Annotated in this window: 206 protein-coding genes, 4 pseudogenes and 2 riboswitches (2 of these 212 only partly in view); of the genes and pseudogenes, 101 read left to right on the forward strand and 109 right to left on the reverse strand. The window is 60.6% G+C overall.

Features of this window, described 5'->3' with window-relative positions:
- Positions 1–149, forward strand: the 3' portion of a protein-coding gene (locus tag JL05_RS15605; RefSeq protein ID WP_004930590.1) for a hypothetical protein. Its footprint begins 109 nt before the window's first position; the window shows 149 of its 258 coding nt (coding positions 110–258); the start codon falls outside the window, past its left edge; its stop codon occupies positions 147–149.
- 146 nt (positions 150–295) lie between these two features.
- On the opposite strand, the gene sapF is transcribed toward JL05_RS15605, so the two are convergent.
- From sapF to sapA, 5 genes are read right to left on the reverse strand one after another with little or no spacing between them, the layout of a single operon-like run.
- Entirely contained in the window at positions 296–1,108 is an 813-nt protein-coding gene (sapF, locus tag JL05_RS15610) for a putrescine export ABC transporter ATP-binding protein SapF (protein WP_016927550.1), read from the reverse strand.
- A gap of 1 nt (position 1,109) precedes the next feature.
- Positions 1,110–2,102, reverse strand: a complete 993-nt coding sequence (gene sapD, locus JL05_RS15615; protein ID WP_016927551.1) for a putrescine export ABC transporter ATP-binding protein SapD — start codon at positions 2,100–2,102, stop codon at positions 1,110–1,112.
- Positions 2,102–2,992: a putrescine export ABC transporter permease SapC gene (sapC, locus tag JL05_RS15620; protein WP_033632923.1), complete on the reverse strand. Its 891-nt coding sequence runs from the start codon at positions 2,990–2,992 to the stop codon at positions 2,102–2,104. The genes sapD and sapC overlap by 1 nt, the downstream gene beginning before the upstream one ends.
- Positions 2,979–3,944, reverse strand: coding sequence for a putrescine export ABC transporter permease SapB (gene sapB / locus JL05_RS15625; RefSeq protein ID WP_033632924.1), 966 nt, complete (start codon positions 3,942–3,944; stop codon positions 2,979–2,981). The genes sapC and sapB overlap by 14 nt, the downstream gene beginning before the upstream one ends.
- Positions 3,941–5,590: an ABC transporter substrate-binding protein SapA gene (gene sapA / locus JL05_RS15630; protein ID WP_033632925.1), complete on the reverse strand. Its 1,650-nt coding sequence runs from the start codon at positions 5,588–5,590 to the stop codon at positions 3,941–3,943. Before sapA ends, sapB begins: the two co-directional genes overlap by 4 nt.
- A 204-nt stretch (positions 5,591–5,794) precedes the next feature.
- Here sapA and folE2 point away from each other — a divergent pair, with 204 nt between their 5' ends.
- From folE2 to zigA, 3 genes are read left to right on the forward strand one after another with little or no spacing between them, the layout of a single operon-like run.
- Positions 5,795–6,721: a GTP cyclohydrolase FolE2 gene (folE2, locus tag JL05_RS15635; RefSeq protein WP_033632926.1), complete on the forward strand. Its 927-nt coding sequence runs from the start codon at positions 5,795–5,797 to the stop codon at positions 6,719–6,721.
- Positions 6,711–7,271 carry an LbetaH domain-containing protein gene (locus JL05_RS15640; RefSeq protein ID WP_033632927.1) on the forward strand — a complete coding sequence of 187 codons (561 nt, stop codon included), beginning with the start codon at positions 6,711–6,713 and terminating at the stop codon, positions 7,269–7,271. The genes folE2 and JL05_RS15640 overlap by 11 nt, the downstream gene beginning before the upstream one ends.
- A 10-nt stretch (positions 7,272–7,281) precedes the next feature.
- A complete protein-coding gene (zigA, locus tag JL05_RS15645; protein WP_015378013.1) occupies positions 7,282–8,469 on the forward strand; it encodes a zinc metallochaperone GTPase ZigA in 1,188 nt (395 codons plus the stop codon).
- A 195-nt stretch (positions 8,470–8,664) separates the two neighbouring features.
- Here the strand turns inward: zigA and pspF are convergent, their stop codons facing one another.
- Positions 8,665–9,672 (reverse strand): phage shock protein operon transcriptional activator, encoded by a 1,008-nt coding sequence (gene pspF / locus JL05_RS15650; RefSeq protein ID WP_033632928.1) that lies wholly within the window; start codon positions 9,670–9,672, stop codon positions 8,665–8,667.
- 184 nt (positions 9,673–9,856) lie between these two features.
- Between pspF and pspA the strand changes: the two genes are divergently transcribed.
- The 7 genes from pspA to tyrR all read left to right on the forward strand — a co-directional run bounded on the left by pspA (position 9,857) and on the right by tyrR (position 15,854).
- A complete protein-coding gene (gene pspA, locus JL05_RS15655) occupies positions 9,857–10,522 on the forward strand; it encodes a phage shock protein PspA (protein WP_004930555.1) in 666 nt (221 codons plus the stop codon).
- A 63-nt stretch (positions 10,523–10,585) separates the two neighbouring features.
- On the forward strand, positions 10,586–10,813 hold the full coding sequence (gene pspB / locus JL05_RS15660; protein ID WP_004930553.1) for an envelope stress response membrane protein PspB: 228 nt from the start codon (positions 10,586–10,588) through the stop codon (positions 10,811–10,813).
- On the forward strand, positions 10,813–11,172 hold the full coding sequence (gene pspC, locus JL05_RS15665) for an envelope stress response membrane protein PspC (protein WP_015378011.1): 360 nt from the start codon (positions 10,813–10,815) through the stop codon (positions 11,170–11,172). Before pspB ends, pspC begins: the two co-directional genes overlap by 1 nt.
- Before the next feature lie 94 nt (positions 11,173–11,266).
- Entirely contained in the window at positions 11,267–11,533 is a 267-nt protein-coding gene (pspD, locus tag JL05_RS15670) for a phage shock protein PspD (protein ID WP_072010102.1), read from the forward strand.
- On the forward strand, positions 11,514–12,911 hold the full coding sequence (locus tag JL05_RS15675; RefSeq protein ID WP_033632929.1) for a YcjX family GTP-binding protein: 1,398 nt from the start codon (positions 11,514–11,516) through the stop codon (positions 12,909–12,911). Before pspD ends, JL05_RS15675 begins: the two co-directional genes overlap by 20 nt.
- Complete coding sequence (locus tag JL05_RS15680) at positions 12,908–13,969, forward strand: YcjF family protein (protein WP_033632930.1); 1,062 nt, start codon at positions 12,908–12,910, stop codon at positions 13,967–13,969. Before JL05_RS15675 ends, JL05_RS15680 begins: the two co-directional genes overlap by 4 nt.
- 313 nt (positions 13,970–14,282) lie before the next feature.
- The gene (gene tyrR / locus JL05_RS15685; protein WP_004930541.1) at positions 14,283–15,854 is read left to right on the forward strand and encodes a transcriptional regulator TyrR; all 1,572 of its coding nucleotides are present in this window, start codon (positions 14,283–14,285) and stop codon (positions 15,852–15,854) included.
- Positions 15,855–15,911: 57 nt separating this feature from the next.
- Here the strand turns inward: tyrR and tpx are convergent, their stop codons facing one another.
- Positions 15,912–16,415 carry a thiol peroxidase gene (tpx, locus tag JL05_RS15690; protein WP_004930536.1) on the reverse strand — a complete coding sequence of 168 codons (504 nt, stop codon included), beginning with the start codon at positions 16,413–16,415 and terminating at the stop codon, positions 15,912–15,914.
- Positions 16,416–16,640: 225 nt separating this feature from the next.
- Here tpx and ycjG point away from each other — a divergent pair, with 225 nt between their 5' ends.
- Complete coding sequence (ycjG, locus tag JL05_RS15695) at positions 16,641–17,615, forward strand: L-Ala-D/L-Glu epimerase (RefSeq protein WP_033632931.1); 975 nt, start codon at positions 16,641–16,643, stop codon at positions 17,613–17,615.
- Between the two features lie 3 nt (positions 17,616–17,618).
- Here ycjG and mpaA read toward each other — a convergent pair whose 3' ends face one another.
- A complete protein-coding gene (mpaA, locus tag JL05_RS15700; RefSeq protein ID WP_004930517.1) occupies positions 17,619–18,326 on the reverse strand; it encodes a murein tripeptide amidase MpaA in 708 nt (235 codons plus the stop codon).
- A gap of 206 nt (positions 18,327–18,532) precedes the next feature.
- Here mpaA and JL05_RS15705 point away from each other — a divergent pair, with 206 nt between their 5' ends.
- The gene (locus JL05_RS15705) at positions 18,533–18,883 is read left to right on the forward strand and encodes a hypothetical protein (RefSeq protein ID WP_015378006.1); all 351 of its coding nucleotides are present in this window, start codon (positions 18,533–18,535) and stop codon (positions 18,881–18,883) included.
- Positions 18,884–19,042: 159 nt separating this feature from the next.
- A complete protein-coding gene (locus JL05_RS15710) occupies positions 19,043–20,677 on the forward strand; it encodes a peptide ABC transporter substrate-binding protein (protein WP_015378005.1) in 1,635 nt (544 codons plus the stop codon).
- Between the two features lie 160 nt (positions 20,678–20,837).
- Here the strand turns inward: JL05_RS15710 and JL05_RS15715 are convergent, their stop codons facing one another.
- The 3 genes from JL05_RS15715 to JL05_RS15725 form a co-directional block, all read right to left on the reverse strand.
- The gene (locus tag JL05_RS15715) at positions 20,838–21,086 is read right to left on the reverse strand and encodes a hypothetical protein (protein ID WP_004930507.1); all 249 of its coding nucleotides are present in this window, start codon (positions 21,084–21,086) and stop codon (positions 20,838–20,840) included.
- Between the two features lie 194 nt (positions 21,087–21,280).
- Positions 21,281–22,372: a hypothetical protein gene (locus JL05_RS15720; protein WP_079007624.1), complete on the reverse strand. Its 1,092-nt coding sequence runs from the start codon at positions 22,370–22,372 to the stop codon at positions 21,281–21,283.
- Positions 22,324–23,025, reverse strand: coding sequence for a hypothetical protein (locus JL05_RS15725; RefSeq protein WP_033632933.1), 702 nt, complete (start codon positions 23,023–23,025; stop codon positions 22,324–22,326). The genes JL05_RS15720 and JL05_RS15725 overlap by 49 nt, the downstream gene beginning before the upstream one ends.
- 154 nt (positions 23,026–23,179) lie before the next feature.
- Between JL05_RS15725 and zntB the strand changes: the two genes are divergently transcribed.
- Complete coding sequence (zntB, locus tag JL05_RS15730) at positions 23,180–24,163, forward strand: zinc transporter ZntB (protein ID WP_004930499.1); 984 nt, start codon at positions 23,180–23,182, stop codon at positions 24,161–24,163.
- A 218-nt stretch (positions 24,164–24,381) separates the two neighbouring features.
- Here zntB and JL05_RS15735 read toward each other — a convergent pair whose 3' ends face one another.
- The 3 genes from JL05_RS15735 to nifJ all read right to left on the reverse strand — a co-directional run bounded on the left by JL05_RS15735 (position 24,382) and on the right by nifJ (position 29,627).
- A complete protein-coding gene (locus tag JL05_RS15735) occupies positions 24,382–24,780 on the reverse strand; it encodes a VOC family protein (RefSeq protein WP_004930496.1) in 399 nt (132 codons plus the stop codon).
- Positions 24,781–24,926: 146 nt separating this feature from the next.
- On the reverse strand, positions 24,927–25,865 hold the full coding sequence (gene ttcA, locus JL05_RS15740; protein ID WP_004930494.1) for a tRNA 2-thiocytidine(32) synthetase TtcA: 939 nt from the start codon (positions 25,863–25,865) through the stop codon (positions 24,927–24,929).
- 228 nt (positions 25,866–26,093) lie between these two features.
- Positions 26,094–29,627, reverse strand: coding sequence for a pyruvate:ferredoxin (flavodoxin) oxidoreductase (gene nifJ, locus JL05_RS15745; protein WP_033632934.1), 3,534 nt, complete (start codon positions 29,625–29,627; stop codon positions 26,094–26,096).
- Between the two features lie 247 nt (positions 29,628–29,874).
- On the opposite strand from nifJ, the gene ssmE reads away from it, so the two are divergent.
- Both ssmE and JL05_RS15755 read left to right on the forward strand, forming a co-directional pair.
- Positions 29,875–30,207 carry a multidrug efflux SMR transporter SsmE gene (ssmE, locus tag JL05_RS15750; protein WP_033632935.1) on the forward strand — a complete coding sequence of 111 codons (333 nt, stop codon included), beginning with the start codon at positions 29,875–29,877 and terminating at the stop codon, positions 30,205–30,207.
- Positions 30,208–30,685: 478 nt separating this feature from the next.
- Positions 30,686–30,940, forward strand: coding sequence for a DUF333 domain-containing protein (locus JL05_RS15755; protein ID WP_004930482.1), 255 nt, complete (start codon positions 30,686–30,688; stop codon positions 30,938–30,940).
- A gap of 24 nt (positions 30,941–30,964) precedes the next feature.
- Here the strand turns inward: JL05_RS15755 and hslJ are convergent, their stop codons facing one another.
- Both hslJ and JL05_RS15765 read right to left on the reverse strand, forming a co-directional pair.
- Complete coding sequence (hslJ, locus tag JL05_RS15760; RefSeq protein ID WP_015377998.1) at positions 30,965–31,393, reverse strand: heat shock protein HslJ; 429 nt, start codon at positions 31,391–31,393, stop codon at positions 30,965–30,967.
- Between the two features lie 50 nt (positions 31,394–31,443).
- The gene (locus tag JL05_RS15765; protein ID WP_015377997.1) at positions 31,444–32,436 is read right to left on the reverse strand and encodes a 2-hydroxyacid dehydrogenase; all 993 of its coding nucleotides are present in this window, start codon (positions 32,434–32,436) and stop codon (positions 31,444–31,446) included.
- Positions 32,437–32,903: 467 nt separating this feature from the next.
- Between JL05_RS15765 and JL05_RS15770 the strand changes: the two genes are divergently transcribed.
- The 3 genes from JL05_RS15770 to JL05_RS15780 are packed head-to-tail and all read left to right on the forward strand — an operon-like array spanning position 32,904 to position 36,042.
- Positions 32,904–35,516, forward strand: a complete 2,613-nt coding sequence (locus JL05_RS15770; protein WP_033632937.1) for a YdbH family protein — start codon at positions 32,904–32,906, stop codon at positions 35,514–35,516.
- On the forward strand, positions 35,513–35,710 hold the full coding sequence (locus JL05_RS15775) for a YnbE family lipoprotein (RefSeq protein ID WP_004930472.1): 198 nt from the start codon (positions 35,513–35,515) through the stop codon (positions 35,708–35,710). Before JL05_RS15770 ends, JL05_RS15775 begins: the two co-directional genes overlap by 4 nt.
- 8 nt (positions 35,711–35,718) lie before the next feature.
- Positions 35,719–36,042, forward strand: coding sequence for a YdbL family probable chaperone protein (locus JL05_RS15780; protein ID WP_015377995.1), 324 nt, complete (start codon positions 35,719–35,721; stop codon positions 36,040–36,042).
- Positions 36,043–36,160: 118 nt separating this feature from the next.
- Here the strand turns inward: JL05_RS15780 and azoR are convergent, their stop codons facing one another.
- Complete coding sequence (gene azoR / locus JL05_RS15785; RefSeq protein WP_015377994.1) at positions 36,161–36,766, reverse strand: FMN-dependent NADH-azoreductase; 606 nt, start codon at positions 36,764–36,766, stop codon at positions 36,161–36,163.
- A gap of 269 nt (positions 36,767–37,035) precedes the next feature.
- Here azoR and hrpA point away from each other — a divergent pair, with 269 nt between their 5' ends.
- Positions 37,036–40,923, forward strand: coding sequence for an ATP-dependent RNA helicase HrpA (gene hrpA / locus JL05_RS15790; protein ID WP_072010103.1), 3,888 nt, complete (start codon positions 37,036–37,038; stop codon positions 40,921–40,923).
- Positions 40,924–41,019: 96 nt separating this feature from the next.
- Here the strand turns inward: hrpA and JL05_RS15795 are convergent, their stop codons facing one another.
- The 3 genes from JL05_RS15795 to asr form a co-directional block, all read right to left on the reverse strand.
- Entirely contained in the window at positions 41,020–41,832 is an 813-nt protein-coding gene (locus tag JL05_RS15795) for a trypsin-like serine peptidase (protein WP_033632938.1), read from the reverse strand.
- Positions 41,833–41,959: 127 nt separating this feature from the next.
- On the reverse strand, positions 41,960–42,091 hold the full coding sequence (ydgU, locus tag JL05_RS25840) for a small membrane protein YdgU (RefSeq protein WP_016927581.1): 132 nt from the start codon (positions 42,089–42,091) through the stop codon (positions 41,960–41,962).
- Positions 42,092–42,126: 35 nt separating this feature from the next.
- A complete protein-coding gene (asr, locus tag JL05_RS15800) occupies positions 42,127–42,402 on the reverse strand; it encodes an acid resistance repetitive basic protein Asr (protein ID WP_004930450.1) in 276 nt (91 codons plus the stop codon).
- Positions 42,403–42,586: 184 nt separating this feature from the next.
- On the opposite strand from asr, the gene JL05_RS15805 reads away from it, so the two are divergent.
- Positions 42,587–43,492, forward strand: coding sequence for an alpha/beta fold hydrolase (locus JL05_RS15805; protein ID WP_033632939.1), 906 nt, complete (start codon positions 42,587–42,589; stop codon positions 43,490–43,492).
- Positions 43,493–43,658: 166 nt separating this feature from the next.
- Here the strand turns inward: JL05_RS15805 and JL05_RS15810 are convergent, their stop codons facing one another.
- The 4 genes from JL05_RS15810 to folM all read right to left on the reverse strand — a co-directional run bounded on the left by JL05_RS15810 (position 43,659) and on the right by folM (position 48,017).
- Positions 43,659–45,158 (reverse strand): carboxypeptidase M32, encoded by a 1,500-nt coding sequence (locus JL05_RS15810; RefSeq protein ID WP_033632941.1) that lies wholly within the window; start codon positions 45,156–45,158, stop codon positions 43,659–43,661.
- Positions 45,159–45,192: 34 nt separating this feature from the next.
- Positions 45,193–46,497: a two-component system sensor histidine kinase RstB gene (rstB, locus tag JL05_RS15815; RefSeq protein ID WP_004938311.1), complete on the reverse strand. Its 1,305-nt coding sequence runs from the start codon at positions 46,495–46,497 to the stop codon at positions 45,193–45,195.
- Positions 46,494–47,219, reverse strand: a complete 726-nt coding sequence (gene rstA, locus JL05_RS15820) for a two-component system response regulator RstA (protein WP_004938307.1) — start codon at positions 47,217–47,219, stop codon at positions 46,494–46,496. The genes rstB and rstA overlap by 4 nt, the downstream gene beginning before the upstream one ends.
- Positions 47,220–47,294: 75 nt before the next feature.
- Positions 47,295–48,017 (reverse strand): dihydromonapterin reductase, encoded by a 723-nt coding sequence (folM, locus tag JL05_RS15825; RefSeq protein WP_016927586.1) that lies wholly within the window; start codon positions 48,015–48,017, stop codon positions 47,295–47,297.
- Positions 48,018–48,201: 184 nt separating this feature from the next.
- Here folM and JL05_RS15830 point away from each other — a divergent pair, with 184 nt between their 5' ends.
- Positions 48,202–48,612: a hypothetical protein gene (locus JL05_RS15830; protein WP_033632942.1), complete on the forward strand. Its 411-nt coding sequence runs from the start codon at positions 48,202–48,204 to the stop codon at positions 48,610–48,612.
- A 101-nt stretch (positions 48,613–48,713) separates the two neighbouring features.
- On the opposite strand, the gene JL05_RS15835 is transcribed toward JL05_RS15830, so the two are convergent.
- The 4 genes from JL05_RS15835 to ydgH all read right to left on the reverse strand — a co-directional run bounded on the left by JL05_RS15835 (position 48,714) and on the right by ydgH (position 52,428).
- Positions 48,714–49,109, reverse strand: a complete 396-nt coding sequence (locus JL05_RS15835) for a pyridoxamine 5'-phosphate oxidase family protein (protein WP_004938299.1) — start codon at positions 49,107–49,109, stop codon at positions 48,714–48,716.
- A gap of 31 nt (positions 49,110–49,140) precedes the next feature.
- Positions 49,141–49,626 (reverse strand): DUF2753 family protein, encoded by a 486-nt coding sequence (locus JL05_RS15840; protein ID WP_033632943.1) that lies wholly within the window; start codon positions 49,624–49,626, stop codon positions 49,141–49,143.
- Between the two features lie 215 nt (positions 49,627–49,841).
- Positions 49,842–51,233 (reverse strand): amino acid permease, encoded by a 1,392-nt coding sequence (locus JL05_RS15845; protein WP_033632944.1) that lies wholly within the window; start codon positions 51,231–51,233, stop codon positions 49,842–49,844.
- 244 nt (positions 51,234–51,477) lie between these two features.
- A complete protein-coding gene (gene ydgH, locus JL05_RS15850; RefSeq protein ID WP_004938291.1) occupies positions 51,478–52,428 on the reverse strand; it encodes a DUF1471 family protein YdgH in 951 nt (316 codons plus the stop codon).
- A gap of 118 nt (positions 52,429–52,546) precedes the next feature.
- On the opposite strand from ydgH, the gene JL05_RS25400 reads away from it, so the two are divergent.
- From JL05_RS25400 to pntB, 3 genes are all read left to right on the forward strand, one after another.
- A complete protein-coding gene (locus JL05_RS25400) occupies positions 52,547–52,816 on the forward strand; it encodes a hypothetical protein (RefSeq protein WP_126181076.1) in 270 nt (89 codons plus the stop codon).
- 149 nt (positions 52,817–52,965) lie between these two features.
- Entirely contained in the window at positions 52,966–54,495 is a 1,530-nt protein-coding gene (gene pntA, locus JL05_RS15855; protein ID WP_004938288.1) for a Re/Si-specific NAD(P)(+) transhydrogenase subunit alpha, read from the forward strand.
- A 10-nt stretch (positions 54,496–54,505) separates the two neighbouring features.
- Complete coding sequence (pntB, locus tag JL05_RS15860) at positions 54,506–55,900, forward strand: Re/Si-specific NAD(P)(+) transhydrogenase subunit beta (protein ID WP_033632945.1); 1,395 nt, start codon at positions 54,506–54,508, stop codon at positions 55,898–55,900.
- 55 nt (positions 55,901–55,955) lie between these two features.
- Here pntB and uspE read toward each other — a convergent pair whose 3' ends face one another.
- The 13 genes from uspE to JL05_RS15925 form a co-directional block, all read right to left on the reverse strand.
- Positions 55,956–56,918, reverse strand: a complete 963-nt coding sequence (gene uspE / locus JL05_RS15865) for a universal stress protein UspE (RefSeq protein ID WP_004938281.1) — start codon at positions 56,916–56,918, stop codon at positions 55,956–55,958.
- A 126-nt stretch (positions 56,919–57,044) separates the two neighbouring features.
- The gene (gene fnr / locus JL05_RS15870) at positions 57,045–57,809 is read right to left on the reverse strand and encodes a fumarate/nitrate reduction transcriptional regulator Fnr (protein ID WP_004938278.1); all 765 of its coding nucleotides are present in this window, start codon (positions 57,807–57,809) and stop codon (positions 57,045–57,047) included.
- A gap of 280 nt (positions 57,810–58,089) precedes the next feature.
- The gene (gene ogt / locus JL05_RS15875; protein ID WP_004938274.1) at positions 58,090–58,614 is read right to left on the reverse strand and encodes a methylated-DNA--[protein]-cysteine S-methyltransferase; all 525 of its coding nucleotides are present in this window, start codon (positions 58,612–58,614) and stop codon (positions 58,090–58,092) included.
- 219 nt (positions 58,615–58,833) lie between these two features.
- Positions 58,834–59,145, reverse strand: a complete 312-nt coding sequence (locus tag JL05_RS15880; protein ID WP_033632946.1) for a YmdA family protein — start codon at positions 59,143–59,145, stop codon at positions 58,834–58,836.
- A gap of 305 nt (positions 59,146–59,450) precedes the next feature.
- Positions 59,451–60,305, reverse strand: coding sequence for a tagatose bisphosphate family class II aldolase (locus JL05_RS15885; RefSeq protein ID WP_033632947.1), 855 nt, complete (start codon positions 60,303–60,305; stop codon positions 59,451–59,453).
- Between the two features lie 9 nt (positions 60,306–60,314).
- A complete protein-coding gene (locus tag JL05_RS15890; protein WP_033632948.1) occupies positions 60,315–61,481 on the reverse strand; it encodes an SIS domain-containing protein in 1,167 nt (388 codons plus the stop codon).
- Between the two features lie 26 nt (positions 61,482–61,507).
- Positions 61,508–62,278, reverse strand: a complete 771-nt coding sequence (gene agaR / locus JL05_RS15895) for a transcriptional repressor AgaR (protein ID WP_021503775.1) — start codon at positions 62,276–62,278, stop codon at positions 61,508–61,510.
- Positions 62,279–62,611: 333 nt separating this feature from the next.
- Entirely contained in the window at positions 62,612–63,517 is a 906-nt protein-coding gene (locus JL05_RS15900) for an ROK family protein (RefSeq protein WP_033632949.1), read from the reverse strand.
- An 18-nt stretch (positions 63,518–63,535) separates the two neighbouring features.
- Positions 63,536–64,819 (reverse strand): Gfo/Idh/MocA family protein, encoded by a 1,284-nt coding sequence (locus JL05_RS15905; protein ID WP_033632950.1) that lies wholly within the window; start codon positions 64,817–64,819, stop codon positions 63,536–63,538.
- Between the two features lie 20 nt (positions 64,820–64,839).
- Positions 64,840–65,952: an ABC transporter ATP-binding protein gene (locus tag JL05_RS15910; RefSeq protein ID WP_004938255.1), complete on the reverse strand. Its 1,113-nt coding sequence runs from the start codon at positions 65,950–65,952 to the stop codon at positions 64,840–64,842.
- A 21-nt stretch (positions 65,953–65,973) separates the two neighbouring features.
- A complete protein-coding gene (locus tag JL05_RS15915; protein ID WP_033632952.1) occupies positions 65,974–66,792 on the reverse strand; it encodes a carbohydrate ABC transporter permease in 819 nt (272 codons plus the stop codon).
- 10 nt (positions 66,793–66,802) lie between these two features.
- Entirely contained in the window at positions 66,803–67,744 is a 942-nt protein-coding gene (locus tag JL05_RS15920; RefSeq protein ID WP_025302955.1) for a carbohydrate ABC transporter permease, read from the reverse strand.
- Positions 67,745–67,822: 78 nt separating this feature from the next.
- The gene (locus JL05_RS15925) at positions 67,823–69,076 is read right to left on the reverse strand and encodes an ABC transporter substrate-binding protein (protein WP_033632953.1); all 1,254 of its coding nucleotides are present in this window, start codon (positions 69,074–69,076) and stop codon (positions 67,823–67,825) included.
- Between the two features lie 465 nt (positions 69,077–69,541).
- On the opposite strand from JL05_RS15925, the gene JL05_RS15930 reads away from it, so the two are divergent.
- The 4 genes from JL05_RS15930 to JL05_RS15945 all read left to right on the forward strand — a co-directional run bounded on the left by JL05_RS15930 (position 69,542) and on the right by JL05_RS15945 (position 74,764).
- Positions 69,542–71,212 (forward strand): DUF4091 domain-containing protein, encoded by a 1,671-nt coding sequence (locus tag JL05_RS15930; protein WP_033632954.1) that lies wholly within the window; start codon positions 69,542–69,544, stop codon positions 71,210–71,212.
- A gap of 155 nt (positions 71,213–71,367) precedes the next feature.
- A complete protein-coding gene (gene olsF, locus JL05_RS15935; RefSeq protein ID WP_015377973.1) occupies positions 71,368–73,089 on the forward strand; it encodes an ornithine lipid synthase OlsF in 1,722 nt (573 codons plus the stop codon).
- Between the two features lie 101 nt (positions 73,090–73,190).
- On the forward strand, positions 73,191–73,973 hold the full coding sequence (locus tag JL05_RS15940; RefSeq protein WP_033632955.1) for an N-formylglutamate amidohydrolase: 783 nt from the start codon (positions 73,191–73,193) through the stop codon (positions 73,971–73,973).
- Between the two features lie 77 nt (positions 73,974–74,050).
- Positions 74,051–74,764, forward strand: a complete 714-nt coding sequence (locus tag JL05_RS15945) for a flagellar brake protein (RefSeq protein WP_033632956.1) — start codon at positions 74,051–74,053, stop codon at positions 74,762–74,764.
- Positions 74,765–74,808: 44 nt separating this feature from the next.
- Here the strand turns inward: JL05_RS15945 and JL05_RS15950 are convergent, their stop codons facing one another.
- The 3 genes from JL05_RS15950 to JL05_RS15960 are packed head-to-tail and all read right to left on the reverse strand — an operon-like array spanning position 74,809 to position 76,622.
- Positions 74,809–75,651, reverse strand: a complete 843-nt coding sequence (locus JL05_RS15950; protein ID WP_033632957.1) for a PfkB family carbohydrate kinase — start codon at positions 75,649–75,651, stop codon at positions 74,809–74,811.
- Positions 75,652–75,654: 3 nt separating this feature from the next.
- Positions 75,655–76,371: a glutamine amidotransferase gene (locus JL05_RS15955; RefSeq protein WP_033632958.1), complete on the reverse strand. Its 717-nt coding sequence runs from the start codon at positions 76,369–76,371 to the stop codon at positions 75,655–75,657.
- Positions 76,368–76,622 carry a hypothetical protein gene (locus tag JL05_RS15960; RefSeq protein WP_004938217.1) on the reverse strand — a complete coding sequence of 85 codons (255 nt, stop codon included), beginning with the start codon at positions 76,620–76,622 and terminating at the stop codon, positions 76,368–76,370. Before JL05_RS15960 ends, JL05_RS15955 begins: the two co-directional genes overlap by 4 nt.
- Before the next feature lie 66 nt (positions 76,623–76,688).
- Here JL05_RS15960 and JL05_RS15965 point away from each other — a divergent pair, with 66 nt between their 5' ends.
- The gene (locus JL05_RS15965; protein WP_033632959.1) at positions 76,689–77,993 is read left to right on the forward strand and encodes an aminotransferase class I/II-fold pyridoxal phosphate-dependent enzyme; all 1,305 of its coding nucleotides are present in this window, start codon (positions 76,689–76,691) and stop codon (positions 77,991–77,993) included.
- Here JL05_RS15965 and JL05_RS15970 read toward each other — a convergent pair.
- The 5 genes from JL05_RS15970 to JL05_RS15990 all read right to left on the reverse strand — a co-directional run bounded on the left by JL05_RS15970 (position 77,990) and on the right by JL05_RS15990 (position 83,142).
- Positions 77,990–78,976, reverse strand: a complete 987-nt coding sequence (locus JL05_RS15970) for an MsnO8 family LLM class oxidoreductase (RefSeq protein ID WP_033632960.1) — start codon at positions 78,974–78,976, stop codon at positions 77,990–77,992. The two genes, JL05_RS15965 and JL05_RS15970, sit on opposite strands and share 4 nt — an antisense overlap.
- A 138-nt stretch (positions 78,977–79,114) precedes the next feature.
- The gene (gene pbpG / locus JL05_RS15975) at positions 79,115–79,951 is read right to left on the reverse strand and encodes a D-alanyl-D-alanine endopeptidase (protein ID WP_033632961.1); all 837 of its coding nucleotides are present in this window, start codon (positions 79,949–79,951) and stop codon (positions 79,115–79,117) included.
- 93 nt (positions 79,952–80,044) lie between these two features.
- The gene (gene nudI / locus JL05_RS15980) at positions 80,045–80,470 is read right to left on the reverse strand and encodes a nucleoside triphosphatase NudI (protein WP_004938207.1); all 426 of its coding nucleotides are present in this window, start codon (positions 80,468–80,470) and stop codon (positions 80,045–80,047) included.
- A 120-nt stretch (positions 80,471–80,590) separates the two neighbouring features.
- Positions 80,591–81,505: a polyphosphate kinase 2 gene (ppk2, locus tag JL05_RS15985; protein ID WP_033632962.1), complete on the reverse strand. Its 915-nt coding sequence runs from the start codon at positions 81,503–81,505 to the stop codon at positions 80,591–80,593.
- A gap of 26 nt (positions 81,506–81,531) precedes the next feature.
- Positions 81,532–83,142, reverse strand: coding sequence for an inorganic phosphate transporter (locus JL05_RS15990; protein WP_033632963.1), 1,611 nt, complete (start codon positions 83,140–83,142; stop codon positions 81,532–81,534).
- Between the two features lie 186 nt (positions 83,143–83,328).
- Between JL05_RS15990 and JL05_RS15995 the strand changes: the two genes are divergently transcribed.
- On the forward strand, positions 83,329–84,357 hold the full coding sequence (locus tag JL05_RS15995) for a transporter (RefSeq protein WP_033632964.1): 1,029 nt from the start codon (positions 83,329–83,331) through the stop codon (positions 84,355–84,357).
- Here the strand turns inward: JL05_RS15995 and JL05_RS16000 are convergent, their stop codons facing one another.
- The 9 genes from JL05_RS16000 to JL05_RS16040 form a co-directional block, all read right to left on the reverse strand.
- On the reverse strand, positions 84,358–84,891 hold the full coding sequence (locus JL05_RS16000) for an SRPBCC family protein (RefSeq protein WP_015377962.1): 534 nt from the start codon (positions 84,889–84,891) through the stop codon (positions 84,358–84,360). It lies immediately after the preceding gene.
- Between the two features lie 3 nt (positions 84,892–84,894).
- A complete protein-coding gene (locus tag JL05_RS16005; RefSeq protein ID WP_004938187.1) occupies positions 84,895–85,242 on the reverse strand; it encodes an ArsR/SmtB family transcription factor in 348 nt (115 codons plus the stop codon).
- Between the two features lie 82 nt (positions 85,243–85,324).
- On the reverse strand, positions 85,325–86,551 hold the full coding sequence (locus tag JL05_RS16010) for a Zn-dependent hydrolase (RefSeq protein ID WP_033632965.1): 1,227 nt from the start codon (positions 86,549–86,551) through the stop codon (positions 85,325–85,327).
- Positions 86,548–87,039, reverse strand: a complete 492-nt coding sequence (locus JL05_RS16015) for an L-2-amino-thiazoline-4-carboxylic acid hydrolase (RefSeq protein ID WP_033632966.1) — start codon at positions 87,037–87,039, stop codon at positions 86,548–86,550. Before JL05_RS16015 ends, JL05_RS16010 begins: the two co-directional genes overlap by 4 nt.
- A gap of 18 nt (positions 87,040–87,057) precedes the next feature.
- Positions 87,058–88,167 (reverse strand): branched-chain amino acid ABC transporter substrate-binding protein, encoded by a 1,110-nt coding sequence (locus tag JL05_RS16020; RefSeq protein WP_375542430.1) that lies wholly within the window; start codon positions 88,165–88,167, stop codon positions 87,058–87,060.
- Between the two features lie 76 nt (positions 88,168–88,243).
- Positions 88,244–88,957, reverse strand: a complete 714-nt coding sequence (locus tag JL05_RS16025) for an ABC transporter ATP-binding protein (RefSeq protein WP_033632968.1) — start codon at positions 88,955–88,957, stop codon at positions 88,244–88,246.
- On the reverse strand, positions 88,950–89,720 hold the full coding sequence (locus tag JL05_RS16030; RefSeq protein WP_033632969.1) for an ABC transporter ATP-binding protein: 771 nt from the start codon (positions 89,718–89,720) through the stop codon (positions 88,950–88,952). Before JL05_RS16030 ends, JL05_RS16025 begins: the two co-directional genes overlap by 8 nt.
- Complete coding sequence (locus JL05_RS16035) at positions 89,717–90,829, reverse strand: ABC transporter permease subunit (RefSeq protein WP_033632970.1); 1,113 nt, start codon at positions 90,827–90,829, stop codon at positions 89,717–89,719. Before JL05_RS16035 ends, JL05_RS16030 begins: the two co-directional genes overlap by 4 nt.
- Before the next feature lie 10 nt (positions 90,830–90,839).
- Positions 90,840–91,790 carry a branched-chain amino acid ABC transporter permease gene (locus JL05_RS16040; RefSeq protein ID WP_021503755.1) on the reverse strand — a complete coding sequence of 317 codons (951 nt, stop codon included), beginning with the start codon at positions 91,788–91,790 and terminating at the stop codon, positions 90,840–90,842.
- Between the two features lie 169 nt (positions 91,791–91,959).
- Here JL05_RS16040 and JL05_RS16045 point away from each other — a divergent pair, with 169 nt between their 5' ends.
- From JL05_RS16045 to JL05_RS16055, 3 genes are all read left to right on the forward strand, one after another.
- On the forward strand, positions 91,960–92,889 hold the full coding sequence (locus tag JL05_RS16045; RefSeq protein WP_033632971.1) for a LysR substrate-binding domain-containing protein: 930 nt from the start codon (positions 91,960–91,962) through the stop codon (positions 92,887–92,889).
- Positions 92,890–93,150: 261 nt separating this feature from the next.
- Positions 93,151–93,870, forward strand: coding sequence for a glucosamine-6-phosphate deaminase (locus JL05_RS16050; protein ID WP_033632972.1), 720 nt, complete (start codon positions 93,151–93,153; stop codon positions 93,868–93,870).
- Between the two features lie 117 nt (positions 93,871–93,987).
- On the forward strand, positions 93,988–94,290 hold the full coding sequence (locus tag JL05_RS16055; protein ID WP_033633644.1) for a cupin domain-containing protein: 303 nt from the start codon (positions 93,988–93,990) through the stop codon (positions 94,288–94,290).
- Here JL05_RS16055 and JL05_RS16060 read toward each other — a convergent pair.
- Positions 94,287–94,877, reverse strand: coding sequence for a TetR/AcrR family transcriptional regulator (locus JL05_RS16060; RefSeq protein WP_033632973.1), 591 nt, complete (start codon positions 94,875–94,877; stop codon positions 94,287–94,289). The two genes, JL05_RS16055 and JL05_RS16060, sit on opposite strands and share 4 nt — an antisense overlap.
- Before the next feature lie 140 nt (positions 94,878–95,017).
- Here JL05_RS16060 and JL05_RS16065 point away from each other — a divergent pair, with 140 nt between their 5' ends.
- Genes JL05_RS16065 through JL05_RS16075 form a run of 3 tightly spaced genes read left to right on the forward strand, consistent with a single transcriptional unit; the run spans position 95,018 to position 97,885 of the window.
- The gene (locus JL05_RS16065; protein ID WP_033632974.1) at positions 95,018–96,073 is read left to right on the forward strand and encodes a sugar phosphate isomerase/epimerase family protein; all 1,056 of its coding nucleotides are present in this window, start codon (positions 95,018–95,020) and stop codon (positions 96,071–96,073) included.
- Positions 96,074–96,099: 26 nt separating this feature from the next.
- Positions 96,100–96,993 (forward strand): alpha/beta fold hydrolase, encoded by an 894-nt coding sequence (locus JL05_RS16070; RefSeq protein ID WP_033632975.1) that lies wholly within the window; start codon positions 96,100–96,102, stop codon positions 96,991–96,993.
- On the forward strand, positions 96,983–97,885 hold the full coding sequence (locus JL05_RS16075; RefSeq protein ID WP_033632976.1) for an alpha/beta hydrolase: 903 nt from the start codon (positions 96,983–96,985) through the stop codon (positions 97,883–97,885). Before JL05_RS16070 ends, JL05_RS16075 begins: the two co-directional genes overlap by 11 nt.
- A gap of 49 nt (positions 97,886–97,934) precedes the next feature.
- Here JL05_RS16075 and JL05_RS16080 read toward each other — a convergent pair whose 3' ends face one another.
- Positions 97,935–99,368 carry an NAD-dependent succinate-semialdehyde dehydrogenase gene (locus JL05_RS16080; RefSeq protein ID WP_033632977.1) on the reverse strand — a complete coding sequence of 478 codons (1,434 nt, stop codon included), beginning with the start codon at positions 99,366–99,368 and terminating at the stop codon, positions 97,935–97,937.
- Between the two features lie 196 nt (positions 99,369–99,564).
- Here JL05_RS16080 and JL05_RS16085 point away from each other — a divergent pair, with 196 nt between their 5' ends.
- Positions 99,565–100,392, forward strand: a complete 828-nt coding sequence (locus tag JL05_RS16085) for an AraC family transcriptional regulator (RefSeq protein WP_033632978.1) — start codon at positions 99,565–99,567, stop codon at positions 100,390–100,392.
- A 98-nt stretch (positions 100,393–100,490) separates the two neighbouring features.
- On the forward strand, positions 100,491–101,459 hold the full coding sequence (locus JL05_RS16090) for a DMT family transporter (protein WP_033632979.1): 969 nt from the start codon (positions 100,491–100,493) through the stop codon (positions 101,457–101,459).
- A gap of 27 nt (positions 101,460–101,486) precedes the next feature.
- Here JL05_RS16090 and fusA read toward each other — a convergent pair whose 3' ends face one another.
- Both fusA and JL05_RS16100 read right to left on the reverse strand, forming a co-directional pair.
- Entirely contained in the window at positions 101,487–103,592 is a 2,106-nt protein-coding gene (gene fusA / locus JL05_RS16095) for an elongation factor G (RefSeq protein WP_033632980.1), read from the reverse strand.
- A 235-nt stretch (positions 103,593–103,827) separates the two neighbouring features.
- Positions 103,828–104,076: a glycine zipper domain-containing protein gene (locus JL05_RS16100; protein ID WP_004938127.1), complete on the reverse strand. Its 249-nt coding sequence runs from the start codon at positions 104,074–104,076 to the stop codon at positions 103,828–103,830.
- Between the two features lie 221 nt (positions 104,077–104,297).
- Between JL05_RS16100 and JL05_RS16105 the strand changes: the two genes are divergently transcribed.
- Complete coding sequence (locus tag JL05_RS16105) at positions 104,298–105,794, forward strand: alpha/beta hydrolase (RefSeq protein WP_033632981.1); 1,497 nt, start codon at positions 104,298–104,300, stop codon at positions 105,792–105,794.
- A gap of 32 nt (positions 105,795–105,826) precedes the next feature.
- On the opposite strand, the gene JL05_RS16110 is transcribed toward JL05_RS16105, so the two are convergent.
- Genes JL05_RS16110 through JL05_RS16120 form a run of 3 tightly spaced genes read right to left on the reverse strand, consistent with a single transcriptional unit; the run spans position 105,827 to position 109,494 of the window.
- Complete coding sequence (locus JL05_RS16110; RefSeq protein WP_033632982.1) at positions 105,827–106,864, reverse strand: ABC transporter ATP-binding protein; 1,038 nt, start codon at positions 106,862–106,864, stop codon at positions 105,827–105,829.
- The gene (locus JL05_RS16115) at positions 106,861–108,444 is read right to left on the reverse strand and encodes an ABC transporter permease (protein ID WP_033632983.1); all 1,584 of its coding nucleotides are present in this window, start codon (positions 108,442–108,444) and stop codon (positions 106,861–106,863) included. The genes JL05_RS16110 and JL05_RS16115 overlap by 4 nt, the downstream gene beginning before the upstream one ends.
- A gap of 33 nt (positions 108,445–108,477) precedes the next feature.
- Positions 108,478–109,494, reverse strand: coding sequence for an iron ABC transporter substrate-binding protein (locus JL05_RS16120; protein WP_004938115.1), 1,017 nt, complete (start codon positions 109,492–109,494; stop codon positions 108,478–108,480).
- Between the two features lie 411 nt (positions 109,495–109,905).
- Here JL05_RS16120 and JL05_RS16125 point away from each other — a divergent pair, with 411 nt between their 5' ends.
- The 5 genes and pseudogenes from JL05_RS16125 to JL05_RS16140 all read left to right on the forward strand — a co-directional run bounded on the left by JL05_RS16125 (position 109,906) and on the right by JL05_RS16140 (position 114,851).
- Positions 109,906–111,525: an ABC transporter substrate-binding protein gene (locus tag JL05_RS16125; RefSeq protein WP_033632984.1), complete on the forward strand. Its 1,620-nt coding sequence runs from the start codon at positions 109,906–109,908 to the stop codon at positions 111,523–111,525.
- Positions 111,526–111,667: 142 nt separating this feature from the next.
- Positions 111,668–111,841, forward strand: a riboswitch (M-box (ykoK) riboswitch).
- A gap of 75 nt (positions 111,842–111,916) precedes the next feature.
- Positions 111,917–112,939 (forward strand): annotated as a pseudogene (locus tag JL05_RS16130) (magnesium transporter).
- Positions 112,940–113,068: 129 nt separating this feature from the next.
- Positions 113,069–113,161: a protein MgtS gene (gene mgtS, locus JL05_RS25405; RefSeq protein WP_004938109.1), complete on the forward strand. Its 93-nt coding sequence runs from the start codon at positions 113,069–113,071 to the stop codon at positions 113,159–113,161.
- A gap of 107 nt (positions 113,162–113,268) precedes the next feature.
- Positions 113,269–113,448 (forward strand): hypothetical protein, encoded by a 180-nt coding sequence (locus JL05_RS16135; RefSeq protein WP_004938106.1) that lies wholly within the window; start codon positions 113,269–113,271, stop codon positions 113,446–113,448.
- 26 nt (positions 113,449–113,474) lie between these two features.
- Positions 113,475–114,851, forward strand: a complete 1,377-nt coding sequence (locus JL05_RS16140; RefSeq protein ID WP_033632985.1) for a cation diffusion facilitator family transporter — start codon at positions 113,475–113,477, stop codon at positions 114,849–114,851.
- Here JL05_RS16140 and JL05_RS16145 read toward each other — a convergent pair.
- Both JL05_RS16145 and JL05_RS16150 read right to left on the reverse strand, forming a co-directional pair.
- Positions 114,794–115,639, reverse strand: a complete 846-nt coding sequence (locus tag JL05_RS16145; protein WP_033632986.1) for an inositol monophosphatase family protein — start codon at positions 115,637–115,639, stop codon at positions 114,794–114,796. The genes JL05_RS16140 and JL05_RS16145 overlap by 58 nt on opposite strands.
- Before the next feature lie 338 nt (positions 115,640–115,977).
- Positions 115,978–117,708: an ABC-F family ATP-binding cassette domain-containing protein gene (locus JL05_RS16150; RefSeq protein ID WP_033632987.1), complete on the reverse strand. Its 1,731-nt coding sequence runs from the start codon at positions 117,706–117,708 to the stop codon at positions 115,978–115,980.
- A 449-nt stretch (positions 117,709–118,157) separates the two neighbouring features.
- Between JL05_RS16150 and JL05_RS16155 the strand changes: the two genes are divergently transcribed.
- Positions 118,158–120,587 carry a DUF3772 domain-containing protein gene (locus JL05_RS16155; RefSeq protein ID WP_174435781.1) on the forward strand — a complete coding sequence of 810 codons (2,430 nt, stop codon included), beginning with the start codon at positions 118,158–118,160 and terminating at the stop codon, positions 120,585–120,587.
- A 48-nt stretch (positions 120,588–120,635) separates the two neighbouring features.
- On the opposite strand, the gene JL05_RS16160 is transcribed toward JL05_RS16155, so the two are convergent.
- Positions 120,636–120,818: a hypothetical protein gene (locus tag JL05_RS16160; RefSeq protein ID WP_004938091.1), complete on the reverse strand. Its 183-nt coding sequence runs from the start codon at positions 120,816–120,818 to the stop codon at positions 120,636–120,638.
- A gap of 229 nt (positions 120,819–121,047) precedes the next feature.
- Between JL05_RS16160 and JL05_RS24920 the strand changes: the two genes are divergently transcribed.
- From JL05_RS24920 to dsdA, 6 genes are all read left to right on the forward strand, one after another.
- On the forward strand, positions 121,048–121,200 hold the full coding sequence (locus JL05_RS24920; protein ID WP_238545852.1) for a GNAT family N-acetyltransferase: 153 nt from the start codon (positions 121,048–121,050) through the stop codon (positions 121,198–121,200).
- Positions 121,201–121,520: 320 nt separating this feature from the next.
- Complete coding sequence (locus JL05_RS16170) at positions 121,521–122,963, forward strand: GGDEF domain-containing protein (protein ID WP_015377933.1); 1,443 nt, start codon at positions 121,521–121,523, stop codon at positions 122,961–122,963.
- Positions 122,964–123,067: 104 nt separating this feature from the next.
- On the forward strand, positions 123,068–123,418 hold the full coding sequence (locus tag JL05_RS16175) for a DUF1428 domain-containing protein (RefSeq protein WP_004938082.1): 351 nt from the start codon (positions 123,068–123,070) through the stop codon (positions 123,416–123,418).
- Positions 123,419–123,429: 11 nt separating this feature from the next.
- Positions 123,430–123,903, forward strand: a complete 474-nt coding sequence (locus tag JL05_RS16180) for a VOC family protein (RefSeq protein WP_021503735.1) — start codon at positions 123,430–123,432, stop codon at positions 123,901–123,903.
- Positions 123,904–123,929: 26 nt separating this feature from the next.
- Complete coding sequence (locus JL05_RS16185; protein WP_033632990.1) at positions 123,930–124,619, forward strand: VIT1/CCC1 transporter family protein; 690 nt, start codon at positions 123,930–123,932, stop codon at positions 124,617–124,619.
- Between the two features lie 108 nt (positions 124,620–124,727).
- Positions 124,728–126,065, forward strand: coding sequence for a D-serine ammonia-lyase (gene dsdA / locus JL05_RS16190; RefSeq protein ID WP_033632991.1), 1,338 nt, complete (start codon positions 124,728–124,730; stop codon positions 126,063–126,065).
- A 54-nt stretch (positions 126,066–126,119) separates the two neighbouring features.
- Here the strand turns inward: dsdA and JL05_RS16195 are convergent, their stop codons facing one another.
- From JL05_RS16195 to tet(41), 4 genes are all read right to left on the reverse strand, one after another.
- Complete coding sequence (locus JL05_RS16195) at positions 126,120–127,556, reverse strand: 6-phospho-beta-glucosidase (protein ID WP_031299656.1); 1,437 nt, start codon at positions 127,554–127,556, stop codon at positions 126,120–126,122.
- 128 nt (positions 127,557–127,684) lie between these two features.
- Positions 127,685–128,419 (reverse strand): MurR/RpiR family transcriptional regulator, encoded by a 735-nt coding sequence (locus tag JL05_RS16200; RefSeq protein WP_004938065.1) that lies wholly within the window; start codon positions 128,417–128,419, stop codon positions 127,685–127,687.
- A gap of 258 nt (positions 128,420–128,677) precedes the next feature.
- Entirely contained in the window at positions 128,678–129,634 is a 957-nt protein-coding gene (locus JL05_RS16205) for a sulfonate ABC transporter substrate-binding protein (RefSeq protein WP_033632992.1), read from the reverse strand.
- A 197-nt stretch (positions 129,635–129,831) separates the two neighbouring features.
- Positions 129,832–131,010, reverse strand: coding sequence for a tetracycline efflux MFS transporter Tet(41) (gene tet(41), locus JL05_RS16210; RefSeq protein ID WP_064581111.1), 1,179 nt, complete (start codon positions 131,008–131,010; stop codon positions 129,832–129,834).
- Positions 131,011–131,074: 64 nt separating this feature from the next.
- On the opposite strand from tet(41), the gene tetR reads away from it, so the two are divergent.
- The 5 genes from tetR to JL05_RS16235 all read left to right on the forward strand — a co-directional run bounded on the left by tetR (position 131,075) and on the right by JL05_RS16235 (position 136,622).
- The gene (gene tetR / locus JL05_RS16215) at positions 131,075–131,716 is read left to right on the forward strand and encodes a tetracycline resistance transcriptional repressor TetR (RefSeq protein ID WP_033632994.1); all 642 of its coding nucleotides are present in this window, start codon (positions 131,075–131,077) and stop codon (positions 131,714–131,716) included.
- 175 nt (positions 131,717–131,891) lie between these two features.
- Entirely contained in the window at positions 131,892–132,365 is a 474-nt protein-coding gene (locus JL05_RS16220; RefSeq protein WP_033632995.1) for a (2Fe-2S)-binding protein, read from the forward strand.
- Complete coding sequence (locus JL05_RS16225) at positions 132,362–134,620, forward strand: xanthine dehydrogenase family protein molybdopterin-binding subunit (protein WP_033632997.1); 2,259 nt, start codon at positions 132,362–132,364, stop codon at positions 134,618–134,620. Before JL05_RS16220 ends, JL05_RS16225 begins: the two co-directional genes overlap by 4 nt.
- Positions 134,621–134,648: 28 nt before the next feature.
- Positions 134,649–135,947, forward strand: coding sequence for a c-type cytochrome (locus JL05_RS16230; RefSeq protein ID WP_033632998.1), 1,299 nt, complete (start codon positions 134,649–134,651; stop codon positions 135,945–135,947).
- Between the two features lie 69 nt (positions 135,948–136,016).
- Entirely contained in the window at positions 136,017–136,622 is a 606-nt protein-coding gene (locus JL05_RS16235; protein WP_033632999.1) for a nitroreductase family protein, read from the forward strand.
- 209 nt (positions 136,623–136,831) lie between these two features.
- Here the strand turns inward: JL05_RS16235 and JL05_RS16240 are convergent, their stop codons facing one another.
- On the reverse strand, positions 136,832–137,728 hold the full coding sequence (locus JL05_RS16240) for a DMT family transporter (protein WP_033633000.1): 897 nt from the start codon (positions 137,726–137,728) through the stop codon (positions 136,832–136,834).
- 129 nt (positions 137,729–137,857) lie between these two features.
- On the opposite strand from JL05_RS16240, the gene JL05_RS16245 reads away from it, so the two are divergent.
- Positions 137,858–138,427 carry a helix-turn-helix domain-containing protein gene (locus tag JL05_RS16245; RefSeq protein WP_031299653.1) on the forward strand — a complete coding sequence of 190 codons (570 nt, stop codon included), beginning with the start codon at positions 137,858–137,860 and terminating at the stop codon, positions 138,425–138,427.
- Between the two features lie 122 nt (positions 138,428–138,549).
- Positions 138,550–140,475, forward strand: a complete 1,926-nt coding sequence (locus JL05_RS16250) for a DUF3857 domain-containing protein (protein ID WP_033633001.1) — start codon at positions 138,550–138,552, stop codon at positions 140,473–140,475.
- A 67-nt stretch (positions 140,476–140,542) separates the two neighbouring features.
- Here the strand turns inward: JL05_RS16250 and JL05_RS25765 are convergent.
- The 4 genes and pseudogenes from JL05_RS25765 to JL05_RS16265 all read right to left on the reverse strand — a co-directional run.
- Positions 140,543–140,677 (reverse strand): annotated as a pseudogene (locus JL05_RS25765) (hypothetical protein); the annotation flags it as partial.
- A 7-nt stretch (positions 140,678–140,684) separates the two neighbouring features.
- On the reverse strand, positions 140,685–141,434 hold the full coding sequence (locus tag JL05_RS16255) for a hypothetical protein (RefSeq protein WP_050501251.1): 750 nt from the start codon (positions 141,432–141,434) through the stop codon (positions 140,685–140,687).
- A gap of 234 nt (positions 141,435–141,668) precedes the next feature.
- Positions 141,669–143,342, reverse strand: coding sequence for a gamma-glutamyltransferase (gene ggt / locus JL05_RS16260; protein ID WP_033633002.1), 1,674 nt, complete (start codon positions 143,340–143,342; stop codon positions 141,669–141,671).
- A gap of 161 nt (positions 143,343–143,503) precedes the next feature.
- A complete protein-coding gene (locus JL05_RS16265; protein ID WP_033633003.1) occupies positions 143,504–144,367 on the reverse strand; it encodes a LysR substrate-binding domain-containing protein in 864 nt (287 codons plus the stop codon).
- A gap of 143 nt (positions 144,368–144,510) precedes the next feature.
- Between JL05_RS16265 and JL05_RS16270 the strand changes: the two genes are divergently transcribed.
- The 3 genes from JL05_RS16270 (at position 144,511) to JL05_RS16280 (ending at position 147,401) form a co-directional block, all read left to right on the forward strand.
- Positions 144,511–145,650 (forward strand): agmatine deiminase family protein, encoded by a 1,140-nt coding sequence (locus JL05_RS16270; RefSeq protein WP_033633004.1) that lies wholly within the window; start codon positions 144,511–144,513, stop codon positions 145,648–145,650.
- 76 nt (positions 145,651–145,726) lie between these two features.
- Positions 145,727–146,407, forward strand: a complete 681-nt coding sequence (locus JL05_RS16275; protein WP_033633005.1) for a class I SAM-dependent methyltransferase — start codon at positions 145,727–145,729, stop codon at positions 146,405–146,407.
- A gap of 247 nt (positions 146,408–146,654) precedes the next feature.
- On the forward strand, positions 146,655–147,401 hold the full coding sequence (locus JL05_RS16280; RefSeq protein WP_004938000.1) for an IclR family transcriptional regulator: 747 nt from the start codon (positions 146,655–146,657) through the stop codon (positions 147,399–147,401).
- 92 nt (positions 147,402–147,493) lie between these two features.
- Here the strand turns inward: JL05_RS16280 and JL05_RS16285 are convergent, their stop codons facing one another.
- The gene (locus JL05_RS16285; protein WP_033633006.1) at positions 147,494–148,543 is read right to left on the reverse strand and encodes a DAPG hydrolase family protein; all 1,050 of its coding nucleotides are present in this window, start codon (positions 148,541–148,543) and stop codon (positions 147,494–147,496) included.
- 343 nt (positions 148,544–148,886) lie between these two features.
- On the opposite strand from JL05_RS16285, the gene JL05_RS16290 reads away from it, so the two are divergent.
- The 5 genes from JL05_RS16290 (at position 148,887) to JL05_RS16310 (ending at position 156,382) form a co-directional block, all read left to right on the forward strand.
- On the forward strand, positions 148,887–150,023 hold the full coding sequence (locus JL05_RS16290) for an MFS transporter (RefSeq protein ID WP_033633007.1): 1,137 nt from the start codon (positions 148,887–148,889) through the stop codon (positions 150,021–150,023).
- A gap of 124 nt (positions 150,024–150,147) precedes the next feature.
- Positions 150,148–151,290, forward strand: a complete 1,143-nt coding sequence (locus JL05_RS16295; protein WP_033633008.1) for an efflux RND transporter periplasmic adaptor subunit — start codon at positions 150,148–150,150, stop codon at positions 151,288–151,290.
- A gap of 1 nt (position 151,291) precedes the next feature.
- Complete coding sequence (locus JL05_RS16300; RefSeq protein ID WP_033633009.1) at positions 151,292–154,429, forward strand: efflux RND transporter permease subunit; 3,138 nt, start codon at positions 151,292–151,294, stop codon at positions 154,427–154,429.
- A 1-nt stretch (position 154,430) separates the two neighbouring features.
- Positions 154,431–155,873, forward strand: coding sequence for an efflux transporter outer membrane subunit (locus tag JL05_RS16305; RefSeq protein WP_033633010.1), 1,443 nt, complete (start codon positions 154,431–154,433; stop codon positions 155,871–155,873).
- Positions 155,874–156,028: 155 nt separating this feature from the next.
- Positions 156,029–156,382: a DUF1493 family protein gene (locus JL05_RS16310; RefSeq protein WP_004937980.1), complete on the forward strand. Its 354-nt coding sequence runs from the start codon at positions 156,029–156,031 to the stop codon at positions 156,380–156,382.
- A gap of 14 nt (positions 156,383–156,396) precedes the next feature.
- On the opposite strand, the gene JL05_RS16315 is transcribed toward JL05_RS16310, so the two are convergent.
- From JL05_RS16315 to JL05_RS16345, 7 genes are all read right to left on the reverse strand, one after another.
- On the reverse strand, positions 156,397–156,597 hold the full coding sequence (locus JL05_RS16315) for a heavy-metal-associated domain-containing protein (RefSeq protein WP_033633011.1): 201 nt from the start codon (positions 156,595–156,597) through the stop codon (positions 156,397–156,399).
- A gap of 70 nt (positions 156,598–156,667) precedes the next feature.
- The gene (cueR, locus tag JL05_RS16320) at positions 156,668–157,138 is read right to left on the reverse strand and encodes a Cu(I)-responsive transcriptional regulator (protein ID WP_033633013.1); all 471 of its coding nucleotides are present in this window, start codon (positions 157,136–157,138) and stop codon (positions 156,668–156,670) included.
- 12 nt (positions 157,139–157,150) lie between these two features.
- Entirely contained in the window at positions 157,151–159,706 is a 2,556-nt protein-coding gene (locus JL05_RS16325) for a heavy metal translocating P-type ATPase (protein WP_050501252.1), read from the reverse strand.
- Between the two features lie 61 nt (positions 159,707–159,767).
- The gene (locus JL05_RS16330) at positions 159,768–161,246 is read right to left on the reverse strand and encodes an efflux transporter outer membrane subunit (RefSeq protein WP_033633014.1); all 1,479 of its coding nucleotides are present in this window, start codon (positions 161,244–161,246) and stop codon (positions 159,768–159,770) included.
- Positions 161,230–164,403 (reverse strand): efflux RND transporter permease subunit, encoded by a 3,174-nt coding sequence (locus tag JL05_RS16335; protein WP_033633015.1) that lies wholly within the window; start codon positions 164,401–164,403, stop codon positions 161,230–161,232. Before JL05_RS16335 ends, JL05_RS16330 begins: the two co-directional genes overlap by 17 nt.
- The gene (locus JL05_RS16340; RefSeq protein WP_274519002.1) at positions 164,400–165,560 is read right to left on the reverse strand and encodes an efflux RND transporter periplasmic adaptor subunit; all 1,161 of its coding nucleotides are present in this window, start codon (positions 165,558–165,560) and stop codon (positions 164,400–164,402) included. The genes JL05_RS16335 and JL05_RS16340 overlap by 4 nt, the downstream gene beginning before the upstream one ends.
- A gap of 182 nt (positions 165,561–165,742) precedes the next feature.
- The gene (locus JL05_RS16345) at positions 165,743–166,312 is read right to left on the reverse strand and encodes a DJ-1/PfpI family protein (protein WP_033633016.1); all 570 of its coding nucleotides are present in this window, start codon (positions 166,310–166,312) and stop codon (positions 165,743–165,745) included.
- Positions 166,313–166,646: 334 nt separating this feature from the next.
- Here JL05_RS16345 and JL05_RS16350 point away from each other — a divergent pair, with 334 nt between their 5' ends.
- Positions 166,647–167,636 carry an ankyrin repeat domain-containing protein gene (locus JL05_RS16350; protein WP_033633017.1) on the forward strand — a complete coding sequence of 330 codons (990 nt, stop codon included), beginning with the start codon at positions 166,647–166,649 and terminating at the stop codon, positions 167,634–167,636.
- A 68-nt stretch (positions 167,637–167,704) separates the two neighbouring features.
- Here the strand turns inward: JL05_RS16350 and JL05_RS16355 are convergent, their stop codons facing one another.
- On the reverse strand, positions 167,705–168,979 hold the full coding sequence (locus JL05_RS16355; RefSeq protein WP_004937972.1) for a Glu/Leu/Phe/Val family dehydrogenase: 1,275 nt from the start codon (positions 168,977–168,979) through the stop codon (positions 167,705–167,707).
- Between the two features lie 620 nt (positions 168,980–169,599).
- Here JL05_RS16355 and JL05_RS16360 point away from each other — a divergent pair.
- Positions 169,600–171,057, forward strand: a complete 1,458-nt coding sequence (locus JL05_RS16360; RefSeq protein WP_033633019.1) for an amino acid permease — start codon at positions 169,600–169,602, stop codon at positions 171,055–171,057.
- 110 nt (positions 171,058–171,167) lie between these two features.
- A complete protein-coding gene (locus tag JL05_RS16365; RefSeq protein ID WP_033633020.1) occupies positions 171,168–171,788 on the forward strand; it encodes a helix-turn-helix transcriptional regulator in 621 nt (206 codons plus the stop codon).
- 50 nt (positions 171,789–171,838) lie between these two features.
- Here the strand turns inward: JL05_RS16365 and JL05_RS16370 are convergent, their stop codons facing one another.
- Positions 171,839–174,028: a TonB-dependent siderophore receptor gene (locus JL05_RS16370; RefSeq protein WP_033633021.1), complete on the reverse strand. Its 2,190-nt coding sequence runs from the start codon at positions 174,026–174,028 to the stop codon at positions 171,839–171,841.
- A gap of 200 nt (positions 174,029–174,228) precedes the next feature.
- On the opposite strand from JL05_RS16370, the gene fes reads away from it, so the two are divergent.
- From fes to entS, 4 genes are read left to right on the forward strand one after another with little or no spacing between them, the layout of a single operon-like run.
- Positions 174,229–175,536: an enterochelin esterase gene (gene fes / locus JL05_RS16375; RefSeq protein ID WP_238545853.1), complete on the forward strand. Its 1,308-nt coding sequence runs from the start codon at positions 174,229–174,231 to the stop codon at positions 175,534–175,536.
- 29 nt (positions 175,537–175,565) lie between these two features.
- Positions 175,566–175,790, forward strand: a complete 225-nt coding sequence (locus tag JL05_RS16380) for an MbtH family protein (protein WP_033633649.1) — start codon at positions 175,566–175,568, stop codon at positions 175,788–175,790.
- Between the two features lie 50 nt (positions 175,791–175,840).
- Positions 175,841–184,351: an amino acid adenylation domain-containing protein gene (locus JL05_RS16385; RefSeq protein ID WP_033633023.1), complete on the forward strand. Its 8,511-nt coding sequence runs from the start codon at positions 175,841–175,843 to the stop codon at positions 184,349–184,351.
- Between the two features lie 58 nt (positions 184,352–184,409).
- Entirely contained in the window at positions 184,410–185,693 is a 1,284-nt protein-coding gene (gene entS, locus JL05_RS16390) for an enterobactin transporter EntS (protein ID WP_033633024.1), read from the forward strand.
- A gap of 4 nt (positions 185,694–185,697) precedes the next feature.
- Here the strand turns inward: entS and JL05_RS16395 are convergent, their stop codons facing one another.
- Complete coding sequence (locus tag JL05_RS16395) at positions 185,698–186,057, reverse strand: winged helix-turn-helix transcriptional regulator (RefSeq protein WP_033633025.1); 360 nt, start codon at positions 186,055–186,057, stop codon at positions 185,698–185,700.
- Between the two features lie 101 nt (positions 186,058–186,158).
- Between JL05_RS16395 and JL05_RS16400 the strand changes: the two genes are divergently transcribed.
- The 3 genes and pseudogenes from JL05_RS16400 to JL05_RS24925 form a co-directional block, all read left to right on the forward strand.
- Positions 186,159–186,713: an NAD(P)H-dependent oxidoreductase gene (locus tag JL05_RS16400; protein WP_033633026.1), complete on the forward strand. Its 555-nt coding sequence runs from the start codon at positions 186,159–186,161 to the stop codon at positions 186,711–186,713.
- Between the two features lie 91 nt (positions 186,714–186,804).
- Positions 186,805–186,926, forward strand: a pseudogene (locus tag JL05_RS25770) (LysE family translocator); the annotation flags it as partial.
- Positions 186,922–187,122, forward strand: a pseudogene (locus JL05_RS24925) (LysR substrate-binding domain-containing protein); the annotation flags it as partial. The pseudogenes JL05_RS25770 and JL05_RS24925, both read left to right, overlap by 5 nt.
- Before the next feature lie 19 nt (positions 187,123–187,141).
- Here JL05_RS24925 and JL05_RS25600 read toward each other — a convergent pair.
- The 3 genes from JL05_RS25600 to JL05_RS16410 all read right to left on the reverse strand — a co-directional run bounded on the left by JL05_RS25600 (position 187,142) and on the right by JL05_RS16410 (position 190,138).
- The gene (locus JL05_RS25600) at positions 187,142–187,303 is read right to left on the reverse strand and encodes a hypothetical protein (protein ID WP_015377897.1); all 162 of its coding nucleotides are present in this window, start codon (positions 187,301–187,303) and stop codon (positions 187,142–187,144) included.
- A 140-nt stretch (positions 187,304–187,443) separates the two neighbouring features.
- Positions 187,444–189,510 carry a TonB-dependent copper receptor gene (locus JL05_RS16405; protein ID WP_033633027.1) on the reverse strand — a complete coding sequence of 689 codons (2,067 nt, stop codon included), beginning with the start codon at positions 189,508–189,510 and terminating at the stop codon, positions 187,444–187,446.
- 226 nt (positions 189,511–189,736) lie between these two features.
- Complete coding sequence (locus tag JL05_RS16410) at positions 189,737–190,138, reverse strand: DUF2946 domain-containing protein (RefSeq protein WP_072010104.1); 402 nt, start codon at positions 190,136–190,138, stop codon at positions 189,737–189,739.
- A 230-nt stretch (positions 190,139–190,368) separates the two neighbouring features.
- Between JL05_RS16410 and JL05_RS16415 the strand changes: the two genes are divergently transcribed.
- Positions 190,369–190,977 carry a class I SAM-dependent DNA methyltransferase gene (locus tag JL05_RS16415; RefSeq protein WP_033633028.1) on the forward strand — a complete coding sequence of 203 codons (609 nt, stop codon included), beginning with the start codon at positions 190,369–190,371 and terminating at the stop codon, positions 190,975–190,977.
- 40 nt (positions 190,978–191,017) lie between these two features.
- Here JL05_RS16415 and JL05_RS16420 read toward each other — a convergent pair whose 3' ends face one another.
- Together JL05_RS16420 and JL05_RS16425 are read right to left on the reverse strand one after the other, a co-directional pair.
- Positions 191,018–192,319 carry a PQQ-dependent sugar dehydrogenase gene (locus JL05_RS16420; RefSeq protein WP_033633029.1) on the reverse strand — a complete coding sequence of 434 codons (1,302 nt, stop codon included), beginning with the start codon at positions 192,317–192,319 and terminating at the stop codon, positions 191,018–191,020.
- A gap of 10 nt (positions 192,320–192,329) precedes the next feature.
- Positions 192,330–192,755 carry a DUF2231 domain-containing protein gene (locus tag JL05_RS16425; protein ID WP_021503704.1) on the reverse strand — a complete coding sequence of 142 codons (426 nt, stop codon included), beginning with the start codon at positions 192,753–192,755 and terminating at the stop codon, positions 192,330–192,332.
- A gap of 168 nt (positions 192,756–192,923) precedes the next feature.
- Here JL05_RS16425 and JL05_RS16430 point away from each other — a divergent pair, with 168 nt between their 5' ends.
- Positions 192,924–193,382, forward strand: coding sequence for a YbaK/EbsC family protein (locus JL05_RS16430; protein WP_033633030.1), 459 nt, complete (start codon positions 192,924–192,926; stop codon positions 193,380–193,382).
- A gap of 85 nt (positions 193,383–193,467) precedes the next feature.
- Here JL05_RS16430 and JL05_RS16435 read toward each other — a convergent pair whose 3' ends face one another.
- Complete coding sequence (locus JL05_RS16435) at positions 193,468–193,845, reverse strand: VOC family protein (RefSeq protein WP_033633031.1); 378 nt, start codon at positions 193,843–193,845, stop codon at positions 193,468–193,470.
- 271 nt (positions 193,846–194,116) lie between these two features.
- Between JL05_RS16435 and JL05_RS16440 the strand changes: the two genes are divergently transcribed.
- Complete coding sequence (locus tag JL05_RS16440; RefSeq protein ID WP_050501253.1) at positions 194,117–194,458, forward strand: GrpB family protein; 342 nt, start codon at positions 194,117–194,119, stop codon at positions 194,456–194,458.
- A gap of 253 nt (positions 194,459–194,711) precedes the next feature.
- Here the strand turns inward: JL05_RS16440 and JL05_RS16445 are convergent, their stop codons facing one another.
- Entirely contained in the window at positions 194,712–195,092 is a 381-nt protein-coding gene (locus tag JL05_RS16445; RefSeq protein WP_033633032.1) for a nuclear transport factor 2 family protein, read from the reverse strand.
- Between the two features lie 174 nt (positions 195,093–195,266).
- Here JL05_RS16445 and JL05_RS16450 point away from each other — a divergent pair, with 174 nt between their 5' ends.
- Positions 195,267–195,929 (forward strand): hypothetical protein, encoded by a 663-nt coding sequence (locus JL05_RS16450; RefSeq protein WP_033633033.1) that lies wholly within the window; start codon positions 195,267–195,269, stop codon positions 195,927–195,929.
- Between the two features lie 34 nt (positions 195,930–195,963).
- Here JL05_RS16450 and JL05_RS16455 read toward each other — a convergent pair whose 3' ends face one another.
- On the reverse strand, positions 195,964–196,986 hold the full coding sequence (locus JL05_RS16455; protein WP_033633034.1) for a LacI family DNA-binding transcriptional regulator: 1,023 nt from the start codon (positions 196,984–196,986) through the stop codon (positions 195,964–195,966).
- Positions 196,987–197,303: 317 nt separating this feature from the next.
- Here JL05_RS16455 and JL05_RS16460 point away from each other — a divergent pair, with 317 nt between their 5' ends.
- The 3 genes from JL05_RS16460 (at position 197,304) to JL05_RS16470 (ending at position 200,421) form a co-directional block, all read left to right on the forward strand.
- On the forward strand, positions 197,304–198,227 hold the full coding sequence (locus JL05_RS16460; protein WP_021503698.1) for a substrate-binding domain-containing protein: 924 nt from the start codon (positions 197,304–197,306) through the stop codon (positions 198,225–198,227).
- Positions 198,228–198,293: 66 nt separating this feature from the next.
- Positions 198,294–199,469 carry a Gfo/Idh/MocA family protein gene (locus JL05_RS16465; RefSeq protein ID WP_033633035.1) on the forward strand — a complete coding sequence of 392 codons (1,176 nt, stop codon included), beginning with the start codon at positions 198,294–198,296 and terminating at the stop codon, positions 199,467–199,469.
- Positions 199,470–199,479: 10 nt separating this feature from the next.
- Positions 199,480–200,421: a sugar phosphate isomerase/epimerase family protein gene (locus tag JL05_RS16470; RefSeq protein WP_033633036.1), complete on the forward strand. Its 942-nt coding sequence runs from the start codon at positions 199,480–199,482 to the stop codon at positions 200,419–200,421.
- An 84-nt stretch (positions 200,422–200,505) separates the two neighbouring features.
- Here the strand turns inward: JL05_RS16470 and JL05_RS25415 are convergent, their stop codons facing one another.
- The 7 genes from JL05_RS25415 to JL05_RS16495 form a co-directional block, all read right to left on the reverse strand.
- Positions 200,506–201,171, reverse strand: coding sequence for a hypothetical protein (locus JL05_RS25415; protein WP_134942534.1), 666 nt, complete (start codon positions 201,169–201,171; stop codon positions 200,506–200,508).
- A gap of 378 nt (positions 201,172–201,549) precedes the next feature.
- Positions 201,550–203,085 carry a phospholipase D family protein gene (locus tag JL05_RS16475; protein WP_033633037.1) on the reverse strand — a complete coding sequence of 512 codons (1,536 nt, stop codon included), beginning with the start codon at positions 203,083–203,085 and terminating at the stop codon, positions 201,550–201,552.
- A gap of 86 nt (positions 203,086–203,171) precedes the next feature.
- Positions 203,172–203,963 (reverse strand): AraC family transcriptional regulator, encoded by a 792-nt coding sequence (locus tag JL05_RS16480; RefSeq protein ID WP_004937878.1) that lies wholly within the window; start codon positions 203,961–203,963, stop codon positions 203,172–203,174.
- Between the two features lie 356 nt (positions 203,964–204,319).
- A complete protein-coding gene (locus tag JL05_RS16485; protein ID WP_015377878.1) occupies positions 204,320–204,637 on the reverse strand; it encodes a cupin domain-containing protein in 318 nt (105 codons plus the stop codon).
- A gap of 261 nt (positions 204,638–204,898) precedes the next feature.
- Positions 204,899–205,312 (reverse strand): FAD-binding oxidoreductase/lyase, encoded by a 414-nt coding sequence (locus tag JL05_RS25775; RefSeq protein ID WP_238545854.1) that lies wholly within the window; start codon positions 205,310–205,312, stop codon positions 204,899–204,901.
- A gap of 69 nt (positions 205,313–205,381) precedes the next feature.
- Positions 205,382–205,951: an NAD(P)/FAD-dependent oxidoreductase gene (locus tag JL05_RS25780; RefSeq protein WP_238545855.1), complete on the reverse strand. Its 570-nt coding sequence runs from the start codon at positions 205,949–205,951 to the stop codon at positions 205,382–205,384.
- A 16-nt stretch (positions 205,952–205,967) separates the two neighbouring features.
- Entirely contained in the window at positions 205,968–207,140 is a 1,173-nt protein-coding gene (locus tag JL05_RS16495; protein ID WP_235363401.1) for an MFS transporter, read from the reverse strand.
- A gap of 180 nt (positions 207,141–207,320) precedes the next feature.
- On the opposite strand from JL05_RS16495, the gene JL05_RS16500 reads away from it, so the two are divergent.
- Positions 207,321–208,190: a LysR substrate-binding domain-containing protein gene (locus tag JL05_RS16500; RefSeq protein ID WP_033633038.1), complete on the forward strand. Its 870-nt coding sequence runs from the start codon at positions 207,321–207,323 to the stop codon at positions 208,188–208,190.
- A gap of 36 nt (positions 208,191–208,226) precedes the next feature.
- Here JL05_RS16500 and JL05_RS16505 read toward each other — a convergent pair whose 3' ends face one another.
- From JL05_RS16505 to JL05_RS16515, 3 genes are all read right to left on the reverse strand, one after another.
- Positions 208,227–208,634 (reverse strand): DUF2000 domain-containing protein, encoded by a 408-nt coding sequence (locus JL05_RS16505; RefSeq protein ID WP_033633039.1) that lies wholly within the window; start codon positions 208,632–208,634, stop codon positions 208,227–208,229.
- Between the two features lie 53 nt (positions 208,635–208,687).
- Complete coding sequence (locus JL05_RS16510; RefSeq protein ID WP_015377873.1) at positions 208,688–209,536, reverse strand: AraC family transcriptional regulator; 849 nt, start codon at positions 209,534–209,536, stop codon at positions 208,688–208,690.
- A 71-nt stretch (positions 209,537–209,607) separates the two neighbouring features.
- Positions 209,608–211,488, reverse strand: a complete 1,881-nt coding sequence (locus JL05_RS16515) for a diguanylate cyclase domain-containing protein (protein ID WP_033633040.1) — start codon at positions 211,486–211,488, stop codon at positions 209,608–209,610.
- A 176-nt stretch (positions 211,489–211,664) separates the two neighbouring features.
- Positions 211,665–211,740, forward strand: a riboswitch (Fluoride riboswitch).
- Between the two features lie 40 nt (positions 211,741–211,780).
- Here JL05_RS16515 and JL05_RS16520 point away from each other — a divergent pair.
- Genes JL05_RS16520 through eno form a run of 3 tightly spaced genes read left to right on the forward strand, consistent with a single transcriptional unit; the run spans position 211,781 to position 214,478 of the window.
- Complete coding sequence (locus tag JL05_RS16520; RefSeq protein WP_033633041.1) at positions 211,781–212,746, forward strand: DHHA2 domain-containing protein; 966 nt, start codon at positions 211,781–211,783, stop codon at positions 212,744–212,746.
- Between the two features lie 3 nt (positions 212,747–212,749).
- Entirely contained in the window at positions 212,750–213,178 is a 429-nt protein-coding gene (locus JL05_RS16525; RefSeq protein WP_033633042.1) for an adenine nucleotide alpha hydrolase family protein, read from the forward strand.
- 16 nt (positions 213,179–213,194) lie between these two features.
- Complete coding sequence (gene eno, locus JL05_RS16530; RefSeq protein ID WP_033633043.1) at positions 213,195–214,478, forward strand: phosphopyruvate hydratase; 1,284 nt, start codon at positions 213,195–213,197, stop codon at positions 214,476–214,478.
- Here the strand turns inward: eno and JL05_RS16535 are convergent.
- Positions 214,475–214,882, reverse strand: a complete 408-nt coding sequence (locus JL05_RS16535) for a MerR family transcriptional regulator (protein ID WP_033633044.1) — start codon at positions 214,880–214,882, stop codon at positions 214,475–214,477. The two genes, eno and JL05_RS16535, sit on opposite strands and share 4 nt — an antisense overlap.
- A gap of 72 nt (positions 214,883–214,954) precedes the next feature.
- Between JL05_RS16535 and JL05_RS16540 the strand changes: the two genes are divergently transcribed.
- The 11 genes from JL05_RS16540 (at position 214,955) to pqqF (ending at position 227,453) form a co-directional block, all read left to right on the forward strand.
- Positions 214,955–216,175: an NADH:flavin oxidoreductase/NADH oxidase family protein gene (locus tag JL05_RS16540; RefSeq protein ID WP_033633045.1), complete on the forward strand. Its 1,221-nt coding sequence runs from the start codon at positions 214,955–214,957 to the stop codon at positions 216,173–216,175.
- A gap of 505 nt (positions 216,176–216,680) precedes the next feature.
- Positions 216,681–218,063 (forward strand): diaminobutyrate--2-oxoglutarate transaminase, encoded by a 1,383-nt coding sequence (locus tag JL05_RS16545; RefSeq protein WP_004937838.1) that lies wholly within the window; start codon positions 216,681–216,683, stop codon positions 218,061–218,063.
- An 18-nt stretch (positions 218,064–218,081) separates the two neighbouring features.
- A complete protein-coding gene (locus tag JL05_RS16550; RefSeq protein ID WP_033633652.1) occupies positions 218,082–219,551 on the forward strand; it encodes a pyridoxal phosphate-dependent decarboxylase family protein in 1,470 nt (489 codons plus the stop codon).
- 141 nt (positions 219,552–219,692) lie between these two features.
- On the forward strand, positions 219,693–220,616 hold the full coding sequence (locus JL05_RS16555; RefSeq protein ID WP_033633046.1) for a LysR family transcriptional regulator: 924 nt from the start codon (positions 219,693–219,695) through the stop codon (positions 220,614–220,616).
- Between the two features lie 135 nt (positions 220,617–220,751).
- A complete protein-coding gene (locus JL05_RS16560; protein WP_033633047.1) occupies positions 220,752–221,801 on the forward strand; it encodes a dipeptidase in 1,050 nt (349 codons plus the stop codon).
- A gap of 117 nt (positions 221,802–221,918) precedes the next feature.
- Positions 221,919–221,996 carry a pyrroloquinoline quinone precursor peptide PqqA gene (gene pqqA / locus JL05_RS24930; protein WP_004937827.1) on the forward strand — a complete coding sequence of 26 codons (78 nt, stop codon included), beginning with the start codon at positions 221,919–221,921 and terminating at the stop codon, positions 221,994–221,996.
- Between the two features lie 58 nt (positions 221,997–222,054).
- Positions 222,055–222,966: a pyrroloquinoline quinone biosynthesis protein PqqB gene (gene pqqB, locus JL05_RS16565; RefSeq protein ID WP_033633048.1), complete on the forward strand. Its 912-nt coding sequence runs from the start codon at positions 222,055–222,057 to the stop codon at positions 222,964–222,966.
- A gap of 9 nt (positions 222,967–222,975) precedes the next feature.
- Entirely contained in the window at positions 222,976–223,731 is a 756-nt protein-coding gene (gene pqqC, locus JL05_RS16570) for a pyrroloquinoline-quinone synthase PqqC (RefSeq protein ID WP_033633049.1), read from the forward strand.
- Complete coding sequence (pqqD, locus tag JL05_RS16575) at positions 223,731–224,009, forward strand: pyrroloquinoline quinone biosynthesis peptide chaperone PqqD (RefSeq protein WP_004929309.1); 279 nt, start codon at positions 223,731–223,733, stop codon at positions 224,007–224,009. Before pqqC ends, pqqD begins: the two co-directional genes overlap by 1 nt.
- Positions 224,002–225,138 (forward strand): pyrroloquinoline quinone biosynthesis protein PqqE, encoded by a 1,137-nt coding sequence (gene pqqE, locus JL05_RS16580; protein WP_033633050.1) that lies wholly within the window; start codon positions 224,002–224,004, stop codon positions 225,136–225,138. The genes pqqD and pqqE overlap by 8 nt, the downstream gene beginning before the upstream one ends.
- Positions 225,139–225,140: 2 nt before the next feature.
- Positions 225,141–227,453, forward strand: a complete 2,313-nt coding sequence (gene pqqF, locus JL05_RS16585) for a pyrroloquinoline quinone biosynthesis protein PqqF (protein ID WP_033633051.1) — start codon at positions 225,141–225,143, stop codon at positions 227,451–227,453.
- Positions 227,454–227,610: 157 nt separating this feature from the next.
- Here the strand turns inward: pqqF and JL05_RS16590 are convergent, their stop codons facing one another.
- Positions 227,611–227,925 (reverse strand): AprI/Inh family metalloprotease inhibitor, encoded by a 315-nt coding sequence (locus tag JL05_RS16590; RefSeq protein WP_004928502.1) that lies wholly within the window; start codon positions 227,923–227,925, stop codon positions 227,611–227,613.
- Between the two features lie 98 nt (positions 227,926–228,023).
- A complete protein-coding gene (locus tag JL05_RS16595; protein WP_033633053.1) occupies positions 228,024–229,463 on the reverse strand; it encodes a serralysin family metalloprotease in 1,440 nt (479 codons plus the stop codon).
- Between the two features lie 948 nt (positions 229,464–230,411).
- Here JL05_RS16595 and JL05_RS16600 point away from each other — a divergent pair.
- A protein-coding gene (locus JL05_RS16600) for a putative bifunctional diguanylate cyclase/phosphodiesterase (RefSeq protein WP_033633055.1) crosses the window boundary here: on the forward strand, positions 230,412–230,686 show its beginning. Its footprint extends 1,831 nt past the window's final position; only the first 275 of its 2,106 coding nucleotides appear in the window; its start codon is at positions 230,412–230,414; its stop codon lies beyond the right edge, outside the window.

Raw genomic sequence — 230,686 nt, forward strand, 5'->3', positions numbered from 1 at the left:
TGGCCGTAAACAGAAAAACCGGCTGCCAGCGTGAGCAGAAACTGCGTAAGGCGGCGATGGCGAATGCTGTTCATCAGTGCGATATCCTGTCGTATGAGAAGTGCAACGTAGGGGATATCCTCACCGATCGCCCTGGCGAGATAAAATAATGTTACGGACTAATCAATAACTGAAAGGAATAAAATATAAGGATATATAACAAGAATGTAATTTGCATGTGCGCTTTCTCGCTAAGCGGCAGGCGCGCAAGGTGATAAAAAACCCGCCGCAGCGGGTTTGTAGGTGAAGGTGTGACTCAGAAGCGGCCGCCGTCGCGCCGCCAGGCATCGGCGGTCAGCGCCTCGCCGAAGTGGCTGGCGATAAGGCGCTTGGTCAATTCGTGCAGCGGCGCCGCCAACACCTCCGCGGTGCTGCCGCGTTCGACGATTTCCCCTTCGTGCATCACCAGCACCTGGTCGCTGATATGCTTCATCATGCCGAGGTGCTGGGTGACGTAGATATAGGAAATACCGTGTTTTTCCTGCAGCTCCAGCATCAGGTTGATGATTTGCGAGCGCATCGACATGTCCAGCGAGGCCAGCGCCTCATCGGCGACGATCACCTTCGGTTGCAGGATCAGCGCGCGCGCCAGCGCGACGCGCTGTTTTTGCCCGGAGGCCAGCATGTGCGGATAGTAGTAGGCGTGATCCGGCAGCATGCCGACCTGGCGCAGCGTCTGGTTGATACGCTGCTCGCGCTCGGCGGGCTCAAGATCGGTGTTCAGCCGCAGCGGCGCATCCAGCAGCTGGCCGATGCGCTGGCGCGGGTTGAGCGAGGTGCTCGGATCCTGAAAAATCATGCGAATACGCTGGCTGCGATAGCGATAGTCGCCGAACGCCAGCGGATGATCGTCGATCAACAGCTCGCCGGCGGTCGGCTCCACCATGCCGGAGAGCATCTTCGCCAGCGTGGATTTGCCGGAGCCGTTCTCGCCGATCACCGCCAGCGTCTGGCCTTCGCGCAGGGTAAAGCTGACCGATTTCACCGCCTCAACGTGCTGGCGGCGGAACAGCCCGGTGCGGTAGCGGTAGGTTTTGCTCAGGTTGCGCACTTCCAACAGCGTTTCCATGTTATTGCTCCTCCATGTTCAGCGGGAAGTGGCAGGCGAAGAAGTGGTTTTTGACCGGGCGCAGGCGCGGCGTTTCGATGCACTTCTTCTGTGCGTAAGGGCAGCGCGGCCCCAGGCGGCAGCCGATCGGCAGGTGCTCCAGCGAAGGAATGGCGCCCGGCAGCGTGTTTAAACGGCTCTTGTGCGGCAGCGAACGGCCGAAGTCCGGCATGGCGCGGATCAGCGCCTGGGTGTAAGGGTGGTGCGGCGCCGCCAGCAGTTCTTCGCACTGGGCGCTTTCCACCGTTTGCCCGCAGTACAAGACGTTCACCCGGTCGGCCCACTTGCTCATCATCTGCAGGTCGTGACTGATCAGCAGAATGGTGGTGTTGTTGTTCTGGTTGAGACGCGCCAACAGGCGGAAAATCTGCGCCTGCGTGGTCGGTTCCATGGCGTTGGTCGGCTCATCGGCGATCAGCAGGCGCGGTTGGTTGGCCAGCGCGATGGCGATCATCACTTTTTGGCACTCGCCTTCCGTCAGCTCGTACGGGAAGCTGCCCATGATGTCGTCATGATCCTTGATGCCGACGCGGTGCAGCAACTCGATGGCGCGGCGTTTGCGCCAGTTGAAGCGCTGCCACCAGTGGCCCTTGTAGGTCCAGCCCGGGATGGCCTGCGCCAGCTGGCGGCCGATGCTCTCGGAAGGGTCGAGACAGGACTGCGGCTCCTGGAAGATCATTGAGACGTTGTGGCCCACCAGCTTGCGCCGCTCGCGCGGGCTCAGCTGCAGCAGATCGATGTCGTCGAAGCGGAAACGATCGGCGGTGACGCGCCAGTTGTCTTTGGTCACGCCGCAGATGGCTTTGGCGATCAGGCTCTTGCCGGAGCCCGATTCGCCCACCAGGCCGCGCACCTCGCCCTCGGTCAGCGTCATGCTGACGCGATCGACCGCCTTGACCGGCCCTTCGGCGGTCATAAATTCAATCGTCAGATTGCGGATATCGAGTAACGGCATTATTCCACCCCGGCATTGATTGCGCGGCGCATACCGTCGCCTAACAGGTTAACCAGCAGCACGCTGACGAGGATGGCCGCGCCGGGCAGCATCACCGTCCAGGGCGCGACGTACACCAGCTCAAGCGAATCGCCGAGCATCGCTCCCCATTCCGGCGAAGGCAACTGCGCGCCGAGATCGAGGAAGCCGAGTGCGGCGATATCCAAAATAGCCATCGACAGCGCGCGGGTGAATTCGGTCACCAGCACTGCCGCGATGTTCGGCATGACCGCATACCACAGGATCTGCAGCGTGGAAGCGCCGTCAAGCCGCGCCGCCACCACGTACTCTTTCTCCAGCTCATCGTGCACCGCGCTGTAGATGGTGCGCACCATGCGCGGCAGCAGAGCCAGCCACACCGCCAGCATGGCGTGTTCTAGTTTGGGGCCGATAAACGCCACCACCACGATTGCCAGCAGCAGCGACGGAATCGACAGCAGAGTGTCGAGAATGTGGTTAAGCACCGCCGAGCGCAGCCCGTGGGTGACGCCGGCGAACACGCCGAGGATCACCCCGCAGAACGCCGCGGCCAGCGTCACCACCAGCGCGGAACCGAAGGTAGCGGCGGTGCCGGTCAACAGGCGGCTGAGGATGTCGCGCCCGAGATCGTCGGTGCCGAGGAAGAACGACACGTTGCCGTAGCGCGACCAGGACGGCGGCAGCAGTTGATAGCCGAGGAACTGCTGATCCAGCGCGTAGGGCGCCAGCAGGCTGCCGAACAGCGACAGCAGCAGTAGGGCGATCACGCCGTAAAAACCGATCATCGCCAGCGCGTCGCCGTAGAAAATCCGCCAGGTGTAGCGCAGCGGGCTCGGCATCTTTTTCTCGCGGTATACGTTATCGAAGGGCATACCATTCCTTATGTTTCAGCGGGTTGGTTGCCGCACCCAGAATGTCGGCCAGAACGTTAATGGTGATCACCAGCGTGCCGACCACCATCACGCCGGCGGAGATCGCCGCATAGTCCTGCTGGCGAATGGCGTTGATCAGCCACCGGCCGAGGCCCGGCCAGCTGAATACCACTTCGGTGATCATCGCCAGCGTGAGCATGGTGGAGAACTGCAGCCCCAGCTTGGGCACGATCGGCGGCAGCGCATTGTGCAACACGTGGCGGCGGATGATGGTGAAGCGCGACAGGCCGCGGGTGGCGGCGGCCTTGATGTAGTTTTGGTTCAGCACGTCGTCGGTGCTGATGCGCATCAGCCGCACCACTTCGGTGGTGGGCGCCACCGCCAGCGCGGCGATCGGCAGGATCATGTGGCGCAGCGCGCTGCCGATCATCTCGGCGCGATACGGCGAATCCGACAGCCAGGCGTCGATCAGCGCGAAACCGGTGATGGGCTTCACCTGATACAGCAGATCGAAACGGCCGGAAACCGGCAGCCAGCCCAGATGCAGCGAGAAGAACAGCATCAGCAGCAGCGCCAGCCAAAACACTGGCATCGAGAAGCCCAGCAGCGCGAAGGTGCTGATGGCGGTGTCCTGCCACTTGCCGCGCAGCACGCCGGCGATGATGCCCAGCGGAATGCCGATGAACAGCGCCAGAGCGAAGGCCAGCAGGCACAGTTCCATGGTGGCCGGGAACACTTCGCGCAGCTGTTCGCTGATCGCCTGGCCGTTGATGCTGGAGACGCCGAAGTCCCAGTGCAGCAGGCTGACGAAGTAGAACTGATAGGCGTCCAGCAGGGCGGCGCCGTTCAGCGGCGCGCGCGGCGTGAAATAGCTCAGGCTGAAGCTGACCAGCGTCAGGAAGAACAGCGTGATCAGCAGCAGCAGAATGCGGCGCAGGGTAAAGATAATCACTTTTTCACCTCCGGCGCGGATTCACGGTACACCCCGGCGAACGAGGCGTTACCGAACGGGCTCAGCACCAATCCCTTGATGTCGTAACGATAGGCCTGCAGGCGCAGAGAAGACGCCAGCGGCAGCACCGGCAATTGCTGCTCGAGGATTTTCTGCGCCTTGCGGTAGTTGTCGATGCGCTGAGACAGCTGCTGCGACAGCAGCGCGTTCTGCAGCACTTCGTCAAAGCCCGGATCACACCAGTGAGCATAGTTGGTTTGCGAACGGATTGCCGCGCAGCTCAGCAGCGGCCGGAAGAAGCTGTCCGGATCGTTGCTGTCGGTGGCCCAGCCGGTCAGGGTCAGATCGTGGTTCATCTCCATCAGGCGCGCTTCCTGGAAACGGCCCTCTACCGGCACGATGGTGACGTTGATGCCCACCTGGCCGAGATCGGCCTGGATCAGTTCGGCGGTTTTCAGCGGGCTCGGGTTGTAAGACTGCGAGGCGGTCGGCACCCACAGCTTCAGGTTCAGCTGGCTGACGCCGGCCTGCCGCAGCATCTCGCGCGATTTGGCCGGATCGTACTCGGTGACGTGCGCATCGTTGTCGTAGGCCCAGGAGGCGCGCGGCAAGATCGAGGCGGCGGTTTCCGCCGTGCCGTAATAGATCGACTGCATCAACCGTTGGTTGTTGATCGCCAGCGAGATCGCCTGGCGCACATTGAGGTTGTCGAGCGGCGGTTTACGGGTGTTGAACGCCAGATAGGCGATGTTCATCCCCGGGCGCAGCGTCAGGCGCAGGCGCGGATCGTCGCGCAGAATCGACAGCTGGCTGGCCGCCGGATAGGCCAGTACGTCGCACTCGCCGGTCAGCAGCTTGGAGAGGCGGCCGGTGCCGCCGGCGCCCAGATCGATCACCACCTGCGGCATGCGCGGCAGGCCTTTCCAGTAGGCGGCGTTGCGCGCCAGGCGAATATATTGCCCCGAGCGGTATTCGTTGAGCAGGAACGGGCCGCTGCCGACCGGCTCGCGATCGATCAGCTCCTGATGGCCTTCGCGCGTCAGCGTGTCGGCGTATTCGGCGGACAACACAGGCGCGTAGTGGGTGGCCAAGTGCCACAGGAACGAGGCGTCCGGCGACTGCAGGCGAATCTCCACCGTGTAGTCGTCGAGCTTTCTCACGCTCTGCACCGAATCACCGAACTGCAGGCTGTCGAAATAGGGATATTCGCCGCCGTTCACGTCGTGATACGGGTGTTTCTGATCGAATACGCGGGCAAAGCTGAACACCACGTCGTCGGCGTTCATCTTGCGGGTGGGCGTGAACCAGGCGGTGGTCTGGAACGGCACGTCCTTGCGCAAATGGAAGCGGTAGGTGGCGCCGTTATCCAGCACTTCCCAGCTTTGCGCCAGCTCGGGGATCAGGCGATAAGTGTAGGGATCGACGTCCAGCAGGCGATCGTACAGCTGGGCGGCCAAGGTATCCACCGTCAGGCCGCTGCTGGCCATTTGCGGGTTGAAGGTATTCAGTATGCCGCTGACGCAATAAACAAAGCCGCTTTGGCGAATGTCCGGCAGCGGCGCCGCGGCGGGCGCGGGCGGTGTTGTCGCGGCCAGGGCAGAGCCCGTCAGGCACAACGACAGTATCCAAAAGGGTAAACCACGCATAGAGGCTCATGGGTTAATCAGCAATAGCGTTAGTGTATCGCACTCTGACCAGCAGCCCAATCCATTGAGCAAAATCGCTGAGTTTTCTGCGACTTGATTAATCAGCCCGTTCAGCGGCAAGAAAAAAGTTTTCCATGTTATGTTATAATATAACAAAATCATGTTACCGTTCCCCGGCAAAGTCACAATAACGCAAGGGGATGTATGAACGAAGTTGCACTTCCACCACGCCGTTCGCTGCCGGACGCTCAGGCATGGCGCGGCGAAATGAGTGATGTCGGGCTCGATTGGGTCGGGATGCAAGGGATCGCGCTGCCGCTGGAGCTGGCCGGCAAGCCATTGATGGCGAAGGTCGACGCCGGTATCAACCTGCGCGCCGAAGCGGCGGGGGAACGCGGCATTCACATGTCGCGGCTGTATCTGGCGCTGGACGAGTTGACGCAGGGAGAGCTGACGCCACAGCGCATCGGCCGAACGTTGCAGGCCTTTTTGGCTTCGCAGCCGGAACACAGCGATCGCGCCAGCCTGACGCTCAGCGGCGAGCTGTTGCTGTCACGCCCGGCGCTGCTGTCGCCGCAGCGCGGCTGGAAAGCCTATCCGCTGCGCATCGAGGCCACTCTGGCAGACACGCTGACGCTGGCGCTGACCGTCGGCGTGCCTTACTCCTCCACCTGCCCGAGTTCGGCGGCGCTCAGCCGCCAGCTGGCGCAGCAACAGTTCCAGTTTGATTTTGAACAGGAGGCGGAGCGGGTCAACCAGCGGCAGGTGAGCGAGTGGCTGTTGGAGCAAGGGATGCCGGCCACCCCCCACAGCCAGCGCAGCTGGGCCTGGATCACCGTGACGCCCGAGAATGAACGGGCGTTCGAACCGGTGAAGCTGATTGACCGTATCGAACACGCGCTGGGCACGCCGGTACAAACGCTGGTGAAACGCCGCGACGAGCAGGCCTTCGCGCTGGCCAACGGTCAGAACCTGATGTTTTGCGAGGACGCGGCGCGCCGTCTGTATCGCATGCTGCGCAGCCAGTGCGACTACCGCGCTTTCTCGCTGCGCGTTGAACATCAGGAGAGCCTGCATGCCCACAATGCGGTGGCGGAGCTGAGCTGGCGGGGAGAACACCATGCTGCGTAAAAATCCCAGTGGCCATCTGCCGCAGGTCTCGCCGCTGGCCTACGTCGATCCCACCGCCATTCTATGCGGCCGGGTGATCGTCGAAGATTTCGTTTACGTCGGCCCGTATGCGGTGATCCGCGCCGACGAGTTGAACGCCGCCGGCGACATGGAGCCGATCGTCATCGGCTCGCACTCCAATATTCAGGACGGCGTGGTGATCCACTCCAAAAGCGGGGCGGCGGTGACTATTGGCCGTTACAGCTCGATCGCCCACCGCGCCATCGTGCACGGCCCGTGCCGCATCGGCGATCGGGTGTTTATCGGTTTCAACAGCGTACTGTTCAACTGCCACGTTCAGTCCGGCTGCGTGGTGCGCTACAACGCGGTCGTGGACGGCGTAACGCTGCCGGAAAACCGCTATATCCCCTCGACCGAACGCGTGGGGCCGGACAGCGATCTGTCGCGCTATCGCCAGGTCGATCGCGGCGCGCTGCAGTTTTCGGAAGAAGTGGCCGCCACCAACGTCGAACTGGTGCGCGGTTATCAGGCATTACGCAATGAATTTTAATGAGGTTTCCATGAAACAACTTCCCGTGACCGTGCTTTCCGGCTTTCTCGGCGCCGGCAAGACCACGGTGCTGAACCATATCCTGAACAACCGGCAGGGCATGCGCGTGGCGGTGATTGTCAACGACATGAGCGAAGTGAACATTGACGCCGCGCTGGTGGAGAATGAAGTGCATCTCGATCGCCAGGAAGAGAAGCTGGTGGAGATGAGCAACGGCTGCATCTGCTGCACGCTGCGCGAAGACCTGCTGGTGTCGGTGCGCGAACTGGCGCAGGAGGGGCGTTTCGATTACCTGTTGATCGAATCGAGCGGCATCTCGGAGCCGCTGCCGGTGGCGGAAACCTTTACCTTTGAGGATGAAACGGGCGAAAGCCTGTCCCAATTCGCCCGGCTGGATACGCTGGTGACGGTGGTCGACGGGGTGAATTTCATTCAGCAATACCAGCAGGCGCAAAGCCTGCAGGAGGCCGGCCAAAGCCTGGGTGAGGACGATCTGCGCAGCGTGGCGGACCTGTTGATTGAGCAAATTGAATTTTGCGACGTGATCCTGGTCAGCAAGACCGATCTGTTGACGCCAACGCAGCAGGGCGAAGTGATGGCGCTGCTGGCCAGCCTGAATCCCGACGCCCGCATTGTGCCGATCGCGCCGGGCAAACTGCCGCTGGAGGCGGTGCTGAATACCGGCAGCTTCAGCTTTGAAAAGGCGCAGCAGGCGCCCGGCTGGCTGAAAGAGCTGCGCGGCGAACACGTGCCGGAAACGGAAAGCTACGGCATCAGCAGCTTTGTCTATCAGGCGCGGCGGCCGTTTGCGCCGGACAAGTTCTACCGCGTGATCAACGGCGATTGGGGCGGCGGCAAGCTGCTGCGCTCGAAAGGCTTCTTCTGGCTGGCGACGCGGCCGCGGCAGGCCGGGCAGTGGAGCCAGGCCGGCGGCATCGCCCATTACGGCCTGGCGGGCACCTTTTGGCGCGCGATCCCGCAAGATAATTGGCCGCAGGATCCGCAAACGCGGGCGCATATTCAGGAGAAATGGGTGGAGCCGTTCGGCGACATGCGCCAGGAGTTGGTGTTTATCGGCCAGCACTTGCAACAGGCGGCGATCGTGCGTCTGCTGGACGACTGCCTGCTGAACGACGACGAAATGGCCGCCGGCGTGGACTATTGGCTGGACATGGCGGACCCGTTCCCTGAGTGGTAATTGCGCAATCTTCGTGTGGTAATGAGAAAAATTCTCAACAAAGTGCTTTACAGACGATACTGATAACTATTATCATCGCCTGGCAGTTCACGGAAGGCCACAGTTTGCGGCTCTGATGTGGAAGGCACGACATTGCTCACATTGCTTCCAGTGTTTTTTAAGCCAGCTCGGGTGCTGGCTTTTTTTTTTTGCCCGCTATTCCTCGTCCGTTTCGCCGTTTTGCAGCAGCGCATGTTTTTTCAGCATGCCGCGTAGCTGATGGTAGGTGAGCCCCAGCAGCTGCGCCGCCTTGCGCTGATTGAACCGGCCTTGCTGCAGCGCCGCTTCGAGAAGCGCCTTCTCCTGCTCGAGCTGCCAGTGTTTTAGCTCCAACGGCAGCGCCGGCAACGCGCCGGCGCCTTCAGGTGCGGGTGCAAGCGGCGTGGCCTCGCGCGGCGCAAACGGGTTGATGACGATGTTGTCAAGCGGGCTGTCGCTGTCGCCGTGACGATAGACCGAACGTTCCACCACGTTTTTCAGTTCGCGCACGTTGCCCGGCCAGCCATATTCGAGCAGCGTCTGCCTGGCGCGTTCGGTAAAGCCGGGAAACAGCGGCAGCCCTAGCTCGCGGCACATTTGAATGGCGAAGTGCTCGGCCAGCAACATGATATCGGGCCGGCGTTGGCGCAGCGGCGGCAGCTGTACCACGTCGAACGCCAGCCGGTCCAGCAGATCGGCGCGAAACTTGCCCGCCGCCGCCAGCGCCGGCAGATCGTCGTTGGTGGCGCACACCAGGCGCACATCCACCCGCAGCGGCTGGCTGCCGCCCACGCGTTCCAGCTGGCCGTATTCGATCACCCGCAGCAATTTCTCCTGCACCAGCATCGGCGCAGTCGCCAGCTCATCGAGGAACAGCGTGCCGCCGTCGGCGCGCTCGAAGCGGCCCAGATGGCGTTTCTGCGCGCCGGTAAAGGCGCCAGCCTCGTGGCCGAACAGCTCGGAGTCCAGCAGGTTTTCATTCAGCGCCGCACAGTTGAGCGAGATGAACGGCCCTTGCCAACGGTTGGAGAGGTAGTGCAGGCGGTGGGCGATCAGTTCCTTGCCGGTGCCGCGCTCGCCGATCACCAGCACCGGTTTGTTCAGCTTTGCCACCTGGGAGACTTGCTCCAATACGTCGACGAAGGCGTTTGCTTCGCCCAACAAATTTTCTGGCTGTTCGTTCATGATGAAATTCGCCAATGTTTGGTGAAAATAATCACTCTACAGCAAGCGCGCAGAGAGTCAAAAATAAAGAGTTGTTGTTTTTCAATAATATAAAAGTTGGCACGGGTTTTGATTATCTCTTTGGGCAAGCTGTACGACTTAACGCGGCGCTTCAGACGCCATCAGAACCAAGAGGAAGTGAGTTATGGGTATTTTTTCTCGTTTTGCCGACATCGTGAACGCCAACATCAACACCCTGCTGGACAAGGCGGAAGATCCGCAGAAGCTGGTGCGGTTGATGATCCAAGAGATGGAAGACACGCTGGTTGAAGTCCGCTCTACGTCGGCGCGCGCGCTGGCGGAGAAAAAGCAGTTGCTGCGTCGCATCGAGCAGGGTGAAAGCCAGGTAAGCGACTGGCAGGAAAAAGCCGAGCTGGCGCTGCGCAAAGATAAAGAAGACTTGGCCCGCGCGGCGCTGATCGAAAAACAAAAGGTTGCCGACCTGATCGCCACGCTGACGCAGGAAGTGGCGACCGTAGAAGAAACGCTGGCGCGCATGAAGAGCGAAATCGGCGAGCTGGAAAACAAGCTGACCGAAACCCGCGCGCGGCAGCAGGCGCTGGCGCTGCGCCATCAGGCCGCGTCTTCTTCCCGTGAAGTACGTCGCCAGCTCGACAGCGGTAAGCTGGACGAGGCGATGGCGCGTTTCGAACAGTTCGAACGCCGCATCGACCACATGGAAGCCGAAGCGGAAAGCATCAGCATCGGTAAAAAGAAGTCGCTGGACCAGGAGTTTGCCGAGCTGAAAGCCGACGACGCCATCAGTGAGCAGCTGGCGGCGCTGAAAGCCAAGATGAACCGCTCAGAGTAAGGCGAACCGCGGCCACACGCCGGAGGTGGCCGCCTATCCAGGACCCGATAAGAAGGAATAACAATGAGTGCTTTATTACTTGCCATTCCGCTGACAATTTTCGTGCTGTTTGTCGCGCCGATTTGGCTTTGGCTGCATTACAGCAATCGGCAACAGACCGGCATCCAGCTGAGTCAGCAAGAAATGCAGCGCCTGGCGCAGCTGGCGGAAGACGCCAAACGCATGCGTGAACGCATTCAGGCGCTGGAAGAGATCCTTGATGCGGAACACCCGAACTGGAGACAGTCCTGATGAGTAATACGCTGGGCAGTAAAAAGCTTTATCGCGTACCCGAAGAAGGCATGGTGAAAGGCGTCTGCGCCGGTTTGGCCCACTATTTCGACGTGCCGGTGCGCCTGATCCGCGTGATGGTGGTGCTGTCGCTGTTCTTTGGGCTGTTCTTCTTCACGCTGGTGGCTTATATCGCGCTGGTGTTCGTGTTGGACGAGGCGCCGGCCAGCCGCTTCGAAGGCGAGCATCAGAAGACGCCGCGCCAGCTGCTCGATCAACTGGAATATGAGCTGGGCAGCGGCGAGCAGCAGCTGCGTCAGGTCGAGCGTTACGTGACGTCCGACACCTTCGGCGTACAGAGCCGTTTCCGCAAGCTGTAACCCTTCTTGCGAGACCCGGCCTGCGCAGGCCGGGCATCTTCGCCGCCGTTATCCCGTGATTAACCTTAATCGTCTTGTGCCGGAGGGCATTGTCATGAATAAAATCGATGTCGCGAACACCGCCAGAGCGGGTGGATTTAAACGAGGAGCGGCGGCAATGTTGAAGACATTGGCTAAAGTCATCATCATAGCGTTATTGAACTATGGCCCGGCGGGCGCTGCCGGCTGGCTGTTGAAGACCGTTGGCCGCAAACCGGTGCGCTTCGTGCTGGCGCTGGTGCTGGAACCGCTGTTCCGTAAAGGCCTGAACAAGGCATTCGGGCGTTACGTCAAGGAGAGCAATGAAACGACTGCAAAATGAGTTAACCTCGCTGGTCAACCGCGGAATGGATCGCCATCTGCGCCTGGCGGTGACCGGCCTGAGCCGCAGCGGCAAAACCGCCTTTATCACCGCTTTCGTTAACCAACTGCTGCATGTGCACAGCGGCGCGCGCATGCCGCTGTTTTCACCGGTGCGCGAAGAACGCCTGTTGGGCGTTAAACGCATCCCGCAGCGCGATCTCGGCATCCAGCGTTTCACCTATGACGAAGGGCTGGCGCAGCTGTACGGCACGCCGCCGGCCTGGCCGACGCCGACGCGCGGCGTCAGCGAAATTCGTCTGGCGTTGCGCTACCGCTCCAACGACTCGCTGCTGCGCCACTTCAAAGACACCTCAACGCTGTACCTGGAGATCGTCGATTATCCTGGTGAATGGTTGTTGGATCTGCCGATGCTCGAACAGGATTACCTGGCCTGGTCGCGCCAGATGACCGGGCTGCTGCAGGGCGAACGCGCCGAATGGGCCAAGCCCTGGCTTGAGCTGTGCAAAGCCTGCGATCCGCTGGCGCCGGCCGACGAAAACCGCCTGGCGGCGATCGCCCAGGCCTACACCGATTATCTGCTGCGTTGCAAGAGCGAAGGGCTGCACTTCATTCAGCCGGGCCGTTTCGTGCTGCCGGGCGACATGGCCGGCGCGCCGGCGCTGCAGTTTTTCCCGTGGCCTGACGTGGCCGCGATCGGCGAGTCGAAGCTGGCGCAGGCCGACAAGCATACCAACATCGGCATGTTGCGCGCTCGCTTCAATTACTACTGCCAGTCGATCGTCAAGAACTTCTACAAAGAGCATTTCGTCCGTTTTGATCGGCAAATCGTGCTGGTCGACTGCCTGCAGCCGCTCAACAGCGGCCCACAGGCATTCAACGACATGCGTCTGGCGCTGACCCAGCTGATGCAGAGCTTCCATTACGGCAAGCGCACGCTGTTTCGCCGCTTGTTCTCGCCGACCATCGACAAACTGATGTTCGCCGCCACCAAAGCGGACCATATCACCGCCGATCAGCACGCCAATCTGGTGTCCTTGCTGCAACAGCTGGTGCAAGAGGCGTGGCAGAACGCGGCGTTCGAAGGCATCAGCATGGATTGCGTCGGCCTGGCCTCGGTGCAGGCGACCGAGAGCGGCATCGTCGATCATCAGGGGCAGCGTATCCCGGCGCTGAAGGGCAACCGCCTCAGCGACGGCGCGCCGCTGACGGTGTTCCCTGGCGAAGTGCCCGCCCGCCTGCCGGGGCCGGCGTTCTGGCAGAGCCAGGGGTTCCACTTCGATGAATTTCGTCCGCGCGCCATGAGCGTGGATACACCGTTGCCGCACATCCGCCTGGATGCGGTAATGGAGTTTTTATTGGGAGACAAATTGCGATGAGCGAGCCGATTAAACCGCGTATCGATTTTGACGAGCCGCTGCAGCCGCCGCAGGAACCGGCGTTGCGCGCCGGCGTCGCTTTCGACGCCGAGCAGGCGGAGAGCTTCTTTCCGGCGGCGCCGGAGCTGCAGCAGGAGGAGGAAGAAGGGCGCGCCGAAGGCATCATTAACGCCGCGCTGAAGCCGAAACGCAGCCTGTGGCGCAAAATGGTGACCGCCGGGCTGGCGCTGTTCGGCGTCAGCGTGGTGGCGCAGGGCGTGCAGTGGGTGCATAACGCCTGGGCGCAGCAGGACTGGATCGCCATGGGCGGCGGCGTGGCCGGCGGCCTGATCGTGTTTGCCGGCGTCGGTTCGGTGGTCACCGAGTGGCGGCGTTTGTATCGGCTGCGTCAGCGCGCGGAGGAGCGCGACGTGGCGCGCGAGCTGTTGCACAGCCACGGGCTGGGGCAAGGGCGCGAATTCTGCGAGAAGCTGGCGCGCCAGGCCGGGCTGGATCAGGGGCATCCGGCGCTGCAGCGCTGGCAGGCCTCGCTGCATGAAACGCAAAACGATCGTGAAGTGGTGGAGCTGTACGCCAAACTGGTGCAGCCGGTGCTCGACAACCAGGCGCGGCGCGAAATCAGCCGCTCCGCCGCTGAGTCGACGCTGATGATCGCCGTCAGCCCGTTGGCGTTGGTGGATATGGCGTTTATCGCCTGGCGCAACATCCGTTTGATCAACCGCATCGCCGCGCTGTACGGCATCGAACTGGGTTACTTCAGCCGCATTCGTCTGTTCCGGTTGGTGCTGCTCAATATCGCTTTCGCCGGCGCTTCCGAGCTGGTGCGCGAAGTGGGCATGGACTGGATGTCGCAGGATCTGGCGGCGCGGCTGTCGGCGCGCGCGGCGCAGGGCATTGGCGCCGGGCTGTTGACCGCGCGACTGGGCATCAAGGCGATGGAACTGTGCCGCCCGCTGCCGTGGCTGGAAGGGGAAAAACCGAAGCTTGGCGATTTCCGCAGCCAGCTGATCGGCCAGTTGAAAGATACGCTGAAAAAGGGCGACGGCAAGGCCAAATAACCCCGCGACGGCGCTCTCAGGAGCGCCGTTTTCTGAGCGGCGCCGACGCCGGACGTAATCGAGACTTGACGACAGTCGATCCCCCTGTGATTGCGTGATAAATCTCTGCAAAATTAATTATGGTTGTGATAACTCTCTGTTTGTAGGCTAAAATGACGCCGATGCTGTTATTCACTTGCGTTTAAAATCAGCAACCACGGCAATAAATCAGAGTTCTGTCAACTTTTGCTGACAGATCGCTTCTACCGCCCGGTGCGAGGGAGTATCATCATCGCTAACGATCCCCGCACCTGCAGAGATAAGGCCAACACTGATGCGTTTGGAAGTATTTTGCGAAGACCGCCTCGGTCTCACTCGAGAATTACTCGATCTTTTGGTATCGCGCAGCATTGACTTACGTGGCATCGAGATCGATCCCATCGGCCGCATTTACCTCAATTTTTCCCAGCTGGACTTCGATACTTTCCGCGCGTTGATGGCGGAGATCCGCCGCATCGCCGGCGTGACCGACGTGCGCACCGTCAGCTTTATGCCTTCCGAACGCGAGCATCGCGCGCTGCGTGCGCTGCTGGAGTCGATGCCGGAGCCGGTGTTCTCTATCGACATGAAGGGCAAGGTCGAGCTGGCCAACCCGGCGGCGCAGGCGCTGTTCAGCCTGAGCGAAGACAAGATCCGCAACCAGACCGCCGGGGCGCTGATCGGCGGCTATAACTTCAGCCGCTGGCTGGAGAGCGAGCATACGGCGCCGCACTCAGAACGGGTGGTGATCCGCAGCCAGGACTTCCTGATGGATATTACGCCTATCTATCTGGAGGACGAACAGCAACAGCCGGCTGCGGTCGGCGCAGTGGTGATGTTGAAGTCCACCGCGCGAATGGGCCGCCAACTGCAAAATCTGTCGGTGAACGACGATACCGAATTCGACCACATCGTCGCGGTGAGCGCCAAGATGCGTCACGTGCTGGAGCAGGCGCGCAAGCTGGCGATGCTCGATGCGCCGCTGCTGATCGTCGGCGATACCGGTACCGGCAAGGATATTCTGGCCCGCGCCTGCCACCTGCGCAGCCCGCGCGGCAAGCAGCCGTTCCTGGCGCTGAACTGCGCCGCGCTGCCGGATGACGTGGTGGAGAGCGAGCTGTTCGGCCATGCGCCGGGCGCTTATCCCAACGCGCTGGAAGGCAAGAAAGGCTTCTTCGAGCAGGCCAACGGCGGTTCGGTGCTGCTGGACGAGATCGGCGAAATGTCGCCGCGCATGCAGACCAAACTGCTGCGTTTCCTCAACGACGGCACCTTCCGCCGAGTCGGCGAAGAGCATGAGGTGCACGTCGATGTGCGCGTGATCTGCGCCACCCAGAAAAACCTCACCGAGCTGGTGCAGCGCGGCGAATTCCGTGAAGACCTCTATTACCGCCTCAACGTGCTGACCATCACCATCCCGCCGCTGCGCGAACGTCCGCAGGACATCATGCCGCTGACCGAACTGTTCGTGGCGCGCTTCGCCGATGAACAGGGCGTAGCGCGGCCCAAGCTGGCGAGCGATCTGGGCGGCTTCCTCAGCAAATACGGCTGGCCGGGCAACGTGCGCCAGCTGAAAAACGCCATCTACCGCGCGCTGACGCAAACCGAAGGCTACGAGCTGCGGCCGCAGGATATCGTGTTGCCGGAGTTCGAGGTGGAAATGTCGCTGGGCGACGAGGTGCTGGACGGCTCGCTGGACGACATCAGCAAGCGTTTCGAGCGCTCGGTGCTGACGCGCCTGTATCGCACCTATCCCAGCACCCGCAAGCTGGCGAAGCGGCTGGGCGTTTCCCATACCGCCATCGCCAACAAGCTGCGCGAGTATGGCCTGAGCAGCCGTAAAGGCGGCGCCGAGGGCGAAGAATAAGAAAGGCGCCTTGCGGCGCCTTTAGCGTGTTTCCAAAGCCGGCGAACGCCGGCTTTGTTATTTCAGCGCTGCCAGCGCCGCGTCGTAATCCGGCTCGGTGGTGATTTCGTTCACCAGCTCGCTGTACAGCACGTTGTCCTGGCCATCCAGCACCACGACCGCACGCGCGGTCAGGCCCGCCAATGGACCTTCGGCGATTTCAACGCCGTATGCCTGTTTGAACTCGGCGCCGCGCAGGGTGGACAGGGTGACCACGTTGCTCAGGCCTTCCGCGCCGCAGAAACGCGACTGCGCGAACGGCAGATCGGCGGAAATGCACAGCACCACGGTGTTATCCAGGCCGCTGGCCAACTGGTTGAATTTACGCACCGACGTCGCGCAGACGCCGGTATCGATGCTTGGGAAGATGTTCAGGACTTTGCGTTTACCCGCGAAGCTGCTCAGCGCTACGTCTGACAGGTCTTTGGCAACCAGCGAGAAGGCCTTGGCCTGTTCGCCCTGCTGTGGCAGTTTGCCCGCTACGCTGACCGGATTGCCTTGAAAATGTACTGTCTGAGTCATTGCTAGATTCCTTTTACAGGTGTTTATACAAAGGGTATGAACCTGATGGAACGGCGCGCCGGCGACGGCTGTTAACATCAGGTTCACACCCTGGCGCCAGTTTATGACAAGCGGGGCGGATTGGATATCAAAGTTTGCTAAATAGTTGTATATATTAGGCTGTTCTATAAAACATCACCGGCGCATCAGCCTGCCTGGATGCGCAGTTTTCGCTCAGGAGCCGTTATGAGAGACATGCGTTTTTACCCGGAAGCCTGGCCGCTGCACACCGCCTTCGTGATCGCGCGCGGCAGCCGCACCGAAGCCAGGGTGGTGGTGGTCGAAATCGAACAGCAGGGCGTGCGCGGCGTCGGCGAATGCACGCCGTATCCGCGCTATGGCGAGAGCGAGGAATCGGTGATGGCGCAGCTGGCTGAGATGGCGCCGGCGATCGCGCGGGGCATCACCCGCGAGCAGCTGCTGTCGCAGATGCCGGCGGGCGCGGCCCGCAACGCGCTGGATTCGGCGCTGTGGGATCTGGAGTGTCGTCTGCACGGGCAAAGCCTGTGGCAGCGCAGCGGCGTGACGGCGCCGGCGCAGATCCGCATGGCGCAGACCGTCAGCATCGGCACGCCGGAAGCGATGGCCTTCGCCGCGCGTGAGCTGGAGCGGCAGGGCGCCACGCTGCTGAAGATCAAACTCGACGATCACTATATCAGCGAGCGGCTGGTGGCGATCCGCGCCGCGGTGCCGCAGGCGACGCTGATCGTCGACGCCAATGAATCCTGGCAGGCGGAAGGGCTGGCGGCGCGCTGCCAGCTGTTGGCCGATCTCGGCGTAGCGATGCTGGAGCAGCCGCTGCCGGCCGGTGACGACGCCGCGCTGGAGCACTTTATTCATCCGCTGCCGATCTGCGCCGATGAGAGCTGCCACACCCGTGCCGATCTGCCGCAGCTGGCGCAACGCTATCAGATGGTCAACATCAAACTGGACAAAACCGGCGGCTTGACCGAGGCGTTGGCGCTGGCGCAGGCCGCGCGCGAACAAGGGTTCGCCATCATGCTCGGCTGCATGTTATGTACGTCGCGGGCGATATCCGCTGCCTTGCCGCTGGCGCCGGCGGCGCGCTTCGTCGATCTGGACGGCCCGACCTGGCTGGCGCGAGACGCCGAACCGGGCCTGGCGTTCGAATGCGGGGCGATCGTCGATATCGCCCCGTAGGGATTAATCCGGGTAGGTCAACAACTCGGTCATCGCGTCGATGTAACGCTCGCTGGCGGCATCGGCGGAGATCGGCGGGAATTCGGCGGTGATGCACGGCAGCGACAGATCCGCGCACCAGCTGCCGAACGAGCCGGGCGTTTCATAACCGACGCTGGTCACCAGCGGTAGCTCGAACTTGTGCGACAGCCAAACGCCGAGCCGCGAGCTGGCGGGATCTTCAATGCAGGCCAGCGGCTCATGGAACGACACCACCCAATGCGGCTTCAGGCGATGGATCAGATGACACAGCGCCTGGGTTTCCGGTTCGGAGCCGGGGCGCCCGCCGGTGGAGAGCCTGACGTCGCGCACCGGCGCCGCGCTGTTCCAGCGGTAGACGGTGTCGCCGGAGCGCCAGTTGGCGGCCGGGAAGTTGCGGTTCAGATCGACGCCGTTGGCATTGGCGCGCAGCCCCAGCTGACAGCCGTCGGGGTTGACCGCCAGCACCACGTGGTGGCGCAACTGTTCGGGGGCGATGCTGCGCAGCGCGCAGGACAGGGTTACGATGGCGGCGCTCTCATCGCCGTGGGTGCCGGCGATGATCAGCCCGGTCTGCGGGCCGCTGACCGCCGCTGGGAAATAGAGCAGCGGTGCGCCCAGCAGCGAGCTGCCGTAGTTCTCTCCTGCGATGGCCAACTGGCCACGTTCACTGCGTGGTCGATGTTCGGTCATGGTATTGTCCCTGAGTTAAAGGCCGAGAGTCATTGTCATTTTATTCAGTGTATTACGCTTTGAGACATCTTTCCCATCGCAATTGTGCGGCGTTTGCGCGATCTGTGATGCGGTAGCGGCGAAAACGCCAATTAAACCGCACCTGGCCTGAGGCTGTTGTTATACTAACGGCAGAGCTAAGCCAATCACCCGCAAGAGGATTTAACATGCCAGTAGCCAGAATCATCGCCAGCTATAGCGAAAATGAAAATGACACCATCACGCTGCTGTGCGGCGTAGACGCTGAAAACCAGATCCGCCAGGGGGAATGGTTCGGCGTGGTGAAAAACGACGACGGGCGCGGGGACGAATCGAACTATCCGTTCACCCTGCATATCGATTACCAGAAAGATGCCTTCTATCTCGACTACGGCTACGACGACGCGGATGCGCGTCAGCTGCAAAAAACCGATATCTCGGCTCGTCCGCTGGCTGAGAAAGGCTTTTTCACCGTGTTCGATGAAGAAGAGGGTGAAGAGTTCAGCTACCGCATCAACAGCATCCACCTGTACGACTGACGGTCGCCGCTGCAAACACCGCCCGTGCCGCCCTGCGCCGCACGGGTTTTTTATCGCCTGAATCGCACTTTTTGCAACTTCTCGGCCGTGAGCGCTAGGCCGGATGGATCTTGTGCTATATGATAAAAAATTCAGATGGTTAACGGGGGACAAATCACAATGACGGGAAAAAAAATGCAACGGGGTTTTCGTTTGGCGCTCTGCGCGGCGGCGATCGGCGCCTGTATGAGCAGCGCCATGGCGGCGCAGGTTCCCCCGGGCACCGCGCTGGCGGACAAACAGGAAATCGTGCGCCACATTAAAGACGAACCGGCCTCGCTCGATCCGATCAAAGCGGTGGGCTTGCCGGAGGCTCAGCTGGCGCGCGATCTGTTCGAAGGGCTGGTCAATCAGGACGCCAACGGCAAAGTGATCCCCGGCGTCGCCACCCGCTGGCAGACCAGCGACAACCAGACTTATATCTTCCATCTGCGTAAAGACGCGCGGTGGTCAAATGGTGACCCTGTCACGGCAAAAGACTTCGTCTACAGCTGGCAGCGGCTGGTAGAACCGAAAAATTTGTCGCCGTTCGCCTGGTTCGCGCAGCTGGCGGGGATCCAGAACGCCGAGCAGATCATCAGCGGCAAACTGCCTGCCGATCGCTTGGGCGTATCGGCGCCGGATGACTACACGCTCAAGGTGCAGTTGGACAAGCCGGTGCCGTACTTCGTCAGCCTGACGGCCAACTTCAGCCTGTTCCCGGTGAACAAGGCGGTGGTGGAAAAATACGGCAACGACTGGACCAAGGTCGGCAATCTGGTGGGCAACGGCGCGTTCAAACTGCAGGAACGGGTGGTGAACGAGAAGCTGGTGCTGACGCCTAACGACCATTACTGGGATCATGCGCGCACCGTGCTGACCAAAGTGACCTTCGTGCCGATCAACCAGGAATCCAACGCCACCAAGCGTTACCTGGCGGGTGACATCGACATCACCGAATCCTTCCCGAAAAACATGTATCAGAAGCTGCTGAAAGACATTCCGGGGCAGGTGTACACCCCGGATCAATTGGGCACCTATTACTACGCGTTCAACACCCAGCGTGCGCCAACCAACGATGTGCGGGTGCGCCAGGCCTTGTCCTATGCCATCGATCGCAAGATTATCGCGGAAAAAGTGCTGGGCACCGGCGAAAAACCGGCCTATCACTTCACGCCGGATGTGACCGCCGGGTTCAAACCGGAAGCGAGCTTGCTGCAACAGCAATCGCAGGCGGAGCTGGACGCGCAGGCCAAAGCGTTGCTGCAGGCGGCCGGTTACGGCCCGAACAACCCGCTGAAGCTGACGCTGCTGTATAACACCTCGGAAAGCCACCAGAAGATCGCCATCGCCGTGGCCTCGATGTGGAAGAAAAAGCTGGGGATTGACGTCAAGTTGCAAAACCAAGAGTGGAAAACTTACATCGACAGCCGCAATACCGGCAATTTCGATGTGATCCGCGCCTCCTGGGTGGGTGACTATAACGAGGCGTCGACCTTCCTGTCGCTGCTGACCTCCACCCACAGCGGCAATATCGCCAAGTTCAAGAATGCGGACTACGACAAGCTGCTGGCGCAGGCGGGGCGGGAAACCAATCCGGCGGCGGTGACCGCCGATTACAACAAGATGGAACAGATCATTGCCGATCAGGCGCCGATCGCGCCGATATATCAATACACCAATGGCCGCCTGATCAAACCGTGGGTAAAAGGCTACCCGATCACCAATCCGGAAGACGTGGCCTATAGCCAAACGATGTATATTATAAAACACTGAATGGGCTTATTTATCGCCCCCGCGCAATGCGGGGGCGGTATTTTTTCTCGGCGGCGAAACTACGAGGCTAATTAATTTTCCCACGCGACAAACCCCGTTTAATAATAAACAGGGTTGCCATCATCACATTAATATTGTCTATTTCAGAGCGCGGTTACGCTTACAGACAGTCCCGCATGGCGTCCACCACTACGCGGCCGCTCATATCGGTCTGAGTAATGCGGTAGCTGGTGGGATAAGAACGACGGGTACTGAAACGATCGTGGACGGAGACCTTGCCAATCTGCAGGCCGGCGGCGTTTTTCACCACGAACTCACTGATCTCTTCCTGGCCCTGGTTTTGCAAATGAATATTGCTGATTTTTTCCAGCGTATCGCTGGCGTTTATTTTTAAATGGTCGCGTAACATAACTACCTCCTCGTAGTGAGAAAAGTATATGCCCCTAAAATTTGCGCTGAAACAGCTTTGTGTTGATTTATTATTATCATTTTGAATTAAAATTGATAGCAATATGTTAAGTCATAATAATAACGGCATTACCAGCGCTTTATCGGTGATATTGTCTGATTTATCGGCAAGGGTTTATTTCATTGCCGTTATTATTAGTCTGCATTAATGGGAAACAGCGCCGGCCTGGCCGCCGGCGCGGGAAAGACGCAGGCGACGTTGTGCCCACAGCCGGGTACGATCGTTAACCGATGCGGCTTATCCGGCGCCAGATAACGTCGGTCATAGTCGGCATAGGCCAGGGCGCGCTGCAGCCGATAAGGACCCTGCAGCTGGGCGGCGCAGGATTTGTCGAGTATCCGATAGTAGGCGCCCGGCGCGGTGCCGGTATCATCGGCGGCGGCCAGATAAGTGATATCGGCCGCAGCATAGCGCCTGCGAGCCGCGTCTGCAGTGCGCTGCAGGTGAGCGGGAAGCGCTTCCAGACCGTATTTCCAGCGATTGGCCTGCGGGCAGCGGCCGGCGTCCAGCGTTTGCCAGCGGAAACGGCAGGCTGTTTCAATGCCGCAGCTTCCCCGGCTTGTGGGCAGAGGGCGCAGGCGATCAAAATAGAGCCAGCTGCCGGGATCGGCCACCACATAGCGCAGACGCACTCCGCTTGGCGGATGAGCAAAGCCGACATAATGTTGTACGAACTGGGCGCCGGCGGAAAAACCGGCCACGGTGATCGACTGCAGCGACGGCCAACGCCGTTTCAGATCGGCCAGCAGGTTATCCATGGCGTTGAACGAGCCGGTTTTCCCGCCATTATCCAAACCGCCTGCGATCCACGAGCCGCAGCGCCAGAGAGCGTCACCGTCTTGCGGCTGGGGCAGACCGGCGGAATGGCAGCGGGCGGCGAGTTTCACCGGCACCTGGAACAGCGGGGCGACCAGCAAGCTGTTGTCTCCCGCTCCCTGCGCGGCATCGATCGCCGCTTGCAACGTCTTGGCGGCGTCGCGTGGATGCCCGTGCATCACCACCAGCGCGGTATGCGGCTGGGGGGATCGAGCGCGAGCGACAAAATAAGGCAGGGAACCCGCCGCCGTCGGCGCGTGGTAGGGCGTGGCGAGACGTTCTAACACCGGTTCTGCGCGAACCGATTGGCCGAACAGCAGCAGAGTGGCCATGGCGATGCAGCGCAGGCGGCGGCGCCTCGTCAGGTTCGGCGCAGCACCGTGCGCATTTGTCTCAGGACTTCCCGGCATCGTTGTTCCTCACGCGCGCGTTGATAGTAGCGATAAAAGGCGCGTTCCGAACTGAGGTTACCCGCGCGTGCCAGCTGCCTGAAGGTCAGGAATGCCAGGCTGAACATAATCATAATAAATAATAGGCCGGGGAACAGCAGCTGCCAGCCGTCGGTGATGCGCGCATTAGGCAGATAGTGGAGTGAATGGGGCGTAATCAATACCCCTAACTGCTGCAGTCCCCATTGAGTCAAAGCGGGGAACAGCACCAGCAGCGTAACGAACACCAAATACAGCAAGAAATAGCGGCAGGAAAGCAGGAAACGTTTGAAAGCGTTATTGGCGCTTGGCCGCAACACGAAGCCAGCGGACGTGGCGTGCAAGATTTGCTGGCGGCCACCGGTGAAGCGATAGCGTTCCAGCGCCGCTACGCTGTCCGGTAACGCCAACAGCAGCTGCAGTGCAGTGAGGCTGGCGCTGCTGTTGCCGATATAGTCGCGAAAGCGTAACAGGTGTATGGGGGCGCTTTGGGGCTTCTCGACGGATTCGAGCAGGTTTAGCAGCTTATCGTGGTTTTCCCGCCGAATGCGGAAGGGCATTTTGACGAGGGCGAAAAACATCGCGCCAAAGGCGCCTACGGTGGGTACGACGATGTCCAGAAAAGTTTTTAGCATGGCGATCTCCTGCGGTTCTCCGTTCGTTCCTTGCGGCAGAAGTATAGATCACGTTTATGGGACAACGAGAAAACTGGCGTTACAGCTTGGCCTTTGATCTCCAAGGCGTTAACGCTAGACTCAGCAACATAAGCAAGACTGAGGGGATAAATGAATGGATGTGATTGAGGGGAGCGAGCTGCAGGTCGCCGATGCGGTTTACGCCTACCAGCTCGACGGCAAGGGGGGCGTCACGCCGATCGAGCGGGATGACAAGATCACCTGCGACGCACCGTGCTGGCTGCATCTTGATTACGCGCACCCGGCCAGCGCTGAATGGCTGAGTACCACGCCGCTGCTGCCGGACTCGGTGCGTGAAGCGCTCTCCGGCGAAAGCTCACGGCCGCGCGTCAGCCGCCAGGGCGAAGGCACCATGATCACCCTGCGCAGCATCAACTTTAACGCCAACTCACGGCCGGACCAGTTGGTCACCATCCGCGTGTACATCACCGATAAACTGATTATCTCCACCCGGCACCGCAAGGTGTATTCCATCGATCAAGTGGTGAACGATCTGCAAAGCGGCGCTGGGCCGACCAACAGCGGCAGCTGGCTGGTGGAAATTTCCGATGCGTTGACCGATCACACCAGCGAATTTATCGAGGATCTGCACGACAAGATTATCGATCTGGAGGACGCCTTGCTGGAGCAGCAGGTGCCGGAGCGCGGCCAGCTGGCGCTGATCCGTAAACAGCTGATCGTGCTGCGCCGTTACATGGCGCCGCAGCGCGACGTCTTCGCGCGGCTGGCCAGCGACCGCCTGCCGTGGATGAGCGATGACGATCGTCGCCGCATGCAGGATATCGCCGATCGCCTGGGACGGGGATTGGACGATCTGGACGGCAGCATCGCGCGCACCGCCATCTTGTCCGACGAAATCACCACGGTGATGGCCGACGCGATGAACCGCCGCACTTACACCATGTCATTGTTGGCGATGGTATTTCTGCCCACCACTTTCCTGACCGGGTTGTTCGGGGTCAACCTTGGCGGTATTCCGGGCGGCGGTAATCCTTTCGGTTTCGCGGCATTTTGCCTGATGCTGGTCGGATTGGTGCTTGGCGTCGCCTGGTGGTTGAAGCGCAGCCGCTGGCTGTAGGCAAAAATGACGAAAACCCGGTTAACATTGAGCAATATCAACATTTAGCCGGGGTAAATGGGGCATGATCTCTCTCGCAGGTGAATGCAACGTCAAGCGATGGGCGTTGCGCTCCATAATTGTCTTACTTTCTTATTTTTGAATTACTGCATAGCACATTTGATTCGTACAATGCCGGTTTAATCACCGGCATTTTTTTATTCGGCTTTCCTTCTTCTTCAGGCCGCGCTTTCATCCCAGAAGCTGGCTTCAATCTTGTGCCCATCCAAATCACGGACAAAGCAGCCGTAGTAAGCCTCGCCGTAATGCGGCCGCGAACCGGGCGCGCCTTCATCGACGGCGCCGGCCAGCAGCGCCTGGCGATGGAATTCATCCACCTGTTGCTTACTGGTGGCGAAAAAACCGACGTGCGTGCCATTGCCGGGCGAGGCCGGCCGGCCGTCGATCGGCACCTGCAGCCAAAACTCCGGGTAGTCGCGGCCGTAACCAATGGCGCCGGGATGCTCCAGCACGCGTCGGCAACCCAAAGCGGCCAGTGCACGATCGTAAAAGGCGGCGGCGGCCTCGAAATCGTTGGAGCCCAGTGAGACGTGGGACAGGCAGGGGGTGATGTTCATTGCGCGATCTCCATATGACTGTATAAATAAACAGTATAGGGTAAAAACGGCACTGCCCAGTAAATTTTGCGCAAACTGTGAACAGGATCGAGATCGTCGGGAAAGGTAAATGTCGCCGCTCGCAGGATGGCAAGCGGCGAGGGGGCTTATTTGATTTCCAGCACGTTCAAACGCTCTGGCGCAGGCGCCGCGTCGTCCGAGTCTTCCGGCTGCCAGCCGACCGGCTGCATCGGGATGTCTTCGCGATCGAAGGCCAAATCGCCGCCGTCCACCACGGCGCTGCCGTGGTGAATGCCTTTGAAATCGAACAGGTTGATATCGCTCAGGTGCGAAGGCACCACGTTCTGCATGGCGCTGAACATGGTTTCCAACCGGCCTGGGTAACGCTTGTCCCAGTCGCGCAGCATGTCGCCGATCACCTGGCGCTGCAGATTAGGCTGCGAGCCACACAGATTGCATGGAATGATCGGGAACGCTTTGGCGATCGAGAAACGCTCGATGTCTTTCTCGCGGCAATAGGCCAGCGGGCGGATGACCACGTGTTTGCCGTCGTCGCTCATCAGCTTGGGCGGCATGCCTTTCATCTTGCCGCCGTAGAACATGTTGAGGAACAGCGTCTGCAGAATGTCGTCGCGGTGGTGGCCCAGAGCGATCTTGGTGGCGCCCAGTTCGGTGGCGGTGCGGTACAGAATGCCGCGGCGCAGACGCGAACACAGCGAACACGTGGTTTTCCCTTCCGGGATCTTGTCTTTAACGATGCTGTAGGTGTTTTCTTCGACGATCTTGTACTCCACCCCCAGGCTTTCCAGATAGGCGGGCAGAATGTGCTCCGGGAAGCCGGGCTGTTTCTGATCGAGGTTCACCGCCACCAGCGAGAAGTTGACCGGCGCGCTTTGCTGCAGATTGCGCAGGATCTCCAGCATGGTGTAGCTGTCTTTGCCGCCGGACAGGCAGACCATAATGCGGTCGCCTTCTTCAATCATATTGAAATCGGCGATCGCTTCGCCCACGTTGCGGCGCAGGCGCTTTTGCAATTTGTTCAGGTTGTACTGCTCTTTTTGGCTAACGGATTGCTTTTCTGACATTTAAATCGTGCTCATTCTCAATGGGGGCACTAGGGGCATGGCGTTATAGACCGCGAGTTTACCATTCAACCGGCCGATTTTGATCATTATTCATCATCCAGCCGCCACGCACCCGACGCGAGGCCTGTATGGTACGGATTGCGCGCCGGAATGCCAGCAGGTTTTGTTGCTGCGATTTACGTCGGCGGTAAAAGAACAGGGCGCGAATTGCTCGCGCCCTGAGGGAGGTTACTCAGCGGCGGACTTTTCCGCCTTGCCGGCCAGCAGGCTGAGGAAATCGTATTTCTCCTTCAGCTCTTTCTCGGCGGCCTGATACAGCGCGCTGGCCACCTCCGGCTGCTGCGCGTTCAGGCGACGGAAACGCTGCTCGTTCAGCAGTGTTTCAGCCAGGCTGCTGTTCGGCGGGCGCGAATCCAGCGCCAATGCGGCCTTGCCCTCGGCGCTGCGGCGCGGATCGAAGCGGTACAGCGGCCAGAAACCGGTGGCGGTCAGCTGTTTCATCTGATCGTGGCTGAGCGCCAGATCGTAGCCGTGCTCTTCGCACGGGCTGTAGGCGATGATCAGCGACGGCCCCGGATAGGCCTCGGCCTCCTGAATCGCTTTCACCGTCTGGTTAAGCTGCGCCCCCAGCGAAATCTGCGCGACGTAGACATGGCCGTACATCATCATACTGACGCCCAGATCCTTGCGCGCCTTGCGCTTGCCGTGCTCGCCGAACTTGGTCACCGCGCCCAGCGGCGTGGCTTTCGACTGCTGGCCGCCGGTGTTGGAGTAGCACTGGGTGTCGAGCACCAGCACGTTGACGTTCTCCGTCAGGCTGAGCACGTGATCCAAACCGCCAAAGCCGATGTCGTAGGCCCAGCCGTCCCCGCCGATCAGCCAGATCGATTTATCCACCAGGTAGTCGGCGTCCGCCGCCAGCTGGCGCGCATCTTCACCTTCAATACTCGCTAGCAGCGCGCGCAGTTCGGCGATTTGCTTGCGGCGCGGCTCCGGCGCCACGTCGGCCATCTGCAGGGCGTTGACCAATTGCTCCGGCAGCTGCGGCGCCAGTGCGTTCAGCAGACGCAGCACTCGCGCGCGATGTTGATCGACCGTCAGGCGGAAGCCCAGGCCGAATTCGGCGTTGTCTTCGAACAGCGAGTTGGCCCACGCCGGCCCGCGCCCTTCGGCGTTGGTGGTGTACGGCGTGGTCGGCAGGTTGCCGCCATAGATCGACGAACAGCCGGTGGCGTTGGCGATCAGCAAACGGTCACCATAGAGCTGGGTCAACAGCTTGATGTACGGCGTTTCGCCGCAGCCTGAGCAGGCGCCGGAGTACTCGAACAGCGGCGTGATCAGCTGCGAGGTGCGAATGTCGATGCGCTCCAGCTGCGCCGGATCGATTTCCGGCAACTGCAGGAAGAAGTCATAGTTGTCTTTCTCCGCCGCCAGATTATCGAGGCGCGACGCCATGTTGATGGCCTTGATTTCCGGGTTCTGGCGATCTTTAGCCGGGCAGACCTCGACGCACAGGTTACAGCCGGTGCAATCTTCCGGCGCTACCTGCAGCACGTATTTCTGGCCGCGCATATCGCGCGCTTTCACATCCAGAGACTGCAGAGAGGCGGGGGCGTGTTCCATTTCCGCCGGCTGCACCACCTTGGCGCGAATGGCGGAGTGCGGGCAGGCGGCGACGCAGTGGTTGCACTGGGTGCACAGGTCGGGCTGCCAGATCGGGATCGCTTCGGCGATGTTGCGCTTTTCCCACTGGGTGGTGCCCACCGGCCAGGTGCCGTCCGGCGGGAAGGCGGAAACCGGCAGCGCATCGCCCAGCCCGGCCAGCATCGCGGCGGTAACGGTTTTGACGAAGTCCGGCGCGGCGTCCGACACCACCGGCGGGCGCATCGGGCTGCTGGCGTCTACCGGCTGCAGCGGGATCTCGGTCAGCGCGGCGCGGGTGGCGCCCAGCGCCTGCCAGTTGCGCTCGACGATCTCCTGGCCCTTGCTGCTGTAGCTGCGGGCGATGGCGTCCTGCAGCTGTTGCAGCGCCACGTCGCTCGGCAGGATCTGCGTCAGGTGGAAGAACGCCATCTGCATTACGGTGTTGATGCGCGCGCCGAGCCGGCATTCACGCGCCAGCTTGGCGGCGTTGATGATATAGAAACGCGCCTGGCGTTGGTGCAACAGCGCCTGAACCTCCTGCGGCAGGCGCGACCAGACCTCATCGGCGCCGTAAGGGGTATTGAGCAGGAAGGTGCCGCCGGGCTTCAGGCGTTCGACCATCTGGTACTTATCGATAAACTGCAGTTGGTGGCAGCCGACGAAGTCCGCGTGGCTGACCAGGTAGGCCGAATTGATCGGCTGCTCGCTGACGCGCAGGTGCGACACCGTCAGGCCGCCGGCCTTTTTGGAGTCATAGACGAAATAGCCCTGGGCATACAGCGGCGTGGCGTTGCCGATGATTTTGATGTTGTTCTTGGTGGCAGAGACCGAGCCGTCGCTGCCCAAACCGTAGAACAGCGCTTCCAGCGAGGCGCGCTGCGGCAGGATTTCGTCGCTCAGCGGCAGCGAAAGCCCGGTGACGTCATCGAAGATGCCGACGGTGAAACGCGGGCGTGGCTGCGGCAGGGCCAACTCGCGGAATACCGCCAGCGCGCAGTCCGGGCCGAACTCTTTCGACGACAGGCCGTAACGGCCGCCGATCACCCGCGGCAGCGTGGCGCGCTCCCCCCGGCTGTAGGCTTCCGCCAGCGCGGTCATCACGTCCAGATACAGCGGCTCGGCCAGCGCGCCCGGCTCTTTGGTGCGATCGAGCACCGCGACGCTGCGCACGCTGTCCGGCAGCGCGCCGAGCAGATGCTGGGCGGAGAACGGCCGGAACAGCCGCACCTTGAGCACGCCGACTTTCTCGCCGCGGGTCAGCAGGGTGTCGATCACTTCTTCGCAGGTGCCGGCGGCGGAACCCATCACTACCACCACGCGTTCGGCCTGCGGGTGGCCGTAATAGTCGAACGGCCGATAGCGGCGGCCGGTGAGGGCGGCGAAGGCTTCCATGGCGTCGATCACGTGTTGGCCGGTGGCGTCATACCACGGGTTGGTGGCTTCGCGCGACTGGAAATAGGTGTCCGGGTTGGCGGAAGTGCCGCGCACCACCGGATGATCCGGCGACAGCGCCCGGCTGCGGTGCGCGTCGATCGCCGCCTGCGGCAGCATCTGCCGCAGCGTATCGTCGCTGAGAGGCACAATCTTGTTGATCTCGTGCGAGGTGCGGAAACCGTCGAAGAAATGGATAAACGGCACGCGCGCGTTGAGGGTGGCGGTCTGCGAGATCAGCGCGAAGTCCTGCGCCTCCTGCACGTTGCCGGCACACAGCATGGCGCAGCCGGTTTGGCGCACCGCCATCACGTCCGAATGGTCGCCGAAGATGGACAGCGCGTGCGTGGCCACGGTGCGCGCGGCGACGTGCAGCACGAACGGCGTCAGCTCGCCGGCCAGTTTGTACAGCGTGGGGATCATCAGCAGCAGGCCCTGCGATGAAGTGAACGAGGTCGACAGCGCGCCGGTTTGCAAGGCGCCGTGCACGGTGGCGATCGCGCCGCCTTCCGACTGCATTTCCACCACCCGCGGAATATCGCCCCAGATGTTTTGCCGGCCATCGCCGGACCAGGCGTCCGCCTGCTCCGCCATGGTGGAGCTTGGCGTGATAGGGTAGATGGCAATCACTTCGTTGGTGCGATAGGCCACGGAAGCGACTGCATTATTACCATCTGTAGTTATCATCGGCGTTACCTTTTCATTGCTCACAAAGCCGCGAAAGCGCACTTTCGCAGTAATGGAAAAAAGTCTAACAGAGGGGCGAACGCGGCTTTATCGCGTTTGTGTGGCGGGTGATAAATCGGCAAGCGTATCGGGCATCACTATTTGCATCGCCGGTTGAGGTCACTTCAATAAATTGTTTTCGCCGTTTAAAGACAATTTATTTCCGGCGCGTCATAATTGCGCATCGGTAAACTGATGGAAGAAAACCATGAGCGGATTTATGTATTTGACGATGGCGATCGTTGCGGAAGTGATCGCCACCACCATGTTGAAAGCCTCTGAGGGCTTTACCCGTCTGTGGCCGTCGCTGCTGGTGGTGCTGGGCTACGGCGTGGCGTTTTGGGGGCTGTCGATGGTGGTCAAGAGCATGCCGCTGGGCATCGTGTATGCGATTTGGTCGGGCATGGGGATTGTGCTGGTGTCGGTCGCCGCGGTGTTCGTTTATCAGCAAAAATTGGATTGGCCGGCGATCGTTGGCATGGGATTAATTATTGCCGGCGTGCTGGTGATTAATTTACTGTCGAAAGCCTCGGTGCACTGAGTGTTATTTTAATGTAAAAAAAAGCCGGCGTGACAGCAAGTCGCGCCGGTTGAAGAATTCAGCCATCATTCACTGAAAATAGTGGAATGCTAATTAGTTAGCGCCGCCAGCATAGACACAAATATCGTTCTCTCCGGTAGCAAAAAATGCGCCGCCGCAATGAAAGCACGCGAAGATAATTAATACCGCTGTCGCGGGAAAAACTTCCTCGATGGCCGCGGTGACGTTATCACTTTTTTGCGTGCGGCCAGTACCTGACAGCGAGTGGCGCCGTCACGGAAATATTCTGCAAACAAAATAAATGTTCGGCCGGCGCAAAAAAACGACAAATAATGGCTGGAATATATTTTCATTATTTATATATCGAGCTAGATTAAACAAGTTTGCATCAAAGATAGCGAAACGTGTCCGCCAAGTGACGCGCGTTATCAGCAATGGCGATTTTACACAGCGCAGTTCCGGGTTCAGGAGTGGGATAATGACGACATCAAAATGGCTGCTTGCCAGCGCCGTGCTGCTTTTAGCCGCCTGCAGCAGCAATAACGAAGAGCCAGTACAGCAGGGCAACAGTGCCAGAATCAATACGTTGCAGACCAGCGCCGGTTGCGCGGCGGTCGGCGGCGTTACCACCATCGCGCACAACTTGAACGGTGAAGCGCTGCGCATGTGCCAGATGCCGAACGGCAAGCAGTGCGAAGAACGTACGCTGGCCCTGGGCAGCTGCGCCGGGTAAGCCCGCGGCGCCTGGCCTGCAGGATCAATACACCCAATCGCGCAGGGTATAAATAAGCGTGTGGCCGCTGCCGGTGAGCGTCAGCTGCTGTGCGTTTAGCGTCACTTCGGCGCCGTTTTCCAGCACGGTGCCAATCACCCGATCCCAGCGGTTGCGCTGCTCATCAGGGCACAGCTTGCGCGTGGTGGCCAGCGATTTCACCGTCAGCACGCCGTCGCGTAATTGCCCCTGGCCGAAAAAGCGGTTGCACATCGTGCCGGAGACATGCAGGTTCTCGCCGAATTCCAGATTGAGCAGGCCGCCGCCCGCCGGTGATTTTGCCGTTTCGCCATCCACGCTTTGCAACACGAAGTTGTGATGCAACAGATCGCCTGGCGTGACGGCCGTGTGTGGTTTCATGCTGCACCCCGCTAAGGCCAGCGCCGCAAGGGCGGCTACCGTGGTTTTTCTCATCGCGTTCTCTCAAATAAACAGGGCGCCGCAAGGGCGCCCCGAGGTTACGCTCAGGCGTTCAACTGGTTCGGGCAGGTTTCGCCGCGATCCAACTGGCTGATGTTCTGCAGCGTGGTTTGTGAAATGCTGGTCAGCGCCTCTTCGGTCAGGAAAGCCTGATGGCCGGTAAACAGCACGTTGTGGCAGGCCGAGAGGCGGCGGAACACGTCGTCCTGAATCACGTCGTTAGACTTGTCCTCAAAGAACAGATCGCGTTCGTTCTCGTAGACGTCCATCCCGAGGGCGCCGATTTTTTGCTGCTTCAGCGCATCGATGGCGGCGGTGGAATCGATCAGCGCGCCGCGGCTGGTGTTGATCACCATTACGCCGTTTTTCATCATCGCGAAGGCGTCGGCATTCAGTAGGTGGTGGTTCTCCGGCGTCAGCGGGCAGTGCAGGGTGATCACGTCGGATTGCGCGTACAGCGTCTTCAGATCGACATACTCCGCGCCCAGTTCCAGCGCCTGTTCGCTCGGGAACGGATCGTAGGCCAGCAGTTTCATGCCGAAGCCTTTCAGAATGCGCATCGTCGCCACGCCGATTTTACCGGTGCCGATCACGCCGGCGGTGCGATTGTGCATGTTAAAGCCGATCAGCCCTTCCAGCGAGAAGTTGGCGTCGCGGGTACGCTGATAAGCGCGGTGAATACGGCGGTTCAGGCACATCATCATGCCGACCGCGTGTTCTGCCACGGCCTCCGGCGAGTAGGCCGGCACGCGCACCACCTTGATGCCCAGTTCTTTGGCGGCGTCCAGATCGACGTTATTGAAACCGGCGCAGCGCAGGGCGAGAATTTCGACGCCCAGCGCCGCCAGTTCTTCGAGCACTTCACGGCTGCCGTCGTCGTTGACGAAGATACACACCGCCTTGCAACCGGCGGCCGTTTTGGCGGTTTTTTTACTGAGTAAAAAGTCGAAGAATTCCAGCTCATAGCCAAACTGCTGATTCACCAGTTCGAGGTATTTACGGTCATACTGTTTGGTACTGTATATCGCCAATTTCATCGTGGTTTCTCCACCGTGATTTTGTGATCAATTTAACAGATTTTAGTAAATTCGACAATTGGTTAGCCCGTTTCGACATGGCCGAAATCGCTGCTGCAAGGCTGCGGTGGGTCTGGATACGATGGAGGGAAGACGACGGTGGCGACAGGCGGCAAAAAAATCCCCACGGGGGTGTGGGGAATGGCTTCTCTAGTACACAGTTAGCTAGCAGCTAAACTTTTATTAGAATGGTTGCAAGACTATTAATCATCAACGGTAACAACAATAACAAAAGTCTGAAAACTGTCCTGTTTATGTGATGTATATGTAACGAAAATCTACAACCCCGCACACGTTTGCGCCAAAAAGGTGCAAATCGCTTCTGCGAGCCCGCTCGGCTTCACCCTATGTCAAATTCGTGCCATCATTATTGTCAATTCAGGCATAGACTTAACCAATGCCTAACTCAGGAACGAAGCAATCATTTAATGACCAGGCGATTGAAAGTATTCATAGGGACGGTGGCGGGCTGCGCAATCCTGGTGCTGGCGTTGTGGCAAACCTTGCCGCGCTGGCTGCCGGGGGTGTTATCGCATTGGTTGCCGGCGGGGAGCCGCCTGGAATTGCAGGGCAAATTGCACTGGCGCCAGGGCGGCCTGGCGTTGGCGGGGGCGCGTTTCACTGCGCAAGATTGCCTGTTGGCCAACGTCGGGCCGACGCGGCTGGTTTACCGCCAGGGCCGCTGGCAGCTGTCGAGCGATAAGGTCAGCGTCGATAGCGCCTGTTTGTCAAAACTGCCGAGTGGCGACGCCAACAGCGCGCCGCTGGCGCTCGATCAGCTGCAGCAACAGCTGCCGCCGCTGGATCTCACCATTAATGACCTGACGCTCATTCCCTGGCAGCGCTATGCCGGCAAGCTGCAGCTTTCCTCCGGCCCCGACGGGCAACGTCTGCATTATCGGGGCCCGAATCTCAGCGCTGAGGCGCAGCTGGATGAAAAACAGCAGCTGACGTTGCAGAGCCTGACCGTGGTTCCGCCCAACAGCGCACAACCTTTGCACCTCGCCGGCAAGATCACCATCCCGTTGGATCTGGCCAGCCTGCCGACGCAGGGCGCGTTGCAGGGGGAAATGCAAACCGCCTATCTGGAAAAACCGGTATTGCTGGACATGCGCTGGCAACAGCAGCAGGGCGTATTGACGGTGAGCGAGAAAGGCGACGATCGCCCGCTGGCGGTGTTGCCGTGGGAAGTCTCGCCGCAGCGGGTCAGCATCAAGCAGGGCGAGTGGCGTTGGCCGTACAGCGAGCAGCCGTTGAACGGCGGGCTCAGCATCGCGCTGCACGATTGGAGCAAAGGGCTGGATGAAACGGAGATCAGCGCGCGGCTGAACGTGATCACCGCGGGTCACAACGGCAAGGGCAATGCGGTGCTCACCCTCGGGCCGGGCAAGGTGGGGTTGACCGACAGCGATCTGCGCTTCCAACTGACCGGCCAGGCCAATCTGGCCGACTTTTCCACTACCGCGTCGATCCCGGGTGTGATCGGCGGCAGCATTCTCAACCCGACGCTGGTGCTGCAGCCCGGTTCGCTGCTGCGCCTGTGGGGCAAGGTGACGCCGGAAATGACGCTGGAAGAGGCGCGTTTGCCGCTGGCGGGCGTGAAGGTGACCGCCGCCGGCATCACCGGCCGCCTACAGGCGATTTTGAGCGCCAGCGACAGTTACTGGGGCCGCTTCAAGCTGCACCTGGACGGCCAGGCACAGGATTTCTGGCCGGACAAGGGCCACTGGCAATGGCGTTACTGGGGCAATGGCCGCTTGCCGCCGCTGCAGGCCGCCTGGGACGTCGCCGGCAGCGGCCGTTGGCGCGACAGTGAGTTGGTGCTCGACAAACTTTCCACCGGCTTCGATAAGTTGAAGTACGGTCTGGTGACGGTCGCCGCGCCGCGCCTGAGCCTCAATCAGCCGCTGCGCTGGCGGCGTGATGAACAAAGTCCGCAGTTCAACGGCGAGTTGCAGCTGGCGGCGGATAAGGTCAGCTTCAGCGACGGCGGCTATCTGCCGGCGCCGGTGCTGGCGCTGCAGGTGAACGGCCGTTCACCGGGCAGTTTCCAGCTGCAGGGCAAACTGCAGGCGCAACAGATTGGGCCGATCGCGCTGCGCGGCCGTTGGGACGGCGAACGTCTGCGCGGCGAAGCCTGGTGGCCGAAACAGTCGCTGAAGGTGTTCCAACCGCTGCTGGCGCCGGATCTCAATCTCACGCTGCGCGACGGCGAGTTTTACGCGCAGTCGGCGTTTTCCGCCGCTCGCGAACAAGGGTTCGAGGCCGGTGGCCACTGGGTGGTGAAAAACGGCGGCATGTGGCTGAAGGACGGCGAGATGAGCGGCCTGGATTTTATCCTGTCGTACCGGTTCAAGCAGCATCAGTGGCAATTGGGGGCCAAACAGCCGGTGTCGCTGCGCATCAAGTCTTTCACCAACCTGTTCGAGATGCAGAATATTTCCGCCGATCTGCAGGGCACCTATCCTTATAGCGAAAGGCAGCCGCTGACGTTGAGCAACGTCGGCGTGGACATGCTCAACGGGCATATCAGCCTGTCGGCGCTGCGGTTGCCGCAGCATGACGCCGCGGTGCTGAAGCTGGACAAGGTCGATCTCAGCGCGCTGTTCACCGCTCTGAAACCGAAGCAGTTTGCCATGTCCGGCCGGGTCGACGGCGAACTGCCGCTGTTCCTGAATCACCCGAAATGGCTGGTGCAAAACGGCTGGATCGCCAACGCCGGCACCCTGACGCTGCGCCTGGACAAAGACATGGCCGACGCCATCGGCAGCAACAACCTGGCGACCGGCGCGGCGATCGACTGGCTGCGCTACATGGAAATCAACCGTTCGCACGCCCGGGTCGATCTCGACAACCTGGGCGAGCTGACGCTGAGCGCGCGCATCGACGGCATCAACCCGCAGAAAAGCGCCAAGCGCGAGGTGATCCTGAACTATCGCCATCAGGAAAACGTGTTTCAGCTGTGGCGCAGTTTGCGCTTCGGCGACAATTTACAGGAGTGGCTGGAGCAGGCCCTCTCACAACCTGGGGAGCAACAATGAAAATCATGAGTGTGTCGGCGCTGGCAGCGGTGCTGTGCGTTTCGCTGCTGAGCGGCTGCGTGCCGCGCATCGAGGTGGCGACGCCGAAGGATCCGATCACCATCAATATGAACGTCAAGATCGAGCATGAGATTCATATCAAGGTGGATAAGGACGTCGAAAACCTGCTGAAAACCCAAAGCGGTCTGTTCTAGGAGCCGACATGAAAAAACGTTATGTGTGGCTGGCCGGCGCCGCCTGGCTGTTCAGCAGCGTGGCGATGGCGCTGACGCTGGATGAGGCGAAGCAGCAAGGGCGGGTGGGCGAAACCCTGAGCGGCTATATTGCGCCGGTGAAACAGGATGCGGAAACGCTGGCGCTGGTGAAGCGCATCAACGCCGGCCGCGCCGAGAAGTATCAGGAAGTGGCGGACGGCAACCATATCGCCGTCGACGAAGTGGCACGCATGGCGGGGCAGAAGCTGGTGACGCGTGCGCAGAGCGGCGAGTATGTGCGCGGCATCAACGGACAATGGTTGAAGAAATAAAAAAAGCGCGCCGTCTGGCGCGCTAAATGATACGGATAGATGATTATTATGAGGGTAGTGCAGGTTTGACAGGACTTGCCTTTTGTCCGGCAGGGGCACGGCGCCCCTGCGCAGGGTCTTAGGCAGCAACCACCTGAGACAGGGCCGCTTTGGCGTCTTCCTGGGCTTTGGTGGCCACTTCCGGGCCGTAGGCGATGCCTTCCGCGAAGACGAACTCCACGTCGGTAATGCCGATGAAGCCCAGGAACAGACGCAGGTAAGGTTCTACCAGGTCGGTTGGGGTGCCTTTATGGATGCCGCCGCGGCTGGTCAGGATCACGGCGCGTTTGTTTTTCACCAGGCCTTCCGGACCGTTTTCGGTGTAGCGGAAGGTCACGCCGGCGCGGGCAACCAGATCGAAATAGTTTTTCAGCTGGGTCGGGATGTTGAAGTTGTACATCGGTGCGGCAATCACGATGACGTCATTGGCCTGCAGCTCGGCGATCAGCTCGTCCGACAGCGCCAGCGCTTCTTGTTGACGCGGGGTCAACGGCGCATCGGAAGGACGCAGCGCGCCAACCAGTTCGCCGTCCAGCACCGGGATTGGCTGTGCGGCCAGATCGCGCACGGTGATGGTGTCGCCGCTATGGGCGTTGCTCCATTGCTCTACGAAGAAATCGGCCAGTTGGTTAGACTGAGAGTAGGTCGCCAGGATGCTTGATTTCAGAACCAATACGTTGCTCATCGATAATTCCTTACGTTGTGACAGTGACATCAGGACTCAGCGTCCCTTGCATGAAGTACATGCTATTCACATTCCTCCAACAGTGATAGCGCAATATTTCGAGATCTTCGTTCGATTTTATTGAATGACATGCCGAGGTTTTGCTCGCGGAAGTAGGGCGAAAAAGCCGTTTGTGATAGGCTGTGCGGCTAAAGCAAAAAAATCGCTAAAAAAACATTAAACCGTTGCTAAGCCTGGTCTTGGCGGCGAAGAAACAAGGAACACTGAACGTGAAATCTCCGCTCGAGGCACTGCCGGCCCAACTGGGCGAGCTGATGCTCCGCGATCAACAACGCCTGCGTCGTCGCCTGCATGGCGCACGAAAAATCAAAAATCCCGATGCCCAGCTGGCGGTCGCCGCCGAAGTGGAAAGCGACATCGCGGCGGCGCGGCAAAAAGTGCTGGCGCGCGCCGCGTCTTGCCCGCGCATTACCTATCCGGAAAGCCTGCCGGTCAGTCAGAAAAAGCAGGACATTTTAAACGCTGTCCGCGATCACCAGGTGGTGATCGTTGCCGGGGAGACCGGCTCGGGGAAAACCACCCAGTTGCCGAAGATCTGTCTGGAGCTGGGGCGTGGGGTGAAAGGGCTGATCGGCCACACCCAGCCGCGCCGCCTGGCGGCGCGCACCGTCGCCAACCGCATCGCCGACGAGCTGGAAACCCCGCTCGGCGGCAGCGTCGGTTACAAGGTGCGCTTCAACGATCAGGTCGGGGAAAACACCCTGGTCAAGCTGATGACCGACGGCATCTTGCTGGCGGAAATTCAGCAGGATCGCCTGCTGATGCAGTACGACACGCTGATCATCGATGAAGCGCACGAGCGCAGCCTCAACATCGACTTTATTCTCGGCTACCTGCGTGAACTGCTGCCGAAGCGCCCGGATCTCAAGGTGATCATCACCTCGGCGACCATCGATCCGCAGCGCTTCTCGCGCCACTTCAACAATGCGCCGATCATCGAGGTTTCCGGCCGCACTTACCCGGTGGAGGTGCGTTACCGCCCGGTGGTCGACGACGGCGACGATACCGACCGCGACCAGCTGCAGGCGATTTTCGATGCGGTGGACGAGCTTGGGCGCGAAGGGCCGGGCGACATTCTGATCTTCATGAGCGGCGAGCGAGAGATCCGCGACACCGCCGACGCTCTGAACCGCCTCAATTTGCCGCACACCGAAGTGCTGCCGCTGTATGCGCGCCTGTCGAACAGCGAGCAGAACCGGGTGTTCCAGTCGCACCACGGTCGCCGCATCGTGCTGGCCACCAACGTGGCGGAAACCTCGCTGACGGTGCCGGGCATCAAGTACGTCATCGATCCGGGCACCGCGCGCATCAGCCGCTACAGCTTCCGCACCAAGGTGCAGCGCCTGCCGATCGAGCCGGTGTCCCAGGCTTCCGCCAACCAGCGTAAAGGGCGCTGCGGCCGCGTATCGGAAGGGGTGTGCATTCGCTTGTATTCCGAACAGGACTTCCTGTCGCGGCCGGCGTTTACCGATCCGGAAATTCTGCGCACCAACCTGGCGTCGGTCATTCTGCAGATGACCTCGCTGGGGCTGGGCGACATCGCCGCGTTTCCGTTCGTCGAAGCGCCGGATAAACGCAACATTCAGGATGGCGTGCGCCTGCTGGAAGAGCTGGGGGCGATCGCCACCGCCGACAACGGCCACTATCAGCTGACGCCGCAAGGCCGGCAGCTGGCGCAGTTGCCGATTGACCCGCGTCTGGCGCGCATGGTGCTGGAAGCGCAGAAGAGCGGCAGCGTGCGCGAGGTGATGATCATCACCGCCGCGCTATCGATTCAGGATCCGCGTGAGCGCCCGATGGACAAGCAGCAGGCCTCGGACGAAAAACACCGCCGCTTCGCCGACAAAGACTCCGATTTCCTGGCGTTCGTCAATCTGTGGGATTATCTGCAGGAGCAGCAAAAGGCGAACTCTTCCAGCCAGTTCCGCCGGCTGTGCCGCAACGATTTCCTCAACTACCTGCGGGTGCGCGAGTGGCAGGATATCTATACCCAGCTGCGCCAGGTGGTGAAAGAGCTGGGGCTGCCGATCAACAGCACGCCTTCCGACTACCGCAGCGTGCACACCGCGCTGCTGACCGGCTTGCTGTCGCACATTGGCCAGAAGGATGCGGACAAGCAGGAATACACCGGCGCGCGCAATGCCCGCTTCTCAATCTTCCCCGGCTCCGGCCTGTTCAAGAAGCCGCCGAAGTGGACCATGGTGGCCGAACTGGTGGAAACCAGCCGCCTGTGGGGGCGCATCGCCGCGCGCATCGAACCGGAATGGATCGAGCCGCTGGCTCAGCATCTGGTGAAACACAGCTACAGCGAGCCGCACTGGTCGAAGTCGCAAGGGGCGGTGATGGCCAGCGAAAAGGTCACGCTGTTCGGTTTGCCGATCGTCGCGGCGCGCCAGGTCAATTACGGCGCCATCGATCCATTGCTGTGCCGTGAGCTGTTTATCCGCCATGCGCTGGTGGAGGGGGACTGGCAGACGCGCCACGCCTTCTTCCGTGAAAACCAAAAGCTGCGCGCCGAAGTGGAAGAGCTGGAGCATAAATCGCGCCGCCGCGACATTCTGGTGGACGACGAGACGCTGTTCGGCTTCTACGATCGCCGCATCCCCAACGACGTGGTTTCCGGCCGTCATTTCGACAGCTGGTGGAAGAATGCCGCCAAACAGCAGCCCGACCTGCTGAACTTCGAAAAAGAGATGCTGATTAAGGAGGGCGCCAACAAGATCAGCGCGCTGGACTACCCGAACTTCTGGCATCAGGGCAATCTCAAGCTGCGGCTGAGCTACCAGTTTGAACCGGGCACCGACGCCGACGGCGTGACGGTGCACATTCCGTTGCCGATCCTCAATCAGGTGGAGGAGCAGGGCTTCGAGTGGCAGATCCCCGGCATCCGCCGTGAGCTGGTGATCGCGCTGATCAAGTCGCTGCCGAAACCGGTGCGCCGCAACTTCGTGCCGGCGCCGAACTACGCCGAAGCATTCCTCGGCCGCGTTACGGCGCTGGAATTGCCGCTGCTGGACGCGCTGGAGCGCGAGCTGCGGCGCATGACTGGCGTGACCGTGTCACGTGATGACTGGCAGTGGGCTCAGGTGCCCGATCACCTGAAAATGACTTTCCGCGTGGTGGGCGAGAAGAACCAGACGCTGCGCGAAGGCAAAGACCTGGCCGCGTTGCGCCTGCAGCTGAAAGAGAAGGTGCAGGAGACGCTGTCGGCGGTGGCCGATGACGGGCTGGAGCAGAGCAATCTGCATGTCTGGAGCTTTGGCCAACTGCCGGCGTTCTACGAGCAGAAGCGCGGCGGCTATTCGATGAAGGCCTACCCGGCGCTGGTGGATGAGAAGGACAGCGTGGCGATCCGCCTGTTCGACAGCGAAAGCGAGCAGCAACAGGCGATGTGGCAGGGCACGCGCCGCCTGCTGTTGCTGAATATTCCTTCGCCGATCAAATATCTGCATGAGAAGCTGCCGAACAAGGCCAAACTGGGGCTTTATTTCAACCCGTACGGCAAGGTACTGGAGCTGATCGACGACTGCATTTCGTGCGGCATCGACAAGCTGATCGCCGAACACGGCGGCCCGGTCTGGCAGGAAGAAGGCTTTGCGCGTTTGCAAGAGCAGATCCGCGCCGAGCTGAACGACACGGTGGTCGAGGTGGCCAAGCAGGTTGAGCAGATCCTGACGGCGGTCTTCAATATCAACAAGCGGCTGAAAGGCCGGGTGGACATGTCGTTGGCGCTGGCGCTGTCGGATATCAAGACCCAGCTCGGTGGCCTGGTCTACCGTGGCTTCGTCACCGGCAACGGATGGAAACGCCTGCCGGACACGCTGCGTTACCTGCAGGCGATCGAGCGCCGGCTGGAGAAACTGGCTATCGATCCACACCGCGATCGCGCGCAGATGCTGCGGGTGGAGCAGGTGCAGCAGGCGTGGCAGCAGTGGCTGAACAAGCTGCCGCCGAAGCGGCAGCAGGAAGAAGAGGTGAAAGCGGTGCGCTGGATGATCGAGGAACTGCGCGTCAGCCTGTTCGCGCAGCAGTTGGGCACGCCTTACCCGATCTCCGACAAGCGCATTCTGCAAACCATCGAACAGCTTTCGGGCTAAGCTCAGGCGCGCCGGCCGGCAAGCGGCCGGCGCAGCGCAAGTTGAAATTCAGGGAACAGATAAGCAGCAACGGCGCTTGATGCGCCGTTGCGAGAGCTACTTGCCCGCCGCCAGGGCGTCCAGCGCGTCGCGGATGCCGGGCACCGCCAGGGCGCGGTTATCGGCGCGATAGCGATCTTTCGCCGCCGGCGCCGAGCTTTGGATGGCGATCAGCTGCCAGCCGTCGGCGGTTTTCAACAGCAGCGGTGAGCCGCTGTCGCCGGGCAGGGTATCACACTGGTGCGACAGTACGCCTTGCTGGGCCCAGCCGGTGACCTTGCAGTTTTGGTGGCTGTAGAGGTCATCCAGATGATCCTCCGGGTAACCCGCCTGAGTGATCAGCCGTTTGGCCTGTTTCAGGGCCTGGGTCAGCGCCTTGCTGTCGCCTTGCCACAGCGGCAACGGTGCGATCGGCAGCGGCTTTTTGTCTTTCAGACGGATCAGCGCAAAATCATAAGCGGCCGCAGCGGGCGGGACAATCCAGCCATCGCCGTCCGGCTTCAGCTTTTTGCCCAGCTTGCTGTCGACCAGGGTCTCGATATCGCCGGTTTGATACTGCCAGGATTTATCGCCTGCCACAAAGCGCAGAGCGATGGCTTTATCCAGTTGCCCGGGCGGCGCCAGCACGCAGTGGCCGGCGGTCAGCGCCAGGTGCGGGGAGATCAGCGTGGCGGTACACAGATTGCCGCTGGCGGTTTCGACCTGGCCGATGGCCTGCCACGGCTGGGCGGCGGTATCCGTGACCTTGATTCGTTCATCTTTGCCGAAAAACAGACGCGTTTGCTCGGCCTTGGACGGGCCGTCGGCGCGTGCCGCCTGAGCAGCGATGAGCGGGAGTGAGCACAGCAACAGTAAAACGGATATGCGCATAGATCTCTTGCCTGACAAATACGGATCATCCATAAACACACTGAATGCTAACTATAGACTGATTTAGCAGCCATGTGGATGGGCAATAATTGATTTTTCAATAATTTCCCGCCGGCGACGCGGCAGGCTACAGGTAAAAAAAGACGGCGATCAGTCCGCAAAGGATCAGGGCGGTCAGAACGATCTCGAACAGGTAGCGGCGCAGCATCAATGAGAACCCCCCGATGAAAAAACACCCGGCGAACCGGGTGTCGTACACGTCAAGCCTGAAGCGGTGAGGGGACCCTCACGTCATTACGCTTTTTTGTGGCTGGTTTTCTTGTGGTGCTTTTTAGCCGCCTGGGCTTTTTGCGCCGGGGCTTTCTTCACGGCTTTTTTGTGATGCTTCTTGGCCGCCTGCGCTTTCTGTACCGGCGCTTTCTTGCCGTGGTGTTTCACCTGAGCTTTAGCCGGCGCAGCGGTGGCGGTGGTTGCGGTTGCCGCAGGTGCGGTGGTGGCAGCCTCGGCAGCGAAAGCCACGGAAGACAGACCCATTGCAGCGGCAACAACCAGAGCTAATACTTTTTTCATCGTAGAATCCTCAACATGACTTTTGGGTATCAACCCCACTGCGGGGCCGTTGAAATGATAGTAGGCAAACGGCGCCCGGCTTTCCGTGAGTGATTGGTTTCGGCATGTAACCTAATGTACAGGGCGACGGCGGCGAGGGGATTGCTGCTATAATGACCACCAGGCGCGATAAAAGGGATTTAAAATGAACGAGATAGTGATTCGTTATGGCGTAACCGAACAGGGCGAGGTGCCGCTGGCCTATGAGGACTGGGGCGATGAGGCGCACCCGCCGCTGCTGCTCATCATGGGCATCGGCGCGCAGCTGTTGCTGTGGCCTGATGACTTCTGCCGCGCCCTGGTGGCTCAGGGGTTTCGGGTGATCCGTTATGACAACCGCGATGTCGGCCTTTCCGGCAAAACGCAGGCGCAACGCACGCAGCCGTTGTGGCTGCTGATGCTGCGCGCCCAGCTCGGTTGGCAAACGCCGGTGCCTTATACCCTGGCGGACATGGCGACGGATGCGGCGCATCTGCTCGATCATTTACGCATCCCGCAGGCTCACGTACTTGGCGCTTCGATGGGGGGGATGATCGCCCAGGTGCTGGCCGCTGAATACCCGCAGCGCGTCGCCTCGTTATGCATCTTGTTCTCCAGCACCAATCAGCCGCTGTTGCCACCGCCGGCGCCTTCGCTGCTGTGGCTGTTGGTGCGCCGGCCGGCGGCCGATTTGACGCTGCAGCAGCGCCACGAGGGAATGAAGGCCTTCCTGCGCGCGCTCGGTACCCGGTTTTATCCGCCGGAGGAGGCGGAGCTGGATGCATTGGTGAATCGGTTGTTGAAGCGGGGCGTGGATCCCGAAGGCGTGCAGCGGCAACTTTCCGCGTTGCTCGGCAGCGGCGATCTGCGTCGCTACAGCCGGCGCATAGCCGCGCCGACGCTGGTCATTCACGGCGATCGCGATCGGCTGGTACGCAAGGCGGGTGGAGTGGCGATCGCCCGCGCGGTCGTCAACGCCAAATTGCATATTATGCCGGGCATGGGGCATGACCTGCCTGCGCCGTTGAGGCTGCAGCTGGCGGCGATGATCGCCCGTCATGCGCTGGGATGATAAGCCGGATCGCCAGCGTTTTGGCTATTTTAGTTACAACATACTAATGGTGGGTCGCCACCCGCCGCTCTGTAGCCAAGGCGATGTCGGCACAGAACGTGCGTTATGAAGCATTATCCGGTCTTGCAGGTGGGAAAAGGGCGCGGCAGAGCCGCGCCAGGGGAGATTACAGGTAGCGGTTTTCCAAATGCTGACGGAAATAGCGTGGGTTGAGCGCTTCGCCGGTTGCGTTGGCGATCAGCGTCTCGGTCGGGAAACGGCTGCCGTGGCGCCAGATGTTGTGCTGCAGCCAGTGGAACAGCGGCTGCAGGTTGCCGGCGGCGATATCTTCGTTCAGCGAAGGCAGGGCCTGACGCACGCTGTGGAACAGCTGCGCGGCGTACATCGCGCCGAGGGTGTAAGTCGGGAAGTAGCCGAAGGCACCGTCGGTCCAGTGAATATCCTGCATGCAGCCGTTGCGGTAGTTGCCGATGGTGTCGAGGCCGAGGTAAGCACTCATCTTCTCATTCCACAGCGCCGGAATGTCTTCCACTTCGATATCGCCTTCGATCAGCGCTTTTTCAATTTCGTAGCGCAGGATGACGTGAGCAGGATAGCTCACTTCGTCGGCGTCGACGCGGATCAGGCCCGGTTTAACGCGCTGGTTGAGGCGAATGAAGTTGGTCTCTTCCAGCGCCGGCTGTTCGCCAAACTGCGCGGTGACTAACGGACGCAAGATTTTCAGGAATTCATTGCCGCGCGCCAGCTGCATTTCGAACAGCAGGCTCTGTGATTCGTGGATAGCGGTAGAACGGGCCAGGGCGACCGGCTGGCCAAGCAGATCGCACGGCAGGTTTTGCTCGTAGCGGGCGTGGCCGGTCTCGTGCACGATGCCGAGCAGCGCGGTCAGAAACTCTTTCTCGTTGTAACGCGTAGTGATGCGTACATCTTCCGGCACGCCGCCGCAGAACGGGTGGGCGCTGACGTCGACGCGGCCATTGTCGAAGTTGAAACCGAGCAGTTTCATCACGCTCAGGCTCAGCTGACGCTGGGTGTCCACATTGAACGGGCCTTGTGGCGCCTGGCAGGGCTCATTAGCTTGTTTGGCCACCACGCGCTGCAGCAGATCCGGCAGCCAGGTTTTCAGATCGCCGAAGATGCGGTCGAGATCGCTGCTGCGCATGCCCGGCTCATACAGGTTGAGCAGGGCATCATAGCGGCTTGTGCCGGCCGCCTGCGCGCGGATCTGCGCCTCTTCCCGGCTGAGCTTGACCACCTCGCGCAGGTTGTCGGCGAAGCCGTCCCAATCGTTGGCTGGGCGCTGGGCGCGCCAGGCGTGTTCGCAGCGCGCACCCGCGAGCGACTTGGCCTCGACCAGCGACGCCGGCAGCAGCACGGCGTCTTCATATTGGCGGCGCATTTCGCGCAGGTTGGCGCGGTCGAGTTCGTCCAGCGTCTCTTGCTGCGCGCGATCCAACAGCGCGCCGGTGCTTTGTGCCGTTAAAATCTGGTGCTGCAGCACGCTCAGCTCGGCCAGCGCTTCGGAGCGCGCCTTGCTGCCGCCCGGTGGCATCATGGTTTGCATGTCCCAACCGGCGATGGCGGACAGGTGGCCGAAACGCGACAACCGGCTGAACAGGGCGCGCAGGTGATCGTAAGCAGACGTGTTGGAATGTGCAGATGTCATTATTATTCGGCTCCAATGAGAAGGTCTGGCGGCATTATGCCAGATCGGCTTTTAAACTGAATGTCGGCTTTACCGGCCAGCAGAAACGGAAACTGGCGCCGCCGAGCGAACTGCCTTCGACGAACACCTGCCCCTGGTAGGCGACGGCGATGGAATGGACGATGGCCAGTCCCAACCCGCAGCCGCCGGTAGCGCGATCGCGGCTGGGGTCGAGACGGACGAAAGGTTCAAACACCCGTTCACGCTCTTCCGGCGGAATGCCCGGCCCGTCGTCTTCGACCTGCAAGCAGGCGAGGTCGCCGTCAAACCACAGGCCGACGCGCAGACGCTGTTCGGAATAGCGCAGCGCGTTGTTGACCAGGTTGTCGAGCACGCGCTCCATCAGGCGCAGATCGACGCCGCCGAAGTCGCCGACGTGTGGGATATCGAGCTGGATGTCACGTTCCTGATGAATAAGACGGATATCATCGACCTTGTCCTCAAGCCATTTTGGCAGATCGATGGGGTCAATGTTTAACGCAACCTGCGGGCGGTCCAAACGGGCATAGGTCAGCAGCTCGTCGATCAGCGACTCCAGCTGGCCGATATCGCGGTTCAGCGCCTGCTGCTCGCTTTCGGACAGATTATCGCTCATTTCGAGCCGGTAACGCAGGCGCACCAGCGGCGTTCGCAGCTCGTGCGCGATGCCGTCGATCAGCTGTTTCTTGCTGGCGATCAGGGTGTTGACGCTGTCGGCCATCTGGTTGAACGCCACGCCGAGCCGGCTCAGGCTGGAGGTGGGATCGAAGTGGGTGCGCTCATCCAGATGCCCGGCGCCGAGCCGCTGGGCGGCGTTTTCCAATTTTAGCAGGTCTTGCCAGTGCGGCCGCATCCACAGAAACACCGGCAGCGCCAGCGACATGCCGATAAACACCAGCAATACCAGATCCAGCAGGCGCATCTGGTGCAGGTAGAACAGATAAGGAATGGGGCCGACCACTAACACGTAGTGGCTGCGCGGAATGCGCTGCATAAAGGTGTACTGATCGTCGAGGGCGATGATTTCCCCCAGCCGCAGCCGTTTTTTCAGATCCTCGCTTAGCGCCTGTTTGCCGAGCGGTTCGATATGCAGTTTGAACGACAGATTGAGATCCAGCGTGGCGATGGTCTTGTTCCAGTCCTTCAACGGGATTTCGCGCAGCTCGCTGCGCATCAGGTACAGCGAACTTTTCATCAGATCGTCCATCGACTGGCGGCCGGCGCGCTCGGCGGTCACCTTGTACACCAGGCCAACCAGCATCGCCATCACCAGAAAACAGACGAACAGCAACAGGAAGAACTGGACGAAAAGTTTTCTCATTGTTGCACCGATGCCCAGGCGTTAGGGGCGAACAGATAGCCTTTATTGCGCACGGTCTTGATGCGGAACGGTTCCAGCGCGTTATCGTACAGCTTGCGGCGCAGGCGGGAGATCGCCACGTCGATGCTGCGATCCATGCCGTCATAGCTTACGCCGCGCAGGTTTTGCAGCAACGCCTCACGATCCATGATCTGCCCGGCGTGGGTCGCCAATTCCCACAACAAATCGAAATCCGAGGTGGACAGGGTGATCGTTTCTTCGCCCAGCGTGACCTGCCGGTTGACCGGATCGATGCACAACAGCCCGAAATGCAGCGCGTTGTGCTGGGTGAGCGGCTGAACCGACTCTTCTTTCGGCTGCTGGCTGTGTTGGCGCAGGTGCAAACGCAGGCGGGCCAGCAACACCGCCGGCGGCGTGGTTTTCAGGATATAGTCGTTGGCGCCCATCTCCAGCGACAGAATATGGTTCATGTCGCTGTCGAGCGAGGTGAGCAGCACGATCGGGCCGGGGAAGGTAGGGCGCAGATCGCGGCACAGCGTCATGCCGTCTTTGCCGGGCAGCATGATGTCCAGCAGCACCAAATCGGGTTGCTCGCGCTCAATGCGCGCCTGCGCGCTGTCGCCGCGCGGTTCGATCAGCACCTCGATGTCGTGTTTGCCCAGATAGGCGGCGATCAGCTTGCCGACTTCAGGATCGTCTTCCACAAAAACAATTTTATGCATATGCCCGTGTTTTAATAAGAAAAGCGGATTTCAGCATAGCGCGGCCTACAGCGATGCGCCATGCGGATCTTTGCCTCAGCGCAGCGGCCGCCCGCCGTCGACGCCGTGGGTGCGGCCGGTCACGTAACGGCTCTCCAGCAGGTAGTTCACCAGATTGACCACTTCGCTCTCGCCCGGCGCGACCTTCATCAGCGATTTCGCCAGCGCTTGTTGGCGGTAGGCTTCATCGTCGCCCGGATTGAAGATGATCAGCGCCGGCGCGATGGCGTTGACCTTCACCTCCGGCGCCAGCTTGCGGGCGAACGATCGGGTCATATTGTCCAGCGCGGCCTTGCTGGCGGCGTAGGCGATATGTTTGTCGCTGCCTTTTTCCACCACGTAGTCGGTCAGATGGATAATGTCAGCGCCTGCCTGGCCCTGGCCGGTCAGGCAAGACTCGAGCAGTTGGTTGAGCAAATAGGGCGTATAGACGTGAATTTGCAGCATCGCCGCCATCACTTGCTCCGGCGGCACTTCCGCCGACTCGGCCTGCCAGGCGCTGGCGTTGTGGATCACCGCGCGCAATTTGGGCGCCACCTGCCGCACCTGGTCGGCGAAACGGTAGATACCTTCGTGCGTGGAAAAATCGCCTTGAATACAACTGGCGCCCAAGGCTTTCAACTCGGTCATCGCCGGATATTCGCTGCGATAGGCGATGATGACGGGAACGCCGCGCTGGAGAAACGCTCTGGCGAGCGCCAGCCCGATGCGCCGCGCGCCGCCGGTAATCAGCACCGGGGCAGAGTTGGGGTGTTCCATTGATTAAAGCTCCTGGACAGACTGGCAAACAATAGGGGAATTATGCCATCATACGGCGGAAAGTCGTTAAAGCTTCGCATGATTATCCATTTCTGGATGTAAGATCCCCAATGCGTTTCAGGTTGCCGCCCGGCGGCGGCTTGAAAGACCACGGGTTAACACTGGCCATGAGAGGAATGAGGGGATGAACAGCAATCACCTTGCATCCATCGCGCGCAGTGAGAAAATCTGTTTCGACTATATGGATTTTCTGTCCGCATCGTGCAGGAAGCACTGGCGCTTTGTTGATGCTATTTATGGTGTGATGCCGATCTTCGGCATGGTGTTGAAATCGCGCGTGACCACGTCACAAACGCGCAAAGAGCAGTTGAAAGAGCTGGCGCTGCAAGTGGTGTCGACACAGGTCAGCGATGAAACCAATATCGTGCGCCTGATTGACCTGGCGCAGCAGCAGGGCCTGACGGTGTTTGATATTCAGTTGCCCTATGCGCTGGAAGCGCAACAGCTGGCGGCCATTCAAAAAGAGTGCGAGAAAGGCATTGCGATCGCCCTGGTGGGTGAGCGCATGACCATCACCATTCCCCCTAAAAGCTGACCGGGTGTACCGACCCGGCCGCCCGTTCATGGTTAGGCAATTGACTTACCGAGATGGCCTAACCATGAACGTGATGTCTCACGCCGCATGACGGCCGGCGTCTAGAGCTGGGTCCCGGCATTCGGGCCGGAGCGCAGGGTATAAATACTGTCTATATGAATTAACACCGCGTACTTCGGCGGCTTCATCCCATTTTTTTCCGCAAACGTCAATGCATCGTCAAACGGCTTGCCCGCCAGAAACAGTTCGGGCGTGCCAACGAAGCGGTAACCGTCCAGCGCCTCGCGATCGATGATCACCACGGCCATTTTCGAGCCGGCCTTGATGTTTTTCAGCGTTTGGCCACCGGTATTTTCGTTGTAAATCAGCGTACGGTCATCATAGAGGCGCAAAGAGCGCTTGGGGCCGATATCGGGAACGCCGTTCGGGCTGCTGGTCGCCTGCACAGGCAGCTGTTTAGCCAGCATCTTCTTCATCTCGTCATTCAATTCATTCATTACAGATGACCCTCAGATTGGTGTGTCACTTTTAATGCAAGGTAGCGGAAGCGTTGGCCGCCGGCGCGCAGACGCTGGTTTCCGGCAGCCGGTGTTCGCGCAGCAAGTGCAGAGTTTCAATCCTGAAACGCAGCAGGTGCCGTTCGGCGATCTGCTGCATCTGTTCGCACAGCGACGTATCGTCCAACAGTTGCTCGATAGCGACTCGGGCCTGATGAACATGCAGCTCGACGCCGCGAAGAGGCTTCTGCCGCAGGCGCAGATGGGTAATGTTGTTGAACGTGACGATCAGCGCGGCAAGGGCAGACTCGAAAATATTCAGCGCTTCAAATCTGGCGGTATATTCCGCATTCAGCCAGGGCTTCTCGGCGATGATCGCCTGAGCCCCCTCCAGCGCCTGTTGATAGCGCGCCATCGCCAGGCGATCGCGCTGCTGATTGAATGCCGTGTTGCCCTCGGCGATCCGTGCTTCCCAAGCAGCAAACAAGGGTAATGCGTGCAGCAGTTTTTCAGCCATGAAATGCCTTCCATTTTCAGCCTGTCTAAACCCGCCTCCTGACGCCTCTCGGCAGGGGGCGCTCGAGCCATACCGTCAATCACAATTGATAATGATAATTAATTGCATTTGAGATCGCAAGCGAAGCCACTGACGGATTAATCACGGGGAGCGGGGTAAGAGGAAGGACGAGCAAATGAAATGCGGCTGACGGGCAGCCGCATGGGCAGGCGATTTTAGTGCAACATAAACCAGCCGGCAGGCAGCGTGGCCACCAGCAGCAAGAAGATGCTGCTTTTTTCCAGGCGATTGAGCAGATTGATATCTCGATGGCCGCGGCGGGCATACATGAACACCAACAGCCCTGGCGCATACAGAAGCACCGACATCAGCAAGTGCATCAGCCCGGAAGCATACAGCAGCCACAGGCCATAGACGCAGGCGCCGGTGGCGGCGAAGATCAGGCGTTTGTCGCGGCGGCGGTAAGCCACCTTGAACAGAAACGCGCCGACCAGGAAGTAAGGCACCAGGATCATCTCTGACGCGATGGTCAACAGCGAGTTGTAGTTGCTGCCGGTCAGCCAGATCAGCACCAGCGCCAGTTGCACCGCGATGTTGGTCAGCCACAGCGAAGAGGACGGGGCGTGATGGCGGTTCTGCTTGCCGAACACGCGCGGAAACGCGCCGTGCTGCGCGGCCAGCAGCGGCACTTCCGCCGCCATGATGGTCCAGCTCAGGTAGGCCCCGCACACGGAAACGATCAGGCCGGCGGCGATGAGCACGTCTCCCCACGGGCCGATCAGTTCTACCATCAGCACCGCCATTGACGGATTGCGCATCTCGGCCAGTTCGCTGCGCGGCACCACGCCCAGCGACAGCAGCGTGACCATCAGATACACCGCCAGCGCCGACAGCACCGCCAGCATAGTGGCGCGGCCCACGTCTTTCTTATTGCGGGCGCGGGCGGAAACCACCACCGCGCCCTCCACGCCGATAAACACCCACAGGGTGATCAGCATGGTGTCCTTGACCTGTTCCCACACCGGTTTACCGAGGGCGATGCCGTTGAAATCCAGTGTGAACACGTCCATTTTAAAGGCAATCGCCGCCAGAACGGCGAACATCCCCAGCGGCAACAGTTTGGCGAGGGTGGCCGCCAGATTGATGCTGGCGGCGGTTTGCACGCCGCGCAGCACCAGCGCGTGCACGATCCACAGCAGGGCGGATTCGGCGATCAGCGCCTGCCAGGTATTGCCGTCACCGAGGATAACGTTGCCGCCGCGATCGGTAAAAATGCTCAGCGCCGCGAACACGATCACCAGATACGAGACGTTGGCGATCACGGCGCACAGCCAGTAACCCCAGGCGGAGCAGAAGCCCACCAGTTCGCCGAATCCTTCTTTGGCGTAGGTGAAGATGCCGCCGTCCAGATCCGGACGCAAACGCGTAAGCAACAGCATGGCGAATGCCAAAAACAGAATGCCGACGCCGGTGATCCCCCAACCCAGCAGCAGCGCGGCGGGGCTGGCGACCTGCGCCATGTTTTGCGGCAGACTGAACACGCCGGCGCCCAGCATCGAGCTGAGCACCAAAGCGGTTAGCGCGGTAAGACCGAGTTTTTTTTCCAATGACGGATCCTGAACGCAGAATAAACAACTGGAAGGGAACTGCTTGGCGGCAACAATGTATTAACAACCACTGCGCGAATAGACAATAGCCCTAAAAATTGGCGCAAATTCTACGGAGGGATGATTAGAGATGCAATGATTGAATATGCGGAATTTACAAAAAACTATTCAACGCGCGATGGAAAAAGCGGCAATAAAAACGGGCAGCTCAAGGGCTGCCCGATGGTAAACCTAAAAACGGGTTTTATTTGAACAGATCGGCGCTGACGGTCAGGTTGCCGCCGCTCTTGTTCTGCCACTGGCGGGTGACGTGATAGTACTTGGCGCCTTTCTCGGCCGCGCGTTTCGCCACTTCGGTGGAGACATCGGTCATGCTGTTGAAGTGGCCGGTGAAGGTGACGGAATCGAACGGCACCATCTGCGCGGCGGTCACGTTGTTCACTTCCTGGATCTTGGTGCCGTTAGGCAGCGTGACGGTATAGCGTTGGCCGGTAGAGGACTGGGTTTCGAAGAAACGGCCCACTTCGCGGCTTGGCGAACCGGAAGACGCGACGCCAGGAATTTCGACTTTCGCGGCTGCGGCGCCGCCGGCGGCCAGGGCGGCGCGGCCGGCGTCAGAATCGGCCGGAATGGCGTCCGGGCTCTGCACGCGGCGTTTCGGCGCATCGGCCTTATAGATATAGGCGGTGACGAACTGGTTGCCGCCGGAGTTGGCGTCAACCTGGCGCACGATGAAGAACGAAGCGGCGCCTTTTTTCTTCGCTTCTTTGGAGATGGCGTCGTTGATGTCCGGCTGGCTGCGGTAGAAGCCGCTGACGCTCACGGTATCGTAAGGCTCCAGCAGGTAGGCTTCCTCTTTAGGCAGTTCGTTCACGCCGTTAAATACGCGGTATTTTGGTGTTTTGCTCACTTCTGGCGCATCTTTATGATAAAGGTCTGCGGTGACGCGCCAGTTGCCGCCGTTGTTGCTGTTGTTGCTGTCCTGGATATAGAAGGAATCGGCACCCAGTTTGTCTGCACGGCGGGATACGGCGTCGACGGCTTCATTGATGGCATTGAAGCGGCCGGTAATCGTGATGCGATCAAACGGCTTCAGCGCCGCTGCTTTCTCAGGAGTTAACTCTTGCGCCGCATGAGCAGACAGCGCGGTGAGTGATAACAAGGCTGACGCGATGATCGTGGTCTTCAGCTTCATAAAAAATCCTTTCGCCTAGCGCATTAACGTTTATAACGTACTGAACTGTTTAAGTGTAATTCAGCCGTCGATTATTACATGTAATTCTGAAAACTGTCTCAGCATTTTATGTTATCCCGTGCGACAAATCGCCGATGGCGACGCGGGTCGCACGGATGGCGCCGCCGTCATAAGTTTCCATAATAACGGCTTTGGTGTCATTAATGTTAATTATTCACAAAATGATAACTTTTATGCTTTTACGCCGCGCGCGGCCATAAATCGTTACGCCGGGCGTAAACCTCTTGTCACGCAGAATGTGCTGTTCTGTATGGATTTTTTCACTGTAAATTGCGATTTGTCATATCGCGCGCGGCGTTTTTATGTAAAAACAGGGATGAATGCGTAAGCAATTATGGATCATCGACCTTATTTTCAGTAGGTTATAGTTGGCGCCTGAAATCAGTGCGGGCAAGTTAACGCAACGCTCGCCGGCGGCGCCGTGCTATGGGCAGGAAAATAATAAACATCATCCAAGACAGGTGAGAAGGGAACATTATGCGTATTGGTGTACCAAGAGAGCGGTTGGCCAATGAAGCCCGGGTCGCAGCCACGCCGAAAACGGTGGAACAACTGCTGAAGCTGGGTTTTACCGTCGCGATTGAACGCGGGGCGGGCAAACTGGCCAGTTTTGAGGACGTCGCCTATGAAGCCGCCGGCGCGGCGCTGGTCGACGAAAGCGAAGTGTGGCAGTCGGATCTGATCCTGAAAGTCAACGCGCCGCAAGACGACGAGATCGCCTTGATGCGTGAAGGCAGCACGCTGGTCAGCTTTATCTGGCCGGCGCAAAACCCCGAATTGATGGCCAAGCTGGCGGCGCGCAACGTCACCGCGCTGGCGATGGACTCGGTGCCGCGCATCTCGCGCGCCCAGTCGATGGACGCGCTGAGCTCGATGGCCAACATCGCCGGCTACCGCGCGATCGTCGAAGCGGCGCATGAGTTCGGCCGTTTCTTCACCGGCCAGATCACCGCCGCCGGCAAAGTGCCTCCGGCCAAGGTGATGATCATCGGCGCCGGCGTGGCCGGCCTGGCGGCGATCGGCGCCGCGGGCAGCCTCGGCGCCATCGTGCGCGCCTTCGACACCCGCCCGGAAGTGAAAGAGCAGGTGCAGAGCATGGGGGCGGAGTTCCTCGAGCTGGATTTTGAAGAGGAAGCGGGCAGCGGCGACGGCTACGCCAAAGTGATGTCCGAAGCCTTTATCAAGGCCGAGATGGCGCTGTTCGCCGCGCAGGCGGCGGAGGTTGACATCATCGTCACCACCGCGCTGATCCCGGGTAAACCGGCGCCGAAGCTGATCACCAAAGAGATGGTGGCGTCGATGAAGCCGGGCAGCGTGATCGTCGATTTGGCGGCGCAAACCGGCGGCAACTGCGAACTGACCGTGGCCGACACCATTACCGTGACCGACAACGGCGTGAAAATCATCGGCTATACCGATCTGCCGAGCCGCTTGCCGACCCAATCTTCGCAGCTGTACGGCACCAACCTGGTCAACCTGCTGAAGCTGCTGTCGAAAGAGAAAAACGGCGAGATTGACATCGATTTCGACGATACGGTGATCCGCGGCGTTACCGTGGTGCGCAGCGGTGAAATCACCTGGCCGGCGCCGCCGATCCAGGTCTCAGCCCAACCGAAAGCGGCGCCCGCCGCCGCACCGGCCGCCAAACCTGAAGCTAAACCGACCTCGCCGTGGCTGAAGTATGGCCTGATGGCCCTGGCGATCCTGCTGTTCGGCTGGCTGGCGGACGCGGCGCCGAAAGAGTTCCTGTCGCACTTTACCGTGTTCGCGCTGGCCTGCGTGGTCGGTTACTACGTGGTCTGGAACGTCAGCCACGCGCTGCATACCCCGCTGATGTCGGTTACCAACGCGATCTCAGGGATTATCGTGGTCGGTGCGCTGCTGCAGATCGGCCATGGCGGCTGGGTGAGTTTCCTCTCCTTTATCGCCGTGCTGATCGCCAGCATCAATATTTTCGGTGGGTTCACCGTCACTCAGCGCATGCTGAAGATGTTCCGCAAGAACTAAGGGGTAACAAATGTCTGGAGGATTGGTTACAGCTGCATACATTGTTGCCGCTATTTTGTTTATTTTCAGCCTGGCGGGCCTGTCGCGGCATGAAACGTCGAAGCAGGGCAACCTGTTCGGCGTCGCCGGCATGGCGATCGCGCTGATCGCCACCATCTTGGGGCCGGATTCCGGCAACGTCGGCTGGATCATCATCGCCATGATCATCGGCGGCTCGATCGGCGTCTATCTGGCCAAGAAGGTCGAGATGACCGAAATGCCGGAGCTGGTGGCGGTGTTGCACAGTTTCGTTGGCCTGGCGGCGGTGCTGGTCGGCTTCAACAGCTACCTGGATCACGGCGCGCCGATGGAGCCGGTGATGGCGAATATCCATCTGACCGAAGTGTTCCTCGGCGTCTTTATCGGTGCGGTGACCTTCACCGGGTCGATCGTCGCCTTCGGCAAGCTGCGCGGCATCATTTCTTCCAAACCGCTGATGCTGCCGAATCGCCACAAGCTGAACCTGGCGGCGCTGGTGATCTCGTTCCTGTTGCTGGTGGCGTTCGTGCGCACCGACAGCGTGGGCTGGCAGGTGATAGCGCTGCTGCTGATGACGGCGATCGCGCTGGCGTTCGGCTGGCATCTGGTCGCCTCGATCGGCGGCGCCGACATGCCGGTGGTGGTGTCAATGCTCAACTCCTACTCGGGATGGGCGGCGGCCGCTGCGGGCTTCATGCTGAGCAACGATCTGCTGATCGTCACCGGCGCGCTGGTGGGGTCTTCGGGGGCGATACTGTCTTACATCATGTGCAAGGCGATGAACCGTTCGTTTATCAGCGTGATCGCCGGCGGTTTCGGCAGTGACGGTTCATCCACCGGCGACGCCGAAGAGATGGGCGAATACCGTGAAACCACGGCGGAAGAAGTGGCCGAGCAGCTGAAGAACTCCACCTCGGTGATCATCACCCCGGGCTACGGCATGGCGGTGGCGCAGGCGCAGTATCCGGTGGCGGAAATCACCGAAAAACTGCGGGCGCGCGGCGTGAAGGTGCGTTTCGGCATTCACCCGGTCGCGGGGCGCTTGCCGGGCCACATGAACGTGCTGCTGGCGGAAGCGAAGGTGCCGTACGACGTGGTGCTGGAGATGGATGAAATCAACGACGATTTCCCGGATACCGACACCGTGCTGGTGATCGGCGCCAACGATACGGTGAACCCGGCGGCGCTGGAAGATCCGCGCAGTCCGATCGCCGGCATGCCGGTATTGGAAGTGTGGAAAGCGCAGAACGTGATCGCGTTCAAACGCTCGATGAACACCGGCTATGCCGGCGTGCAGAACCCGCTGTTCTTCAAGGAGAACACCCAGATGCTGTTCGGCGACGCCAAAGACAGCGTGGAAGCGATTCTGCGGGCGCTGCAGAAGTAGAATTGGGCAACCAAAAAAACGGGCCGCTTAGCGGCCCGTTTTTTATGCACGAAGGTTAATCTTCGTCGTCATGCTCGTCATCTTCATCCGCCTCGATCGGGCAGTTGAAGTTTTCCGGTTTAATCACCAGCAGGTCGCATTTCAGATGATCGATCACATGTTCCGCGGTGTTGCCGATAAAGGCGGCTGAAATGCCTGTGCGGCCCAGGGTGCCCAGCACCACCACGCCGGCCTGCAGATGTTCGGCCAGATCGGGGATCACCTCTTCCGGCAGGCCTTTTTCCACGTGGGTGAACTCTTCCTTAATGCAGAATTTCTGCCGCAGCGCCTTCATGGCGATCAGATGCTGGCCGCGAATGGCGTCGTTGTAGACGCTCGGGTCGAAGTCGGGCAATTCGATGGCTATGTTGATCGGGGTAACGGGATAGGCGCCGACCAGATGAACCTCGGTCTGGTTGACGTTTTGCGCCAGTTCGACGGTTTCTTGCACCAGTTTGATATTGAGCGGGTCGTGATAGGGTTCTTCGCTGGCCAGATTGACCGCCACCAGCGCCTTGCCGCCTTCCGGCCAGGGCTGGTCTTTCACCATCCACACCGGGCAAGGGCATTTGCGCAGCAGGTGCCAGTCGGTGGGGGTAAAGATCACCGACTCCAACCGGTCGTGCTGGTGCGCCATTTTCAGCAGCAGGTCATGTTGACCGGAAAGCACTTCCTGAATGATGGCTTCGAAGGGGCGGTTATGCCAGACCACTTTGATTTCGATCGGCACGCCGTCGTTGAGGTAAAAGCGGCACTGCTCGTTGATCCAGGCGGCGCGTTGGCTGATCACACCTTGCCGCATCGCCGTTCTTTCATCCGGAGAGAGCAGGGTCGTCATTTCGTAAGAGAAGTCATAGATGGGCAGGAAGGCCTTGATGCGCCCGCCGTTCCGTTTTACCAGGTATACGGCGCGGCGCAATGCCGGCTGATCGTCCTGATTGGGGTCAATAGCCACCAGAAGATTCTGATACTTCGCCATAGGGCCTCCTTACAGCTGAAATCAACAGTCTGTTAATTTACAGAGTAACCCAACATTGAAAAACAGAACAACAACGGAAGCGTGCCGGATCAACAATTTCGGTGAAATGTTGATCCGGCGGGGGGATCAGGCGTTGACGGTCACGTTGATGCGCGGCGTACCGGCCAGCACCGACAGCGCGTCGGCGTTTTCGATGGTGATGTATTTGCCTTTCACGCTGAGGATTTCGCTTTTCTGGAAGCGACCCAGCAGGCGGCTGATGGTTTCCACCGTCAGCCCAAGGTAGTTGCCGATGTCGCCGCGGGTCATGGTCAACCGGAACTCACGCGGTGAGAAGCCGCGCTCCGCAAAGCGGCGCGACAGGTTGTAAACGAACGCCGCCAGGCGCTCTTCGGCGTTTTTCTTCGACAACAGCAGGATCATGTCCTGGTCGCCTTTGATCTCGCCGCTCATCAACCGCATGATTTGCTGACGCAGGTTCGGCATTTTGCCGGACAGATCGTCGAGGGTCTCGAACGGGATCTCGCACACCATCGAGGTTTCCAGCGCCTGAGCGAAGCTCGGATGCTTCAGGCCGCCGATGGCGTCGAAGCCTACCAGGTCGCCCGCCAGGTGGAAGCCGGTGATCTGCTCATCACCTTGCTCGGTGATGGTGTAGCTTTTGATGGTCCCGGAACGGATCGCGTACAGCGATTTCAACTCGTCGCCGGCCTTGAACAAGGTCTGGCCTTTCTGGATGGGCTTCTTCCTCTCGATAATGTTGTCGAGCTGGTCCAGCTCGTGAGCATTGAGGGTGAAAGGAATGCACAGCTGGCTGATGCTGCAGTCCTGGCAATGGATCGCACAACCACCAGACTGGATACGACGAATCACGCGTTTTTCCGGGATCATAGATTACGCTCATTCAATAATTGATATGAGTCAATTTTAACATCTTTTGCTGCAGCTGATAAGGGTGGCATTAGCATGAATAGGGGTATTGTGTGCGAATTTTGCGCACACATGCCGCCGATTATTCTGTATCGGACTGAAGTTATGAGTATTATTTGTGACTTATGCGTTTTATTCACACAAGTTATTAATAGTGCCCTGCGGGCACGAGCGCGGCGTTGGGCACTGTGCTTTATTAAGCAGCGCCAAACAATGGCGCTGGATAAGCCGATCGCAGCGGCTACAGCAAACTTTTCGGCAGGTAGCCTTCATGCTGCAGCAGCCACTGCTTGCGCTGTACGCCGCCGGCATAGCCGGTCAGCGCGCCCTGCGAACCGATCACTCGATGGCAGGGCACCACGATGCTGATCGGATTTGAACCGTTGGCCATGCCGACGGCGCGCGAGGCGGTCGGACGGCCGATGCGTTGCGCCAGCTGGCCGTAGGTCAGGATCTCGCCACAGGGGATTTGGCGTAGCTGTTGCCAGACGGTGCGCTGGAACTCGGTGCCGGCGGTCATCACCGGCAACCGATCGATAATGCTCAGTTCCCCGGCGAAATAGCGCTGCATGGCGTCGGTCAGCCCGCTGGGATCGCGCTGTTCGCGCAGGGTAAACCGATCGGCGCGGTAGTGGGTGTTCAGCAGCTTCATCAGGCGCGCTTCGTGATCGGTCCAGTCGATCGCCCGCAGGCGCCCCTGTTCATCGGCAATCAGCACCAGTTCTCCCACCGGCGTGGCGGTACGATCAATCAAAAAAGTCTGCATCTGGCTCACTCCTCAGTTTAGTGTGGCGATTATCGCATGAAATGGGAGGGAGCGATGGCGGATTTCGGACATGCTGATGGGCAACCGCAGGGTTGCCCGAATAGCCGGCTTACGGTAAGGCGGGGAGTTATTGTGCGATAAATTTATAAAATAAATTTATAAGTCATCAAGACAAGTTGCGTCTTGTTTATTATTTCAGCAGGCAGTAACGCTTTGTGCTTACTTATAGCTGATAGTCACGCGCTTTAAATGGGGATCGTTATTCACCAACTCACTGCTGACGGCAGAAACTAATTCTTTTGGCATCTCTTTTAACGAAGAGGATATATACCCGTTCTGATATTCCGTCACTTTACCGAAGCAGCTGGAGATAAGCTTTTCATCCTGATGTTTGACGGTGCAGGCCGGTGTGGTAATGGCGCCGGTGAAGCGCACGACGCCAGAGGCGAACTGGCTGCCGGAAAGCGGTTTTGCTTGCAGAGCGAAGGGCAGAATGACCAATGCGCTTAATACGGCTAAGTAATGGTTCATACGCTGTTCCTTTCAGAGTAAAAACACTGCCAATTAAAAAACAAGCGCGCTTGTTTTCATAAAATAAGCTATTTCGTCTGGCGAAATAAAAACGAATGGGCAAAAATCCTACTGCCCGCATTCAATGAATTTGATAATAGGGAGGTAGGATGAGTAAAACCATGATTTGGATCATAGTGAAGACCGGTTAATGATTTCAGGCGCGGGCGGGATAACAGGCTGTGATCGTTCTCTCAGGAAAGTCGGGCAATGGCAGCCGTTTTCGCCCTCGTTGCGCGGCCGCAGCAACGGGGGCGAGAGCGGGATTACAGCATGCCGCTGCTGCCGCAGATGCGGATCTTTTCCGCCACCACTTCTTTCATCGCCAGCTTGCCGGGGACGATGTATTTGCGCGGATCGTTGGCGTCCGGGTGCTGCGAAAAGTAGCTTTTTACCGCATCGGCGAAGGCGATTTTCAGTTCGGTGGCGACGTTGACCTTGCAAACGCCGAGCGAGATCGCGCGCTTGACCATTGCTTCCGGAATGCCGGAGGCGCCATGCAGCACCAACGGCACGTCCACCTGTTCGCGGATCAGCGCCAGGCGTTCGAAGTCCAGCTTCGGTTCGCCGTGGTACAGGCCGTGGGCGGAACCGATCGCCACCGCCAGTGAGTCGATGCCGGTGGCGGCGACAAACTCGCGCGCGGCGGCCGGATCGGTATAGAAGCTGTCCGCCGTATCGACGATCAAATCGTCTTCCTGCCCGCCCAGGCGACCCAGCTCCGCCTCCACGCTGGCGCCGTAGCGGTGACACAGGGCGACCGCGGCGGCCACCTTGGCGATGTTCTGTTCAAACGGCAAGTGGGAAGCGTCGATCATTACCGAGCGAATGCCGCTTTTTACCTTGTGCTCGATGTCGTCCAGTTCTTCGTGATGATCGAGATGCAGCGCCAGCGGCAGATCGTAGCGGTGCGCGGCCGATTGGCAGATGCCGATCAGGTAGTCGGTGCCGGCATAGCTGAAGGTGCCGGGCGTGCCGGCCATGATCACCGGCGAGCGCAGCTCGGCGGCGGTCTCCGCCACTACCTGCACGGTTTCCAGATTGTGGACGTTAAACGCCGGCACGGCGTAACCCTGGCGCTGCGCCTTGAGCAGCATGTCTCGGTTGGCTATCAGATACATGGGATCTCCTTACAGCTCGAGGGAAGGAAAACGGTAAATCGTCACGCCTTTCACCACCCGGTTAACCTCGCCGGTCGGGCAAGGGTTGTCCGGGGTCAGCCCCAGCGCCAGCGAACTCTCGAAGGCCAGCATCTGGCTGAACAGCAGATACGGGAACAGCAGCCAGATATCGTCAGCGGCATCGTGCATATGCAGCAGGGCATCGGCGAGAGGTTGGCGTTCGCCGGTCAACCCGACCAGCTGCATCGCCTGCCCATCGCGCTGCAGCTCGTTCCACAGGTCGCGGTCATACTGACGGGCGTAGTCGTGGTGGGAGAACATCAGCACCACCAATGTCTGGCCGTCGACCATAAATTTCGGGCCGTGGCGCAGGCCGAGCGGCGAGTCGTAGCGCGTAACGATGCGGCCGGCGGTCAGCTCCAGCATCTTGAGCGAAGCCTCTTCGGCGAGGCCGGTAAAGCAGCTGCCGCCGAGGGTGATATAACGGCGGAAACCGCTGGCGGCCAGCGCCTTCACCTGCGGCTGCAGCGTTTCGCGCAGTGTGCGGCAGCGCTGCACCATGGCGTTCAACGGCGCCTGGGCGGCCTCAAGCGACGTTGGGCCGAGCAGCAGCGCGGCGCTCAGCATCATGCAGCTGAAGCTGGAGGTCATGGCGAAGCTCTGATCGTTGGCGCCCTGCGGCATTACCAGCGAGCAGACGTTGCCACGCTGATGCGCGTACTGCGCCAGCCGGCTGTCCGGGTTGCACACCAGCATCAGATGATAGCTTTCCGGCAGCAATTGATCGGCCAGCTCCACCGTCGCCACGCTTTCCGGGCTGTTGCCCGAACGGGCGAAGGAGACCAGCAGCGTCGGCCGGTCAGGGTCGAGATACTGCAGCGGGTTGGCGACAATATCGGTGGTGCCGTAAGCCACCACGTCGCGGCCGGTGCGTTCGCGCAGCCAGGGGGCCAGGGCGCGGCCGGCAAATGCCGAACTGCCGGCGCCGCACAGCACGATTTGCAGGCGCGGATTGGCCAGCAGCGGCGCCAGGAACGGCTGCCACTGCGCCTGTTGATCCTGCAGTTGGCGATGCAGCGTCGCCCACAAATCCGGCTGTTGCCAAATTTCTGCGGCGGTATGCCAGGCGTTGCGCTGCTTCAGCCAATTCGTCTCGTAAGAGAAATACGCGTTCATGATGACAGCTCCTTAAAAAGCCTCGGTTAACGGTCGGCGATAATCACGTCGATCCCTAAATGGTGCAGCGCCTGCAGATAGTGTTCAGGAATGCGGCTGTCGGTGACCAGGCGGTGGATCTGGCCGATGTCGCGGATCATGCAAAAGCTGGTGCGGCCGAATTTGCTGGCGTCGGCGATGGCGATGACTTCGCGCGCCACCTCGCACATCACCCGGTTCAGCTGCGCTTCGCCCGGATCCGGCGTGGTGATGCCGCTCGCGAGATCGAAGCCGTCGACGCCGAGAAAAAGCTTGTCGAACCGATACTGGCGCAGCTGTTGTTCGGCGGCGGGGCCGTACAGCGACCAGGCTTTGCGGCGCACGCTGCCGCCGACCACCATCAGGTCGATCTGCTCGTTGTTGGCCAGTTCGAAAGCGATGTTGAGCGCGTTGGTCATCACCACCAGATCCTTTTTCCCCGCCAGCTGCGGCGCCATTTGGCTGGTGGTGGAGCCGGAGTCGAGGATGATGGCGTCGCCGTCTTCAATCAGCGCCGCCGCCGCGCAGGCGATGGCGTGTTTTACGTCGCGATTGATGCGGCCCTTGTCCTGCAGCGGGCGGTCGAAGGCGAACTGTTTATTCAACATGGCGCCGCCGTAGGCGCGCACCGCGCAGCCGTGTTTTTCCAGCTGGCGCAGATCGCTGCGGATGGTGACGCTGGACACCGAAAACTGCTGGCTAAGCTGCTCCACGCGCACCGTGCCCTCGCGGCACAGCTGGTCGATAATTAATTCCCGGCGTTTTGCGGTATTGATCATTAATGCAGACTCCTGATTTACCTGTAGCCGTGCCCGACCGCGGCTTAATAAGCCGCAGCGATACCGACCGGAGCGCTTTCAGTTGTTCGTGGCGAATTACAGCAAACGAAACACTGAAATGCAATCGATTAATTTTAAAATATCTATATCTATCAGTTGGTTATATTTGATTTTGCTTTCGGTTGAGCGGCAACCGAAAGCGGTGTTAACGCAAAGTGAAAACGGCAAATTCGTTATTTTTCAGTCGCCAATTCCCAGCGCTTATTCATTCAGTCCATCGATGCCGAAAGCCGCAGCGATCGCTCGACAACCGCCGGGCTTTCACTGTTTTTTTTATGCCGGCGCGCTTAAAAGCGCTGCGCCGCGCACGCCGCTGCTGTCACCGTGCACCGGCGGGAACACCGCCGCCGGTTCCACGCCCGGCAGCAGCCAGCGCCGCATCGCCGGCGGCAACAGCCGATACAGCTCGCCGACGTTGGACAGCCCGCCGCCCAGCACGAAGGCATCGACGTCCAGCAGCAGCTGTAAGCCGGCCAGCGCGCTGGCCAGGATGTCGACGTACATGGTCATCAGCTGTTGTGCGAGCGCATCACCGGCACGATAGCAGGCGACCAGCGCCGGCACGTCGGCGGCCGGATGGGAGAAATGGCGGCTCAGCGCCAGCAGCCCGCTGCCGGAGACGTAGCGTTCAAAGCAGCCGGTCAGCCCGCAGTTGCAGCTGAACAGCGGCAGATCGTAACGCTGCGCCAACTGGGCCGATATCGGCATATGACCCCATTCGCCCGCCACGCCGCTGCGCCCCTTGTGCAGTTGCCGGTTCACCACCAGGCCGCCGCCGGCTCCGGTGCCGATGATGGCGCCGAACACCAGCGGCAGGTGCGCGGTTTGCGGCGTGCTGGCTTCCGACAGCGCGAAGCAGCGGCAGTCGTTCTCGATGGCGATAGGTCGCGCCAGCGCCTGCGTCAGGTCATCCGCCAGGCAATGGCCGGTCAGGCAGGGCACGTTGACCGCTAACTGGCGGCGGCTGACGGGATCGGTGATCCCCGGTAAACCGATGCCGATGCTGCCGCGCGTGTGCAGTTTGCGATCCGCCTGCTCGGCCAGCCCGGCGATGCAGGCCACGAACTCGCCGTAATCGCCGGTTGGGGTGCGCACCCGCTGGAGCAGCACCTGATTGAACCGGCGATCGTAAGCGGCCATTTCAATTTTGGTGCCGCCGATGTCGAAGCCGTAACGCATCTCTCTCATCGCCATGCTTTAGGCTCCGCTCAGGGCGATCACCGCCGCCTCGCGGCGCGCGCGTTCGGCGGCGAACACCATCAGATGGCTCTCCAGCGCTTCCGCCGGGCCGGCCAGCACCTGGCTCGGATCGTTGGCGCGAATAGCCGCGATAAAGTGCTGCATCAGGTAGTAGTCGCCGCCGCCGTGGCCGGCCATGGCGTGCAGATCCTGGCCGGCGTCGGTGTCGTAATGCGTTTCACCGTCGTCGAGGAACGAGGTGATGCGAATATGGCGGCCGTCGCCCTCCAGGCAGCCGCGGCTGCCAAAGATGCGGGTGTGCCGATCTTCGTGGCGGGTAAAGGCCGTCATGGTGAACGACGCGGTGCGGCCGCCGGCGAACTGCATGTTGACCACCTGATGGTCGACCACGTTATTGTCGCAGCGGTAGACGCAGCGGCCGTAAGGCCCGTCTCGCAGCGCCGCCCGCAGCGTCGTCTGGTCGGGTTCTGGCGTCAGCACGCGCAGAAAACCGGGCGTGGCCTTGTGATTGTCGCCCAGATAGATGCGTTTGGCGGAATAGGGGCAGTTTGCCTCTACCGCGCAATCCAGGCAGTTGTCCGCCGCGCCGGCCGGTTGGTTTTCCTGGCGGAAGTGGCGCAGGTTGCCGAAGGAGCTGACCTGTTCGCAGGGCTGCTCCATCACGTAGCGGATCCAGTCGATGTCGTGGCAGGATTTCTGCAGCAGCATAAAGGCGGCCTGCCGATCGTTGCGCCAGTTGCCGCGCACGAAGGAGTGCGCCTGATGCCAGTAGCCGACCGGTTCCAAATGTTGCAGGCTGATGATGTCGCCGATCGCGCCGTCGCGCAGCAGCTGCTTGAGCTTTTGGGTATAGCGGGTGTAACGCAGCACGTGGCCGACCGAGAAGATCAGCTTTTGGCGCGTCACCTCGGCGACGATGGCGCGGCACTCGTCGGCGTCCGGCGACAGCGGTTTTTCCAGCAACATGGCGTAGCCCAGGCGGGCGAAGGCCAGCGCCGGTTCGAGGTGCATCTGATCCTGGGTGCAGATCAGCACCGCGTCGGCCAGCTTGCCGGCGCCGGCGGCCTGACGCCAGTCGGTGAAGACGTTTTCCGGCACGATGGCATGCTGCGCCACGAACGGCTCGCGGTAGGCGTCGCGCGGTTCCGCTACCGCCACCACCTGCATCAAATCGGGATGCGCCAGCGCATAGCGCGAGTAGATTTCACCGCGCGCCCCGGCGCCGACCACCAGCACCCGCACCGGGCGATGGGCAAAGCTGTTGGGTTGTGTTGACGACATTGCTGGATACTCCGCTGTTGTTATTTGAGGTTTTGGCCGCTGAGCTCGTCGAACAAATGCGCGCGCGTCAGATCGAATGCCAGATGAATGTTTTCGCCGAGGCGCGGCTCCCAATCCGGCAGCGACGCCATGCGCAGCACGAAGCGCAGATCGGCCAGTTCGCAGTGCAGCAGCTCTTCGTTGCCCATGCGCTCGATAGTGACGATCTGCGCCGGGAAACAGTTGGCGCTGCCGGGCGCGCACAGCCGCAAGGACTCCGGCCGGATGCCGAGACACACCCGCGCATGCGGGTAGTCCGCCAATTGCCGTTGCAGCGCAGGCGGCAGATCGAGCTGGTGCTGCAGGCCGATACGCAGCCGCACCGTTTGGCCGTCGCGCACGATCGCCAGATCGTGCAAATTCATCGACGGGCTGCCGATAAACTCGGCGACGAAACGGTTGGCGGGGTGGTGGTACAGGTTGATCGGTTTATCCACCTGCATGATGGCGCCGCGGTTCATCACGCAAATGCGATCGCCCATGGTCATCGCCTCGACCTGATCGTGGGTGACGTACACCATGGTGGCGGCGGCGCCTTCCTGCTTCAGCTGGTTGTGCAGTTCGATCAGTTGCACGCGCATCGACACCCGCAGCTTGGCGTCGAGGTTGGACAGCGGCTCATCGAACAGGAACACCTTGGGTTTGCGCACGATGGCGCGGCCGACCGCCACCCGCTGGCACTGGCCGCCGGAGAGCTGGCCCGGCTTGCGCTGCAGCAGATTGGTGATCTCCAGCTTTTCCGCCGCGTCGCGCACCCGGCGGTCGATCTCGGCCTTGCTCTCTTTGCCGATCAGGCCGAACGCCATGTTCTTGTACACCGTCATGTGCGGGTACAGCGCATAGTTCTGGAACACCATGGCGACGCCGCGATCCTTCGGCATGCTGTCGTTGACGCAGCGATCGTGGATCAGGATCTGCCCCTCGCTGACGCTCTCCAGCCCGGCGATCATCCGCAGCAGGGTGGATTTGGCGCAGCCGGACGGGCCGACGAACACCATAAATTCCCCGTCCTCAATGTCCAGATCGACGCCGTGCAGCGCGTGGAAACCGTTGGGGTACACTTTTTTAACGCTATTTAACTGAATTCCGGCCATGTCGTTTACCTTGTCTGCGCGTTAGCCTTTCACCCCGGCGCTGGCGATGCCCTGGATGAAATAGCGTTGGAAAATAATGAACAGCATCAGCATCGGGATCACCGCCATCAGCGCCCCGGCCATCAGCAACGGGTATTCCACCCCGGCGCGGCTGGAGAGCGAGGCCAGGCCAACCGGCAGCGTCAGCTTCTCGGTGGTGGTATTGACGATCAGCGGCCACATCAGGTTGTTCCAGCTCCACAGGCCGTTGATGATGACGCAGGCGATAATGCCGGGCCGGATCAGCGGCAGCATGATGCGCCAGAAGATGGCGAAGTAGCTGTAACCGTCGATCAACGCCGCTTCCTCCATCTCCTTCGGCACCGCCAGGAAGAACTGGCGCAGCAGAAAGGTGGCGTAAACGCTGAAAATGCCCGGCAGCACCAGCCCGGTGATGCTGTTGACCAGCCCCAGCTTCTGCACCACCAGGAATTGCGGGATCAGAAACGCCTGTCCGGGCACCATCAGGATCGACACGCACACCAGAAACACCGCGTCGCGGCCGCGAAAATGCAGGCGCGAGAAGCCATAGGCGGCCAGGGTGGCGATCGCCATCTGCAGGGTGACGGTGAAGAAGGTCGCCAGCAGCGAGTTGAGATAAAAACCGGCGAACGGGATTTCGTGCATCACCCGGCTGTAGGCCTGCAGGCTGGGATGCGCCGGCAGCAGCGTCAGCGGGATCTGAATGCTCTCGGCCTGGGTTTTCAGCGAGGTCACCAGCATCCAGATAAAAGGCACCACAGAGGCCAGCGCCGCCAGCCCCATAAACAGGTACACCAGCGTTTTCTTGCTTGCGTTCATGTGCAGCTCCTCAGCTGACTTTCAGGCGCTTGCCGATCGCCATTTGAATCAGGGTGATCACCAACGTGACGGCGAACAGCACCACGGTGATGGCGGAGGCGTAACCTTTTTCCTGCAGGTAAAACGCGTACTTGTAGAACAGGTTGGTGACGGTCATCACGTCGTTCTCCACCAGTGCGCGGTCGAACATCAGGAACACCACGTCAAAGATTTGCAGGATCTCGATAAAGCTCATCACCGACACGAAGAACAGCGTCGGCACCATCATCGGCAGCGTGATGCAGAAGAAGCGCCGCAGGGTGCCGATGCCGTCGATGTCCGCCGCTTCGTACAGCTGGCGCGGAATGCTCTGCAGCCCGGCCAGCAAAATGATGATTTTCAGCGCCAGCGACGACCAGATGATGATGATGGACACGCTGATGCGCACCACGTCCGGATCGGACAACCAGGCGACCGGCGCAATGTGCAGCAGGCCCAACGCCTGATTGATCAGGCCGAAATCCTTGTTGAACAGCCATTGCCACACCATGGCCACCGCCGCTGGCATGGTGACCGCCGGCAGGAACAGCAGGGTGCGCAGCAGGCCTTTGCCGCGGATGTTCTGGTTGAGGCCAATCGCCAGCAGCAGCGACAGGCTCAGGCTGATCGGCACGCAGACCACCACGTAAAACAGGGTGTTGGCGGCGGCAGTGTAGAAGTCGTCGTCTTCAAACAGGTTGAGATAGTTATCGACGCTGATGCTGCTCCAGCGCATGAATTGGTTCAGATCGGTAAAGCTGTAGAAAATGTTCTGCAAAAAGGGGATCAGGTAAAACACCGTCACCCCCAACAGCAGCGGCAGGATCATCACCCAGCCCCAGAAGCGTTCGGCGCGTTCGAGCCGATTGAGCGCGGGGCGGGCGGTGCGCCGGGATGGTTTCAGGGTGACCGTAGCCGTTTCTGCCAGCGACATGTTGCCATTCCTCACCTATGACGTTCAGCGTGGGTCCACCGCGGCGCGCGCTCGGGGCAGCGCGCCGCGGCGGGGCGATTACTGCTCCATGACGCGCGCGATCTTCTTGACCGATTTGTCCATTTCCTGTTTGGCGTCCGCGCCCATAAAGATCTTCTTCAGGCTGGCGATCCACATGTTTTGCCACTTCGGCGTATTGGTGCCGGCGGTGGGGTAAGCCTGGGTCACTTCCAGGGTCTGGATGTAAGGCGAGACGTCGACTTTCTGAATCTGCTGCGCCCAGACTTTGGCTGCCGTCTTGTTGGCCGGGATCACCACCTTGGCCAGCTCCGCCTGTGAGGCCTCGCTGCTCATGAAGGCGATATATTTCCAGGCGGCCTGCTTGTGGGCGCTTTTCGCCGACATGGCGAAGGCCAAACTGTGGGCCACGCCGGACTGGCGTTCAATTTTGGGCATCATCACCACGCCGATGTGGTCGTTGATCAGCGGGTTATTGGCGAACGGCGCCGCCAGCCAGGAACCGGCATAGACCATCGCGGCGCGGTTGGACTGGAAGATGTTCTCGGTTTTGACTTCGCTCATCTGCTGGGCGCTTGGCATCAGGCCGTCTTTCATCATGCCCTGCAGCTGCTGATAGACCCAGAGGGATTTGTCGTTGGCGATGTCGGTGGGCTGGCCATCTTTCGGCACGATGTGATTGCCGTTTTGGAACAGCAGGTTCATGTAACTGTCCTGACCGTCGATGCTGAGATCCATCACCAGCGGGAAGGCGGCGCCTTTCAGCCCGTTTTTCAGCGCGGCGGCCTTGCTCTTCAGATCGTCCCAGCTCCAGTCGCTGGTGGGATAGCTGACGCCGGCCTGATCGAACAGTTTTTTGTTGTACCACACGGCGATGGAATCGACGTCGCGCGGGATGGCCATCTGTTGGCCGTCGTACTGATAGGCTTTCACCGAGCTGGCGACCACGTCGTCCAGTTTAAGGCCGCTGTCCTTAATATAGGGCGCCAACGGCTCCATAATGCCGTTTTTGGCGTACTGCACAAAATAAGGCATATTGATCCAGAATATATCTGGCGCTACGCCGCCGGCAGCGGCGGAATCTAATTTAACGAAATATTGCGCCGAGGGAGTTAATTCTATTTCTATTCTTATATCCGGATTAGCCTGTTCAAAACGCTTGGCAATCTCCTGTTCGGCGGGTAATTGGTTTCTGTCCCAAACGGCATAGCGTAAAGTTATTTTATCTGCGGCATGGAGCAGCGTAGGTAATAATAATGCGCTGGCAAGAATAGAATGCGCCAGCAGGCGGCCGGTATTTTTTATCGGTGACATTGCTTTCCCCTCGGTGAGCGACGAATAGCGTTTTTCGCAACGTAAATTCTTTCTATCCCTTAACTTTCAATGTGTCAATACACCCCCAAACGCCCAAAAATGGGGCGACAATGTTTCGTTGTTGTTAAAATCGAAAGGCTTTCACGGCCAAGTGAAAGGCACTTCCGTTCACATTTCATTAACCTTTTGGCGGGGTTTATCCCCGGTGGCGCGGCATTTAGCGGCCTTCGCAGGCATAGGAATAACTGATAACCCTTGCACCATAATGGGGATTAAAAATATTTTTATTGTGCAAGCTTCAGCTTCTTTCATTTTTGTGATGCAAATAAACAAAAAAATCTTGCTGGGGCTGTCCGAGGAGGGCGCTTGAACGTTTTTTATTGCCGGCTATTGTTTGTGGCGATAAAAGACGCTAGCCTGAATCTCACAACGTTTATTCATCAAAAATAAAGAGGGCGAAATATCATGCGCCTGTCTCTGGTATTTACGCATTGCCTGGAAAAAGTATTTCATCGCCAAAATATGCCGCCCATTGCCGTGGAAAATCGGCTGAGCGGGTTAAATAACGAGGTGCTGTCCTGGCAGGCGGTGTACTGTTTGCAAACTCCGGGCAACGAGACTCGCCATGAGCTGTGTTATCAACTCGACGGGCCGCTGGCGGAGTATATCAGCGTGCGCCAGGTGCAATCGGTGCCGAGCGGTTTTCCCTGTTATCGCGAGACCGATGAGAATTACCTGACCACCGAGCCGGGCTTATTTCCCGATCCGCTGATGCCGCTGCCGCAACGGCGTTTTTTTGCCGCCTGCCGCTATTATGGCAGCCTGTGGTTGACCCTGACGCCGCCGGCCGACGCGCAACTGGCCGGCGACTTTCCGTTGACCCTGCGGCTGCTGGATGCCCAGAGCGGCGAGGCGCTGGCCGAGGCCACACTGACGCTGCATCTGGTGCCCGCGGCGTTGCCGCCGCAAACGCTGTTGCACACCGAATGGCTGCACACCGACTGCCTGGCGGATTACTACCGTTTGGCGGTGTTCAGCCCGGCGTACTGGCGCGCGGTACGCAACTTTGTGCGCTGCGCGGTGCAGGCCGGCGTCAATATGCTGCTGACGCCGCTGTTCACGCCGCCGCTGGATACCGCCGTCGGCGGCGAACGGACCACGGTACAGTTGGTGAGGGTGACACATTCGGCGCACGGGTATGGCTTCGATTTCAGCCGTTTGGCGCAGTGGGTGGCGTTGGCGCAGGAAGAGGGCATCGAGCACTTCGAAATCGCGCCGCTGTTTACCCAATGGGGCGCGGCGCATGCGCCGAAGATAGTGGTGGAGGAGCAGGGCGAGACGCGAACGCCGTTCGGCTGGCACACCGATGCGCAGGGCGAAGCGTATCAGCGTTTCCTACAGGCGCTGCTGCCGGCGTTGACCGCCTGGTTCCGCGAACGGGGGCTGGAACGGCAGGTATGGTTCCATGTTTCCGATGAGCCGACGTTGGACAACCTGGCGGCCTACCGGCGCGCCAGCGCCGCGCTGCGCCCGCTGCTGGATGGCTTCCGCACCTTCGATGCGCTGTCGGATTTCGCGTTTTATCAGCAAGGCCTGGTGGAAACCCCGGTCGTTGCGACCGACCACCTCGAACCTTTTATCGAACACCAGGTCCCCGGCCTGTGGGCCTATTACTGCTGCGTGCAGAAGACTGAGGTCGCCAATCGCTTCTTCGCTCAGCCTTCGGCGCGCAACCGCATATTGGGCGTGCAGCTGTATCTGTACCGCATCGCCGGCTTTCTGCACTGGGGATTCAACTTCTATAACAGCGCCCATTCGCGTGAACGCATCAATCCGTACGCGGTGACCGACAGCGGCCATGCGTTTCCCTCCGGCGATCCGTTCGTGGTCTATCCCGGTGAGGATCTGCAGCCGGTGGAGTCGCTGCGCCTGCGGGTGCTGCACCAGGGTCTGCAGGACATGCGCGCACTGCAGCTGCTGGAGAGTTTGACCGATCGGGCGACGGTGGAAGCGCTTATAGAAAGTGAGCTGGGCATGCGCATCACCTTCAAGCGTTATCCGCACCAGGCCGGGCCGCTGCTGCGCCTGCGCGACGCGGTAAACCGCCGCATCGAAGCGTTGCTGGCGCCGATGTGAAGGCAAGTGGGGGCGAAAATGCGTCTTTCACTCCCAATTCGCCATTACTTTGCTATACCTGATAGTCGATGGATTCACTTTATTGTCATGTAACTGACATGTCAGAGTCACGGCTCTGGCTTAAGTTTGCAGCGACTACGTCAGGAGATAACGCGATGTTCAGCCTGGATTCTCTGTTGCAAGATGCATTTCCACACCGTAATACCCCCGCCTGGCAGCGCAGCCTGCTAAGAACCCTTCTCTTCGAAAAAGAATTCAAACAGTTCGCCGCCGATTATCCCCATCTGAAAGGGCTCGATCTGATCGAGCAGGTGGTGGACTACTTTAACCTCAGCTGCGAATTGGTGGACGGCGATCTGGAAAACATCCCGAGCCAGGGGCCGGTGGTGCTCGTGGCCAATCACCCGATCGGCTCGCTCGACGGCTTGGTATTGCTGCGCGCCGTTGCCGCGGTGCGCCCGGACGTGAAAGTGGTGGCCAACCAGCTGCTGACCTACATTGAACCGCTGCGCAGCCTGTTCGTGCCGGTGGATAACGTCGCTTATAAAACCAGCCGCAAACAGATTGAAGGCATGCAGCAGCAACTGGACAACCAGGGGGCGCTGATCCTGTTCCCGGCTGGCGAAGTGTCGCGCATGAGCCCGAAAGGCATCCGCGACGGCCACTGGCATACCGGTTTTCTGCGCCTGGCCGCCAAAGCGCGCGCGCCGATCGTGCCGATCCACATCAGCGCACGCAACAGCAACCTGTTCTACTTTACCTCTCTGGTCTACCGGCCGCTGTCGACCTTGCTGCTGGTGCGCGAAATGTTCCAGCAGCGGGGCGGGCGCATCAAGATCCGCGTCGGCGGCCGCGTGCCGTTCGCCAACTGGCACGACGGCCACACCAGCGCCAAGGATCTGGCGGAGCGTTTTCGCCGCCACGTCTATCGTCTGGGCCAGGGCAAGCCGGGGCTGTTCGCCAGCGAATCGCCGATCGCGCTGCCGGAAGATCGTCTGGAGCTGAAAAAGGCGCTGGCGAACTGCGAACGGTTGGGGGTAACGCCGGACGGTAAAACCATCTATCTCTATCGTCGTCATGACGAAGCGCGTACGCCAATTCTGCGCGAGCTGGGGCGCCTGCGCGAGATCGCCTTCCGCGCGGTGGGGGAAGGATCCGGCCGCCGCCGCGATCTGGACAGCTACGACGACGATTACTACCACCTGGTGCTGTGGGATGAGGAGGAGCTGGAGATCGTCGGCGCCTATCGCTTTATCCCTACCGCCGAACAAATTGCGCGCAAAGGGCTGGAAAGCATCTACAGCAACAGCCTGTTCCATTATGACCGCGATATGGAACCGATCCTGGCGCAGGGCATCGAGCTGGGGCGCAGCTTCATTCAGCCGGCCTATTGGGGCAAGCGCGGGCTGGACTATTTGTGGCTGGGCATCGGCGCCTATCTGTCGAAATACCCGCAGTACCGCTATCTGTTCGGCCCGGTGTCGATCTCCGGCGGCATGCCGCTGGCAGCACGTGATTTGCTGATCGCCTTCTATCGGCTCTATTTCTCGCCGGATCACGCGTTCGCGCAGTCGCGGCGGCCTTATCCGGCGTCGCTGCCGCAGGTGCTGGCGCAGTTTGCCGGGGACAACTATCAGGAAGATCTGGTGCGGCTGAAGAGCCTGCTCAGCAATATCGGTTGCTCGATCCCAACGCTGTACAAGCAGTACACCGAACTGTGCGAACCGGGCGGGGTACAGTTTATCGATTTCGGCACCGATCCGGCGTTCAACAACTGTATCGACGGGCTGGTGTTGGTGGATACCACGCGGCTCAAGCCGTCGCGGTATCAGCGTTACATCGCGGTGCACCAGCCGCAGCCGGCCGAGACGGCATGACTACAGTCTGACTCATGCCTTTTTGATCTAAGCACGACCTTGGGGCCGGCGACGGGATAGCGCTACGATAAACGTTTTGCTTTCCACCGCCGGAGCCTTTCATGCCTCATTCGTTTATCCCGCCGTTATTGTCCGCCGATGAACCGCCCGCCGCCGCCGTTGAAACCCCGCGCGGCAAAGCGCCATTTTTGCTGCTATGCGATCACGCCGGTAAGGCGATACCGCAATCTCTTGGCGATCTCGGCTTACCGCCGGGGGAGATCGAGCGCCACATCGGCTGGGATATCGGTGCGCTGGGCGTATCGCGCCATCTGAGCCGCCAACTGGACGCCACGCTGATTCATCAGCGTTACTCACGGTTGGTGATCGACTGCAACCGCGCGCCCGGCATCGCCAGCTCGATCCCGCATTTGTCTGAACTGACGCCGATACCCGGCAATATCGGCATCGACGCCGAACACGCGCTGGCGCGTGAGCGCGAGGTATTTTTGCCGTATCACCACGCCATCGACGAGCATCTGGGGCAACGTCAGCTGCGCGAACTGCCGACGGCGGTGATCGCCATGCACAGTTTCACACCGGTGTTCAAAGGGGAATCGCGCCCCTGGCAGGTGGGGTTGCTGTTTAATCGCTACCCGGAATTTGCCCGGCTGCTGGCCGAGCTGCTGCGCGAAGAGGGGGATTTGCAGGTGGGGATCAACGAGCCCTATGCAATGACCGACGCCACCGACTACACGTTGCCGGTGCACGCGGAACGGCGCGGGTTGCCTTACGTCGGCATCGAAATTCGCCAGGATCTGATCGCCGACGAACGCGGGCAACAGGCATGGGCGAAACGTTTCGCGCGCCTGCTGCCGCAGGCCTGGCAACGCTGGCAAATTTGACTTTAGGAATATTCCCAGAGATGATAACCATAAGGAATACATAAGACGTCATTAGAAAAAAAAGCCAGGAGAGACGTGTGGAGCACAGCGATAACGGACTGTTTATCAAACGGGAGCGTTTTGAAGTTCTGGCGATTCTGCGTGAAATTTGCAAACAACGCACGCCGCTGCGCGTAGAAAATCAGCAGCACCGGTTTCAAAGTCTGTTATTGAGCGTCGGGCCGGACAATATCGTGTTTAGCGGTGAGGAAGCGGAAAACGCCATCGACGGCGCCTGCACCATCGTGATTGAAAGCCACGACGCCAAAATCGAGTTTTCCGTCGGCCAGGCGGAGCTGACCGAACATCAGGGCGTCCAGGCCTGCTCGACCCGGCTGCCGCAGGAGTTGGTCTACATCCAGCGCCGCCGCCAGTTCCGCATCACCACGCCGCACTGGCGCCAATTCTTCTGTACCGGCGAATACCCGGACGGCACGCCTTATGAGCTGCGTATCCACGATCTGTCCGCCGGCGGCGTCGGTTTGCGCTTCGATGGTCCACTGCCGGATTTCTTCCAGCCGGGTCTGCAGTTCAAGAAAGCGGTGTTGGATCTGGGCAGCTACGGCAGCTTCAAGGTCAATATGGAGCTGGTGGTGGTCAACGACGATCAGGAAACCGACGATAACGACCAGGTGGTGCACTTCTCGCGCCTGTCGTGCCGTTTCCTCAAGCTGGGGCTGGCGATGGAGCGCAAAATTCAGAGCGCGGTGTTCGCCTTCGAGCTGGATTTCAACAAAAAGAAAAAACGCTGATATTTATCAGGGGCGGGCATGCTGCCCCTGACTCTCCACAGGTCTTACGGTTTTAATGCCCGCAGGCTGCCGATCTCTTCCCAACCGAAATGCGCCGCTTCGGCCAGCACGTCGCACACTTCGCCGCCGGCGGCGATCACGGCCGCGTCGAGCGCGGCGCCCTGCAGCAGATGGCTCACCAGCAGTGCGGTGAACAGATCGCCGGTGCCTTTGACCGCCGATTTGACCTTCGGATGGGTAAAGCACTGCGCTTCCTGCCGGGTGACCAACATTAAACCCACTTCGTCTTCGTGCTGTGCCACGCCCGGCGCGCTGGTGACCAGCACCCATTCGGTGGTGTCGTTCAACAGCGCCTGCGCGGCGCGTTGCGTCTGCTCCCGGCTGCTCAGAGAGCGGCCGCACAGCTGCTCCAGTTCGAAGCCGTTCGGCGTCAGGCCGTTGGCCAGCCGCAGGAACGGTGAACGATAGCAATTGACGATGCGCTCATCCACGTAGATCCCTTCGCCGTAATCGCCCATCACCGGATCGATATAGATCCTTATCTGCGGATTGAGGGCGCGCACCCGCTGCAGCCAGTTGGCCAGAATATGGCACTGCATCACGTCGCCCAGGTAACCGACGATCACCGCCCGGGTGCGTTTCATCACGCCGCGGGCGATCAGATCGTCGAGAAAGCCGCCGAACCACTCGCCGGAGATGACGCCGCCATGCGGCTTGCCGTAATAGGGCGGGCAGCCGAACAGCACGCTGGGCACCTGCAGCGCTTCCAGCCCCTTTTTCAGCAGGGCGCGGTAGGCGATGCCGTTGCCGACGCTGCCGTAAACCACCTGAGATTGAATGCTGATCACGTCGATGGGCGGTGATCGCAAGGGTGAAGCCTGTTGCATGAGTTACATCCTTGGTTCGTTATTATCCAGCCAGCGGGCGAACACCTGCCGCGCGCGCTGTTCCAGCTGTGCGCCGTGGCGCGCCGCCTGTTCGCGAAGGCTCTGGGGCGCGACGCCGGCCAGCTCCAGCTCGCAGGCATGGCCAATCAACCAGCGTTCGATATCGCGGTGATCCGCCTCCAGATGGAACTGCAGACCGAGCGCGAACCCCTGATAGTCGAAAGCCTGATGCGGGCAAATCGCCGTGCTGGCCAGGCAGCGGGCGCCGTCCGGGATCATGAACATATCGCCGTGCCAATGCAGCACCGGCGTATCGGCCAGCGGCGCCAGCACAGAGTCGTCTTGTGCCGCGAGCGTGGTCAGCGGAGCGAAGCCGATCTCTTTGACGCCGAGCGAAATCACGTCGGCGCCCAGCGCCTGGGCGATCACCTGAGCGCCGAGACACACCCCGAGGGTCGGCCGCCGCTGCGCGAGGCGCTGTTTGACCAGCGCCAATTCATGGTCGAGAAAATCATAGCGCTGCTCACCGGAAAAGTGCCGGGCGGCGCTGATCGGCCCGCCGAGCACCACCAACAGATCGGTCTCTTCATTATTGATAGCACGAATATCATCGCGACCGGCATCGTAATAGTCGATCTGATAGCCGCGCAGCGAGAGCAGGGAACCGAGAATACCCAGGTTTTCAAAATTGACGTGTCGAATGGCGACGGCTTTTTTCATTGTTTAACCTCGTGAGCGTGGGTGAACGGCGTCAGCGCCAGCGACTCGCCCAGCACCGTGATGCCCTGCGCGCCGCTCTGGTAGACGATGCGGCGTTCGCTGACCTGGCTGAGCTGCACCTGATAACCCTGCGCGGCCGGGAACAGCGCGCACGCCTGCTCCAGCTGATCGGCTGCCCAGGGGGTGAACATCTCCAGGCGGGCAAAGGCTTTTCCTGCATACTGAATGTCGAGCACGTAATGTTTATCCATGGAACCCCTTACTTTTGGCCGCGGAAGCTGCTAATCTTGTTTGAACTAGTACAAAAGGATTTATGTATGGGTTTATTGTATGCAAAAGGCGGCGGCGCTGTCCAGATTGCCGAGCAGATCGCCGCACGCATCAAAGACGGCGCGCTGCGGCCGGGCGAGCTGTTGCCGCCGGTACGCCAACTGGCGGCGGAGCTGGAGGTCAATCCGAATACCGTCGCCAGCGCTTATGCCCGATTGCGCGATGCCGGCCTGGTGGCGACGCGCGGGCGGGCGGGAACGGTGGTGCTGGAGCCGCCGCTGGCGGCGGTGAGTGCGGCCTATATGCCGCGTCAGGTGCCGGCGGGAATGTGCGATCTGGCCAGCGGCAATCTGGATGCCGCATTGTTGCCGGCATTGGCGCTTGGCGCGGCGGAGGTGTTCCCGCAGCAAAATGGTTATGACATCAGTGGCGATCTGCCGGTATTGACCGGTCTGGGACGCGAGTGGCTCAGCCGCCAGGGCGTCACGCTGGGGGAACCGGCGGTGTTCTCCGGCGCGCTGGACGCGATGGAAAAGGCGCTGCGCTGCCATGTGCAGCCGGGGGCGGCGGTGTGGGTGGAAGATCCCTGCTGGCCGCCGCTATTGACGCTGTTGCGCCATCTGCGTCTACGGCCGCTGCCGCTGGCGGTAGATGAACAGGGCTGTCGGTTGCCGGAAAGCGGGGCCGCCGGCGCGGTGATCCTGACGCCGCGCGCTCACAATCCGACCGGCGCTTCGCTCTCTGCGCAGCGCGCGCAACAGTGGCGGCGTTTTCTGCGCGACAACCCGCAGTGTCTGGCGATCGTCGACGACTTCTGGGGGCCGCTGTCGCAGCAGCCGCTGCATCTGCCGTTCGACGGCGATCGCGGCCTGTACGTGTTGTCGCTGAGCAAGTTTCTCAGCCCGGATCTGCGCATCGCGCTGGCCTGCGGCAACCCGACGTTGCTGCAGGCGATGCGCGCCGATCAGTACATCAGCGAACGCTGGGTCAGCCATATCTTGCAACAGATCGCCGCCAGGCTGTGGAGACAGGCCTTGCAGGAAGGGCAACTGCCGCGGGCGCAACAGGCATATCAGGCCAGAAGGGATGAACTGGTGCAGCGGCTCAATGCATTGAATCACACGGCGCTGGCGGTAGGTGAAGGGTTGCATCTGTGGTTGCCGGTGAGGTCGGAAAGCGCCGCCGCGCAGCTGATGGCGCAGCGGGGGTGGTTGGTGCAGGGCGGTGAACCTTTCCGCCTGAGGGGCGGCCCGGCGCTCCGCATTAGCCTGGCCAACGTGGTGCCGGCACAGCTGGCGCCGCTGGCGCAGGATCTGTCCGAAGCCATGCGGGCCGAGGCGGCGATCAACTAAGCCGGCGTCAGGTTTTCCTCCGCCAACCGCTGTAGCGAGGCTAACCGGGCGGTCGGTTCGGCGATCGGCGTGTCGATGATGAACTCGTCCACGCCGTACTGCAGCTGCAGCTGCGCCAGTTGCTGATGCACCTGCTGCGCGGTGCCGAGCAGAACATGACTTTCTCGCGGCTCGATGCGGTAGTCGGTGGCGCCGGCCTGTTGCACGAAACTCTCGGCCTGCGCCAGGCTGCCGACGGTCACGCTCTGCTCACCGGCGACGTGCACGCGGTATTGCTGAATCTCCACCGCCAGCGCCGCCGCCTGCTCCGGGCTCTGCGCCACGATCGCCGCCACCGCCAGCAGCCCCTTGCGGCCGCCGCTGTGTGCGGTGTAGTGCTCCAGCGCTTCTCTAATGTCTTGCGGATTGCCGTTCAGATGCGCGGCGAACACGAAGGCCCAGCCGGATTCAGCCGCCAGCGTCGCGCTCTCTTTACTGGCGCCGAGCAAAAAGCGCTGGGCGGCGTGCGGCGGCAACGGCGTGGCGCTCAGACCCGGTTCGGCGTCGTCGTTCAGGTAAGCGGTCAGCTGCGACAGCTGCTGCGGGAAGGCCGGTTTGTTTTGACGGTCATGGGCGGCCTGCAGCGCCTGAGTGGCGAGCGGCAGCCCGCCGGGCGCTTTGCCCACCCCGAGATCGACGCGCCCTGGCGCCAGCGCCGCCAGCAGGTTGAAGTTTTCGGCTACCTTGTAGGCGCTGTAGTGCTGCAGCATCACGCCGCCGGAGCCGATGCGAATGCGCGACGTTTGGCCGAGCAGATAACCGATCAGCACCTCCGGCGACGGGCAGGCGAGCTGCGGCGTATTGTGGTGCTCCGCTAACCAGAAACGCCGATATCCCCAGCGTTCCGCCTGTTGCGCCAGGTGCAGCGTGCGCGCCAGCGCCTGTGCGGCGCTTTCCCCTTCGGCGATCGGACTCTTTTCCAATATGCTCAAGGCATAAGCCATTTTCCCGCTCCTTTCCTCATCAGATATGCCTGACAAATACCATGCGGGCGGCGCACGCCTTAATACTGATTGGCGATAGGATATTCCATTGATCCAAAACGGATTTGGATATGCGCAGAACGGTAAAGCGCCGCGATGTTACCCCTCGAGCCAGGCCTTCAGACGAATGGCGTCACGGTAGTGGCCGTAGCGCGGCTGTGCGCCGAGCAGGATCATCACCACCGGCTGCCCTTTGATGGTGGTGCGCATCACCAGGCAGTGACCGGCCTCGTCGGTAAAGCCGGTTTTCTGCAGCTGGATCTTCCAGGCGGGGTTGTTGATCAGGCCGTTGGAGCTGCGGTAAACCAACTGGCCGCGGCCAGGGCGTACGATCTGCTGCTTGTCGGTGCTGAAGCGGCGAATCGACTGATAGCGATAGGCGTGATTGACCATCTTCAGCAGATCGTTGGCGGTCGCCACATTGCGCGGCGTCAGCCCGGTCGGATCGTAGAAGCGGGCGCGTTTCATGCCGATGGCGCGCGCTTTCTGATTCATTTTCGCCACGAAGGCCTTGCGCCCGCCGGGATAACTGCGGCTCAGCGCGGCGGCTGCGCGGTTCTCCGAAGACATCAGGGCGATGTGCAGCATGTCGCGGCGGCTGAGCACCGAGCCGATGGTCAGGCGCGAATGGGTTTTTTTCAGCAGATCGCGATCGGCGGCGGTGACTTTGAGCTTGCTGCCCATCGGGCGTTTGCTGTCCAGGGCGACCATGGCGGTCATCAGTTTGGTGAGCGAGGCGATCGGCAGCACGCGGTTCGGCTGCTTCTGATAAAGGGTCTTTCCGGTGCGTTGATTGACGACCAGCACCGATTTGGCATTCAGCACCAGCGGCGGCGTGGCGGCATGCACGGGCGCCAAAACGAACAGCAGGCTGAACAGCAGGGCGGCGCCGAAGCGCCGGACAGGCAGACGGAGAAAAGCGTGAGATAAAAGCATAACGGCGGCAATAGTGACCCTAAGTGATTAAAAAATATCAAAAGAGTCTGCCGGGCAAATGTGAAGGAAATAGGGCGATAATCGCTCAAACTGTTACAACAATCCCTTTTGCCGCAGGGTGAAGCGGGTGGCCTCGTTCAAATCGTAGTCCGCGAGGCGCTCGCGCGGCACCCAGGCGTAGTCATCGAACTCGTCGTTGATCGTCACGTCGCGGTTGGCGGCATGGCAGTCGAAAATCAGGTAAATCATGTAGATTTGCTCCCGGCTGCCGTCGGCGTAAGTTTTGATGCGCACGTCATCGCGGAAAGTCCAGGGCGTGATGTTGTCGAGGATCAGCGCGGCGCCCAACTCTTCGCGCACTTCGCGCCGCAGCGCCTGTTCTATTTGTTCACCCGGCTCGACGCCGCCGCCGGACAGCGCCCACTGGCCGGGAAACACGCCCTTGTGCGCCGCCATTTTGCACAGCAGGAAGGCGTTATCGTTTTCAATTAGCGGGCAGACAATGATGCGTTGGCGCATGGAAAACTCCTGTCAAAATGGAAAGCAACCACTTTAACATGGGGTCTGGCCCCTTAGCGTGAGAGAAATCAAAGCGTTGTATTTGCGCAGAGCTGCGGCAACCGCCTCTCTGCGCTACGGTCAGTAGATTTCCGGCACCACCATGTTGTCCGGCACTGGGTTACGGTGGTACTCCGGGCTGCGTTTGCGTGGCGGCAGCGTGATGACGTTACCTTCGGCTTCCTCATAAGGCACCTGCTGCAGCAGGTGAGTGATGCAGTTCAAGCGGGCCTTTTTCTTGTCGACGCCCTGAACCACCCACCAGGGCGCCTCGGCAATGTTAGTGCGCGCTAACATGATTTCTTTGGCCTCGGTGTAGTCCTCCCAGCGGCGGCGGCTTTCCAGATCCATCGGGCTGAGCTTCCACTGCTTGAGCGGATCGTGAATGCGGCTGAGGAAACGCAGTTCCTGCTCCTCATCGGTGATCGAAAACCAGTATTTGACGATTTGGATGCCGCTGCGCGTCAGCATTTTTTCGAATTCCGGCACGCTGCGGAAAAACTCCTCGTACTCTTCGTCGTTGCAAAAGCCCATCACGCGCTCCACGCCGGCTCGGTTATACCAGCTGCGGTCGAACAGCACCATTTCGCCGGCGGCGGGCAGATGCGCGATATAGCGCTGAAAATACCACTGGGTGCGTTCGCGATCGTTCGGCGCCGGCAGCGCCGCCACGCGGCAGGTGCGCGGGTTGAGGCGCTGGGTAATGCGTTTGATCACGCCGCCCTTGCCGGCGGCGTCGCGGCCTTCAAAGAGGATCACCAGCCGATGGCCGGTACGCATCACCCAGTCCTGCAGCTTTACCAGTTCGCCCTGCAGGCGCAGCAGTTCGCGGAAGTATTGCTTGCGCCAGGCTTTCTTCGCGTCGCTGTCGACTTCTGCCGCGTCGAAGCGCAGGTCGTCCAGCTCCATTTCCAGCTCTTCGTCGTAGCTGTCGTAAAATTCTTGCAGCAGGCGCTGGTTGAATCCGTCTTCGCGGTTGAATTCATGCATGGTCATCAGATTTTCTCCGTATCGGCCCGGTGTTAGAAGTGGTTGAAGATCCAGTACAGCACCGCCGACAGCAGCACTGAGGCCGGCAGCGTTAGCACCCAGGCCATCAGCAGATTGCGCAGGGTGGCCATCTGCAGGCCGGAGCGGTTGGCTGCCATGGTGCCGGCGATGCCGGATGAAAGTACGTGAGTGGTCGAAACCGGCAAGCCGAAGGCGTCGGCCGCGCCGATGGTGGTCATCGCCACCAGTTCGGCGCTGGCGCCCTGGGCGTAGGTCAGGTGCGATTTGCCGATCTTTTCGCCCACCGTCACCACGATGCGGCGCCAGCCGACCATGGTGCCGAGCCCCAGTGCAATCGCCACCACCACTTTCACCCAGAAGGGAATGAAGCGGGTGGCGTTGTCGAGTTCGCCCTTCAGCGCGTCGAGGTTGCGCTGCGTGTCGGGATTGATCTGCAACTGATGCTCTGCCTTCAGGTGCTTGATGGTCTCGGACGCCAGGTACATGTCGTTGCGGGTGTTCGACACCGCCTGCGCCGGGATCTTGTCGACCGAGCCGTACTGGCGAATTTGATCTCCGATCGCGCCGGTCAGTTGCGCCAGCGCCGGCACCACCTCCGGCGTCAGATCGCTGGTGCGCACATAGCCGGTCAGCACCTCGCGCGGCGGCGTTTGGCCGCCGGCCGGGAACTGGCGCAGCAGCTGGCTTTTGGTCACCTCCGCCAGCGCCGCCACCCGGGGGATCTGCTCCGGCGGCATCGAACGGTTCAGGGCGTAGGCGATCGGCATGGTGCCCACCAGGATCAGCATGATAAGGCCCATGCCTTTCTGGCCGTCGTTGGAGCCGTGGGCAAAGGAAACGCCGGTGCAGGTGAGGATCAGCAATCCGCGGATCCACAGCGGCGGCGGGCTATTGTCTTTAGGCGCGCTGTACAGCTGGCGGTTGTTGACGAACAGCTTCAGCGCCAGCAGCAGCAGGCCGGCGAACACGAAGCCGATCACCGGCGACAGCAGCAGCGCATAGCCCACCTTGATCGCCTGGCCCCAGTCCACGCCGCTGGTGCCGGTGCGGCCGTGGATCAGGGCGTTGGCCACGCCAACGCCGATAATCGAGCCGATCAGCGTATGCGACGACGAGGCGGGCAGCCCGAGCCACCAGGTGCCGAGGTTCCAGATGATGGCGGAGAACAGCAGGGCGTACACCATGGCGAAGCCGTTGCCGGTGCCGGCCTGCAGGATCAGCTCGACCGGCAGCAGCGAAATGATGCCGAAGGCCACCACGCCGCTGGAGAGCAACACGCCGAGAAAGTTGAAGAAACCGGACCACACCACGGCGACCATCGGCGACAGCGAGTGGGTGTAAATCACCGTCGCGACCGCATTGGCGGTGTCGTGGAAGCCGTTGACGAATTCAAAGCCCAGCGCGATCAGCAGCGCCAGCCCCAATAATAAAAACGGAATGTAACTGGTATAGACGGCGCCGGTGTCGCTGACGTCGTTAAATAAGTTCACCCCGGCGAACGCGATCCCCAGAATTAATAAAAACACAAAAAAAAGAACAGTGAGTCGACTGTTCTTTTGATGCAGCTTGGGCAGGCTGGATGCGGCCGGCACACCCGTTTGAACGGCGCTGTTATCGCTCATAATGACCTTCCTGAGAGGATTGAATGCGGTAGCTGTCGCCTGAAAAGTATTCTGAATGAATGTGGCTTTTTTATGACGAAAATATTAATCATCGGGAACGGCGAAAATCATTAACGCCGATAAATAAAGATTGTTATAACAGCGGAGACGATCTTGGGTTAACGGCAACAGGCAGGATAAGGCGTTATGGTGCAACGGTTAGCGGAAAAGATGCACAAGCTTGATTTCGATGATGAAGTGACCGGGCTGATCTACGGCCATGTGTTTCGTTCCGGTGAGCCGCCGGCGCGCCTGAACTCGCAGCAGGTCTGTCAGGCCTACCAGGCTTTGCCGTCCGGCGACGGCTTTGTCTGGCTGCACCTCAATCTCAACCACGCGGCGGCGGAGAAGTGGCTGAAAAACCATTTCGCCATTTCCGATTTTTTCTTCCACGAAATTCGGCACGGTTCCCACACCACGCGCATCGAGCGCCAGGGCGACGACCTGTTCGCGGTACTCAACGACGTGATTTTCCACCCTGAGGACAGCAACCCGGAAACGGCGACGCTGTGGCTCTATTGCTGCCGTGGGCTGGTGGTCACCGTGCGTCACAAACCGGTGCGATTGATTGAACGGCTGCTTGGCCGCCTGACGGCGCTGGAGCTGGCGTCGTCTACCGAGCTGCTGGCGCACCTGCTGGAAGAGCAGGAGGACGTGTTGGAACAGGTGGTGCGGCAGGCTAACCAGTATGTCGATACCATCGAGGATCGCCTGCTGACCCGCCGCGTCAAACGCAACCGCGCCGAGCTGGGGCGCATGCGCCGCATGCTATTGCGCTTTCAGCGCCTGTTGGCGCCGGAACCGGCCGCGCTGTTTCGCCTGTTGAACCGGCCGCCGAGCTGGCTGAGCCGTGAGGTGGTGCAGGATCTGCGGCAGTTTACCGAAGAGTTCACCGTGGTGTTGAACGATCTCGCCAGCCTGACCGAACGCATCCGGCTGCTGCAGGAAGAACTGGGCGCCAAGCTGATGGAGCAGAATAACCGCACGCTCTACACCCTGACGGTGATCACCGTGCTGGCGTTGCCGATCAACATCGTCGCCGGTTTCTTCGGCATGAACGTCGGAGGGATACCGCTGGCCAGCAATCACCACGGTTTTATCCTGCTGGTGTTGCTGGTCGGCAGTTTTACGCTGATCGCCGGTTATCTGGCGTTCAGGCGCAGGGACGAGTCGTAATTACAGGCGGGCGCGGTACTCTTCTTCCAGCCGGGCATGGGTGCTCCAGAACGGCTGCGGCGCCCGATCGTGCAGACGATCCAGCAGGATATCCAGATGGGTGTGCCAGCCGCCGGCGACGCTGAGCATCTCGTCGCGGTTGGCCAGGCGCCGGTGGGTGACCGTCAGCAGCACCGCGTTTCCCTGTTCCGTCAGCTCGAAGGTCACCTCGGAAGGGCGGCCCTGATCTTGTTCGGCCCAGGTAAAGCTCAGCAGGCGCGGCGGGAACAGGCAGGTGATGTGGCCGCGGTTGCTGACGCAGCCGCCGTGCTGTTTGTACTTGGCCGGCGGTGGCTCGTGCTCGCCCGCCAGATCGGAGTTGCGAAACTCCAGCTCCAGCGGCGCGCCGTTTTCCAACTTCATGGCGCCGGCCGCCAGCCAGGTGGCGCGCTTGTCGGATTCGGTCAGGTAAGCCCACACCCGCTCGATGGGACCGGGCAGCAGCCGCTGGATGCGCAGCGTGCCGGGTTCGATAATCATGCCGTAATCATTCATGGTTCACTCCTTGGGAGGAAGCTGTTCGGGCTGCAACAGCGCCTGTTCGAGCGCATCCAGCCGTTCAGTCCAGAAATGTTCATAGGTTTGCAGCCAGTGCATGGCCTGCGCCATAGGCTCGGGTTCGAGCCGGCAGATATGGTTTCTTCCTTGCACGGTGCGTTGCACCAGGCCCGCATGTTCCAGTGCTTTCACGTGCTTGGAGGCGCCGGCGAACGACATCTGCAGCGGCGCGGCCAGTTCGCCGATGCTGCGCTCACCGCCGGCCAGCGCGCGTAACATCGAGCGGCGGGTCGGGTCGGCCAGCGCATGAAAAATGGCGTCCAGCTGTGAGGAAGATAATTCAACCATATGGTTGAATATAGAACAGGCGGGCTAATATTCAACCGTTTTGTTGAATATTTTTTGCCCCGGCGAGAAACCGGGGCAAGGATCAGGCGCCGGCGTGCGCCAGCAGGGCGTTCAGCAATACGTCGGCGCCGGCGGCGGCCCAGGCGGGGGTGATATCTTCCCGCTCGTTGTGGCTGATGCCGTCCACGCAGGGAATGAAAATCATGGCGGTCGGAGCGACGCGGTTAAGGTAACAGGCATCGTGGCCGGCGCCGGAAATCATGTCGCGATGGCGATAGCCCAACGCTTGCGCGGCATGACGTACGCTGTCGATGCAGCCCCGATCGAAAGCGACCGGGGGATACTGGAAGATGCGCTCGGCGCGCGCGGTCAGGCTGCCGTCGTTGACGGCGTTCACCGCCGCCAGCAGGCGCTGCTCCATCTGCTCCAGAATTGACTCCTCTGGATGGCGGAATTCGACGCTGAAAAAGACGCGTCCCGGCACCACATTGCGTGAGTTGGGGGTAATTTGCGCCATGCCCACCGTGGCGCGCGCGTCGGGCGCGAAATCCCAGCCGATGCGATTGACCGCCGTAACCAGCGCCGCAAAGCCCAGCAGGGCGTCGCGGCGGCGGTCCATCGGCGTGGTGCCGGCATGGGCGCTGAAGCCGACGACCTCCAGTTCATACCAGCGCTGCCCTTGTGCGGCGGTCACCACGCCGATGTCGAGATGCTCCGCTTCCAGAATCGGCCCCTGTTCGATGTGCAACTCGAAGGCGGCATGGATCGGCATGCCGCCCACCGGGTGCTCGCCGGCGTAGCCGATGCGTTCCAGCGCGTCGCCGAGGCTGACGCCGTGCTCGTCGCGGCGCGTCAGGCCGTATTCCAGGTCGAATACCCCGGCGAACACGCCGGAGGCGATCATCGCCGGCGCGAAGCGTGCGCCTTCTTCGTTGGTCCAGTTGATCACTTCAATCGCGCGTTCGGTGACGATCTGCCGATCGTTGAGGCTGCGAATAACCTCCAATCCGGCCAGCACGCCGTAGATGCCGTCGAAACGGCCGCCGCGGGGCTGCGAGTCGCCGTGAGAACCGGTGATGACCGGCGCCAGCTCGGGCCGCGTGCCTTCACGGCGCAGGAACATGTTGCCCATTCGATCGACGCGCACGCTGCAACCGGCCTCCAGCGCCCACCGGCGCAGCTGGTCGCGCGCCTGACGATCCTCTTCGCTGAGCGCCAGGCGGGTGACGCCGTTGTCAGCGATGGCGCCGAACTGCGCCATCGTCTGCAGGCTTTGCCACAGGCGCTCGCCGTTGACTCGATACGTCATTGATCTTCTCCCGGCGTTTTAGCGGTGTAGCGGAAATCGCAGCAGGGGGCGCCGGACATGATGGTCTGGGTGCGCTGCAGTTCAACGTCAGGCGCATAGCCGACGATAAACTGGCTGTCGCGAGCGCAGGAGAGCAGGTGGCCGATCTCCCCAAGCCCCATCTCGTGATACATCTCGGCGTAGCGGCAGCGGGTGACGTTATAGTCGAAGTGCTGTTCGTCCTGATTGATCACCTCGACGCGCAGCGCATCGTCTTTTTCCCACAGGTACTGCAAGGCGGCGAAGCTGCGCAGATCCGCGCCGTTCGGTTCCTGAGCGGCGAACTGTTTGCCCGCCGCGATGGCGGCATTCTCGATGGCCTCGCCGATCACCGCCTGGGCGCGCGCCTTGCCGATTTCACGCACCAGGATCTGGTAGATCGGTTTGATGATCTCCGCCTCGATTTTTCTGCGGGCCAAAATGCCCAACTCGTTGTTTGCACAGCTCATCGCCTTGCTCCTCTTGATTTATTGTGGTTTGGCGCCGCCCAACACGGTTTGCGGCTGCCATTTGCCGTCAACCACCCGATACAGGGTGAAGCTCGGCTGTTGCAGGTTGCCCTGCGCATCGAAGGCGATGGCGCCGGTCACGCCCTGGTAATGTATGGCGCGCAGTTTCGGCAGATAATCGGCCGGGTTGGCCGAGCCGGCCTGTTCGATGGCGGCGATCAGCACTCGGGTGGCGTCGTAGGCGAAGGGCGCATGCAGTTCGATGTGGGTGTGGTAACGATCGCGGTAGGCTTGCTCAAACGCCTTGCCGCCCGGCATCTGTTCCAGCGGCAGCCCCGGCTCCAGCGCCACCACGCCTTCACCTTCCTGCTGCGCCAGCGTCAGGAAGGTTTGGCTGACAAAGCCGCCGGCGCCCATCAGCTGCGCGTTCATGCCCAGCTGTTTCAGTTTGCGCGCCAGCGGCGCCGCCTGGGAATCTACGCCGCCGAAGAAGATCAGATCGGCGTTTTTGCTGCGCACGGTGGTCAGTACGGCGCTGAAATCGACGGTCTTGTCATCGACGTATTCACGAGCGACCGGCTGCACGCCCTGGGCCTGCAGCGATTTGATGAACTCGTCCGCCAGCCCCTGGCCGAAAGCGGTGCGATCGTCTATCACTGCGATGCGCTTGGCTTTCAGCGTCTTCACCGCATATTGCCCGGCGTAGTTGCCGCCGTCGTCGTCGTGGCCCATCACGCGAAAGCTGGTGTCAAAACCTTGTTGCGTATAGCCGTGACCGGTGGCGACCGGCGCCACCTGGGCGATCCCGGCGTCGTGATAGATGCGCGCCGCCGGGATGCTGGTGCCGGTGTTCCAGTGGCCGACCACGCCGGCGACGCCTTCGTCGACCAAACGCTGCGCCACGGCCACGGCGGTGCGCGGATCGGACTGGTCGTCCTCGGACACCAGTTTGAAGGTGACCGGTTTGCCGTTCAGCGTCGGTTTCTGCGCGTTAGCGTCGGCGATCGCCAGTTGCGCGCCGTTTTCGAGATCTTTGCCGATGCGCGCGGAAGAGCCGGTCAGCGGCCCGGCCAGGCCGATCAGCACGGTGTCGGCCGCCAGCGCCGGGAGGCTAAGAATCATTGTCATGGCAGCCAGCGCCAACGGTTTGATGCGAATGTTCTGTTGCATGTCATACTCCTGGTGCGGTTAAAAGAAACAACGGTTATTCACCCAAATAGATCTGTTTGATTTTTTCATCGTCCAGCATGTCGGCGGAACGGCCGCTGTGGCTCAGGCTGCCGCTGTCCAACACGTAGGCGCGATCGGTGGACTCCAGCGCCAGGCGGGCGTTCTGCTCGACCAATAGTAGCGTGACGCCGTCACGAGCTAACTGCTTGATGACCGTGAAAATGGCTTCCACCACAATCGGCGCCAGCCCCATCGAGGGTTCGTCCAATATCAGCAACCGCGGGCGGCTGAGCAGCGCGCGGCCCATCGCCACCATCTGCTGTTCACCGCCCGAAAGTAGCCCGGCCGGTTGGTGCAGGCGCTCGCTCAGCCGCGGGAAAGTGGCGCACACCCGTTCGAAATCTTGCCGCACCGCCGATTTGTCGCGCCGTGCATAGGCGCCGAGCTGCAGGTTCTCCCGCACCGTCAAACGGGTGAAAATGCCGCGTCCCTCCGGCACCATCACCAGCCCCCGTTGCAGCAACCGGTGCGGCGGCACGCCGCGAATCGAGCAACCGTCGAACAGGATGTCGCCTTCGAACGGCTGCAGGCCGGTCAGCGCTCGCAGGCTGGAGCTCTTGCCCGCGCCATTGGCGCCGATCAGCGTCACCTGTTCGCCGGCGTTGACCATAAAATCGATGCCTTTGACCGCATGAATGCCGCCATAAGACACTTTGAGTCGTTTAACGCTCAGCAGGGCTTCAGACATGCGCGCCGCCTCCCAGATAGGCCTGAATGACCGCCGGTTCGCGCCGCACCTGCGCCGGCTCGCCTTCGGCGATCGCTTTGCCGTAATCCAGCACCGTCAGCCGATCGCACAGACCCATCACCAGTTTGACGTCGTGTTCGATCAGCAGCAGCGTTTTGCCGCTGTCGCGGATGCGCAGCAGCAGCTCGCGCAACGCCACTTTTTCTCCGGCGTTCATGCCGGCCGCCGGTTCGTCCAGCGCCAGCAGCCGGGGCTCGGTCGCCAGCGCGCGGGCAATCTCCAGACGGCGTTGGTGGCCATAGGCGAGATCGCCGGCGCGGTAATGGGCGAATTGGCTGATGCCGACGTACTCCAGCAGCGCATGAGATTTATCGCGCACCGCCTGTTCCTCCTCTTTCGCGCGCCCGTGGCGAGCGATCGCCGCCCACAGGCCGTTGCGGGTGCGCACATGGCAGCCGACCATCACGTTTTCCAGCACGCTCATTTCGTTGAACAACCGCAGGTTCTGGAAGGTGCGGGCGATGCCGGCCTGCACCACTTTGTCGATCGCCTGTGGTTTATAGCGCTGGCCCAACAGGCTGAACTCGCCCTCGTCGGCGCGATACAGGCCGGTGATCAGGTTGAAGCAGGTGGTTTTGCCGGCGCCGTTCGGCCCGATCAGGCCGTAGATTTCCCCCTGGCGGATGCTCATGCTGACGTCATCCACCGCCGTCAGGCCGCCGAAACGTTTGCTGACGTGATTTAAAGTGAGCAGCGGCGTCATGCGGCATTCCTCCCGGCATGGCGAGCCGGCCATAGGCCCGCCGGGCGATACAGCATCACCAGGATCAGCGCCAGGCCGTAGAACAGTTGGCGGATAATTTCCGGGTCGATCAGCACCTGGCCGAACAGCGCCTGCTGCAGCGGTCCCATGCTGCTGCGCAGCAGCTCCGGCAGGGCGGCCAGCAGCAGCGCGCCCAGGATCACGCCGGGGATGTGCCCCATGCCGCCGAGCACCACCATCGCCAGTACGGCGATCGATTCCTGCAGGGTGAAGGATTCCGGCGACACGAAGCCTTGAAACGCGGCGAACAGCGCGCCGGCCACGCCGCCGAAGGTGGCGCCGATGGCGAAGGCCAGCAGCTTGAAGTTGCGGGTGTTGATGCCCATCGCCCGCGCGGCGTCCTCGTCTTCGCGGATTGCCGTCCATGCGCGGCCAACGCGCGAATTCTGCAGCCGCAGGCTGATAAACAGGATTGCCAGAAGCAGCGCGGCGAACAGGTAGTAATACAGGTACAGGCCGGAAAAACGCACGCCGAACCACTCATGCATGCCGGAAAACTTCAGGCCGAACAGGCTGACCGGATCGACGCCGGAAATGCCTTTGGGGCCGTTGGTGAGGTTGACCGGGCGATCCAGGTTGCGCATCAGAATGCGCACTATCTCGCCGAAGCCCAGCGTGACGATCGCCAGATAATCGCCGCGCAGCCGCAGCGTCGGCGCGCCGAGCAGGATGCCGCACGCCGCCGCCAGCAGCGCCGCCAGCGGGAGCAGCCACAGCATCGACAGATGCAGTCCGTCGGGGAACCACTGCAGCAGCAGCGGGAACTGCTGCGTCAGATGCGGTGACGACAGCAGCGCGGCCAGATAGGCGCCAACGGCGTAAAAAGCGATAAAGCCCATGTCCAGCAATCCGGTCATGCCCACCACGATGTTCAGTCCGAGCGCCAGCATCAGGTACAGCAAGGCGAAGTCGACAACGCGCACCCAATAGTTGCCGCCGGCGGCGCCCGCCACCCAGGGCGCCAGCAGCAGGGCGAGAATGAACAACGTCAGCCCCAACCCGGCGCGACGCGGCCTGGCCAGAGGAGCGGGGGGAGTCAAAACGGTCATGGTGATGTCCTTATGCGCGCGTGGCGATGCGTTCGCCCAACAGCCCGGAGGGGCGGAAAACCAGCACGGCGATCAGCACCAGAAACGCGAACACGTCCTGGTAGTTGCTGCCGAACACGCCGCCGGTCAGCTCGCCGAGATAGCCGGTGCCCAGCGATTCGAACAGCCCCAGCAGCAAACCGCCAAGCATCGCGCCGCGCAGGTTGCCGATGCCGCCGAGCACGGCGGCGGTAAACGCCTTGATGCCGGGCAGAAAGCCCATCGAGAAACCGGCATTGCCGTAGTTGCTGGCCATCATGATGCCGGCCACCGCCGCCAGCGCGCCGCCGAGCGCGAAGGTCAGAACGATGATGCGGTCAGGACTGATGCCCATCAGGCCGGCGACCTGCGGGTTTTCCGCCGTGGCGCGCATGGCGCGGCCGAAACGGCTGTGTTCGACCAGCAGCCAGAGGCCGGCCATCACCGCTACGGCCACCGCCAGCGTGACGATCGCCGTGCCGGTGATCACCGCCGGCGCATGTTCGGCGCTGCCTGCGGTCAGGGCGATGGGCGTCATCGGCAACAGCTGCGGAAACATCAGGGGATTGCGTGACCAGATCAGCATCGCCAGGGTTTGCAACAGCAGCGAGACGCCGATGCCGCTGATCAGCGGGGCCAGGCGCGGTGCATTACGCAACCGGCGATAGGCCAGACGCTCGATCGCCATCGAGGTGATGGCGCAGACCGCCATGGCGAACAGGGCCGCCAGCAGCAGCGTGGCGTAGGGCGATAACGCGGGAAAGTGGTGTTGCAACACGCTTATCGCCGACAGCGCGCTCAGCGCCCCGACCATCAGCACGTCGCCGTGCGCGAAGTTGATGATGCGCAGGATGCCGTACACCATGGTGTAGCCGAGCGCGATCAGCGCATAAATGCTGCCGAGCATCAAACCGTTGACGGTTTGCTGTACCAGCGTATCCATAAGGAGAGTCCGGAGATAATGAGTCAGAGGCTCACAGTAGAGAATTTAAAAAAATTGTAAAATACGGAAAAATACTTTCTTATACAAAAAACGAGTGATTTTAATACATTGATTTTTATGTATATTGAATCCATTCCTTCAGTGTCGATTTCCCAAAAACAGTCAATATATGAAAAAAACAGAACAGTACGATGAGCCATTGCCGATGCTGCCGAACGATCCGCCGCTGCGCGCCGTGCGGGCGTTCGAAGCCATCGCGCGCCTGGGTGGCATCAGCGCGGCGGCTAACGAGCTGATGATTTCGCCTTCGGCGGTCAGTCATCAACTCAAAACGCTGGAGGCATTTTTGCAGATGCCGTTGACTGAACGGCAGGGGCGCAACCTGGTGCTGCGCAGCGAGGGGCGGGAGTACTACCGTTCGATTCGCTCGGCGTTCAACGTGCTGCGGCAGGCGACCGAACACGTGCGTGAACAATCCGCGTCGCGGCAGGTGACCATCAGTCTGATCCCGCTGTTCGGCATGGGCTGGTTCATTCCGCGGCTGCGCGGCTTTCTGCGCGAAAACCCGGATATCGACATCAATGTGGTCTACGCCAACCACCGCAATTACCTGAGCGACGCCGCCGATCTGTCGATCCGCTTCGGGATCGGGCAGTGGACCGGCTATCGCAGCGAGAAGCTGATGTCCGGAAAAATGGTGCCGGTGTGCAGCCGGGCATTCAGTAAACTGCACGGTCTGCTCGATACGCCGGATCAGCTGGCGACGCTGCCGCTGCTGCACGACGAGGAGCGCAATACCTGGATGCAATGGTTTCAGCAGGCCGGCGTCAAGCGCCCGCTGCGCAGTATCGGCCCGATGTTCGAGGATGGATTGTTGACGTTGGCGGCGGTGCAGGCGGGGTTAGGGTGCGCGTTGATGCGTGAACCGTTAATCGCCCACTACCTTGAGAGCGGTGAGTTGATCAAAATGTTCGATCTGCCGATCGACGACGGCCGCGATTATTACCTGTGCGCTCGGCTGGACAGTGAACTGTCGCAGGAAGGCGAAAATCTGCGGCAGTGGCTGCGCCGTGAGGCGGCGGAAAGCCGAGGGGATTAAGCGCCGTTTGGCCATGGCGGCGCGGAACCTTCGAACCGCCCAGCCTGGCGCGGCGATTTGCGCGGCTTGATAGCCGGCAAGAAAAGAAATGTCACAACTGCGGCGCCTATCACACCGTGCAGATTGCATTTCATTCCTGGCCGCCATAACCTGACAAGAAACGGATTGTTACTGACGCGATCAGGCAAAACCTAACTTCTCTCCCGGCATCGAACATGGCCGGATGGGCGGTTAGGTTTTTTTTTGCAAAAGGAGAAGGGAATGAAACTTGTCGTCGCTAATGACTACCAGGAAATGAGTGAGCTGGCCGCCAGCCTGTTGTTGAGTTACATGCTGCGCCCGCAGCGCGTCAATCTGGCCATCACCGCCGGCTCGACGCCTAAACGGATGTATGAGTTGTTGGCTCCGCGCGTCAAGGGCCACGCGGAATTCGCCAACGTGCATTACTATAATTTCGATGAAATTCCTTACGCCGGCCGATCGGGCTATGGCGTCACCATGGAGAATCTGTACCATATGTTCTTCGGCCCGGCGGCGATCCCCGAGCGGCAACTGCACGTCTTGAATTCGGACAACTACCTCCAGCACGATCGGCGTATCGCCGAGGATGGCGGGCTGGATGCAATCGTAATGGGCGTCGGAGCGGACGGGCATTTCTGCGGCAATCTGCCGGGCACCACTGCCTTCGAAGACCGCACTTGTCGGGTGCCGGTTTCCGCCAGGCCGGATATGGCGGACATTTTGCTCAAAGAGGTGGGCGGCCGCACTGAATGGCTGCCCGATCATTACGTCACCCTGGGGCCTGCGAGCGTGATGGCCGCCAAAAAGCTGGTGCTGATCGTCAACGGTTCGCACAAAGCGGACATTTTGCGGCGCATTGTCACCGGCTCTGTCGACGCCGCAGTGCCCGCCAGCATTTTGATGTTGCATCCGGACCTGTTGATTATCGCCGATCGGGAGGCCGCGGCGCTGCTGTCTTAAGCGTTCATCCGGCGCATCTCGCCTCAGAACCAACGGTCATAACCTGCAACCAAAGCGTCTTTCCCTGTGGCACAGAATCAGGCTAGAGTGCGTTTTTTCATGCAGCTGGGGATGACGATGCTGTTCGATTTAAACCGGCAGGCAGCCGAACTGCCCGAGGCCTGGCGTTCCGCCGTGCTGGGCCGCGTCGGTGCGGCCAATATCAAAGTGCTGCGTATGGATGCGCGCAGCATTGCGGATGAAGTGCATGATTACAGTGAAGGGTTGCTGGTGATCAGCGGCCACCTGCGGCTGCAGGTGGCGGGGGAAACGATGGTAGTGCGGGCCGGGCAGCTGTATCAGGCCGCGGCCGGCGTACCGCACCGCGTGTTGCCGGGCAGCGAAGGCACGCTGGTGATTGTCGATCTGCCGGAAGATTAAGCGCCGCCCAAAGCCCTGAGCGCCACGTTCACCGCCGCCAATAACCGCGCTTCTGTGACGCCGTCACGCGCTTGAATCGACAGGCCGTGCAAGAAGACGGCGAAATAGTCCCCCAGGCTGTCGGCGTCGGTGTCGGCCGGCAGTTCGCCGGTTTGCACCGCCTGGCGCAGCCGTTCGACGATCTGCTGCGTGCGCTGCAGCCGATGCTCTGCCAGCCAAACTTTGAGTCCGTCGTTTTCCGCGCTGACGCTGGCGGCGGAGGAGACCACCATGCAGCCCTGCGGCAGATCCGGCCGGCTATAGAGCCGCACGGCATCTTCCAGCAGGCGTTTGATCGCCGGGCGAATGCCGCTTTCCTGCGCGAAGGCGCGATCGGCAAAGCCGCCTTCCTTGGTTTCGTAACTGGCGATCGCCTCGCGGAACAGCTGCTCTTTGGAGCCGAACGCTTTGTAGATGCGCGCGGAAGCAATGCCCAATTCCGCCACCAGATCCGACATCGAGGTGCCTTCGTAACCCTGCCGCCAAAATAAGTTTCGCGCCTTCAAGAGCGCCTGTTCGCGATCGAACTCGCGCGGTCTGCCTGCCATTCGCTGCTCCAATTTACCTGCCATTCAGCGACATAGGATCGCCTAAATCGGCGGGAATACCAATGCCTTTATAAATTTCGCTTGCGGTCGCCGCGCTTTGCTCCTATTGTTTGTCAATCGACAACTAATAGGAGTTTACGATGAAAACCCTCAAAGGTCCAAGCCTGCATCTCGCGCAGTTCAGCGATGAGACAGCGCCGTTCAACAGCCTGCCCGCCATTGCCGAGTGGGCGGCGCAGACCGGTTTTAGCGCGTTGCAGATCCCGGCCTGGGATCGGCGTTTATTCGACGTGGCCACCGCTGCGCAAAGCCAAACCTACTGCGACGATCTGACCGGTATGTTGGCGGAGCATGGGTTGGTGGTCAGCGAACTGACCAGCCATATTTTCGGCCAACTGATGGCGGTGCACCCGGCTTACGATGCGCTGTGCGACAGCTTCGCGCCGCCGGCGCTGCACGGTAATCCGCAGGCGCGCGGCGAGTGGGCGCGGCAGCAAATGCAGCTGGCGGTAAAAGCCTCGGCGCGGCTCGGGCTCAGCGAGCTGGGCACCTTTTCCGGTTCACTGGCCTGGCCCTATCTGTTCCCGTTCCCGCAGCGCCCGGAAGGATTGATCGACGCCGCGTTCAACGAGCTGGCCAAACGCTGGCTGCCGGTGCTCAACGCCTGCGACGAGCAGGGCATCAACCTGTGCTACGAAATTCACCCGAGTGAAGATCTGCATGACGGCGTGACCTACGAGATGTTTCTTGAGCGCGTTGGCCATCATCCGCGTTGCCGGGTGCTGTTCGATCCGAGCCATATGGTGCTGCAGCAGCTCAACTATTTGGAGTTTATCGATATTTATAAAGAGGTTATCGGCATGTTCCACGTTAAGGACGCCGAGTTCAACCCGACCGGGCGCCAGGGCATTTACGGCGGTTATCAGTCATGGATCGATCGCGCCGGCCGCTTCCGCTCGCTGGGCGACGGCCAGGTCGATTTCAACGGCATTTTTTCCCGTTTGACGCAGTATGGCTATCAGGGCTGGGCGACGCTGGAGTGGGAATGCTGCCTGAAAAATCCGCAGGACGGCGCGCGCGAAGGCGCGGCCTTCATTCGCGATCGCATCATCCATGTCACCGACAAAGTGTTCGATGACTTCGCCGGCGCACCGGTCAACCCACAGCAGATTAATGCCTTGCTCGGCATTCGCTGAGCCAGTCCATCACAGGGAGTCACCCCATGAAACAACAAGAGAACGAGATCCTGTTGCAGGATCTCGGGGCGGAACACGTCTATACCCAGGTCAATGGCCAACGTATCCACTGCGTGATAGCCGGTGAAGGGCTGCCGGTGTTGCTGATCCCCGGCTGGCCGCAAACCTGGTACACCTGGCGCCATGTGATGCGCGCCTTGGCGGCGGCCGGTTTTCAGGCGATCGCCGTCGATCCGCCGGGCATCGGCGACTCTGACAAGCCCGTCGGTGGCTATGACACCGGCAGCGTCGGTGCGGCATTGCACGCGATGATGGCGCAACTGGGCCACGAACGTTACCAACTGGTCGGCCACGACATCGGCATGTGGATCGGTTACGCCATGGCGAGCGACTTCCCGCAGGCGGTGGAGCGCCTGGTGCTGACGGAGGCGGTGATCCCCGGTCTGGCGCCGCCGCCGCCGATTTTCGTCGCGCCGGAGGAGAACATCTTCCTGTGGCATTTCATGTTCAACCAGCTGGCGGATTTGCCGGAGACCCTGACCCAGGGGCGCGAGCGGGAGTATCTTGGCTATATCTTCAACCGCTGGTCCTATCGGCGCGACCGGGTGGCGGCTGAGGTCTATATCGCCGCCTATTCGGCGCCGGGCGGCCTGCGCGCCGGATTCGACTATTACCGGGCGATCCCGGAGACCGTTCGCCAGAACCGAGAGCGCGCCGCCACGCCATTGACGATGCCGGTGCTGACGGTGGGGGCGGAGCACGCCACCGGCGACGCGCCGCTGACGACGCTGCAGGGCAATGCGTGCGATCTGCGGGGCGAAACGGTCGCCAGCTGCGGCCATTTCATCACCGAGGAGTGTCATGAAGCGTTTATCGCATTGATTACGCCGTTCCTGGCGGGAGAACAACATGCCGCTTGATGAACGCATCGCCGCCTTTTTGACGGCATCGGTCGATGTGCCGCCGCCCGCGTCGCTGGCGGAAATGCGCGCGGCCACGGAAACCGGTTTGCGCTTGCTGCAGGGCGAAACGGCACCGAGCGGCGGCGTCAGGGACTATACGGTGGTCGCCGCCGATGGGCACCGGATTGCGCTGCGCGCCTATCTACCGGCGGGGGAAAGGCGCGCTGCCGCACAACCGGCGATGCTGTTCGCCCACGGCGGCGGCTGGTGCCTCGGTTCGCTGTCGCTGTATGACCAGCCCTGCCAGGCGCTGGCTAACGCCACCGGCCGGGTGATCCTGTCGGTCGACTACCGTTTGGCGCCAGAGTATCCATTTCCGCAGCCGCTGGAAGATGTCTACCAGGCGCTCTGCTGGGTGGTGCAACAGGCGCCGCAGTTAGGGATCGACGCGCAGCGCCTGGTTGTGGGGGGCGACAGCGCCGGGGGCAATCTGGCGGCGGCGGTCGCGTTGCTGGCGCGGGATCGCGGCGGCCCGCATATCGAGCGCCAGCTGCTGCTGTACCCGGCGCTCAGCCGCGAAATGGCGACGGAGAGCTATCGCGAGTTTGCCGAGGGGCACTTTCTGACGCGCGACGCGATGGTATTTTGTTGGCAGCAGTATCTGGCTCAGCGGCGCGAACCTTACGGCGAACCGCTGCACGCCGCCACGCTGCGCGGGTTACCGCCGGCCACCATTCTGAGCTGCGAATATGATCCGCTGCGCGATGAGGCCGAGGAGTATGCGCAGCGGCTGCGCGAGGCGGGCGTGGCGGTACGCTGCGAACGGTTGCCGGGCGTGGTGCATGCCTGTATTCACATGTTGGGGCTGACCCCGGCGGCGCGACGGCTGTTCGAGCTGGCTTGCGAGTAAAAAAAAGCCCCGCATTGCGGGGCTTTCTGGCTATTCATCCGGCGCGCGATTAACGGCCGGCGACGGTGACGAAACGGGTTTCCAGGTAGGATTCGATCGCTTCGCTGCCGCCTTCGGTGCCGTGACCGGAGTCTTTCACGCCGCCAAACGGCGTTTCCGGCAGGCCAAAACCGATGTGGTTGATGCTCAGCATGCCGCTCTCCACGTCGCGCCCCAGCGCATTGACGGTGGCGATGTTACGGCTGTAGGCGTAGGCGGCCAGCCCGTACGGCAGTCGGTTGGCTTCGGCGATCGCCTCGTCGTAGGTGGCGAACGGGCGCAGCAGGGCGACCGGGCCAAACGGCTCTTCCGACATGGCGCGCGCGCTCAGCGGCACGTCGCGCAGCACCGTCGGCTCGAAGAAGTTGCCTTTGCCCGCCACGCGTTTGCCGCCGGTGCTGGCCTTCGCTCCGTGGGCGATAGCGTCCTGCACCAGCGCCTCGATATTGTCGACGCTGCGGCCCAGCACCATCGGGCCCATCGTCACGCCGTCTTCCAGCCCGTTGCCGAGCTTGAGCTCACGCACCGCGGCGGTGAATTTCTCCACGAAGGCCTCGTAAACGCCTTGCTGGATCAGGAAGCGGGTCGGGGCGATACAGACCTGGCCGGCGTTGCGGAACTTCGACTGCGCCAGCTCTTTGGCCGCCGCGTCGAGATCGGCGTCGTCAAAGATCAGCACCGGCGCGTGGCCGCCCAGCTCCATGGTGGCCTTTTTCATATGCTGGCCAGCCAGCGCCGCCAGATGTTTGCCCACGCGGGTGGAGCCGGTGAAGGAGATCTTGCGAATGGTCGGATGCGGGATCAGGTATTCCGAGATTTCCGCCGGGGTGCCGTACACCAGCGCGATCACCCCGGCAGGAATACCGGCGTCGGCGAAGGCTTTGATCAGCTCTGCCGGTGAGGCCGGCGTTTCTTCCGGGCCTTTGACGATGATGGAACAGCCCGCCGCCAGCGCGGCGGACAGCTTGCGCACGATCTGGTTAATCGGGAAGTTCCACGGTGTGAAGGCGGCCACCGGGCCGACCGGCAGCTTGAGGGTTTGCTGCTGCACGTCGCGAGCGCGGGACGGAATGATCTGCCCGTAGGTGCGGGTGGCTTCGCCGGCGAACCAGTCGATAACGTCGGCGGCGTTGAGAATTTCAATCTTGGCCTGCGCCACCGGCTTGCCCTGTTCCTGCGTCATGATGGCGGCGATGGCGTCGGCGCGTTCGCGCAGCAGCGCAGCGGCTTTGCGCATCAGGTTGGCGCGCTGGTGTGCGGCGGTGTTTCGCCAAACGTTAAACCCGCGCTCGGTGGCGGCCAGCGCCAGATCGAGATCTTCTGTGGCGGCGTGCGCCACCTGACCGATGATCTCGTCGGTAGCGGGGTTGGAGACCGGCAGGGTTTTCCCGGCCAGCGCGTTGCGCCATTGTCCATCGATATACAGTTGAGTATCCGGATACATTGTTGCCTCTTGTTTGCGGAGTGTCAGGGGCCGATGAGTTTTGCGATGCGGCCCGTCTGAAAGGGACAGGGACCTTAACCCTACGCCGAATGGCGGCGATCGTCCAGGCGAGGGGCACGAAAGGACCAGGGCGGCTACTCAATCGGCGATGTTTTGGCTATGCTGAGCAGATTGTCAGCACGGATGAGGAGGTCGGGTGCAAGGGGTTCCACAACAGTTTCCGTTCGAGAAGGATTGCGCGCAGTTCCGGCATTTGTCGCATCTGCCCGGCGTCGAACTCTATCAGGCGCACATTGAGCGCTATGCCTTCGAGCCGCATACCCACGACGCCTTCGCCATCGGCACCGTGGACACCGGAGCCGAGCGTTTTCGCTATCGCGGGGCGCAGCACCTGGCGGCGCCGGGCGCGCTGGTGCTGATGAACCCTGACGAGCTGCATACCGGCGAAGCCGAAACGCCGGGCGGCTGGTGTTATCGCATGCTCTATCTGGCGCCCGAGGCGCTGGAGCAGCTGTCCGGCGATCGGAGCCAGTGGTTTACCGAGGCGGTGCGCCACGATCCGCGGGCGGCGCAGCGCCTGTCCGCCATTCTCGCCATGCTGTGGCAAACCGAGGATCCGCTCACGTTCGACGGCCTGCTGCTGGAGGCCGTCGAGTTGCTGCACCCGCATATCCGCACCGGGCAGCGAGAGAAAGCCGAGGCGGCGCACCGTTTCGAGGTGGTGAAAAGCTACCTGCACGATAATTATGCCGAGGCCGTAACCCTCCACCAACTGGCCGATCTGGTCTCGCTCAGCCCGTACCATTTCCAGCGCAAGTTCAAGGCCGAATATCACGTCTCGCCGCAGCAGATGCTGATGGCGATCCGGCTGTCGCAGGCTAAACGCATGCTGGAGCGCGGCATGCCCGCCGCACAGGTGGCGGCGGCGGCGGGGTTGACCGATCAGGCGCACCTGACGCGCGCGTTCGCTAACCGTTACGGCGTCACGCCGGTGCGTTTCCAGAAACAGGTGAAATTGGGCTAAAACAGCAACCTGCTACAATCATTCCTCCCCGCGTTTTCGTTACTCTGCCGCTGTCTTGTCGGGCGGGTTGGCCGCGCCGGCCGTTTGTCGGAGTCGTTATGTTCATTGGCGTTGTGTTTGCCCTGGCCGCCGGGCTGATGTGGGGACTGATTTTCGTCGGCCCGCTGCTGGTGCCGGACTATCCCGCCGCGCTGCAGTCCACCGGGCGCTATCTGGCCTTTGGGCTGATTACCTTGCCGCTGGCCTGGTTTGATCGCCGCCGCCTGCGCAAGCTGCGGCGCCAGGATTGGCTGGAAGCGCTCAAGCTGACGGCCATCGGCAATCTGCTGTACTACCTGTGCCTGGCCAGCGCCATTCAGCGCACCGGCGCACCGGTCTCGACCATGATCATCGGCACCTTGCCGGTAGTGATCGCCATTTGCGCCAATCTGTTTTACGGCCGGCACGACGGGCGCCTGGCCTGGGGCAAACTGGCGCCGGCGCTGCTGTTGATCGTCTGTGGATTGGCGTGCGTGAACGTCGCCGAGCTGCGCGGCAATGCGGTATCGATCGACGGCTGGCGCTATCTCAGCGGTCTTGGGCTGGCCGTGTTGGCGGTGGCGTGCTGGACCTGGTTCCCGCTGCGCAATTCACGCTGGCTGCGGGAGAATCCGACGCAGCGGCCGGCCACCTGGGCCACGGCGCAGGGGCTGGTGACGCTGCCGCTGGCGCTGCTGGGCTATCTGGCTGTCTGCGGCCAATTGGCATTGAGCGAGCCGGCGTTCGCCTTGCCGTTCGGCCCGCGCCCCGAGGTGTTTATTCCACTGATGCTGATCATCGGCGTGTTCTGCTCCTGGCTGGGGGCGCTGTGCTGGAACGAAGCCAGCCAGCGGCTGCCGACGGTGTTGGTGGGGCCGCTCATCGTGTTCGAAATTCTGGCGGGGTTGGCGTATACCTTTCTGTTGCGCCAGGCCTGGCCGCCGTTGCTGACGCTGGCGGGCATCGTCTGTTTGATCGCCGGCGTGGTGTACGCCATGCGCATCAAACCGCAGCCAGTGGTGGTGGCGCTGGAGGAAAAGCAGGGGTGACGCCCGCCGCAGCGGCGGGCGCGAGGGTTAACGCTTGCTGTGGTGAATGATCTCTTCGGCCACGTTGCGCGGCGCTTCGGCGTAGTGGCTGAATTCCATGGTGTAGGTGGCGCGGCCCTGCGACATCGAACGCAGGGTGGTCGAGTAGCCGAACATCTCGGACAGCGGCACCTTGGCGCGTATTTCCTTGCCGCCGCCGCCCGGGATCTCTTCCATGCCCTGCACCAGACCGCGGCGTGAGGAGAGATCGCCCATCACGTTGCCGGCGTAATCCTCCGGCGTTTCCACCTCCACCGACATGATGGGCTCCAGGATCACCGGATCCGCCAGACGGCAGGCGTCCTTGAAGCCGAAGATCGCCGCCATGCGAAACGCCTGTTCCGACGAGTCGACGTCATGGTAAGAACCGAAGGTCAGGTGCACCTTGACGTCCACTACCTGATAACCGGCCAGCACGCCGTTGTTCAGTGCCTCGAGCACGCCTTTTTTCACCGCCGGGATAAACTCGCCCGGAATGACGCCGCCCTTGATCTCATCGAAGAACTCGAAGCCTTTGCCGGGTTCGTTCGGCTCGACGGTCAGCACCACATGGCCGTATTGCCCCTTGCCGCCGGACTGACGCACGAACTTGCCTTCCACATCGGCCACCCGTTTGCGGATGGTTTCGCGGTACGACACCTGCGGCTTGCCGGTGGTGGTCTCCACCCCGAACTCGCGGCGCATGCGATCGACGATAATCTCCAGGTGCAGCTCGCCCATGCCGTAGATAATGGTTTGGCCGGATTCCTCATCGGTGCGCACGCGGAACGACGGATCTTCCGAAGAGAGGCGCTGCAGCGCGATGCCCATTTTCTCCTGGTCGCCCTTGGTTTTCGGCTCGATCGCCTGGGCGATCACCGGCTCGGGGAAGGTCATGCGCTCCAGCGTGATGATGGCGCCGGGATCGCACAGCGTATCGCCGGTGGTGACGTCCTTCAGGCCAACGCAGGCGGCGATGTCGCCGGCGTGCAGCTCGTCGATGTCCTTACGATCGTTGGCGTGCATTTGCACGATCCGGCCGATGCGCTCCTTTTTGCCTTTGATCGGGTTGTAAACGCTGCTGCCTTTGGCCAGTACCCCGGAATAGACGCGCACGAAGGTGAGTTGGCCGACGAACGGGTCGGTCATCAGCTTAAACGCCAGCGCCGAGAATTTTTCGTTGTCGTCGGCTTTGCGAGTGATGATTTCATCGTGTTCGCCGTGGCCCTCCATCGGCGGCACATCGAGCGGCGAGGGCATCAGCTCGATCACCGCGTCCAGCATGCGCTGCACCCCTTTGTTGCGGAACGCCGATCCGCACAGCATCGGTTGGATTTCACCGGCGACGGTGCGCACCCGCAGCCCGTGGACGATCTCCTCTTCGCTCAGCGGCATCTGGTTGAGGTATTTCTCCATCAGTTCTTCCGAGGCTTCGGCGGCGGCCTCAATCATGTTTTCACGCCACTCCTGCGCCGAATCGCGCAGCTCTGCCGGGATTTCTTCGAAGCTGAAGTTCATGCCCTGCGAGGCTTCGTCCCACAGAATGGCCTTCATCCGCACCAGATCCACCACGCCGCTGAAGTGATCTTCGGCGCCGATAGGGATAACGATCGGCACCGGGTTGGCTTTCAGGCGCTCGATCATCATTTTGCGCACGCGGAAAAAATCCGCGCCGATGCGGTCCATCTTGTTGACGAACGCCAGCCGCGGCACCTTGTACTTGTTGGCCTGACGCCAGACGGTTTCCGACTGCGGCTGCACGCCGCCCACCGAGTCATAGACCATCACGGCGCCGTCCAGCACGCGCATCGAACGTTCCACTTCAATGGTGAAATCGACGTGCCCGGGGGTATCGATGATATTGATGCGGTGCTGCGGATAGTTATGCTGCATGCCGTTCCAGAAGCAGGTGGTGGCCGCCGAGGTGATGGTGATGCCGCGCTCCTGTTCCTGCGCCATCCAGTCCATGGTCGCCGCGCCGTCATGCACTTCACCCAGCTTGTGGCTGACCCCGGTGTAAAACAGAATCCGCTCGGTGGTGGTGGTCTTGCCGGCATCGATATGCGCGGAGATGCCGATATTGCGGTAACGTTCGATAGGGGTGGTGCGAGCCATAATCAACCTTTCTTAGCCGCGTGAAGGAGAGCGGCTTAAACAGCATGGATAATGGTGATAATCCTCATAGGGTTATCCGTCGGATCGCAGAGCCTCGCTCTGGTCACAAACTAATCGTAGTTGAAGGCGTTGGTTTTTTTAAGCGATGGCTGTGATAGATGAAAGTTTGCACGCAGGCGAAGAAAAGGCGAAAAAAAGGCCCGTAACGGGCCTGTTGTCGAGCGGCGTTCGCCGCTTATTTGCGTCCCAGCAGGAAGCCGAAAACGATGCCGACCGCTGCCGCAACGGCCACGCCGGCCAGCGGGTTGGCTTCCACCTGCGTTCTTACGCTGTCCGCGGCGTCTCGGGCGGCATAGCTGGCCTGGGAGGCGTATTTGCGCGCCGCGCCGCGCACCTGATGCTCTGGCGAATCAACGGCTTTGCCGAACGCTTCTTCTACCGCGCCTGCGGCTTCATTGGCTTTGTCTTCCGCTTTTCCAAACATGCTGCTCTCCTGTTCCTTGTGGGATAATGAACCCTAAGCCTAGCAGGCAAACGACGTTTTTTGCAGCATTCTGTGCGTTATAAGAGCAATCCGAGCAGAGAAAAGTCTTGCCGGGCGCGCGGTGACGGCTTCACCCGCGCGGCTTTTTGTGTTCTATTGGCTAGCGGTTTAACCGGATACCGTTACCCTTTGACCGATTCGTTGAGTTGAAAGGACTCCCCATGTCAGTACTGCGTATTCTGGCGCTGCTCGCCGCGACTGCCGCCGCGTTGCCCGCTCAGGCTAAGCCTGCGCTCCACGGGGCGGCGGCCGGGAACGGCATTCGTTGGCAATCTTGTCTCAACAGCGGCTTTCAGCGTTGGTTCGATGAAGCGCCGCCGGCGGGGCTGCGCTGCGGCTATCTCGAGGTGCCGCTGGCGTACGCCACGCCTCCCGCCCATTCGGCGCAGGCGGGCGAACAGACCGTGCGCCTGGCGCTGACCCTGCTGCCCGCCACCGGGCCGAAAAAGGGCAGCGTGGTGACGATCAGCGGCGGGCCGGGCCTGCCGGGCATCAACCCCTATTTAGGCAACGACGCCCACGTCGCCAGGCTGCGTAAATCCTACGATATCATCGGTTACGATCCGCGCGGCGTCGGCCAATCGACGCCGAAAATCTCCTGCCAGCTGGCCGAAGGTGACGAACTCCCTGAACCGGACGACAACGACGTGGCCGGCGCGGAGAACCAGACGCGCGCCCTGATTGCCGCCTGCATCAAACAGACCGGCGCGGACGTGCTGCAACACATCGGCACCGACGAGGCGGTCAACGATCTGAACGCGATCCGCCACGCGCTGGGCGAACCGGGGCTGACGGCGGTGGCATATTCTTACGGCACCAAGGTGGCGGCGCTGTATGCCGAGCGTTTTCCGAAGAAAACGCGCGCGCTGGTGCTGGACGGGGTGGTGGATCTGGCTGAGGACGATTTCACCCAGCGGCTAAACCAGGAACGGGGTTTCCAGCAAAGCTTCCTGCGCTTCGCCGCCTACTGCGGTAAAACCGACAGCTGTCAGCTGGGCGGCGGCGCCAATCAGGCGCTGCAGCGCTATCACGCCTTGCTGCGCAAGCTGCACGATCAACCGTTCGTCACCGCAGCGGGCTATGAAATCTCCGCCGACGACGTGTTGACGGTCACGCGTTCGCTGTTATTGTGGCCGGAGCGCTGGCATGAGCTGGCCACCGTGCTGCGCCAGCTCGATGCCGGCATCGCCGGGCAGCAGGTTTCCGATCTGATCGACGAAAGCTATTCGCCGGATGCCGATGACGCCCTGAACGTCATCACCTGCGCCGACGTCGCCAACCCGACGGCCGATCCGCAGCAGTTGCGCCGGCAGCGGCAGGAGATCAATACCGCCGCTTTGTATGCCCACTATCTGCCGCTGCACGAATACCCGCTGGAAATGTGCGATCTGTGGCCGTACCGCGGCAAAGATCGGCCGCACACCCCGGCGGCGTCCGCCGCGCTGCCGCCGCTGCTGTTCGTCGCCCAGCGCTACGATCCGACCACCCCGTACCGCAACGCGCAAGTGATGGCCGCCGCCTTTAAAAGCCCGCTGATCACCCGCGAACGCGACGGGCATACGCTGGCGCTGAACGGCATCGACAGCTGCGTTGACGAAAGCGTGGTGGATTATCTGCTGGCGCCGAAAAAGCCGCGCCGTGACAAGATTTGCCGCTGAGAAGGCCGGGGAGCAGCCCGGCCTTAAGTGAGTCAGCCGGCGAAAATATGCGCCTGGCCCATCACGTTGAGAGTGACCTGAGAACCGGGCTGCAGGCCTTCGCGGCTGACGGTTTTGATCTCGATTTGCGCGCCGCCGGCGACCATCCGCAGGTTGAGCGTAGAGACGAAGCCGGCGAAATCAATGCCGGTGATCACCGCCTGGCCGCGCTGCATCGGATCTGACAAGCCGATTTGAATCTGCTCCGGGCGCAGCATGATGCGCGCCGGGCCGCTGCGTTGGCGATCGTCGACGGCGATGCGCCCCAGTGCGCAGTCGGCCCAGCCGTGCGCCAGTTCAGCGGTCAACACCAGCGTTTCGCCAAGGAAGCTGGCGGTCGGTTCATCGACCGGGCGCAGATAAAGATCCTGCGGCGCGCCCACCTGCGCCAGCCGGCCATTGCGCATCACCGCCACCTGATCGGCGAACGACAGCGCCTCGCTCTGATCGTGGGTGACCAGGATCGACGCTACTTTGGCCTCCGTCAGCAGTTCGGCCACCGCTTTTCGGGTGGCGGCGCGCAGGCCGGTATCCAGCGCCGAGAACGGCTCGTCCAGCAGCATCAGCCGGGGTTGCTGCGACAGAGCGCGCGCCAGCGCGACCCGCTGCTGCTGCCCGCCGGACAGTTCATGCGGCCACAGGGCCGCCAGACGGCGATCCAGCGCCACCATCTCCATTAACGCCTCGATGCGATGCTGTTTCTCGCGTTTGCTGCCCTTGAGGCCAAAACCGATGTTGCCGGCGACGGTAAAGTGCGGGAACAGCGCGCCATCCTGCGGAACGAAGCCGATGCCGCGCAGATGCGCAGGCACCCAGCCGCCGCCGTTGCCCATGGCTTGCCCCTGCAGCAGGATCTGGCCGCCGTCGGGGATTTCAAAGCCGGCGATGATGCGCAGCAGAGTGGTTTTGCCGGAGCCGGAAGGGCCGACGATCGCCGTGCGGCTGCCGGCGGTAACCTGCAGGTCAATGTGTTCCAGCACTCTGATGGCGTTGTAAGATTTTCCGATACCGTGCAGTTCAAGCGTGCTCATAGTCCCGCCGTGCGTTTAGATTGAGAATAAAGAAGCCAGGTGAGCGGCAGCGACAGCGCCACCATAATCAGCGCATAAGGCGCGGCGGCGACGTAGTCGATCTCGCTGGTCAGCGCCCAGAAGCCGGTGGCCAGCGTGCGGGTGCCGTTCGGCGCCAGCAGCAGCGTGGCGGTCAGTTCATTGGCGATCGCCAGGAATACCAGCGCCGCGCCCGCAGCTGCGCCCGGCGCCGCCAGCCGCAGCGTGGTGCTCCACAACGCCTGCGCCGGCGATTTGCCCAGGCTGCGCGCCACGTTTTCCAACTCCACCGGCGCCTGTGCGATACCGGCGCGCAGATTGATCAGCGCCCGCGGCATAAACATCAGCAGATACGCCAGCAGCAGGGTGATTTCGGTCTGGTAAATCGGACGGAAGCTGTGAATGGTGATGGTCACCAGCGCCAGCGCCACCACGATGCCGGGCAGCGAACTGGTCACGTAGTTGCAGCCTTCCAGCACCCGATACAGCCGGGCCGGATAGCGCACCGACAGCCAGGCCATCGGAATGGCGCACAGCGTAATCAGCAGCGCGCCAGAGGCGGACAGCGACAGCGTTTGCCACAGCGCGGGCCACAGATCGGCGTTGCGCCACACCTCGAATCCACCCAGCCACAGCCAGCGGGCCAGGGTGATGAAAGGCACGCCCAACGCCAGCGCAGTCAGCGCGATCGGCAGCAGCAGCGCCAGCGCGGCGAGCGGCGGCGAAAGGCGGCGCGGCGTTTGGCTGCGGGCGCTGCCGGAACCGACGCGGGCATAGCGCGCGCGGCCACGGCTTATCGCCTCAAGCAACAGCAGCCCCAGGCAGCACAGCACCAACACGCCGGCCAGCATGTTGGCCGCCGGGCCGTTGAAGGTCGACTGGAACTGATCGAAGATCGCGGTGGTGAAGGTATCGAAACGGATCATGGCGTACAGGCCATACTCCGCCAGCAGGTGCAACGCGATCAGCAGCGAGCCGCCCCAGACCGCCAGTTTCAGCTGCGGCAATACCACGCGGAAAAACACCGCCGGCGGCCGGGAGCCGAGTGAGGTGGCGACGTCCTCGATACCGGGATCCAGGCGACGCAGCACGGCGGCGGCAGGCAGGTAGATAAACGGGAAGTAAGCGAGCACCGAGATGAAAACGCCTGCGCCCAGGCCGTGCATCGACGGCACCAGGCTGATCCAGGCATAGCTTTGCACGAAGGCCGGCACCGCCAGCGGCGCGGTCGCCAATACCGCCCAGAGACGGCGGCCCGGCAGCGTGGTGCGTTCGGTCAACCAGGCCAGGGCCACGCCCAGCACGGCGCAAATCGGCAGCGTCAGCACCACCAGCAACAAAGTATTCAACAGCAGTTCCGCCACGCGTGGGCGGAAAACCAGTGCTTTGACCGTTTGCCAGCCGGTTTCAACCGCCACGCCGATAACGAATCCCAGCGGCAACAGCGCCAGCAGCGACAGCAACACGGCGCTGACCACCACGATCGCCCCTGGCCGCGGGTGATGGGGGACAACAGAATAACGCCGCGCGGTCTGCGCGGCGTGGGTACTCAGGTTTGACATAACGATCAAAAACTCTCGGTTTGCCGGCGGGCCTTACAGCAGGCCGGCCTCGGTCATCAGTTCGACAACTTTCTTACTGTTCAACTGCGCGGCGTCTACCTTCGGCGCGTCCAGATCTTTCAGCGGCACCAGTTTCGGGTTGGAGGCCGCGCCGACGCCGACGGCGTATTCGAAGGCGTTGTTGGTGCGCAGGATTTCCTGGCCCTGTTTGCCGGTGATCCACTTGATGAACGCCTGCGCCTGCTGCTGATGCTTGCTGGAAGCCAGCACGCCGCCGCCGGAGATGCTGACGAAGGCGCCCGGATCCTGATGTTTGAAGTAATACAGCTTGATGTTGTTGCTGTTCTCGCCGGTTTTCGCGCCATCCACGAACGGGTAGTAGTGATAGATCACGCCGCTGTCGATCTGGCCGGCATTGACCGCTTTCATCACCGTGCTGTTGCCTTTATAGGCGGTAAAGTTGGTTTTCATCGCTTTCAGCCAGTCCAGCGTGGCTTTCTCGCCTTTCAGCTCCAGCAGCGCGCTGACGATCGCCTGGAAATCGGCGCCCGACGGCGAAGCGGCCCAGCGGCCTTTCCATTCCGGCTTGGCCAGATCCAGCAGTGATTTCGGCAGCTGCGCGTCGCTCAGTTTGGCCGGGTTATAAACAAATACGGTAGAGCGGGCGGCGATGCCGATCCAGCGGCCGTGGCTTGGGCGATATTGTGGTTCCACCTGCGCCAGCGTGGCGGCGTCCAGCGGGGCGAACAGCTTGGCGTTATCCACCAACACCATCGCCGGGGAGTTTTCCGTCAGAAACACGTCGGCAGGTGAAGCGCTGCCTTCCTGTACCAGTTGGTTGCCCAGTTCGCTGTCGCCGCCGTTGCGCAGCGTCACCTTGATGCCGGTGTCTTTGGTAAATCCGTCGACCCAGGATTTCACCAGATTTTCATGCTGGGCGTTATAAATAACGATGCCCTGGTCGGCGGAGGCCGCCTGAGCGCCAAAGGCCAGCATCATCGAGGAGGCGAGCAGGGCGACGGGGCCGAGAGATGAAATACGCAGCTTCATGCAGTTATCCTTTTTAGCGTTCGAATGAAGAAAACGAATATCGCCTGGCGAGCGCAAGCAGGCCGATTTTAGCCAAGAACATCAATAATGATAGTGAAAACGATTCGTATTAAATTATTTTTGACGATCGCTCACAAAATGAATTGTCCTAAGGATAAGTTAAGCTTCGGCTGGAATAATCTATATTGATTGCCTGAATTTATGTCACCGCCGGTTCACGGCGTTCCTGACGGCAATGCCGGTCTCCGCGTTTATCCTCGTGTTTTTCATCGTTCTGTCGCCAGTACTTCTTTGATAATGAAAGAAATTCAACACCGCTTTTGGTTATGACTCATAGCGATTAATGATTTAATTTATTCCACTGCCTCATTGCATATTAAACGCGATAAAACACTAATCAGGGATATCGACGTGAAATATTCATTTAATGGCAAGAAACTGGCTGGTTTAATCCTCCTGGCTTTTAACGCTACGGCTGCCCATGCCGCCGAGGTGCCGGCAGGCGTTAAACTGGCGGCGGTGCAAGAACTGGTGCGCGCCAACGGGTATGAACCGGCGACGCTGGATCCAAACCTGGCCGAAAGCAATGTGGAGTTCTACATCTTCAACGATCTGTTCGAAGGCTTGCTGCGCGTCGGAAAAGACGGTGAAGTGATCCCGGCACTGGCGCAGACGTGGGAGCATCAGGGCAACGTCTGGACTTTCCATCTGCGGCCGCAGGCCAAATGGTCGAACGGCGATCCGGTGACCGCCGACGATTTTGTATACAGTTGGCGGCGCCTCACCGATCCGAAAACCGCCTCGCCGTACGGCAGCTATCTGGCTTCGGCCTACGTGCTGAATGCGGCGGCGATCAACGCCGGCAGCAAACCGCCGAGCGAGCTGGGCGTCAAGGCGCTGGATGCGCACACTCTGCAGGTGACGCTGTCGGAGCCTAATTCCTATCTGCTCAAGCAACTGGTGCATTTCCCGGTTTTGCCGGTTAACCGCAAGGTGGTGGAGCAGTACGGCAAAAACTGGACGCAGCCGGCGCACTTTGTCGGCAACGGGGCGTTCCGCCTCAGCCAGTGGGTGGTGAACGAAAAGGTGGTGGTGGAACGTAACCCGCAGTATTGGGATAACGCCAATACCGTGCTCAACAAGGTCACCTTCTTGCCGATCCAGGGCTTCCCTGAAGTGGCGCGTTTTCGCGCCGGTGAGGTTGAATTGGGGTATACCACGCCGCCGGAGCTGTATCAGCAGCTGAAAAAAACGCTCGGCGAGCAACAGCTGGTGACCTATCCGCTGCTCTCCACCAGCTATTTCGCCTTCAACAACCGCCAGGCGCCGTTTAACGACGTGCGGGTGCGCCAGGCGCTGAACCTGGCGCTGGACAAAGAGATTATCGCCGGCAAAGTGTTGGGATACGGCCAGCAGCCGGCCTGGACCTTTACCCCAACCGGGGCGGGCGGCTATAGCCTGCAGCCCGGCGCCGCGGCCGGTTTGACGCCGGAACAACGCCACGCCCAGGCGAAGCAACTGCTGGCGCAGGCCGGTTTCAACGCCGAGCATCCGCTGCGCTTTACCGTGCTGTACAGCAACGACGCCACCATCAAGAAGATCGTCATCGCCGCCGCCGCCATGTGGAAAAAGAACCTTGGCGCAGAGGCCACCTTGCAAAGCCAGGAGCGCAAAGTCACGCTGGACAATATCAACCGCGGGCAGTACGGCGTGGCCTTTACCCGCTGGCTGGCGGATTACAACGATCCGTCTACTTTCCTGAACGTGTTCCGTTCCGACAGCAGCGAGAACAGCCCCAAATACCGCAATCCGGAGTACGATCGCATTCTGCATCAGGCGACGGCGGCGCCGACACCGCAGCTGGTGCAGCAATATTTCCAGCAGGCCGAGGCGGTGCTGGCCGTCGATACGCCGGTCGCGCCGGTGTACTACGAAGCCAACGCCACGCTCATCAAACCTTACGTGAAGGGGATCGACTTTACTCGTCAGGGCGCCTTATACGATAAAAACGTCTACATTCTCGAACACTGAAAAATAAAAAACGGCTGATTTATATCAGCCGTTTTTATAAATGGCCGTTTAATTAACATTATCCTAAATACTCCATAAACGACGGGCAATCTTTTCTTCCCGCCGGATAGAACAACGCCTATACTGCGCCGGTAGTTTATATGCAGTATCTCGTTTGGCGAGGCTCCTATACAAACACAGGTTACTGATCTGACGACATCGAGAGATGCCCAAGGTTAAGACAGGCTTTATCGGATTAAGGTTCAGCCCAAAGTAACTTCCGAGCAACAACTCGGATACGTTGTATAGTGCTAAAACCTGGACGCGGAGATAGGCAGTCTGCACTCCCTCTGTGGTTACGCCCCTATGCGATTCGCTGTTGAAGTTCACAACAGAAATAGGGACTGACAAAATGATCAAGTCACATCAACACTATTCTTCTCCGGCGCTGAACGCGACTGAAACTCTCGACGAGACTTCGGTCGCCGGTTATATGAACGCCGATTTTATTACCGTTCCCGCAACGATGACGGTCAATCATGCCCGGGAATATTTACTTTCGCAGCTCAAAACGGACGAAATTCCCAGCCGGGTATTTATTACCGCGGACGATTATCATCTGCGCGGCACACTGTCGGTGAAAAAACTGTTGCAGTGCGAAGAACAGGATAAAGCCGTCGGCGTAATGATGGATTACAGCTATTTCCAGGTTTCACCCGACGATGACCGTAACGACGTGGCGCATCTGCTGGGCAAAGGGGGGCTGGACGTGGTGCCGGTGGTGGCCAATAACACGCTGGTCGGCGTACTGGGCGAGCGTGAGATCGCCCGGCTGGTCGAGGATGAAAACACCGAGGATGCACAACGCCAAGGCGCGAGCCTGCCGCTGGACAAGCCTTATCTGGAGACCAGCCCGTGGGCGCTGTGGCGCAAACGCTCGGTGTGGCTGCTGATGTTGTTCGTGGCCGAAGCCTACACCGGCAACGTACTGAAAGCGTTTGAAGATCAGCTTGAAGCGGCGATTGCGCTGGCGTTCTTTATCCCGCTGCTGATCGGCACCGGCGGCAACAGCGGCACCCAGATCACCTCGACGCTGGTGCGCGCCATGGCGCTGGGAGAGGTCAGCCTGCGCAACCTGGGCGCGGTGATCCGCAAGGAGGTCACGACCTCGCTGCTGATCGCCGTCACCATCGGCCTGGCGGCCTGAGTGCGCGCCTGGATCATGGGCGTCGGCATGGAGGTGACGCTGGTGGTCAGCCTGTCGCTGGTGGCGATCACCGTGTGGAGCGCCATTGTTTCGTCGATCATCCCGATGCTGCTGAAACGTCTCGGCATCGATCCTGCCGTGGTGTCGGCGCCGTTTATCGCCACCTTTATCGATGGCACCGGCCTGATTATTTATTTCAAAATCGCCCAGCACGTTTTGGGTATTTAAACCGCTCCGCCCGTAAAGGGCGGAAATGTGACAAACCTGAGGAGGACGTTAAAAACCATGGACGCCGACCAACCCCGATATTTAACGCAAGGGGATTTTATCGATAACATTTAACCTGAGGACAAAATAATGGGAAACATGACTATTTTTATGGGATTCCTGGCAATGATCAGCTCACTAGGCCTGTTGGCGGCCTATATGAGCACCAAATGGGATGATTGATGAACGCTAAAGATCCGCCTAGATGCATCCTCCCCGTAACCGCTATTTATTATGGGGAGGATTTAGCGGCGCGCTGAACGCGCGGCCTGATACGGGAGTTGATAATAATGACGATTCTTATTCTGGGATTGCTCTACGCCATTTTAATGATTTCGGTGGGGGTGAATGAGATTTATTTTTATTCCACCGGAAAATCCAATTTTCTTACTAGCCTCATGCTGACTTTCTCTGGCAGTATGCTGCTGATCGCCTTTGTCTGGCAATTATCCTCTAAAGTAAAAAAATAAATCACCGTCCGAATGTGAGCAGCATCATGCAAAATGAAAAACAGGCCGTGGCCAGAAACTCGATGATCGCCAGCGGGTTGCTGGCCACGGGCAAATTCGTCGCCGGCATTTTTACCGGCAGTATTGGCCTGATATCCGAAGGGATCCACTCTTTCACCGATTTTATCGCCACCAGCATCACCTGGCTGGCGGTGCGCATCAGCGATAAACCCGCCGATGACGATCACCACTTCGGCCACGGCAAGGTGGAAAACCTGGCGGCGCTGTTCGAGGTGTTGCTGTTGCTCGGCGCCGCCGGTTGGATCGTCTACGAGGCGGGCAGCAGCCTGTTTGGGCAGCCGCATGAGATCGTCGCGGCGCCGGTGGTGATCGCGGTGCTGCTGATTTCCATCTGCGTCGATTTCTTCCGCGTGCGGGCGCTCAACCGCGTCGCTAAAGCGACTGACAGCGCGGCGCTGGAAGCGGATGCGCTGCATTTCTTCTCCGACATGCTTTCGTCCGGCGTGGTGCTGCTGGGCATGGTGTTTGTGCTGCTGGGCTTTGGCCGTGCGGACGCCATCGCCGCGCTGATCGTCGCCGGTTTTATCTTTGTCGCGGCAATCAAACTTGGTAAACGCTCCTTCGACTCGCTGATGGATGCCGCGCCCGCCGGAGCCACCGAGGCGATTCGCGCCACGCTGGACAGCTTCCCGGCGGTGCTGGCCTGCGACAGCGTGCGCATTCGCAACGCCGGCGCCGTACTGTTTGTCGAGATCACGCTGGCGGTGTGCCGCACCTTGCCGCTGGAGCGCATCGATGCACTCAAGCGAGAAATCGTCGAACGACTGCGGGAGCAGTATGCCAAGGCGGAGTTTACCGTCATCGCGGTGCCACAGACCCGCAGCGACGAAGACATGGCGACGCGCATTCGGGCGATCGCCGCCAATCACGGCGCGCAGGTGCAAAACGTCACCTTGCAGCAGTTGCCGACGCGCATGGCGATCGGCATGGATCTGGCGGTGCCGGCCAACGCCAGCGTGGCGCAGGCGCATGATATCGCCACGGAGATAGAAGGGATCCTGCGTCAGGCGATCGGCGAGGACACCGAGATAGAGACCCATCTGGAACCGCAGACGCCGCACTGGCTGGCCAGCGAGGATGTTTCCGCCGCCGAGCTGGCCGATATCCGGCTGATTTTGCAGTCGGCGCTGGAGCAGGGAGATAAGGTACAAGACGTGCACAACATCCGGGCGCGCAGAACCGACGGCGGCATCATCGTCAACTTCCACTGCCGGGTGTCGCCGGCGGTAACCATCGCCGCCGCGCACGATGCGGTCGATCGGGTCGAGCGGCGGCTGCGCGCGTTTTATCCGGCCATCTCACGCGCGATAGGGCACGTCGAGCCGATCAAGCCCGGCGTTTGAATCAGCTCGGCCAATTGCGGATAGAGCGCCGCGTTGGCCAGCAGCAGCGGGTTGCCGCATCGCAGCCCGTTGTGGTGCATAAAGTCATTCGCCACGCCGCCGGCTTCGCGCGTCAGCACCAGCCCTGGCAGGCTGTCCCAGGCGTTCATATGCGGTTCGTAATAGCCTAGCAGGCGCCCGGCGGCCACCTGGGCGGTCATCAGCGCGCCGGAACCATTGCGCACGAACATGCCGCCCGCCTGCAGCAGGCGACAGAGAAAGCCGCTGAATTCCGCCGCCGAAGCGCGTGGTGAGATCCCAACGCCCATCACGCCATCCGCGACGCTGCGCCCGGCATGCACGCCGATCGGTTCCCCGTTGAGGAAGGCGCCTTGGCCGCGGCAGGCGCGGAACATCTCGCGGTGGTTGGGATCGTAGACCACGCCGATCGTTGGCTCGCCGTCGATCACCACGCCTATCGCGATACACCAGGTATGCAACCCGTTCAGGAAGCAGGCGGTGCCGTCAATCGGATCGACCACCCAAAGGCAGGCGGCGTTATCGCCGCTGCCGCCGCTCTCTTCGCCGAGAAACCCGTCCTGGGGAAACCGACGGTTGATCATACTGCGGATCAGCGACTCGACGCAGCGATCGGCTTCGCTGACCACGTCCTGCAGGCCCTGTTTAAACTCGACGGCCAGACTTTGCCGGCGTTGATAAAAGCTGAAGGCGAGATCGGCGGCGGCGCGGGCGATCTCACGCGCGAAGCGGTAGCGCGCCTCGATGTCCCGTGGAGAGAGTGACGTCATGGAGTGCCTGATAACGAAAAAAAGAATGGCAGTAGCCTGCCAGAGAATGATGAAAGTAATGTGTCGCTCAGCGCTGCGGATAAGAAAAGCGCAGCGTGTCGAGTCTCAAACCGCCGGCGGCACGCGGTTTTTACTAAGAGGAAAAAACAGGCCGCCGGGCGGCCTGTGAGATTGATGACAAACCTTATACCCTTGCCGGGTTGGCAGAGAGCACCGAATAAAAAACAAGGAAAATCAATTTATTGATTTTCGGCCGATCGCCACAAAGAGGGGAAAAACCACGCTTTTTCCCCTCTTTGTCAATAGCCTGACAGGCCGCCGGGCGGCGGCCTGTGAGATTAGCCCAGATGCAACCGGGCGGTGATGTCGGCAATCTCGCGGCGCCAACGCGCCTGAAGCGCCGGTTTTTGATGCTTCGGTTTACGAGCCAGGTCGGCCTCCAGTTTGCTTTCGAGGGCAAACAGGGCGGTCAGCAACGCCTCTTCGCCTTCCAACTGCGGGTCTGGCGTCGGGGCGTCTGCGTTGGCCTCGTGCGCCGTCGGCAGCGCCGGCGTTTCACCCGCCAGACGCTGGTACACCGGCGCCAGATCGTGCCACTCCTCCAGTTTTTGTTGGTCTATCAGCCAAAAGCGGTTGCAGCTCTGTTCGATCAGCATCCGATCGTGGGTGACCAGCATGACGGCGCCGGGGAACTGACGCAGCGTTTCCGCCAGCTCCTCTTTGCCCGCCATATCCAGGTGGTTGGTGGGCTCGTCCAGCAGCAGCAACGAATGGTTGGCCAGCGTCAGGCCGACAAACAGCAACCGTGAACGCTCGCCGCCGCTCAGCGAACGGATCTGCTGATGGTGGCGCAGGTAAGGGAACCCGGCGCCGATCAGCGCCATTTTCCGCTGTTCCTCGGTCAGAGGCGCAAACTGCACCAGCGCTTCGCTCAACGTGTCTTCATCGCGCAACTGTTGCAGGCTCTGATCGTAATAGCCGATGCGCACGCGCGGATGGAACAGCGCCGGGCGCTGCGTTTGTTGCTGATACTCGCGCCACAGCAGGCGCAACAGCGACGATTTTCCGCAGCCGTTGCGCCCGACGATGGCGATGCGATCGCCGCTTTTCACGCGCAGATGTTCCAGGCTGAACAGCACCGGCGCATCCGGCGCCGGGCGCACCGCCCAGTGCGGCAGCGCCAGCAGGCGATCGGCGTCCAGCGCTTCTCCCTGCAGCCGCAGCCGCCACGGGCTGCCGGCGGTCAGGGTGGTCTGTTCTTCCTTCAACCGATCGACGCGCTTCTCCATTTGCTTGGCCTTGCGCGCCAGATCTTCGTTGTCGTAGACCTTGCCCCAGATCGCCAGGCGCTTGGCGCTTTTTTCCACCCGGTCGATTTCCTTTTGCTCGGCGTGGCGCCGCTGTTCGTCCGCGGCGTCCTGCTCCACCAGCGCGGTGCGCGCCGCAGAGCAGGGCAAACGGAAGAACTGCAGCGTTTTGTCGCGCAGGATCCAGGTGCAGTTGGTTACCTGGTCGAGCAGGTAGCGATCGTGCGACACCAGCACGAAGCTGCCGGTCCAGTTACGCAAGAACTGTTCCAGCCACAGCAGCGTGGGCAGGTCCAGGTGGTTGCTGGGTTCGTCGAGCAGCAGCAGATCGGGTTGGCGGATCAGCGCGCGCGCCAACAGCAGCCGCGTATGCTGGCCGCCGCTGAGGGTGCCGGCGGTCAACGTCCAGCTCTCTGGTTCAAACCCCAGCTCGGCCAGTAGCGCTTCGCAGCGCCAGCGCTCGCTGAGGTGTTGGCCCGTAGGCAGCCGCGCCAGAACCGCATCCAGCAGGGTACTGGCGTGCAGCTCCGGCGGCAGATGCTGCTCAATGCGCGCCATCAGACATTGATGTGACAATGTCACCGATCCGGTGTGCGCAGGCAGGTCGCCGCTGAGAATTTGCAGCAGGGTGCTTTTGCCGCAGCCGTTATCGCCGATCAAACCGATGCGGTCGCCTTTTTTCAGGCTGAAGGAAATCTCGCTCAGCAGGACGCCGAACGCGTTGTCGTAACCGACAGATTGTGCAGACAGTAATGTGCTCATTGCTTACTCAAGAGTTACAGGCATGACAATGCCTATCGTCAAACATTGCTGACGACAACCCGGTAAGCCGGAGGGAAGATCCTGGATTTAGTAAGCTTCGCTCAAGCTGGGTTATCGCAGCGCGATACCGGTAATGCTTGAGCGGCGACGATTACCAAAGAAGTGTGAGTGAAAAACCAATTCACACGTCAGCATAGTAAGTCTCCTTTTATTGGTTGCAGGTTAATCGGTGGCTGGATTATAGAGCGCTTCATGCCGTATCGCCAGTGTAAAAGCGCCTGAATAATCAGCAAGCTAAGGTGAGCGCGGGCGCGTGGCACACAATGGGAATAATTACTGTATTTCGGCCGACATTAAGCAGCTATTATAATTAGCGTTTATGGTTAAGCGACGGTTCATCCGCCGCCTGTTCGTCTGTCTATCAGATAATGATGCTGAGCACTGAATTTATGTTAAAGCCTCGCCCGTTCCTGCTGTTGTTATTATTGCTGTTGGGTATGCAACTGACGCCGTTCGCCGCCGTCGCCGCCCCCCAGGATGATCCCGCCGCCGAAAGCGCGCCCGATCCCGCTACGCAGCTGAAAGCCGCGCAAAAGCAGTTGGACAGCATGAAGCAGCTGGTTTCCAAAGCGACGACCGACACCCAGCTCAGCAAACTGCGGTTGGCGACGGACGATCTGGTCGCCAGCATGGATAAATTGTCCGCCGATCTGCAGCCGGTGCAGGAAAAACTGCAGGCGCAGCTGGACGTGCTGGGGCCGGCCCCGGCGGCCGGCGCGCTGCCGGAAACCCCGGCCGTCGCCCAGCAACGCAATGCGCTGAACAACAGCAAGAAGCAGCTGGACGATGCGGTAAAACGCGCGCAGGCCATCAAGACCAGCGCCTTCGACCTGGGCCAGCAGATCAGCGATCTGCGTCGGGTGGCGTTCAAAACCCAGCTGGCGCTGAACACCGGCAGCATTTTGGGCGTCAAATTCTGGACGCCGGTGGTGCAGCCGTCAGCGGATGACGTGCAGCGGCTGGACCAGTTCAATGCCGAGATGAAAGCGGCCTGGGACGCCAGTTGGCAGGACGAATGGCGTTACGGTTCGCTGGCGCTGCTGGCGCTGGCGGTGATCGTCTGGTCCTGGGGGCGTTATTTCTCCGAGCGTTTCCTCGCCTGGGTCAGCATTCGCTTCCTGCCGGACGGGCGCCTGCGCCGCAGCTTCATGGCGATCGTCACCGTGGCGGTGACGGTGATCACCACCTCGATCGCGCTGAATCTTCTGTATTACGTCTTTGTCCGCGTGCAGCCGCTGCCGGTGATGCTGGAAGACTTCGCCGAAGGCTTTAACCGTCTGGGGATTTTCTGTGCGCTGATCGCCGGGTTGGGGCGTGCGGCGCTGTCGCTGAATCGTCCGTCGTGGCGTCTGGCTGCGCTGGACAATGAAGTGGCCGCCGGGCTGCGTTACTTCTCGCCGCTGCTGGCCGGTCTGGCGCTGGCGTTCGGCACCGTGGAGCTGATCAACAACGTCGTCAGCGCCTCATTGGCCACCACCATCTTCGGCAATGGCCTGGTGGCGGGGCTGATCGGCATGGTGCTGCTGGCGGCGCCGCTGCGCGGCCAGCGCATTCGTCGCCGTCTGGAGCAGCAGGGTGCGCACCTGGAAAAACGCACGCTGGTCGGCGGGCTGGTGCACATCGTCACCCTGGTGTGTTCGGTGGTGATCCTGCTTTCCCTGCTTATCGGCTACATCGCCTTCGCCCGTTTCCTGACCTACCAGCTGATCTGGGTGGTGCTGGTGCTGATGGCGTTCTACTTCATGGTGCTGTTCGCCACCGACCTGTGCGCCGCGCTGTTTTCGCCGCAAACCGTCAGCGGCAAAATGCTGAAGAAAACGCTCAGCTTCAAGGATCGCCATCTGGAGCAGGTGGCGATCATCACCACCGCGCTGGCCAAATGTTCACTGTTGCTGTTGATGATCGTCGCGTTGTTCAACGGCTCGTTTGGCAGCACCACGCCGGGCTCGCTGATGGAGAAAATCGTCTCCATCCTGACCGGCGAAGGGCTGCAGCGTTTCAACATCGTGCCCGGCAACCTGCTCAACGCCGTGATCTGCCTGGCGATCGGCATCTACATTCTGCGTGCGGTACGGCGCTGGCTCGGTTCTGAGCTGTTGCCGAAAACCATTTCGGACGTCGGCATCCGCGCCTCGCTGGTGACGCTGTTCAGCAATATCGGCTATGTGCTGGTGATTCTGATCACCCTGGCAGCGCTGGGCATCCAGTGGAGCAACCTGGCGTGGATCGTCAGCGCCCTGTCGGTCGGTATCGGTTTCGGTTTGCAGGAGATTGTGAAGAACTTTATTTCCGGCCTGATCCTGCTGACCGAACGCCCGGTGAAGGTCGGGGATATGATCGGCATCGGCGGCGTGGAAGGCGACGTGCGGCGCATCAACGTGCGCGCTACCGAAATTCAGCTCAGCGACCGCTCCACCATGATCGTACCGAACTCGCAGCTGATCTCGCAGAACGTGCGTAACGCCACCATGGGCAACGCGCAAGGCGTGGTGACCATCGCGTTGACGTTCCCGACCTCGATCGATCCGGAGCAGGTGCGCAATATCTTGCTCAGCGCCTATAACGAGTACGAAACCATTCTGGACACGCCGGCGCCTTACGTGCGCTTCAGCCAACTGGGGCCAGACGGCATTATCCTGAGCGTGACCGGCTATGTGCCGAGCCCGCGCATGGTCGGCGCCACCAAGAGTGAACTGCTGTTCAATATCCTCAAGCTGCTGCGCGCGCAGGAAGTGAGCCTGTCCAGCCCGCAGGAAGTGGTGTTTATGAAGCAGCAGGCGACGCGATATCAGGCCAATGAAGAGGAGCACTCCTCCTAGTGCCGGTTTGAGGCGGCGGGCCGTTAAGCGACGGCCCGCCGAGCGCGGCTAGTACATCGATGGTTCCACCGATTGCGAGCAGTCGCTGTTGGCGCTGGATTTGGTGCAGGTGTAAGGTTCATTTGGCGATGCCGAAGGCGCATTCGATGGGCCGCCGCCTCCGCCGATACAACCGCTCAGCATCAACGTCAAAAACACGAGAATTATCTTCTTCATCTCACCGTCCTCCATTGCGATTCCTCCTTTAAGTATATGCCGGGAAAGCGAACGGCACCGCTTGCCGCTGCGAACTATACTCCCTGGATGCCGTATTGATGCTCAACCTCGGCGAATGAGGGGAGAAAGGTGCAAACCGACGACGATTTGACCCGCTTTGCCGCGCAGGGCGCGCCGCCGTTGCCGCCCGGTTCCAGGCAGGGCTTTGTCAAACACGACGGCGCGCACATCTGGTATGCGGCCTATGGCGCTGATCGCGGCGGTTTACGAGCGCGCGCAGCAGTTGGGATTGTCGCGCGTCTATTGGAATACCCACGAAACCAACCAGATCGCCATGCGGCTGTACGACAAGGTGGCGGAGCGCCCCGGTTTTGTGATGTATCGCAAGGCGTTTTGACGCGGGATGAAAAAACAACCCCACATAGCAAAATCTTATTTTGCTTATGAGGAAAAAGACGGCGGTTTTTACCGGTAACAGGCCGAATGAGGCGTGAAATGTTCAAAGTGAAGCGTCCGATTTAGCCGTTTCTGCGCCAGGCATGCGGGTGTCGTCAATATATTGATACACAAATATATTTTTCCTAGATGAATAAACAGATGTCCGGGCCGGCAAAACTGGCAATAATAGGCGAGTCGGCCGCTTATCTTCTCCTCATCGTCGACGGTTGTGACACGAACAGATTGTCACCTTACGCAGCAGAAGTCTCTGGATCCAAGATGCAAACCACCTCGTTGTCCGATGCCCGGAAAATTTGGCCCGCACTCACCGTCTTTCTGTTGGTGTTCGCGGTTTGCCTGTTGGGCATCGTGAGCCGCCCCGTCGGATTTTTGGCGATATTCTGGCCGGTAAACGCCGTACTGCTGGCGTTTCTGGTGCGCCGCCCGCAGTGGGCCACGCGCGCCGGCTGGGGCATGGCGGTGCTGGGTTATCTGGCGGCGGACCTGCTGACCGGCAGTTCGCTGCAAAAGGCGCTGCTGCTGAACGCCGCCAATCTGACCGGCGTGGTGGTGGGGTATCTGCTGTACATGCGGCTGTCGCCGCCGGCGCGTATGCTGCAGCGTGGCGCCTCCAGCATGTACCTGTTCGGCATCTGCCTGGCCGCCGCCGCCGCGACCGGTTTGGTGGGCGCGGCGGCCTCGCAGTGGCTGTTCGGCAGGCCCTATTTGACCTCGCTGGCACTGTGGTTCTCATCCGAGTTCACCAACTACGTCACGCTGATGCCGTTTATTCTGGCGTTTCCCGCCGATTGGCGGCATCGCTTGCGCGCGGCCCGCAGCATAGTGACGCAGCGCAGCCAATGGCCGCGCGCGGGACGAAAACTGGCGGTATTGGCGCTGCTGGCGTTGGCGGCGATCTGCAGCGTGCTGATCGGCGGCCCCGGGGCGGTGATCTTTCCCATGCCGGTGCTGCTGTGGCTGGCGATGTCCTTTTCGCTGTTCTGCACCATGATTGCGGTGCTGATTTATGTGCTGTGGTGCCATCTGGCGATCGATTTCGGGTTGCTTAGCACGACGCTCGACATGCAGGTGTTGCAAAACGCGGTATCGATGCGTTTGGGCATCGCGCTGCTGGCGCTGGGGCCCATCGCCGTGGCCAGCATGAACTATGCGCGCAGCGCGCTGCTGCGCACGCTGGAGCATGTGGCGAACCACGATGCGCTGACCCACGTGCTGACGCGCAATGCGTTTATGCAGCGCGGCGAGCGGATGATTGACCAAAAGGGCGAGTTGGTATGCGTCATGATGCTTGATATTGATTACTTCAAATCGATCAATGATCGTTTCGGCCACGCCGGCGGCGATCAGGCGCTGATGGCCTTTACCCGTGCGATCGCCGCCGATTTGCGCGTCGATGATCTGTTCGGCCGCATGGGCGGCGAAGAGTTCGCTATCGTCTCGACGCTCGGCCAGCCACAGCAAGGGTTGCAGTTGGCCGAACGGCTGCGGCAACGCATTGAGGCGGAATCGATCACCATGCCGGCCGGCCATCCGCTGCAGATCACCGTCAGCATCGGCATGGTGACCTGCCCGGGCGGTTCCGGCCACAGCCTGGCCGACTTGCTCAAACTGGCGGATCTGGCGGTATACAAAGCGAAAAACGCCGGCCGTAACCGGGTCGCCACACCGGACTCTGACCCACCGAACGATCCTGAGCGCTGAACTTCCGATCCGGGTTGCGCGCCCGCCGTCTAAACTGGTAGGGGGCGCAGGCAACGTCGCCCGCGCTGAACCGACTATCCTTAATCAGACAAGAGGATACCAGGATGAAATACGTAGACGGTTTTGTGGTGGCGGTACCGGCCGCCAACAAGGAGGCTTATCACCGGTTGGCGGCCGCAGCGGCGCCGCTGTTCAAAGAGTTTGGCGCCACGCGCATCGTGGAGTGTTGGGGCGATGACGTGCCCGACGGCAAGCTCACCGACTTTCGCGGCGCGGTGAAGGCGCAAGAAGGTGAAGTGGTGGTGTTCAGCTGGATAGAGTACCCCTCCAAAGCGGTGCGCGACGCCGCCAACGAGAAAATGATGAACGATCCGCGCATGAAGGCGCTCGGTGAGATGCCGTTTGACGGCAAACGCATGATCTTTGGCGGGTTCGCGCCGATCCTCGATGCGTAAAGGAGGCGCAAATGGCCAGAATTACGCAACATCTGTGGTTTGAAAAGGACATGGAAGCGGCGCTGAATTGCTATGTCGCGCTGATCCCCGGTTCGTCCGTGAACTGGTTTTCCGACCTGCCGGCGGATACGCCGAGCGGCCCGGCCGGCAGCGTGAAACTGGCTTCTTTCACGCTGGGGGACCAGCGCTACGCGGCGATCGAAGCCGGGTCGCTGGATCCGTTCAACCACAGTTTCTCCGTGATGGTGGAATGTGACGATCAGGCGGAAGTCGACCGGCTGTGGGATGCCTTGAGCGAGGGCGGCGAGGCGGAGCAGTGCGGCTGGCTGCGCGATCGCTGGGGGCTGTGCTGGCAAATTGTGCCGCGGCGCCTGACGGAGTTGATGAACGATCCCGACGCCGCTCGTGTGCGGCGGGTCACGGAAGCGATGCTGCTGATGGGCAAAATCGACATCGCCGGGCTGGAAGCGGCGGCGCGGGGCTAGCGGAAAGAGAACGAAGGAGAGAAAGGATGCATCGAGAGCGGCACAGTATTGAACGCATCGGCTGGCTGCGGGCGGCGGTGCTCGGCGCCAACGACGGCATCGTTTCGACGGCCAGCCTGTTGCTGGGCGTGGCGGCGGCCAGCGCCGCGCATTCCGCGCTGATGATCGCCGGCGTTGCCGGGTGGGTGGCCGGTGCGATGTCGATGGCCACCGGCGAGTATGTGTCGGTCTCGTCGCAGGCGGATACCGAAAAGGCCGCGCTGGCGGAAGAGCAGGCGGAGCTGCTCGAAGACTATCCGGGGGAGTTTCGCGAACTGACGTCAATCTACGTGCATCGCGGGCTGGATCCGGCGCTGGCCCGGCAGGTGGCGGAAAAACTGATGGCGCATGATGCGCTGGAGGCGCACGCGCGCGACGAGCTGGGCATTTCCTCCGTCACCCGCGCCCGGCCGCTGCAGGCCGCGCTGGCGTCGGCCCTCAGTTTCTCCCTCGGCGCGCTGCTGCCGCTGCTGGTGGCGCTGTGGGCACCGGTCACCTGGACGCGGCCGGCGCTGGTGGCGTCGGCGCTGATTTCCCTCGGCGTTCTCGGCGGCATCGCCGCGAAAACCGGCGGGGCGCCGATCTTGCCGGGCGTGGCGCGCATTCTCATCTGGAGCGCACTGGCGATGGCGGTTTCTTCCGGCGTCGGCCTGCTGTTTGGCGTGACGGCCGGCTAACGTCGCGCTTGCATCAATCTAGTGCACCTCAAACTCAGAATTTATCATTTGTCAGCCGCCGGCGTTCACGGCATGGTGACGGCAACGCCAAATCAGTCAGGGACTTTTATGCAAAAATCACAGATTCAAGCGTGGGTTGCGCAGCATCCGCTGCTGCAGCGAATGGTCGCTCTCGAGCCGATCGCCTGGTTCAATCCGCGTGCGACCACGCTGGCCGCCGGCTTGCCCCATGTCGGGCTGACCGCCGCCGACGTGGCCGAAGCCGAGCAGCGCCTGGCGCGTTTCGCGCCTTATCTCGCGGCGGCCTTCCCGGAAACCCAACCGACAAAGGGGATCATCGAATCCGAGCTGGTGGCGATCCCCGCCATGCAGCAGGCGTTGGATCGGCGCTATGGGCAGGCGTTGGGCGGGCGTCTGCTATTGAAAAAGGACAGCCATCTGCCGATTTCCGGTTCAATCAAAGCGCGCGGCGGCATCTATGAGGTGCTGACGCACGCGGAGAAACTGGCGCTGGAGGCGGGGCTGCTCCAGATCGGTGACGACTACGCCCGGCTGTGTTCCGATGCGTTTCGTCAGTTCTTCCGTCAGTACCGCATCGCCGTCGGATCAACCGGCAATCTGGGATTATCCATCGGCATCATCAGCGCCCGCCTGGGATTTGATGTCAGCGTGCACATGTCGGCGGATGCGCGAGAGTGGAAAAAACAGAAGCTGCGTGACAATGGCGTGACGGTGGTGGAATACGCTGACGATTACGGCGTGGCGGTCGAACAAGGGCGCAAACAGGCGGCGAACGATCCGAGTTGCTTCTTTATCGATGATGAAAACTCGCAAACCCTGTTCCTCGGCTACGCGGTGGCCGGCGGCCGTCTGAAGCGGCAGTTTGCCGAACAGGGCATCGTGGTGGACGCGCAGCATCCGCTGTTCGTGTATCTGCCGTGCGGCGTCGGCGGCGGGCCGGGCGGTGTGGCCTTTGGCCTCAAGCTGGCGTTCGGCGATCACGTTCACTGCATTTTCGCCGAACCGACCCATTCCCCCTGCATGCTGCTCGGCGTCTACAGCGGGTTGCATGACGGCATTGCGGTGCAAGATCTCGGCATCGACAACCGCACGGCGGCGGACGGGCTGGCGGTGGGGCGCGCCTCCGGTTTTGTCGGCCGGGCGATGGAGCGCCTGCTGAGCGCATTTTACACGCTGAGCGACGAAGAGATGTTCGCGTTGCTCGGGTTGTTGGACAGGCACGAGCATATCCAGCTGGAACCCTCCGCCCTGGCGGGCATGGCCGGGCCGTGGCGCATGGTGGCCAATGCGCAACAGCTTAGCGGGCAAGGGGTGAGCGCGGAAAGCCTGGCGCAGGCGACGCATCTGGTGTGGGCGACCGGCGGCGGCATGGTGCCGCCGGCGGAAATGGCGAAGTACCTCGCCGCCGGGCAGACGGCGGAGTAAGACGCAATAAAGTAAAAAGGGGCGAACATCGCCCCTGATTGGTTTGCCGTGCGGTTAAAGCTGTTCGCCGTTGCTGGCTATCACCCGGCGATACCAGTCGAAGCTTTTCTTGCGCGAACGTTCGAGCGTGCCGGTGCCGTCGTCGTGTTTATCGACGTAGATAAAGCCGTAGCGCTTGCTGTACTCGCCGGTGGTGAACGACACGCAGTCAATGCAGCCCCACGGCGTATAGCCGATCAGGTCTACGCCGTCTTCAATCACCGCTTTTTTCATCTCTTCGATATGGGCGCGCAGATAGTCGATGCGATAGTCATCGTTGATCTGGCCGTCCGCTTCCACCTTGTCGAAGGCGCCGAAGCCGTTCTCCACGATAAACAGCGGTTTCTGGTAACGTTCATACAATACGTTCAGCGAGTAGCGCAGCCCGACCGGATCGATCTGCCAGCCCCAGTCGGAAGCCTTGACGTGCGGGTTCGGCACGTTGCCCGGGAAGCCGAACATGCCGTCGCTGCCTTCCACCGCGTTGGCCTGCAGCGCGTTGCTCATGTAATAGCTGAAGCCGATGTAGTCGGTGCAGCCCTCGCGCAGGATCTGCGCGTCCTGCGGCTGCATCTCGATCTTCAGCCCTTTGCGTTCCCAGTCGCGCAGCAGATAGCTTGGGTAGTAGCCGCGCATCTGCACGTCGGTGTACAGATAGCGCTGGTGCATCGCCTCCACGGCGTACATCACGTCGTCCGGCTTGCAGGAATAAGGGTAGAACGGCACGCAGGCCAGCATGCAACCGATCTTGAACTCCGGGTTGATCTGATGGCCGAGTTTGACCACCTGCGCGCTGGCGACGAACTGGTGGTGCAATACCTGGTACAGCGCCTGTTCCGGGTTGTCTTCCTGGGTGTAGTCCACGCCGGAACAGCAGTAGCCGAACAGCGGGTAGCGGTAGTTGCTCTGGTTGTTGATCTCGTTGAAGGTCATCCAGTACTTCACCTTCTCGCGGTAGCGGCGCATCACCACTTCGCTAAAGCGCACGAAAAATTCCACCACCCGGCGGTTTTTCCAGCCGCCGTAGGTTTTCACCAAATGGTAAGGCATTTCGAAGTGCGACAGGGTGATCACCGGCTGGATGCCGTATTTCAGCAACTCGTCGAACAGATCGTCGTAAAACTGCAGGCCGGCCTCGTTTGGCGTTGCTTCGTCGCCGTTCGGGAAGATGCGCGTCCAGGCGATCGAGGTGCGGAAGCATTTGAAACCCATCTCGGCGAACAGCGCCACGTCCTGTTTGTAGCGGCCGTAGAAGTCCACCGCTTCATGGTTGGGGTAACGGTAGCCGTCGAGCACGCCGTCGGTCATCACGCGATCGACGCCGTGCGAACCGCCGGACAGCACGTCGGCGATGCTTGGGCCTTTGCCGCCCCGATCCCAACCGCCTTCAACCTGGTGCGCGGCGACCGCGCCTCCCCACAGAAAATCTTTCGGCAACTGTTTCATCGTCAATGTCTCATCTTATTTAATGAAGGATAATAACGTTCGCATTGCCAATAGAGTAACAAGACCGAAAGAAATGTCACGATATAACAAATCGCCGTACAAAGTGATTTGTCACAATAAAAAAACAGCCTGTTTTATTTTGCCGAATTAATATGCCCAAGCCGTTTGCCGATGGTTTCAATAATGTAAAGCACGGGGATCTGCGTGGTGATATTGTGATGGCCGCCGATCAAATGCTGCGGCACATGGTAGGAGAGATTAAAGTCCGCCAGCCGCGCCAGCGAAGAGGTTTCGTTGTTGGTGATGCTGATGATCTTGCAGTGGTGCAGACTGAACTGGCTCGCCAGCCGCAGGATCTCTTCGGTCTCGCCGGAGACTGATAACATGATCGCCACCGCGTTTTTATACATATCGCTGTTGACGGGATAATAAGGATCGTCGATATGGGTGCTGAATTTACCGACGTTGGAAAAGAAACGCGCGCCATATTTCCCCAAGGCGCCAGAGGTGCTGATGCCGACGAAAATAATCCGCTCGGCGGCGGCGATATGGTGCGCCGCTTCATCGAGTAACTGATTAAATTCGTCGTTGCTGACGCTTTTAAAAAAACTGAGAATTTCGCCGATGCCGGAATCGACCGGCGGCGCATCGCTTTGCTCCAGATACAGTTTGAAACGGATGCGAAATTCTGAATAACCGTCGCAACCCATTTTTTTGCAAAATCGCAGCACGGTAGTGGTGGATACGCCGGCGGCCTCGGCCAGCTCGCGGATGGTCATGTACATCACTTGATTTTTGTGTTTGCTGACGTAGTTATAAACCATCAGCTCCAGGGCGTTGAGCTCGGCGATTGCTTTATGGGTAAACATGGGTCGATCCGGCGGCTGAAAATGGGACATTTATCTGCGGGTTACCATAGCAAAATTCGCCGCCGCCGACACTGCCGAACAAAAAGAAAAGCCGCACCAGTCAGGGGCGGCCCAGGGTTCACGACGAACAAATTAAAGCAAAACGTTCCGGAAGACATGCCATGAAAACGCGTTTCATCACACAGGGTTAGCATAGGCCAGCGGATGCCGGCGGCAAAATGCCGGTTTCTGCTTTCTAAAGCCAAAGCGCGGCAAAGGCTATGGCGCCTCGGGCTTATCTTCGGACCAGCGGGCGGCGTTGACATCCACCTTAACCGGCAGCAGCCCGATGGCGGTGAATTTATCCGCCAACTGCTGTTGCTGTCTGAACACCTCCGGCGACATGCGCTGGCTGCCGAACGGCATGCGGGCGATGGCTCTGGCCCAAATGGCCTGATCCAGACCGGTGCTCTGAGCGAGGATCGCCGCCGCTTCCTGTGGATGCTCGTTGGCCCAGTCGCTCAGCGCGCCGAACTGTTGAATCACCTGTTTGGCGCTGTCCGGGTAGGTTTCGGCAAAGCGGCGGCTGGCGAGATAGAAGGTGTAGTGCGGCACCAGGCCCTCCGCGTCTTTCAGCAGGCGGGCGTTGGCGCGGGTTTCCACCTCGGCGTAGTAGGGATCCCAAATCACCCAGGCGTCGACGCTGCCGCGCTGGAAGGCGGCGCGGGCATCGCTCGGCGGCAGATAGACCGGCGTGATGTCCTTGTAGCTCAAGCTGGCCTGTTCCAGCGCGCTCACCAGCAGGTAATTGACGTCAGACCCTTTGTTCAACGCCACGCGTTTGCCTTTCAGATCGGCCACGGAGCGGATCGGCGAATCCTGCGGCACCACGATGGCTTCGGTTTTCGGGCTGGGCGGCGAATGCGCCAAATAAACCAGGTCGGCCTTGGCGGCTTGCGCGAAGGCCGGCGGCGCGTCGCCGGTCGCCGCCAGATCGATGCTGCCGACGTTCAACCCCTCCAACATCTGCGGGCCGGCGGGGAATTCTATCCAGCGAACCTTGACGCCCTGCGGCTCAAGGGCTTTTTCCAGCGTGCCGCGGTATTTCAGCAGCGCAAAAATATTGGCTTTCTGGTAACCGATGGTGATTTGCTGCGGTTTCTCCTGCGCGCCGGCCGGCAGGCTAAACAGGCCCAGCAGCAGGGCGGCGATCAGCGGCGTTGTGAGTTTTCTCATCCTGATTTTCCGATAGGCGAAGTGAACAATAGCGATACGCGCTGGGCGTAACGTCATGAAACGGCATTCAAATTTTCCTGCGGCGGGATAAGGGCGATGATAATGAGCGGCGCAGTGGCGTGTAAAGCGCCCGCTTATGCTGAATAATGCCTTGCTTAGCCATAAATGAGCTTAAGCGGGAGAAGGGGATCTCTACGCTATGCCGCGTCACGCTCGCGCGAACGCGCCAGCAACGGCGGCACCAGCAGATAGAGGGCGGCGGCCAACGCCCAGACCAGGCCGGGCCAGACATCGCGCGTGGCGGCATACAGCGCCGTCGCCACCAGCGGCCCCGCAACGCCGATCAGGCTGCCCATGCTGGCCAGCGTCCCTTGCAGCTCGCCCTGATGGTCGTCGTCCACCTTTTGCGCCATTAACGCCTGCAGCGCGGGCAGCGCCATACCGCCCGCGGCGAAGAACGGCAGCAGCGCAAAGGGCGCCCAGCCGCGCGTGGCGATCGATAACAGCACCAGGCCCAGCGCGTCGGCGGTCAGGCCGATCAGCAGCGCCTTGCGTTCGCCGAGCCGCGCGACCAGCGGGCCGATGGCGAAGGCCTGCGACAGCGCGTGGCAGGCGCCGTAACCGGCCAGCGACAGGCCCGCCACCATCATGCTCCAGCCGAAACGATCCTGGCCGTATAAAATCCACAGCGTGGCCGGCGCCTGTGAAACCAGCGCCATGATCAGGTAAATGCCAGCCAGCGGCAGCAGGCCCGGTTTGCCGTGCAGCCGTCGCAATGACGAAAAGGGATTGAGGCGGATTTTCTCGGCGGCGCGGGCGCGGGGTTTACGCGATTCCGGCAGCAGGAAAAACGCCATCGCCAGGTTGAGGGCATTCATCGCCGCCGCCGCCAGGAAGGGCGCATGCAGATGCCACTCACCCAGCGAACCGCCGAGCAGCGGGCCGACGATAAAGCCGACGCCGAACACCGCGCCCACCAGGCCGAAACGCCGCGCGCGCTGGCCGGCAGGAGTAATATCGGTAACGTAAGCGGTGGCGACCGCCATGTTGGCGCCGGTGATGCCCGCCAGCAACCGGCCCAGATAGAGCCAGGCCAGCGTCGGCGCGAACGCCATCAGCAGGTAGTCGATCGCGGCGCCGGCGAGTGAAATTAACAGCACCGGCCGCCGGCCGAAACGATCGCTCAACGCGCCGAGGATCGGTGAAAACAGGAATTGCATCAACGCATAGGCCGCCAGCAGGGCGCCGTAATGCACGCTGCCGGCGTCAAGACCACCCAGCGAGCGCAACAGCGCCGGCAGGATCGGCATGATCAGACCGATGCCCACCGCATCCAGCAACACCGTCAACAAAATAACCAGCATAGGTTTTTTCAAGATTGTGACTCTAACAGTGATAGAGTATTGAGTATTCCATAGTTACCCTATCAGTGATAGAGAGATGAGCGAAAAAAATACTGCGATACGTTTAACGCGTGAAACCGTCCTGCGCGGAGCGCTGGCGCTGCTGAATGAAATCGGCATCGATGCTCTGAGCACCCGTCGCCTGGCGCAACATCTCGGCGTGCAATCTCCCACGCTCTATTGGCATTTCAAGAACAAAGCCGAGCTGTTGAAAGCGATGGCGGAAACCATCATGTTGGATCACCGTGAAGAGCTGCCCGCCGATATGGCCTGGCAGGATTGGGTCGTCACCAATGCGAGCAATTTCCGTCGGGCTCTGCTGGCTTACCGCGACGGCGCGCGTCTGCATGCCGGCACCCGGCCGCAGGAGCCGCAATTCGCCATTATCGAGGCCAAGGTGGCGCTGCTGTGCCGGGCGGGCTTGACGCCTGAACGCGCGGTGAATTTGCTGTTCGCCGTCGGGCGCTTCGTCGTAGGCTGGGTGCTGGAAGAGCAGCAAATGCAGCCGGACGATACGCTGAATGACGCCGATCGCCAGCGTTACCCGCTGCTGTGCGAAGGCTGGGAAACTTTGCAGGATAAGGGCGCAGACGCGCTGTTCGAAGCCAGCGTGCGGCTGTTGGTCGACGGTGCCGAGGCCGCGTTGACGAACGCCAATAATCACGGGATGCAATCATAAAACCGGGTTTATCTATCGGAAATTTATAGAAAATACCCACTTTTCGTTAAAGCCATGGCGGCTACATTCCCTTAACATTATCAAGTCTTTTGATGATAATTATTAGCATGCTGCTCAATTATTCGACGCAGTGATGTTACGGATTAAATCCGTTTGTTTAAGGGATAGTTTCACCATGGAAATCAATGTTAATGGCCGGGTGGTTCCACTCGGCGATATCTCGCCCGAGACCCCGCTGTTGTACGTGTTACGCAACGATCTGCACTTGAATGGCCCCAAATACGGCTGCGGCCTGGGGGAGTGCGGCGCCTGCACCGTTCTTATCGACGGCGTCGCCGCTCGCTCCTGCTCAATGCCGCTGGCCGCGGTAGGAAGCAAGTCCGTCACCACGCTGGAAGGCCTGGGCACGCCGGAAACGCCGCACCCGGTGCAGCAAGGGTTTATCGATGAGCAGGCGGCGCAGTGCGGTTACTGCGCCAACGGCATGATCATGACGCTGGTCGCGCTGTTCGAACGTGAACCCGAGGCGGACGAACAGGCGATCAAGAAAGAGCTGGCCTACAACCTGTGCCGCTGTGGCACCCATCTTGAGATCTTGCGCGCCGCCGAACGCGCCCGCGCGCTGCTGGCTGCGCGGAGGCAAGCATGAGCCGCCTCGAACTGACCCGCCGCCAGTTGTTGCAGGCCGGCGGTGTGGTGATGGTCAGCAGCCTGCTGCCCGCGCCGTTTAACGCCTTCGCCGCCGAGGCGGTTGTAGCGCCTGCCGATCTGCCGCTGGACAGGGTAGACAGTTTTATCAGCCTCACCGCCGACGGCCGGGTGACGGCATTCAACGGCCACGTCGATCTCGGCACCGGCATTCGCACCGCGCTGGCGCAGATCGTCGCCGACGAAATTTGCGTGCCGTTCGAGCACGTCACGATGATCCTCGGCGATACGCAACGCACGCCGGATCAGGGGCCAACTATCGCCAGCGCCACCCTTCAGGTGACGTCGGTGCCGCTGCGCCAGGCGGCGGCGCAGGTGCGGCATATGCTGACGGCGCTGGCGGCCAAAGCCTTCGAACTGCCGGCCGACCAGCTGACGGCGGCGGCGGGGCAGGTGTTTGTGACCAAGAATCCGGGACGCACCTTGAGCTATGCGCAGCTGGCGAGCGGGCAGAATCTGCACGTGGCGCTGGATAAAAACGTGCCGCTGAACGGTGAACAGCAGAATCGCTACGTCGGCCGCGCCGTTGCCCGAGTCGACATTCCGGCCAAAGTGAGCGGTGGGCTGACCTACGTGCACGATCTGCGTTTGCCCGGCATGCTGCATGGCCGGGTGGTGCGCCCGCCTTACGCAGGCGCCGACAGCAGCGCGCCGCTGGGCGGCGGCCTGTTGTCGGTGGATGAAAGTTCGATCGCGCATCTGCCGGGCATCGTGAAACTGGTGGTGATCAACGATTTCATCGGCATTGTGGCCGAGCGCGAAGAGCAGGCGATCGCCGCCATGCGCCGGCTGAAAACCGAATGGAAACCCTGGGCCGGCCTGCCGGACCTGTCGCCGGAGGCGCTGCCCGCCGCACTGGAAGCCAACCCGAAAACCGACCGCGTGCTGCGCGACGATGCGGGCACGGACGACGCGCTGGCATTGCTGCATACCGAAGTGCGGGCGGACTATGTCTGGCCTTACCATCAGCACGCCTCGATCGGCCCGTCCTGCGCAGTGGCGGAGGTTAAAGACGGGCGGGCGCAGGTGTGGTCCGGCACGCAAAACCCGCACGATCTGCGCAAAGATATCGCCACGCTGCTGGAATTGCCGCCTGAGCAGGTGCATATCACCCGCATGGAGGCCTCCGGCTGCTATGGCCGCAACTGCGCCGACGACGTCTCGGCGGACGCGGCGCTGTTGGCGCGGGCGACCGGCCGCCCGGTGCGGGTGCAGCTGATGCGCGAACAGGAATCCGGCTGGGAGCCGAAGGGCACCGGTCAGTTGATCCGGGTGCGCGGCGGCCTCGACGCGCAAAACCGAGTGGCGGCCTACGAGTTGAAAACCAGCTATCCCTCCAACAATGCGGTGACCTTGCCGCTGGTGTTGACCGGCAAGGTGGCCAACCGGGCTGACGTGCAACAGATGGGCGATCGCACCGCCATTCCGCAATACGAGTATCCGCACATGCGGGTGATTTGCCAGGACGCCGCGCCGATCGTGCGGGCCTCGTGGATGCGCGGCGTTTCGGCGCTGCCCAACGTGTTTGCCCATGAATCCTGGATCGACGAGCTGGCCTGGCGCGCCGGCGAGGATCCGATCGCGTTTCGCCTGCGTTACCTGAACGATCCGCGCGCAGTGGCCTTGATTGAGGCCCTGAAGCGCCAGGCGAACTGGCAAGACGGCCCGGCGCACCGGTCACGCGCCGCCGGCGCCGAAGTGGTGAGCGGCCGCGGCTTCGCCTATGCGCGCTATTTCCACAGCAAATTTCCCGGCTTCGGCGCCGCCTGGGCGGCCTGGGTGTGCGATCTCAGCGTCAATCGCCTTTCCGGGCAGATCACGCTCGATAAAATCTTCGTGGCGCATGATTGCGGCCGGATGATCAATCCGGCCGGGGTGCGCCATCAGGTGCACGGCAACATTATCCAGTCCGCCAGCCGGGTGCTGAAAGAGTTTGTGACCTTCAACGCGTCGGGCGTGACGTCATTGGACTGGGGCGGCTATCCGATCCTGCGCTTTGACGAATTGCCGCAGGTCGATATCCAGCTGATCGACCGCCCGGACGAAGCGCCGATGGGTGCAGGAGAGTCCGCCTCGGTGCCGAGTGCGGCGGCGATCGGCAACGCGCTGTTTGACGCCCTCGGCGTGCGCCTGCGCGAGGTGCCGTTCACACCGGCGCGGGTGCTCGCCGCGCTGCGCGCTCAGGCCGGCCATTAACCCCCCGTAACGAACAAGGACAGCAAAGATGAGTAAGATGAAAAAAATCGTCGGGTGGGGTGGCGTCACGGTGATCGCCGTGGTGGCCGCCGGCGTGGTCGCCAGTTGGCAGCCGGAGATTGCGCCGCTCGCCGCCGATGCGACCCACAGTTTCAGCGAGGCGCAGCTCGCGCGCGGCAAAACGTTGGCCGATCTCGGCGACTGCTCCGTGTGCCACACCCGTGCGGGCGGCGAGCGCAACACCGGCGGGCTGGCGATGGAGGTCCCCTTCGGCACCATTTACACCACCAACATCACGCCGGATGTGGAAACCGGCATCGGCAGCTGGAGCTACGCGGCGTTCGAACGCGCCATGCGCCACGGCGTCGATCGCCAGGGCCGCTATCTCTATCCGGCGTTTCCCTATACCGCCTTTACCCGCACCCGCGACGACGATCTGCAGGCGCTGTATGCCTATCTGATGTCGCAACCGCCGGTCAAGTACCGGCCGCCGGCCACCGATCTGCACTTTCCGTTCAACATTCGCCAGGGCATCTTCGCCTGGAACCTGCTGTTCCTGACGCCGGGCGCGTTGCCGGAACAGTCAGCCCAAAGCGCCGACTGGAACCGCGGCGCGTACCTGGTTGAAGGGTTGGGGCACTGCAGCGCCTGCCACTCGCCGCGCAACGTGCTGTTCGGCGAGAAAACCGGCGGCGAGCACCTGGCCGGCGGCGTGGCGGAAGGCTGGACGGCGCCGGCGTTGACCGGCCGCTCGCCCGCGCCGCTCGCCTGGTCACAGCAGGATCTGGTCGATTTCATGCGCACCGGCTACTCGGCCAACCACGGCGTCGCCGCCGGCCCGATGGCGCCGGTGATCGAAGAAGGGCTGTCGCGCTTGCCGCAGGCCGACCTGCAGGCGATCGCCGTCTATCTGCGCAGCTATCATCCGGAAGCGGCGGCGCAGGCCGCGGCGGCAACTTTGAACGCTCAGGCGGAGCGCCAGGTCGAGCCCCTGAGTTCGCAAGGGGCGCGGCTGTTTTCCGGCGCCTGCATGGCGTGCCATGCGCAGGAAAAAGGCGCGCAGATGGCGGGGGTGCGCCCGTCTCTGGCGCTGAATACCAACCTGTTCGCCGAGGCGCCGGATAACGCCATTCGCGTGGTGCTGGACGGCATACAGCGGCCGGCGAACGCCGAGCTGGGCTATATGCCGGGCTTTCGCCATAACCTGAATGACGCGCAGATCGCCATCCTGCTCAACTACCTGCGGCAGCATTACGCCGGTCAGGCGCCGTGGCCGGACCTGGCGGCGCAGGTCGGCCGCTTGCGCGCCGAAACCGCGCAGAAATAGCCGCCGGGGGCTGGACAGCCACGCCGCGTTGGCGACAATAGAGCTTTTCACATGGACAGAGGCAGTAAAATGAATACGTTAGACGCAATCCGCCAGCGCCGCGCCACCAAGCAGTTCGATGCGCAGCACGTGATGACGCTCGAAGAGAAAAAAGCGTTGCTGACTATCGCGCTGCAGGGCGCGCCCAGCGCGTTTAACCTGCAACACTGGCGCCCGCTGCTGATCGAAGATCGCGCGCAGCGCGAGAAAATTCGCGAGGCGGCGTGGGGGCAGGCGCAGGTGACCGACGCGTCGATGCTGGTCGTGCTGTGCGGCGATCTGTCGAGCTGGGAGTCACAGGTAAAAAACGTCTGGGCCGAGGCCGCGGAGCCGGTACAGCAGTTCATGATCCCGGCCGTCGATCAGTACTATCGCGGCAAGCCGCAGGTGCAGCGCGACGAAGTGATGCGCAGCAGCGGCATCTTCGCCCAGACGCTGATGCTGGCGGCCAAGGCGCAGGGCTACGACTCTTGCCCGATGGACGGTTTTGATTTCGACGCGGTGGGCGAGATTATCAATAAGCCGGCGCATTATCAGATCGCGCTGATGGTCGCTATCGGCAAGGCGGCGGGGCAACCTTACCCGCGCATCGGCAAGCTGCCGTTCGACGAGGTGGTGAAAACCGATCGCTTCTGAGCTGAACGGTGAATGACAAAAGGGAAGGCTTGCGCCTTCCCTTATTTTTTTATGACGCACAGTTCGTTCCAGTAGCTGAAACGGATGCGCCGTTGCAGGCGGTGATGCCACATAGAACACTCCTTCTACCCTACACGGTTTAAATAAATAGCACCGCGCCGGACACAAGGCGAATGCTTTATTGTGCATAGCTTGCCCGTCGGGCGGGATTAACCGATTTTACCGGCCCGGTGCGCGGCGGGCGGCCATCGCCAGCCGAAGTTCATGCCCGCCGCCGCGCCGAGAATGGCCAGCGTGCCCAGCAGCTGCAACAGGCTGAGACGGTGCCCGAACGCCGCCCAGTCCACCACGATCGCCACTGCCGGGTAGATAAACGACAGCGCGCCGACCAGAGCGGTGGGGATTTTCTGGATCGCGCCATAGAGCAACGTGGACATCAACCCGGTATGCACCAGGCCGAGGGTCGCCAACAGCAGCCAGTCGAACGAATCGGCAGGAAGGTGGGTCAGACCGGCGAACGGCGCCAGCGCCAGCGCGCCGACGGTCAACTGAATCAACACGATCAGCTGCGGCGGCAGCGCGGCCAGCTGTTTGACGATCGCCGCCGCCAGGGCGTACATCAGGGCCGCCCCCAGCGCCAGCGCCACGCCCAGCAGATAGTCGCCATCGCCGCCACCGCTCTGCCGGCCGGTGACGATCAACACCATCCCCGCGAACGCCAGCAGAAGCCAGCCCAGCCGATTAGCCGTCAGTTTTTCACCGAACAGCAGCGTTCCCAGTGCCACCAACATAAACGGTTGAACATGGTAGGTCACGGTGGCGACAGCGATCGAGGCATGCGCATAGGCGGCAAACAATAGCGTCCAGTTGAGCACCAGCGCGAGGCCCCCCAGGACGGCGAACGCCAGCTGCCGCCGGTTGATGGCGCCTGATTTCAGTTGCCCAAGCGCGGCGCAGGTGGCCAGCATCGCCAGCGCGCCGAACGCGCAGCGCCAAAACACCACCGTGGCGGGCGGCTGCCCTAACACGATCACCGGCCAACCGACGGTGCCGGAGATCGTCATGGCGAGGATCATTTGCACTGCGCCGCGCGTTTTCGTTTTCATGTCGTTTCCCTCGCGGCCTGACCGTGCTTGTGGTGAAGTCGCTTAATCATTAAAATGAACAATCGAACATTATGATGAACACGGTTGGCGCTGTTCGTCAAGACGAACAATTGAATGGTATAACGAACAATGAGCGAGAGCCTAATGCAGAACATCACGCCGATTGGCCTCTTGTCGGCGGCAATCCGCCGTGAGCGGGAGCGATTGAACCTGTCCGTTACCGAACTGGCGAAGCGCGCGGGTATCGCCAAGTCCACGCTGTCGCAGCTCGAAGCCGGCAGCGGCAACCCCAGCCTGGAAACGCTGTGGGCGCTGGCGATGGCGCTGGACGTGCCGGTCAGCCGGCTGATTTCGCAGCCGAGCAGGCCGGTGCAAGTGATCCGCGCCCATGAGGGAACGCCGGCGCTGTCGGAGCAGGGCAACTACGCCGCCACGCTGTTGGCGACCTGCCCACCGGGGGCGCAACGCGACATTTACCGGCTGCGGGTGCAACCCGGTGAAACGAAATGCTCGCGGCCGCATCCCCCCGGCACCGTCGAGCATGTGATCATCAGCAGTGGACGGGCGCGCCTTGGCCCGGCGGATCAACCGCTGGAGCTGAGCGCCGGCGATTACATCAGCTACTCGGCCGATCGAGAGCATATTTTCGAAGCGCTGGAGCCGGAGACCACCGCCGTCATGTTGATCGAGCAGGGCTAGCACGGCGTTGACGGTTCGTTTATTGAAAATGATTCTCAATTATATTAGTGTGCCCGCCTGTTTTGACGCCGGGACGGACGTATGGCCCGGTGTCGCTGCTTAACGCCCTTCAAGGACCGAAGATGAAAATCGCTATTCCTTCCATACTGTTACTCGCCGGTTTGACGGCGACGCACCCGGCCACCGTGTTGGCCGCTGCACCGCCCGCCGCGGCGGATCAGGGCCAGAACGACACGGCCAACAACGATTTCAGCTTCGTGCGCTATCGCGCGGATTATCGCGTTAACGCCAACGCCACCAACGTGAAGACGGAAAGCTACGAAGTGCTGCTGAAGACCAAGGCGGCGATCGAGAAATTCAGCCAGATCCGCCTGAGCTACAGCGAAAAAATGGAAACGCTGGAGGTGGTTGCCGCCTATACGCTGACCGCCGACGGCCAGCGCCACGACGTGGCGCCCGACCGCATCTATACCCAGGAGAGCTACTCCAGCGCCACGGCGCCGCTGTATGCCGATCGCAAGGTGCGCGTCATCGTGTTCTCCAATCTGGCGCCGGGATCGCGCGTGGTGTATGAGCTGCGTCGCACGCAAAACACCCCGTATTTCCCTGACTATTTCGGCCTGTGGGAGACGTTCAGCGTTTTCGATCAGTTCGACGACGCCGAAGTGACCCTGCAGGCGCCGGCCAAGCTGCCGATGCATATCTTCACGCGCGGCGTGGAAGGCGGGGACCAGCCGCAGATCCGCGACGGGCAGGCGCACTGGCGCTGGCATTATTCGCGCAGCGCGCCGATGAAGGCGCAAAACTGGGCGGCGGACAGCTGGACCTTCAGCCCGACCATCATGGCCAGCACCTACCGCGAGTGGCCGCAGTTGGCCAAGGCCTACCAGCTGAAGGCCGGCGCGGCGGCGAAGGTGACGCCGGGCATTCAGGCGCTGGCGGACAACATTACCGCTGGCATCAGCGATCGGCGCGAGCAGGCGGAGGCCCTCTATCGCTGGGTGGCGCAAAACATTCGCTACGTGGCGGTGTACCTGGGCAACGGCGGGCTGGAGCCGAATTCGGCGCAGAGCATTCTCGATAACCATTACGGCGACTGTAAGGATCACGTGGTGATCCTGGAGGCGCTGCTCGCCGCCAAAGGCATTGAAAGCTCGCCGGTGCTGATCGGCATGGATGAAGGCCCGATACTGCCTAACGTGCCGCTGCTCGGCCGCTTTAATCACGCCATCACCTACGTGCCGGAGTTCAACTTGTACCTGGATTCCACCAATCCTTGGGCGCGTTTCGGGCAACTGCCGGAGGGCGATTTGGGCGCGCCTGTGCTGCTGACGCGCGACGCCAGGCTGGCGCGCACCCCGGGCAGCGATGAGCAACCGGCCAAGAGCGCGTTGAACGTCGATTTCGTGTTCGACAAGGCGGGCAACCTGCAGGGGGAAACCGAGCGCCGGCTGAGCGAAGTGGAAGAGATTGACCTGCGGGGCTACTTCTCGCAGATCAACCGCCAGAACCGGGCGCAGGCCGAAGCGACGATCATGTCCGCATCCGGCATCGACGGCAGCGGCGAGGTGGCGATGAACAGCGATCCGCTGGATCTCAAAAAGCAGTTCGGTTACCGCTTCCGCTTCAAGGCGGACGACTACGTCGATTTCGGCGTGGTGGGCGGCATGACCTTGCCCAACCCGCCCGGCGGCAAATCGTTCCGCACGCTGTATACCACCACGGCGGCGCCGGGCAACGAAACCCCGTTCTACTGCAGCGCGCAGCGCTACGACGAAACCTACCGCCTGCAGCTGCCGGCCAACGTGCCGATCATCGCCATTCCGCAAGACAGGCAGTTCCGCAATGCGGCGGGCGACTATCGCGTGGCGTGGCGGCGCGATGGGCAGCAGGTGACCGTCAATCACCGCCTGCAGGTGAACGCCATTCGCGGCAAGGAAGCGCTGTGCCAGGCGCAGGATTACCCGGCGTTCCGCGAGCTGTTCCAGCAGGTGCGGCGCGGTTTCCGCGGCCAGGTGGTGTACGGTGAATTGGCCAACGGCAAATAGGACGCCGCTCCGTAGTCGGATAAAAATGGCCCCCAATCAGATGCCTGTGGGGGCCAAAGCATTCCTACTAAGCGATCTTAATCGCGCGCACCTCTTTGGATCTCAATTTCACGCGGATTGGCACCGATTTGTACGAAAGCGTACCGCTCTCCTCATCGATGTAATGCAACGGCACCAGCACGTTGGCTTCCGGGTAGTAGGCGCGGCGCTTACATTTTTGTTATGCCTTTAGTTGATGCCACCATTTGTCGCCATACCAAAATTCCAGCCAAAGCATCTTCCAACGTCTGAGTATTGTGTTTTTCTTCGCCTGCTGTGAGGCTAACAATGGTATTTGCGCACATTGTTCCTCCTTGCACTTGTCCTTCCACTAACTTTGAGCAGCTCTGGATATATTCAAATGTGACTCTTTCTATTTCTTCCTCACACTGTAATTTAAGTTGAGCGATCTTTGGACGGATGATAGCCAGTACGGTCCCGCCATATTCAAGCGCCTCTTCCTTTGTGGGGATTTTTCCTTTATGAATAACGCTATTCCTAAAACCTGTATCCTTACTGGATAAGAGTTGCGGCAACTCACCAAACTCGCTCGCCCAAAGAAACAGAAAAGCACCGAGTTGCCGTTCGGATTGGTTAGAAACCTGTTTCCATACAATTGAGAAAACATCGTTTTCAATGTTTCTCTTTTTACAGAGAACTTTTATACAAAACTCATAAAAGCGCTCCAAGCTTGACGTAAACGACGATACAGCTTCTCGGTAATAGCCATCCAAAATTGCGTTTGCACCGATATCAAAAAGGATTTCGAATTTCTGCTGTTGCAATACGGTTACCGACTTATGTCCACGTGTACAACATGTTTCGTATCGCCCGTCATCGCGAAATTCAAACGTAGTTAATTCATTTGTAGGATGGCCAAGCTCTTGGAAACATGCCATGCATGGCATTAATAATTTCATTAATCTGTCCTTAGTTATCATGACATAGAGCAAAGAGGTGAAGTGCCCAGAATTTTGCCATTATTATATGTTTTTTAGGCATTTCTTGAGGATAAACGTCGTTGTTTTTCCATAAACTGTCGTCAAAATTATCGTCATAATATCTCTGATGAGATTTTTATTGTATAGCATCATAGATAGATGACCTATTCCATGCTCATTAGATACACATGGAATAGGCGGGCCGCCGGGGCGTTACTTTTTCACCACCAGGCCCACGCCGCGGCCGCGCGGATCGGACGCGGTTTCCGGCGTGCGGCCATCGATGCGGATGACCTGAATATCCCCCATGTTCCAGCCCTGGTCTTCGAGGGTGTAGCCCATGGCCTTCAGCTCGTCCGCCGGTTTGCCGGTCAGCGGCGCAAAGCTGTCATAGTAGACGGTGTCCTTCGGCAACAGCTGATGATGTACGCGCTGGGCGGCCACCGCCTGCGCAAGCGGCAGGTGGTAATCGTAGAGGTTGTTGATCACCTGGAAGATCGAGGTGAAGATGCGCGAACCGCCTGGGGTGCCGATCACCAGGGTGACGTCGCCGTCGCGGGTGATGATGGTCGGGCTCATCGAGGAGAGCATGCGTTTGCCTGGCTCGATGGCGTTGGCGTCGCTGCCCACCACGCCGAAAGCATTGGCGACGCCGGGTTTGGCGCTGAAGTCGTCCATCTCGTCGTTAAGCAGGAAGCCGGCGTCCTTGACCACCACGCCGCTGCCGAAGTCCCAGTTCAGCGTATAGGTATTGCTGACCGCGTTGCCGGCGGCATCGACGATCGAAAAGTGGGTGGTTTGGTGGCTTTCCAGCCCCGGCCGCACCCGTTCGGTCGGCGAGATCGCCGTCGGGTTGATCTCGGCGGCGCGTTTTTGCAGGTAATCAGGGGCGATCAGCTGCGCTTCCGGCACGTTAGTGAAATCCGGGTCGCCGAGGTAGTCGGCGCGATCGGCGAACACGCGTTTTTCGATTTCCGCCAACAGGTGGATATAGCGCGCCGAGTTGAGCGGCACGCCCTTGAAGTCGGCCGCGCGATCTTCTTTTATCCCCAGCAGCTGCGCCAACGCAATGCCGCCGGAGCTGGGCAGCGGGGCGGTATACACGGTGTTGCCGCGCCAGCTGATGCGCATCGGTTCACGCCATTTCACCCGATAGTCGGCCAAATCCGCCGCGCCGATCAGCCCGTTGTCGCGCTGCATTTGCGCCACCAGCAGGCGGGCGGTCTCGCCGTGATAAAAATCGTCGGCGCCCGATTTGGCGATGCGCTCAAGGGTGGCGGCCAGCTCCGGCTGTTTGAACACCGTGCCGGGCTTCATGGCGCCGAAATAGTCGCCGAAGTTGGTTTTACCGGCGAACAGCTTGTTGGCGTCTTCACGGTACTGATACTGCTGATCCGCTACGGTGAAACCTTGCCGGGCGTAGCCGATCGCCGGCGTCAGCAGTTCGGCCCACGGCAGCTTGCCGAATCGCTTGTGGGCTTCCCACAACCCCAGCACGGTGCCCGGCACGCCGGCGGCGCGGCTGCCCACCAGGCTGAGATTTTCGATCACTTCGCCTTTCTCGTTCAGATACATGGTCTTGCTGGCGGCCTTGGGCGCTACTTCGCGGTAGTCGAGAAAATAGGGCTTGCCGTCGACATACAGCGTCATAAAGCCGCCGCCGCCGATATTGCCGGCTTCAGGGTAGGTCACCGCGAGGGTAAAGGCGGTGGCGACCGCCGCGTCGACCGCGTTGCCGCCGGCCTGCAGAATGTGCGCGGCGACCTTGGCGCCATACTGATCCGGGGCGGCGACCGCGCCGGCGGTCAGATCGGCGGCAAAGGCGGCGGGAACGGTGCAGGCAAGGGCCACGCTCAGAGCTATCGTTTTCAATAAACCGGCAGACATAGAAGATCCTTTTAGCGATGTTCAGTTATCAGGTGAATTCAACTAATTATTTTGAAACAGCAGGTTAGCGCGTTTTCTTCGGGTTGTTGCGACGCTTTATTGAAGGTAGCAGCGGTCAGGCGGGGCCGCCTGACCAGAGTAGCAAATCGTGACGTGACGCGTTATGCGCCGGCGGGCAGCGCCGACTGCAGCCATTGGCAGAAGTGACGGGCGAGCGGATTGTGTTCGCTGTCGCGGTGCAGCAGCCACGCCCAGTTGGCGCCGCGCACGCGTTGCTCGGTTAACGGCTGCAGCAGCCCGACGTCGCGCGCGTGTTGCGCCAGCAGTTGGCTGACCAACGCGATGCCGAGGCCGTTGCAGGCGGCGTCCAGCAGCAGACCAGGATCGGAGAAGTTCAGCCCGCTGTCGCGTTGGCCGACGTGCGCGCCGCCCGCCGCCGTCCAGTGGCTCCAGTCCATCTCGCGTTCGCCGTGCAAGGTCACGCGCTGCTCCGGCGCCAACGCCAGCAGGCTGGGGTGGCAGGCGGGATAGAGCCGGTCGGTACAGAGAACGTTAAAGGTGCAGTCCGCCTGCGCGCTGAGATCGTCGCGGATCGCCAGATCGATGCTGTCCGTCGCCATATCCGGCGGTTCAAAGCTGGTGAACAGCCACAGATCGATCTGCGGATGTCGCTGGTTGAAATCGCCCAGCCGCGGCGCGAGCCAGTGGCGGGCAAAGGCCGGGGTGGTATTGACGATCAGCTGGTTGGGTTTGCGGTACTGATCCAAACGGCGAATGCCGACGGCCAACTGTTGCAGCATCACCTGTGCGGTGCTGAACAGATCGTGGCCGGCGTCGGTCAGCGTTACGCTGCGGCCGGTGCGGAAGAACAGCGGCTGTTCCAAAAACGCCTCGAGGCTGCGGATCTGTTGGCTGATGGCCGACTGGGTCAGGTGCAATTCTTCGGCGGCCTGATGAAAACTGCCCAAGCGCGCCGCCGCTTCGAAACCGCGCAGTGCGCTCAAAGGGGGCCAGTGTTTTAACATTATCGATAAGCCTGTCTAATCAGATATCCACTAAATATATCGTTTGTCGCGGTGGCAGGGGAAGACTAGCATGGGATTCAAGTGCCGGAGAGTGAAAAATTCGGTTAACCATTTGAATTTAAATTAATTAAAAGAGGTCGTTTATGTCATCGCGTCGCACCTTCATCAAGCAGCTTTCGGCGGTGGCCGGCGTCGGCTTGACGGCATCGTTGGGCTTTCCATTACGCGGTCACGCAGAAGCTGCGCTTAATCCGGCCTGGCGGATGCCCGACGAAGGGGAACCTCAGCTGCGGGCGTTTCTCGCCTTCGGCGCCCAGAAGGCCATCTGGGGCGGGTTCACGGCGGACGTGCAGGCAGCGCAGGGGCGCATCGCCCGCGCCATCGCCGAGTTTCAGCCGCTGACGGTATTTTGCCGCGCGCACGAACGGCAGCTGGCGGAGGCCACCTGCGGCAGTCAGAACGTCAGCTATGTCGTCACCGAGCTGGATGACATCTGGATGCGTGACATTGGCGCCAATTTCGTCATCAACGACGCCGGTGCGCTGGGCGCGGTGGATTTCAACTTCAACGGCTGGGGCGATAAGCAGCGGCATGCCAGGGATGCGCGTCTGGCGGCGTTCGCCGCCAAAAAATACGGCGTCGCTCAGCCGCGCCGCAGCGCGCTGGTGGGGGAAGGCGGCGGCATTGAGGTGGATGGGCGCGGCACCGGCATCATGACCGAGAGCAGTTGGGTGAATGCAAACCGTAATCCAGGCTGGAACCGCGATCGGGTGGAGCAGGAGCTGAAGGCGATGCTCGGCCTGCGCAAAATTATCTGGCTGCCGGGCATTAAAGGCCGGGACATCACCGATGCGCACGTCGATTTTTATGCCCGTTTCGTGCGGCCGGGCGTGGTGGTGGCCAACCTGGACACCGATCCGGCCTCTTATGATCATGCGGTTACCCAGGCGCATCTGGCGATCCTCAAGGCAGCGACCGACGCCGACGGCCGCAAGCTGCAGGTGCATACGCTTTCGCCGCCGCTGGCGCCGCGCGACAGTCGTTTCAGCCGCCACAATCCCGATTTTGCGGCGGGCTACATCAACTATTTCGTGATCAACGGCGCGGTGATCGCCCCTGAGTTTGGCGATCCGCAGGCGGATAAAGCGGCGTTTGAGCTGCTGACGGCGCTCTATCCGCAGCGCAAGGTGGTGCAGTTGGAGATCGACGCCATCGCGGCCGGCGGCGGCGGCATTCACTGCGTGACCAGCCAGCTGCCGGTGCATGGCAAACCAGAGCAGTGAATGTTCAAAAAATGCGCGCACGGTTGTTTGTCGCCATAGGCTGTGGTTGGCTGAGTGGAAACATAAGGAGGCCATCATGAACGACTTATCCTTGAGCATTCCCACCTGGTATCGCGATCCGCACGCAGAGCAGGCCATGGCCGAAGGCCATGCGCCTATCTGGCGGCATCTGCTAACTCTGGTGCCGGAACACGAACTGTCCGGCGTCAGGGTGCTGGACTTCGGCTGCAATCAGGGCGGTTTTCTGCGTCTGTTGCACCAAATCCGGCCATTTCGTGAAGGGCTCGGCGTCGATATCGCCCGCCAGTCCGTCGAACACGCCAATCGCCTGAAAGGAAACCTGCCGATCGGTTATCAAACCGACACGCGGCTGACAGGCTGGGATGACCATTTCGATATCGCCTTCAGCCATGAAGTCATCTACCTGATCGAAGATATCGCGCAGCATGCCGCCGATATGCTGCGGGCGCTGAAACCAGGCGGCGTTTACTATGCGGTGACCGGTTGCCACACCGACAACCCGCTGTGGCCGCAATGGCGCGCAAGGGTCGCTGAACAGACGCATACCGTGGTGCAGGATCGCTCGCTGGACGACTATGCGCGCATTTTCTCCGGCGCGGGGTTCCAGGTCTCTGCCCGCAGGCTGGGTTTCTCCGGCTTCGTGCCCTATGAACCGGACGGTTGGATGCCGAATATCGCGGCGGCGATCGACTACTATTGGCACACCAAAACGGTGTTCAGATTGGCGAAGCCGTAAAAAGCCGTAGGTACGCGAGGCTGTTGGCGTAGGCGCCTGCGCGATGATGAAACATGGGCAGACTGCCATCCTGAATATCATGGGGGGAGCTATTGCTTTTATCTCACTGTGTTGCTCTAAAAAATCCTGGTATTTGTGATGAGGCAGGTAGGCGGGGGATTTTCCATGGATCTTGTCCACCTATCCAATATGTGGACAACCTGTGATATTCTTTCGTCCCTGACCCCATTTAATGTGGAACATCACGATGAGTAATGACGCGGATAATAGCGGCTCACAGGTGATTGCCCGGGCCGCCACCCTGCTGCGGGCGCTGGAAACTCAACCGAAGGGCATGACCATCTCTCAATTGTCCCGGGAAACGGGGCTGCCGCGCACCACCGTACACCGTTTGGTCACCTCGCTTGAATCGCAACAGCTGCTCATCATGGGCAGCGGCGGCGTTCAATTAGGGCCGGCGCTCGCCCGCCTGGCGGCTTCCGCGCATACGGATGTGATCACCCTTGCAAAACCGGCGATGGAAACGCTGGGCCGCCGCACGCGTGAAACCGTCGATTTGTGCGTTTACCGCGGCAGCCACGCGGTATCGGTAGGCCAGTTTGTTTCCGATCAGGAACTTCGCGTCGTATCAGCCGTTGGCACCGCCTTTCCGTGTCACTGCACGGCGCATGGCAAAGCCATTCTGGCCGAGCTGCCTGACGAAAAGATTGCGGATCTGCTTGGCGGCCAGCCGGATGTCAGAACGGATAATACCCTCAGAACCGTCTCATCCGTACTGGAGGACATTCGGGAAACCAGGATCCGTCGTTACGCCATCGATCGCGAAGAGCACGCTCGCGGCGTCTGTGGCGTCGGCGTTTATCTCAATATCGGCGTCAACGAGCTTTACGCCATATCCATTGCGGTTCCGGCCATGCGCTTCGAGGAAAAGTTTGACCATCTGCTCGGTTCGCTGATGCAGTGCAAAGCGGAAATCGAGGCGATGCTGGCATAACAAGCCGGGGCGTTTGGCCCGGCAGGCGCTAAACGCCGCATGGGCAAGCATGCCTCGCCCCCGGCGCTGCGTTGGCGAGGGGAAGGCGGCAGTCAGCTGTTGCCGAACCGGGCATAAATTTCAGGCAGGAAACGGCCGAGCGAAGAAAACTCCGTCATATCGTGGACGGCCATTTCATAAGCAAAGCCTTCCAGCGACGCTTTCGTCATCCCCGCTTTTGTGATGTATTCGCGGGAGCGTTTTCCGCCGTCCGGGAACTTATCGAATCTATCCCAGGATTCATGCGTGCCGATCCAGTAACGGTTGACCATTTCCATCCCTTGCGGCGTGTCGCGACCCAGATGAATCATCAACACCAGCGGCGTTGATTGCGCATCATAAGGCGTGATGATGCCGCTGGCGTTAAAGGTAAAGCGATGCTTTTTGAGCAACTCGCTCTCGACGCCGAAGCTTTCCGGCGCATTAAAATGGATAACGCCGTCAAGATAGTTATCGCCAATGTACTCGGTAATGTGGTTCGGGTTGCCGTACAGCCGCTCAGCGTAGGACAGACGGGTATCCGCCAGACGCTTGGGATCGACAACCGAGTTGTGGATATGAGCATGCGGGAACCACAGATAATAGCGTTCGCTCTCGATCGGGTGCCAGCAGAACCACCACTTGAACATCTCCGTGGTCACGCCCGGAAAAATATGGCGGCTTTGCGCATAGGCGCAGGGGCCGCCATCCTCAACGACGGCGTAACCCGATACCGGAAACTCGTCAAAACGTTCCAATAGGGTTTTCAGGCCCGCTTTCGTGGGTTGAAGGATGTGCTCTTTTACCAACGGCCCCTGTTCCAGCGCGCGGATCATCTCTACGGGCGCATCCAGATTGCTGTCGAAGAACTCGGCGTAGGGCTTGCCCTGAATGCCTTTCTCATTGATCTTCAAGCGTTTCTGCATCGGCACCTGATAGTAGGAAATCAATGACTTATCGAGCGATGCGCCTGCATCAGTAAACGCGCCTTTCCGCGCCGCCGCCGGTAGGGCGGATGATGGCGCCGCCATGGCGGAAGACAGCAGGGATTGAGAAAGCAAGGCGCCGCCAGCCAACAGCGGAATGCGCTTGATGATATTACGACGTGAAATTTCTTTACTCATGAGATCCTCACTTAGGTTGTCGCCGACTTGACGGCAGCGAGATGTGGTGTGGTTGATATTGATTCTGAATTATCCGCATGATGGATCATTCATCCGAATAATGGTTATTATTCTGTTGCCGGATGTGGGCGATGTCAACGCTCATTGAGTGACAAAGCGCATGGATTGCCAAAAAGCGCCTGCCAGCCATTGCAGGTAATACTGGAGGGGTGCCGACGTTGGCAGGGTAGGATTGACATTCGGTTTACAGTTTGCGCGTTGACATGTTGGGCAGAAGCCTCAAGAATATCGTCCAAATAATGGATATTGAATCCATATAACGGACACCTTAGTGAGGCTCTCTATGCGTGAATTAAGAAAAATGGCGGCGTTTACGCTCTTGGCCGTGGCCTGTCTGACGATCATGGTCGGTTGCGTGATCGTTCCCGGTTTGACGGAGATCGCGAGCCAGTTGGGCACGCCTTCCGCGGCCAGTTGGCTGGTCACCGTGCCGTCGTTGGGCGTGGTGATATTTGGCCCCTTTGCCGGACGTTTTATTGACAAGGCGGGCGCTTACGCGGCGCTCAGCTGGGGGCTGTTGTTGTATGGCCTGCTTGGGGCGGGGGGGCTGTTGCTTCGCGGCTTTTGGCCGGTGATGCTCGACCGCCTGCTGCTTGGCGGCGCCACGGCGATCGTGATGTCAGCCGGCACCGGTCTGATTTCTGCTTTTTACAGTGGGCAGGCGCGCTTGAAAATGATCGCTTCGCAAGGCATGTCGATCGAGCTGGGCGGCGTCATCTTTCTGTTTATCGGCGGACTGTTGGCGACGCTCGGCTGGCGCTGGCCCTTCCTGTTGTATCTTGTCGCCTGGGTGTTGCTGGCGATGCAGTTGCTGTTTGTGCCCAAACCCCAGTCCGATGTGGGCGAATCAGACAACGTTCAGCGCGGTGATGCCATTTCCACCGGCGCCGGCAGATTAACCGCGGTCTATTTTTCCGCTGTGCTTTCCATGATCTGCTTCTTCACCGGGATCATTGTCATCCCGCAGCATTTCCACCACATGAATATCGGGGCGGCGCAAACGGGATACTTCCTGTCGTTTATCTCGCTTATCGCCGTTTTTGCCGCCGCGCTGATGCCCAGGTTGGTGGCTTTACTCAGAGACAACGGCGCGCTTGGCGCGGCGTTTGTCTGTTATGCCGCAGCGCATCTGCTCTTCGCCTCTGCGCACGGCACTGCGGCATTTGTTGCCGGCGGCATTCTGATGGGATGCGGGTTCGGCTTCTCGGTGCCGTTGGTTAATCATATGACCGTAGAACAAAGCTCCCCCCGCACCCGGGGGCGAAATCTGGCCTATTTATCGATGGCGATTTTCTCCGGCCAGTTCTTGTCATCCTTTATGGCGTTCATTCCCGGCAGTTCATCCGCCGTTTTCCTGGGAGCGGCGGGTATCAGCATCGCCACGGTTTTGGCGCTGACGCTTGCGCGCAGATTAGGGTAAACCCACCGCGCTGCGCGTTTTCCAGCCCGAAAAGATTTTACGCAATCCTTACGCAACCCTTTCAGAAGCGCATTGCGGCATTCGATATATTGAGAATAGTCATTCTCAATAGGATCGTATTGCAATGCAGAGGAAAACGCTTTTAGCGCTGGGGCTGTCGCTGTTGCTGGCCGGCTGCGATGGGCAAAACGCCGGCGCGCCGACGCGCGCAGGCGGTGAACGGGAGGTCGGCGTGGTCACGCTGCGCGGCCAGTCGGTGACCCTGAGCAGCGAGCTGACCGGCCGGGTCAACGCCACCATGACCTCCGACGTGAGGCCGCAGGTCGACGGCATCATCAAGCAGCGGCTGTTTACCGAAGGGGCCGAGGTGAAAGCCGGGCAGGTATTGTATCAAATTGATCCCGCCAGCTATCAGGCCAGCTACGATCAGGCCGCCGCCCAGCTGAAAAACGCCCAGGCCACGGTGCAATCCACCCGGCTCAAATCGCAGCGCTATGCGGCGCTGGTGAAAGAAAACGGCGTTTCCAAACAGGACGCAGACGACGCCAAAGCCGCGTATCTGCAGGCCGTGGCGTCGGTGGCGCAGTATCAGGCGGCGCTGGAGACGGCGCGCATCAATCTCGGCTATACCCAGGTGCGTGCGCCCATCGCCGGGCGCATCGGCATCTCATCCGTGACGCCGGGCGCGCTGGTCACCGCCAGCCAGACCGATGCGTTGGCCACCATCCGCGCGTTGGATCCGATCTATGTCGATCTGACCCAGTCCAGCGCCCAGATGCTTAAGCTGCGACGCCAGCAGGCGGCGTTACAGCGCGGCGCGGTCACGCCGGTCGCCATCAAGCTGGAGGATGGCACGTCTTATGCCCACGCCGGCAAGCTGGAGCTGACCGAGGTGGCGGTGGATGAGGCCACCGGTTCGGTCACGCTGCGCGCGGTGTTCCCCAACCCCGAACATGAACTGTTGCCCGGCATGTATGTCCACGCCACGGTGGATAACGGCGTCGATCCCAAAGCCATTCTGGCGCCGCAGCAGGGCATCACCCGCAACGCCAAGGGCGAAGCCACCGCGTTGGTGGTCGACGAGCAAAACAAAGTGGCGCAGCGCACCGTCACCGCCGAACGGGGGGTGGGCAGCAACTGGCTGATCGGCAGCGGGTTGAACGAGGGCGATCGCCTGATCGTCGAAGGCACCAGCAAGGTGACGATCGGCGCGGCGGTGAAGCCGGTCGCCGTCTCGCTCGACAAAGCCCAACGCGGGGAGCAGTGATATGGCGCAGTTCTTTATCCGCCGCCCGGTGTTCGCCTGGGTGATCGCCATCATCATCATGCTGTGCGGCCTGATGTCGATCAATTCGTTGCCCATCTCGCAGTACCCGGACGTGTCACCGCCGCAGATTTCCATCTCCGCCACCTACCCGGGCGCGGACGCGGAAACGCTGGAAAACAGCGTCACCCAGGTGATAGAGCAGCAGCTCACCGGGCTGGATGGCCTGCTGTATTTCTCTTCAACCAGCAGCTCCAGCGGCTCGGTCAGCATCGACGTCACCTTTGATCAGGGCACCGATCCGGATATCGCGCAGGTGCAGGTGCAAAACAAAGTTCAGCAGGCGGAAAGCCGCTTGCCGAGCGCGGTCACCGCCCAAGGCGTGACGGTCAAGAAATCCCAGAGCAGCTTTCTGCTGATCGTCGGGCTGTATGACGAGACCGACAAGGCGACGATGGCCGACATTTCCGACTATCTGGTCAGCAACCTGCAGGATCCGCTGTCGCGCATCGAGGGCGTGGGGGACGTGCAGGTGTTCGGCTCGGAATACGCGATGCGCATCTGGCTGGATCCGACCAGGCTGGCGAGCTATGCGCTAATGCCTTCCGACGTGCAGACGGCGATCGAGGCGCAAAACACCCAGGTGTCCGCCGGCAAGGTAGGCGATCTGCCGGCCGTCGCCGACCAGCAGCTGACCGCCACGGTGAAGGCGCAGTCCCGGCTGCAAACGCCGGAACAGTTCCGCAATATCATCCTGAAAAGCGACAGCAGCGGTGCGCTGGTGCGGCTGGGCGACGTGGCGCGGGTTGAACTGGGCAACGAAGACTACTCCGCCAGCGCGCACCTCAACGGCCACCCGGCGGCGGGGATCGCAGTCAAGCTGGCGGCGGGTGCCAACGCCCTGAGCACCGCCAAGCTGGTAAAGGCCAAGGTGGCGGAATATCAAAGCGCGATGCCGCAGGGTTATAAGGTGGCCTACCCGAAAGACAGCACCGACTTCATCAACATCTCGATCGAGGAGGTGGTGAAAACGCTGTTCGAAGCGGTGGTCCTGGTAGTGGTGGTGATGTTCGTGTTCCTGCAAAACCTGCGCACCACGCTGATCCCGACCATCACCGTGCCGGTGGTGTTGCTGGGCACCTTCGGCGTGCTGGCGGCGTTCGGCTACTCGATCAATACCCTGACGCTGTTCGGCATGGTATTGGCGATCGGGCTGTTGGTGGACGACGCCATCGTGGTGGTGGAAAACGTCGAACGCGTGATGCGTGAAGATAAGCTGCCGCCGCGCGAGGCGACGGAGAAATCGATGCGCGAGATCACCGGCGCGCTGGTCGGCATCGCGCTGGTGCTGTCGGCGGTGTTTCTGCCGATGGCGTTCTTCGGTGGTTCCACCGGGGTGATCTACCGCCAGTTCTCGATCACCGTCGTCTCCTCGATGATGCTGTCGGTGGTGCTGGCGTTGACGCTGGCGCCGGCGCTGTGCGCCACATTGCTGAAATCGACGCATAAAGAACAGACCGACAAAGGGCTGCTGGGTAAATTCAACCGCGGTTATAACCGGCTGCAGGAGAAGTACGCCGACAAGGTCGGCGGGGTGATCCACCGGCCGACGCGCTATCTGCTGCTGTACGGCCTGCTGCTGATCGCCACCGCCGTGATGTATCTGCGTTTGCCGACCGGTTTCCTGCCCAATGAGGATCAGGGTTCGGTGATGGTGCAGTACACCTTGCCGGCCGGCGCCACCAATGCCCGCACCTCGGCGGTGAGCGAGGCGGTCACCGCCTATTTCCTCGAGCAGGAAAAGCCCAACGTCAGCACTATTTTCACCATCAACGGCTTCGGTTTCAGCGGCAGCGGGCAAAACGCCGGCATGGCGTTCGTCAGCCTCAAAGACTGGAGCCAACGCGGCGGCAGTGAAAACACCGCCGACGCCATCGCCAAGCGCGCCATGGCGCATTTCGCCTCGCTGCGCGACGCCCAGGTGTTCTCCATGAGCCCGCCAGCGATCGACGGCTTCGGCCAGTCCGACGGCTTCACCTTCGAACTGCAGGCCAAAGGGGCGACCACCCGCGCCGAGCTGCAGGCGATGCGCGATCAGATCGTCGCCGCCGCCGCCGGCAATCCGTCGCTGTTGGCGGTGCGCGCCAACACCTTGCCGGACACGCCGCAGCTGCAGGTGGAGATCGACAGCGGCAAACTGCAGGCGCTCGGCCTGAGCGCCGGCGACGTCAACAGCACGCTCAGCAGCGCGTTCGGCAGCACCTACGTCAACGACTTTATCGATCGCAACCGGGTGAAAAAAGTCTATATGCAGGGCGACGTAGCGTATCGCGCCAAGCCGGAAGATCTCGACAAATGGTTTGTGCGCGGCACCAACGCGGCGGGCGACAGCAGCATGACGCCATTCTCCGCCTTTGCTTCCTCACACTGGATCTACGGCCCGGAAAACCTGTCGCGCTATAACGGGCTGTCGTCGTTCGAGATCACCGGGCAGGGCGCCGCCGGCGTCAGTTCCGGCACGGCGATGAGCGAGATGGAGAAACTGGCGGCGAAGTTCTCCGCCGGCAGCAGCTATTCCTGGAGCGGGCTCTCCTATCAGGAGCGGCTGACCAGCGGCCAGGCATCGTCGCTGTACGCCATTTCGCTCATCGTGGTGTTCCTGTGCCTGGCGGCGCTGTATGAGAGCTGGTCGATTCCGTTTGCGGTGATGTTGGTGGTGCCGATGGGCATCGTCGGTTCGCTGCTTGCGATCACGCTGCGCGGGCTGGAGAACGATATCTACTTCCAGGTGGCGCTGCTGACCATCGTCGGTTTGTCGGCAAAAAACGCCATTCTGATCGTCGAGTTCGCCGAGGAAATGCACCAGCGCGGTGAAACGCTGATTGGCGCGGCGGTTCACGCGGCGCGCATGCGCCTGCGGCCGATCCTGATGACCTCGCTGGCGTTTACCGCCGGGGTGCTGCCGCTGGCGGTATCCAGCGGCGCCGGCGCCAACAGCCGCATCGCCATCGGTACCGGCATTATCGGCGGCACTCTTACCGCCACCGCATTGGCGATCTTTTTCGTCCCGCTGTTTTATGTGCTGGTGCGCCGCATGTTTACCCGTCGGCCCGCCAACTCGCCGTCGCAGGCAGGAGAATAACGTGTTGCAACGAGTCATGATGTTAACTTTACCGCTGCTGCTGAGCGGGTGTCTGTCGCTGGATCCGCACTACCAGCGCCCGGCGGCGCCGGTGCCCGCCAACCTGCCGCAGGGCGAGGCCGCCGGCAAGCAGGCGTTGAGCTACCCGGACGTCGCCTGGCGCGACTATGTGCAGGACGCCAGGCTGCGCCAGGTGGTGGCGATGGGGCTGAGCAGCAGCCGCGATCTGCGCGAGGCGATCGCCAATATCGCCTCGGCGCGCGCGCTGTACGGTGAGCAGCGAGCAGCGCTGTTGCCGACGATCAACGCCACCGCCGACGGCAGTCGCGGGCGTTCGCTGACCGGCAACGGCAATGCCACCGCCATCAGCCAGAGTTACGAAGCGCAGGCCGGCGTCAGCGCCTTTGAGCTGGATCTGTTCGGCAAAAACGCCAGCCTGTCGCGGGCGGCGTTCGAAACCTATCTGGCGAACTCGGAGGCGGCGAAAAGCACCCGCCTGACGTTGATCGCCGACATCGTCACCGACTGGGTGGCGGTGGCGGCCGAGCGCAGCAATCTGGCGGTGGCGCAGCAGACGATGGAAAGCGCCAAACGGTCGCTGGAGGTGACGCGCAAAAACCAGCAGCACGGCATCTCGTCGCTGGTCGACGTGGCGTCGGCGGAGACCGTTTATCAACAGGCGCGATCGGACGCCGCCAGCTATGCGACCAGCGCCGCGCAGGCGAAAAACGCGCTGGATTTAGCGGTGGGGCAAAGCGTGCCGGAAAACCTGCTGCCCGGCGGCATCGACGCGCTGAGCGGGATCATGCGCGACCTGCCGGCCGGGGTTTCTTCGCAGGTGCTGCTGACGCGGCCGGACGTGCTGCAGGCGGAGCATAACCTGAAATCCGCCAACGCCAATATCGGCTCGGCGCGGGCGGCGTTCTTCCCGTCGATCAGCCTGACCGCCAGCGGCGGGGTGGGCAGCGGTGAACTCTCGTCGCTGTTCAGCCACGGCGCGGGCGTTTGGTCATTCGCCCCGAGCATCAGCCTGCCGATTTTCAGCGGCGGCTATAACACGTCGCAACTGAACTACAGCAAAGCGCAGAGAGATCTGTATGTCGCCACCTATGAGAAAGCGGTGCAGACGGCATTTCAGGAAACCGCCGACGCGCTGGCGCGCAAAGCCACGCTGCGGGAGCAGCTGGCGGCGCAAACCGGCTATGTGGCGGCGGCGCAGCAATATTATCGTCTGGCCGAACTGCGTTACCGCCAGGGCGTGGACAGCTATCTGACCGTGCTGGACGCACAGCGCACGCTGTATACGGCGCAGCAGTCGCTGATCGCCGCACAGCAGACTGCGTACGACAATCAGGCGACCCTGTATAAAGTGTTGGGCGGCGGGGTTGCCGCCGAGCGGCAGGGGGATGGCGTCATCGCCGACAAGACGACACTCAGCCGCTAACCTTCGACCGCGCGCGCCGGGCGTTTGGCTGCGCGCGTTTTTTATGGAAAGTGTAAAGAAACGGAAAACCCGCGCGGCGGCCCGAACTCGCCGCGGCGGGCAGAGTCAGACAGATAATTGCACTCACTTTTTCTTCATATCGGCTCGAGGTCGTCATGGCAGAAGACATTCAGCAACAGGTCATCGCGCTTATCGCCGCCTTCAACGCATCAGGGCGGCTGCAGAAGGGCGTGGCCATCACCCCGGAAACCGAGATTAATACCGTGCTCAATCTGTCGTTCAGCGACTCCAACACGCTGATGCGCCGCTACTTCGACACCTTCGGCGTCGACAGCGGCAACTATAACCACGAGCTGTATTTCCAGCCGCCGAGCAATACCGGGCGCTGGTTTTCTCCCTCCGCCTGTAAAGAACACACTCGGCCGCTGTGCGTGTCTATGCTGGTGCGCTCCGCGCGCGCCAAACGCTGGCTGTACGACATCCATTTTCTGATCGAACAATTGCGCTAAGCCTGATGCAGCGCTTAATCCGCCTCGGCCGGAGGAAAACCGGCTTCGTCCAGCGCGGCGATGAAGGTATCGCTGTGCAACAGACTCTCGATGAGCACTTCCCGTTTGGCCGGCTCGGTTTGAATGTGAGCCTGCGGGTCAACGCTCAGCAGCGTCCGGGTGACGGATTTGGCGCAGCCGCCGCAGGTCATGGTTGGAATATGAAAACGAATCATTTTACTCTCCTCGTCGATTACGGTGTTTGATAACGGTAAAGCTTGCCAGCATGGCAGGGGCAAACTCTTTTTACGGCGATTCACGCAGCCGCCGTGGTTTCGGCTCGCGTATCAACCCGAAACGCGGCGTTTGGCGCGGTATGGCGGCGGTTTCCGGCTCCGCCAAATCGGCCAGAATAGGGCAGTCGGGGCGCGCATTGCCGCGGCAATGGCCGGCAAGGCGTTCCAGCGTTTGCGCCATCGACTGCAGTTCAGCAATCTTGGTTTTCAGCACCGCGATATGCGACAGCGCTACGGCTTTAACATCAGCGCTGGCGCGTTCGCGGTCATGCCACAGCAGCAGCAATGCAGATATCTGTTCAACGGAAAAACCCAGGTCGCGTGAACGCCGAATAAAACGCAGGCTATGCACCTCAGGCATACCGTAGTGGCGATATCCCGCATCGGAGCGAGCCGCTCTCGGGATCAGGCCTATTTGCTCGTAATAGCGAATCATCTTCGCCGAAACGCCGGATAATTTGGCGGCTTGTCCGATATTCATCCTGTCCTCCTGTTACGATGATGCCGATATCCCGGTGGGGTGCGCTGCTTCTGCCACCGCTGCAGCGCGGCTCTCGACGGCCATCGGCGCGTGAAAACGTTTTAGCCGCAGCGCATTGCCAAGAACGAAGACGCTGGAAAGCGCCATCGCGGCGGCGGCGAAGATCGGTGAAAGCAACGTGCCGTTCAACGGATAGAGCAGGCCCGCCGCCACCGGGATCAGTATGGCGTTGTAGGCGAAGGCCCAAAACAGGTTCTGCTGGATGTTGCGGATCGTCGCCTGGCTGAGCGCAATGGCGTTCGCTACGCCGCGCAGATCGCCCGACATCAACACCACGTCGGCCGCTTCTATCGCCACATCGGTGCCTGTGCCGATAGCCAACCCAACGTCCGCTTCCGCCAGCGCAGGCGCATCGTTGATGCCGTCGCCGACGAAGGCGACTTTCGCGCCGCTACTGCGGAAGGATTTCAACGCCGCCACCTTGCCCTCGGGGAGCACTTCGGCCGCGATTTCATCAATCCCCAGTTGCCGGGCGATCGCCGCCGCCGTTGCGGCGTTGTCGCCGGTGATCATCGCAACCTTGAGCCCGAGCACATGCAATGCCGCGATGGCTTCCGGCGATGTTTCCTTAATCGGATCGGCAACGGCGATCACCGCAGCCAAACTGCCGTCGATGGCGGCATAAAGCGGGCTTTTCCCTTGGGCGCCGAGGCGTTCGGCGACGGACCGAAAACTTGTCACATCAAGCCCGAGTTGTGTCATGAAGCGATCCGCGCCGACGGAAACCGCCCGGCCGCCGAGGTTGGCCGAGACGCCGAAACCCGGTACGGCATCAAAACTGTCGACGATGGCGAGCGTGAGATCACGCTGTTTTGCCGCCGCGACGATCGCTTCGGCGATGGGGTGTTCGGATCGCGTCTCGACCGCGGCGACCAGGGCCAACACCTCGTCATAGTCGAAGCCCTCTGCGGGTTCGAGGTCGGTCAGCTCCGGGCGGCCTTTGGTCAGCGTACCGGTTTTATCGAGAGCGATAACGCTGACATCGCGCAGCGCCTGCAGAGCCTCACCTTTGCGGAACAATACGCCCAGTTCGGCGGCGCGCCCGGTGCCGACCATGATCGAGGTTGGCGTCGCAAGCCCCATGGCGCAAGGGCAGGCGATGATCAGCACCGCGACCGCATTGACCAGTGCGAACGTCAGCGCCGGGGTGGGGCCGAGGACCAGCCAGACCAGGAACGTCAGCGCCGCAGCGGCCATCACCGCAGGAACGAACCACATGGTGACCTTATCGACCAACGCCTGAATCGGCAGCTTGGAACCCTGCGCTTCTTCCACCAGTCGGATGATTTGCGCCAGGACGGTATTCGCGCCGACTTTTGTCGCCCGGAAACTGAACGCGCCGGTTTTGTTGATGGTGCCGCCGACCACGTCGGCCCCCACGATTTTCTCGACCGGCACCGGTTCACCGGTGATCATGCTTTCATCGACATAAGACGCGCCTTCGATGACCTCGCCATCCACCGCGATTTTCTCCCCCGGCCGGACGAACACCACATCGCCGGTAACCACCTGCTCGAGAGGGATTTCGACCGTTCCGCCATGCCGCTGGACGCGCGCGACCTTGGGTTGAAGGCCGACGAGCCGTTTGATGGCCTGCGAGGTGCGCCCCTTGGCGCGTGCCTCCAGCACGCGTCCGAGCAGGATCAGTGTGACGATGACGGCGGCGGCCTCGAAATAGACGTTGGCGGTGCCCTGCGGCAACACCTCGGGGGCGAAGGTGGCGACCAGCGAATAGCCGTAAGCCGCCGCCGTGCCGACCGCAACCAGCGAGTTCATATCGGGAGCGCCGCGCAGCAGCGCCGGAACGCCTTTGCGGAAGAAGCGCAGGCCGGGGCCAAATAAAACCAAGGTGGTGAGGACAAACTGGATATACCAGCTCGTCTGCGCGCCCAACACCTGCATGACCCACTCATGTATGGCGGGAATGAGGTGCGAGCCCATTTCCAACAGGAATACCGGCAGGGTAAACAGGGCGGCGCCGAACAGGGCGCGCCGCAACGCGCGCGCCTCGTTTTCGCGCTGTTCGGCGGCCTGGTCGTCCGCGCTGGCGCTATCCGCCGTCAAGCGACGAGACGTATAGCCGGCACGGGTGACGGCGACTTCCAGATCGCCTGCGGATACGGTGCCGGCGAGATAGCGCACCCGCGCGCGTTCGGTCGCCAGGTTGACATTGGCCTCGATCACGCCGGCAACCTGGGCCAACGCTTTCTCCACCCGGCCGACACAGGAGGCGCAGGTCATGTTTTCGATCGCCAGTTCGACGGTTTCCTCTCGCACCGTATAGCCGGCGCCTTCAATAGCGCGAACGGCGGCCTGCGGATCGGCCTGTCCGTTGAACGTGATGTCGGCGCGCTCGGTCGCGAGATTGACCGTGGCCGCCTGTACGCCCTGAATCGCGCTCAAGGCACGCTCGACGCGCCCGACGCACGAGGCGCACGTCATGCCTGCAACCGGCAGGCTCAGACGCGCGGACGAAAGCTGAGGTAAGTGGGTATTGGATGCGTTCATGTTACGAGCCCTTAAAAGAGTAACGGGTATCAAAAGGCTAGAGCTTCCCATCGCGGGAAGGTCAAGGTTTACCGTCAACTTTTTTCGCTATGGACGAATTACCTGCGCCGCGGCAGTCGCTCATCGCCGTTGCGCACACTTCCCAGCCACCACCGAGCGCTTTATAGATGCTCACCACGGCAAGCCGTTGCCGGGTGCGTGCGTGCGCCACAGCCCGCCGACTGCTGAAGTCGGCCCGTTCGGCTTCGAGAACCTCCAGGTAAATGCCCTGACCCGCCGCAAAGCGCAGCCGGGAGAGCCTCGCCGCTTCGCGGTTCGACGCCGCTTCGAGCAACCGCAGCGCAAGCAGGTCGGCCGCTTCGACGTAGGCTTTGAAGGCATCATCCGTTTCACGCAGCGCACGCAGCACCGTCTGGTCATAAATCAATAACGCCTGTCGCGCCTGCGCCTCGCTGGCGGCGATCCGGGCGCGCACGCGGCCGATATCAAGAAATGACCAACGAATGATTGGCGCGATGAAGCCGGACAGCACGCCGGCGCCATTTATCGCATCGAGATTGCCGGCGACCAGTCCGATCGAGCCTCGCGCCTCAACGTGCGGGTAGAGATCCGCTGTTTCAACGCCAATCCGGGCGGTGGCCGCGGCCAGCTCCCGCTCCGCCGCCGCAATGTCGGCGCGCCGGGCAAGCAGGGCGCCGGGCGTACCCACGGCGATAGCCCGCAGCGCAGGCAGCTGACTCTCCCGTTCGGTGGCCGGAGGACGGAATGTTTGGGGCGTTTCGCCAAGCAGCGTCGCCAATACGTTGACGGCGGCGGATCGGCGGCGTTCCAGTTCCGGCGTCGTCGCTTCGACGCTGAGCAAGAGCGCCTCGGCGCGCAATCGGTCAACTTCGCTGGCGACGCCGGCACGCATTTGTCTTTCAATCTGCGCCAGGCTTTCACGCTGGCTTTGGTTGATGTCGGCGACCACCTTAAGTTCGGCCTCAACACCGCGCAGTTCGAACCAGGTGGCGGCCACTTCGGCGGCGACGCCCGCCTGAACGCCCCGCAGCAGTGCTTCACGGCTTCCCGCCTGCGCCTGAGCGAGTTCAACCGAGCGCCGAACGCGCCCAAAGAGGTCGATTTCCCATGCGGCGTCAAGCGCGCCGCGGTAGGTTTCCGCCTGGCGCGGCTGGGCGGCCATTTTTTCTGCCTCCCCCCGTCGACGCGTCTCATAACTCAACGCGACGTCGCCGCGCGGCAGGAAATCCTGCCGTTGTTCACGCAACAGGGCCTTGGCTTCGTCCAACCGGGCGACGGCGATGCCGACATCATGGTTCGCCGCCAACGCGCGCCGAATCAATTCGGTGAGCGCCGGATCGTCGAAGATGCGCCACCATGCGATCTCGACATCGCCGGCGCCGAGTCCCGCCGGCGATGGGCCGAAGCCGGAGAGAGGCCGGGGGGCGGGCGGCGAGTAATCTGGACCGACCGCCGCACACCCGGTTAACAAGGCGATCGCACTCAGCGGCAATAAAAAGGTTCTACGAAGATTTCTCATCAGACTCGCTCCTTACGCTGGCTTTGCCTTTGGTACGGTATTGCTCGAATCGCGCCGTCAGGCCGCGGATCACCACATAAAACACCGGTGTCAGGAACAGGCCGAACAAGGTCACGCCCAGCATGCCGGCGAATACTGCAACCCCCATGGCATGGCGCATTTCCGCACCCGCACCGCTGGCGAAGATCAACGGAATGACGCCGGCAATAAACGCGATCGAAGTCATCACGATCGGTCTTAGCCGCAGTCGGCAAGCCTTAATCACCGCCTCGAGCGTGTTTGCACCTTCATCCTCCAGACTGCGGGCAAACTCGACGATCAGGATGGCGTTTTTGGCGGCCAAACCGACCAGCACAATGAGGCCTATTTGCACGAAAACGTTGTTGTCACCCCCCAACAGCCAGACGCCAATCATGGCGCTCAACAGACACATCGGCACGATCAGCAGTACGGCCAAAGGCAGCAGCCAGCTGTTGTATTGCGTGGCCAGAATGAGATAAGCGAGCAGTACGCACAGTGGGAAAATGAACAGCGCCGCGTTGCCCGCGAGCTTTTGCTGATAGGTGAGATCGGTCCATTCGACGGTCATGCCTTCCGGCAGCGTCTCTTTTGCCAGTTGCTCCATCAAGGCCACCGCTTGACCGGAACTGACACCTATCGCCGCGCCGCCCGAGATATCGGCCGATGGGTAGCCGTTGTAACGGATGATGCGATCCGGGCCGGAGCCGGGCGTCACGGTAACAAAGGAAGACAGCGGCAGCATGTCACCGGCCGCGTTGCGCACCTGCAGTCGGCCGATGGCTTCCGCTTGCATGCGATGGTTGGCATCGGCCTGGGCGGTCACCTTGTAAGTGCGGCCGAATCGGTTGAAGTCGTTGATGTAAAGCGAGCCGAGGTAGATTTGAAGCGACTCGAACACATCCGCCAGGCTGACACCCTGACTTTTCGCCTGCGTACGGTCGATAACCACATCAAGTTGCGGCGCATTGATGTCCAGGCTGGTCATCAGACCGGCGATCTGTCCCGATTCGGTGGCTTTCACCATCAGGAGCCGCGTGTGCTCAACCAGAGACTCAAGCCCCGCGCCGCCGCGATCTTCCACCTGCATCTTGAATCCGCCGGTGGCGCCGAGACCGGGGACGGGCGGTGGCGGAAATACGCCGAGGAAACCATCGGGAATGTCGGCGAACTTCGCCTGCAGCCGACCAGCGATGGCTGACGCGGCCAGATCGGGCGTGGCGCGTTCTTTAAACGGATCGAGCATGACGAACATCACGGCGGCGTTCGGCACATTGACGAAGCCGTTGATAGACAGTCCCGGAAAGGCCACGACGCTTTCCACCCCGGGTTCCGCCAGCGCGATCTTCGACATCTGTTTAACGACCGCATCGGTGCGATCCAGCGAGGCCGAGTTGGGCAATTGGGCGATGCCGACGAGATAATACTTATCCTGCATGGGCACGAAGCCCGGCGGTACGGCCTGGAAGCCGAAAAACGTCAGAACGAGCAGCCCGCCGTAAATGGCCAGCGCCACGCCGCTGACGCGCACCGTTTTACGCACGGCATTGGCATACGCGTCCGGCGCGCGTTGGAAAGGCCGGGCGGCGGCTTGCACGATACGCTGAATACGGCCGGGAGCGCGATGTTCCGCCGGATGCGGCCGCAGCAGCAAGCCGGCCAGCGCCGGGCTGAGCGTCAGGGAATTGAGCGCCGACAGCAGGGTAGAAATGGCGATAGTCAATGCGAACTGACGGTAAAATTCCCCTTGTAAACCGCTCAGGAACGCCGTTGGAATGAACACAGCGGCCAGCACCGAGGTGATGGCGATGATCGGCCCGGTGACTTCATCCATGGCGAGCCGTGCGGCTTGCTGCGGCGTTTTACCGTTTTCGATGTGCCGTTCGACATTCTCTACCACCACAATAGCGTCATCGACGACGATACCGATAGACAACACCAAACCGAACAGGGACAGCGTATTGAGCGAGAAGCCCATCAAATGCATGATGGCGAACGTGCCGACCAGCGAGACCGGCACCGCGAGCAGCGGAATGAGCGAGGCTCGCCAGCTACGCAGGAACACTACCACCACGATCACCACCAGCAGGATCGCCTCCAGCAGGGTCGTCACCACCGATTCGAGCGATGCCTGCACGAAAACCGTCGGATCATAGGCGATTCGTGAGCTGAGCCCGGCAGGGAAGTCGCCTTCCAGGCGTTTGACGGTCGCTCTGACCGCCCGAGCGACGTCCAGCGCGTTGGCGCCCGGGCTCTGAATGATTTGCAGCGCGACGGCCGGCTCGCCGTCGAGCAGGCTGCGCAGCGCATACGCATCGGCGCCCATTTCTATACGGGCGACGTCGCGCAAGCGGGTCACCTGGCCGTCGCTGCCGGTGCGGATGATGATATCGCCAAACTGTTTCTCATCGGCCAGCCGCCCCAGGGTATTGACCGTAACCTGAAATGCGGCATTGGAGTCGGGCGCCTGACCGACGGAACCGGCCGCCACCTGCACGTTTTGCTCGCGCACCGCAGCGATCACATCGCCGGCGGTTAGCCCGCGTGCGGCGATCAGATCCGGATCCAGCCAGAGCCGCATGCTGTATTCGCCGGCTCCCCAAACCTGGACATCGCTGACACCCGGAATACGGGACAGCTCATCACGAACCTGCAGGTAAGCGTAATTCGAGATATACAGCGGATCGTAGCGTTGGTCGGGCGACAGAAGATGCACCACCATCAGGATGTCCGGTGAGGTTTTCTGCGTCACCACGCCCTGATGCTGCACCTCTGCAGGCAACCGGGGTAACGCGCGCGCCACCCGGTTTTGCACCTGGATCTGCGCCATGTCGGCATTCGTTCCTTGCGCAAACGTGACGGTCAACGTCATTCGGCCGTCGGTCGCCGCCTGTGAAGACATATAAAGCATGCCTTCAACGCCGGTGATGGCTTGCTCCAGCGGCGTGGCCACCGTTTCCGCGATCACTTTCGGGTTGGCGCCGGGGTAAAAGGCGGTCACTTGGACGGTGGGCGGCGTGACCGCCGGATATTCGCTCAGCGGCAATTGGAACAGCGCCACGATGCCGGCGATCAACGTCAAGATGGAAAGAACAATGGCGAAGATCGGGCGTTTGATGAAGAAGCGGGGAAATGTCATGTCGCATCTCCCATCGTGTTCGGTTGTGTCGCCGGCGTGCCGTCAATCATCGTAGGGCGGGGGGTGACCGCCATGCCGGGGCGCACCAGCCCTTTCACCACGATGCGTTCTCCCGGTTGCAGCCCTCGCTCTATCACGCGCATCCCATCAACAACCGGGCCAAGTTCTACCGGGCGGTATTCGGTCTTGTTGTTTTTATCGACGACCAGGACATAACGACGGCTTTGATCGGTGCCAATTGACCGATCGGCAATCAACACCTTCGCCTGTGGTGCGCCGGTTTCCAGCTTGATCTTGGCGAACAGCCCCGGGGACAGCCGTCCATCGGGGTTATCGATTACCGCGCGCAGGCGTACCGTGCCGGTCGTCCGTTCGGCAGCATTGGCGATAAAGTCGACGCGGCCGGGACGTGAGTACGTTTTGTCGCCGATCAACGCCGTCATGACCTTGATCTCATGCGTTGCCGTCTTATCGCGCCAGGCGGCCAGCGATTGCAAATAGGTGCGTTCATCGACGTCAAAGTAGACGTGGAGTGGGTTGACGGAAACGATGGTGGTGAGCGCCGTGATGCCGCTGGCGACATAGTTGCCTTCGGTGATGAGCGTCCGCCCGACGCGCCCGGCGATTGGCGCGGTGACGCGCGTAAACGTCATGTCCAATTGCGCCGCCGTCAACGCCGCCTTTGCCGCGTTGACCCGCGCCTTACTCACATTCATCGCGGCAGTGGCGGCATCGAAAGGCTCGCGGGCGATGACTTTTTGGTTGAACAGCGTTCGGGCGCGCGCAAAGTCGGCCTGGGCGAGCGTAGCGGTGGCTTCGGCCTCTTGCAGTCGCGCCGCTGCAGCGTCCAGCGCCGCCTGGAAGGGCCGCGGATCGATACGAAATAGCGGATGGCCTTTTTCAATGACGCGCCCTTCAGGGACGTTCACGGCCTGTATGTACCCGGCGACCCGCGGCCGCAGCTCAACGCGCTGGACGGCGGTCAGGGAACCGCTGAATTCGACAAAAGGGGTGACCGGACGCACCAGCACCTCGGCCACCGGTACGGCAGGTGGCGGCGGTGCGGTGGCGGACGGTGCGCTGTCGTTGCACCCGGCGACGGCGAAAGCGATGCTTACCGCCGCTGCCGTCGAGAGGAGAGTTTTAGCTTTCATCATTTGACCTTTTCTACCGACGTCGACTGTGGAATTTACTGCGTAGCAGCAGCTCATCCTGCGTTATCCGGCTTCCAACGTTGGCAAGGTCAAGCGATTTAGGGCGGGGCGATAGTGCGGTCGCTGATACCCGCATGACGAGTGACAATAACCTCGTGCCGCAAGAGCGGTACGAGGTTGCGCGTTTATTGCTGCAGTACCTCGGCGAACTTCGCCAGCCACTGCGGATGCGCCGGCCAGGCCGGGGCGGTGACCAGATTGCCGTCGACGTGCGCCTGATCGATGCCGATCTCCGCATAATGACCGCCGCCGAGCCGCACCTCAGGCGCGCAGGCCGGGTAGGCGCTGCAGGTGCGGCCTTTCAACACTCCGGCCGCCGCCAGCAGCTGCGGGCCGTGGCAAACGGCGGCGATCGGTTTTTTCGCGGCGTCAAACGCCTGTACCAGCGCGATCACGTCGGGGTTCAGACGCAGGTATTCCGGCGCCCGACCGCCGGGGATCAAGAGCGCATCGTAGTGCTCTTCTTTGGCGGCGGCGAAGTCGGCGTTCAGGGTGAAACGGTGGCCGGGTTTCTCGCTGTAGGTCTGCGCGCCGTCAAAATCGTGGATCGCGGTCTGGATGTAGTCGCCGACAGCTTTGCCGGGGCACACGGCGTCCACCCAATGGCCGATCATCTGCAATGCCTGAAACGGCACCATGGTTTCATAATCTTCGGCGTAGTCGCCGACCAGCATCAGGATTTTTTTCTTGCTCATGATCACAACTCATGCAGGAGGGGGAATGCCTAAGGTATAGCCCAGCCCCCCTTGGAATGCGAACCGCAAAGTGCTGTGGAATACAGGATACAAAAGCGTAAAAATTGAGTTGACTTTCTTGGTAAGAATAAAGGCCATAATTATCTTGGCGATCTAATCAGTAATGAATTTGATTTTCGTTTGTTTCCTATGATAGAAAAACGGCTCCCCACTAAATGGAAAGGAAATCTGCTAGCACGCTTCATACGAACACATAAGAATTCTGTGATTATTACCATTGCGTAATAATGGAAAGCACTTATTTAATTTTTTATTATTTTGAAGGAACAAGAAAATGCCTATTTTAAATCGCTGTGCCACAGCCTGCGCACTGGCGCTGAGCCTGCTGGGGAGCTCGGTTGCAGCACACGCTGGGGAACAAGAGGAGCTCACCCAAAAACTGGATGAGTCGGTAATGACGTATGCTTACTCTAAGAGTAGTAGCGATATGGACACCATTAATGAACTGATAAAAAATGGCGCTCACCCCACTATTCAAACGGTATGGTATGCCGCCTATTACAAACAGCCGGCGCTGCTCGATCGTTTTCTTGATATGTCGGTGAATGTGAACCAAGCCATCAGTGACAATGGAGAAACCGTATTGTTGTCAGCGTTGGGAAATACCGACAAGTCTGAATTATCCGATGATGACCTTCACATTTTACAGAGCTTGCTAAAAGCGGGTGCCAATACCAATGTCATTGCACAAGGGGGGACTAATACACCGCTTATTGCCGCCGCCCAAAGCCAAGGAGCCGCGCCCGCGCTGGTGAAATTATTGCTGCAATTTGGTGCGGATGCCAAGCAGGTTACCCCGCAAGGATTCTCACCGATAATGGGGGAAGGGGCGGCTAATCTGGAGGTCATCAAACTGCTGGTAGCCGCCGGTACAGATCCTTATGGCGTGAGCAAGGTAGGATCAACGCCTTTGCACTTTGTTTGCACGAGGGATTCTTCCCAGGACGGCCAGCCGGACCCGCAAGCGGCGCAGCGTATCGCCTTGTTGCATAAACCCGGAACCTCTATCGATGCCCAACCGGCCCAGCAACAGGCCTGGCCTGTTGGCACACCGCTGCTGGAAAGCCTGACCAGCAATAATCCTGACTGCGTCAAGGCGTTGTTGGCTGCGGGTGCTGATAAAGATGCGCTGGCCTTCCCGGCAGAGTATGTGGCAGCAGATCCAAGCGTAAAAGGTAAAACGGTTCGTCAGAATATACTCGGGGCGGCAGAAAAATATCCCGACCTGTATTCGCCAGAAATCGTGGCCTTGTTTCAAAAATAGGTGAAAACGAAAAAGGGGGCTTTCGCCCCCTGATAAAATGGCCCGTTCGCAGGCCAAATAAGCCGGTATCAACCTGGGTAGATGCCGCGCTCTTTACGTGCGGTCAGGATGCGCTCACAGGCCACGATGTAAGCGGCGGTGCGCAGGCTGCACTCTTTCTCGGCCGCCTTGTTCCAGACGTGGACCATCGCGTCGGTCATGATCTTGTCCATGCGCTCGTTGATCTCGGACTCGCTCCAGAAGTAGCTCGCCATGTCCTGCACCCACTCGAAGTAACTGACCGTTACGCCGCCGGCGTTACAGATAACGTCCGGAACCACGGTGATGTTGCGGGAACGCAGAATGTCGTCCGCTTCTGGGAAGGTTGGGCCGTTAGCCCCTTCCAGCACCAGTTTGGCGCTGAGGATTTCGGCGCGCTGGCGGGTGATCTGGCCTTCCAGCGCCGCAGGGATCAGGATGTCCATGTCGACCGACCAGAACGCTTCGCTCTCGATCTCGCTGGCGCCAGGGAAACCGGCGATCTGCTTGTGCTTGGCCTGGTATTCGGTCAGCGCGGCCAGGTCGATGCCATCGGCGTTGAACAGGGTAGCGGAGTGGTCCTGGATGGTGACGACGCGCGCGCCGACGCCGACGAACAGACGGGCCGCTTCGCTGCCCACGTTACCGAAGCCTTGTACCGCCACTTTGGCGCCTTCGATCTGCACGCCCAGACGCTTGGCCACTTCGCTGCCGGTGACGAACACGCCGCGGCCGGTCGCTTTCTCACGGCCCAGGGAGCCGCCGAGGTGGATGGGTTTGCCGGTGACCACGCCGGTGATAGTGGTGCCGTGGTTCATGGAGTAGGTGTCCATCATCCAGGCCATCACTTTGGCGTTGGTGCCGACGTCCGGCGCAGGAATGTCTTTCTGCGGCCCGATGATGAAGCCGATTTCACTGGTGTAGCGGCGGGTCAGTCGCTCCAGTTCACCTTCAGACAGTTTGAACGGGTCGACGCGGATGCCGCCCTTGGCGCCGCCGTACGGCAGGTTGACCGCGGCACACTTGATGGTCATCCAGGCGGACAGGGCCATCACTTCGTTCAGATCGACGTCAGGGTGGAAGCGGATGCCGCCTTTGCCAGGCCCGCGCGACAGGTTGTGCTGTACGCGGAAACCTTCGAAGTGACGGATGGTGCCATCGTCCATCTGCAGCGGGATATCGACAATCAAAGCGCGCTTAGGGTGACGCAGCGTATCAACCCAGCGTGACAGGTCGCCGAGGTAAGGGGCGACGCGATCGATTTGTTGCAGATATGTAGCCCAAGCGGTGGTGCTGCTGTCTGAAGCGTAGGATAGCTTTTCCATAACCAACCTTTATATATTAGAGGTATTTATTTCGTTTAACCGTGGATTAGCAAGCGCATAACACTTTGCGACGCTAAATTTACCACTAATTATGCCGGTTGTTAGCCCCCCTCTCATCGGGCCAGCGGACGGTTTTTCGCCGCCTGCAGAGCGATAAATGAATAGTTAATTACTTTTTGTCGGCGGTGAGCGATCACATGCATAATTTATGCATATAAAGCGCATAAAAACCCTTTTTATCTATTTTTCAGAAGCTTGAATGTGATCAAAAAGTTTCATTTTATTTAACTGCCATGTTGACAATGGCATTTCCCCTCGCCAGAGTTAAATTAATGTTAAAACGGCTCCGGCGTCGTTTTTTTGTTGCACAAGGGAAAGTATAACCATTTGATATTGTAGTGTTTACCCACCACGCTCAGGCTTTGTACGCCAAACGTGGGCGATACGACGGCTCACGAGAGCATTTTCTTGGTACCCATTATTATTACCTCCCTGTCACAACGGGGCGGGCAGCGTTTGGTCTCAATTTTTTTTGCCGGTTAGAGCGCCCGCGGGCGCTTCATTCCTGCTGCAACCGCGCATCGGTTGCTTAATCGCCTTAACGACGGACAGGTAACACCATGACAAAAAACCACTGCGATCGGCTGAACCCAGGTTCAGCCGAGGGGCCTCACTGTGCCCAAACCCTGCAGCGCGGGCTGAGTGCGCGCCACATTCAACTGATTTCGATCGGCGGCGCCATCGGCACCGGACTGTTTATGGGCGCCGGGAAAACCCTCGCGCTATCGGGCACCTCCATCGTACTGACTTACGCCATCGTCGGTTTTTTCATGTTCATGGTCATGAGGGCAATGGGAGAGCTGCTGCTCACGCGGCTCGATTACCGCTCGTTCGCCGATTTTGTCTCCGAATACCTGGGGCCGCGCGCCAGCTTTTTTCTCGGCTGGTCCTACTGGCTAAGCTGGGTCGTGACCTGCATTGCCGACGTGGTGGTGTGCGGCGGCTACGTGCAATATTGGCTGCCAGACGTCTCGCCCTGGCTGCCGGCGCTGCTGACGCTGGGGTTTCTGTGTCTGTTCAACATGCTGTCGGTCAAGATGTTCGGCGAGGCCGAATTCTGGTTCGCGATGATCAAGGTGGTGGCGATCGTCGCGTTGATCGCTACCGGCGCCTGGATGGTGTTCAGCGGCTGGACCTCGCCGGACGGCGTGACCGCTTCACTGCATAACGTCACCGATCCCGCCATTTTCATGCCGCACGGCATCTTCGGCTTTTTCGCCGGTTTCCAGATCGCCATTTTCTCCTGCACCGGCATCGAGCTGCTGGGCACGATGTCGGCGGAGACCAAAAACCCCGAGAAGGTGCTGCCGAAGGCGATCAACGCGATCCCGGCCCGCATCATCGTCTTCTACGTGTGCTCGATGCTGACCATTATCGCCGTCACCTCATGGAGCCACATCTCGCCGGACAGCAGCCCGTTCGTGATGCTGTTCGATCGGGCGGGGCTGCCGGCCGCCGCCGCAGTGATCAACTTCGTGGTGCTGACTTCGGCGATGTCCTCGGCCAACAGCGGGGTGTATTCCAGCACCCGCATGCTGTACAGCCTGTCGATGGAAAAGCATGCCCACGGTCAGTTCCGCATTCTGTCGCGCACCACGGCCATTCCGATCCGCAGCCTGCTGTTTTCCTGCTTCTGCATGGTGGCCGGCACCTTGCTGCTGGTACTGGTGCCGAACGTCATGACGCTGTTCACCATCGTTTCTACCGTGGCGGCGATCCTGGTGGTTTACAGCTGGGGCATGATTTTGGTCGCCTACCTGATGTATCGCCAGAAGCGGCCGGATCTGCACGCCGCTTCCCACTTCAAAATGCCGGGCGGGGTAGCGATGGCCTGGCTGACGCTGGCATTTTTCGCCTTTACGCTGGTGCTGATGGTGTTCGATCGCGATACGCTGATCGCGCTGTGCAGCATGCCGCTGTGGTTTACCACGCTCGGCCTGATCTGGCGCTATCGGGTCCGCGACAGCGTGGCGCGCGAGAGCTACGTGTTTTATCGGCGCGGCGCCGAGGCGGAATAACCGGCGAAGGATACGCCGCTTGCCGCCGCTCCGCTCGGCAAGCGGCGGCAACTGCGGTATGCTAAGCGGCTGAACCGCAAACCAAACCGGGCTATACGGAGACCCCCAGCGTGCCGAACTCTTCTTCTCAACTCGACCTTTTGCGATCGGTCGCCGACGGCATCGCCGCGCTGTTTTTCCCGAATGCGGAAGTGGTGATCCACGATCTGGCCACCAACAAGATTGCCTATCTGGCGAACAACCTGTCGAAGCGCAAACCGGGCGATGACGCCGGGCTGGAAGACTTCGAGCTCGATGGCGGCGCCGGCGTGACCGGCCCCTATGAAAAGCTGAACTGGGACGGCAAAAAGATGCGTTCGGTGAGCATCGCCGCGCGCGACGAGCAGGGCAAGCCCAGCTATCTGCTGTGCATCAACCTGAGCACCGCGATGTTCGAGGACGCCCGCAATGCGCTGGACATGTTTTTATCGGTCACGCGATTGCAGCCGCAGCCGCAACAGCTGTTCAAAGACGACTGGCAGGAGAAGATCAACACCTTCCTGCATGACTGGCTGCGGCGCGAGAACGCTGCGCTCGGCGCGCTGAGCCGCGAGCAGAAACGGCGGCTGGTCAGCGATCTCTATCATCAGGGGGCGTTCAAGGCCAAAAGCGCGGCGGATTACATCGCCAACGTGCTGTCGATGGGGCGCGCCACGGTGTACAAGCATTTGCGGGAATTGAAGCAGCAGTAAAGGCGGCGAGAAAGGCGGAAGAAAGGGGCGGCGATGGCCGCCCCTTGTCGTTACCAGCGGTAGTTGACCGAAGCGATAATGCTGCGGCCGCTGCCGTAGAAGCAGGCGTACTCGCCGCTGCACGACGAAACGTATTTCTTGTCCGTCAGGTTCTGCACGTTGAGCTGCAGCGCAGCGCCGCGCAGCGCCGACGAAGCCTGACCGAGGTCATACTTCACCATGGCGTCGTACAGCGTGTAGTGCGGCACGTCGTACTGGCCGATGGCGTCGGCCGGCGCATCGCCGATGTAACGCACGCCGCTGCCGACGGTCAGGCCGTTGAGCGCGCCGCTCAGGAAGCTGTAGCTGCCCCAGGCGGACGCCGCGTGGCGCGGAATGCCCGCCGGGCTGTGGCCGATTTCGTCCGCCGAGTTGGAGTCTTTGGTCACCACGTCGGTGTAGGTGTAGGCGGCGATCAGCTTGATCTCCGGCGTCGGCTGAGCGTGCACTTCCGCCTCAATCCCTTTGGATTTCACCTCACCGATCTGCTCGTAGGCGGAGGTGAGGCGGTTGTAAGACGCCACATTGCGCTGGGTAATGTCGAACCAGGAAAGGGTCAGCAGGGTGTTGCCGCCCGGGATCTGGTACTTCACGCCCACCTCGGTTTGTTTGCCGGTGGTCGGCTTGAGCGGGTCGGCGCCCGGCGCGCTCGGGTACAGGTTAGGATCGAACGAGGTGCTGTAGCTGACGTACGGCGAAATGCCGTTGTCGAAGGCGTAGAGCAGGCCCGCACGGCCGGTGAACTGGGCATCATTGTAGGTCTGCTCTTTGCCGCCGCTGGTGCGATCGCGGGTGTTGACCTGCGACCAGTCCTGACGGCCGGACAGCAGCAGGTTCCAGTGATTCCACTCCAGCTGGTCCTGCAGATACACCCCGACCTGATTCAGCGTCTTCAAATCGCTGGAAGCCAGCGCCAGCGTGCTGCCATCGATGCTGGGGCGAACCGGGTTGGCCCAGTCGATCGGGTAATCGTTGCCGCGATCGCGATACATCTTCGAATCGATATGGCTGTAGCGGTAATCCAATCCGCCCAGCACCGTGTGCTTCACCTCGCCGGTGTCGAACAGGCCCTTCAGCTGGTTATCCACGCCAAACTCGTTGGTCATCTGCGTTTCATGCTGCGCCATGCGGGTGACGGTGTGGTCGTTGACCTTCGAGTTTACGTTATAAACCAGGTATTTATAGTCCTCATCACGGTGGGTGAAGCGCAGGTTCTGGGTAAACGACAGCGCATCGCTGAAGTTGTGCTCGAGGCTGTAGCCAATCGATGCCTGCTCGCGCCGCGACTTGTTGAAGCTGGGTTCGCTGATGTTGAAGTCATAGGGCACATAGCCCGCGCTGGTCGGGAACAGCGTGCCGGCGCGCGGCAGGAAGTTGCGCGACCCGGCTTTCGGATCGTTCTGGTAGCTGGTCAGCAGCGTAAAGCTGGTGTCTTCGTTCGGCAGCCAGGTGAAGGCCGGCGCGATGGCCACCCGTTGCTGCTTGCTGTCTTTGACGAACTCGTGCTCGGTTCTGGCGATACCGTTCAGGCGATAGAACAGGGTGTTGTCGTCGTTGAGTTTGCCGCCGAAATCGAACGCCGTTTCCGCCAGATGGCGGTTGCCGGTGCTGAATTTGACTTCGTGAATGCTCTGGGCGGTAGGGCGTTTACTGGTCATAACCACCACGCCGCCGGGGCTGACCTGGCCGTACAGCACGCCGGCCGGGCCGTGCACCATCTCCACGCGCTCCAGCAGCCAGGGGTCGATCTGCCCGGCGCCGCCATTTTGGCTCGAGAGGCCAAAGTGCAGACCGTCGAGCAGTTTGGGCGCATAGCGGAAGCCGCGGCTGATCACTTCGTCATTGCGGTTGGAGTTGCCGCGGTAGGTGGTGATCACCCCGCTGGTGTAGTTCAGCGCGTCGGCGACCGACGCCGGTTCCTGGTCGTTCATTTGCTCGCGCGTGACCACGGAGATGGACTGCGGCGTCTTGCGCAGAGAGGCGGCGGTCTTGGTGCCGGCGGCGCTCTCTTTGGCGACGATCCCTTTGACCGGCGCGGTCACGCTGTTTTGCGCGTCGGCGGTCACCAAAATCGTTTCGTCCGCTGCCGCAGACGCGTGTTGCGCCAAGGGCAATAACGCCAGCGCCGATCCCAGCAACAGACGCCTGGCGGACATCGCCTCCGTATTCCCGTTAGCTATCCCTTTGTTTTTAATCTTCATTATCTCTCCTGCATACCTGCGTTGTGTGTTATGCCACCCTGATAAACCCCGAAATATCGGCGAGCGGTATTCACCCGTCGACGCGGAGACGCCGTATGTGCACGACGGTAAAAATCCGACAAATAGTATTGAAAATGATAATGAGTATCAATACGATTGTCAGGTTTTGTAAAAATCACTCATGTTATGTAAGGGGCGCTATGGAGTTTTTGCCGGAAAAGAGGCCAGGAAACGACCTTGAGGGATTGGCGGCGCAATGGCTGCGTGAAGAGGCGGCGGGGCAATCCTCGTGGTGGCAAAAGGTTGCCGCGCAGGGCACGCCCATCGTCGAAGCGTTCGACGAACGCCACGTCAAAATGACCTGGCTATGGCGCGACCCCGCCGGCGATGAACGGCACTCGCCGATATGCCGCGTTTACGCCGATATCAACGGCATTACCGATCACCACAGCACGTCCCCCAGCAGCCTGACCAGGCTCCCCGGCACCGACGTTTGGTACGGCTCGGCCGTTATCGATCGCCGCTGGCGCGGCAGCTACAGCCTGATCCCCATTACCGAGCGAGACCTCCCCCCCGTATTCAGCGACGACGAAACGTTACGCGACCGCCAGCAGCGTGCCTGGTGGGTATCGCTGTTCCCGTTGGCGATCGCCGATCCGCTGAATCGCCTCTCGCTGGGGCCGTCCCATCGCCCGCGGCCCGTATCCCTGGCGCAAGGGCCGGATGCCGACGATCAAAGCGCCTGGCAGGCCGCCGATCGGCCGCTGGATGAGGCGCGGCTACAGCTATTTCAGTGGCGCAGCGAACGGCTGGGTAACCAGCGGCGCGTTTGGCTGTATGCCAGCGGCGACGCGGCGGTGAAAGCGAACCGCCCGCTGGTGCTGCTGCTCGACGGCCAAAACTGGATCGAAAGGCATGCGCTGCTGCCGGTGATTGAGAACGAGACCGCAAAAGGGCAGTTGCCGCCCGCGTGCTGGCTGCTGATCGATGCGATCGATGGCGAACACCGGGAAAACGAGCTGCCCTGCAACGCCGTCTTCTGGCAGGCGGTGATCGACGAACTGCTGCCGCAGGCGCAGCGCCGCGAAGCGTTCAGCGAGACTGGGGCGCGCACCGTGGTCGCCGGCCAGAGCTACGGCGGGCTGGCGGCGTTATACGCCGGTTTGCACTGGCCCGAGCGCTTTGGCCACGTGCTGAGCCAGTCCGGCTCCTTCTGGTGGCCTACGGTGCAATTTGTGACCCAGTTCGAAAAACGCCACGAACTGGAGGAAGGCTGGCTGATACGCCAGGTTCGGCAGCGCAACGCGGCGGCACCCAAGCTCACCGTGATCCAACAGGCCGGCGATCGGGAGGCGGACATCGAATTCGTCAATCGCCAGATGCACCAGGCGCTGACGGCGGCCGGGCACCGCGCCGACTACCGCGTGTATTCCGGCGGACATGACGCGCTCTGCTGGCGCGGCGGCCTGGTGGACGGCGTGCGCCGGCTGCTTTCCGCAATGAAGTAATCCCACATTTTGACAGACAGGTAATGAAAATGACTCAGGAACAACAAAACCCGTTCGATGACGAAAGCCTCCGTTTCTCCGTGCTGGTCAACGCGCAGCAGCAGTATTCGCTGTGGCCGCAGTTTGCCGATACGCCGCAGGGGTGGCGCGTGTTGATGGGGCCGGCGTCGCGCGGCGAGTGCATCGACTACATCGAAACGCACTGGCAGGACATGCGGCCGGCGGCGCTGAAAGCGACGGATGCGGCGCGTTAAGCGCCTGGCAGTCAATCGATATATTCCGTTTGAGGGAAAGGACAGACACCATGTCAGAAACGCTTTCTTTACCGGATACTCAGGTCGAGTATCGGGATTATCCGCTGGTTGCTGCGCAGCCGGGGATCTGGATCGCCGACCAAATCGCGCTGCGCCGCAACAGCTTCGCCGTGGCGCACTACACCGAACTGCACGGCGCTATCGATCGTTCGGCGCTGGAGCGCGCGATCCGTCAAGGGCTGGCCGAAGCGGATACGGTTCAGGCGCGATTCTTTGAGGCGCAGGACGGCCAGCCGGTGCAGCGTTTACCGCTGATAGCCGATCCCGCACGCGTGCAGGCGCCGGAGTGGTTCGATTTCAGCGCGCGGCCGGACGCCGAGCAGGCGGCGCTGGCGCTGATGAACGACGATCTGGCGCAGGATCTGCCGGCGGACGGCGAACGGCCGCTCTATCGCCATGCGGTGATCCGCGTCAGCGCCGATCGCTGGTTCTGGTACCAGCGCTTTCATCATCTGACCCTGGACGGCTTCAGCTTCGAGGCCATCACCCGCCGGATCGCCGATATCTATCGCGCGCTGCGTCACGGGCTGTCGCCGGCGGCATCGCCGTTTACCCCGTTCGGCAAGGTGGTGGAAGAGTATCAGCAATGGCAAACGTCGCCGGCGCGCCGGCGGGCGGCCGAATTCTGGCAACAGCATCTGTGCGATTTGCCGTCGCCGCTGTCGTTATCGACGGAGAGTCGGGAGGTTGAACCGGGCGCCCGGCCGCTCAAACAGGCGCTGGTGCTGCCGGAATCGCTGTTTGACGAAGCGCTGCGCGATGGCGCGCTGCAGTCGCTGCAACCGGCCGATATCGTCACGGCGGCGCTGGCGATGTATCTGGCGCGCATGAGCGGCGAAACCCGTTTTTCACTCGGTTTTCCTTTCATGCGCCGTATGGGCTCCCAGGCGCTGGCGGCGGTCGGCCCGGTGGTTAACGTGCTGCCGCTGCTGCTGAATGTGACGCCGGAGATGTCGCTGGCGGACGTCTGCCAGGCGACCGTGGCGCAAATCAAACAGGCGCGCCGCCATCAACGCTATGAAGCGGAGCAGATCAAACGCGATCTCGGCCTGGTCGGCGGCCATCAGGAACTGTACGGCCCGGTGATCAACGTCAAGGTTTACCACAGCGCCTTGTCTTTCGACGGGCAGGCGGCCGTTACCCATACGCTGGCGATGGGGCCGGTCGACGATCTCGAGTTTGAGATCGGCTTTCGCAACGGCGTGCTGACGCTGTCGTTGGTGGCCAACCCGGCCAAATACTCGCCGCGCACCTTGCATCACCACGCGGAGCGCATCGGCCATTGGCTGCAGCAACTGGCGCGGCAGCCGCACCAGCCGAACGGTCAACTGGCGTTGATCGGCGAAGGGGAGTTAAAGCAGCTCGCGGCCTGGGGGCGCGGCGCGCATCTGACGCCGCCGGCGGGCATGGTGTCGATCATGGATGCGTTTCAGCGCCAGGTTGAGCGGCAGCCCGAGGCGCTGGCGGTGGCCTGCGGCGATGTGCGCCTCAGCTACCGTCAGCTCTCCGAACGGGTGATGCAGCTGGGGCGAGTGCTGATCGAAAGCGGCATCGGCGCGGAAGACGTGGTCGCCATCGGCATTCCGCGCTCGGTGGACACGCTGGTCGCGCTGTTCGGCGTGTTGGCCAGCGGCGCGGCCTATATGCCGCTCGATCTGGATTACCCGCGTGAACGCCTGGCGCTGATGTGCGACGACGCGCGGCCGGCGATGTTGCTGACCCACCGCGCTACGCAGGCCAATATGCCGGATCTGCCACAGGTATTGTGCCTGGACGACGCAGCGTGCCTGGCGCGCTGCGCGGCCGCCGAAGCTGCGCCGATAACGGATGCCGAACGGCGTGCGCCGCTGAACGAGGCGCATCTGGCCTATATGATTTACACCTCCGGTTCGACCGGCAAACCCAAGGGCGTGATGTCCACGCACCGCGGGCTGCTGAACCTGTTCCTGTCGCATCAGGCCTCGCTGTTTGGCCCGGCGATCGAAAAATTCCAGGCTCGCCATGGGCGCCGCCTGCGCGCCGGCCATACCGCTTCGTTCTCTTTCGACTCCTCCTGGGAACCGCTGTTCTGCATGATGATGGGCAGCGAACTGGTCATCTTCGATGAGGAGCTGCGCCGCGATCCCTGGGCGCTGCTCGAACAAACCCAACAGACGCCGATCGATCTGCTGGACATCACGCCGTCATTCTTCTCGCAACTGGTGGACTGCGGCCTGCTGAAGGGGCAGTTCCCGCTGCCAGCGTTCGTGATGATCGGCGGCGAGGCGGCGACGCCGACGCTGTGGAACCTGATGCAACAGCATCCGGAGGTGGAGATCCACAACTATTACGGCCCGTCCGAATACACCGTCGATACCCTCGGCGCGCCGGTCACTGCCGCCGAACAGCCGGTGATTGGCCGTCCCCTCGCCAATACCGAAGTCTGGCTGCTCGACGGCCGCCTGCAGCCGGTGCCGATCGGCGCGGCGGGCGAGCTGTACATTTCCGGCAAAGGCATCGCGCGCGGTTACCTGCGGCGCCCGGATCTGACGGCGGCGCGCTTTGTCGCCAATCCGTTCGCCGAAGGCGAGGTGATGTACCGCAGCGGCGATCTGATGCGCTGGAGCGCGGAGGGCCAGCTGGTGTTCATTGGCCGGACCGATCACCAAATCAAGGTGCGCGGCTTCCGCGTCGAGCTGGGTGAGGTGGAAAGCGCCTTGGCCGCCTTGCCGGACGTGGGGCGGGCAGTAGCGATCGCCGAGCCGATCGGCGCCACCTATCGCCTGATCGGCTATTGCTCGGTACAGGATGACGCGCGCCGTGCCTCACCCTCGCTGCAAAGCGAACTGCTGGGGCAACTGGCGCAGCGTCTGCCGGATTATATGGTGCCGGCGATCCTGGTGGTGATGCCGGAGCTGCCGCTTAACGTGAATGGCAAGATTGACCGCCAGGCGCTGCCCAAACCGCAGGAGACGCTGGCGCAAAGCATTCGCGAGCCGGCCACCGAGCAGGAAAGGCTGATTTGCGGCGCCATGGCGCAGCTGCTGGGGATGGATCGCATCGGCGCCGACGACGATTTCTTCGCGCTCGGCGGCGACAGCATCTCGGCGATGGGGCTGGGCACCGCCCTGCGGCGCAAAGGGTATCTGCTGCGGCCGCGCGAGATCTTCGCGCTGCACACCCCCGCGCGCATGGCGCAGGCGATGCAGCCGCTGGCCGTAGACTCTCAGGCTGCGCGCAGCGTGCAACAAGGCCCGATCGACGGGCTGCCGATCCTGCATTGGTTTGCCGAGACGGGCGATATGCATCGTCGCTTCGCGCACGGCGTTTTTCTGCGCGTGCCTGCCGAGCTGCAACCGGAACAGCTGCGTTATGCATTGGAACAGCTGCGTACGGCGCACCCGGCGCTGGGCGCGCGGATCCGCGAGGGGCAGTTGGTGGTTGAAACCGCCGCCGCCGGTGAGCTGATGCAGGTTCATAACGTATCCGGTGAGCTGGAGTTAGCGGCGGAACAGGCGTTTGATGCCGCACTTGACCATCTCGAACCGGCTGCCGGCGCCATGATGCAAGGCATCCTGTTGCAGCGCGACGGGCAGAGCCTGGGGCTGGTGCTGGCGATCCATCACCTGGTAGTCGACGGCGTTTCCTGGCGCATCCTGCTCGACGAGCTGCGGCAGGTGGCCGACAGCGCCATGCAGGGGCAGCCGATCACCTTGCCGCCGGAAGAAACCTCGCTCTATGAGTGGTCTGCACGCCTACGAGCCGACGCTGAACGCCGGGAAGCCGAGCTGCCGTTCTGGCGGCGGATGCTGGCGGACGGCGCACCGCGTTTGGGGCGACGCGCGCTGGATCCGCTTAGCGATCGCACTGGCGACGTATCGGAAAAACGCACGTTACTCGACAGCCGGCTGACCGCCGCGCTGCTCGGCACATTGCCGCAGGGATACCGCGCGCAGGTTGAAGAGATCATGCTGTGCGCGCTGGCTCAGGCCTGCCGCCGCCGTTTCCAGGCCGCTTCGCTGCGTTTCTCTCTGGAGTCGCACGGCCGCGCAGAACTGGACGACGGACTCGATCTGGCCCGCACCGTCGGCTGGCTGACGGCGGAGTATCCGCTGCACATTGAACTGCATGACGCTGAGCACAATGAGGCCGTGCGTGCGGTGAAACGGGCGACGCGAGCGGTGGCCGATCGCGGCGTCGGTTATGGCCAGCTGCGTTATCTGCATCCGCAGCGTGACGAACTGGCGGCGCTGGCGCAGCGCAATGCGCCGGAAATCTTGTTCAACTACCTCGGGCGTTTCAGCCAGGATGAGGGGAACTGGACGCCGCAACGCAGCCAAACCCGCTTCCGCGACGCCTTCGCCGTGGCGCAGGATGCGCAGCAGGCGCTGTCGTATGGCCTGGAGGTGAATATCTTTGTCGAAGAGCGGCGCGACGGCGCCTGCCTGGCGATCAACTGGAGCTGGCTGGAGGCGATTTTCAGCGAGAGCGACATTGCGCAGCTGCACAGCGGCATCGAGCAAGCGGTGCGTTCACTGTGCGAGTTTGCCGAGCGTCATCCCGAACGCGCGGCGGCAACGTTGGTGGCGGCCGAGATCGCCCAGCCGAACGTTGACGATGAGACGGTGCGCGCCTGGGAGCAAGAGTGCGGGCCGTTGGCCGCGGCGCTGCCGCTGTTGCCGTTGCAACATGGCCTGCTGTTCCATGCGCAGACGGCGCAGCAGGGCGGCAGCTATAACTCGCTGACGCGCCTGAGCCTCTGCGGCGAGCTGGACGAACATCAACTCCAGCAGGCGCTGAATGCGGTGATCCGCCGCCATCCGCAGCTGGCCGCCCGGTTCAACCGCGAAGGGGAACCGCTGCAGCTGATACCGCAGGAAAGCCATTGGCCGCTGGACAGTCGTAAGCTGCCGCCGCTGTCCGAAGAGCAAGAAGCGCAGGCGCTGCATGAACTGGAACAGGAAGAGTTGCGGCGCGATCTGTTTAATCAGCCGGGCGCGATGCTGCATGCGCTGCGGATCAAACACGGCGATAGCGAACGCTACACGCTGTTCCTTAACGCGCACCATCTGATTGTCGACGGCTGGTCGACGCCGGTGGTGCTCAACGATCTGATGCTGGCCCTGCGTGAAGGCGAGCAGGCGTTGCCGCCGCTGCGCTCGAACTACGCCGATATCGTGCGCCGCCTGACCGCGCGGGATGCCGACGCCTCGCGCCGCCTCTGGCGTGAGACGCTGCAGGATGTGCGCCCGACGTTGTTGTTCGGTGAATCGCATAACGATCGCGTGCATGAGTTGGAAATGACGCTGCCGCCGGCCGAGGAAAGGCGCTTGCTGACCCTGTGCCGCGAACGCGGGTTGACGCTCAATACCCTGATGCAGGGCATCTGGGCGCTGCAGCTGGCCAGCTGTTGCGGCCATCAGGACGTGGTGTTCGGCTCGCCGGTTTCCGGCCGCTTTGGCCAGATAGAAGGGATTGAGGAACACGTTGGCCTGTTCAGCAACACGCTGCCGGTGCGGGTTCGTCTGCAGCATGACCGTTCGTTGACGGATCAACTGACCGAACTGCAGCATCGGCAGATTGAACTGCTGGAGCACGACGATTTGGGTTTGGGGGAGATCCAGCATCTGGCCGGGGCGGGCACGCTGTTCGACACGCTGTTGGTGGTGGAAAACTACCCGGACAACGACGCCTTGCTTGGCGGCGCAGGTTCCTTGCGCTGCGATGCCATCCGTAACAAAGGCTATACCCACTATCCGCTGACGCTGCTGGTGCTGCCGGGCGAGCGCCTGCGTCTGCTGATGGAGTACCGCGATTCGGTGCTGCAGCCTGAACGCTTCGCCGCACGGCTGATGGCGCTGCTGCAACAGTGGATAGCGCAGCCGGATCTGCCGCTGCCGCACTGGCAATTGCAAACGCCGCAGGAGCAGGCGCTGGTCGCGGCGGTCAACCGCACCGGGCAGGCGGTGGCGGACACCACCTTGCATCAGGCGATCGCCGAGCAAGCGCGGCGCACGCCGGAACGCATCGCGCTGCAGGACGCCGGGCACAGCCTCAGCTACCGTGACATGCAGCGCCAGGCCGCGCTGTTGGCCGAACGGCTGACGGCGGCCGGCATTCAGCCGGGCGATATCGTCGCGGTGGCGTTGCCGCGTTCGGTACGCCTCAGCCTGGCGCTGACGGCGATTGTGCAGACCGGCGCCGCCTGGCTGCCGCTGGATACCGGTTACCCGGACGAGCGGCTGGCCTACATGGTGGAGGACGCCAAACCACGGCTGATTATCACCGAGAGCGCGTTGGATGCCCGCTTCGCCGCGCTGGCGCCGACGCTGCGGTTCGATGCGCTGGATGACAGCGGGCGCGAACCGGCACCGCGCCCAGCGGCGGGGAGCGGCGATTATCCCGCCTACGTGCTGTATACCTCCGGCTCGACCGGGCGGCCGAAAGGCGTGGTGGTGAACCACCGGGCGATCGTCAACCGTCTGTTCTGGATGCAGCATGAGTATGCGCTTGATACGCAGGACGTGGTCCTGCAGAAAACGCCGTGCAGCTTCGACGTTTCCGTTTGGGAGTTCTTCTGGCCGCTGATGGTCGGCGCGCGTCTGGTGATGGCGCCGCCGGAGGCGCACCGCGATCCGCAAGCGCTGACGACCTTGATCGACGACTATGGCGTGACCACGCTGCATTTCGTTCCGTCGATGTTGGCTATCTGGGTTGAGGCGCTGAACGAACGGGCGCCGCAGCGCGCCGCCGCCAGCCTGAAACGCGTGTTCTGCAGCGGCGAGGCGTTGTCGTGTGAACTGGCTTCCCGCTATCAGGCGTTGGTTGCCGCGCCGCTGCATAACCTGTATGGCCCGACGGAGGCAGCGGTCGATGTTACCTATCAACCGGCGTCCGGCGAGGCATTGGCGGCGGTGAACGGCGCCGGCGTGCCGATCGGCAAACCGGTCTGGAACACCCAACTGAGCATTCTCGACGCCATGCTGCGGCCGGTGCCCGTCGGCTGCGCCGGCGATCTCTACCTGCGCGGCATTCAGCTGGCCGACGGCTATCTGCATCGGCCGGGATTGACGGCGCAGCGGTTTGTCGCCGATCCCGCCGGCAACGGCGCGCGCATGTATCGCACCGGCGATATCGCCCGCTGGCTGGAGGACGGCAGCGTCGAGTATTTGGGCCGCAGCGACGATCAGCTGAAGATCCGCGGCCAGCGCATCGAGCTGGGCGAAATCGAGCAGGCGCTGCTGGCGCAGCCGGGGGTAGCGCAAGCGGCGGTGCACGCCATCGAACTGGGCGAGGGCGCGGCGGGACTGGGCGGCGCCGATATGCGGCAGCTGGTTGCCTGGCTGATCGCCCAACCGGGCGTGACGCTGGATACCGCCGTACTGCATCAGGCGCTGGAGGCGCGTTTGCCGGCGCATATGATGCCGGTCAGCTATGTCATGACCGACAGCTTCCCGCTCAGCGCCAGCGGCAAGCTGGATCGCAAGGCGTTGCCGCGGCCGCAGCTGAACCCGCAGAGCGGCCGCGCGCCGCAAAGCGACAGCGAGCGCCTGCTGGCGGCGCTGTTCGGGGAACTGCTGGGGCGCGAGACGGTGTATGCCGACGACGACTTCTTCGCACTGGGCGGCCACTCGCTGCTGGCGATGCGTTTGGCGGCGGAATTGCGGCGGCGCGTCCCTCGGCCATTGAGCGTCGGGCAAATCATGTTCGCCCGCAGCCTGGAGAAGATGGCGCATCTGCTTGATGACGTGCAGGCCGCCAACTCGGCCGAAAGCCGCGGCGTCGGCGAATGCCTGCAACTGCGGGCCGGCCAAGGCCCGGCGCTGTTCTGCCTGCATCCGGCTTCCGGTTTCGCCTGGCAGTACTCGGGGCTGAGCCGTTATCTGCCGGGGAGCTATCCGATTATCGGGCTGCAGTCGCCAAGGCCGGATGGTGCCATCGCCACCTGCGAAGACATTGAGCAGATGGTCGATCGTCATCTCGCCACTCTGCGCCGCCTGCAGCCGCAGGGGCCTTACTACCTGCTGGGCTATTCGCTCGGCGGCACGCTGGCGCATTCGATGGCCGCGCGTCTGCAGCAGCAGGGGGAGGAGGTGGCGTTCCTCGGCATGCTGGATACCTATCCGCCGGAAGGCCAGGACTGGACCGGCCCCACCGAGGAGGAGGCGCAGAAGGAGGTGGCGCAGGAGCAGGCCGAGTTTATGGCGGAAGATCATGGCGATCCGGCGCTGATGGCGGAAAAGGCGACGATGTTTGACAGCATCGTCGCCAACTATCGCGACGCGGTGCGCCTTCTGTCTCAAGCGCGCAGCCGGCGTTTCCACGGCACGGCAACGCTGTTCGTCGCCGACCGGACGCTGCCGCCAGAGATGGACATCAACGCCGTGTGGGCGCCGTATCTGGATGGGCTGATCTGCCATCACCAAGGCTGCGAGCACGCAGACATCCTGTCGCCGGCCTCACTGGAGACGCTTGGGCCGCTATTGCATTCGCTGCTGACGCGGCAATACGGGTTGGTATAACGCAACCGGGCCGGGGCGTGCGCCACGGCCCGTACTAAAACATGATATGCAGGACACTATGGCCAGATCTTCTTTTTTTCTTGATTTCAGCTTGCTGAGAAGCAATGCGCATTTTCGCGCGATTTTCTGCGCCCGCATGCTGTCGGTGTTTTCCCTCGGCATGCTGGCGGTGGGGGTGCCGATTCAGATCCAGGCGATGACCGGCTCCACGTTGCAGGTGGGCGTGGCGGTGGCGCTGGACGGGGTGGGCATGTTTATCGGCCTGATGCTGGGCGGGGTGCTCGCCGATCGCTACGATCGCCGCAAGCTGATCCTGTTCGCGCGCGGCACCTGCGGGCTGGGCTTTGTCGCCCTGAGTTTGAACGCCTTCGCCCCGGCGCCTTCGCTGTGGGCGCTCTACCTGCTGGCGGCCTGGGACGGGTTCTTTGGCGCACTGGGCATGACGGCGCTGATGGCGGTGATCCCGCTGCTGGTTGGGCGTGAAAACCTGGCGGCGGCGGGGGCCTTGAGCATGGTGACGGTGCGCATCGGCGCGATCCTGGCGCCGGCGCTGGGCGGGATTATCATCGTGTTCGGCGGTGTCGGTCTCGCTTTCGCCGTCGCGGCGGCCGGGACGCTGGGCACCCTTGTGCCGCTAGTGCGCTTGCCGACGCTGCTGCCGCAGCAGCAGGAGCCGGAACACCCGCTGCGCGCGCTCGCCAGCGGCTTCCAGTTTGTCTGGCGCAATAAGGTGGTCGGCTCGGTGGTGTTGCTGGGGATGTTGATGAGCATCGTCGGCGCCGTCAGGGTGCTGTTCCCGGCGCTGGCGCAGGACGCTTACCACGTCGGCGCCTCCTCAATTGGCCTGATGTATTCTGCGGTGCCGCTCGGTGCGATGCTGGGCGCGCTGACCAGCGGTTGGGTGGGGCGTTTCTCTCGCCCTGGCGTGCTGATCCTGGCCGCCGCTATCGTCGCGTTCACCGCCATCGCATCGCTGGGGCTGTTCAGCCATCTGGCGCCGGCGCTGTTGGCGCTGGTGTGCTACGGCTATGCCAATGCCATCGCCTCACTTCTGCAGTTCATGCTGATCCAGAGCAACACGCCGGACCATCTGCTGGGGCGGGTGAACAGCCTCGGCACCGCACAGGACGTGACCGGCGATTCGATCGGCGCGCTGGGGCTCGGCGTTCTGGGCAGGATGTTTACCCCGTTGATGAGCGTGCTGTCGTTCGGTGCGTTCGCCGCCTTGTTGGGCGTGCTGGTGGCCTGCAGCGTGCGCACGCTGCGCCAGTGCCGGCCGGCAGACGCGTTGGTCGAGCACGATGAACCCGCTCCGGCAACCTCAGCGGCGGCGGACAATTAACCCCTTATGGCACCGGCGGCTCCGGCCGGTGCTGTTCGCCCCAGTGGCACATCATGTCGATCACCGGGATCAGCGAACGCCCGCGCTCGGACAGGCTGTACTCCACCTTGGGCGGGATCTGCGGATACTCCTTTCTCACCACTAGCCGATCTTTTTCCAGCTCTTTCAGCGTCGAACTGAGCGTCTTGTACGAAATGGTGCCGATACAGCGCTGCAGTTCGTTGAACCGCAATACCGGCTTATACAACGCCAGCCAGTAGAGAATAATCATTTTGTATTTGCCGTTGATCACCGACAGGGTGTAGCCATAACCGGTGTCTTCAAGGCTGATGCCCGTTGGGCTGCAGTGGGATTCGGCGGTCATTTACACTTTCTCCAGGGTAAGTATGTGTCGTGACTGTGCGTATTTTACATTCTGTCAGCATACCCTAAGATGCGTCGAAACACCTGACTGGAGAACTCAGTATGAAAACCTTGGTGGTCGTGACCCATCCCGATATGGCGAACTCGGTGGTCAATAAACGTTGGCTGGAGGAACTGCGTCGCTATCCGGCGCTGTATACCGTGCACGAACTGCATCAGGCCTATCCGGACTGGCAGATCGACGTCGCCAAAGAACAGCAGTTGATTGAAGCCCATGACAACATCGTGCTGCAGTTCCCGATTTACTGGTTCAGCAGCCCGCCGCTGCTGAAAAAATGGCTGGACGACGTGCTCACCTACGGCTGGGCCTACGGTTCCCGCAGCGGCTATAAGATGCAGAACAAGAAACTGGCGCTGGCGGTCACGGCGGGCGTGCGCGCAGAAGATTACGCGCGTGAAGGGCGTTATCGCTACTCGCTGGAGGAAATCTTCCGGCCGTTTGAAGTCACCGCCGGTTACGTGCGGGCCGACTATGCTTCGTTCTTTGCCTTTTACGGCAAGGAAGCCGCTTCGGACGGGGCGGCAGAGCAGGTTCAGCAGCACGAGCTGGACAGCAGCGCGCAGGGCTATCGGGCATTTCTCGCTGCCCTGAATTAACGACACGCCCCTGATGCGCCTGATAGTGCTGTTGCGAATGTCCGGGGAGGAATATGATTACCGTCTCCTATGACTCGCCGGTGATAACCCCATGCCTTCGGCCGAAACGTTTATTGCTTTTCTTGTTGCACTCACTCTCCTGGGCCAGACATGATGCTCACGCTGGCCCGGGGTATCGGCCTAGGCCGCCGTATCGCGCTGCTCAATTCTCTTCGTTATCTCGGTACTGACGCAGTCCGATTTGGTGGCGATATTGCCGGAGCGGCTGGTGCGCAACCACCCTTTATTGCAGCAACTCAAGCCGCCGTTGGCGGTGCCGGGTTTTGAAATGACTATGCTGTGGCACGAACGATCGCATCGGGATCCCGCTCACCAGTGGCTGCGCGAACATATCGTGCGTTTAGTGTGAGCGGAAACAGCGCGGGAAATTACATGAACAGGAAGCGGTCGGCCAGCGGAACGCCACGCTCAAGGCGCGGTGGCAACGCGTCGTCACGATCGTCAGGCTGGGCAGCCTGTGGTGCGGTGTCTTCGGCTTTTTCGATCATCAGCTCGCCGAGCAGGGCCAGAAAACGAGTGATCTTTTGCATATTCCCTCCGGGCAATGATTAACCTGAGGATGATAGTAATCGCCGCCTAACCGAATGGGAAAAACTTAAAACTCATATCCTAAGAACCGGATCGCATATCGCCTGACCGGGCGACGGTTACCCATCGCCCGGTGAATAGCTTAGAAGGTGACGTTAACCTTGGCCCACAGGGTGCGGCCCGGTTCATTCACCGCGCTGTTGGCCGAATAGCCGAAGGCGCTGTTGCCTGCCAGGTTGAGGTGCTCGCTGTAGGTCTTGTTCAGGATGTTATCCAGACCGGCGCTCAGCTTGACGTTTTTATTCACCTTGTAGGCGGCGTTGGCGGAGAGCACGCCGAAGCCGGCGCTTTCGGCAAAGTCTTTGCCCACCACGTTGCCTTCGTTGATCGCCACGCGGTTTTGGCTGCTGACCAGACGCCACAGGCCGGTGCCGCTCCAGTCGCCGTACTCGTAGGTCAGCCCCAGGCGCGCTTCCAGCGGCGGGATCTGCGGCAGCGGGCGGCCGTCGCGGGTGTTTTTACCCCAGGAGTAGGCCAGGCTGGCGTCGGTTTTCCAGTGTTCGCTCAGCTGGTAGCCCATGCCCATTTCGCCGCCCATGATGTTGGCGTTGACGTTGTCGGCCTGGCTGAGGCGCGCGTTGTGCGGAGCGTATTTGAACAGGATGAAATCATCGACGCGGCCCAGGTAAGCGGAGACCCAACCGTTGAAGCGCTTGCCGTTGTACTGCGCGCCGATATCAAGCTGCGTGGTTTTCTCGCTCTTGACGCTGGAGAACGGATCCTTGCTGCCGTTCGGGCCGAGCTTCGGCGAGAACAGCTCCCAGTAATCCGGGAAACGCTCGGTATAACCGACGCCGGCGTACAGCATCAGCGGCAGCTCGGCCAGCGTGTGCTCAAGGCGCATAAAGCCGCTCGGCAGGGTGTCGGAACGCTCCGCATCGCCGCCGTTGCGGAAGTTTTCCACCAGGGTGCGATCGAGACGCGCGCCGCCGATCAGTTTATCCTGTTCGCTGGTGGACCAGGTCAGTTCGCTGAAGGCGCCGTAGCTGTTGAACTGGGCGTCTTTTTCCCAGCTGCCGCGGCTCATGCTGCGATGGGTGTTGGTTTGGGTGTCCAGGCCGCTTTCCAGCTTCACGTCCTGCCACTGCCAGGTGCCCATCACGCGGCCGCCAACGGTACGGCGATCGAGCTGCATCGTCATGCCGGAGGACATCATATGCCCGCCATGGCCGCCCATGCTCATGCCGCTATGGCCGCCGTGCCCACCCATGCCGCCGCTGCCCGGCGAGCGCAGGGTGACGTTGTCCATCACGTGGTTGGCGTAGTTGTAGTAGACCTGCGCTTCCAGCTTATCCAGCACCTCGCCGATGTTGGATTTTTCCACCCGCATGCCCAGGCTTTCGCGTTTGAACTGCGAACCGTCCATGCTGCGGCCGGCATAGCGCGCTTCGCCGTTGCCGCGCCCCATGGTCACTTCCAGCAGCGTGTCGGCATCCGGCGTCCAGCCGAGCGCCAGATCGCCGTTCCACTTGTCCCAGCGCGACGGCACGCGCGTATTGGTGCCGTCCTGATAATCGTTGGAACGAGATTTGTTGGCCATCACCCGCAAGTAACCTTGCTCGGCGCCGAGGCTGGCGTCGATATTCTCGTCCCAGCGGCCGTTGGAGCCGGTCAGCACGCTGGCGTTGCCTTTGACGCCCGGCTTGTCGAAGCGTGGGCGTTCACGCTCAAAACGCACGGTGCCCGCCGACGATCCCGGCCCCCACAGCACCGTCTGCGGCCCTTTGGTGATGGTCAGCAGATCGAAACTTTCCGGCGAGATGTAAGAGGTGGGCGCATCCATTCTCGATGGGCAGGCGCCCAGCATTTCCGAACCGTCGGTGAGGATCTTCAACCGCGAACCGAACATGCCGCGGAACACCGGATCGCCGTTGGTGCCGCCGTTGCGGATCTGAGAAAAACCGGGAATGGTTTTCAGGTAGTCCGAGCCATCGCTGGCCGGCACCGGCTGACGCGGAGTTTTCGGTGACGTCACGATGGTCAGCGGAGAGTAGAGTGGTGCGGTGACGGTGATCACGTCGCCATCATTAACCTGTGTGTCGGCAGGGTGCTGATGCGCCTGCGCCGCGTGGCCAGCCAGCAGGAACAGCGGCATGGCGGCGGTGATGGCGCGGGCGGCGGCGTTCTTTTTATAAACGGGTTTAAACATCATCTTTCCTTAAGCTAACTCTTTTCCGTTCTTGGCCGAGGGATTATTCAGGCGTGGGGAGGCCTGGCGAAAATCACCATCGGTAAATACGGGGGGGTAATTCCCTGAACGCGGAAATAACCGGGCTAATAATGTCGTCTCGATGATTAACCATTGGGCGAATTAATTCCGCCGGGTTGAAGCGATCAACGGCAATACAGAGAACGGCAATGGGCTTATTGTTAAATCAGAGGAAAGAGACGGGCGGCGCGCGCGGCTGTAATTCGGTGTGAACGACGTGGGCAAACAGGGGAACGAGATAGTGGATCGGCGGCGGGCGTGAAGCCAGCGGCAGGGACCAGAACAGCGGGGCGTGGCTCACGTCCAGCAGCGGCGCATGCAACAACAGCACGCAGTAGCCGCAGGCGCTGTCGTCCATCATCATCGCCATGTTGTGGTGGCCGCCGCCGTGCTGCATCAGCGGCTGCGCGGCTTTTTCAGGTTCAGGCGGCGGCGAGTGCATCTCGTGATGTATCGGCATATCCATGCCGCAATCCGCCATGACGGTCGTTCCAGCACTTCCGGCGCGCGCATGCTCCAGGGATCGCGAGATCACCGGCGCAATGAACAACATCAGAATGGCAAACATCCCTAACCAGGCGGCGGCCCGATTTCGCGATGCATGGGGCTGAATTAACGACACAATCAACCTAAAAAAAGGGTTAACACAGGGTAGGGAATTGTACTGGTTTATGTCGAAATGTTAAAACCTTTTATTTCTGGTCAACGGCCTGTTGATGAATATATTATCGGACAAGCGCGTTAATTTTGACCAAAGGCTATTTTTATTGCGCCAATAACATAACGGGGAAAATATTAATGACGGAAGAACTGGCGAGCACGATTATTCCGCTTTATGACGCACATGCCGCCGCCTGGGAACGCCTCAGACCCACCACGCTGTTTGAGCGGCCGTGGCTCGACCGCTTTTTACAGCTTACCCCGGCCAATGCGCGGCTGCTCGATCTCGGCTGCGGCAATGGCGCGCCGATCGCCGCCTATTTTATCGAACAAGGGTATCGAGTCACCGGCATCGACGGTGCGCAGGCGATGATCGCGCGCTGCCGGCAGCGTTTTCCACAGCAGGAGTGGCGGCAGATGGATATGCGCCAGCTGAATCTGGCGACAAGATTCGACGGCCTGCTGGCCTGGGACAGCTTCTTCCATTTGGCGCGCGACGATCAGCGCCGCATGTTTCTACTGTTCAGGCGGCACGCCAAGCCGAATGCCGCACTGATGTTCACCAGCGGCCCTGAAGACGGCGTGGCGATCGGCAATTTCGAAGGCCAGCCGCTGTTTCACGCCAGCCTGGCGCCTGAGGAGTATACGCGCTTGCTGCAGGAGAACGGCTTCCGCGTGGTTGATCATGTGGTGGAAGATCCCGCCTGCGGGGGAAGAACGGTCTGGTTGGCGCAAAGCATTGAGTGACAATGTCACGTGCAGGTTCTTCGGAACCTGCACGTTAACGTTATTTAGCGCTGACGCGCCAAACGGTATTGCCCACATCATCCGCAATCAGCAGGGCGCCAGCCCTATCGACCGCTAATCCAACCGGTGCGCCATAGAGTTCCTTCTCGTCGTCGGAGACAAAGCCAGTGACCACCGCTTTGAGTTTACCGACCGGCTTGCCTTGCTCAAACGCCACGTAGCTGACCCGATAGCCGTTCAGCGGCGAGCGATCCCAGCTGCCGTGCTCGCTGACAAAGGCGCCGCCGCGATAGTCGGCCGGCAGAGCGCTCGCGGTGTAGAACAGCAGCCCCAGCGGCGCGACGTGCGAGCTGAGGGCGTAGTCCGGCTTGATGGCTTTCGCCACCAGATCCGGCCGCGCCGGCTGTACCCGACGATCGACGTGCTGGCCGAAATAGCTGTAAGGCCAGCCGTAGAAGCCGCCGTCCTGCACCGAGGTCAGGTAGTCCGGCACCAGATCGGCGCCGATCTCGTCACGCTCGTTGACAATCGCCCACAGCTTGCCGCTGTGCGGTTCCCACTGCAGCCCGGTCGGATTGCGCAGGCCGCTGGCGAAGATGCGGCTGGCGCCGGAGGCGGTGTCCACTTCCAACACGGCGGCGCGCCGGTACTCTACGGCCAGGCCATTTTCGGTGATGTTGCTGTTGGAGCCGACGCCGACATACAGCTTTTTACCGTCCGGGCTGGCCAGCAGGGCCTTGGTCCAATGATGGTTGATGGTGTCCGGCAGATCGGCCAGCTCTTTACCCGGATCGCTGATGCGCGTTTCGCCCGGCTGATAGGCGTACTGCATGATATTGCCGGTGTTGGCCACATACAGGGTGTTGCCAATCAGCTGAACGCCGAACGGAGAATCGAGCCCCTCGAGGAAGACATGCTTTTCCCAACTGCCGTCGGCGGTTGGGCGCAGCAGGGTGATGCGGTTACCGCCTTTTCCCCCTTTACCTGACTTGCCCTTAACCAATCCGGCGATCAGCTGCTTGGGCGTGCTGACCGCTTCGGTGCCCGGCCCGTTGGCCTCCACCACCAAAACATCGCCGTTGGGCAGGGTAAGCAACTGACGCGGGTGCAGCAAACCGTCTGCCACCTTGTCAATTTTCAAGCCTTCGGCGACTTTTGGCATCTGGTTTTGCTGCCAGCCCACGCCCTTTGGCACCTGCATCGGCGGCATCAGGAAGTCTTGCGCCGCCGGCAACGCCGGATCCGGCCCCATTTGTTGTTCCGGCGAAATGACGGCGCTGTTATCGCAGCTGGCCAGCGCCAACACGGCCGAAAGCGCAATCGCAATGGATGATAGCTTCATGAAAACCTCCTTATTTTGCGCGGGCGCTCACGGCCAGCAGAATGTTGGCGAAGCTCAGCAGCGCGACCACGATCGCAGACAGCACCAGGCCTTGCGGCACCACGGCATACGCATCCCGGCTATGCACGAAAGCGTTGATAATGGCAAGAACGATGGCCAACAGATTCAGCCAGAAATGGAGCTTGACCGATGAGCCCTGTAGCCGGCCGCTGCCGAACCACACCTGCACCAGGTTAATCAGCCGGGGAATAATGGCAAAAATCAGGCCGATGGCGATCAGCCAACTGGCACCATTGACCCATTGAATATTCGCCGTGCAGGCATAGATGATGTCGAAAATGAGCGCCGCGGTAAAAAATCCGTAGGGTATCGGATTGAGCCATTCATAGACGGCCACCGCGGCCGCTGAAGGCCTTGCTGTCGTTTGCGTGGTCATACGGTTATCTCCATGAAAAATGATAGATAAAAAAGGCGTTGGCCCCTTAAAGCTTTGTTCAGATTCACCGATTTGAACAATTTTGATTCTCATTTTTAGCATGCGATGTTAAAACCGAAACCATCACTTCGGCATTATCAATGGCTTAGCAATATCAGGAGGCAGGGCATGAGCATAGAACGCGTTCAGCGTTTTCTGGCCGAGCACGCACCGGAAACGGCGGTGACGGTGCTGGCAAAGAACACCGCGACGGTAGCGCTGGCGGCGGAAGCCTTTGGCGTGGAGGGCGGGCAGATAGCCAAGACGCTTTCGTTTCGCGTGAACGACGGCGTGGTGTTGTTGGTGATGGCGGGAACCGCCAGAATTGATAACAAGAAGTACAAGCAATTTTTTGGCGTAAAGGCACGCATGCTGCCGGCGGAGGAGGTGGAGGCGCTGACCGGCTATCCGCCCGGCGGCGTTTGCCCCTTTGCCGCTCCGGCAACGGTGAGAGTTTACTGCGATCGCAGCCTGTGCAGCTACAGTGAAGTGCTTCCGGCAGGCGGCAGCGATAACTCAGGCGTGAGAATTGCGCCGCAGCGGCTGGCCGGCATCACGGGAGCGGAGTGGATTGACGTGACGGGGTAACTTTAAGTGACGATGTCACAATTGTGTTATGTTAAATCCAATGCGTTACCTCGTGATTAATATGCTGTTTTAACTGGAAAAATCACTAGTCCATCGGATTGTGGCAAACTGCCTCGATATTGTGGCCATCCGGGGCGATCACAAATGCCGCATAGTAGTGGGCATGGTAATTGGGCCGTAAACCGGGCGCGCCATTGTCTTTGCCGCCGGCTTTTAGCGCGGCGTGGTAGAACGCATCGACCTGCTCACGGCTGCTTGCGACAAATGCCAGGTGTAGGTGTGCCGGCTTTTCGTCGGTTTGAAACAGGCACAATGACACATTACCCCGATCGGGACAAAGTTCGACGCCATAGCCGGGCTCGCCTTCGGCAACGATCTTTACGCCCAGCGGCGCCAGCGCATTGAGGAAAAACGCTTTGCTGAGGGCAAAGTCGCTGACGCCAAATTTCACATGATCAAACATGGAGAGGCTCCTGGAGCATGGAGGAATATTCCCATTCAGTATAGCCAACGCCGTAGTGGGCGCCGAAAGTGATGAAACGCGCGCCAATGCGCATTTAGCGTGCAAATACTGCCCGCTTAAATGACGCGTTTGGGAGAAATCTGCAGTATCGTAGCCGCCACGTTTTATCAGATTTCACGTAGCGCGATCAAAAAAGCAGGGGATTTTTGGCCAATATCGGCAGGTATGCGCCATTGGAAACCATGCCCGGTCATCATTATTGGAGTGGAAAATGTCAGCGCGCATCATCACGATCCCAACGATTGATATATTGCTGGAGGTTGAAAGTCTGCCGGCGTTGGATAGCTTGAATGACAGGATGCGTGACATGGGATATACGCCGCGTGGCGAGAACGGCATTGCCGGCAGGCGTTACGACATCAAGGGAAACGGCAAACGCACGCATCACGTGCATGCATTTATTGCGGGAAGTGAACAGGCGATCGGGCATTTGGCGTTCAGAGATTATCTGCGCAAGCATCATGGTGTTGCTCAGCAATACGCGGCAATCAAATACCAGGCAGCAGAAGACTGCCGGCAAAACCCAGCGGCTTATGGCCGGTTGAAAAACTAATTTATTCAACGGCACGAGCAGTTGGCGCTGGCCTGGTTGGCCACAGAAGAAACCCCATGAATCAGGCCTGGACGCATAATCTACATACCCGCACTTAGGTGCGCATAATGTATATTATGTTAAATTTAATCACTGGAGACGTACCGGGTTTAGCCCTGCACATTATCTCCCGCCTCACCTTCAACGCTATCCATCCCTCTGACATCCCGTTTTACCGCCAGGCTTACTGCCACTAGGCCGCTTTTAAATGCAATCACTCATCAGTCGGCGTGCCTTGATGAAACCGCATTTGCCAACCTGCCTTGGCTGTCAGAAGCCAAATCGATGAACGTTCGGTGCAACGAACGGCGTGGCCCTGCGCATCACGCTGAAAACTTTTATACGTCAGCAACACGGCGCCTTTGCTGATTTGCGCCAGCTTAAAACCTTCGGCAAAAATCTGCGGATGTTCAGTTTCCATTTCCAGCGCCGCAACGGTTTGGCGTTTGTCATAACGCAGCCCTGAACGACCAATCTCTTCAAAGTCTTCATGCAGCAATGCCGCGACGCGCCGCGGATCGCGGCGCACCATTGGCCGATGCAGTTCAACTTCAAGCATCTGGATTAGATTCAGCAACTCTGCAAAACAGGTCAAAATGCCCTCTTTTTTGATCGCGCTACGTAAAATCTGGAGACAAGAAACTCACACAGGGTCAGATTTGAGTTGATGTGACTCCTGCCATAACGGTTGAAAATCAAACCTGACATTGCTTATTTTAAACCATTACTATAAATTAAACGTAATATCAATTTTTTGGCGAATGGAATCATGCCCGATCGGTCACTACTCTTTTTTTATGGTTTAGTCTTTGTTGCATTAATTTATTTTATTGTGAAATTCAAGAAGGAAATAAAAAGCAAAGATGGGTTGATAAATATAGCCTTCTCTCTAGTTATCGGCATTGTTATAATTTTCTTATTAAATTCAGACCTTTCTGGCACTAGCATTCTGATTGCCATATTTTCTTTTATTGCAGCAGGCTTTTTTTCTTTATGTGTTGCCATCTTAATCAAGGATGTATACTCAACGAAAAAGTATATATTAGCTGCCATAAAGCGAATAAAAACGGAAAACTCAATTGATTTCAAAGAAATGCCAGAATTCAAAAGCGACATTTTTTGCTATAAAAAATCTTGGTATGCCGTCTACTCACCCTCTCTAAATTCACTTGAGATAGGTGTTAATGCGTTTGATGACCTACCTGTCATTGGTAAAAAATTCACCGTGCGAACGTTGTCTAAACGCGCAGTTACATTCGTTCCGGAAGCAATCCCTAATGAAATCAATGATGATACTGAACTATTCGGCCAGCTGGTAATGTTCTGTGAAATATCTGCAAAAAATCAGATTTTGGCAGAAAATTATATTGAAGCCATAAAAAATGGCTCAGCTACACCCTGGCTTATCTCAGTGCCGGATGAAACGCCATAATTTTTGCATGGCGGAAATGTTATCCGCCATGAGCTCAATCAGCGATCTGAATTCTGTCTTGCTTCACATGCGACCGCCGAACCCGCAGCTCCCCATGCCGCCAGGCGCCGTCTGCCGTGGCGCGATTGTCGATCAGGCGATTCAAGGCTTCTTCAACCAGCCGGTCGATGCGTTGGCTATAGCTGGTCAACGCCCAATTGGCTGAGCCGGCCTCATCGATATCGTCGAAGCCCACCACGGCCATCGCGGACGACGGCGCCGTTTGCCTGAGCGCTTCGAGCGCCCCCAGCGCCAGCACGTCGTTCTCGCAGAACAGCGCCTCAATCCGCTCGCTTTCCGGCGTTGCCTGCAGGTATTCGCTCATCAGCTGGAAACCGCGTTGGCGATCGTAGTGGCCGGCGGTGAGCACCCGATCCAGCCGAAAGCCGGCGGCCATCAGCCTGTCGCGGTAGCCTTCCATGCGCAGCAAATGGCTGCTTTGCGTGTCCGGCCCCTTCATGTAACCAAAGCGCCGATGCCCTTGTTCTATCAGCAGCGCAGCGATCTCTTCGCCGGCGCGGTAGCCGTCGATATTGACCACATCAATGTGTTCGCTTTCCGTATTGCGACATACCTGCACCAGCGGGATCTGATGCAGATCTTGCGCGATCGCCGCCCACTCTTTGGTTAACACCGTCGCCAGGAACAAAATGCCATCGACCTGCAGCTGATCGGCCATCGCCATCACCGCCCGGTAGTTTTCCCCCGCAGTGATGTTCAGAAGCAGCGCCATATAACCGCGAGTTTGCAGCTGTTTGGTGACCATATCGAGCATCATCATCGAATGCGGGTTCTTCATCTCGTCGATGGCCACGCCAATGATGTGCGTGCGTTTTTGCGACAGGCTGCGCGCCAGTAGGTTTGGCCGATAGCCCAGCTCGGCCGCCGCCGCCAACACGCTATCACGCGCGCTGTCCGAGATCGACGCACCGGGCGTAAAGGCTCGCGATACCGTCCATTTAGAGACGCCTGCCTTTTCGGCGACGTCGCTGGCGGTGGCTTTGTGGTGTTTTTTCATGGTTGCGTCGATCCCTGCTTCGGTGAAGTTAAACTATACCCTGCTCGCTCAGATCCCCTAAGCGCCTGCCGGCATATCAGCTGCAATTATGTATCGCTTTTGCACCCGATTGCAATTTGCTGTGCAACCGGGTGCAAAAAGTAAAGAGTTTGTGATCGTCCGCGCTATTTTCACCTTTCCCCTGTTGACCAAATTTTATCCATGGCCGACATTCACGGTGGCATTCAGAGACTCATCGCCGTTTTTTCTTCTGATTTGCACCCGGTTGCAGAAACGCTGTTTTTACATAACACCTCTCTTCTCAACAGGATACCGTAATGAAAAAAACCAGACTGCTGTTGATGTTAGCCTGCTCGCTGTTTGTCGTGACCGCTCAGGCCAAGAGCTATCAGGTCGGCGTGGCGCTGGCCAATTTCGATCTCAACTTTGTCTCCATCCTGCGCAGCCAAATGGCGCGAGAACTGGCTGCGCAACAGCTGCAAGGCCAGTTCGTCGATGCCAAAGGCGATGTCGCCCTGCAGGTGCAGCAGGTAGACGATCTGATTAATCAGGGCGTGGACGCCATTATCCTCAACCCGGTTGATACGCAAGGCGTCCAGCCGATGATAGCGGCCGCCAAACGCGCCGCTATCCCCCTTATCTTCGTCAACCGCAAACCCGAAGTGCCGCTGAGCGGCGCGACGGCCTACGTCGGCTCCGATTCGGCGCTCAGCGGCCGCCTGCAGATGGAGGCCCTGGCGAAAAAAATGAATTACCGCGGCAACGTGGCGATCCTGATGGGCGCCCTCTCCAACGAAGAAACCCGCGAACGCACCCGCGCGGTGGAGGCGGTGATCGCCAAACACAAAGACCTGAACGTGGTAGAGAAACAGACCGCCAAATGGCAGCGCAATGAAGCGGTCGACGTGGTCTCCGGCTGGTTGCTGAACGGCGTACCGATCGATGCGATCGCCGCCAACAACGATGAGATGGCCATCGGCGCGATCATGGCGCTGAAGCAGGCCAAAAAGAACGGCGTACTGGTTGCCGGTATCGACGGCACGCCCGACGGCCTGCAATTTATCAAAAATGGCGACCTGGCGGTGACCATTTTCCAGGATGCCAAAGCCCAGGCGATCGGCGCGGTGCAAGTGACCCGAGCGATGTTGGATCGCGCCAAAACCGAGTCTTACAACTGGGTGCCTTATGCCACCGTGACGCGAGAAAACTACCCGCAATTTGCACAGATGAACCAGAAATAAACCGTTGCCACTCTCTTTTCAACCCATTTTGCACCCGAGTGCAATACCACAATATCAGGAGTCAGCATGTTAAATGGTGAAAGAAGCATCCCTCGCCCGCTGCGTTGGGCGATGATCGGCGGCGGCCGCCTCAGCCAGGTGGGCTACAAGCATCGTTCCGGCGCACTGCGCGACAATACCGCCTATCGGCTGGTTGCCGGCGCTTTTGATATCGACGCGGCGCGCGGACGTGAGTTTGGCGTCAATCTCGGTGTGCCCGCCGAACGCTGCTATGACGACTATCAACAGCTGCTGAAACAAGAGGCCAACCGCGAAGATGGCGTTGAGGTGGTGACCATCGCCACCCCTAACGGCACCCACTATGAAATTACGCGCGCCGCGCTGAATGCCGGCCTGCATGTCATCTGCGAAAAGCCGCTGTTCTTTACCACGGCGGAGGCAAGAGAAATCAAGGCGCTGGCGGCGGAGAAAGGCCTGATCGTCGGGGTGACCTACGGCTTCTCCGGGCATCCGCTGCTGATGCAGATGCGCGCCATGATCGCGAACGGCGACATCGGCGAAATACGCATGGTCGAATTGCAGTACACCCATGGCTTCAACGCCAATGAAAGCGCGGACACGTTCGAGGCGCAAAAGTGGCGCGTCGATCCGAAAATCGCCGGCCCCTCCTTTGTGCTGGGCGACATCTCCACCCACACCTTCTACATCTCACAGCTGGTCATGCCCGACATGAAAATTGCCTCCCTGCTGTGCGATCGCCAGAGCTTTATCCCTTCCCGCGCCCCGCTGGAAGACAATGCCATGGTGCTGATGCACTACGAAAACGGCGCCGTCGGGCGCATGTGGGCCTCCGCCATCAACGCGGGCGCGATGGACAGCCAAAGCATCCGCGTGGTGGGCTCACGCGCCAGCCTGCAATGGAGTGATTCCACACCCGGCGAATTACGCTATGAGATCCAGGGGCGGCCCAGCCAGACGCTGCACCACGGCATGCCCTATCTGGACGACAGCGCGCTGGCCGAGGAACGGCTCGGCGCATTGCATACCGAAGGGCTGGCCGAATCCTGGGCCAATATTTACCTCAAGTTCGCCATCGCCATCAGCGCCAGTCAGCGCGGCGATCGGCAGACGCTGGCCGCGCTGATCTATCCGGATATCGATGCCGGATTGGAAGGCGTGCGCTGGATTGAGAACTGTGTTCGTTCCGCCGACAACGGCGCCACCTGGGTTAATTACCAATAAGGAAAGCACCATGAAACTTTCGTTCTGTACCGACAGCCTGAGCCATTTACCCTTCGAACCGATGCTGGATCGGCTGCTGGAGCTGGGGGTGCGCGGTGTGGAGATGACCACCGGCGGTTGGTCCCCGGCGCCCCATCTGGATACCGAGGAACTGCTGGTCAACCCCGACAAACGCCGGCGGCTGCAGCAAGCGCTGGCCAGCCGCGGCATGGAGATCGCCGCGCTCAATGTCTCCGGCAATCCGCTCGATCCGGGCGAGCTGGGGCAGCGTCATCTGCGCCAAACCGACAATACGCTGGAGCTGGCCGGCCTGCTGGGAGTGAAGAAGATCGTGATGATGAGCGGCCTGCCGCCGGCCAGCCCGCATGACACCATCCCCAACTGGATCACCTATACCGTCAGTTGGCCGCCTACGGTGAAAAACTGTCTGGACTATCAATGGAATGAGGTGGCGATCCCCTATTGGCAGGCGCTGGTCGCCCGAGCCAAAGCGTGCGGCGTCGAGCGCTTTGCGCTGGAAAACTTCAGCGCCATGCTGGTGTGGAACCCGGAAACGCTGTTCCGGCTGCGCGAGGCCGTTGGCCCAATGGTGGGCCTGAACCTCGATCCCAGCCACTTGATCTGGATGGGGGCGGATCCCATCGCGGTGGCTCGCGCCCTCGGCCCCGCCATTCACCATGTACACGGCAAGGACGTGCGCCTGGAGCGCGGCGTCGTCGAGATCAACGGGCTGCTGGAGACCAAACCGATAGACGAGGTAGCTGACCGAGCCTGGAATTATGTCGCCGTCGGCTGCGGCCGGGATCTGCAGTGGTGGAAGGAATTCTTCTCGGTGGTGCGCATGATGGGTTACAACGACTGGGTGTCGCTGGAGATGGAAGACTTGACCATGTCGGTCGATGCCGGCATCGCCTCTTCCGTTCAAGCGCTGCAGCAGACGATCAGCAGGTAACACCGGGCGCAGCGGTTGCGGTCGCTGCGCCTTTTCTGGATGAGGCCAGCTCAAAGCTGGCCTCGGGAACTGATATGAAAACTATTATTTTACAGAGCAGGTCAAATCTTCATTGAGTGTGAAGACTCTATCCTTATCAATCTCTTCAGTTTTATCACTGCACGGAATGTATTTTGTTGTGAAAGGATTATAAAAGCCAACTTGAATCATTGAGTGTTCTTTAATCGATGTTGCCTTCCAGTAATCGGTACTTACTGAGAACAATCGTTTTTCATGGGGGTTTAGATATCCTAAGACAGAATCTGAAGAAAAGTTATTGGTCTTATCCACTGAAAAAGCCGGATAAACTTTTTTCTTTGAATTATTTTCTACCGTATAGATATGTGGTGCATCAGGTTTGTAGTTGCCTTCTGTTTTAATGCAATTCCCAGTGATTCTCCAGCCATGATGTGATGTAACAATCATTGAATAGTTACACCCTTGACTATTTCCATGGAGGGATGATGGCACTGACTTTTCAGCAATGCGAGTACCATTTTCATCTTCGACGGAGATTAAAATACTTTCCTGTGGAGAGACAGGATTTCGTGCATCATAGAATCTTGTGTCTTTGCCCTCTTTGACAACCGTCTGTCCATACTTTAGCTGATAGTGCAAACCATCTGGGTTTTCCAGGTTAAAACTGTCAGCGATAGCTACACTTGAAAAAGAGCCAAAAATAGCGATTGGCAGAAAAATATTTAATTTCATTTAAGCCCCACTCTAAATTAAATTTAACCCACACAGTTAATTTCGGACTTAACTAGCCCATTGAGAATGATCTCAACGAAAATCTCATTTAAACATTAGCTGCCATTATTGATGCCTACAACTTTACTTAAAATAAAAACGATTTTAATCGAAATAAAAAACAAACAAATTTATAAAAATTAGTTAATTTCACCGCGTAGCGGCCAGCAACATTCCGAGGTACGACGAGGTTTTCGATAATTTCCCGCAGATTGCGGAGAGGGAGCCGATGCGGCTAAGGGCGTTTATCCGCAAGCACCGCGACAGGCTTGCCTACTGAACCTCGCAAGGCTCGCCGGCCAAAACCGGCGTACCCTCCTTTTCCCTACCCCCACGCCATTACAACATCCACTCGATCGGCAGCCAGCCGGCCACGGTGAGAACGATGCGTTTTACCCAGCCGGCGCCGGGTTCTTGCTGGTGCACCTCGGTGTGGCCGTCTTCGAAGGCTTCGTTCCACACCATTTTGCCCTTGGGCGTCAATGTCGGCCGGTAGGCGGCATACTCGAGCGGGCCATCAAACAGTTGGCGGGTGTCGGCCGCCAGCGTCGGGCTGTCGATCAAAAAGCCCATTTCGCAGTTCAGGTGCGCCGAGCGCGGATCGAAATTGAACGAACCGATAAACACCCGTTTGTCATCGATGGCGAAGGTTTTCGCGTGCAGCGCCGCGCCGGACAGCCCCAGCGGTTTGAGCTCCTTGCGCCCCGTCGGTTGGCCAGCTCGCAATTTCAGCTCGAACAGCTCCACCCCCGCCTGCAGCAGATCGCGGCGGTATTTGGCGTAACCGGCATGGACCACCAGCACGTCGGTGGTGTTCATCGCGTTGGTCAGCACACGGATGGATTTTCCCTGTTTGGCAAGCGATTCAAAAAAGCTCGCCCCTTCCCGGCCCGGCACGAAATAGGCGGAAACCAGCTCCAATTGCTGGTTGACGCCGCCGATGATCTTGCTGAGCTGCGTCACCATCAAACGATCGAGCGACGCTTTACCCAATCCCTTCGCCGGATCGTCGGCCACCAGCTCGACCTGGGTGAATTCCGGTTGCACGGCGCCATCGCGAAAGCGCACCGCACTGGTTTCCAGCTGCACCGCCAGTTTGCGGGCCCGGTCACTGCTTTCGGTCGCGGTGGCCTGCGTCAGGAAAGCAGAAAGATTGCCTTTGCCTCGGATAATTTGCTCAACGCCAAACACCGAAGCGCTGTTCCAGTAGCGATCGAAGACCTCGGCGGTTTCCGCCACCACGTTACCGACGCTCAACACGTCGAGATCGAGGAAATAGTTTTCGTCGCCGACCTGGAAATACTCGTCGCCGATGTTGCGGCCACCGATGATCGCCACAGCGCCATCGACGATATAAGACTTGTTATGCATGCGCCGGTTCATGCGCATAAAGTCAAAGGCGTAGCCGGCCAACTTCGGCGTGCGCACGGTTGATGGGTTGAACAGACGGATCTCGACGTTTTCCTGGGCGTTCAGCGCCGCCAGGGTCTCGTCCATGGCGACGCCGTTATCGTCCAAGAGCAGCCGCACGCGCACGCCGCGCTGGGCGGCGTCATACAGGGTTTTCAGCAGGATCTGCCCGGAGGTGTCGTTATGCCAGATGTAATACTGGGCGTCGATCGACCTTTCCGCCATTAGCGCCAGCGCCAGGCGGCTGGCGAACGCATCGTGGCCGCTGACCAGCGGCACCACGCCGCTCAGGCCCGGATGCGCCGCCATCAGTTCGGCGGCCCGCGCCGGCAATAGCGCGGCAGGATCCGCCGGCAACGCCGCCTGCGGTGAACGTTGGGAAATATCCGGCAAACGAAAGAGGACTCTTGCCGCAATAATGGCGATCGTCACGGCGAGAATCAGATACACGACAATTTTTATCACGGGACGCGGCCTCGGAAGTTGACTGCTTTGCTTTATACGTCATTAGGTTGCTTCAATCTATAGGAGAAGCGCGCTATGCCATAAGGCTATAGCGTAAAACGCGAAGGCGAAACGCCAAACAGTTTTTTGAACGCCACCGAATAGGCGCTGTGACTCTCGTAACCGCTTTCGAAGGCGGCGTGGATGATCGAGTTGCCGGCCAGCAGCAGCGGAATGGACGACAGCAGCCGCAGGCGTTGTTTCCACTGGCCGAAGGTGATGCCGGTTTGTTGGCTGAAATGGCGTTGAAAGGTCTTTACGCTGATCGACAGTGAATCGGCCCAGGCCTCAATACCGCGTTCGTCGGCCGGTGTGATGACCAACTGCCGGCAAATTTCGGCCATTCTCGCCTCTACCGGCCAAGGCAGATGCAGCGCCAGCTGCGGCTGCAGGCTCAGCTCCTCCAGGAACAACGCTCTGAGCAGCGCATTGCGTTTGGTCTCCGCCCCTTCAGGTGCCAGCGTCGCCAACTGGGCGATCAGTTCTCGCAACAGCGGTGAAACCTGTAATACGCCGTCGCGCAGCGGCAAACGCGCGGCGGTGATTTCATCGACCAAAATCCCGTAAACGCAGATGTTGCTCTGCATGACGATCTGATGTTCTACCCCCGGCCGTAACCAAACCGCGGTGGTGGGCGGCACGATCCAGCGACCGCTGCTCGCCTCGACCGCCATAACGCCCTGTTGCGAATAGAGCAAATGACAGCGTTTATGCGAGTGGTAAGGAATGACGAAGCCCGCCGGATAGTGTTTCACCAGCCCCGTCACCTCGAACGAGGAATTTTCGTGGCTGCTGAGATCAATGCGTTTCGTTTCGGCGTTGTCGACTTCGAATCCCATGATCGTTTGTCCCTTTTGATAACGCGAATGTCTTTTATTTGATAGAGGGAGCGCATGATCCTCCATATAGTGACGTTCTCGCAAGCCACACCAGGGGCCTTATGCGAAGAAACTCACTATTTACACCAAAATTTCATCGTTCTGCGTAAAACGGAGGCGATGACGTTGCGCATGCGCTGCGCGATGGCGGCTCGTTGCGGGGGCGACGCGGCCGAAAGTGATGGAGAGGGAAAGCGCGGTGGCATAATCAGGAGGTGTACGCATCAATCAGCAGGTAGCTCGGCCTGGGGGACGGCTTACTGCTGAAGGGATAGGGAGAGCGCCTAGGCTCTCCTCCATCCAACGTTGTTATCTCATCAACGGGCCAACTCGGCGCCGTCCAGCTCGGAAATCGCCAGACAAATCACTTCCGTGATGGCCTGTACCGTATAAGCGGTATTGGCAGGAATGATCAACATCTCATGGGGTTGCAACGTCTGATCGTCAACCTTCAGTTCACCGCTCAGCACCATCAGTTTCACCCAGCCCGGATGAAAACGCGCCGGTTGCCGGCTGCCCGCATCCAGCTTCAGCAACGCCGTATGGCCAGGCGTCTCCCGTTTCAAAATGTGAAAGTGTACCCCATCGTAAGGCATGTTTTCGTAATGCAGTGACGCCAGTGTTCTCTTATGCATGGTAAGTGTCCTCGTGACCGGTGAGTAGCTGCTCCGCCTTCGGTCGCCGTAGAAACGATTGGCGGCTGTCCCTACCGAAAGCACAGGCTCGCAGCCTCTTGGCGAACGGATTAACTGTCGTACTTGCAGCGGCCCGATCGACCGCCGTTTCATGCCTAACCTGCCTCAGGCATGCTAATAAATATATAAGAGCCTCGCCGACGGCGCAAAAAACCGCTGCAACGTTGAGCGCATTACGATGTGAATCCATAGTCGGAAAGATTATCCAGCAGCCCGATCAGTGAATCGCGCCGGGCGGTAGCCGCGAGGAATGGCGGGATTAACGCCGTACAGCAGCTCGTCGCTGACCAGCCGACCCAGCGTCGGAGCGCACATCACGGCCGGATGCATCACCGCCACATAGAGACAGGTGGCGCCCAGCGGCCCGAGGATGGGATAACCGTCGCGCGGCCTGGGGCGCAGCCCCACCGAACACGTCTGCAGCTGCAATGGCGCCGAGCCGTGCAGGCGGTTTTGAATCGCCGATTGCGCGTCCTCTTCCACGCGTTTGACATTGCCGCCAGCGGGATAATCCTCCGCCGCGAGCAGATCGCCATTTTGCGCATGACGCACTTCAATGTCGTCGCCCGCAATCAGCGTGTTCACCGCCTGCGCCGTCGCGTGATAGCGCAACAAAATTGCCGGCGACGCCTCGATCGGCAACGAGAATTCGCTGCCGTCCAGCAGCGCCGAGATCCCCGTACCTCAGGCGAGCACGACCCGTTCGGCGGCGATCGCGCCCTCATCGGTAACGATGCCGGTTATCTGCCCACCAGCTTCGCGCAGAAATCCGCTGACTGCACGTCCCAGAAGCAACTCGCCGCCCAACGCGCCTACCCGTTCGAGCAGCCGCTGTGTCACCTCTTGCGGATCGACCGCGCCATCGCGCGCCGCAAAATAGGCCTGGCTATCGGGCCGCCAGAGCGCCGGCTCCAGCGCCATCACCTCGGCTAAGGACAGACGCCGATTGTCGGGGTTTTGCGTAGCCGGCGCCTGACCATAGCTGAGCGCGCCGGACCAATTCACCCACAATTCCGGGATCTCCTGCGTCAGGCGCATCCAGTCAGCCACGATCTCGCGCCGCAGAAACGCGTCGGGAGCGCCGTCAGGTACGCCTTCGCTGATCCAGCCGAACGAGCTGCCAGTGGCCCCCGCTGCGGGATACGCCTGCTCAACGACGATAACGCGCTGCCCCTGACGCGCAAGATGATAGGCGATCGATGCCCCGACAATCCCGGCGCCCACGATAATAATGCGTGATGATGTTCCATTCATTAATGATGCCCGTGCCTCATTTCAAATGTTGTCGCCAAAGCAGCCATGCCGCCAGACAGGCTACCCCGCCGCCGCAGGCCAGCACGGCGTAAGACGCGCCCCAACTGTGGGTGGTATCCATCACCACGCCAAAGGATAACGGGGCGAACGAACCGATGCCGAACCCCAGCAACGATCGCCAGCCCATCACGCTGCCAAGCTGTTGCGGCGGCACGTTGTCCGCCATCGCAGCCGACAGCACCCCGGAGTCGCCGAGGATGAAGAAACTGCCGATGCTGACGAGCAGCAGCGTCCAGCCCGGCCCCCAGTTCGCCGACCATCCCATCAACAGCGAACCCAATGCGCCGGCGGCGCCCATAAACATCAGCACCGACGCGCGATTGAAATAGTCCGAAACGGTGCCGACAATCAATGTAGCCACCATGCCCGCCAGGTGGATCACCGCCGCGACGATCAATCCGGCGCTGAGCGGATCCAGAGAGAAGCCGCTCAACGCCTCGCTGACCAGGCTGGGCGCCCAGGCCCAGTTGCCGAGCAGCTCCCAGCTGTGGGCGATATACCCGATCAGCAACAGCAGGGTCGCATCGGTGATAGCATAGCTTTCACATTTCGTCTTCCTCCCCAGCGTGCGCGGTTGCGGTTCCCGATAACCGACCAGGGCCAACGATCCCGCCAGCGCTCCCAGTAACGCACCGGCGGCGCACAGAGAAAACGCCACGCCGGCGCCCCAGCGCATGGCGCTCCAACCGGCGATGAAAACCGACAGAAAATACCCCAGCGAACTGGCCGCCAGCACCATGCCGATGGCATAACCGCGCCGCGCCGGACCGTTCATCCCCATCGCCAACAGCAGCGCCGGCGTATAAGCCCCGCCCTGCGTCAAACCGACGAAGGCCATCAACACCAACGCGCCGAGATAAGAATGGGCAAATACGGCGAACAGCATCAACGCAGCGGCGCCCAGCCAGGAGAACAGCAGATAAACCCGGCGGGCGCCCAACGAATCACACCACCAGGAGGCCACCAGCAACGCCAGGGCGTTGGTCAGGCTGAACACCGTCTGCACCGTGCCGGCCGAAGCGGCGTCGAGCTGCCACTCGCTCCTGATGGTCGGCAGCGCGCCGGCGAACATCATGGTGCCCAGGCAGAGGCCGGCCCGGCTTACGCAAAGCAGAAAGAAAGCTCGCATCTCAGCGCCGCCTCCCTGTCCATCGATGGGTGAGGATGACTCGACTAACACGGGCGACAGGCGGGGAAAACGTCAGCATGACACACTCACAGACAAGGGAGAATGCGCCATAATAATGAGCAAAATCAATGGCCGACAAACGATCTTTTCTCCCTCATTTGGTTGAGCTAAACTCAACCTATGAAGCGACTTTATTCCCTGCCGCACCTGCCCGCTTTCGAAGCCGCCGCCCGTCTTGGCAGCTTCAGCGCCGCTGCGGATGAGCTGTTTCTCACCACCGGCGCGGTCAGCCGCCATATTCGCAGTCTCGAAGCACAGCTGGGGATCACGCTGTTTTATCGCGCGCACAAGTCCGTGCGGCTGACGCCGGCCGGTGAGAATTTTTCGCGCACCGCGTCTCGGGTGATAAGCGAATTGTTTGCGGCGGAAAGCGCGCTGAAAGCGAGCGCCGGCCGGCAGCGGCTGGTAGTGCACAGCCTGCCGACGTTTACCATGCACTGGCTGATGCCAAAGCTGGCGGCATTCAATGAGATACATCCGGGGATCGCGGTTGATATCACCACCAGCACCGGCGCCGTCGATCGCAATACGCCGTTTGACGTGGCGATCCGGCGCGATCCCGCGCACTTCTCCGGGCTGAAGGCGATCCCTTTCCTGCAGGAAGACAGCCTGCTGGTCTGCAGCCAGAGCTATTTGCGCGCCATGCCGGTCAGTGCGCCCGCCAGGCTGGCCGGGCATACCGCCATCCGCATTCGCGCCCGGGAAGATTTATGGCACAGCTGGCTGAATACCTACCCGACGGCGCTGGACGCCTCACCGCCGCCGCTCACGCTCGACCATACCTTCGCCGCCATTCAGGCGGCCGAAGACGGCCTGGGGCTGGCCGTCGTACCTTACCTGTTCTGCGCCAAACATCTGTCGTCCGGTCGGCTGGTGTCGCCTTTCCCGGCGTTGACTATCCGAACCGGCGTTTACTCCCTGCTGTTGCGCGATCGGGACGATGAGATCGTGAGAAAATTCGCCGCCTGGCTGCAGACGTTCCAGGCCTAAGCGCCGTATTGGAAACGCACCGCGCTAACGGTATTCTCAGGCGTGGAGCGTCAGCCCTTTTATCGCCTTATCCACCGCTTTCTTCGGCCCGCGCAGCGCCAGGCCGACCAAATCCAGGTTGTCCGCGTTTTCAGCAAGAAAAACCTGCCGGTTGGCTTCATCGTGCCTGGTCGAGAACATGGCGTGCACATAGGGGATCAGCGTCAATTCCCGTTCCAGCCCTTTACGATGCGCATTTTGCAGGCCCGGCAGGTCCGCGGCGAAAATCAGCATCGGCTGCCCGGAAATGCCGCCGTAGCGTCTGCCTTCCGCATCCACGTAACATTCGCCGATAATCTCCGGGGCCGCAGCGGCGATCCCCGTCGCCAGAAAGGCCACCACGTTCAGCCGCTGCCAGGTTTGCAGATCGTCACGCACGATAAACGCTATCTTGGTATCAAACATGTTTCGCTTTACTCCGTTGTGCTCTTAAAAGCGCATCATCGGCGATGAGCGAGTCAGCGGTATAGAACGTTTGTGCACTGGCGTTGATAGGCCGCCGGCGATAAACGGTAGGCGCGCCGGAACCAGCGGCCCAAATGACTCTGGTCGGCAAAGCCTACCTGCATGGCGACCTGCGCCGGTTCTTCCCCCTGCGCCAGTAACAGTCGCGCGGCACGCAGCCTCAGCCGGATCAGGTAAGCATGCGGCGACTGGCCGAAAGCGCGGGTGAATTGGCGAGTCAGACGGAAACGATCCAGGCCGCACTGAAGCGCAAGCTCCTCCAGACTGGGATTATCCGCCATGTGCTCGTGCAAGTAGTCCCGTAAACGATTCATCTCAATCAAAGCGTCATCGCTTTGGGACGTTGGCCTGACGCGTATATGCCGCGCCAAAAGCGTCAGCAGTTGGTCCAGGCTTTGATCGCGCGCCAGCCGGCCTTCCCTCTGATGCAACGCAAAAAAAGCCTGCTGTATCGCGGTCGCCAGCATCGGATCGTCGGTCAACGTGCTGTGGAAAGCGCCCTCCAGCACTGAAGCGTCCCCCAATCCGCGGCGCTGCATCGCGTCGGAGACCCAGCGCTGCGGCAGATAAAGCATCGCATAGGTAAACCCTTCGGCCTGCGGCGCATGACCATCGTGCACCGCGCCCGGCTCGATCAGCATGGCGCGCCCCGGCCGGCTGGTATGCAGCGAGCGGTGGCAATTGAAACGCTGCAAGCCCTGCTGCGTGACGCCCACCAGCATTTCATCATGATCGTGAGGATCGTAGGCATGCCCCTGAAAGTGGGCGTTGACGCTCTCAATACCCGTTTCGTCATCGCGCCGCAGTTCGAGCCAGTCGGTATGTTGATGATTTGACGCCATGCAATAAATCCGGAGTTCTGCTCACAGGAAAAGAAAAAACAGCTTACCCTGAGACCGCCACCGTTGCACGCTCACAGCTCGCAGATGGCATAAGTGCCCTTTCCGGCCGATTTCGCCTGATACATCGCGCCGTCGGCGCGGGTCAGCAGCATCTCCTCCGTCACATCGCCGCGTGGGGAAATGGCCGCGCCGATGCTGGCGGAAAGCCGTACCTTCTGCGGCCCGATCTGCGTAATTTTGGCCAGTTGCGCCAACACGTTTTCGCAAAACTCGCTGACTTCGCGCCGCGGATCCGTCAACGGCCACAGGATCACCGTGAACTCGTCACCGGCCAGGCGCGAGACGCTGTGGTGCTCGCCAGCGCAGGCGCTGAGCAATGTGGCGAATGTCTTCAGGATCGCGTCGCCGAAGTCATGACCATAGCTGTCGTTAAGGGTTTTGAACCCGTCGAGATCGATAAACAACAGCGCCATCTGCCGCTGATGGCAACAGGCCTGCAGCGTGCCCGACAGCCGGCGCAGAAACGCGCGGCGATTGGTCAATCCGGTCAGCATTTCGTGGGTTGCGTCATATTCCAGCCGCTGCTGCAGCCGCTTCAACTCGGTAATGTCCATCGACAGAATGTAAAACCCCTGCGCTTCACACGGCACCAGCGTGGTGTGGATCATCAGCAATCCCTTCTGGGTCTGGAGCTCATTCTCGAAACTCACCATTTCGCCCGCGAGGGCCCGTTCGATCATCGGTTTTGCTATCCGATAAACGCTTTCCCCCATGAAATCGCGTACCGTCATTTCTCTGAGACTGGACTCCTCCAGCCCGAACCAGGTTTTGTAGGCGCTGTTGGCGAACAGGTAGCGTTCATTGCCGTCGATCTGGCTGATTAAGGCCGGCATGTTGTCGGTAATGGCGCGCAAACGCTCCTTCTCCGCACTGAGCTGACATTCGGCGAGCACCCGGGTTTCAATCTCTTCGTTGAGCTTCTTGACGACCACGTTCAGCTCCCGCGTGCGGATTTCGACGCGTTGTTCCAGCTCGTGTTGCAGAGCGAACAGATCGGCCTCCGCCGCCTTGCGCTCGCTGATATCGACGATAACCGAGATGAAATGGTCCGGCTTGCCGTTAGGCAGCCGGTTTAACGCCACCGTCAGCTGCACCCAAATGATCGAGCCGTCGGCGCGGAAATAACGTTTCTCCAGCGAGTAAGTGCTGATCTCGTTTCTCAGCAGTTGCTGCAGTTTTTCCAGATCGGTGTTGAGATCGAGCGGATAGGTAATGTCCTGAAAGGTGCGATCCATCAGCTCGCGCTCGGAATAGCGCAACATTTCGCAGATGCGCGGATTGACCCGCAGCCAATACCCCTGCAGCGATACCAGCGCCATCCCTACCGCCGCCTGGGCGAAGGTCTGTTCGAACAGGGCTTCCGAGCGTTGCAGATTGGACTTCAGGTTTTCGGTATAGACGTGGCGTTCAATGCTCTGCAAATACTCCTCCACCACGGCGGCGAAATCGTGCAGGTCAGCCAGTTGTTCCGGGGAAAACGGCTGCGGCTGGCTGTCGATAATGCACAGGGTGCCGAGCGGCAACCCGTCGAGCGACAGCAGTGGCTGCCCGACGTAAAAACCGATCCGCGGCCCGCCAATCACCAGCGGATTATCGAAAAAGCGCGGGTCTTTGGCGGTATCGGGCACCACCAGCGCTTCGCGTTGCAAGATAGCATGGCCGCAAAACGAGATATTGCGCGGCGTTTCCCGGGCATCCAGACCGTAACGCGATAAAAACCATTGGCGATCCCGGTCGATCAGCGACACCAGCGCGATGGTCACGCCGAAGTATTTCGCCGCCAGCCGCGTGATGCGATCCAGTTTTTCCACCGAGTTTGAATCCAGCACGTTCAGCGAATGCAATACCGACAGGCGTTCGGCTTCGTTTTCGGGGAAGCAGGGTTCGAGCATGTTGTCTCCCATTGTGTCACCGACGGACCCGGCATAGCCGGCGTGAGTCCGTTCAGCGTTTCCGTCGGTTAGCGGCAAATATCCTTGTCCATCATAGACTCACTCAGTATCAATCCGATTGCGCATTCTCGCCAGCTTTGCCGGGCGTTGCGTTTGTCACCGCGCTGCGCTACAGTCGTTCACAAGGTGATGGTGTTCCACCTTTCCCAACCGCCGCGTTCGCTCGAACCGGATGATGACGCCTGATATACAACTTCGCTTTATTTTTTAGGCAGGTATGTCAGGAGTCGCTATGAATGAAATCTCACGTTTTACCCCTTTTCTGCCCCAGCCTGATCTCACCGTTCGGGAAATGCCGCTGTACGTTTTCGGCCATAAAAATCCCGACAGCGACAGCATCTGCAGCGCGCTGGTGGTCGCGGACTGGCTCAATCACCTCGGCAAACCGGCCGTCGCTTTCCGCCTTGGCGAACTGACGCCGGAAACCCGCTACATACTGGCCGCCGCCGGCGTACAAGCGCCTCCGCTGCTGAAAGGCGATCTCCGTGACCGTAAAGTCTGGCTGGTCGATTTTACCGACGTCGAACAAGGGCCGGCCTCATTGCCCGACAGCGATGTGGTCGGCGTTATCGACCATCACCGGCTGGGCACATTAATCACTCGCAATCCGCCCGATGTCTGGGTTCGCGCCGTCGGCTGTTGCGCCACCGTGATCCTGCAGATCCTGGCGGCGGAAAGGCCGATGCCGCTTTCTTCCGCCCAGGCCACGCTGCTGCTGGGCGCCATTTTGAGCGATACCGTCGCGCTCAGCGCCCCGACCACCACCGAGCAGGATCGGTTGGCCGCCGAACGGTTACGCGCAATTTCTCATGTCGACTATGACGCCTTCACCGCCGGGCTGCTCGCCGCCAAAACCGATCTCTCGGGGCAATCCGCCGCGCAGTTGCTGCACCGCGACGCCAAGAATTACCGCATCCATAGCGTCTCGCTGCTGCTGTCGCAGATAGAAGTGCGGACCATGAGCGACATCGATCCGCTGTTGCCCGCACTGCAACAGGCGCTTGAACACACGAAGCAGGAAGCCGGGCTGGAGATGGCCGCGCTATTGGTCACCGATATCACCTGCCGTCGCTCCACCCTGTATTTCTCGCCGAACCGGGTGCTCGACATTCGTCAGGTGTCTCTGCCCGGCATGACGAGCCGGAAAAAAGAGGTTTTACCGTGGTTAACCCGCCAGATCGCCAACGCAGGGAGATAAGTCATGCCGCTCTACCAACATGTTTTACTGCTGGTGCAGGATGAACGCGACGGCCGGCTGCTGTTGCATCATGCCGAACGCCTCAATCAGCAGATGAATACGCGCATTACCGTGGCGCACATCAGTGCCGACTATGCCGAGCTGGACTACCTCAGCGATTCGCTGACCAAAGATCGCCAGTCCAGCGAGGTGATCGCCGCCAAGGCCATGCTCAGCCGTTTGGTGGAAGACTGCTCAATCCCCCTGGAGGTGCGCGCAATTGTCAGTATCCATCGCTTCAAAGACGTCGAAGCCCTGATTGCCCACGAAGGCGTCGATCTGTTGCTGTTAGGCCATCAGAACCGTCCGTTCGGCGTCTTTTCCTCCTTCGGCTTCGAGTTCATTAACCATTTGTCCATCGACGTGCTGATAAAGCATGTGCCAACTCCCTAGAATGAGGTGACTCCCCATGAGCTATGAGATTGAAAACATAACCGCCAGAGAAATCCTGGATTCGCGCGGCAACCCGACCGTCGAAGTCGAAATGAGCGCGGCGGGCGTCGTGGCGCGGGCTTCGGTCCCCTCCGGCGCCAGCACCGGGTCGCGCGAGGCGGTGGAACACCGCGACGGCGATCCGCACCGTTTCGGCGGCAAAGGCGTACTGGAGGCGGTGCACAGCGTCAAAACGGCGATCAATGAGGCGCTGCGCGGGGTGGATGTGCGCCAACAAGAGGAGATTGACCGCCGGCTGATCGCGCTGGACGGCAGCGAGAACAAGAGCCGATTGGGGGCCAACGCCCTGCTCGGCGTTTCTCTGGCCGCCGCCCGCCTCGCGGCGCAATTGTCGCAGTTGCCGCTGTATCGTTATCTGGGCGGCATCGGCGCCAACCTGCTGCCGGTGCCCTGCATGAATATCATCAACGGCGGCGTGCACGCCCGTTGGCAAGGGGCGGACTTTCAGGAGTTTATGATAGCCCCTCTGGGCGCGCCGTCGCTGCGCGAGGCCGTGCGCTGGGGCAGTGAAGTCTATCAGGCGCTGCGCCAAATCCTGTTGGAACAAGGCCTGTCGGTCGGCGTCGGCGACGAAGGCGGTTTCGCGCCGGCGGTCGCCTCAAACCGCCAACCGCTGGAGCTGATCGTGCACGCTATAGAGAAAGCCGGCTACCGACCGGGAGAAGATATCGCTATCTGCATGGATCCGGCCTCGAGTGAATTCTACGCCGACGGCAAATACCGCCTGCGCAGCGAGAACCTCGAGTTGGACGCAACCCAGATGACGGCCTATTACCAGCGGCTGGTGCAGGATTTCCCCATTGTGCTGATTGAAGATGGCTTGGCCGAGGACGATTGGGCCGGCTGGCGTATTCTGAGCGACGCCCTGGGCGATCAGGTAGAGCTGGTCGGTGACGATCTGTTCGTCACCAACGTGAAATATATCCAGCGCGGGATTGATGAACGGTTGGCTAATGCCGCGCTGATCAAGCTGAACCAGATCGGCACCCTGAGCGAAACCTTCGCCGCCGTGCAGCTTTGTCAGGCGAACGGCTGGGGCGCCTTTATCTCGCACCGCAGCGGCGAAACCGTCGACAGCTTTATCGCCGATATGACGGTTGCGATGCGAGCCGGCCATGTGAAAACCGGCGCGCCGTGCCGCGGCGAGCGCATCGAAAAATACAATCAGCTGATGCGCATCGAGGACCAATTGGGCGCCGCGGCGGTATATGCCGGGCGCTCCGCCTTTAAACGCCGCTAATCTTTGCAGGCCGGCCACGCACCGGCCAACTTTTCATTTTTGACCTGGCATAACCCCGCCACGCCGGATTCCAGCAAGGTAAGTCGGGTCGCCAGCAATGCTTCTCGCTGCTCATTCAGCGTGACCAACATCCGCTCGATTTCCGCCAGACGGGTCTCGACGCCCTGTATCAACCCATCCTCATAAGCGCTGCCCTGCAGCGCCAGCACGCGTTGGATCGCCTGCAGCGAAAAGCCCAGATTCTGGCCAATTTGGATCAGATGCAGCCGTTCCAGCGCGCTTTCGCTATACACCCGATAACCGTTGACGCCGCGCACCGCTTTGGGCAGCAGACCCTGCTGCTCGTAGTAGCGTATCGCCGAGGCGGCCACGCCGGCCCGTTCCGCCAATTCTCCGATCTTCATGCCCTATTGACCTTAAAGTTAACTTTAAACCTAGTATAGCGCCATTCCCCCTGCGACAGGAGCGCAAACCCGATGTTTACTCCACTGACACTGCCCAACGGCAGCCGCCTGACCAACCGTTTGGCCAAAGCCGCGTTGGAAGAAAATTTGGCCGATGAAGGCCAACTGCCCGGCCCCGCGCTATGGCGCTTGTATCGCCACTGGGGTATCGGCGGCGCCGGTCTTATCATCACCGGCAACGTGATGATCGACGGCCGCGCCATGACCGGACCCGGCGGCGTGGTGCTGGAACAGGATACGCCGCTCGCCTCGTTCGAAACCTGGGCCAAGGCCGCGCGCCAGGAAGGCGCGCAGGTTTGGATGCAGCTCAGCCACCCGGGCCGCCAGGTAATGGCCGACATGGGCGGCAACGCCTGGGCGCCCTCCGCCATTCCGATGGCCATGGGTAAGTACAGCAAAGCGTTCGCGCGGCCGGAAGCCATGAGCGAAGCGCAGATTGCCGAGGTGATCGCCCGCTTTGCCGCCAGCGCGCACGCCGCCGAACGGGCCGGGTTTACCGGCGTGCAGATCCACGCGGCGCATGGCTACCTGATCTCTCAGTTTTTGTCGCCGCTGGCCAACCAGCGCAGCGATCGTTGGGGGGGCGAGCTGGCGAATCGCGCCCGCCTGCTGCTGGAGGTGGTGCGCGCGGTGCGCCAGCGGGTCTCGCCAGGTTTTTGCGTGGCGGTAAAGCTCAATTCCGCCGATTTTCAGCGCGGCGGCTTTTCGCCGGACGAAGCCCGGCAGGTGTTGCTGATGCTCAACGAACTGCCGGTCGATCTGGTGGAGTTATCGGGCGGGAGCTATGAAAGCCCGGCGATGCAGGGCGAAACGGCAGACGACAGTACCCTGGCGCGTGAAGCCTATTTTCTGACCTTTGCCCGCGATCTCGCCGCAGTAGCCCGCATGCCGGTGATGACCACCGGCGGCATCACCCGCCCGACGGTGGCGCAACGGGTGCTGAACAGCGGCGTCGCGGTGGTCGGCATCGCCACCGCCATGGCGGAAATTCCCGATCTGCCGCGCCGCTGGCAAACCGGCGAAGCCCCTCATGCGCTGCCCGCGCCGGTAACATGGCGCGACAAAACGCTGACGCTGCTCGCCCGCATGGCGCTGATCAAACGCCGCATGCACGCTCTGAGCCGCGATCGGACGCGCAACGTGCGTTACTCCCCGCTGTGGTCGCTGCTCATCGATCGGTGGCGCACCCGCCGCACTCTGCGGCGCTATCATGCCTGGTTACGGCAACGTTAATGACCGCGGCGCCGGCAGACATGCCGGCACCGCACAAAAATCCCGCTGTTTTGATCGCGCTACGTAAAATCTGCAAGAAATCACCACTCTGGATACTGCGCTTTTAACGCTCGATTGCTTATATTCATCACAAATTTTGTGTATATAACCGCTATAGGACTTAAGGTGGTGAATAGATGAAAATAAGCCGCTATTTTCTATTTATGTTATTAATCGGAAATTCACCTTAATAATAAATGCATTAAAGAAGCAGCCAAAGGAAAGCAGAAAAGGATTTTTACGCAATGTTAAAAAAATGTTGTTTTCTGCCGGCAAAACCAACGGTCAACAAATCAACAACATATTGATGAGCCTAAGAAAAAACTAAACAATTCAAAACAAAATCGGCTATTGAGTCCCAGGCGAAAAAGCCATATATTGGTCGCGCTTTTCACAAGGCAGTTACTTTTCTAATTCATTAATTCAATCGTTGCGTCTTGAGACCTTCGGTTGTAGGAGAGATATGATGACGGATAAAGTCCGTATTGATACTTTAGTTGCAAACTCATTAAACGGAAACAATGAAACCTATTTGGCGCGTCAAGCCGAATTTGAGTCGAATGTTAGGAGTTATCCGCGCAAATTGCCGTTGGCAATTGCGAAAGCCCAGGGCGTTTGGATCACTGATGTTGAGAATAATCAATATCTTGATTGCCTGGCCGGGGCGGGAACGTTGGCTCTTGGACATAATCACCCCGACGTCCTGCAAAGCATCCAAAATGTCATTACCAGCGGCTTGCCGTTACATACTCTCGATCTCACGACCCCGTTGAAAGATCGTTTCTCCGATTACCTGCTCTCTCTGTTGCCTGGCGAAGGCAAAGAGTATTGCCTGCAGTTCTGCGGCCCGTCCGGCGCCGATGCGGTGGAAGCCGCGCTGAAGCTGGCGAAAAAGCACACCGGCCGTTCCGGCGTGATCAGCTTCTCCGGCGGTTATCATGGCATGACCCACGGCGCGCTGTCGGTCACCGGCAACCTGTCGCCGAAGGCGGCGATCAACGGCATGATGCCGGAAGTGCAGTTCATGCCTTATCCGCATGAATACCGCTGCCCGCTGGGCATCGGCGGTGAAGCCGGCGTCAAGGCGCTGACCTACTACTTCGACAACCTGATCAACGACGTGGAAAGCGGCGTGCGTAAACCGGCTGCGGTGATCCTGGAAGCCGTTCAGGGCGAAGGCGGTGTTAACCCGGCGCCGGCCGAGTGGCTGCAGCGCATCCGCAAAGTGACCCAGGAACACGGCATTCTGCTGATCATCGACGAAGTTCAGGCCGGTTTCGCCCGTACGGGCAAGCTGTTCGCCTTCGAACACGCGGGCATCGAGCCGGACATCATCGTGATGTCGAAAGCGGTCGGCGGCGGCTTGCCGCTCGCGGTGCTGGGCATCAAAAAAGAGTTCGACGCCTGGGAACCGGGCCACCACACCGGCACCTTCCGCGGCAACCAGCTGGCGATGGCCACTGGCCTGACCACCCTGCAGTACCTGAAAGAGCATAAGGTCGCCGACAAAGTGGCCGCTCAGGGCGAGTGGCTGAAAGGCAAGCTGGCCGAGCTGCAGAAACGTTATCCGGTGATCGGCCACGTCCGCGGTCTGGGCCTGATGATCGGCATCGAGATCGTCAAGCCGAACGAAGCGCAGGATCACATGGGCTGCTACCCGGCCGATGGCGAGCTGTCCGCGCTGCTGCAGAAGAAATGCTTCGAATCCGGTCTGATCCTGGAGCGCGGTGGGCGCAACGGCTGCGTGCTGCGTCTGCTGCCTTCGCTGCTGATCACCAACGATGAGCTGGGTATTTTCCTGGATAAATTTGAGCAGGCGCTGTTGGCCGCCGGCGTCAAGCCAGTCTGAGTGGAGCGAATGACCGCGATGTCCAAGTTAAACCCGATTCTGGCTTCCTCGGCGCACAGCGCCGAGGCTTACCGCCAGGCGATCGCGCAGAGCAGTGAAGCTGTCGTGCAGTGGCTGCAACAGCCCGAGATGTATCAGGGCAAAAGCGTTGCCGAACTGCGCGAGCGCATCCAGCTCGACTTCACCCCGCAAGGCCTGGGTAACCAGGCGGCGATCGAGCGCGCCATCGAGTACTTTTTGAAAGACAGCCTGTCGGTGCACCACCCGCAGTGCGTGGCGCACCTGCACTGCCCGAGCCTGGTGATTAGCCAGGCCGCCGAAGTGCTGATCAACGCCACCAACCAAAGCATGGACTCCTGGGATCAGAGCCCGTCTGCCACGCTGATCGAAATGAAATTGATCGAGTGGCTGCGCGCCCAGGTCGGTTACCAGCCCGGCGACGCCGGGGTGTTCACCAGCGGCGGCACCCAGAGCAACCTGATGGGGCTGATGCTGGCGCGCGATGCGTTCTTCGCGCGTCAGGGCCACTCCGTGCAGCAGGACGGTCTGGTGGGCGATCTGCGCAAGCTGAAAGTGTTCTGTTCTGAAAACGCCCACTTCTCGGTGCAGAAGAACATGGCGCTGATGGGCCTCGGCTATCAGTCCGTCACCCAGGTGAAAACCGATCGCTTCGCCCGCATGGACGTGAACGATCTGGCGGAAAAACTGGCGCAGGCGAAGGCCAACGGCGAGCAGGTGATGGCGATCGTCGCCACCGCTGGCACCACCGACGCCGGCGCGATCGACCCGCTGCGCGATATCGCGCGGCTGGCGGCGGAGCAGAAAATTTGGGTGCACGTGGATGCGGCCTGGGGCGGCGCGCTGCTGCTCTCCGAGCAGTACCGCGACTACCTGGACGGCCTGGAGTTGGTGGACTCTATCACCCTGGACTTCCACAAGCAGTTCTTCCAGACCATCAGCTGCGGCGCCTTCCTGCTGAAAGACGCGCGCCATTATGAGCTGATGCGCTATCAGGCGGCCTACCTGAACTCCGAGTTCGACGAGGCGCAAGGCGTGCCGAACCTGGTCTCCAAATCGCTGCAGACCACCCGCCGCTTCGATGCGTTGAAGCTGTGGATGGGGCTGGAAGCGCTGGGGCAGAAGCAATACGCCGAGATCATCGATCACGGCGTCACGCTGGCGCAACAGGTGGCGCGTTACATCGCTGACCAGGAATCACTGGAACTGGTGATGCAGCCGCAGCTGGCCAGCGTGCTGTTCCGTTACCGTCCGGCGCAGCTGGCGGCGAAAGGCGACGCGGCCGTCGCCCTGTTCAACCAGCGCATTGGTGACGCCTTGCTGGAATCGGGCCGCGCCAACGTCGGCGTGACCGAGTTCGATGGCGTGACCTGCCTGAAAATGACGCTGCTGAACCCGATCGTGACGCTGGAAGACATCAAGCTGTTGCTGGCGCTGGTCGAGAAAACCGCACAGCAGCTGCCGGCGTAACCCTCCGCCACTGCGCATTAAAAGCCGATAACGTTTGTTATCGGCTTTTTTATTGCCCATCAGAGAACAAGTGGCGCAGCGCTTACGCTGATATACTGCAGCAAACGCTTTCCCTTATTTCCAGCGCCACAGGATAAACGCATGACCGACCCGGATTTCAACCTGTTGATCGCGCTCGACGCGCTGCTGACGGCGGGCAGCGTTGCCGGCGCGGCGCGCCGTCTCGGTTTAAGCCCCTCGGCGATGAGCCGCACCCTCAGCCGACTGCGTGCGGCCACCGGCGATCCCCTGCTGGTGCGCGCCGGCCGTCATATGGTGCTGACGCCCTATGCCGAAACGCTGTGCGAGCGGGCGCGGCACGCGACGTTCGAAGCGCGCGCTGTGTTGCGCCCGGCGCAGGGAGCATTGGATCCCGCCGCGCTGGATCGTACCTTCACGCTGCGCGCCAATGACGGCTTCGTCGAGGCCTTCGGCCCGGCGCTGATCGCCGCCGCTGCCGAACAGGCGCCGCGGGCGCGGTTGCGCTTTGCGCCCAAGCCGGAGAAAAGCGACCGCCCCCTGCGTGAAGGGCTGGTCGATCTGGAGATCGGCGTGCTGGGTGACATGGGCCCGGAAATCCGCCTGCAAGCGCTGTTCCGCGATCGCTTCGTCGGTGTGATGAGAACCGCACATCCGCTGGCGCAGCAGCGCGAGATCGGCGCCGCCGACTACGCCGCCTGCGGCCACGTGGTGGCCTCGCGCAGCGGGCGCATCCTCGGGCCGGTAGACGCCGCGCTGGCGGAGCTGGGGCTGGCACGCCATATCGCCGCCGTGGTGCCGAGCTTTCCGGCCGCGCTGGCGGTGGCGCAAGCCTCGAACCTGTTGGCGTTGCTGCCCGCCTCTTTCCTGCAGGCTCAACCTGCCGATGGCCCGCTGCGCGTCTTCGAGCTGCCGGTAAGAACGCCGCCCATCACCGTCTCGCAGATGTGGCATCCGCGCCTGGACGCCGAGGCGGATCACCGCTGGCTGCGGCAGCTACTGCTGACGGTCTGCCGCCAACGCGTGCAGGAACCGCTTTGCCAATAGTGACAATGTCACTAAATTTTGCCCTGCTGATGTCGAGTGCTCCAGCCGACGGCAAACCCCCATAGCCTGAGGGTTGTTCCCCCTCGCGCGATGGGAGAACATAGCATTCACGATGCCTGACTCAGTGAAACACCCATGACGCTTCCCCCTCTCTGGCCGGTGTTCGACGGCCATAACGATCTGCTGCTCAACCTGTGGCTGCAGCATGACGACGATCCGGTCGCCGCCTTTTATTCCCGCGTCACGCCGGGCCACCTCGATTTCTCCCGCATGCAGCGCGGCGGATTCTGCGGCGGGCTGTTCGCGGTATTTATTCCCCCGGTCAGCTATATCGCCCAGATGCGTAATCAAACGCCGGAGGAGGCGCAGGCCGCCTTCGATCCGCTGGCGATCGCCGAACGGCAGATCGCTATCCTTTATCAGCTGGAACAGGCTTCCCAGGGGTGGCTGCGCATCTGCCGTACCGCCGCCGAGATAGAACAATGCCGCCTCAACCGGCAAATTGCCGCGGTGCTGCATATCGAAGGCGCCGGCATGATCGATGCGGAGCTGACGCAGTTGGAGGCCTTCTACCGGCTGGGCGTGCGCAGCATCGGGCCATTCTGGAATCTGCCGAACGCCTTCGGCACCGGCGTCAGCGGGCCGTTCCCCGGCTCCCCCGATACCGGCCCCGGCCTGACGCCGGCCGGCGAGGCGCTGCTCCGCGCCTGCAACCAGCGCCGCATCATGATCGACGTCTCGCACATGAACGAGAAAACCTTCTGGCAAACCGCCGCGCTGAGCCGCGCACCGCTGGTCGCCACCCACTCCAACGTCCACGCCCTCTGCCCGCAGCCGCGCAACCTGACCGACGCGCAGCTGGAGGCCATCGCCCAGAGCGGCGGGATAGTCGGCGTCAATTTCGGCACCGCCTTCCTGCGCGCTGACGGCAAACGTGACAGTGCAACGACCGACCTAACAGAAATTGTTAAACACGTTGAGTATTTGATCGCTAAACTTGGTGAAGATCGCGTGGGATTTGGCTCTGATTTTGACGGGGTCAACGTACCGCAACCGTTGGAGGACGCCGCCGGCCTGCCGCGCCTGACGCAAGCGCTGGCGCAGGCCGGGTTCGATAACCGGCTGCTGGAGAAGCTGACCTGGCGCAACTGGCTGAACGCGCTCGCCGCCACCTGGGGTGAATAACCCGGTTACGCTTTAAAGGTTGCGATCTTCGTCACATTTCGCCAACATTGGGCCGGCCTAATGCGAAAATTTCTCATTGGGCTCGAACTATCACGATGCATGTAAAGGAGCACCGCTATGACTACCTGGACTAAACCTGAGTTTGTTGACCTGCGTCTGGGGCTGGAAGTGACGCTGTACATTTCCAACCGTTAATCGCCCGTCTGCCCGCCTTTCGCGCGGGCATTTCTTTCCCTTTTCTTCTGGTTTAGACATGCAGATAAAAGTTCTCGGCTCGGCAGCGGGCGGCGGCTTTCCCCAGTGGAATTGCAACTGCGACAACTGCCGCGGCGTTCGCGACCACAGCATCACCGCCACGCGCCGCACGCAGTCTTCCATCGCCGTCAGCGATGACGGTAAAAACTGGGTGCTGTGCAACGTTTCCCCGGACATTTGCCATCAGTTGCTGGCCTCGCCCGAATTGAACAATCCCGACGTGCTGCGCGGCACCGGCATCGGCGCGATCGTGCTGACCGACAGCCAGATCGATCACTGCGCGGGCTTGCTCAATTTGCGTGAGGGCTGCCCGCACCACGTCTGGTGCACCCCTGAATTGCATGACGATCTCAGCACCGGTTTCCCAGTGTTTCCCATGCTCTCTCACTGGAACGGCGGGTTGATTCATCACCCGGTAACGCCCGGCGAACCGTTCCGCACGGCGGTCTGTCCAAGCGTGCGCTTCACCGCCATTCCGCTGCTCAGCAACGCGCCGCCCTATTCGCCGTACCGCGATCGCCCGCTGCCGGGCCACAACGTGGCGCTGTTTATCGAAGATACCGCGCGCGGGGCCGGTCTGCTGTACGCACCGGGCCTGGGTGAGCCGGACGAGGCCTTGATGCCCTGGCTGCGCCGGGCGGATTGCCTGCTGATCGACGGCACGCTGTGGCGCGACAACGAGCTGGCCAACGCCGGCGTGGGGCGCAATACCGGCAAGGACATGGGGCACCTGGCGCTGGCGGAAGAGCACGGGCTGGCGGCCCTGCTCAGCGCCTTGCCCGCCAAACGCAAGATCCTGATCCACATTAACAATACCAACCCGATCCTCAATGAAGACTCCGCGGAACGGCAGAGCCTGACCGCCGCCGGCATCGAAGTGAGCTGGGACGGCATGAATATCGAACTGTAGGGAATCGCCATGACGCAACCACGCCCCCTGACGCCGCAGGCATTTGAAGCGGCGCTGCGCGCCAAAGGCGCTTATTATCATATCCATCACCCGTATCACATCGCGATGCACAACGGCGAAGCGACCCGCGAGCAGATCCAGGGCTGGGTGGCCAACCGCTTCTACTACCAGACCAGCATTCCGATCAAGGATGCGGCGATCATGGCCAACTGCCCGCAGCCGGAAACCCGCCGTAAATGGGTGCAGCGCATCCTGGATCACGACGGCTACGGCGGCAGCGAAGGCGGCATCGAGGCCTGGCTGCGCCTCGGCGAGGCCGTCGGCCTGCAGCGCGACGCCCTGCTTTCTGAACAGCTGGTGCTGCCCGGCGTGCGCTTTGCGGTGGACGCCTACGTCAACTTCGCGCGCCGCGCCTGCTGGCAGGAAGCCGCCTGCAGCTCGCTGACCGAACTGTTCGCGCCGCAGATCCACCAGTCGCGCCTCGACAGCTGGCCGCAGCACTATCCGTGGATCGACGCCGCCGGTTACGACTATTTCCGCAGCCGCCTCGGCCAGGCCAACCGCGACGTGGAACAAGGCCTGGCGCTGGCGCTGGACTATTGCGATACCGTTGAAAAGCAGCAGCGGATGCTGGAGATCCTGCAGTTCAAGCTGGACATTCTGTGGAGCATGCTGGACGCCATGAGCATGGCCTACACCCTGAACCGCCCGCCTTACTACAGCGTGACCGCCGCGCGGGTCTGGCACAACCAGAGGCTGGTGTAATGACGCTGAATCCTGAACACACCCCCGTCTTCCGCCGCGGCTACCGCCTGCAATGGGAGCCGGTGCAAAACAGCCACGTGATCCTCTACCCGGAGGGCATGGCCAAGCTGAACGACAGCGCCGCCGCCATCTTGCAGCTGGTCGACGGCCACACCACGCTGAACGGCATCATCGCGCAGCTGAACGCCCGCTTCCCCGGCGCCGAAGGGTTGGCGGACGACGTGCTGGAATTTTTCCAGCGCGCCTACGAACAAAAATGGGTGACCTTCCGTGACTGAACCACGTGCGCCGGCGGTGAATCCGCCCCTCTGGCTGCTGGCGGAGCTGACCTACCGCTGCCCGCTGCAGTGTCCGTACTGCTCCAACCCGCTCGATTTTGCCGCGCAGGAAAAAGAGCTGACTACCGCGCAGTGGATAGAGGTGTTTCGCCAGGCGCGGGCGATGGGCAGCGTGCAGCTCGGCTTCTCCGGCGGCGAGCCGCTGGTGCGTAAAGACCTGCCCGAGCTGATCGCCGCCGCGCGCGATCTCGGGTTTTACACCAACCTGATCACCTCCGACATCGGCCTGACCGAGAAGAAACTGCAAACCTTCGCCGACGCCGGGCTGGATCATATTCAGATCAGTTTTCAGGCCAGCGACGAAACGCTGAACGCCGCCCTGGCGGGCTCCGCCAGGGCGTTTCAGCAGAAGCTGGCGATGGCCAGGGCAGTCAAGGCGCTCGGCTACCCGATGGTGCTCAACTTCGTGTTGCATCGCCATAATATCGGCCAGATCGACCGCATCATCGAACTGGCGATCCATCTGGATGCCGACGACGTCGAGCTGGCGACCTGCCAGTTTTACGGCTGGGCGCACCTGAACCGCGAAGGGCTGCTGCCGACCCGCGAACAGATCGCCGAGGCAGAAGCGGTGGTGAAACGCTATCGCGAGCGCATGGCCGCCGACGGCAAACTGGCCAACCTGCTGTTCGTCACGCCGGATTACTACGAGGAGCGGCCTAAAGGCTGCATGGGCGGTTGGGGGGCCATCTTCATGAGCGTGACGCCGGAAGGCATGGCGTTACCCTGCCACAGCGCCCGTCAGTTACCGATTACGTTTCCGTCGGTGCTGGAGCACGATCTGCAGCATATCTGGTACCACTCCTTCGGCTTTAACCGCTATCGCGGCTATGACTGGATGCCGGAGCCCTGCCGGTCCTGTTCGGAGAAAGAGCAAGACTACGGCGGCTGCCGCTGCCAGGCGTTCATGCTGACCGGCAACGCCGACAACGCCGACCCGGTGTGCGGCAAATCGCCGCACCACGGCACCATTCTGGCGGCGCGTGAAGCGGCGAATCGCTCGCAGATCGGTATCGATCAGCTGCGCTTTCGCAATCAGACCAATTCCCGACTGATCTTCAAGGGCTGACGATGACACTCGCCGCCTCATGGCAGCTCGATAACGGTTTGGCCGTCAGGGCGATAAGCACCCCGGCCGCTGAGAGCGCAGCCGCGCTGGTGTGCATCGAAGCGGGCAGCTTTCAGGCGCCTGCCGCCTGGCCCGGCCTGGCGCATCTGCTGGAGCATATGCTGTTTCGCGGCAGCGCGAACTTCAGCGCGCAAGATGGGCTGATGGGCTGGACGCAGGCGGCCGGCGGCCGGCTAAACGCCACCACCCAGGCCACGCAAACCGCGTTTTTCTTTGAAGTGGGCGCTGACCCTCTGGCGGAGGGGGTGGCTCGGCTGAGCGATATGCTCGCCGCCCCGCAGCTGGCGGCTGAGGCAATCGCCCAGGAGATCGAGGTCATCGACGCCGAATACCGCCTGCTGCGCGCCGACGGTGAAACCCGCTGCGAAGCGGCGCAGCGGCAGATGTTCAGCGGATTTGACGCGTTGCATCGCTTTCATATCGGCAGCCGCGCCGCTTTCGGCAGCGATATTTCCGCATTGCAGCAGGCGTTGCGGCAGTTTCACCACCATTATTACCGCGCACCGAACATGACGCTGTGGCTGCAAGGCCCGCAATCGCTCGATCAGCTGCATGCGCTGGCACAGCGCTACGGTGGCGGCCTGCCGTCGGGCAGCGCCACGCCGCCCGAGACATTGCCGCCGCTGGCCGCCGGACAAGATTACACGCTGTCTCTTCCCGGCGCGCCGCAGCTGCGGCTGGTGTTTGCCCTGCCGCACTGCCGTTCACGCGGCTGGCTGCGACGGCTTGAGCGTTTATTGCTGGACGATGCCCCAGGCGGGCTGCTGGCACGGCTGCGCGCGCACGCGTGGGGCGACGCCGTTCGTCTGGATTATGCCTGCTGCGGCGAAAACAGCGCCCTGCTGAGTTTTATTTTCACCGTCAATCACGGCTCGGCGTCTGACGCCGCCCATATCGAAAGCGCCTTGCTGGCATGGCTGCAGGCGCTGAACTCGCTGACACCGGGCCAGCTTGCGCATTTCGGGCAACTGGCGAACCGCGATTTTCACCGTTTGGCGCCGCTCGATCAGCTGCGGGCCCGGGCATTGGGGCTGCCGCCGACGGAACAGCATGACGACTGGACACGGCAACTCGCTATGCTGATGGCAGCGCCGCGCCGCCGCCTGGCCGTGCTGCCCGAGGGGGGCGGTGAAACGCGCGAAATCCAAGGGCTGCCGCTGACCCTTGGCCCCTTCGTCGGCGCCGCGCTGACGCCTACAGTGGAGCCTTTCCGCTTTTTCTCCGCTTCGGCGGCGCTGCCGATACCGCCCTTGCCGGCCGGCCAGGCGCCGCTGCAGCATCTACGTTCCGGCGAGGCGCAGCCGGTGCTGTTGCTGCGCCCATCGTCGCATGGCGCACTCAGCGAAGAACAGGCCTGTGGTTTGCAGGCGGCATTGCGCCCCGGAGCGGCCGAGTTAGCGCATCGGGAGGGACATTTAAGCGTCGAACGCCACCAGGGTGTGTGGCTGCTGCAGCTGGCGGGCAGCCACGGGCTGATCTGCCACGGCCTGAACGTCGTGAACCGAGCCCTGGCGGCGCAGCCGCCGGCCGTCATCAACGAGGCGGCGAGAAACCTGCGCCACGCGCAGTTAAAACAACAAAACGATATCGCCATTCGCCGCCTGTTAGCCCAATTGCCGGCGGCGTTGAACGTCTCTACGGCAACCGCGCCACACTGGCATGCCACCCTGGTCGGCGGCGATGGCGAGTTAAAACGGCGGCTGTCACATTTGCTGTATGACTTCCCCTACGCCATAACGGCTGAGCCGCAAACGCCGCCGCGTTTACATCCTCCTGTCACGCTGACGGAAAGCGGCGCCGAACACGCCTTGCTGAAATTTTACCCGCTGCAAAGCGATGAAGCCGAAGGCCGCTGGGCGCTGCGCGTGCTGGCCCGGCTTTACGCGCCGCGCTATTTTCAGCGGCTGCGCGTGGAACGCAACGTGGGCTACGTGGTGCAATGTGCCTTCCACCGCTGCACCCATGCCGAAGGCCTGCTGTTCGCGCTGCAATCCCCGACGTTCACCGCGGAACAGCTGCGGCAGTTAACCGACGAATTCTTGCAGCAGATGCATCATGAGCTGACGCACGTTAGCGTTGGTGAGCTGGAGCAAACGCAACAGGCGCTGCAACAAAACTTGCAACGCCTCAGCGCCGAGCCGTTGCAACGCGCGCGGGAGATTGCGTTGGAAAATCGCGCGACCATTGCTGCCGCTGCGCCAATCACGCTGACACAACTGTTGCACTGGCAACAGCGGCTGTTCGTTGCCGGCTGATATTGCGCCGGTGTCCACCCGACGCAATATAAACGCAGCAAGGCAACGAATAACCAAGGGGACGATATCTCAGAAAGTCGTGAGCGGAGCGACGTGAAACGTGATGACCGCGTTCAGAAGCGCCGGCCGAGGCCGAGGGATAAGAAGGCGTTGTTGGCTAGTTATTTCTCTTCAAGATCTTTCCTGTCTCTGCCCAGATTTGACTACGGTAATGATCGTCTTCCTGAGAGAAGAAAAGTACGGTTAGCCCATCCTTGTCCAACAGCGCAATGCCATCGGGGGCAGGACGCCATGCGGCAGGCTCTTGCGGCAATACGTCTGGCGTGCAATCAGACAAGAATTTCAGGCTATAGCCGCCAGCCGAATCCACACTCTCCGTATTGAGCTGCACAACACAAGATTTTGATTTATCACTGACCGTCCACTGCCCGGATAGCGTTTCGGCGGAAGGTAAAACCAGGCTGCTTGCCATAGAGACTCCTGAAAACAAGAATATTATTCCGACAAGAATAAATTTATACATAGGTGGCCCATGTGAAACGGTGGGCATCATCGCCCACCGTTGCCATTTTAAACGATAAAATCAACAGCGACGTCAGCCTGTCCAACGATGTGCACCAGGAAGTCTGGATTTGCACCGCCCTGGATGTTGAAGGCCAGTTCACTCAGATTGTTCTGGCTATCATAGGACAATAGCGCCTCACCGGCCTGCCCGCTGAAATGATCGACGAACTGAATGAAATCACTGCCTTTATCGCCTTGGTTGAAGAAGGACAGATCGATCTTGTCCTTGCCTGACTCAAAGTCCCAAATTGTATCAGGTGCCTGAACAGGCGAGTCATTAAGATCAGAGAAGACAAAAATGTCATTACCGTCTCCTCCCCATAATTGATCCTGACCAGCCCCGCCGTAAATAACATCATTGCCGGCGCCGCCTTTGAGCGTATTGTCTGCGTGATTCCCAACGATAATGTCATTACCTGAGCCCCCTATCGCGTTTTCGATGGTGACACCGGCAGCGATGGAAACATTCCCTTTTAATCCCCCGACGTCGGAGAAAGCGCCTTCGTTCAGGTTGATACGTTGATTTTGGCTATACCCCGAGAAATCAAGGGTATCATTACCACCTGCATCCCAGACAGACATCACCAGCTTGTCGTGGCTGCCCTTGAGTGTATAGAAGTCTCGGCCTGTATTTGAATTAAACCCGTAAACGGTGTCGCCGGTTCGGGTGGTCATGTTGGCACCGTAAAGATGTTGGATGGCCGCGATATCATCAACCAGCGGTGCAGCGGCATAGTAGTGACCATGATCCGCATCGGTAATGGATTCATTCCAGTAACTCATTACGCTAAACTGCCGGGTATCTTCGGCGTAAACTGCCTTGGTATAATTTGGGCTTCCTTGCCCCGCATTATACGTTCCCGGATGATCTAACCCGAGAGTATGGCCAACTTCGTGGGTAATGGTTAAACGGCCGTAATTACCCAGCTCAGGATGCAAGTTTTCAGAATGGTTCTTAATATTATACCAACTTTGCCCATCAGAATTGTATCCTCTGTAGTCATTGCCATTATATGAGAATGGTTTCAAGGCATACGCTTGCCCTTTCCCCTCATAATTCCCAAAAGTAATATTGGAAGGTTGATCCGATGCCACTTCGACAAACTTTAGGTTGGCAACATCGGCCCAGGATTGCAAAGATAACTTCGCCTGCTCTTGTTGATGTTGCGTGAACGCACTTAGCCCCGTATCGCGTTCTGAGGAGCGGTGGCCCAGATTCAGTTCTTTATATTCCCAATCCGGGAATGAATAGGTCACCGTCGCATCTTTGCCCGTGACGTGAACGCCATTCCAGGTTTTATCGCTGCGCGTTATCTGCAACCCCGCATCATTTATGTCATAGGACGGTTTATTATTGATCGTCAAACCATTCCCGCGCTCATGGTAGTGAATAAGATCGTTAACACTGTCCCAACCTGTTTTGTTTCCATTCATGGTATTACCCATAGCTTTCTCCACAAAGAAGCTAGTATTAATATGACATCCGAAATGTCTCTTAGGGTTAATCAAAGTCCTGAGAATAGCGGTAACCCGATACGCCCCATTCTTTTTGCCAATTCCTTTACACCCAGAGAGTAAATTTAATTTTAACTGCCCGAGGCCTCCTTACCCATGATTGAGAACGTATGCAACTCCGTGAGATCGCGATATATCCGCGAAAAATGCGTGGAAATAATAGACCGCCTTGATCCGGCCATGGCTTAATACCTAAATCTGCTGGTTGAGGCTAAGTGAAGATGCCGCCCAAGAGGCCTGATGACAGCAGCCGTTCGATACATTGTCTCGTTGCCAGAGACCACAGCAGACGTGGTCTCGTGTGATGAACGTTGCCTGTCGTCCGAACCGCTACCTGGGGATCATTACGTGAATGCATTTGCGACACCATCCAGTTTTGCTAATGATTATCATTCGCGAGGCTATCTCACACGTCAGCAAAGTGTCAACAGATGAAACAAAACATTTCTTGATTTATATCATCACTTTTCTCGTAATCGCCCGGGAACCGTGCTTTGGCACCTGTTGAAACGTGCATGAAATGGTGAGCATCACCGCCATAAGCGAGGATTTCTTCAGTATTGGTGCATAGCGCAAGCAAAATGCCGAGCGCAACAACAGCATGGCAGCTAAACATTTCGCCACATTGAAACATCAATATTGATTACTTTTTCAGACAGTAAAACATCGTGGTCGGAGCACTTATTTTTCGATGCAATATAAGAGGGGCTTATAAATAACAGGAGTATTCCTAATGCGTTCTTGCGTAATCTATTTCATGCTACCAGGCCGGTTTTTAGCCGCGCCCGCTGGCTATTCCCATTTTCATTGGCAATGACTATATTGAAAGAGGCTCTGCTATAGAGCAAGAATATGGGTAATTTTCCGAGGAAATACCGCATGACCCTGTTGCCCAAGCAGAGTAATAACAAAAATCCGATTGATCTCTATAGCGAAATCGTAGACGACTTGCCGGGTCTGATTTGCTTCGGCAACCGCCTTGGCGGTTACTTCAATAAGCAGTGGCGCGACTATACCGGCGCCATCGCCGGTGAGCATGCCGCCGCAGACTGGCTCGATGCACTGCATCCCGACGATCGCGATCGCCTGGCCGCGCAATGGCGCCAGGCGATCGTTGCCCTCTCCTCGTTCGCCGGCGAAGCCCGTCTGCGCGA

The sequence above is a fragment of the Serratia nematodiphila DZ0503SBS1 genome (assembly GCF_000738675.1).
Lineage (GTDB): Bacteria > Pseudomonadota > Gammaproteobacteria > Enterobacterales > Enterobacteriaceae > Serratia > Serratia nematodiphila.

Coding starts and splice junctions, on each gene's coding strand:
- sapF (WP_016927550.1), bottom strand. CDS start 1,108: ATGGAAACGCTGTTGGAAGTGCGCAACCTGAGCAAAACCTACCGCTAC.
- sapD (WP_016927551.1), bottom strand. CDS start 2,102: ATGCCGTTACTCGATATCCGCAATCTGACGATTGAATTTATGACCGCC.
- sapC (WP_033632923.1), bottom strand. CDS start 2,992: ATGCCCTTCGATAACGTATACCGCGAGAAAAAGATGCCGAGCCCGCTG.
- sapA (WP_033632925.1), bottom strand. CDS start 5,590: ATGCGTGGTTTACCCTTTTGGATACTGTCGTTGTGCCTGACGGGCTCT.
- folE2 (WP_033632926.1), top strand. CDS start 5,795: ATGAACGAAGTTGCACTTCCACCACGCCGTTCGCTGCCGGACGCTCAG.
- JL05_RS15640 (WP_033632927.1), top strand. CDS start 6,711: ATGCTGCGTAAAAATCCCAGTGGCCATCTGCCGCAGGTCTCGCCGCTG.
- zigA (WP_015378013.1), top strand. CDS start 7,282: ATGAAACAACTTCCCGTGACCGTGCTTTCCGGCTTTCTCGGCGCCGGC.
- pspF (WP_033632928.1), bottom strand. CDS start 9,672: ATGAACGAACAGCCAGAAAATTTGTTGGGCGAAGCAAACGCCTTCGTC.
- pspA (WP_004930555.1), top strand. CDS start 9,857: ATGGGTATTTTTTCTCGTTTTGCCGACATCGTGAACGCCAACATCAAC.
- pspB (WP_004930553.1), top strand. CDS start 10,586: ATGAGTGCTTTATTACTTGCCATTCCGCTGACAATTTTCGTGCTGTTT.
- pspC (WP_015378011.1), top strand. CDS start 10,813: ATGAGTAATACGCTGGGCAGTAAAAAGCTTTATCGCGTACCCGAAGAA.
- pspD (WP_072010102.1), top strand. CDS start 11,267: ATGAATAAAATCGATGTCGCGAACACCGCCAGAGCGGGTGGATTTAAA.
- JL05_RS15675 (WP_033632929.1), top strand. CDS start 11,514: ATGAAACGACTGCAAAATGAGTTAACCTCGCTGGTCAACCGCGGAATG.
- JL05_RS15680 (WP_033632930.1), top strand. CDS start 12,908: ATGAGCGAGCCGATTAAACCGCGTATCGATTTTGACGAGCCGCTGCAG.
- tyrR (WP_004930541.1), top strand. CDS start 14,283: ATGCGTTTGGAAGTATTTTGCGAAGACCGCCTCGGTCTCACTCGAGAA.
- tpx (WP_004930536.1), bottom strand. CDS start 16,415: ATGACTCAGACAGTACATTTTCAAGGCAATCCGGTCAGCGTAGCGGGC.
- ycjG (WP_033632931.1), top strand. CDS start 16,641: ATGAGAGACATGCGTTTTTACCCGGAAGCCTGGCCGCTGCACACCGCC.
- mpaA (WP_004930517.1), bottom strand. CDS start 18,326: ATGACCGAACATCGACCACGCAGTGAACGTGGCCAGTTGGCCATCGCA.
- JL05_RS15705 (WP_015378006.1), top strand. CDS start 18,533: ATGCCAGTAGCCAGAATCATCGCCAGCTATAGCGAAAATGAAAATGAC.
- JL05_RS15710 (WP_015378005.1), top strand. CDS start 19,043: ATGACGGGAAAAAAAATGCAACGGGGTTTTCGTTTGGCGCTCTGCGCG.
- JL05_RS15715 (WP_004930507.1), bottom strand. CDS start 21,086: ATGTTACGCGACCATTTAAAAATAAACGCCAGCGATACGCTGGAAAAA.
- JL05_RS15720 (WP_079007624.1), bottom strand. CDS start 22,372: ATGCCGGGAAGTCCTGAGACAAATGCGCACGGTGCTGCGCCGAACCTG.
- JL05_RS15725 (WP_033632933.1), bottom strand. CDS start 23,025: ATGCTAAAAACTTTTCTGGACATCGTCGTACCCACCGTAGGCGCCTTT.
- zntB (WP_004930499.1), top strand. CDS start 23,180: ATGGATGTGATTGAGGGGAGCGAGCTGCAGGTCGCCGATGCGGTTTAC.
- JL05_RS15735 (WP_004930496.1), bottom strand. CDS start 24,780: ATGAACATCACCCCCTGCCTGTCCCACGTCTCACTGGGCTCCAACGAT.
- ttcA (WP_004930494.1), bottom strand. CDS start 25,865: ATGTCAGAAAAGCAATCCGTTAGCCAAAAAGAGCAGTACAACCTGAAC.
- nifJ (WP_033632934.1), bottom strand. CDS start 29,627: ATGATAACTACAGATGGTAATAATGCAGTCGCTTCCGTGGCCTATCGC.
- ssmE (WP_033632935.1), top strand. CDS start 29,875: ATGAGCGGATTTATGTATTTGACGATGGCGATCGTTGCGGAAGTGATC.
- JL05_RS15755 (WP_004930482.1), top strand. CDS start 30,686: ATGACGACATCAAAATGGCTGCTTGCCAGCGCCGTGCTGCTTTTAGCC.
- hslJ (WP_015377998.1), bottom strand. CDS start 31,393: ATGAGAAAAACCACGGTAGCCGCCCTTGCGGCGCTGGCCTTAGCGGGG.
- JL05_RS15765 (WP_015377997.1), bottom strand. CDS start 32,436: ATGAAATTGGCGATATACAGTACCAAACAGTATGACCGTAAATACCTC.
- JL05_RS15770 (WP_033632937.1), top strand. CDS start 32,904: ATGACCAGGCGATTGAAAGTATTCATAGGGACGGTGGCGGGCTGCGCA.
- JL05_RS15775 (WP_004930472.1), top strand. CDS start 35,513: ATGAAAATCATGAGTGTGTCGGCGCTGGCAGCGGTGCTGTGCGTTTCG.
- JL05_RS15780 (WP_015377995.1), top strand. CDS start 35,719: ATGAAAAAACGTTATGTGTGGCTGGCCGGCGCCGCCTGGCTGTTCAGC.
- azoR (WP_015377994.1), bottom strand. CDS start 36,766: ATGAGCAACGTATTGGTTCTGAAATCAAGCATCCTGGCGACCTACTCT.
- JL05_RS15795 (WP_033632938.1), bottom strand. CDS start 41,832: ATGCGCATATCCGTTTTACTGTTGCTGTGCTCACTCCCGCTCATCGCT.
- asr (WP_004930450.1), bottom strand. CDS start 42,402: ATGAAAAAAGTATTAGCTCTGGTTGTTGCCGCTGCAATGGGTCTGTCT.
- JL05_RS15805 (WP_033632939.1), top strand. CDS start 42,587: ATGAACGAGATAGTGATTCGTTATGGCGTAACCGAACAGGGCGAGGTG.
- JL05_RS15810 (WP_033632941.1), bottom strand. CDS start 45,158: ATGACATCTGCACATTCCAACACGTCTGCTTACGATCACCTGCGCGCC.
- rstB (WP_004938311.1), bottom strand. CDS start 46,497: ATGAGAAAACTTTTCGTCCAGTTCTTCCTGTTGCTGTTCGTCTGTTTT.
- rstA (WP_004938307.1), bottom strand. CDS start 47,219: ATGCATAAAATTGTTTTTGTGGAAGACGATCCTGAAGTCGGCAAGCTG.
- folM (WP_016927586.1), bottom strand. CDS start 48,017: ATGGAACACCCCAACTCTGCCCCGGTGCTGATTACCGGCGGCGCGCGG.
- JL05_RS15830 (WP_033632942.1), top strand. CDS start 48,202: ATGAACAGCAATCACCTTGCATCCATCGCGCGCAGTGAGAAAATCTGT.
- JL05_RS15835 (WP_004938299.1), bottom strand. CDS start 49,109: ATGAATGAATTGAATGACGAGATGAAGAAGATGCTGGCTAAACAGCTG.
- JL05_RS15840 (WP_033632943.1), bottom strand. CDS start 49,626: ATGGCTGAAAAACTGCTGCACGCATTACCCTTGTTTGCTGCTTGGGAA.
- ydgH (WP_004938291.1), bottom strand. CDS start 52,428: ATGAAGCTGAAGACCACGATCATCGCGTCAGCCTTGTTATCACTCACC.
- pntA (WP_004938288.1), top strand. CDS start 52,966: ATGCGTATTGGTGTACCAAGAGAGCGGTTGGCCAATGAAGCCCGGGTC.
- pntB (WP_033632945.1), top strand. CDS start 54,506: ATGTCTGGAGGATTGGTTACAGCTGCATACATTGTTGCCGCTATTTTG.
- uspE (WP_004938281.1), bottom strand. CDS start 56,918: ATGGCGAAGTATCAGAATCTTCTGGTGGCTATTGACCCCAATCAGGAC.
- fnr (WP_004938278.1), bottom strand. CDS start 57,809: ATGATCCCGGAAAAACGCGTGATTCGTCGTATCCAGTCTGGTGGTTGT.
- ogt (WP_004938274.1), bottom strand. CDS start 58,614: ATGCAGACTTTTTTGATTGATCGTACCGCCACGCCGGTGGGAGAACTG.
- JL05_RS15880 (WP_033632946.1), bottom strand. CDS start 59,145: ATGAACCATTACTTAGCCGTATTAAGCGCATTGGTCATTCTGCCCTTC.
- JL05_RS15885 (WP_033632947.1), bottom strand. CDS start 60,305: ATGTATCTGATAGCCAACCGAGACATGCTGCTCAAGGCGCAGCGCCAG.
- JL05_RS15890 (WP_033632948.1), bottom strand. CDS start 61,481: ATGAACGCGTATTTCTCTTACGAGACGAATTGGCTGAAGCAGCGCAAC.
- agaR (WP_021503775.1), bottom strand. CDS start 62,278: ATGATCAATACCGCAAAACGCCGGGAATTAATTATCGACCAGCTGTGC.
- JL05_RS15900 (WP_033632949.1), bottom strand. CDS start 63,517: ATGCGTTACGGCTTCGACATCGGCGGCACCAAAATTGAAATGGCCGCT.
- JL05_RS15905 (WP_033632950.1), bottom strand. CDS start 64,819: ATGTCGTCAACACAACCCAACAGCTTTGCCCATCGCCCGGTGCGGGTG.
- JL05_RS15910 (WP_004938255.1), bottom strand. CDS start 65,952: ATGGCCGGAATTCAGTTAAATAGCGTTAAAAAAGTGTACCCCAACGGT.
- JL05_RS15915 (WP_033632952.1), bottom strand. CDS start 66,792: ATGAACGCAAGCAAGAAAACGCTGGTGTACCTGTTTATGGGGCTGGCG.
- JL05_RS15920 (WP_025302955.1), bottom strand. CDS start 67,744: ATGTCGCTGGCAGAAACGGCTACGGTCACCCTGAAACCATCCCGGCGC.
- JL05_RS15925 (WP_033632953.1), bottom strand. CDS start 69,076: ATGTCACCGATAAAAAATACCGGCCGCCTGCTGGCGCATTCTATTCTT.
- JL05_RS15930 (WP_033632954.1), top strand. CDS start 69,542: ATGCGCCTGTCTCTGGTATTTACGCATTGCCTGGAAAAAGTATTTCAT.
- olsF (WP_015377973.1), top strand. CDS start 71,368: ATGTTCAGCCTGGATTCTCTGTTGCAAGATGCATTTCCACACCGTAAT.
- JL05_RS15940 (WP_033632955.1), top strand. CDS start 73,191: ATGCCTCATTCGTTTATCCCGCCGTTATTGTCCGCCGATGAACCGCCC.
- JL05_RS15950 (WP_033632957.1), bottom strand. CDS start 75,651: ATGCAACAGGCTTCACCCTTGCGATCACCGCCCATCGACGTGATCAGC.
- JL05_RS15955 (WP_033632958.1), bottom strand. CDS start 76,371: ATGAAAAAAGCCGTCGCCATTCGACACGTCAATTTTGAAAACCTGGGT.
- JL05_RS15960 (WP_004938217.1), bottom strand. CDS start 76,622: ATGGATAAACATTACGTGCTCGACATTCAGTATGCAGGAAAAGCCTTT.
- JL05_RS15965 (WP_033632959.1), top strand. CDS start 76,689: ATGGGTTTATTGTATGCAAAAGGCGGCGGCGCTGTCCAGATTGCCGAG.
- JL05_RS15970 (WP_033632960.1), bottom strand. CDS start 78,976: ATGGCTTATGCCTTGAGCATATTGGAAAAGAGTCCGATCGCCGAAGGG.
- pbpG (WP_033632961.1), bottom strand. CDS start 79,951: ATGCTTTTATCTCACGCTTTTCTCCGTCTGCCTGTCCGGCGCTTCGGC.
- nudI (WP_004938207.1), bottom strand. CDS start 80,470: ATGCGCCAACGCATCATTGTCTGCCCGCTAATTGAAAACGATAACGCC.
- ppk2 (WP_033632962.1), bottom strand. CDS start 81,505: ATGACCATGCATGAATTCAACCGCGAAGACGGATTCAACCAGCGCCTG.
- JL05_RS15990 (WP_033632963.1), bottom strand. CDS start 83,142: ATGAGCGATAACAGCGCCGTTCAAACGGGTGTGCCGGCCGCATCCAGC.
- JL05_RS15995 (WP_033632964.1), top strand. CDS start 83,329: ATGGTGCAACGGTTAGCGGAAAAGATGCACAAGCTTGATTTCGATGAT.
- JL05_RS16000 (WP_015377962.1), bottom strand. CDS start 84,891: ATGAATGATTACGGCATGATTATCGAACCCGGCACGCTGCGCATCCAG.
- JL05_RS16005 (WP_004938187.1), bottom strand. CDS start 85,242: ATGGTTGAATTATCTTCCTCACAGCTGGACGCCATTTTTCATGCGCTG.
- JL05_RS16010 (WP_033632965.1), bottom strand. CDS start 86,551: ATGACGTATCGAGTCAACGGCGAGCGCCTGTGGCAAAGCCTGCAGACG.
- JL05_RS16015 (WP_033632966.1), bottom strand. CDS start 87,039: ATGAGCTGTGCAAACAACGAGTTGGGCATTTTGGCCCGCAGAAAAATC.
- JL05_RS16020 (WP_375542430.1), bottom strand. CDS start 88,167: ATGACAATGATTCTTAGCCTCCCGGCGCTGGCGGCCGACACCGTGCTG.
- JL05_RS16025 (WP_033632968.1), bottom strand. CDS start 88,957: ATGTCTGAAGCCCTGCTGAGCGTTAAACGACTCAAAGTGTCTTATGGC.
- JL05_RS16030 (WP_033632969.1), bottom strand. CDS start 89,720: ATGACGCCGCTGCTCACTTTAAATCACGTCAGCAAACGTTTCGGCGGC.
- JL05_RS16035 (WP_033632970.1), bottom strand. CDS start 90,829: ATGACCGTTTTGACTCCCCCCGCTCCTCTGGCCAGGCCGCGTCGCGCC.
- JL05_RS16040 (WP_021503755.1), bottom strand. CDS start 91,790: ATGGATACGCTGGTACAGCAAACCGTCAACGGTTTGATGCTCGGCAGC.
- JL05_RS16045 (WP_033632971.1), top strand. CDS start 91,960: ATGAAAAAAACAGAACAGTACGATGAGCCATTGCCGATGCTGCCGAAC.
- JL05_RS16050 (WP_033632972.1), top strand. CDS start 93,151: ATGAAACTTGTCGTCGCTAATGACTACCAGGAAATGAGTGAGCTGGCC.
- JL05_RS16055 (WP_033633644.1), top strand. CDS start 93,988: ATGCTGTTCGATTTAAACCGGCAGGCAGCCGAACTGCCCGAGGCCTGG.
- JL05_RS16060 (WP_033632973.1), bottom strand. CDS start 94,877: ATGGCAGGCAGACCGCGCGAGTTCGATCGCGAACAGGCGCTCTTGAAG.
- JL05_RS16065 (WP_033632974.1), top strand. CDS start 95,018: ATGAAAACCCTCAAAGGTCCAAGCCTGCATCTCGCGCAGTTCAGCGAT.
- JL05_RS16070 (WP_033632975.1), top strand. CDS start 96,100: ATGAAACAACAAGAGAACGAGATCCTGTTGCAGGATCTCGGGGCGGAA.
- JL05_RS16075 (WP_033632976.1), top strand. CDS start 96,983: ATGCCGCTTGATGAACGCATCGCCGCCTTTTTGACGGCATCGGTCGAT.
- JL05_RS16080 (WP_033632977.1), bottom strand. CDS start 99,368: ATGTATCCGGATACTCAACTGTATATCGATGGACAATGGCGCAACGCG.
- JL05_RS16090 (WP_033632979.1), top strand. CDS start 100,491: ATGTTCATTGGCGTTGTGTTTGCCCTGGCCGCCGGGCTGATGTGGGGA.
- fusA (WP_033632980.1), bottom strand. CDS start 103,592: ATGGCTCGCACCACCCCTATCGAACGTTACCGCAATATCGGCATCTCC.
- JL05_RS16100 (WP_004938127.1), bottom strand. CDS start 104,076: ATGTTTGGAAAAGCGGAAGACAAAGCCAATGAAGCCGCAGGCGCGGTA.
- JL05_RS16105 (WP_033632981.1), top strand. CDS start 104,298: ATGTCAGTACTGCGTATTCTGGCGCTGCTCGCCGCGACTGCCGCCGCG.
- JL05_RS16110 (WP_033632982.1), bottom strand. CDS start 106,864: ATGAGCACGCTTGAACTGCACGGTATCGGAAAATCTTACAACGCCATC.
- JL05_RS16115 (WP_033632983.1), bottom strand. CDS start 108,444: ATGTCAAACCTGAGTACCCACGCCGCGCAGACCGCGCGGCGTTATTCT.
- JL05_RS16120 (WP_004938115.1), bottom strand. CDS start 109,494: ATGAAGCTGCGTATTTCATCTCTCGGCCCCGTCGCCCTGCTCGCCTCC.
- mgtS (WP_004938109.1), top strand. CDS start 113,069: ATGGGAAACATGACTATTTTTATGGGATTCCTGGCAATGATCAGCTCA.
- JL05_RS16135 (WP_004938106.1), top strand. CDS start 113,269: ATGACGATTCTTATTCTGGGATTGCTCTACGCCATTTTAATGATTTCG.
- JL05_RS16140 (WP_033632985.1), top strand. CDS start 113,475: ATGCAAAATGAAAAACAGGCCGTGGCCAGAAACTCGATGATCGCCAGC.
- JL05_RS16145 (WP_033632986.1), bottom strand. CDS start 115,639: ATGACGTCACTCTCTCCACGGGACATCGAGGCGCGCTACCGCTTCGCG.
- JL05_RS16150 (WP_033632987.1), bottom strand. CDS start 117,708: ATGAGCACATTACTGTCTGCACAATCTGTCGGTTACGACAACGCGTTC.
- JL05_RS16155 (WP_174435781.1), top strand. CDS start 118,158: ATGTTAAAGCCTCGCCCGTTCCTGCTGTTGTTATTATTGCTGTTGGGT.
- JL05_RS16160 (WP_004938091.1), bottom strand. CDS start 120,818: ATGGAGGACGGTGAGATGAAGAAGATAATTCTCGTGTTTTTGACGTTG.
- JL05_RS24920 (WP_238545852.1), top strand. CDS start 121,048: ATGGCGCTGATCGCGGCGGTTTACGAGCGCGCGCAGCAGTTGGGATTG.
- JL05_RS16170 (WP_015377933.1), top strand. CDS start 121,521: ATGCAAACCACCTCGTTGTCCGATGCCCGGAAAATTTGGCCCGCACTC.
- JL05_RS16175 (WP_004938082.1), top strand. CDS start 123,068: ATGAAATACGTAGACGGTTTTGTGGTGGCGGTACCGGCCGCCAACAAG.
- JL05_RS16180 (WP_021503735.1), top strand. CDS start 123,430: ATGGCCAGAATTACGCAACATCTGTGGTTTGAAAAGGACATGGAAGCG.
- JL05_RS16185 (WP_033632990.1), top strand. CDS start 123,930: ATGCATCGAGAGCGGCACAGTATTGAACGCATCGGCTGGCTGCGGGCG.
- dsdA (WP_033632991.1), top strand. CDS start 124,728: ATGCAAAAATCACAGATTCAAGCGTGGGTTGCGCAGCATCCGCTGCTG.
- JL05_RS16200 (WP_004938065.1), bottom strand. CDS start 128,419: ATGTTTACCCATAAAGCAATCGCCGAGCTCAACGCCCTGGAGCTGATG.
- JL05_RS16205 (WP_033632992.1), bottom strand. CDS start 129,634: ATGAGAAAACTCACAACGCCGCTGATCGCCGCCCTGCTGCTGGGCCTG.
- tetR (WP_033632994.1), top strand. CDS start 131,075: ATGAGCGAAAAAAATACTGCGATACGTTTAACGCGTGAAACCGTCCTG.
- JL05_RS16220 (WP_033632995.1), top strand. CDS start 131,892: ATGGAAATCAATGTTAATGGCCGGGTGGTTCCACTCGGCGATATCTCG.
- JL05_RS16225 (WP_033632997.1), top strand. CDS start 132,362: ATGAGCCGCCTCGAACTGACCCGCCGCCAGTTGTTGCAGGCCGGCGGT.
- JL05_RS16230 (WP_033632998.1), top strand. CDS start 134,649: ATGAGTAAGATGAAAAAAATCGTCGGGTGGGGTGGCGTCACGGTGATC.
- JL05_RS16235 (WP_033632999.1), top strand. CDS start 136,017: ATGAATACGTTAGACGCAATCCGCCAGCGCCGCGCCACCAAGCAGTTC.
- JL05_RS16240 (WP_033633000.1), bottom strand. CDS start 137,728: ATGAAAACGAAAACGCGCGGCGCAGTGCAAATGATCCTCGCCATGACG.
- JL05_RS16245 (WP_031299653.1), top strand. CDS start 137,858: ATGAGCGAGAGCCTAATGCAGAACATCACGCCGATTGGCCTCTTGTCG.
- JL05_RS16250 (WP_033633001.1), top strand. CDS start 138,550: ATGAAAATCGCTATTCCTTCCATACTGTTACTCGCCGGTTTGACGGCG.
- JL05_RS16255 (WP_050501251.1), bottom strand. CDS start 141,434: ATGAAATTATTAATGCCATGCATGGCATGTTTCCAAGAGCTTGGCCAT.
- ggt (WP_033633002.1), bottom strand. CDS start 143,342: ATGTCTGCCGGTTTATTGAAAACGATAGCTCTGAGCGTGGCCCTTGCC.
- JL05_RS16265 (WP_033633003.1), bottom strand. CDS start 144,367: ATGTTAAAACACTGGCCCCCTTTGAGCGCACTGCGCGGTTTCGAAGCG.
- JL05_RS16270 (WP_033633004.1), top strand. CDS start 144,511: ATGTCATCGCGTCGCACCTTCATCAAGCAGCTTTCGGCGGTGGCCGGC.
- JL05_RS16275 (WP_033633005.1), top strand. CDS start 145,727: ATGAACGACTTATCCTTGAGCATTCCCACCTGGTATCGCGATCCGCAC.
- JL05_RS16280 (WP_004938000.1), top strand. CDS start 146,655: ATGAGTAATGACGCGGATAATAGCGGCTCACAGGTGATTGCCCGGGCC.
- JL05_RS16285 (WP_033633006.1), bottom strand. CDS start 148,543: ATGAGTAAAGAAATTTCACGTCGTAATATCATCAAGCGCATTCCGCTG.
- JL05_RS16290 (WP_033633007.1), top strand. CDS start 148,887: ATGCGTGAATTAAGAAAAATGGCGGCGTTTACGCTCTTGGCCGTGGCC.
- JL05_RS16295 (WP_033633008.1), top strand. CDS start 150,148: ATGCAGAGGAAAACGCTTTTAGCGCTGGGGCTGTCGCTGTTGCTGGCC.
- JL05_RS16300 (WP_033633009.1), top strand. CDS start 151,292: ATGGCGCAGTTCTTTATCCGCCGCCCGGTGTTCGCCTGGGTGATCGCC.
- JL05_RS16310 (WP_004937980.1), top strand. CDS start 156,029: ATGGCAGAAGACATTCAGCAACAGGTCATCGCGCTTATCGCCGCCTTC.
- JL05_RS16315 (WP_033633011.1), bottom strand. CDS start 156,597: ATGATTCGTTTTCATATTCCAACCATGACCTGCGGCGGCTGCGCCAAA.
- cueR (WP_033633013.1), bottom strand. CDS start 157,138: ATGAATATCGGACAAGCCGCCAAATTATCCGGCGTTTCGGCGAAGATG.
- JL05_RS16325 (WP_050501252.1), bottom strand. CDS start 159,706: ATGAACGCATCCAATACCCACTTACCTCAGCTTTCGTCCGCGCGTCTG.
- JL05_RS16330 (WP_033633014.1), bottom strand. CDS start 161,246: ATGAGAAATCTTCGTAGAACCTTTTTATTGCCGCTGAGTGCGATCGCC.
- JL05_RS16335 (WP_033633015.1), bottom strand. CDS start 164,403: ATGACATTTCCCCGCTTCTTCATCAAACGCCCGATCTTCGCCATTGTT.
- JL05_RS16340 (WP_274519002.1), bottom strand. CDS start 165,560: ATGATGAAAGCTAAAACTCTCCTCTCGACGGCAGCGGCGGTAAGCATC.
- JL05_RS16345 (WP_033633016.1), bottom strand. CDS start 166,312: ATGAGCAAGAAAAAAATCCTGATGCTGGTCGGCGACTACGCCGAAGAT.
- JL05_RS16350 (WP_033633017.1), top strand. CDS start 166,647: ATGCCTATTTTAAATCGCTGTGCCACAGCCTGCGCACTGGCGCTGAGC.
- JL05_RS16355 (WP_004937972.1), bottom strand. CDS start 168,979: ATGGAAAAGCTATCCTACGCTTCAGACAGCAGCACCACCGCTTGGGCT.
- JL05_RS16360 (WP_033633019.1), top strand. CDS start 169,600: ATGACAAAAAACCACTGCGATCGGCTGAACCCAGGTTCAGCCGAGGGG.
- JL05_RS16370 (WP_033633021.1), bottom strand. CDS start 174,028: ATGAAGATTAAAAACAAAGGGATAGCTAACGGGAATACGGAGGCGATG.
- fes (WP_238545853.1), top strand. CDS start 174,229: ATGGAGTTTTTGCCGGAAAAGAGGCCAGGAAACGACCTTGAGGGATTG.
- JL05_RS16380 (WP_033633649.1), top strand. CDS start 175,566: ATGACTCAGGAACAACAAAACCCGTTCGATGACGAAAGCCTCCGTTTC.
- JL05_RS16385 (WP_033633023.1), top strand. CDS start 175,841: ATGTCAGAAACGCTTTCTTTACCGGATACTCAGGTCGAGTATCGGGAT.
- entS (WP_033633024.1), top strand. CDS start 184,410: ATGGCCAGATCTTCTTTTTTTCTTGATTTCAGCTTGCTGAGAAGCAAT.
- JL05_RS16395 (WP_033633025.1), bottom strand. CDS start 186,057: ATGACCGCCGAATCCCACTGCAGCCCAACGGGCATCAGCCTTGAAGAC.
- JL05_RS16400 (WP_033633026.1), top strand. CDS start 186,159: ATGAAAACCTTGGTGGTCGTGACCCATCCCGATATGGCGAACTCGGTG.
- JL05_RS25600 (WP_015377897.1), bottom strand. CDS start 187,303: ATGCAAAAGATCACTCGTTTTCTGGCCCTGCTCGGCGAGCTGATGATC.
- JL05_RS16405 (WP_033633027.1), bottom strand. CDS start 189,510: ATGTTTAAACCCGTTTATAAAAAGAACGCCGCCGCCCGCGCCATCACC.
- JL05_RS16410 (WP_072010104.1), bottom strand. CDS start 190,138: ATGTTTGCCATTCTGATGTTGTTCATTGCGCCGGTGATCTCGCGATCC.
- JL05_RS16415 (WP_033633028.1), top strand. CDS start 190,369: ATGACGGAAGAACTGGCGAGCACGATTATTCCGCTTTATGACGCACAT.
- JL05_RS16420 (WP_033633029.1), bottom strand. CDS start 192,319: ATGAAGCTATCATCCATTGCGATTGCGCTTTCGGCCGTGTTGGCGCTG.
- JL05_RS16425 (WP_021503704.1), bottom strand. CDS start 192,755: ATGACCACGCAAACGACAGCAAGGCCTTCAGCGGCCGCGGTGGCCGTC.
- JL05_RS16430 (WP_033633030.1), top strand. CDS start 192,924: ATGAGCATAGAACGCGTTCAGCGTTTTCTGGCCGAGCACGCACCGGAA.
- JL05_RS16435 (WP_033633031.1), bottom strand. CDS start 193,845: ATGTTTGATCATGTGAAATTTGGCGTCAGCGACTTTGCCCTCAGCAAA.
- JL05_RS16440 (WP_050501253.1), top strand. CDS start 194,117: ATGTCAGCGCGCATCATCACGATCCCAACGATTGATATATTGCTGGAG.
- JL05_RS16450 (WP_033633033.1), top strand. CDS start 195,267: ATGCCCGATCGGTCACTACTCTTTTTTTATGGTTTAGTCTTTGTTGCA.
- JL05_RS16455 (WP_033633034.1), bottom strand. CDS start 196,986: ATGAAAAAACACCACAAAGCCACCGCCAGCGACGTCGCCGAAAAGGCA.
- JL05_RS16460 (WP_021503698.1), top strand. CDS start 197,304: ATGAAAAAAACCAGACTGCTGTTGATGTTAGCCTGCTCGCTGTTTGTC.
- JL05_RS16465 (WP_033633035.1), top strand. CDS start 198,294: ATGTTAAATGGTGAAAGAAGCATCCCTCGCCCGCTGCGTTGGGCGATG.
- JL05_RS16470 (WP_033633036.1), top strand. CDS start 199,480: ATGAAACTTTCGTTCTGTACCGACAGCCTGAGCCATTTACCCTTCGAA.
- JL05_RS25415 (WP_134942534.1), bottom strand. CDS start 201,171: ATGAAATTAAATATTTTTCTGCCAATCGCTATTTTTGGCTCTTTTTCA.
- JL05_RS16480 (WP_004937878.1), bottom strand. CDS start 203,963: ATGGGATTCGAAGTCGACAACGCCGAAACGAAACGCATTGATCTCAGC.
- JL05_RS16485 (WP_015377878.1), bottom strand. CDS start 204,637: ATGCATAAGAGAACACTGGCGTCACTGCATTACGAAAACATGCCTTAC.
- JL05_RS25780 (WP_238545855.1), bottom strand. CDS start 205,951: ATGAATGGAACATCATCACGCATTATTATCGTGGGCGCCGGGATTGTC.
- JL05_RS16495 (WP_235363401.1), bottom strand. CDS start 207,140: ATGCGAGCTTTCTTTCTGCTTTGCGTAAGCCGGGCCGGCCTCTGCCTG.
- JL05_RS16500 (WP_033633038.1), top strand. CDS start 207,321: ATGAAGCGACTTTATTCCCTGCCGCACCTGCCCGCTTTCGAAGCCGCC.
- JL05_RS16505 (WP_033633039.1), bottom strand. CDS start 208,634: ATGTTTGATACCAAGATAGCGTTTATCGTGCGTGACGATCTGCAAACC.
- JL05_RS16510 (WP_015377873.1), bottom strand. CDS start 209,536: ATGGCGTCAAATCATCAACATACCGACTGGCTCGAACTGCGGCGCGAT.
- JL05_RS16515 (WP_033633040.1), bottom strand. CDS start 211,488: ATGCTCGAACCCTGCTTCCCCGAAAACGAAGCCGAACGCCTGTCGGTA.
- JL05_RS16520 (WP_033633041.1), top strand. CDS start 211,781: ATGAATGAAATCTCACGTTTTACCCCTTTTCTGCCCCAGCCTGATCTC.
- JL05_RS16525 (WP_033633042.1), top strand. CDS start 212,750: ATGCCGCTCTACCAACATGTTTTACTGCTGGTGCAGGATGAACGCGAC.
- eno (WP_033633043.1), top strand. CDS start 213,195: ATGAGCTATGAGATTGAAAACATAACCGCCAGAGAAATCCTGGATTCG.
- JL05_RS16535 (WP_033633044.1), bottom strand. CDS start 214,882: ATGAAGATCGGAGAATTGGCGGAACGGGCCGGCGTGGCCGCCTCGGCG.
- JL05_RS16540 (WP_033633045.1), top strand. CDS start 214,955: ATGTTTACTCCACTGACACTGCCCAACGGCAGCCGCCTGACCAACCGT.
- JL05_RS16545 (WP_004937838.1), top strand. CDS start 216,681: ATGACGGATAAAGTCCGTATTGATACTTTAGTTGCAAACTCATTAAAC.
- JL05_RS16550 (WP_033633652.1), top strand. CDS start 218,082: ATGTCCAAGTTAAACCCGATTCTGGCTTCCTCGGCGCACAGCGCCGAG.
- JL05_RS16555 (WP_033633046.1), top strand. CDS start 219,693: ATGACCGACCCGGATTTCAACCTGTTGATCGCGCTCGACGCGCTGCTG.
- JL05_RS16560 (WP_033633047.1), top strand. CDS start 220,752: ATGACGCTTCCCCCTCTCTGGCCGGTGTTCGACGGCCATAACGATCTG.
- pqqA (WP_004937827.1), top strand. CDS start 221,919: ATGACTACCTGGACTAAACCTGAGTTTGTTGACCTGCGTCTGGGGCTG.
- pqqB (WP_033633048.1), top strand. CDS start 222,055: ATGCAGATAAAAGTTCTCGGCTCGGCAGCGGGCGGCGGCTTTCCCCAG.
- pqqC (WP_033633049.1), top strand. CDS start 222,976: ATGACGCAACCACGCCCCCTGACGCCGCAGGCATTTGAAGCGGCGCTG.
- pqqD (WP_004929309.1), top strand. CDS start 223,731: ATGACGCTGAATCCTGAACACACCCCCGTCTTCCGCCGCGGCTACCGC.
- pqqF (WP_033633051.1), top strand. CDS start 225,141: ATGACACTCGCCGCCTCATGGCAGCTCGATAACGGTTTGGCCGTCAGG.
- JL05_RS16590 (WP_004928502.1), bottom strand. CDS start 227,925: ATGGCAAGCAGCCTGGTTTTACCTTCCGCCGAAACGCTATCCGGGCAG.
- JL05_RS16595 (WP_033633053.1), bottom strand. CDS start 229,463: ATGGGTAATACCATGAATGGAAACAAAACAGGTTGGGACAGTGTTAAC.